Raw genomic sequence first — 230,686 nt, 5'->3', positions numbered from 1 at the left:
AGCAACAGGTTGTGCGCATCGAGGACAGTTTCTATCGCGTCGAGCAAGACGCCGAGACGGGGAGCTGGCGCATTCGCCATCCCGTGCGCAGTGGCGCTTGGGCGCCGGTGCTGGAACACAATGGCAAGGGCGCCTGGCGCAGCCGCTTTGACAGTCCACACCGCTGGCAAGGCAGTCAGTACCTGTTTCGTCGACTGGGCCCCAGTGTTGAAGATCTCGGCGATGAGGAGGTAACTTCGGTACTCGCCGTCAGTGGTGCCGATGAAGCACAGTTGCGTCAATTGCATCTGCATCGGCGTCCACCCAGCGGGGCTCTTGTGGATGCCTGCGAGCGGGCGCGGCTGCAGCGGCGCTTGCAGCGTTTTAGCCAGCAGTTGCAAAACCCGGCAGCCGTAGCCGATGAAAGTTTGCTGATGCGCGCGTTGCAACTGATGTCTTCTTCGGCGGATGAGCCGGTGCCGCAAGGGCAAGTGCAGGAGTGGCTCAAGGCAAACTGGCGGCGATTTTTCGAGCACTGCCTGGCCGCCGAGCGGCCACCTGCATCGTCCCTGGTGGCGCGTGATTTCCCTGGCCTGGGGCCGGCCATGGTCGAGGAAATCGAAGCCAGTGCCACCAGCGCTGAGCGCTTGCGCATGGCCGACGGCCGTCGTGTGCCCCTGCGGCTGGCCAGGCAGGCGCGGCAAGCTTTGAGTGAGACACGGCTGGCGCATGCGCTGGAGGGGTTTTTCTGGCCGCAAATGGCCAACACTGATTGTGACAAGCTGCTGCTGCATATGCTGATGCAGGACCCGCGCTGGCCTGCGGCGCTGGAACTTGGTATCGAAGGGGTAGGTCCTGCGGTGCAAGGCCCGACCCTGATCCGCCGAGGCGACCTGTACATCGACGGTCAACGGCCTGAAGCTGCGCCTCGCGACCTGCTTGAGCTGGCGTGGGAACTGGCCGGGCTGGACGCTGCAGAAGATCTGCCGGCCTTGCGCCGTCAGCTTGGCGTACAGGCCGGTGCACAGCGGGCCATGGTTGGACGCGTATTGGGGGGCGTACATGAGCGGTGGTGGACGCCGCTTCAGCGTTTTGCCGATGGTCGCCTGGGCTATGCCCTGAGTGGGGGCGGGGCACGGCTCCCGGTGTCACCCCGTTCCATTGAAGAAGAAATCCTTGAGCTTTACCCTGACTATTCAGCTGAAGAGATCGCCGCTTACCTTGAGCCCTATCGTGCTCGACCCGCCGAGGCCCGCGCGCTGTTGCAGCGCCGTCGCGAAGAGTTGCAAGGGCTGCAATCCGGGCTGCGGCGCTGGCAAGGTGCTTCAGTGGACAGTGAGCAGGCGCTCGGTCGCCAGCAATTCAGCGAGCGCCTGGTCCAGGCCTGGCGTCACCAGTCGTTGAGCATACGCACGCCATTAGGGCGAACCCTGGGTTATCGCCTGGATCTGGGAGGCCTGATGGTTGGCGAATTGCCCGAGTTGCAGGCGGTGGACCTGCATCATGTGCTGGAGCTGGATATGGCAGGCATGAACCTGGCGGCCGTGTCGGCGGATTTTCTCGCCCACTTTGGCCGTCTTCGTTATCTGGATCTTTCCGGTAATGAGCTGGCCCTGATTCCGCCAGCAATCGAAAATCGCCTGAGCTTGCAAAACCTGCGCCTGAGCAACAACCGGATTGTGCTTGATGCCCGCGATGCCGCGAGAATAGGTGATCTTTTGAATCTGGACAGCCTCCACCTGGAGGGCAACCCTCTGGGCATCCCGCCCGATGTGAGCAGGCTGCCCCAGCTACGTATCCTGACCTTGAACAATACCGAGATCACCCGCGTGCCGGAAAGCCTGCACGATCGCTCAAGGCTGGAGTGGGTCGACCTGAGCGACAACCAGATCAGCCAGTTGCCCGAACACTTCCTTGAAGAACCACGCAGTTTTTTGCGCATGATCGAGCTGGAAGGTAATGCATTGACCGACGAGCAGTATCGACGGCTACGTCGGCTACAGGCGCCGCCGACGCCTGTGCGGTTGCCGGGCGGTGATGCCGCACAACAATTCTGGACTGCTCCGGCGTCTGCCAACCGCCAGCTTGTCGAGTATTGGCAGCGACTGCGCAACGAGCCCCAGGCCGGCAATTTGATGACAGTCCTGGAGCGCTTGGCCCAGACCGTCGAAGCGCAGGAGCAGTCAGAGTCGATGCGCACACGGGTCGCGGGGATCTTGCATTACGCCGTCGAAGGGCCGATGGCCGAAGACCTGTTGCGCTTTGCCGGTGATCCGCAACAGAGCATAGGTCATCCGTTGCTGGCGTTTGAGAATCTGGAAAGCAGGGTTCAAGGGCATCGCGCCTTGCTGTATGCCTTGCAGGAGCACGGGCCGCGACAACTGCTGGATTTCGCCCGGGCCTCCTTCAATCGTGAGGAGTTGCGGCGCTTTGTGATCGATCAGGTGCTGCTGGAGCCCGAACTGTTTGCGCGCAGAGACGAGTTGCAGTTGCTTTACCAACAAGAGCTGTACGGGCGGCTTGCGTTGCCGGGCGATGCCCGGGATCTGATCCTCACCGATCTTGCCCTTTCAACCGCGCAGCTCGACGCGGCGCTGGCCCATGTGCAAGGGGCGCAGGTACAGGCGCGCTTGCCGCGCTTCATGACCAGGCAACCGAACTGGGTCGAGTACCTGCATCAGCGGCATGCCTCGGCGTGGCTTGAACTGGATACCCGCTTCAATCAGCTCAGCGCTGCGCAACGGTTACGCGAGGCCAGCCTGCCCGAGGCCGAACGTTTGCAGCTTGAACGCGGCCGGCAGTTGCAACAGGCGATGGATGAGGCCGCGCTGTTGCTGCGGTTGACCCGCGAAGCGCTGGGCATACCGGCTGCCCCCGGTGGCTGACCGGTCATGAGGGCGGCGGGGAGCTTGATTGGGGCGGTTGTCCACGGATGTGTGTATAGCGCTCGATCATTCGTTCAATCTCCCCGGACGCTTTCAATCGCAGCAAGGCCTGCAGGATGCCTTGTACCGGCAAGGCCGGATCGTTACGCACCAGGCAGGCCAGGGTCTGCTCCTCGACCACAGTCAGCGGGCGCAGTTGCTGCTCAGAAGGGAGTTGCCGGTTGAACCAGTCAAGCGACAGCTGGTTGCTGATGGCATAGTGGTAACGGCGGGCGTGCAACTTGTTCAGCACCAGCAGTTGATTGCGGCTGTCCTCGCGATGCAAATGGCCGCTGGCAAACAGCGGTTCGATGGTCGAGTAGGTGTAGCCGAGCACGGTGCCAATGGCCTGGGGCGCCAATTGCGTGGGCGTCAGCGGCGGTGTCTGGTCGGGTTGACCGACCAGCCAGTCGCGTTGCTGAAAAAGCGGCAGGCTCCACAAATAGGCATCCGAGGTAGTGTTCAGCCAGGACTGGGCAACATAACAGCGCACATCGACATCGCCGTTGTCCATGGCTTGCTGCAGGCGCAGGCGCGGGAGGACGTGAAATTCGGGGTGATGCCCGACGTCGCGGGCAACAGCGAGCATCAGGTCATGCAAAATACCTTCGACCGGCTGCTCCTGCTCCACCCGAATCAGCGGCATGGTCCAGCTCTCGGCCACCGAAAAGCGCAGCACCGGTTGCTGCGCGAAGCTGGCAGAACTGATCAGCAGCAGTGCACCCACGATTCGCCACATGCTGCATCCTCCCTGATGCCGGCCCGCCTGACAGCTTAGCCGAGATCGGCAGGGTGCAATTTTGCCCCCGCTCCGCTACGATTAGCGGTCTTCAGCTTGCAGTCGCGACGGTTTTCGATGAGTTATCAGGTTCTTGCACGTAAATGGCGTCCGCGCTCGTTCCGCGAAATGGTCGGCCAGACCCATGTGCTCAAGGCCTTGATCAACGCGCTGGACAACCAGCGCCTGCACCATGCCTACCTGTTCACCGGTACCCGCGGTGTGGGCAAGACCACCATTGCGCGGATCATCGCCAAGTGCCTTAACTGCGAAACCGGCATCACCTCGACGCCTTGCGGTACCTGCTCGGTGTGCCGGGAGATCGATGAGGGGCGCTTTGTCGACCTGATCGAAATCGACGCCGCCAGTCGCACCAAGGTCGAAGACACCCGCGAGCTGCTCGACAACGTGCAGTACGCACCGAGCCGCGGGCGCTTCAAGGTCTACCTGATCGACGAAGTGCACATGCTCTCCAGCCACTCGTTCAACGCCTTGCTGAAGACGCTGGAAGAGCCGCCGCCCTACGTCAAGTTCATCCTCGCCACCACCGACCCGCAGAAGCTGCCGGCGACCATCCTCTCGCGCTGCCTGCAGTTCTCGCTGAAGAACATGACCCCCGAACGGGTCGTCGAGCACCTGAGCCATGTGCTCGGGGCCGAAAACGTCCCCTTCGAAGACGACGCCCTGTGGCTGCTCGGCCGCGCCGCGGACGGCTCGATGCGCGACGCCATGAGCCTGACCGACCAGGCCATCGCCTTCGGTGAAGGCAAGGTGTTGGCCGCAGATGTGCGGGCGATGCTCGGCACTCTGGATCATGGCCAGGTGTATGGCGTGCTGCAGGCGTTGCTCGAAGGTGATGCCCGGGCCTTGCTCGAAGCCGTTCGCCATTTGGCCGAGCAGGGGCCGGACTGGAACGGCGTGCTCGCCGAAATGCTCAATGTGCTGCACCGCGTGGCCATTGCCCAGGCGCTGCCTGAGGCAGTTGACAACGGCCAGGGCGATCGTGACCGGGTGCTGGCTTTGGCCCAGGCATTGCCGGCCGAAGATGTGCAGTTTTATTACCAGATGGGCCTGATCGGCCGTCGCGACCTGCCATTGGCACCAGATCCGCGTGGCGGCTTTGAAATGGTCCTGCTGCGCATGCTGGCGTTCCGCCCCGCAGACAGCGACGATGCACCGAAACCGGTGCTAAAGCCGGTGGGGATCAGCCAGGCCACAGCTGATTCTGCAAACGCGGTGGCAGTAGCCCCTCAGGCTGCGCCAGTTGCGGTGCCCGTGCCTGTGGTTGCTGAACCGGAACCTGAACCCGTTGCAGAGCCAGAGCCCACCCCTGTCGAGGTCCCAGCGCCTGAGCCGGTGGTCGATCTGCCCTGGAACGATCCTGTCGCCGTCGAGGTCGAGGTCGAGCCTGAACCGCTTGTCGTTGAAGCGCCGCCGGCGCCGGTTCAGCAGGCAACCGCAGTGGATATGCCGATGTCCGACGACGGTATCGGCTACAGCCCGGCCGGCATGGACCGCGACGATGAACCGCCGCTGGACGAAGATTATTACGAGCCGGAAATGGACCCGGCCAGCTACAGTTATCTGGACGAGCTGGCCATCGAGCATGCCCACGAAGTCGACGCGCCACCGGCCGAGCCCTTGCCGGCCGCGCAACCGGCCACGGGGCTGGCGCTGAAATGGCTGGAATTGTTCCCGCAGTTGCCGATTTCCGGGATGACCGGCAATATCGCCGCCAACTGTACGCTGATCAGCGCCGAAGGCGACGACTGGCTGCTGCACCTGGACCCGGCCCACAGCGCCCTGTTTAACAGCACGCAACAGCGGCGCCTGAACGATGCGTTGAACCAGCACCTGGGCCGTACGCTCAAATTGACCATCGAGCTGATTCGCCCGGAGCAGGAAACCCCCGCCCAGGCCGCAGCCCGCAAACGCGCCGAGCGCCAAGGCCTGGCCGAGGCCTCGATCGAGGATGATCCGCTGATCCAGCAGATGATCCAGCAGTTCGGCGCCATGGTCCGCCACGATACGATTGAACCTGTCGACGCCCCGGTTGCCCAGGGCGAGTAACGGAAAAACAGCAGCGGCCCGGGCCCGACCCTCGCCGCACCCCGTAAGCTAATAGTTGAGGTGAACCCCATGATGAAAGGTGGCATGGCCGGCCTGATGAAGCAGGCCCAGCAGATGCAGGAAAAAATGGCCAAGATGCAGGAAGAACTGGCCAACGCCGAAGTGACTGGCCAATCCGGTGCCGGTCTGGTCAGCGTGGTGATGACCGGTCGTCACGACGTCAAGCGCATCAGCCTGGACGACAGCCTGATGCAGGAAGACAAGGAAGTGCTCGAAGACCTGATCGCCGCCGCCGTCAACGACGCGGTGCGCAAGGTCGAAGCCAACAGCCAGGAAAAAATGGGCGGCATGACCGCCGGCATGCAGTTGCCGCCGGGCTTCAAGATGCCGTTCTGAGGCGGTCGCAGCGTAAATAAAAGCCAGGCTATTGCCTGGCTTTTTTCTGCTCAGTCATAACTCATCAGAAATGTCGCCCGGCCTGGCGCGGAGCCTGGGGTTACCCGGGATGCGGTCTGCACATACTGCGCGAGCAGGGGGATGCGATGCGTTACCGGGCCTGCTCCGACCGTACCGCCCGGTTGCCGGGTGCCCAGCACGATCGGGGTGTTGTCGCTACGCAACAAGCGAATGCCGATGCCACGTGCAGTAGCGTGACTGGCCAGGCTGATGATGGAGGTCTGGTTGCCCGGGTTGCTGGCGTCGCTGACGGTATAGCTGACGTTGAGGCGGCTGCCGCTACTGCCGCCGGCACAGTTGAGGCGGATTTCAAGTGGCTGGGGTGCGGTAGCCTTGCCAACAGCGTCGAAGAACCCTGCTGGATGATCCCGCAGGTTAACGGGGATGGTTTTCGAACCGGGGTCGACGGCGCAGGTGGGATCGGCCGAAACAACCTCTACTCGGGTTTGCACCATCGTCAGCCTGGCGGTATTGGCCGGGATATGATGCGGCTCAAAGGTGTGGCTAATGATTGTCTGAGGGAAAAACAGCACCCCACTGGTTACCGGTCCGGTCTTGATCAACTGCAGTCTGTACCAAGGGGTTACGTCGGTAGTGCCGGCAGGATGTCTGGTAGTAGGAACCGGCCAGCGGTAAAAACGACTGGCGCCGGCTTCGGAACCGGTGATCTTGATACCGATACCCTCCAGGTTGGTTTGATGAATGCCCTCACCGATGTGAGTGAAGCCCTGGGTAAAGCCGGCGCGCTGCTCATGGGCGGCTGAGCAACGGTAGGCCATGCGTGTCGCGAACCGGGTGTTGCTGTCATAAATCACCGTGCCGACCGGGTCTGCGGCAGACACCGTCAGTCTCGAGTCTACGGTGATGTAAGCCTGGGACGGGCCTGCGCCGATATGCTGGCAGCTGGCGGTACTGATTGCGCAGTGGGCCAGCAGCAACAATCCTGTAGCGCCGGCGAGGCGCGCGGGTAGAGAACAAAACATGGGCAGGTCTCGGCGGGTCAAGGGTGGGCTGGGGGTGCGAGGCAAACGGAGTGAATGTTCTGTGGTGCAGCGTTCGCGGCTTTTTTCGTGGCGGCGGGCAGGGCATAGGTAATTCGGCAGTTGCCTGCCAGGCCGCTGTCCCAGCGCACGATCAACTCACCTGCATCCTGCAGGCCGCGGGCAAACAATTGGCTACCCTGGCCCACCGCGCCCAGCTCGTTACCTTGGCTATCCAGCACTGCGGCGCCAAACGGCAGCGGCTGGCCATCGGCCTGGCGGGCATGGATGACGGCCGAACGTCCGGAGCGGGTCTGGAACACCAGCAACGCAATGGCGCCGGCGCGCGGCACGGTCTGCTGGCTGCTCGATTGCAGCTCGACATCGGTCGACAAGCCCTTGGGGTCAATGGCAACCGTATTGCGTTGGTAAGGCGTAAGGTTCGGGACGACCGCGTAGCCGCTGCTGTCGACTTTCAGCGCGGACGCCGAAATCACCCGAGCGCCATCGGCATCTTTGGCCTGAATCAACCCGAAGGTCTCACTCAAGGGTTGCGACAAGGTCATGCCATCGGCGTGGGCGACAATGGCGCCGCGCAGGCCGAGCGAGGCTTGTGAGGTATGCCGGCCCTGACTGATCGATGCACTGAGTTCGGCGGCAGAGCCGCGGTACAGTACGTTGCTGCTCAGCGTATGGTTGTTCAGGCCATCGGAGCGATCCTGGCTGGCGGTGATGCCATAGTTGACCTGCTGATCGACACTGAGGGCGCCGGTGAGCGTGGCCTGGGCCCGGCTGTTGCCTCTGCCGTCCCTGGAAATACTGCTGCTGAGGCTACGCGCGCGTTCGCCGCCCAGGGGCAGGGACAAGCTCAGGAAATAGGTGTTGTCGGCGCGCCCGAAGCGGTCACGTTCCCTGGTGCTGCTGAGGGTATAGCCCAGCGTCTTGTAGTGATTGCTGTAGCCGATCGAATAGTTGACGTCGCTGCCGGCATGGTCCCAATAGCTGGATGCCGAGGCACTCAAGTGCAACTGTCCATAGTGCTCGGCCAGCGGTTGCGCCAGCGACAGGGTAGTGCGATTGCGATGACGCTGGTGGCGCTGATCGCCTGCATCGCGCAGGAACTGGCGGCTCAACTGGGCGTCTTCCAGGCCATAAAAGCCGCGGGTCGAGTAGCGATAGGTCGCCAGAGCGATTTGTGTGTCGGTTTCACTCAGGGTCTTGGCATAGCTCAGGCGCAGGCTCTGGCCTTGCTGGCTGCCGAGCCCGGGCAGATGGGTGCGGGCCTGGGTGAGGTCGGCGCCGAACGCACCAAGCTCGGTGTTCAGGCTGCCACCGAACAAGGCCGAGCCATACCCTGATGCCAGGGTCATGCCGCTGTAGGTGCTGACCAGGTTGTTCAGGCCATATTGCCAGGTACCTTCGACAAATACCGGGTCACTGTCCAGTGCCTGGTTACGCAGGGTACCCAGGGTTGCACTGAAGCGGCTGGAGCCGGCACGCAAGGATAACGGAACAGCAGCGTAAGGCACGGAGAAGCTATGTTCGCGGCCGTCGGCCTCGGTTACCGTGACCTCCAGATCGCCACCGTAGCCGGTTGCATACAAATCATCGATTTCGAAGGCGCCTGGCGCCACAGTGGTTTCATGCAGGGTCACGCCGCGTTGGCGGACCACTACCCGGGCATTACTGCTGGCAATCCCGCGGACTACGGGGGCATAGCCGCGCTGCGAGGCGGGGAGCATACGATTGTCGCTGGCCAGGCGTATGCCGGTGAAACTCAATGAGTCGAACAGCTCGCCCGAGGTGTAGCTTTCGCCCAGGGTCAGTTGCGAGCGCCAGGGCGTGATATCGCGTTGGGCATAGCTGGCAATGCTCTGATAGCGGTGCTGGCCCTGGTCGCTCCAGTTCAGTGAACCGTCATGACGCAGGCGCCATGGCCCGATGTTGAGCCCGGCCCCCAAGCCCAGGTAGGTCTGGCGCGAATTATCCTGATTGCGGTGCCGGGTGCTGTAGTTGTTGAGATTGTAATTGAGAAAACCCGCCGTTATGCCCTCATCCCATTGCGCCGGGTCGACTGTTTCACGCGCACTGCGCTTGACCGCGATTTGCGGTACCGACAGGTACAGGCGTTGGCTGGCAAAATCCAGGCGGCTGCTGGCATCGTCAAGTGCGCCGTCCAGGGGGATGCAGGTATCGACGGCAAGCAGCTGCTGTTGCGCCTGCGGGCTGAACTTGCTGGTATCCAGGCCCAGACGCTCCAGCAAAGCGTTGTCGAAACAGGCCAGGGCTTCTTCTTTACCGGGCCAGGCCTTGAAGCTGAGGTTCATGCGCCCGTGCCAGTTATCGTTGACCAGCACATCCACGCTGTAGGTTCCGGGGCTTGTGATGTTGCGCCGCTGATAGCGCGAGAGGTCCACGGGGGAGGTACTACCGTTGCCCAAAAACGCCGGTTCAAACTCGACAAGTGCGGACGAAGGTGTGTCGGCCATGGCCGGTACTTGCCAAAGCAACAGACTGGCCAGGCCAACGGGTAATCGGCTTACTAACGAAGCTGAGCTTTTTCGATGCGAGCGAAAGTGCAATAACATTATCGTCATTTTCAGAAGTGCCAATAGTAAACCTGGGCACGCACGAAGACTTCGAGACCGCCCGGAGTGTCAGATAAGGAGTAAGGCTATGGGCTGGGTGTAGTAGCCGTCACTGCACTTAGGGGCGCGCTATTGTTATGGCCTGCGCCATAATCATTAATGCTGGTAAAGTTGATGGTTGCGCTTGGATTAATAGGTGCCGAAGGGCTGAAGTGTGCGAGCGAATAAGGTGCAATATAGCCGGTGCCCAAGGACGTCGACTGGCCGTTGAATTCGACTTTTATTCCCCCGAGATTGACAAAGTAGGCCGTTGGGTTGCGGCCAACCAGCGTGTGCGGCTTGCCGTCCTGGCCAGGCGCTCGGTGCCAGGTTACCAGGGCGGGTGCGTCCTCGGGCTTGCCTGGCAGGCCTTGTGGGCGGTACAGCAGCTTGATGCGGGTACGAAAGGCCAGTTGCAGGACGTTGCTGTCTTTGGCTTTTGGGGGGACTTCTAACATGTTGAACCAGAAGATTGACTCTCGATCACTGGCCATCGGGCTGCCGGTGTGCAACAGGCGAATACTCTGCCCTTGAGCAGGTTCGATGCGGGCCAGCGCCGGCGTTACGGTAAAGGGGACCTGTAGAGTCTCGGGTGCTGCTCGGGAATCGCCATCGTCTACCCAGACCTGAACCAGGCTGGGGTCTTTGCCATTGTTGAGGAGGTTGACGGTAGCCTCGCGCTCTTGTGCCGCAAAGATGATACGGGTGCCGGTAATTACAACGCTGGCATGCGCGGGTGCGCTGGCCGCCAGTAGCGCGAGGGCAGCCAGCAGGAAGGAAGAAAAGCGAGTCATGAAAGCGATATCCGACCTGATTGGGGGTAGCAGACGCGCAAGGCGCGCCTGCTGGTTCATTACGGCAGATTGATCACGTACTGAACGCGGGAGTTGGCGGCACCCGGGGTGACCGCTGCGGCGGAAGCGTAGTACTGGCTGGTGTAGCGCAGGGTCGCAGCGCCATCTACCAGTTCTACGGGGACAGTGTTTTGGCCACCGCTTACCCCGCCGATAATGATCGGAATGCCCGCCTGGTTGAGCAGTTGGTACTGCACGCCAGTTGCGCTGGTAGGACCGGCATCCATGTTCAGTCGGCCGTTCTGCACATTGGCGCCGCCCAGGAACTCGATGTCCACTTGGCCGCTGGTGCCAGCGACACAGTTGGTCAGGGAGATCTCGAAGGGGCGAGGTTGGGCGATACTGCCGACAGTAGTGAATTCGGTGGTATGCGCCGGGCTCATGGCAACAGTGAAGTTCTGGCCGCCAGGGCCGCCGTTGATGGTGCAAGTGGTGCCCGAGATGCTGCCGGTGAAATCGATCAGGCCATCAGTTGCCTGGGCATTGAGGGTGACGCCAGCCAACAGAGGTAAGGACAGGGCAAGAGCGAAAATGCGTGTGTTCATTTTTTTTCCAACTGGATTAATTAAGATTGCGCGTTGATAAGTAAAATGAGGTGTTGCATAGACATATTTACTTGCTTTTGAGCGCCAGGAAATTATGCGGATTATTTGTTTGGCTGGATGTAGGAAGAAGGGTGGTGATGGCGGAGGGAACTTAGCCGGGTATTGTAAGATTGGGTGTTTATAGAAAGGAGTGAGGCAGGAAGTGTGAGAAAGGGGGTGGTATGCTTTATGTGATGTAGGCAATATTACTGTTAGCGTGAAAGAAACATTAGCTTCTTACGCGGCTAGTCTAATGTCTGTAAGATTTGACGTTGCCCAGTCGGGCAGGTATAAACCGCCTTCACTTGCATCAAGGCCTTTTCCCATGAGTTTCAGTCCTCTTATCCGACAGCTGATCGACGCGTTGCGCATCTTGCCTGGCGTCGGACAGAAAACCGCCCAGCGCATGGCCTTGCAGCTACTTGAGCGCGATCGCAGTGGCGGTACCCGGCTGGCCCAGGCCTTGAACCAGGCCATGGAAGGGGTGGGGCATTGCCGCCAGTGCCGGACCCTGACCGAGCAGGAGCTGTGCCCGCAGTGTTCCGACACGCGCCGGGACGACACGCTGCTGTGCGTGGTAGAAGGGCCGATGGATGTCTATGCCGTCGAGCAGACCGGCTACCGTGGCCGTTACTTCGTGCTCAAAGGGCACCTGTCGCCGCTTGATGGCCTGGGCCCGGAAGCCATCGGCATTCCGCAACTGATGGCGCGGATCGAGGAGCAGGGCAGCTTCACCGAAGTAATCCTGGCCACCAACCCGACGGTGGAAGGTGAAGCGACCGCCCATTACATCGCCCAGTTGCTGGCCGACAAAGGTCTGGTCGCGTCTCGTATCGCCCACGGTGTGCCATTGGGCGGTGAGCTGGAGCTGGTCGACGGCGGCACCCTGGCGCATTCGTTCGCCGGGCGCAAACCGATCTCGCTGTAACCCTGGGTCTTTAATCGCGGGGCAAGCCCGCTCCCACAGAACCTTAGCCTGTGGGAGCGGGCTTGCCCCGCGATGCTGTCAATACTCGCTCAGCGAGAACTCGGTCAGGCAGAAGGTCGGCACACCCACGTCGTTCAGGCGCTGCGAGCCGCCCAGCTCCGGCAGATCGATGATCGCCGCCGCCTCATATACCTGCGCGCCCATGCGCCGTACCAGTTTGGTGGCGGCCAGCAGGGTGCCGCCGGTGGCGATCAGGTCATCAAAAATCAGTACCGAGTCGCCTTCGCAGAGGCTGTCGGCGTGCACTTCGAGGAAGGCTTCGCCGTACTCGGTCTGGTAGCCCTCGGCGAGCACGTCGGCCGGCAGCTTGCCTTGCTTGCGAAACAGGATCAGGGGTTTGTTCAACTGGTGGGCGATGATCGAGCCGATCAGAAAGCCGCGCGCATCCATCGCGCCGATATGGCTGAACTCGGTTTCAACATAGCGTTCGATAAAGGCATCGGCGACATGGCGCAGGCCCCGCGGCGACTGGAACAGCGGGGTGATGTCGCGAAAGATCACGCCCGGCTTGGGGAAGTCCGGTACGGGGCGGATCAGGGCTTTGAGGTCGAAAGTGGCGCTGGGCATGGGCGGGTATCCTGAGAAACGAATGCCCGCCAGTATACCTGTTATCCGCGGGGTCAGCTTTCCAGCGAACCACCGGCCAGGGCGCACAGCTGAATCGGGTCTAGGATATGGATTTCCTTGCCCTCGGCCTGGATCAGGCCGTTCTGCTGAAAGCGCGTGAACACCCGTGAGACGGTCTCGACCGCCAGGCCCAGGTAATTGCCGATTTCGTTGCGTGACATGCTCAGGCGGAACTGGTTGGCCGAGTAACCACGGGCGCGGAAGCGCGCCGAAAGGTTGACCAGGAAGGTGGCGATGCGCTCGTCAGCGGTCTTTTTCGACAGCAGCAGCATCATTTGCTGGTCGTCGCGGATTTCCCGGCTCATCACCCGCATCAGCTGGCGACGCAGCTGTGGCAGTTGCACCGACAGCTCATCCAGGCGCTCGAAAGGAATCTCGCACACCGAGGTGGTTTCCTGGGCCTGGGCCGACACCGGGTAGGCTTCGGTGTCCATGCCGGACAGGCCGACCAGTTCGCTGGGCAGGTGGAAGCCGGTGATCTGCTCTTCGCCGCTGTCGCTCAGGCTGAAGGTTTTCAGGGCGCCGGAGCGCACCGCATAGACCGAGCCAAAATTGTCGCCCTGGCGGAACAGAAACTCGCCTTTTTTCAGCGGACGCCCGCGTTTGACGATTTCATCCAGTGCATCCATGTCTTCCAAGTTCAATGACAAGGGCAGGCACAGAGGCGCCAGGCTGCAATCCTTGCAATGGGCCTGGTTATGGGGGCGCAGTTTAACTGGCTCGGACATTTCTTCAATCCTTGTGGGAAAGCACACATAAGCCGTAAGGGTAACCCAGGCTAGGGTGTTTCGGCCAGCTTGGACGATTGTGCCGAGGCCAGACGGGACAAGACTGCGACAAAAAACCTCAGATAACCCGGGAGAAACGTTGGCGGTTGTGCAGGTCCAGGTAGGCATCGAACACCATGCACACCGATCGCACCAGCAGTCGTCCGGCGGGCAGCACCTTGATGCTGTCGTTGCCTAGTTCGATCAGGCCATCCTTGTGCATGGCCTGCAGGGCGGGCCACTGGTCGTTGAAATAGCCGCGAAAGTCAATGGTGAAATCCCGCTCGATGGTTGCGAAGTCCAGTTCGAAATGGCAGATCAATTGCTGGATCACCGCCCGGCGCAGGCGGTCATCCTCGCTGCAGATCAAGCCGCGGCTGGTCGCCAGTTGAGCGGTGGACAAGGTGTCCTGGTAGGTGTTGAGGTCGCTGCTGTTCTGGCAATAGAGGTCGCCGATCTGGCTGATGGCCGAGACCCCCAGGCCAATCAGGTCGCAATGCCCGTGGGTGGTGTAGCCCTGGAAGTTGCGCTGCAGGGTCGACTCTTCCTGGGCAATCGCCAGCTCGTCATCGGGCAGGGCGAAGTGGTCCATGCCGATGTACACGTAGCCAGCGGCGGTCAGTTGCTCGATGGTGTTGTGGAGCATTTCCAGTTTTGCCGCCGGGGCCGGCAGCTCGTTGCTGTCGATGCGCCGCTGGGGCATGAAGCGTTCCGGCAGGTGCGCATAGTTGAACACCGAGAGGCGATCGGGCTGCAGCTTGATCACTTCCTCGACGGTGCGGGCAAAACCTTCCGGGGTCTGCTTGGGCAGGCCGTAGATCAGGTCGAGGTTGATCGAGCGAAATTGCAGGGTGCGCGCCGCTTCGATGATCGCCCGGGTCTGCTCCAGGCTCTGCAGGCGGTTGATCGCCCGCTGCACAACCGGGTCGAGGTCCTGCACGCCGAGGCTGACGCGGTTGAAGCCGAGCTCACGGAGCAGGCCCATGGTCGACCAGTCGGCCTCGCGCGGGTCGATTTCAATGCCGTAGTCGCCGGAGTCGTCATCCAGCAGGTTGAAATGCTGGCGCAAGTGGGCCATCAGCTGGCGCAGCTCGACGTGGCTGAGGAAGGTCGGGGTGCCGCCGCCAAAGTGCAACTGCTCGACGGTCTGCTTGGGGTCCAGGTGGCAGGCGATCAGCTGGATTTCCTGCTCCAGGCGCTGCAGGTAGGGCGCGGCGCGGCCACGGTCCTTGGTGATGACCTTGTTGCAGGCGCAGTAGTAGCAGATGTTGGCGCAGAACGGCACGTGCACATAGATCGACAGTGGGCGAACGGCACGACGGCTGTCACGCAGGGCGTGCAGCAGGTCGAAGGAGCCGACTTCGCTGTGCAGTTGCACCGCGGTCGGGTAGGAGGTGTAGCGTGGGCCGGCCAGGTCGTAGCGGCGAATCAGGTCGGAGTCCCAACGAAGAACGTCGAGCATGCGGGCAGTCCCCAGAAAGAGCAGCAGTGTCCGGAGTCTAGGGAGTGCCGGGCAAACCCGTGTTGATTTGTATCAACGCCGCTTCAGTGGCCCATCAGCCAGTGCTGGTGTGGCCCTGGCAGGGTCCACAGGCCAAACAGCATCACCAGCACGCCGCCGGCAATACGCACGCCCCGCTGGCGCAGCAGGGCGCTGGTGCGTTCGGCGGCAAGGCCGGTGGCCAGCAGTACCGGCCAGGTGCCCAGGCCGAAGGCCAGCATCAACAGCGCGCTGTCGGCGGCATTGCCCTGGCTCGCAGCCCAGAGCAGGGTGCTGTACACCAGCCCGCACGGCAGCCAGCCCCACAGGGCGCCCAGCAGCAGGGCGCGCGGCAGGCTGGAGACCGGCAGCAGGCGGTTGGCCAGCGGCTGTATATGCCGCCACAGGCCCCGGCCCAGGCCCTCGATACGGGTCAGGCCGCTCCACCAGCCGGCCAGGTACAGGCCCATGCTGATCAGCAGCAGCGCCGCCAGTACGCGCATGGCGGTCGCCACCGGGCTGTTGGCCACCGCCCAGCCGGCCAGGCCGAGCAGCAGGCCGGCCAGGGCATAACTGAGGATGCGCCCCAGGTTGTAGGCCAGCAACAGGCGAAAGCGGCGGCTGCGTTGCTCCTTGGGAATGGCCAGGGTCAGCGCGCCCATGAGGCCGCCGCACATGCCCAGGCAATGGCCACCACCGAGCAGGCCGAGAATCAACGCCGAGCTGAGCAGGGGCAGAAGTTCAGTCACGGGGCGGGGTACCGTCGTCGGGTTTCTTGCCGTCGGCCTCGTCCATGGCCGCCTGGTGCTGCGGGTCCTGGTCGTCGAAGAGGATGCTGTGGGCCGGGCCGTCGAGGTCGTCGTACTGGCCGCTGTCCACCGCCCAGAAGAAGATGTAGATGGCGATGGCGACGATCAGCAGGGCCGCCGGGATCATGATGTAAAGCGCGGGCATGGGGGCTCCTGGTCAGGCCGTCGCGGGATGCGTGGCAGTGGCTGGCGCATGGCTGGCCGGCAGGCCGCTGACGCGGGTCAGGCGCAGGGCATTGAGGACCACGATCAGCGAACTGACCGACATGCCGACCGCCGCCCAGATTGGCGTGATCCAGCCCAGTGCGGCAAACGGCAGCATGACGCCATTATACGCCGAGGCCCACAGCAGGTTCTCGATAATGATCCGCCGGGTGCGCCGGGCCAGGCTGAAGGCCTGGACCAGGGCGTCCAGGCGGTTGGACAGCAGCACCGCGTCGGCGCTGGTCTTGGCCAGGTCGGTGGCCGAGCCCATGGCGATGCTGATGTCGGCCGCCGCCAGGATTGGCACATCGTTGACCCCGTCGCCGAGCATCAATACCTTGCGCCCTTGCTGCTGCAGGGCCTTGAGTTGCTCCAGCTTGTCGTCCGGGCGCAGGCTGCCAATGGCCTGGTCGATCTGCAGTTCGGCGGCCACGCTGTGGACCATCGGCGAGCTGTCGCCAGACAGCAGCAGGGTCTGCCAGCCACGGGCGCGGCAGGCCGCCAGCAGGTCGGCGGCATCGCTGCGCAGGCGGTCGTCGAGGACGAACCAGGCCAGCGGGCCTTGCTGGTCACCGAGCAACAGCCATTGCCCGGCTTCGTCTGGCATCGCCGGTGTGGGGGCGCCGCTGAGGGCGCAGACAAAGCCGGCTTCGCCGATGCGCAGCACGTGCTCGCCTACCTTGCCTTCAAGACCCAGCCCGGGCATTGCCTGAACTTCGTCGGCAGCCTGGCTGGCGCGGCCAAAGGCGCGGGCGATGGGGTGCTCGGAGCGGTTTTCGAGGGCGGCGGCGAGCATCAGGCAACGATCGGCGTCGGTGTCGCGCAAGGGGCGGATTGCGCGCAAGGTCAGGCGGCCTTCGGTGAGGGTGCCGGTCTTGTCGAAGATTACCGTGTCGATCTGGTTCAGGCCTTCCAGCACGTGGCCGCGGGTCAGCAGCAGGCCGAGCTTGTGCAGGGTGCCGGTGGCGGCGGTCAGCGCGGTCGGGGTGGCCAGCGACAGGGCGCAGGGGCAGGTAGCGACCAGCATGGCCAGGACGATCCAGAACGCCCGCGACGGGTCGATCTGCCACCACAGCAGGCCGATGGCGGCCGAGGCGATCAGGGTAAACAACAAGAACCACTGCGAGGCGCGGTCGGCGATTTCCGCCAGGCGCGGTTTTTCCGACTGTGCCCGCTCCAGCAGGCGCACGATCGCCGACAGGCGAGTGTCCTGGCCCAGAGCCTGGACCTCGACGGTCAGCGCGCTCTCGACGTTGAGGGTGCCGGCGGTGACTGCGTCGCCAGCGCTGCGTGGTTGCGGCAGGTACTCGCCGGTAAGCAGCGACTCGTCGATGCTCGACTGGCCACTGACGATGCGCCCGTCGGCGGGGATCACGTGGCCTGGCTGGATCAACACGCAGTCTTTGAGGCGCAGTTCGCTGAGCAGGATCCGCTCGCTCTGCCCGGCCGCGCCCAGGCGCAGGCACGAGGCCGGCAGCAGGTTGACCAGTTGCGCGGTAGCGGCGGCAGTGCGCTCGCGGGCGCGGCGCTCAAGGTAGCGTCCGGCGAGCAGGAACAGGGCGAACATGCCCACGGCGTCGAAGTACAGCTCGCCGCTGCCGGTGATTGCGGTCCAGATCCCGGCACCGTAGGCCAGGCCGATGGCCAGCGATACCGAGACGTCCATGGTCAGGTGGCGGGTACGCAGGTCGCGGGCGGCGCCGCGAAAAAACGGTGCGCAGCTGTAGAACACGATCGGCGTGGTAAGGAACATCGCCACCCAGCGCAGGATGGTGTGCAGCTCCGGGCTCAGGTCGATGTTGAACTCCGGCCAGGTGGCCATGGTTGCCATCATCGCCTGGAACCACAGCAACCCGGCCACGCCCAGTTGGCGCAGGGCGGTGCGGTTCTCGCTGGCCAGTTGTTCGGCGGCGCGGTCGGCCTGGTAGGGGTGGGCGGCGTAGCCGATGTGGCGCAGCTCGGCGAGCAGCTTGGACAGCGGCAACGCACTGTCGGCCCAGCTCACCTGCAGGCGGTGGTTGGACAGGTTCAAACGCGCCTCGGCCACCGCCGGCAGGTTGCGCAGGTGCTTTTCGATCAGCCAGCCGCAAGCGGCGCAACTGATGCCTTCGATCAGCAGGGTGGTTTCGGCCAGCTCGCCGCTGTGGCGCACGAAGGGCTTTTGCACATCGGCGCGGTCGTACAGGGCCAGTTCGTCGACCAGTTGCTGGGGCAGGGCATCGGGGTTGGCGCTGGCTTCACTGCGGTGCTGGTAATAGCTTTCCAGGTTGCCGGCGACGATGGCTTCGGCCACCGCCTGGCAGCCCGGACAGCAAAACGCCCGCGGCTGGCCAAGCACCACGGCGGTGAAGTGGCTGCCGGCGGGCACGGGCAGGGCGCAGTGGTAGCAGGGCGTGGGGCTGGTCATGGTGTCAGTCGCAAGGTGTGGTGTTGGGCTGATCGCGGGTCAAGCCCGCTCCCACAGGGATTCATTGCACCTGTGGGAGCGGGCTTGCCCCGCGATCAGCAACGACTTATTTCTCGAGGTGTTCAGCCCCTTGCAGCGCCTCGTCACCGAGTACCAGGGTCTTGTCGTGAGCGACTTCCTCTTCTTCGAACAGGCGCCAGACATGCGCGTCCTGGCTGCCCAGCAGCTCGACGAAACGCCGGCCCTCGACCTTGTCGCCAAGCTGGCCGAGGTAGCGGCCGGCTTCGCTGTCGCTGCGGGTCAGCATGATCTTGCGGTCCTTCTCCGGCTGGGTCGGCGAAATGAGGTTCAGCTCCAGGGTTTGCGGCTGGCTGTTGCCGGTCAGGCGCAGGTCGACTTCACCGGTCAGCGCGTCCAGGTGCACGCTGGCCTTGAGGTTGAGGGTCTGGGCCAGCAGCTCGCGGTCCAGCGAGCGGTTGATGCCTTTGCCGGCCTCGTAGTAGTTGTCGTTGACCAGGTTGTCCGGGTTGTTCACCGCGATGGTCACCATGGTCAGGCTGAGGGTCACCGAGGTGGCCAATACACCGATGATGATCCACGGCCAGAGGTGCTTGTACCAGGGGCTTGCGGCAGTTGCAGAAGGCATGGGCTCAGTCTCTTATCGAATTTGCGGGCCGATGAAGCGGCTCTTGGCTTCAACCTGGGTGGCGCTGTCGTCAGCGTCCTTGAGGGTGAAGATGACTTCGTTGGTGGTCGACGGCAGTTGCTCCGGCGCCATCGACAGTTGTACCGGCAGGCTGACGATATCGCCGGCCGCGACGCGGATTTCCCGTGCGCCCTCAAGCTTGAGGTCAGGCAGGCCGCCGGCTTCGAGCACGTAGACGTGGTCGCGCTGGTCCTTGTTCATGACCTTCAGGCTGTAGACGTTCTCGATCCGCCCCTGGGCGTTCTCGCGGTACAGCACGCGGTCCTTGCTGACGTCGAAACCGACCAGCGGACGCATGACGAACGCGGTAGTGAGCAGGCCGATCATGGTCAACAGCACCACGGCATAACCGATCAGGCGCGGGCGCACCATGTGGGTCTTTTGCCCCGACAGGTTGTGCTCGGTGGTGTAGCTGATCAGGCCTTTGGGGTAGTTCATCTTGTCCATGATGGTGTCGCAGGCGTCGATGCAGGCGGCGCAGCCGATGCACTCGATCTGCAGGCCGTCACGGATGTCGATGCCGGTCGGGCACACCTGTACACACATGGTGCAGTCGATGCAGTCGCCCAGGCCCTTGGCCTTGTAGTCCAGGTCTTTTTTACGCGGGCCACGGGTTTCGCCGCGGCGCGGGTCGTAGGAAACGATCAGGGTGTCTTTGTCGAACATCACGCTCTGGAAGCGTGCATACGGGCACATGTACACGCACACTTGCTCGCGCAGCCAGCCGGCGTTGCCGTAGGTGGCCAGGGTGAAGAAGCCGACCCAGAAATAGGCCCAGCCGTCGGCCTGGCCGGTAAAGAACTCAATCACCAGCTCGCGGATCGGCGAGAAGTAGCCGACGAAAGTCATGCCGGTGACAAAGCCGATGCTCAGCCACAGGCTGTGCTTGGCCAGCTTGCGCAGGAATTTGTTGCCGCTCATTGGCGCCTTGTCGAGCTTCATGCGCTGGTTGCGGTCACCTTCGGTGACTTTCTCGCACCACATGAAGATCCAGGTCCACACGCTTTGCGGGCAGGTGTAGCCGCACCAGACGCGGCCGGCGTAAACGGTGATGAAGAACAGGCCGAAGGCGGCGACGATCAGCAGGCCCGAGAGCAGGATGAAGTCCTGAGGCCAGATGGTGGTGCCGAAAATGTAGAACTTGCGCTCCGGCAGGTTCCACCAGACGGCCTGGTGGCCGCCCCAGTTCAGCCATACCGTACCAAAGTACAGCAGGAACAGGACGGCGCCGCCGACCATGCGCAAGTTGCGGAACACGCCGGTGAAGGCGCGGGTGTAGATTTTTTCTCGGGAGGCGTAGAGATCGACGCTGCTGGTGTCTTTACTGGCAGGCGGGGTGACGTCATGTACCGGAATCTGCTTGCTCATCATTGAGTCCCACGGCAGTGGAGAAGTGCCGCGGCCAGTACCTGCCGGCCGCAGTCGAAAGCTTGCTGCTCTAGGGCGCATGATACGCCTGTCCTGCCGCCAGGGGGGAGGGGTGCGACCTTTGGCCGCGTTGGGGAATCGCGGTTAATAGTGTATTGGCCCGTGTCAATTGACACAGGTCATGGGACGGGACAGGGTCTATAAAAAAGCCCCGGCAGTTTCACTGACGGGGCTTTTGCCAGCTGGGCGAATTACTGCGCTTCAGCGGTTTTCTCAGGCTGGTGCGACAGGCTGTAGACATAGGCGGCCAGCAGGTGGACCTTGTCGTTGCCCTGGATTGCTTCCTGGGCAGGCATCTGGCCCTGGCGGCCGTAACGGATGGTCTGCTGCAGTTGGGCGAAGCTCGAACCGTAGATGAACGCGGTCGGGTGGGTCAGGTTGGGCGCGCCCATGGCCGGGGTGCCCTTGCCTTCAGGGCCGTGGCAGGCCACGCAGTTGGCGGCAAACAGCTTCTGGCCGTTGGCCGGATCCGCTTTGGCATCCTTGGGCAGGGTGCGGCCATCGAGGTTGGTCAGCACGTAGGCAGCAACGTCGGCAACGCCTTGTTCGCCGATGACTTCGGCCCAGGCCGGCATCACCCCGTGACGACCGCCCATGATGGTGGCCTTGATGGTTTCCGGTTCGCCGCCCCAACGCCAGTCGTTGTCGGTGAGGTTGGGGAAGCCGTAGGAGCCCTTGGCGTCGGAGCCATGGCACACCGCGCAGTTGGAGGCGAACAGGCGCCCGCCCATCTTCAGCGCTTGTGGGTCCTTGGCCACTTCTTCAATAGGCATCGACGCGAATTTGGCGAAGATCGGCCCGAACTTGGCGTCCGAGCGGGCCATTTCCTTTTCCCACTCGTGCACGCCGGTCCAGCCGGCCTGGCCGTTGGCAAACTCGGTTTTCTTGTCGTTGTCCAGGTACTGGTAGCCCGGCAGGATGCCTTTCCAGTTACCCAGGCCCGGGTACAGCACCAGGTAGCCAAGGGCGAAAACGATGGTGCCGACGAACAGCATGAACCACCATTTTGGCAGCGGGTTGTCGTACTCCTCGATGCCGTCGTAGGCGTGGCCCACGGTTTCTTCAGTGGTTTCGCTGCGCTGGCCCTTGCGGGTGGACAGCAGCAGCCAGGTCAGGGCGAAGATGGTGCCCAGACTCAAAACGGTGACGTACAGACTCCAGAAGGTAGTCATTCGTTGTTACTCCTAGACGCTTTCGCTTGCGCTTGCTCGACGTGCTTGCTGGCTTCGGGATCATCCGCGAAGGGCAGCATGGTCGCTTCGTCGAACTCGGACTTGCGCCGAGAACTGAACACCCACAACGCCAGGCCGATAAAGGCCACCATCACCACGACGGTGCCCAGGCCACGAATCATCCCGATATCCATCAATGTCACCGTTTGCTTTTGATGATGGTGCCCAGGCCTTGCAGGTAGGCAACCAGGGCGTCCATTTCAGTCTTGCCCTTGACCGCGTCGCGGGCACCGGCGATGTCTTCATCGGTGTACGGCGTGCCGAGGGTGCGCAGGACTTCCATCTTCTTCACCGTGTCCTTGCCATCGAGCTTGTTCTCCACCAGCCATGGGTAGGCCGGCATCTTCGACTCGGGCACGACGTTGCGCGGGTTGTACAGGTGAGCACGGTGCCAGTCGTCGGAGTAACGACCGCCGACGCGGGCCAGGTCCGGGCCGGTACGCTTGGAACCCCAGAGGAATGGGTGGTCCCAGACGCTTTCACCGGCGACCGAGTAGTGGCCATAGCGTTCGGTTTCGGCGCGGAACGGCCGGATCATCTGCGAGTGGCACTGCACGCAGCCTTCGCGGATATAGATGTCGCGGCCTTCGAGTTCAAGCGCGGTACGCGGCTTCATGCCCTCGACCGGCTTGTTGGTGACGTCCTGGAAGAACAGCGGGACGATCTGGGTCAGGCCGCCGATGCTCACGGCGATGACCATGAAGAAGGCCAGCAGGCCGATATTCTTCTCGACTACTTCATGCTTCATCAGTGAGCTCCAACTACAGCGATCTGAGCGGCGGCTTCAGCTTCGGCCGGCTTCGAGGCGCGCACGGTACGGAAAACGTTGTACGCCATCAGCAGCATGCCGGAGGCGAAGAACGCACCGCCCAGGGCACGGACGATAAAGCCCGGATGGCTGGCCTGCAGGGCTTCGACGAAGGAGTAGGTGAGGGTGCCGTCATCGTTGATTGCACGCCACATCAGGCCCTGGGTGATGCCGTTGACCCACATCGAGGAGATGTACAGTACGGTACCGATGGTCGCCAGCCAGAAGTGCGCATTGATCAGGCCGGTGCTGTGCATCTGCTCGCGGCCGTAGACCTTCGGAATCATGTGGTACAGGGCGCCGATCGAAATCATCGCTACCCAGCCAAGGGCGCCGGCGTGTACGTGGCCGACGGTCCAGTCGGTGTAGTGCGACAGCGAGTTGACGGTCTTGATCGCCATCATCGGACCTTCGAAGGTCGACATGCCGTAGAACGCCAGCGAAACCACGAGGAAGCGCAGGATCGGGTCGGTACGCAGCTTATGCCAGGCGCCCGAGAGGGTCATCATGCCGTTGATCATGCCGCCCCAGCTTGGCGCCAGGAGGATGATCGACATGGCCATGCCCAGCGACTGTGCCCAGTCCGGCAGGGCGGTGTAGTGCAAATGATGCGGGCCGGCCCAGATGTACAGGGTGATCAGCGCCCAGAAGTGCACGATCGACAGGCGATAGGAGTAGATCGGGCGCTCGGCCTGTTTCGGCACGAAGTAGTACATCATGCCGAGAAAGCCCGTGGTCAGGAAGAAACCTACGGCGTTGTGGCCGTACCACCACTGGATCATCGCATCGGTGGCACCCGAATACGCCGAGTAGGACTTGAACAGGCTGACCGGCAACGAGGCGTGGTTGACGATGTGCAGCATCGCGGTAACCACGATGAAGGCGCCGTAGAACCAGTTACCGACATAGATGTGCTTGGTCTTGCGCTTGACGATGGTGCCGAAGAACACCACGCCGTAGGTGACCCAGACAATGGCCAGCAAAATGGCGATCGGCCATTCCAGCTCGGCGTATTCCTTGGTCGTGGTGTAGCCCAGCGGCAAGGTAATGAGCGCACCGACGATGACCGCTTGCCAACCCCAGAAGGTGAAGGCCGCGAGGCTGTCGGAAATCAGTCGCGTCTGGCAGGTTCGCTGCACGACATAGTAGGAAGTGGCAAACAGTGCACAACCACCGAAGGCGAAGATCACCAGGTTGGTGTGCAATGGGCGAAGGCGTCCGAAGCTCGTCCACGGCAGGTCCAGGTTCAGCTGGGGCCAGACCAGTTGCGAGGCGATGAAGACACCAAGCCCCATGCCAAGGATCCCCCAGACCACCGTCATGATGGCGAACTGGCGGACGACCTTATAGTTATAAGCAGTCGGACTGATTGCTGTGCTCATTCTAAGGTTCCACGGTTTGGGTGTTTTTATAGGGTAAAAATCGGCGCAAGTATGTATAAACCGTGTGGTTATTGCAACGCGATGGCGCCCGCGCCGATCCTTGCCAAAGCCTGTTCCACGGCGGTTTCGAGCCTTTGTGGTGGGCAAATTGTACACAATTAATTATCTGGTATGTGTACCAAAATTTGATTTTTCGTCTATGGCAAAGGCTTTCGATGAGCGCGTGCGCAGTACCGTTCATCACTCGCCGATCGGCGCTTGAGTCGGCCCCATCAGCCTTTGCGCAGAACCGCTGGCGAAAAATGCCCCAAAAAGGTGCAAACACACCGGCTGTTTCAGTCGCTGTGGCAACAAGCTTAGTTGTGATCGAGGGGGGTGCAAGGCGGGGGTAGGGCGGGGTGCGACACTTGGTCGCAAGGGGCGAAGGGAACCGCCGCATCGGGTGCCGATGCGGCGGTTTGAGTCAAGGCTCAGTTACTCAATCGTTTTACTTGGCAGACAGGCTTTCGCCTTGTGCAGGTTGCTCCTGGGACAGGCTGTAGACATAGGCGGCCAGCAAGTGGACCTTGTCGTTGCCCTGGATCGCTTCCTGGGCAGGCATCTGGCCCTGGCGGCCGTAGCGGATGGTCTGCTGCAGTTGGGCGAAGCTTGAGCCGTAGATGAACGCGGTCGGGTGGGTCAGGTCCGGTGCGCCCATGGCCGGGGTGCCCTTGCCTTCAGGGCCGTGGCAGGCCACGCAGTTGGCGGCAAACAGCTTCTCGCCGTTGGCCGGATCCGCCTTGGCTTCCTGCGGCAGGCTGCGGCCATCGAGGTTGGTCAGCACGAAGGCGGCAACGTCGGCAACGCCTTGTTCGCCAATCACGTCGGCCCAGGCCGGCATTACCCCGTGACGGCCGCCCATGATGGAGGCCTTGATGGTTTCCGGCTCGCCACCCCAGCGCCAGTCCTTGTCGGTGAGGTTAGGGAAGCCGTAGGCACCCTTGGCGTCGGAGCCGTGGCAAACAGCGCAGTTGGAGGCGAACAGACGGCCGCCCATTTTCAGCGCCTGCGGATCCTTGGCCACTTCTTCCACCGGCATGGCGGCGAACTTGGCGAAGATCGGTCCGAACTTGGCGTCGGCCTTGTTCATTTCCTTTTGCCATTCGTTGGTCTGCGTCCAGCCGTCCTCATAGCCCGGCAGGATGCCTTTCCAGTTGCCCAGGCCTGGATAGAGGATCAGGTAGCCGACCGAAAACACCAGGGTGGCGACGAACAGCCAGAACCACCACTTGGGCAGCGGGTTGTCGTACTCCTCGATGCCGTCGAAGCTGTGGCCCATGGTCTGGTCGGTGGTGCCTTTGGTTTCGCCCTTGCGGGTGCCCAGCAGCAGCCAGGTCAGGCCGATCAGGCTACCGATGGTCAGTACGCAGATGTACGTACTCCAGAAGGTGGTCATTGCCCGTTACTCCTCGGTTCGGGTTCGTTGGCGGCAGGTGCCAGGCGGTCGTCGGCAAACGGCAGCAGGCTGGCTTCGGCGAATTCACGGTCACGCCGGCCGTTGAACACCCACAGCGACAGGCCAATGAAGGCGATGGCCACCAGCAGGGTGCCCAGGCCGCGCAATTGGCCGATATCCAGTGTGAAGTCCATGGCCCTTACCTCTTGTTCTTGATCGCGGTGCCGAGCACCTGCAGGTAGGCAACCAGCGCGTCCATTTCGGTCTTGCCCTTGAGCGATTCCACCGCGCCGCTGATGTCGGCATCGGTGTACGGCACGCCGAGGGTGCGCATGGTGCTCAACTTGGTCTCGGTGTGGCTGCTGTCGACCGGGTTGGCGACCAGCCATGGGTAGGCCGGCATCTTCGACTCGGGCACGACGTTGCGCGGGTTGTACAGGTGCGCACGGTGCCAGTCGTCGGAGTAGCGGCCACCGACGCGGGCCAGGTCCGGGCCGGTGCGCTTGGAACCCCAGAGGAACGGGTGGTCCCAGACGCTTTCACCGGCGACCGAGTAGTGGCCATAGCGTTCGGTTTCGGCGCGGAACGGACGGATCATCTGCGAGTGGCACTGCACGCAGCCTTCACGGATGTAGATGTCGCGGCCTTCCAGTTGCAGCGCGGTGTAGGGCTTCATGCCTTCCACTGGCTTGTTGGTGACGTCCTGGAAGAACAGCGGAACGATCTGGGTCAGGCCGCCGATGCTGACGGCAAACACCATCAACAGCACCAGCAGGAAGACGTTCTTCTCGATTACTTCGTGTTTCATCAGGGTCTCCTCAGGCCAGCTGCGCAGCGGCAGGGGCGGTCGCGGCCACCGGGGCACGTACGGTGCGCCAGGTGTTGTAGGCCATCAGCAACATGCCGGTGAGGAAGATCGCCCCGCCGACGAAGCGCACGATGAAGCCTGGGTGGCTGGCCACCAGGGTTTCGACGAAGGAGTAAGTCAGCGTGCCGTCTTCGTTGACTGCGCGCCACATCAGGCCCTGGGCGATGCCGTTGACCCACATCGAGGCGATGTAGAGCACGGTGCCGATGGTCGCCAGCCAGAAGTGCGCGTTGATCAGGCCGAGGCTGTACATCTGCTCGCGGCCAAACACTTTCGGGATCATGTGGTACAGGGCGCCGATCGAGATCATCGCAACCCAGCCAAGGGCGCCGGCGTGTACGTGGCCGATGGTCCAGTCGGTGTAGTGCGACAGGGCGTTGACGGTCTTGATCGCCATCATCGGGCCTTCGAAGGTCGACATGCCGTAGAACGCCAGCGATACCACGAGGAAGCGCAGGATCGGGTCGCTGCGCAGCTTATGCCAGGCACCCGAGAGGGTCATCATGCCGTTGATCATGCCGCCCCAGCTTGGCGCCAGGAGGATCAGCGACATGATCATGCCCAGCGACTGCGCCCAGTCGGGCAGGGCGGTGTAGTGCAGGTGGTGGGGACCTGCCCAGATGTACAGGGTGATCAGCGCCCAGAAGTGCACGATCGACAGGCGATAGGAATACACCGGACGCTCGGCCTGTTTCGGCACGAAGTAATACATCATGCCCAGGAAGCCTGCGGTCAGGAAGAAGCCTACGGCGTTGTGGCCGTACCACCACTGGACCATGGCGTCGGTGGCGCCACCGTACAGCGAGTAGGACTTGGTCAGGCTGACCGGAATTTCCAGGTTGTTGACGATGTGCAGAATTGCCACGGTGATGATGAACGCACCGAAGAACCAGTTACCCACATAAATGTGCTTGGTGGTGCGCTTCATCAGGGTGCCGAAGAACACCACGGCGTAGGCCACCCAGACAATGGTGATCAGGATGTCGATCGGCCATTCCAGTTCGGCGTACTCCTTGGAGCTGGTAAAACCCAGCGGCAGGCTGATGGCAGCCAGCAGGATCACCAATTGCCAGGCCCAGAAGGTGAAAGCCGCCAGGCGTGGCGAGAACAGGGTGGTCTGGCAGGTACGCTGGACCGAATAGTAGGAAGCGGCGAACAGTGCGCAACCACCGAAGGCGAAGATCACCGCGTTAGTGTGCAAGGGTCGCAGGCGGCCGAAGCTGGTCCAGGGGAGGTCGAAGTTGAGCGAAGGCCAGACGAGTTGCGCGGCGAGAAAAACGCCGAGCCCCATCCCGACGATTCCCCACACCACCGTCATAATGGCGAATTGGCGGACCACCTTGTAGTTGTAGGCGGTACTGCTGGTTGTGTTCATGTATGGGTTCCCATCCACGGTTATAGGCAGACTAAACAGCGAGGCAAGCATGAGTAATGGGCAACTGGCCGGTATTGACGGGGATCAATGGGCGCGGCTGGTCAAAAGCCGCGGCTGGCTGTGGAATGCCCCGCAAAATCAGGGGGATGGCCAGCATTCGGGGTGCTTGATCCTGGCCCATGGCGCGGGTGCGCCGATGGACAGCGGGTTCATGGAGGAAATCGCGCAAAGGCTGGCGGAGCAAGGCCTGGGGGTGCTGCGCTTCGAGTTCCCCTACATGGCCCAGCGACGCATCGATGGTGGCAAAAGGCCGCCAAATCCCCAGGCCAAACTGCTCGAATGCTGGCGTGAGGTGTACAGCCAGGTGCGACCATTGGTCACTGGGACGCTCGCGATCGGTGGCAAGTCCATGGGCGGGCGCATGGCCAGTCTCGTGGCCGATGAGTTGGGCGCTGATGCGCTGGTGTGCCTGGGCTATCCGTTCTATGCCGCGGGCAAGCCGGAAAAACCACGGGTGGCGCATTTGGCCGGATTGCAGACACCGACCCTGATTGTTCAGGGCGAGCGCGATGCCCTGGGCAACCGGCAGACGGTGGAAGGTTATGCGCTGTCGTCAGCGATCGAGCTGTGCTGGCTGCAGGCGGGGGATCATGACCTGAAGCCGCTGAAGGCTTCGGGGTTCAGCCATGCCGATCATCTGGCGACGGCGGCGCAGAGGATCACAGGTTTTTTGCACTGATGGTAGGAGCGGGCTCGCCCGCGATTACGGCGGTGTGGCCACTCGCTGATCGCGGGGCAAGCCCGCTCCTACAGCGGCTTAACCGCGATACTCGCACAGGTAAGCCGTATCAACCGCCACCTTGAGCTGGAACTTGCTGTTGGCCGGGACATTGAACTGGCTGCCGGCGCTGAAAGTTTCCCAGTTGTCGCTGTCTGGCAGTTTGACCGTCAACGCGCCCGAGACCACGTGCATGATTTCGCGCTGGGCAGTGCCGAACTCGTATTCACCCGGGGCCATTACGCCAACCGTGGCCGGACCTTCAGCGGTGCCGAAGGCGATCGACTTGACCGTGCCATCAAAGTACTCGTTGACTTTAAACATGGGCGACTCCTGAACAGGGGCTAAAAAGGCAGGCCAGTATGCCCAAGGCCCGCAGCGTCGTCATCCGCTTTCAGGTGCCATTGGCCGGCAGGGTCAGGGGCAGCAGGCGGGCAGTGTTGCGCGCGTCTTCCAGGGCGCGGTGCTGCTGTCCGCTGAACTGCAGGCCGGCCAGTTGCAACGCGCCATTGAGGCCCAGCGGGCGCTGCAACTGGCGGGCCTTGGCGAAGCGTTGCTTGAGGTTGATGTGCGGCAGGGTCTGCAGCAGGCTGGCGAGCTGGTACTGCTGCCACTCCTGCAGCAGTTGCTTGCGGTCGTAATCGCCCCAGCTGACCCAGCCTTGCAGGTGCTTGGCATGATGGCCGAGCCAGCGCTCGAACTGCGCCCAGACCTCGGTGAAGGTGGCCGCAGTGTCGACGTTGGCCTGGCTGATGTGCGTCAGTTCACGGCAGAACGGCGTCAGTTGCGGACGCCGGCGCGGGCGCACGAAACGCTGGAAATGCCCGACTTCACGGCCCTGGCGATCCACCAGGGTCGCGCCGATTTCGATGATTTCCATATCCGTGACCGGCCAGCCGCCATCGTCTGTGGTTGCTTCAAGGTCGATCACCAGCCAATGGCCCATAGTAGGCTCCCATACAAGACTCGATAGAGCGTAGCCAAACTCGGGCGCGGCGGGTATCCCCTGGCGTTTTGCCTGCTGCGCTTGGCATAACCGACAGTTGTGCAACGCCCGGAAAACGCCTAGCTTAGGCGGATTCCGGTTCAAATCCGCAAAGAGTGTGTTGCTTTGAGTTCGACGCCCATGCCACAGGCCGTGCCCTTGCTGTTCATGCTTGCCGCGACCTGGCTGTCGCCCTCAGCCTGGGCAGCAGAGGAAATCGAGGTCAAGGTCGGCGCAGCGCATTTTCCACCCTATACCGTACGGCCCGAGCAGGGCGCCGATACCGGCCTGTTGCCGCAATTGATCGAGGCGCTCAACAACACCCAGCAACGTTATCGCTTCGTCCTTGTGCCGACCTCGATCCCGCGTCGTTTTGGCGACTTCCAGCAGGGGCGCACCGACATGGCGATCTTCGAGAACCCTGAATGGGGCTGGCAGCAGATCCCCCATGAAAGTGTCGACATGGGCCTGGAAGACGCCGAAGTCTTCGTCACCCATCGCCAGTCCGGCCGCGATCAGCACTACTTCAACGACCTCAAGGGCAAGCGCCTGGCGTTGTACAGCGGCTATCACTACGCCTTCGCCAGTTTCAATCCCGACCCCAAGTACCTGGCCGACACCTACAACGCGACCCTGACCTATTCCCATGACAGCAACCTGCTGATGGTTCAGCGTGGCCGCGCCGATATCGCCCTGGTGACCCGTTCTTACCTGAGCGATTTTCTCGTACGTAACCCGCAAAGCGCCGACCAGCTATTGGCCTCCGACCGGGTCGACCAGGTCTACCATCACTACGCACTGCTGCGTCCGGGTGCGCCGATCAGCGCGCCGGCGTTTGCCAGGTTGTTGCAGTCGCTGCGCGACAACGGCGCGATGCTGAAAATCTTCCAGCCCTATCGCATCAGCGTCAGCACGCCCAAGGGCGACTAAATTTGCCTGCACAGGCTACGTTCACCAGGGTGAGCCGATCATTCCTTCCGTGAGCCTCGATCATGCCATTCGATTCCGCTTCGCCGACTTTGTCCTTGCCGCGCTGGCGCAGCCTCAGCGCCGATGAAGGTGATTGCCACCTGAGCCTGGTACTTGAAGGCAGCCCGTTGGTGCGGGTGCGCCTGCAGCGGGGCGAGACCTTGCAGGTGCAGCTTGAAGACTACGCGCGCGACCGCGCGCAGCAAGCCCTGTGGGCTGTCTGTTACTGGTTGTTTGCACGCGACCCTGGTTGTCAGCGCCTGACCTGGCAGCTGCATGAAGCGCCGCAGGACGCCCTGAACAGCGGCTTGCTGGTCAGCACACCGAGCCCGGGCCAGTACCTGTGCGAACGCAGCCTGTTCTGGCAATTGCCACAACCCTGGCTCGGCCAGCCCTTCGCAGGCGTGTACCCGCAGCAGATGCAGCTCAGTGACGGCAAGCGCCATCCCCGCCGCGCACCAAAACCGCGTGGCGAAGTGTATCGGCGCTTCGATGCCCGGCTCGGCGCCTGGATCTCGTTACGTACCCTGGAAATCGATCAGGACCTGGAGCGTTTCAACCGCTGGCAGAACAACCCGCGGGTGCTCAACTTCTGGCAGGAGGGCGGCAGCCTCGAACAGCACCGTGACTACCTGAGCAAGCTCGAAGCCGATCCGCACAGCCTGACCCTGATCGGTAGCTTCGACGACCAGCCGTTCGCCTACTTCGAAGCCTACTGGGCCAAGGAAGACCGCATCGCGCCATTCTATGCGGTGGACGACTACGATCGCGGCATCCACATGCTGGTGGGGGAGGAGCAGCATCGTGGCCCGCACAAGGTCGCCAGCTGGTTGTCAGCGCTGGTCCATTACCTGTTCCTGGACGATCCGCGCACCCAGCGAGTAGTGGCCGAGCCACGTGCCGACAACGGCAAGATGATCGGCTACATGCACGAGCAGTGTTTTCATTGCGAGAAGGAGTTCGACTTTCCGCACAAGCGTGCGGCATTGATGATTCTGGGGCGGGAGCGGTTCTTCGAAGGTTGCAGGTTGCTTTGACCCTCAAGCGCGGCAAGCGGCATCACCACCCACTTGCCGCTTGAAGCTTGAAGCTTGTCGCTCTCAAGCCCTCTGGCTTGAGACTTTCCGACAATGTACCAGGGCATCGCGAATCATGAAGTTGACCAGGGTCGGCGAGACGCCCAGTTCCTTGGCGATGTCTTTTTGTGGCACGCCGTGCAGGCGGTACATTTCGAAGGCGTAGCGGGTGCGCTGGGGCAGGTCGTTGAGCGCCTCGGCAATGTGTTCCAGGGTGGCGAAGTTGATATGCGTGGCTTCTGGCGAAGCCCCCTGGATAACGACGTTCAGGCCTTCCTCTTCGCTGCCGGAGTATTTGAGCTCCATGGCCTGCTTGCGGTAGTGGTCGATGGCCAGGTTGCGCACGATCTGGAACAGGTAGCTGAGCTGGGCCTTGAACGAGGAGGTGATCTGCGGCGCTGCGCTGAGCCGGAAGAAGGCATCCTGGACCACGTCTTCGGCCCGGGAGCGACAGCCGGTAATGCGCGCGGCAATCTTCACGAGGATGCTGCGGTTGTCGACAAACGCCTGGAGTAACGGTGAATCGCACTTACTTGTGGATAGTTGTTCCGCCATGGAAATCACCTTATCTCTAAGAGGGAAGTGGAGCGCTCCAGTTTCGGAGGCTTCCTACGACGTGCGACAAACTATTCGTAATGATAATTATTGTCAAATGCGAAAGTTAATAAGTCTCTATGCTTTTTGGTTCTAAGCTTTTACTTTGTGACCGGCTTCAAACTCCAGATTTTTTCACCTGGCCCGACCGGCTGCGCACGTCTTAATTATTTCCTCCGGCCATCCGTTCCTCTCTGTACATCCTCGGCTCCGGCAAGGCGCAACGCGGTGCCAGTGTGCCCGCCCTGCGCTGGCCGAGACCTGATTTCACGTACAGACTCTGGCAGGAACCCCTCATGACGGACGCCTTCGAACTCCCGGTTACGCTGGTCCAGGCGCTGGTTCAACGTGCTGCGCGCACACCCGACCGGGTTGCCTTGCGCTTTCTGGCCGAAGACCCGCGTGATCAAGCCGTGCTTTCCTATCACGACCTCGATCAGCGGGCGCGGACCATCGCCGCGGCTTTGCAGGCACGTACCGAGGTGGGGGACCGCGCCATCCTGCTGTTCCCCAGTGGCCCGGATTACGTCGCAGCGTTCTTTGCTTGCCTGTATGCCGGGGTGATCGCTGTACCGGCCTATCCGCCAGAGTCATCGCGCCGTCACCACCAGGAGCGCCTGCTGTCGATCATCGACGATGCCGAGCCGCGCCTGCTGCTGACCACCAGCGCCCTGCACGACAGCCTGCAGGCTCTCGAAGTGTTGGCCGGGCCCGGCGCGCCACAACTGCTGGCAGTCGACAGCCTGGCCGCTGAACTGGCCGCAGGCTGGCAGGCGCCGCCCCTGCAGGGCGACGACATCGCCTTTTTGCAGTACACCTCCGGCTCCACCGCATTGCCCAAGGGCGTGCAGGTCAGCCATGGCAACCTGGTAGCCAACGAAGTGCTGATCCGCGAGGGCTTCGGCATCGATGTGAACCCTGATGACGTGATCGTCAGCTGGCTGCCGCTGTACCACGACATGGGCCTGATCGGCGGCCTGCTGCAACCGATCTTCAGTGGCGTGCCCTGCGTGTTGATGGCCCCGGCGTATTTTCTTGCCCGGCCGCAGCGCTGGCTGCAGGCGATCAGCGACCATGGCGGCACCATCAGCGGCGGGCCGGACTTTGCCTATCGCTTGTGCAGCGAACGGGTCAGCGCCGCGGCAATGGCCAGCCTCGACCTGAGTAAATGGCGGGTGGCCTATTCCGGCTCCGAGCCGATCCGCCAGGACAGCCTGCAGGCCTTCGCCGACAAGTTCGCCGCTTGCGGCTTTGTGCCGGAGAATTTTTTTGCCAGCTACGGCCTGGCCGAAGCCACGCTGTTCGTCAGCGGCAGCACCCGCGGCCAAGGTATTGGCGCACTGGAGCTTGATCGCCAGGCGCTGGCGCGCAACAGCGCCGAAGCGGGCCGGGGCACGGTGCAGATGAGTTGCGGGCGCAGCCAGCCGCTGCATGCGGTGCAGATCGTCGAGCCACACGCGCTGGCACCGCTGGCCGACAACCAGGTCGGTGAAATCTGGGCCACTGGCCCGAGCATCGCCAAGGGCTACTGGCGCAACCCCGAAGCCTCGGCGCGCACCTTTGTCGAGCAGGGCGGGCGGACCTGGTTGCGCACCGGTGACCTGGGCTTCTTGCGCGATGGCGAGCTGTTCGTCACCGGTCGGCTCAAGGACTTGCTGATCGTACGCGGCCACAACCTCTACCCGCAGGACCTGGAAAAGACCCTGGAGCGTGAAGTCGAGGTGCTGCGCAAAGGCCGGGTGGCGGTGTTCGCGGTCGATGACTGCGGCGAGGAGGGCATCGGCGTGGCCGTCGAGGTCAGCCGCAACGTACAGAAAATCATCACCCCTGCGAGCCTGATCAAGACCCTGCGCCAGGTGATCGCCGATGCCTGCCAGCAGGCGCCGGCGGTGGTCCTGCTGCTCAACCCTGGCGCCTTGCCGAAGACCTCCAGCGGCAAGCTGCAGCGCTCGGCCTGCCGCTTGCGCATGGACGATGGCAGTCTCGATTGCTACGCGCGTTTCCCCGACCCGCAAGCAGCAGCGGTGGCTGATCAGGCGGTTGCGGCGACCAGTATGCAAGCCCGGGTTGCCCGCCTGTGGGGCCAATTGCTGGGCCTTGAGCAGATCGCCGCAGACGATCACTTCTTCCTGCTTGGCGGCAACTCCATCGCCGCCACCCAGGCCTGCGCGCACCTGGCCGATGAGTTGGGCATTGAACTGGGTGTGCGGGTGCTGTTCGAAGCGCCGACCCTGGCCGGCTTCAGCGCGGCAGTGGCGGCGTTGCAACACGATGGCGGTGTCGCCCGTGGCGCCATCAGCCGTCTCGACCGCGCCCAGGCGCTGCCGCAGTCACTGGCACAAAACCGCCTGTGGCTGACCTGGCAACTGCAGCCGCACAGTGCGGCGTACAACATTCCCGGCGCCCTGCGCCTGCGCGGCGAGCTGGACGAAGCGGCGCTGCAGGCCAGCTTCCAGGCCCTGGTCGCGCGGCACGAAGCCTTGCGCACGGTGTTTGCCGAGGAAGACGGCCAGGCCTTGCAGCGCATCCTGCCGAGCCAGGTGTTCAACCTACAGCGCCTGGACCTGTCTGCCGCCAGCAGCCAGGACGTATTGGCGCAGCGCGAAGCTGAAGCCATGCAGCCCTTCGACCTGCAACAAGGCCCGCTGCTGCGCGTGACCCTGGTGCGGCTGGACAGCGAAGACCATCAGCTGTGGGTGACCCTGCACCACATCATCGCCGATGGTTGGTCGATGAATATCCTCATTGATGAGTTCTCGCGCCTGTACGCCGCCCATTGCCAGGGCCAGCAGGCCCGGCTGCCGGCCTTGAGCCTGGGCTACGCCGACTACGGCAGTTGGCAGCGCCAGTGGCTTGCCGAGGGTGAAAGTGCCCGGCAACTGGCGTACTGGAAGGAACGGCTTGGTGAGCAGCACGCGGTGCTGGACCTGGCCACCGACCACCCGCGCGCCAATCGCCAAAGCAACGCCGCCGCGCGCCTGAGCGTGCGCCTGCAGCCGACCCTGGCCGAAGCCTTGCGCAGCCTGGCCCGTGATCATGACGCAACGCTGTTCATGGTGTTGCTGGCCGGCTTTCAGAGCCTGCTGCACCGCTACAGCGGGCAGACCGACATCCGTGTCGGGGTGCCCAACGCCAACCGCCCGCGCCTGGAAACCCAGGGCCTGGTGGGCTTTTTCATCAACACCCAGGTGCTGCGCGCCGAGCTTGACTCACGCCTGCCGTTCAACCAGCTGTTGGCCCAGGTGCGCGAGCGCAGCCTGGAGGCCCAGGCGCATCAGGACCTGCCGTTCGAGCAACTGCTCGAAGCCTTCCCGCAAACGCGCGAGCAGGGCCTGTTCCAGGTCATGTTCAACCACCAGCAGCGTGACCTCAGCGCCCTGCGTCGGCTTCCCGGGCTGCTGGCCGATGAGCTGCCGTGGCACAGCCGCGAGGCCAAGTTCGACCTGCAACTGCACAGTGAAGAAGACCATCAGGGCCGCCTGAGCCTGTCGTTCGACTATGCCGACGAGCTGTTCGATGCCGCGACCGTGGCGCGCATCAGCGCCCAACTGGTCGGCTTGCTGGAGCAAGTCTGCGCGCAACCACAGGTCGCCATCGGTGCGCTGCAACTGCTGGACGCCGATGGCCGTGCGCAATTGCTCGCCTGGGGCCAGGCGCCGGCGGCGCCGGCACAACAGTGGTTAGTTGAGCAGCTCAACGAACAAGCCCGCCAGACTCCGGAACGCACCGCCCTGGTGTGGCAAGGCGGCAGCCTCGATTACGCCAGCCTGCATCAGCAGGCCAACCGCCTGGCCCATTACCTGCGCGACAAGGGCGTTGGCCCGGATGTGTGCGTGGCTATCGCCGCCGAGCGTTCGCCGCAACTGCTGATCGGCCTGCTGGCCATCCTCAAGGCCGGGGGGGCCTATGTGCCGCTGGATGTCGATTACCCTGCAGAACGCCTGGCCTACATGCTCGCCGACAGTGGTGCCAGCCTGCTGCTGAGCCACAGCGACGTGCTCGAGCGCCTGAGCCTGCCCGCAGATGTCAGCGCCATCGCCATGGACCGCCTCAAGCTCGACAGCTGGCCGTGCCAGCCACCGGGCCTGCACCTGCACGGCGACAACCTTGCCTATGTGATCTACACCTCCGGCTCCACCGGCCAGCCCAAGGGCGTCGGCAATACCCACGCGGCACTTGCCGAGCGCCTGCAGTGGATGCAGGACAGCTATCAACTCAATGACAGCGACGTGCTGATGCAGAAGGCGCCGATCAGCTTCGACGTGTCGGTGTGGGAATGCTTCTGGCCGCTGGTCAACGGTTGCCAACTGGTGCTGGCCGGCCCCGGCGAGCACCGTGACCCGCAGCGTATCGCCGAGCTGGTGCGCGAGCATGGCGTGACCACCTTGCACTTCGTCCCGGCCTTGCTCCAGGTGTTTGTCCAGGAGCCGTTGGCGGCACAGTGCAGCAGCCTGCGCCGGTTGTTCTCTGGCGGTGAGGCGCTGTCGGCCAGCCTGCGTGAGCGGGTGCTGCAGGTATTGCCGCAGGTGGCCCTGCACAACCGTTACGGCCCGACCGAAACCGCCATCAACGTTACCCACTGGCCGTGCAGCGCTGCCGACGGTACGCGTTCGCCGATCGGCCGGCCGCTGGCTAACGTACTGTGTAGGGTGCTCGACGATGAACTCGAACTTACCTCGCCCGGCGTGCCGGGTGAACTGTACCTGGGCGGCGTCGGTCTGGCCCGGGGTTACCTGGGACGCGCGGGACTGACCGCCGAACGTTTCGTGCCGCAGCCCGATGGCGACGGCCAGCGCCTGTACCGCAGTGGTGACCGGGCGCGCTGGCTGGCTGACCTGGGGGCGCTGGAGTACCTGGGCCGCCTTGATCAGCAGGTCAAGCTGCGCGGTTTTCGGGTCGAGCCCGAAGAGGTCGAGGCTTGCCTGCTTAAGCAGCCCGGCGTCGAGCAGGCGCTGGTGATGATTCGCGACACCCCTGCCGGCCCGCAACTGGTCGGCTACTACAGCGGTATCGACGCGAGCGGGCAGATGCTGGCCGCCCTGGCCGAGCAATTGCCTGCCTATATGGTCCCGGCGCAACTGGTTCACCTGGCGCAGATGCCGCTGGGCCCGAGCGGCAAGATCGAGCGCAAGGCCTTGCCCGAGCCGCAATGGCAATCGCGTGAACACATCGAGCCGGGCAGTGCCCTGCAGCAGCAGATCGCCGCGATCTGGCGCGAGGTGCTGGGCATCCCGCGGGTTGGCCTGCAGGATGACTTCTTCGCCCTCGGTGGCCACTCGTTGCTGGCCACCCAGATCATTTCCCGTACCCGCCAGGCCTGCAACGTCGAGTTGCCGCTGCGCACGCTGTTCGAGGCCAGCGAACTGGGGGCCTTTGCCGCTGCGGTTGAGGCGATCCAGCACAGTGGCGCGCGCAACCTGCAGGGCGAAATCCAGCGCATCGACCGTCGCCAGGCGGTGCCGCTGTCCTACTCCCAGCAGCGTATGTGGTTCCTCTGGCAGATGGAACCCGACAGCCCGGCCTATAACGTCGGCGGCATGGCGCGCCTGAGCGGGGTGCTGGATGTCAGCCGCTTCGAGCAGGCGTTGCAGGCACTGATCGTGCGCCACGAAACCCTGCGCACCACCTTCCCGAGCATCGACGGCGTGCCGTACCAGTGCGTGGCCGAAGACAGCAACCTGCAGATGAGCTGGCTGGATTTTTCCAGTTATGGCGTGGTGGATCGCCAGCAACGCCTGCAGGCCTTTGCCGATGAGCAGGCGCACCAGCCGTTTGACCTGGAGCGCGGGCCGCTGCTGCGCGCCTGCCTGGTCAAGGCCGGCGAGCGTGAGCACTACTTCGTCCTGACGTTGCACCACATCGTCACCGAAGGCTGGGCCATGGACATCTTTGCCCGCGAGCTGGGCGAGCTGTACGAGGCCTTTGTCGACGAGCGCGAATCGCCGCTGCCCCCCTTGCCGGTGCAGTACCTGGACTACAGCGCATGGCAGCGCCAGTGGCTGGAGAGCGGCGAGCGTCAGCGCCAGCTCGACTACTGGCAGGCCAAGCTGGGCGATGAGCACCCAGTGCTGGAACTGCCTGCCGACCGCCCGCGTCCGACGGTGCAAAGCCACCGTGGCGAGCTCTATCGTTTCGACCTGAGCCCGGAGCTGGTGGCGCGGGTGCGTGCCTTCAATGCCGAGCGCGGTCTGACCCTGTTCATGACCATGACCGCCACCCTGGCGGCGCTGCTGTACCGCTACAGCGGCCAGAGCGACCTGCGCATCGGCGCGCCGGTGGCCAACCGCATTCGTCCGGAAAGCGAAGGCCTGATCGGCGCCTTCCTCAACACCCAGGTGCTGCGTTGCCAGCTCGACGGGCAGATGCGCGTTAGCGAGCTGATCGAGCAGGTACGCCAGACCGTGATCGATGGCCAGTCCCATCAGGACCTGCCTTTCGATCAATTGGTCGAGGCCCTGCAGCCGCCCCGCAGCAGTGCCTACAACCCGCTGTTCCAGGTGATGTGCAACGTCCAGCGCTGGGAGTTCCAGCAAAGCCGCGAGCTTGCCGGCATGCAGGTCGAGTACCTGGTCAACGACGCCCGTGCGACCAAGTTCGACCTCAACCTGGAAGTCACCGACCTCGACCGCCGCCTGGGTTGCTGCCTGACTTACAGCCGCGACCTGTTCGACGAACCACGCATCGCACAAATGGCCGGCCACTGGCAGAACCTGCTGGTGGCGCTGCTGGGTGATCCCGAGCAGCGCCTGGGCGAGTTGCCGTTGCTGGCGGCGGTCGAGCAACAGGCGTTGTGCGACTCGCTCAAGGGTGACAACAGCCTGGCGCTGGATCAGACCCTTGAGCAGCTGTTCAGCGAACAAGCTGCGCGCCAGCCCGAGGCCCTGGCCCTGACCTTTGCCGGTCAGCACCTGAGCTATGCCGAGCTCGATGCTCGCGCTAACCAGTTGGCCCGGGTGCTGCGCGAGCGCGGCGTCGGCCCGCAGGTGCGTGTCGGCCTGGCCCTGGAGCGTTCGCTGGAACTGGTGGTGGGCTTGCTGGCAATCCTCAAGGCTGGCGGCGCCTATGTGCCGCTCGACCCTGAGTACCCGCTGGAGCGCCTGCACTACATGATCGAGGACAGCGGCATCGCCCTGTTGCTGGGCCAGCGGGCACTGTTCGAAGCCCTCGGCGAGTTGCCGGCCAAGGTCGGCCGCTGGTGCCTGGAAGACGACCGTGACGGCCTCGCCGCGTATAGCCGCGAAGCCTTGCCGTCGCTGACCCTGCCGGCCCATCAGGCCTACCTGATCTACACCTCCGGCTCCACCGGCAAGCCCAAAGGCGTGGTGGTCAGCCACGGTGAAATCGCCATGCACTGCCAGGCGGTGATCGAGCGCTTCGGCATGCGCAGCGACGACTGTGAGCTGCATTTTTACTCGATCAATTTCGACGCGGCCAGTGAGCGCCTGCTGGTGCCGCTGCTCTGTGGCGCGCGGGTAGTGCTGCGTGCCCAGGGGCAGTGGGGCGCGGAAGAAATCTGCACGCTGATCCGCGAGCAGCAGGTATCGATCCTTGGCTTTACCCCAAGTTACGGCAGCCAGCTGGCGCAATGGCTGGCCAGCCGCAACGAAGCGCTGCCGGTGCGCCTGGTGATCACCGGCGGTGAAGCGCTGACCGGCGAGCACTTGCAGCGCATTCGCCAGGCCTTCACCCCGCAGCAGTTTTTCAACGCCTATGGCCCGACCGAAACCGTGGTCATGCCCCTGGCGTGCCTGGCCCCCGCGCAACTGGAAGCCGGCGCCGCTAGCGTGCCGATCGGCAGCGTGGTCGGTGCGCGCACCGCGTATATCCTCGATGCCGACCTGGCCCTGTTGCCGCAAGGCGGCATTGGCGAGCTGTACGTCGGTGGCACGTGCCTGGCCCAGGGTTACCACGAGCGCCCGGGCTTGAGCGCCGAGCGTTTTGTTGCCGATCCGTTCAGCGCCAATGGCGGGCGCCTGTACCGTACCGGCGACCTGGTGCGCCAGGGTGCTGACGGGCTGGTGGAGTATGTCGGTCGAATCGACCATCAGGTGAAGATTCGCGGCTTTCGTATCGAGCTGGGCGAGATCGAAACCCGCCTGCTCGAACACCCGGCGGTGCGCGAAGCCGTGGTGCTGGCCTTGGACATGCCCGGGGGCAAACAACTGGCGGGTTATCTTGTCTGCGACCAGGCCCTGGCGGATGCCACCGAACAGGCCGCGCTGCGTGATGCACTGAAGGCGCAGCTGCGCCTGCAACTGCCGGACTATATGGTGCCGACTCACCTGGTACTGCTTGAACAGCTGCCGCTGATGGGCAATGGCAAGCTCGACCGCCGCGCCTTGCCGGCGCCGGACCTTGAGCAGGGCCGCCAACGATATGAAGCGCCGCGCAGCGAGCTGGAGCAGCAACTGGCGACGATCTGGCGCGAGGTACTGAACGTTCAGCAGGTTGGCCTGCAGGATAACTTCTTCGAACTGGGCGGTGACTCGATCCTGTCGATCCAGGTGGTCAGCCGTGGGCGTCAGGCCGGGCTGCATTTTACCCCGCGCGATCTGTTCCAGCACCAGACCATCCAGACCCTGGCGACCGTGGTCAGCCGCAGCGAAACCAGCCAGATCGATCAGGGCCCGCTGAGCGGCCGCGCGGCGTTGACGCCGATCCAGCACTGGTTCTTCGACAGCGATGTGCCGCACCCTCAGCACTGGAACCAGGCGGTATTGCTGGCACCCGCCGAGCGTGTGCACGGCAAGCCCCTGGAGCAGGCCTTGCAGCAGTTGCTTCAGCAGCATGATGCCTTGCGCCTGCGCTTCACCCAGGCAGGTGGTCAGTGGCACGGTGAATACGCCCAGGCCGACCAGCGCGAGTTGCTCTGGCAGGCCTCGGTAGCCGACCTGGGCGACTGCCAGGGGCTGTACAGCGATGTCCAGCGCAGCCTCGACCTGGCAGAGGGGCCGCTACTGCGCGCCTTGCTGGTCGAAGACGGCGAGGGCCGCCAGCGCCTGTTGCTGGCGATCCATCATCTGGTGGTCGATGGTGTGTCGTGGCGGGTGTTGCTGGAAGACCTGCAAGCGCTGTACCGCGGTCAGCCGCTGGCGGCCAAGACCCGCGCCATGAGCGACTGGGCGGCGCGCCTGCTGGCTTATGCCGGCAGCGACTCGCTGCGTGACGAGCAAAGCTGGTGGCAAGCGCAACTGAGCCGCGCCAGCCGCGAACTGCCCTGCGATCACCCGCAGGGGGCGAACCTGCACCAGCAGGCGCAGACCCTCAGCGTCCAGTTGGACGCGACCCATACCCGGCAATTGCTGCAGGAAGCGCCCGCTGCTTATCACACCCAGGTCAACGACCTGCTGCTGACCGCCCTGGCTCGCGTGCTGTGCCGCTGGAGCGGCGACAGCTCGGTGTTGGTGCAACTGGAAGGCCACGGTCGGGAGAACCTGTTCGAAGACATGGACCTGACCCGCAGCGTCGGCTGGTTCACCAGTGCCTATCCGCTGAGCCTGAGCCCGCATAACGTCGAAGAGGCGGCTGGGCAGGGCGCTTCGATCAAGGCCATCAAGGAGCAATTGCGCACGGTGCCGCACAAGGGCCTGGGCTACGGTGTGCTGCGCTACCTGGCCGATGCGCCGGTGCGCGAAGCCATGGCCGCGTTGCCCCAGGCGCGGATCACCTTCAACTACCTGGGCCAGTTCGACCAGCAGTTCCAGGCCGGCGCGCTGTACCAGCCGGTGGATGAAAGCGTCGGGCTTGCCCATGCGCTGGAGGCGCCGCTGCCCAACTGGCTGAGCGTCGATGGCCAGGTGTACGGTGGTGAGTTGCAGTTGCGCTGGACCTTCAGCCGTGAGCGCTATGACCAGGAAACCATCGAAACCCTGGTCGAAGCCTACCGGCTCGAACTGATTGCCCTGATCGAGCATTGCCTGGCGCCGGGCACTGGCAGCTTCACGCCATCGGACTTCCCGCTGGCGCAATTGAGCCAGGAGCAGATCGATGCCTTGCCGGTCGCCGCTGCACAAATCGACGACGTCTATCCGCTGACGCCGATGCAGGAGGGCCTGCTGCTGCATACTCTGCTGGAGCCGGGCACCGGCATCTACTACATGCAGGACCGCTACCGGATCAACAGCGCGCTGGACCCGCAGCGCTTTGCCCAGGCCTGGCAAGCGGTGGTTGGCCGTCACGAAGCCTTGCGCGCCTCGTTCTGCTGGAACGCCGGCGAGGCCATGCTACAGATCATTCACAAACCGGGGGCGACGGCGGTCGACTATCAAGACTGGTCGGGTATCCCTGAAGCTGAACAGGAAGCGCGCCTGCAGGCATTGCACAAGCACGAGCGCGAGGCCGGTTTCGACCTGCTTCAGCAGGCGCCGTTCCACCTGCGCCTGGTGCGGGTGGGCGAGGACCGCTACTGGTTCATGATGAGCAACCACCACATCCTCATCGATGCCTGGTGCCGTTCGCTGCTGATGAATGACTTCTTCGAGATCTACCTGGCCCTGGGCGAGGGCCGTCAGGCGCAACTGCCGGTGCCGCCGCGCTACCGCGACTACATCAGCTGGCTGCAGCACCAGAACCTGGACGAGGCGCGCCAGTGGTGGCGCAACAACCTCGAAGGTTTCGAGCGCAGCACCGCGGTGCCCAGCGACCGGCCATTGCTGCGTGACCATGCGGTGGAAAATGCCGGAATGGTCGTCGGCGATTGCTACACGCGCCTCGATGCCACCGATGGCGCCCGCTTGCGCGAGCTGGCCCAGGCTCATCAGCTGACCATCAACACCTTTGCCCAAGCCGCCTGGGCGCTGGTGCTGAGCCGCTACAGCGGCGAGCGCGACGTGGTCTTCGGCGTCACCGTGGCGGGCCGGCCGGTGAGCATGCCGCAGATGCAGCGTACGGTCGGGCTGTTCATCAACAGTATCGCCCTGCGGGTAAAACTGCCGGCCGCGGGCGAGCGCTGCAGCGTGCGCCAGTGGCTGCAAGGCCTGCTGGAACGCAACATGGAACTGCGCGAGTACGAGTACCTGCCGCTGGTGAGCATCCAGGAATGCAGCGAACTGCCCAAGGGCCAGCCGCTGTTTGACAGCCTGTTCGTGTTCGAGAACGCGCCGGTGGAGGTTGCCGTACTCGATCGCGCGCAAAGCCTCAACGCCAGTTCCGATTCCGGGCGCACCCACACCAACTTCCCGTTGACCGCCGTCTGCTACCCGGGCGATGACCTCGGCCTGCATTTGTCGTTCGACCAGCGCTACTTCGACACTGCCACGGTCGAGCGCTTGCTCGCCGAATTCAAGCGCCTGCTGCTGGCCCTGGCCGACGGCTTCCAGGGCGAGGTCAGCGAGTTGCCATTACTCGGTGAAGCCGAGCGCAGCTTCTTGCTCGACGACTGCAACCGCAGCGAGCAGGCCTACAGCCTTGAGCAAAGCTACGTCGAACTGTTTGAGGCGCGGGTCGCCGCGCATCCGCAACGCACTGCCGCGCGCTGCCTGGAACACTCGCTGAGTTACTTCGAGCTCAACCGCCAGGCCAACCGCCTGGGCCATGCGCTGGTGGCCGCCGGCGTGGCAATCGATCAGCCTGTGGCGCTGCTGGCCGAACGCGACCTGCCGCTGCTGGGCATGATCGTCGGCAGTTTCAAGGCCGGCGCCGGCTATCTGCCGCTGGACCCTGGCCTGCCGGGTGCACGCCTGCAGCGGATCATCGAACTCAGTCGTACCCCGGTGCTGGTGTGCAGCGCAGCCTGTGCCGAGCAGGGCCGTGCTCTGCTTGATGAGCTCAGCTGTGCCGGGCGGCCGAAGTTGCTGGTCTGGGAGCAGGTCCAGGCAGTCGCCGGGCCGGATGCTAATCCAGGTATCTACAGCGGGCCGGACAACCTTGCCTATGTGATCTATACCTCAGGCTCCACCGGCCTGCCCAAGGGGGTGATGGTCGAGCAGCGCGGCATGCTCAACAACCAGTTGAGCAAGGTGCCGTACCTGCAACTGGACGAGCAGGATGTGATTGCCCAGACCGCCTCGCAAAGTTTCGATATCTCGGTCTGGCAGTTCCTCGCCGCACCGCTGTTCGGGGCCCAGGTAGCCATCGTGCCGAACGCCATTGCCCACGACCCGCAAGGGTTGCTGGAACACGTGCAGGCTACCGGCATTACCGTACTGGAAAGCGTGCCGTCGCTGATCCAGGGCATGCTCGCCAGCGAGCAGCAACAGCTCGATGGCTTGCGCTGGATGCTGCCGACCGGTGAGGCGATGCCGCCGGAGCTGGCTTGGCAGTGGCTGCAGCGCTACCCGCACATCGGCCTGGTCAATGCCTATGGCCCGGCCGAGTGTTCCGATGACGTGGCGTTCTTCCGCGTCGATGCTGCCTCGACCCGTGGCAGTTACCTGCCAATCGGTACGCCGACCGACAACAACCGCCTGTACCTGATAGGCGACGATCAGCAACTGGTGCCGCTGGGCGCCGTCGGTGAGTTGTGTGTGGCCGGTACCGGTGTCGGCCGTGGTTATGTCGGCGACCCGCTGCGCACTGCGCAAGCCTTCATCCCGCACCCGTTCGGCGCACCGGGCGAGCGCCTGTATCGCAGCGGCGACCTGGCGCGCCGGCGGCCTGACGGCGTGCTCGAATACGTCGGCCGTATCGACCATCAGGTGAAGATCCGCGGCTACCGCATCGAGCTGGGCGAGATCGAAGCGCGCCTGCATGAGCAAAGCGCGATTCGCGATGCGGCGGTCGGCGTGCAGGACGGGGTCAATGGCAAGCACCTGGTCGGCTATCTGGTGGCCAGCACTGCGGGTGTCGATACCAGCGTGCTGCTGGAGCAAGTCAAGCAGCGCCTGCGTGCCGAGTTGCCGGAGTACATGGTGCCGCTGCACTGGGCCTGGCTCCAGCAACTGCCGCTCAATGCCAACGGCAAGCTCGACCGCAAGGCCTTGCCGGCCATCGACATCGGCGCCCAGCACAGCCAGGCCTACCTGGCGCCGCGCAGCGAACTGGAGAGCACCCTGGCCGGGATCTGGGCCGAGGTGCTCAAGGCCGAGCGGGTCGGGGTGCGCGACAACTTCTTCGAGTTGGGCGGGCATTCGCTGCTGGCCACCCAGATCGCCTCGCGGGTGCAAAAGGTGCTGCAACTGAACGTGCCGCTGCGGGCGATGTTCGAGTGCAGCACGGTCGAGGAGCTGGCAACCTATGTCCAGAGCCTGAAGGCCAGTGAGCTGAGCGATGACAAGGTCGACCGTCTCAGTGACCTGATGGCTGAACTGGAAGCGCTGTAGGGCTTCAGGCCGGGGTGGGGCTGTTGCGCTGCAGGTCGTGCTTGAGCAAGGCGACTGAAGCGGCCAGCAGCACGGCGTCCTTGATCAGGAAGGACGTCGCCCCGCCCATGGCCGGGAACCCGCCAGCACTGTTCTCCCAGCCGCCCGGAGTGGTAACGATCAGGGTCAGGGTGGTGGCGTAGGTGAGCACCGAGCCCAGGGCGCCGATCACCGCCAGCCGTGGTTGCCAGATGCCGGCCAGCAACGCCGCGCCAATCGCCCATTCCGCCACGCCCAGCGCATAGCTGGCGCCGTGGATGCCAAAGGCCAGGTGCAGCCAGGACAGCAACGGGCTGTTGTCGATCAGCGGGATCAGGGCCTGGGCTTCGTAATCGAACCACTTGGCATAGCCAAAGCCGAAGAAAATCAGGATCAGGCTCCAGCGCAGCAGCTGGATGTCCAGGGAGGAGCGGATGAAGCGGTCAAGGTAGGCAGGGCGGGTCATGGCGAGGTCCTGTGGTGGGATGAGGCAGGTATCCTCAAGACGCCGTGACCGCCCTGTTGTTACATCAATTGCGTGCTCAACGCTTGCCGAGGATCTTGCCCAGCAGCTCCGGACGCGGAGCGCCCTGTTGGGTTTGCAGTTGCTGCTGGTCGTCGAGGTAGAAGATCGCCGGGGTTGCTGACAAACCGAGTTCTTCCATGACCGCGAGGTTGGCGTCGAGCTTGGCTTGTACCGCTTCGGGAACCTTGTCCAGGGCCTTGAGGGTACTGGCCTTTCCGGCCTTTTCATGTTGTGCCAGGGCCTTGGCCGGGTCCTTGCTGGCCAGCAGGGCGGCCGATTTGCCCGGGCTGTCTTCGCGGATGATACCGACCATGATGTGCCGCAACTGCACCTTGCCCGATTCGACCCAGGGCCGCGCCTGCTGCCAGAACATGTTGCAGTACGGGCAATTGGGGTCGCTGAACAGGTAGACGATGCGTGGTGCATCGGCCTTGCCGTCGGCGATCCAGGCGGTTTTTTCCATCTTTGCCCAGACCTCCTTGGCCATGGGGGCGTACACCAGTTTTTCCAGCGGCGCCTGGCTCAGGTCCTTGCCTTGCTCGTCGAACAGGCTGCCCACCAGCACATGCTTGCCATCGGCGGTCAGGTACAGTGCCAGGCCGCGGTTCTGGTATTCGGCCGCGTAGCCACGCAGGCCATCGGGGGCGTCGAAGCTGCCTTTGATTTTTGCGCCTTTGGCCTCCAGTTGCTGGATGGCCTTGGGGAGTGTTTCAGCCAGCGCCAGCTGGCTGGTCATCAGGCCCACGGCCAGGGTGAGGGGCAGTTTCAGCAGAGATCGCATGCGACGTTCCTTGTGGGGGATGGGGCGGCAGGCGCGGGCGCGTGCTCGAAAGATTGCAGGGCATGGCTGAGGCTGGCCCGCGACAGCTCGCCAAGATGGCTGCCGACCAGGCGACCCTCGGCGTTATAGAACAAGGTGGTGGGCAAGGCCATGGAGCCGACCTTCTGCGCCAGCTGGCCGCCGCTGTCGAACAGCACGTGGGACAGATTAAGGCCGGTGGTGGCGAGGAAGGTGACCACGGTCTGTGGCGCCTCGCCCTGATTGACGAACAGGAAGGTGATGTCCGGGTAATCACCCTGGGCCTGTTGCAGCACCGGCATCTCGCGCCGGCACGGCGGGCACCAGGTAGCCCAGAGGTTGATCACCAGTGGCTTGCCGCGGTAGTCGGTGAGCTCGACGGACTGGCCACTGGCCTTGCGCAAGCTCATTTCCGGCAGTTGAGTGCCCTGGTCATACAGGTGGCTGGCCAGGCTGCCGAGCAGCCAGAACAGGCCACCGCTGAGCAGGCCCCAGCCCAGCGGCCGGCGCAGGGCCGGGCGGCGATAGCCGAGGCAGAAGGCGCCGATGGCTACCGCCAGCAGGCCTGGCCAGAGCAGAAAGCCGCCATCGCGCAGGTCGATGACCTGCAGCAGGTCTTCGCGGTACATCGCCCAGTACTGGATGACAAAGCCCAGGCGCGCACTGAGCAGGCCGAGCAGGAACAGGCCGAACAGCACCGACTCGGGGTTGTCGCCGCCGCGCTTGGCGACGCGCCAGCCAACAAGGCTGGCCAGGGCCAGGGCGCAGATCAGCAGCAGGTGGTTCAGGGCCATGGTCAGTGGCCCGAGTGCGACGGTCAGCATCATCCTTGGCTCCGGGTAGCGGCCCAGTGTTGGAGGAAGTTCGCCGCATCGATTTCACCGGTGATGCGCCGGGCCCGGCGCTCGTTGCCCTCCGGGCCGATCCAGATCAGGCTGGGCGGGCCCGGGACCTGGTAGCGCTGCAGCAACTCGCGACTGGACGGTGCGTCGGCGGTCACATCCAGGCGCAGCAGGCGCACGCCGCCAAGCGCCGCCAGTACGTCGGCGCGGGCGAACACCTGTTTCTCCATGACCTTGCACGACACGCACCAGTCAGCATAGTAGTCGAGCATCACCCACTGGCCCTGGGCCTTGGCCGCCTCCAGCTCGCGCTGCAGTTCGGCCGGCTGACTGACGGTGGTGAAGGCATCATGCGGCACGGCAAGGCCCATTGGCGCGCTGGCGGCGGTGAACGGCTGCAGCGGCTGCCAGGGGTCGTTGCCACCGGCTGCCGCGCCGACGATCAACAGGCTGCCCCACAAGCCCAGCAGTAGCGACAGTGCCCGAAGCGCCCGCATAGCTTGCAAGGCCGGCCACGCAGCCCAGGCCAGGGCGATTAGCCAGGCACCGGCCAGGCCTAGCCACAGCGAAGGCTCCAGCACCGCACGCAGGGTATACAGGGCCATGGCCAGGAAGACGAAGCCGAACAGGCCCTTGACCCGGTTCATCCAGGCGCCCGGGCGCGGCAGGTAGCGGTTGCCGAGGGTGACCAGCAACAGCAACGGCAGGCCCATGCCCAGGCCGAGGGTGAACAGTACCAGGCCGCCATGCACGGCATTGCCGCTCTGGGCGATGTACAGCAGGGCGCCGGCCAGCGGTGCGGTCATGCACGGGCCCATCAGCAGGCCCGACAAGGCCCCGAGCAAGGCCGCGCCGTACAGGTTGCCGCCGCGGGTGCCATTCCCGGCACGCTCCAGGCGGTCGCGGATCCATACAGGTAGCTGCAGCTCGAAGGCGCCGAACATCGGCAGGGCCAGTAGCACGAACAGCCCGGCCAGGGTGCCCAGCAGCCAGGGTTGCTGCAGCCAGGCCTGAAAGCTTGCGCCCAGCAATGCGGCAACCACGCCCAGGGCGGCGTAGACCAGGGCCATGCTCAGCACATAGACGCTGGCCAGCAACCAGCCGCGGCGGGCACTGGCACCACTGCCCAGTACCAGACCGGCGAGAATCGGCAGCATCGGCAACGAGCACGGGGTGAAGGCCAGCAGCAGGCCCAGGCCGAGGAAGGCCAGCAGGTTCCAGGCCAGGGTCGACTGTTGCAGGCCGCCGGCCAGGGCCTGGTCGCTGGCCTGCGCGGCGGCGCTTGTACCACCCAGGCTGACCACACTGGTTTGTGGCGGGTAGCACAGCCCGGCGTCGGCGCAGCCCTGCCAGCCCATGCGCAGTTCGCCGCTGGCGCTGGCGGGCAGGATCAGCTCGAGCTCGCCACGGTAGACCTGGGTTTCACCAAAGTACTCATCGCTGTGGGGCAGGGCGGGTGGCAGTTGCGGTTGCTGCTCGGGGGCCAGGCCGTCGAATTTCAGGCGTTTCTGGTACAGGTAGTAACCATCGGTGATCTGCCAGTGCAGGCGCATTTGCCCCGATTCCAGGCGTTCGCTGCTGAACACGAAGGCCTTGTTGACCGGCAAAAAATCGCTCTGGGCAAACGGGTTGGCCTGGCTCAGGCCGCTTAGCAGGAACATCAGGGCAAACAGAAAAACGCGCATGTCGACGCCTTGGCAATGCGATGAAGGGCCCAGCTTGGCCCAGCCCGATTAACCGAAAGTTAACCCGTTGGCTGACGGCTGTCGCCAAGGCCGCGACGGTTGTGGCCTGGCGCGGCATAATCCTGGGTTAATCCGCCTGGGCTTGAATAAGCCTTTTAAGATCGAGACCCGACCATGCACGTACTGCTCTGCGAGGATGATGACCTGATCGCCAGCGGCATCAGCGCCGGCCTGGGCGCCCAGGGCATGACCGTCGACCGGGTGGCCAGCGCCGGCGCGGCCCAGGCCATGCTCCAGGCCGCGGCGTTCGACGTCATGGTGCTCGATCTCGGCCTGCCCGACGAAGACGGCCTCAAGCTGCTGCAGCGCCTGCGCCAGCAGGGCCATGAGCTGCCGGTGCTGATCCTCACCGCCCGCGATGCGGTCACTGACCGGGTCGAGGGCCTGCAGGCCGGTGGCGACGATTACCTGCTCAAGCCGTTCGACCTGCGTGAACTGGCCGCACGTCTGCACACCTTGCTGCGCCGCGCCGCCGGGCGAGCGGTGAACATCATCGAGCATGGCCCGCTAAGCTACGACCCCAGCAGCCGCGAAACCTGCCTGGGTGGCCGCCCGGTCGACCTGTCGCGGCGCGAGCAGGCGCTGTTGCAGGCGTTGCTGCACAACCGTGGCCGGGTGCTCTCCAGCGAACAGCTCAAGGACAGCGTCTATGGCTTTGGCGACGAGGTCGAGAGCAACGCCCTGAACGTGCATATCCACCACCTGCGGCGCAAACTGGGCAACGGTATCGTCGAAACCGTGCGCGGCCTGGGTTATCGCCTGGGCCCGGCGCAACTGCCGGAGGAGCCGCAAGCATGACTTTGCGTTTGCGCCTGACCCTGATCCTGGGCACCGCCTTCATCGTCATCTGGGTGCTGGCCGCGGCGTGGATGCTGCGCGACCTGCGCATGCAGATGATGTTCTCCCTCGACCAGCGCCTGGTGGCATCGGCACGCATGGTTGCCGGCCTGGTCGACCAGTTGCCGCAACCGCTGTCGAGCAAGGGCGAGGGCACGCGCCTGAGCGCCGACCAGTTGAGCGTCGACGGCATGGCCTGCCAGGTCAGCTCGCTGCGCGGCGAGATTCTTGCCCGCAGCCATAATAATGAGCAGCCCCTCGACGACCAGCGCAGCGGGTTTCGCGACCAGACCATCGACGGCGCCCGCTGGCGCAGTTTCACCTATGCCCATGGCGATGTGCGCATTACCACCGCCGACCGCCATCAGGAGCGCGAGGCCCTCAACCGTTCGATCCTGCTGGCGGCCTCGGCACCGGTGCTGATGGCCTTGCTCGGCAGCCTCGGCTTGCTGTGGATGGGTGTTGGCAAGGGGCTGGCGCCGCTCAACCGGATGCGCGATGCCTTGCGCCGGCGCAGCCCTGACTCCCTTGAGCCCTTGCAGGTGCGCGGCCTGCCCAGTGAGCTGCAACCTTTGCTGGAAACCCAGAACCAGCTGTTTTTGCGCATTGGCCAGACCATCGAGCGCGAACGGCGCCTGACCGATGATGCCGCCCATGAGCTGCGCAGCCCGCTGACCGCGATCAAAACCCACCTGCAGGTGGCACGGATGACCGATGGCGAGGTGCGCGAGCAGGCCCTTGAACACGCCGAGCAGGGCGCCGATCGTCTGCACCGGACTCTTGAACAACTGTTGCTGCTGGCCCGGGTGGAAGGCCGACTGTCGTTTGAAGACGGCCTGCAATGCAACGCCGAGCAGATCGCCCGCCAGGCAATCCTGGACACCGGGGTCGACAACGCCCGGCGTATCGATCTGCAGTTGGCGCCCGGCGCCGCCCAGCTCTACCTCGGGATGCCCACGCCACTGGCGGTCACGGCCCTGCGCAACCTGCTCGACAACGCCCTGCGTCATACCCGTGGCAGCGAACCGGTGGAGCTGGCAGTGCAGATGGAACAGGACCGGGTGGCATTTTTGGTGCGCGATCACGGCCCCGGTATTCCCGAACAGGACATCGAGCACCTGACCGAGCGCTTCTGGCGCCATAGCCAGAGCGGCGGATGCGGGTTGGGCCTGGCGATTGTCCAGGCGATCGTCCAGCGCTGTGCCGGCAGCTTGCGCTTTGACAGCCGCAGCGATGGCTTGCGGGTGTTGTTGCACATTCCGTTGCGTGCAAACCCGTCGTGACCGGTAAGTGCAAAGCGGCAGTTGAAAAAATCCGTAGCGTTGATGGGCATCGGCTAAATCCGCAGGGCGCTGAAGCGTTTTTCAAGCGATAACAACCCGCACTCCTCTGGCAACAGGCGCGTGACGGGCACATCCGCTTGCTTGCGAGGGTTTCCCAGATGTCAGTCGCTATCAGCCTTGCCCAGGCGCTGCCGGTGTCTTCCACCGCAGACGCTGCTGAAACACTTTATGCATTCAATGAGTCGCCGTTGCTGGCCCGCCAGAGCCTGCAGGAATCCAATGCGCGCAGTTACCCGCGGCGCATTCCGCTGGCGCTCAAGCGCGCCCGTGGCATCTATGTCGAAGACGTAGAAGGGCGTCAGTTCATCGACTGTCTGGCCGGCGCCGGGACCCTGGCGCTGGGGCATAACCATCCGCTGGTGATCGAAGCGATCCAGCAGGTGCTGGCCGATGAACTGCCGCTGCACACCCTGGACCTGACCACGCCGGTCAAGGACCAGTTCGTCCAGGACCTGTTCAGCCTGCTGCCCGAGCAACTGCGCGGCGAAGCGAAGATCCAGTTTTGCGGGCCGACCGGCACCGACGCGGTGGAAGCGGCGTTGAAACTGGTGCGCACCGCTACCGGGCGTAACACCGTGCTGTCGTTCCAGGGCGGCTACCACGGCATGTCTCAGGGCGCCCTGAGCCTGATGGGCAGCCTGGGGCCGAAGAAGCCGCTGGCCGCCTTGCTGGCCAATGGCGTGCAGTTCCTGCCGTACCCTTATGACTATCGCTGCCCTTTCGGGCTGGGCGGCGAAGAGGGCGTGAAGGTCAACCTGCACTACCTGGAAAACCTGCTCAGCGACCCGGAGAGCGGCGTGCAACTGCCGGCGGCGGTGATCGTCGAAGTGGTCCAGGGTGAAGGCGGGGTAATCCCGGCGGACATCGAATGGCTGCGCGGTGTGCGGCGCATTACCGAGAAGGCCGGTGTGGCGCTGATCGTCGACGAGATCCAGAGTGGTTTTGCCCGCACCGGCAAAATGTTTGCCTTCGAGCATGCAGGCATCACTCCGGATGTGGTGGTGTTGTCCAAGGCCATTGGCGGCAGCCTGCCGTTGGCGGTGGTGGTCTATCGCCAGTGGCTGGACACCTGGCAGCCGGGGGCGCACGCCGGTACTTTCCGTGGCAACCAGATGGCCATGGCCGCAGGCTCGGCGGTGATCAACTACCTCAAGTCACACGACCTGTGCAGCCATGCCCAGGCCATGGGCGAACGCCTGGCCGGTCATCTGCGCCGCTTGCAGGCGGACTTCGCGCAGTTGGGGGATATTCGTGGCCGTGGCCTGATGCTGGGGGTCGAGCTGGTTGATCCGCAAGGGCAGCTCGATGCCCAGGGGCATCCGCCGGTCTGCCCGCGCCTGGCACCGCTGGTGCAGCGCGAATGCCTAAAGCGTGGGCTGATTCTGGAACTGGGTGGGCGTCAGGGCGCCGTGGTGCGTTTCCTGCCACCGCTGATCATTACTGCCGAGCAGGTAGATGAGGTGGCGGCGCGCTTTGCTCGGGCGGTTGCTGCGGCGGTGGCCAGACTGTAAACGGCCCAGGCATGTAAAAGCCCGGGGCAGTGCACCGGGCTTTTTTATGGATCTTCACGCTATCCTGGGGACTATGATTCTTGGGTTGGGTTGGGTTGGGTTGGGATGTTGAGGCTGCGAGCTTATCCATTCACTGTGGCGCCGCGCCACAGCGAATGGATAAGCTCGCGCCCCCCAACCCAGGATTCAGTGAAGAGCCCTTTTTATGGCCCTCAGTCGAACGTGCGACCCGCGCGCCAGTAACCCATCAGGGTCAGGGCGCTGCGATCCAGCCCGCGCTCGGTGATCAGGTAGCGACGGATATTCATCACCGCTGCCGACTCGCCGGCGATCCAGGCATAGAAGTCGCCGTTGCCGGGTTGAGCCAGTTCCCAGAGGATCTGCCGGTCGATATCGACCTCCTCCAGGGCGACCTTCGCACCTGTACGCGCTGCGGCTGCCGGCAGGCGCGCCAGCTCGCGGATGGCATGGATCATCGCTTCGCCGTGGGTGCAGTGCAGCACTTCGCGCGGCAGCCAGTTCAGTTCGGTGGCGCGGCTGCAGGTCAGGTCGAGGCAATCGGCTTCGCAGGGGACTTCGATGAACGCCTGTACCGGGACTTCGGGCAGGTCTGCGGCCACCTGCTCAAGGATGCCGGCTATTGCCGGCAGGGCGGTTTCATCGCCGATCAGCAGCAGGTTGCGCAGGTTCTTCGGGGGGCGCCATTCGTAGCCGCCGGGGTCGGCGTCGAAGGCCAGGTTCGGGGCGACCATCTGCAGGCGATCGCCGATGCGTGCCTGGGTCGCCCAGGTCGATGCCGGGCCGTTGACGCCGTGCAGGACGAAGTCGACATCCACTTCCAGTGCCTCGCGGCGCAGGTCGCGGATGGTGTAGGTACGCATCGGCGGGCTCTGCTCGGCGCTCAGGCCGCGACGCGCTTGCTGCCAGGAACCTTGCTTGGGCAGGTTCGGGTATTGGCCATCGGCAGAGGGAAAGAAGATCTTGATGCGCTGGTCGGCAGCCAGGGTACGCATCTGCCCGACATCCTCACCGCTGAACACGAAGCGGCTGAGGGACGGGCTGAGGGCAATGATGGCTTTGAGCTGCACATCGAACACTCCGTAGGCACTGGTTCTGGCAGGTTTGCCGACCAGCTTGCGCAGACCGTTGCCCAGGGCGTTGGTCAGGGAGGTGGAGGCTGACATGGGCGGTACCTTTTCCAAGGGAGGTTCCTTGAAAACGAAATAGCCGCCGATCGAATTAGCACAGGGCGGCAGTGGTTAAATTTCCCCCTCCAGGAAACGTCCTAGCTTGGATAAAGCCTGCTTCATGGCTGATACGGGTAGGACGATGACGATTTCGCGACGAGGATTCATAGCGGGCCTGGCGGTGGCGGGCGCGACCGTGCCAGCCGCCTATTACGCGCACAAGCAACTGACCCACGATCCACAGGACGACATCGTCACCCCCGGCGAGGCCAGCGTTGAGCTCGCGGATGCCGCTGGCCAGCACCTGGCCGATCAATTGCGCGGCGTCTGGGATTTGCGTTTGAGCGGTGCCGATGGCGAGCTCGCCGGGCTGCCTGTGGAAGGCTTGCAGATGTACCTCGACGTCGCCGCCAAAGGCCGTGGCCTGCGTGGTTTTGTCGATACCGAACTGGTTCTGCGCAGCGACGCCCCGGCCGCCTACCGAGTGCTTGGCGACCTGGTCGGGGCGTCCACCGCCACGGTGCGCTGGCGGCTGATGAGCACCCAGGGCGGGCCGGGTTATGAATGTACCGCGAGCCTGGATGAAGTCTGGGGCAGTTTTGGCAACGCTGGCAGCGCTACCCTCAGTGGCCGCTTGCAACCGCTGGATCGCTCGATGGTCTTGCCCTTGGCCGACAGTCACTTCGTTGCCGTCAAGCGCCTGTTTCCTGAAGCCCGTGAGCGGCTGCCCTATACTCCGCAGTTGCAAGCCTGGCTGATCAGCGCCGAGCACCGCTTGTTCCATCAGCTCTGGCACGCGACCCGTGACAAATGGCATCGGCTGTCTGAAGAAAAACACGGTGCCTTGCGTGGCCTGGGCTGGCAGCCCGGCCCGCGTGACAAGGAGCGTGATGCCCGCGGCCCGCGCAAGCATCGCAATGGCTCGGGGGTGGACTTTCTGTTCATGCACCGGCATATGCTCGGTACGGCGCGGTCGATGCAGGACCTGCCGTCATGGCCGCATTTCCCCTTGCCGCAACCCAGCGTCGAACACGACCGCCAGGGTTTTGCCCGCTATTACGACAACCATGACGGTTACTGTGTACCTCCCGGTTGGCGGGCACCGGGCGACGAGGCTTATGGCGTATGGGTCTCGGCGATCAAGGCCGGCGAGACCTTCTGCAGTAATTTCCAGGTCTGGGAATCGCAGTACCAGGACCCGCTGTACCTGTCGAAGCTGACCCTCGGTGCATTCGGTTCGGAGCTGGAAATGAACCTGCACGATTGGCTGCACATGTGCTGGGCCTCGGTGCCACGTGATCCGGTCAACGGTGCGCCAGTGCCGTTTGCCCGGGACCCGGCTGATTTTGCCGGGCGCTGGTACGAGGCGGAAAACGACTTTCTCGGCGATCCGTTCTCGTCCCATGTCAACCCGGTATTCTGGGGGTTCCATGGCTGGATCGATGATCGCATCGAGGATTGGTACCGCGCCCATGAGCGCTACAACCCGGGGCAGGTTCGGCGTCTTGAGGTCAATGGCGTGCAGTGGTTCGCCCCGGGGCGCTGGGTCGAGGTCGACGACCCGTGGCTGGGGCCGGTGACCCATGGCTGCAGCACCACGCCGGGGATGTTCCCGGGCAAATCGGTGGAAATGGATGTCGAGATCATGAAGCTGGCTCTGCGCATTACCTTTGGTGAAGACGACAAGATCGGCGACCTGGTGCGCCGGGTGCCGCAGCGGCCCTGGTATGCGCGGCATTTGTCGTTGCGCGGGATTGTGAGCTGATTGGCTGTATTGGGCCTGCTGTGCAGGCCATCGCCGGCAAGGCCGGCCCCCACAGGTTTTGTGCAGGCAGGTCAATGATTTAGCGAACCACCTGCCATCCGCCGCCCAATGCCTTGTACAGCGCCACGCTGCCTTGCAGGCGGGCCAGGCGCAGTTGCACCTGCTGGTCTTGCGCCTGGTACAGGGTGCGCTGGGTTTCCAGTACGGTCAGCAGGGTCTCGGCGCCGGCCTGGTAGCGGCGCTCGGAGAGGGTGAAAGCGATCTGCGCCTGCTGCACTTCCTCATCCTGCGACTGGCGCTGCTGGTCAACACCGCTGATGCCATTGAGCGCCTTCTCGACATCGGCAAAGCCGTTGATGATGCTGCTGCGGTAATTCTCCAGTAGTTCGTCCTGCTTGGCGCGGGCCTTGTCGCGCTCGGCGCGCAGGCGGCCGTTGTTGAAGATCGGCGCAGCCAGTCCGGCACTCAGGGTGTAGTAGGGGCTGCGCAGCACCTGGGCAAAGGTGTCGGCACCCGAGCCCAGGTCGGCGCCCAGGGTCAGGCTCGGCAGCATTGCTGCGCGGGCAACCTGCACGTCTGCCTGGGCGGCGGCCAGGCTGGCTTCGGCGGTGGCAATGTCGGGACGGCGGCTGAGCAGCTCGCTGGGCACGCCGCTGCCGATCTGCGGCCAGTTCAGGCGGGTAATTGATTCTTCAAGGGCGGGCAGCGCCTGCACCGGCTCGCCGAGCAAGGTTGCCAGGGTGATGCGCGCCTCTTGCAACTGCTGCTCGAACAACGGCACCTGGCGCTGCTGGCCGGCGACCAGGCTGCGTTGCTGGGCCAGTTCCAGGGCGGTGGCCGAGCCAGACTGATAGCGGGTTTCGACCAGGCGCAGGACATCCTCGGCATTGCTCAGGTTGAGGCGGGCGATACGCACCTGCTCACGCAGGGCCAGGCTCTGCAGGTAGCTGTTGGCAACACCGCTGAGCAAGGTCAGCTCGACGGTCTGGCGATCGAAACGGCTGGCATCGAGGTTGAACAGGGCGCTGTCGCGTGCGGCCGTTTTACCGCCCCAGAAATCCACTTCGTAGCTGGCGCTCAAGCGGGTGCCGAACGAGGTGCTGGTGCGTTCGCGGCTGCTGGCATCGAGTTGGTCGAAGCCGTTGCCATGCAGCAGGCGTTGGCGTCTGGCATCCAGGCCGAACTTGAGTTCAGGCAGCAACGGCGCGCCGGCAATGACCGCCGAGGCCTGAGCCTGGCGAATACGCGCGGCGGCAGCGGCCAGATCGAAGCTGTTGCGCCGGGCGTGTTCGATCAGTTGATCGAGCGCGGGGCTGGAGAACTGCTGCCACCAGTTCTCGTGGGGCAGCGGGGTGCTGGCTGCCTGGCCCTGCCACTGCGCTGGCGCCTGCAGGCCACTCGAAGGTGCAGGGGTGGTTGAGGTACAGGCGGCAAGCACCAAACTGATCGACAGGACACTGAGACGGCTGGGCAGGTTCATGGATTATTCGCTGGTAAGGGCTTTGACCGGGTCGAGGCGGGCGGCTTTGCGCGCGGGCATGAAGCCGAACACCACGCCGGTGACCACCGCGCAGGCAAAGGCGCCAAGCACGGCAGGCAAGGAGAAGGCCACGGCAATATCGGCCAGCAGCAACACGCCGCCAATCAACAGGGCCAGGGCAATGCCGGTGACCCCGCCGACCATCGACAGCAGCACCGCTTCGCTGAGAAACTGGCGCAGGATGTCGCGCTGGCGGGCGCCAGTGGCCATGCGGATGCCGATCTCGCGGGTACGCTCGCGCACCGTCATCAGCATGATGTTCATCACCCCGATACCGCCGACCAGCAGCGAGATCGCGGCGATCGAGCCGAGCATCAGCGACAGGGTATTCTGCGTGCGCGCTTCGGCCTGGATCAGCGCCGCGTCGTTGGTCAGTTCATAGTCGTGCTTGCCGTTGTGAAGCTTGCGCATCAGGTGGTCGATGGCCGCTTCCGTGTCGGCCACGCGCCGTGAGTCGGCGGCGGCGATGGTCACGTACTCCGGGTTGCGGCTGCCGAACAGGCGGATGGCGGCGGCCGAGTAGGGCACCACGATGCGCTCGTCGCTGTCCTGGTCGCCCGAGCTTGCGCCTTTGCCGGCGAGAATGCCGACCACCTGGAAGGGCACGTTTTCGACCAGGATGTACTGGCCGATGGGGTCGTTACCGGCTCCAAATAGTTTCTCCCGCACCTTCTGGCCGATGACCGCCACGGCTGCCGCGCTCTGTTCATCGGCCTCGGTGAAGAAGCTGCCTTCGACCACCGGCCAATTGAAGATTTCGCTGAAGTGGGTGTTGTTGCCACCCACATAGAACTGCTGGTTATTGTTGCCGTAGCGCACCATCAGCGAGTTGCCGATCACCGGCATGATCATCTTCACCTGCGGCAGGCTGGATACTGCGGCGACATCGTCGAGGGTGATGACCCCGGCCGGTTCACGCAGTGTCGGGGCGCTGCCGCTCAGGTACAGGATGTTCGAGCCGAAGGCTGCCATCTGCGCCATGACCTGGCGCTTGCTGCCTTCGCCGACGGCCAGCATGACCACTACCGAAGCCACGCCGATGACGATCCCGAGCAGGGTCAGGGCGGTGCGGAAACGGTTGATCCACATGATCCGCCAGGCCGCCTGCAGGGCTTCGACCAGCTCGCCTTTCCAGGCGCCGCTGGCAGTGGCGCCGAGGTTCAGGCGCTGGCGCAGGTCTTCGGCTTGCAGGCCGGGAGCGCTGGCGGCGGGAGCAGCAGATTGCTCTGCCGAATCACTGAGCACCAGGCCGTCACGAATCTCGATGACCCGCTTGGCCCGCGCCGCGACTTCGCGGTCGTGGGTAATCAGGATCACCACGTGGCCCTGGCTGGCCAGTTCGTCGAGCAGGGCCATGACTTCGGCGCCGCTCTGGCTGTCCAGTGCCCCGGTCGGTTCGTCGGCGAGGATGATGTGTCCGCCGTTCATCAAGGCGCGGGCGATCGACACCCGCTGTTGCTGGCCGCCAGACAACTGGTGCGGGCGGTTGCCGGTGCGGCTGGCCAGGCCCAGGCGTTCGAGCAAGGCGGCGGCGCGGGCATGGCGTTCGGCGGCGGGGGTGCCAGCATAGATGGCCGGCATCTCGACGTTTTCCTGGGCCGAGCCCGAAGCGATCAGGTGATAGCCCTGGAACACGAAGCCGAAGGCTTCACGGCGCAACCAGGCCAGCTCGTCGCTGTCGAGGTCGGCGACGTCCTTGCCGGCGAAGTAGTAGTTGCCTGAGGTCGGACGATCAAGGCAGCCGAGGATGTTCATCAGCGTCGACTTGCCGGAGCCGGAGGCGCCGACAATGGCGACGAACTCGCCGGGATGGATGGCCAGGCTGATGCCGCGGACCACCTCGACCTTGGGCGTATCGACACCACCGTAGGATTTGCGGATGTCGCGCAGTTCGATCAGGGGCGTGGACATTCAACCCCCGCTTGCGGCAGGTGCGCCGATCAGCAGGCGCTCGCCCTCGGCAAGGCCGTCGAGCACCTGCACCCGCAAGCGGTCGCTGAGGCCGGTGCGGACCTGGCGCTGGTTGACCTTGCCCTTGCTGTCGAGCACCTGGGCAATGCGCAGGTCATTGCCGTCGGCATGATCATCCAGGGCTGCCACCGGTACGGTGAGCACCTTGCTGGCACGCCCGGCAACGAAGAACACCTGGGTGGTCATCTCTGCCATCAGGGCGTTGTCCGGGTTATCGACATCCAGCAGTACGGTATAGAGCACCACTTTGCTGCTGGCGCCGCTACCACTGGCGCTGGCCGGGCTGCCACCGCCCTGGCTGGATTGATCGAGGGGTTTGGGCGGCACCGGCAGAATTTGCCGCACACTGCTGGTCCAGCGGCGCTTGCCGCCGGCCAGGGTGGTGAAGTAGGCGCTCATGCCCGGTTTGACATGGCCGATATCGGCCTCGGACACCTGGGCCCAGACGGTCATTGGCGACAACTTGGCGATGCGCAGGATCAGCGGGGTTTGCTGTTGGGCGTTAAGGGTCTGGCCTTCGCGGGCATCGACGGCGACCACGGTGCCGGCCATCGGTGCATATATGCGCGTGTAACCCAGCTCAGCCTCGTCGCTGCGCAGGCTCGCCTGGGCCTGGCGAATCTGTGCGCGGTACATGTCGATGCGCGCCTGGGTGACCTTCAGCTGGGCCTGGGCGCTTTGCACGTCTTCCTCGCGGGTGGCGCCGCCGGCGGCCAGGTTGCGCTGGCGCTTGAACTGTTGCTCGGCCAGTTGGTACTGAGCCTTCTGCTCATCCAGCTGGGCCTTGAGGTTGTCGATCGAGAAACGCCCGGCATCAAGCTTTGCCTGCTGCGTGGAGGGGTCGATCTCAACCAGCAACTGACCTTCCTTGACCTGATCTCCCACCTCGACGTGCAGTTTGCGGATCTGCCCGGAGGCCTGGGCACCCACGTCCACATAACGCCGCGGCTGCAAGGTACCCAGGGCCGTGACGCTGCTTTCGATGTCGGTACGGGTCACGGTAACGGTGCTCAACGGGTCGCCACCGGCGGGCAGGGTTTTCCAGGCGAGCAGGGCGCCCAGGCTGAGCAGGCCGAGGCCACACAACAGCAGGCGACGAGTATTCGGTGAGCGTTTCATGCAGGGTTCCAGCCGGATGGAATGGCCCGTGACATCTCACTGCCGAAGCGGCACGGCAGACACGGGAGGCTCCCAGGTAAACGAGGTGGGGGCCGTGGAATTTACCGGGATCAAGGTCTGATCTTGCTGAGAATAATTATAATTTGTATTATTGCATACTGCCATCATTCAGATCCGCTCAACCACGAGTCAGGGAACCCCCGCAGATGTCGCGGCCAGGTGTTGTGTTGGAAAACTACTATCGCGAACTGGTGAGTTTTCTCTGTGCCCGCCTGGGTAACCGGCAGGCGGCTGAAGACGTTGCCCACGATGCCTATATCCGCGTGCTCGAGCGCAGCGGTGAAGACGATATCGAGCATCCCCGGGCGTTTCTCTATCGCACCGCTCTGAATCTTGTGATCGATGGGCATCGACGTGGTTTGCTGCGCCAGTCCGAGCCGCTTGAAGTGCTCGACAGCGATGAGCGTTTCTTTACCCCCGCGCCATCCCAAAGCATGGACCTCAATCAGCGCCTGGACCTGATGCAGCGCGCCCTGGCCGAACTCAGTCAGCCTTGTCGCGAGAGTTTTCTGCTGCGCAAGCTCGACGGCCTTTCTCACCCGCAGATCGCCGAGCGCCTGGGCATCTCGCGCAGTGTGGTGGAGAAACATATTGTTAACGCCATGAAACACTGCCGGCTGCGCATGCGTCAGTGGGAATCGCAGTAACCGGCCAACGTCGAAAAAATGTGAAAATTCCGTCATGGCCTTGCTTGATTTATGGCGATTTCCCGACAACTATCAGTAAAGACCCTCTCTCTGGCGAAGTGCCCGCCAATAGCCTGCAATTGATGATCTGGCGCAGTATGGTCAAGGAACGTCTCTAACGCTCTCTGCCTTGGTCATGACGATGCCGAACAAATCGCTGCGGATCCTGATTGCCGACGAACACCCGATGCAGTTGCTGCAACTGGAACGGATGCTCAATGGCATGGGCTATTACCGCATAGCCCCGGTCGAGAGCTTCGAGGATCTGCAACGCCTGGTGCAGAGCGCACTGCAACCGTTCAACCTGCTGCTGGGCAACATCGACCTGGCCAGCCATGCCGGCGTTGATCTGGAACGGTTCTGCCGGGTCAATCCGCTGATCCAGCACGCCTTGCTGTACGAATCGCAACACTTGAAGATCCCCTCGATTCCCGACAACCAGCGCCGCGCGGTGAATGTCAGCCTGTCCAAGGTTCCGGACAACGAGACCATCCAGTCCTTCATGCATATCATTGACTCGCCGCAGGTGATCGGCCATTTGCCGGGCATCCCCGAGCGCACCGCCAGGCCGGCGTACAACCCACGGCGAATGGACCTGGCCCAAACCGCGTTTTGCCGCCAGTCCTGAAGCCGCGCTGGGTGTGGCCGGGTAGCTTTTGCTATCCTCTTGCGTTTGCCTTGGTGCGCCTGTCGTACCGGCACTCGATCACTTGCGGATACCCCTATGACGGCCACTGACCCTGCGCGCCCGCTGCAGCTATCGCGCAGCGACCACAAGACCCTGAGCCTGGCGGCCCTGGGCGGGGCGCTGGAGATCTACGACTTCATCATATTCGTGTTCTTCGCCCTGACCCTTAGCCAGTTGTTCTTCCCACCGCAGATGCCCGAATGGCTGCGTTTGCTGCAGAGCTTCGGGATTTTTGTAACCGGTTATCTGGCGCGGCCGCTGGGCGGCATCCTGATGGCCCATTTCGCCGACCACCTGGGGCGCAAACGGGTGTTCAGCCTGAGCATCCTGATGATGGCCTTGCCGTGCCTGCTGATCGGGGTGATGCCCACCTATGCCGATATTGGCTACGCAGCGCCGCTGATCCTGCTGGCCTTGCGCATCCTTCAGGGTGCCGCGGTAGGGGGCGAGGTGCCGAGCGCCTGGACCTTCGTCGCCGAGCACGCCCCGCCCGGGCGCCGCGGCTACGCCCTGGGTTTTTTGCAGGCAGGGCTGACCTTCGGTTACCTGCTCGGCGCCCTGACCGCCACGGCGCTGGCACAGCTGTTCAGCCCCCAGGAAATCCTCGATTACGCCTGGCGCTACCCGTTCCTGCTCGGCGGCGTATTCGGCGTGATCGGCGTCTGGCTGCGCCGCTGGTTGAGCGAGACACCAGTGTTCCTGGCCTTGCGCGAGCGCCGTGAGCAGCCGCCGGCTTTCCCCTTGCGCACCGTGTTGCGTGAGCATCGCCGGGCGCTGATACCGGCAGCGCTGCTCACCTGCGTGCTGACCTCGGCGGTGGTGGTGCTGGTGGTGATCACCCCGACGGTGATGCAGCAGCGCTTCGGCATGAGTGCCGGGCACACCTTCGCCTTGAGCAGCATGGGCATTGTTTTTCTCAATATCGGTTGTGTGCTGGCCGGCTTGCTGGTGGACCGTATCGGCGCCTGGCGGGCCTTGATGATCTACAGCCTGCTGCTGCCCTTGGGCATCGCCGGCCTTTACGCCAGCCTGGTGGCTGGCTGGGGCTGGACCGGGCTGGCCTATGCCATTGCTGGCCTGTCTTGTGGCGTGGTGGGGGTGGTGCCATCGGTGATGGTCGGCTTGTTCCCGGCGCAGATTCGCGTCTCGGGCATTTCCTTTACCTACAACATTGCCTACGCCCTGTGGGCGAGCACCACGCCATTGCTGCTGATCGCCCTGATGCCGTGGAGCCCATGGGTGTGCGTGGGCTTTTGCCTGGTCATGGGTGTGGTTGGCTTGCTTACGGCACTGTACTTTGGCGCACGTGAAGCGGTGCCCTTCGAAGATGAGGCGGTGCGCTGCTGAGTTCATCTGCTGTGACAATGGTTCCCTGCTGCCTGGGCGCTGATCGGGCAGACTCTAGAGCGGGGCAAATGGATTAACCTATTTGCCAAATTGAACCTATTAGGTTAGTTTGCTCATGGAGAAAGGCACGCCTCATTGCAGGCTTTCGACGGTCAGGGCGCTGGCGGGTCTACCTGAAACTGACGGTCATCGATGATGTGCTCATCGTGTCCTTCAAGGAGTTGTGAAAATGAAATGTCCAGCCTGTGGCGCGGCTGAGCTGGTCAGTGCCAGGCGCGATCTGCCGTACACCTACAAAGGTGAGACAACCCGGGTGACTGATGTTGCCGGGGATTACTGCCCTGCCTGCGCTGAGAGGGTGCTCAGTGATACAGAGTCGCGGCGTGTCAGTGCGGCGATGCTCGCTTTCAATCGGCAGGTCAATGCTGCGGCTGTCGACCCGCAATTTATTGCTGCCGTACGCAAGAAGCTGGCACTTGATCAGCGTGAAGCAGCGGAAATATTCGGCGGCGGGGTCAATGCATTCTCCCGTTACGAAAACGGCAAGACCAAGCCTCCCTTGGCCCTGGTCAAATTGCTCAAGCTACTTGATCGCCACCCTGAGTTGTTCGAAGAAGTCAGAACAGCCTGACACAGGCGATAAAAAAGCCCCCTGGCCACAACGGCGAGAGGGCTTTTTTAGTTGCCGGCAGACTTACATGTTCGGGTAAGTCGGGCCGCCGGCGCCTTCCGGGGTGACCCAGGTAATGTTCTGCGAAGGGTCCTTGATGTCACAGGTCTTGCAGTGCACGCAGTTCTGGGCGTTGATCTGGAAGCGCTTGCTGCCGTCTTCCTGGCTGACTACTTCGTACACGCCAGCCGGGCAGTAGCGCTGGGCCGGTTCGTCGTACAGCGGCAGGTTGGTGCCGATCGGGATGCTCGCGTCAGCCAGTTTCAGGTGGCACGGCTGCTCTTCTTCATGGTTGGTGCTGGAGAGGAATACCGAGCTCAGCTTGTCGAAGCTCAGCTTGCCATCCGGTTTTGGATAGTCGATTTTTTTCGAGTCGGCCGCCAGCTTCAGGCAGGCGTAGTCCGGCTTGGTGTCGTGCAGGGTGAACGGCAGTTTGCCACCGAACCAGTTCTGGTCGAGGTAGTTGAACGCCGCGCCGAGCATCGGGCCGAACTTGTGCATGGCCGGGCCGAAGTTACGGCTGGAGAACAGCTCGTCATACAGCCAGCTGGCTTTGAACGCTGTAACGTAGCTGTTGAGTTGATCGCCGCCTTCACCACCTGCCAGCAGGGCTTCGGCCACCGCATCGGCGGCGAGCATGCCGGATTTCATGGCGGTGTGGCTGCCCTTGATTTTGGCCACGTTCATGGTGCCCAGATCGCAACCGATCAGGGCGCCGCCGGCGAAGACCATTTTCGGCAGCGAGTTCAAACCACCTTTGGCCAGGGCGCGGGCGCCGTAGCTGATGCGCTTGCCGCCTTCGAGGTACTGGCTGATCACCGGGTGGTGTTTCAGGCGCTGGAATTCGTCAAACGGCGACAGGTAGGCGTTGGAGTAGGACAGGTCGACGATCAAACCTACGACTACCTGGTTGTTTTCCAGGTGATAGAGGAACGATCCACCGGTGTTTTCCTTGGCCATGACATCCAGCGGCCAGCCTGCGGTGTGCACAACCAGGCCTTGTTCGTGCTTGGCCGGATCGATTTCCCAGATTTCTTTCAAGCCGATGCCGTAATGCTGGACGTCGGACTCGCTGTCGAGGTTGAAACGCTTGATCAGCTGTTTGCCGATGTGGCCACGGCAGCCTTCGGCGAACAGCGTGTACTTGCCGCGCAGCTCCATGCCTGGGGTATACAGGCCTTCTTTCGGGTTGCCTTCACGGTCGACGCCGAGGTCGCCGGTGATAATCCCGCGGACCACGCCGTTTTCGTCGAACAGGGCTTCCTGGGCGGCGAAGCCCGGGTAGATCTCGACGCCCAGGTTCTCCGCCTGCTGGGCCAGCCAGCGGCACAGGTTACCCAGAGAGATGATGTAGTTGCCTTCGTTGTGCATGGTCTTGGGCACGAACAGGTCAGGGACCTTGATCGAGCTGCCGGCATCCTTGAGCACATAGATGTCGTCGCGTTTGACTTCGGTGTTGAGCGGGGCGCCTAGCTCTTTCCAGTCCGGGAACAGTTCGTTCAGGGCGCGAGGTTCGAACACCGCACCGGAGAGGATGTGGGCGCCGACTTCCGAGCCTTTCTCGACCACGCAGACGCTGATTTCGTTACCGGCTTCGGCGGCCTTCTGCTTCAGTCGGCAGGCGGCGGACAGGCCAGCCGGGCCAGCGCCGACAATGACCACGTCGAATTCCATGTATTCGCGTTCCACAGGTTCTCTCCTACTCAAGGCTCATCGGTTTTTCTTTGTTGGCGGGTGTCAGGCGGTCATTTTTCAGACGCTCGGGCTGTAGCTCGAGCGATGACGGACTACACCGCTTTCTCTTGGCCGCGCATTATATCTACACCACTCGCGGGGTCCAATACAAACGTTTGTTTGAATTTGCCGCAGGCCAGTAAAATCAAAGAAGCGCGGCTTGAAGCTGACCGGTTTGCCGTATTGACCGGATTGGGCGTTACGGTCAAGATACGAGCGGTTTTGCGCTCGCCGTAGGCTGACCGCAGGATGCAGGAGCACCCCTAAAAACCAGGCGAAAAGCAGGGCAGTTACGCCACAACCCGCTTTGTAGTGGAGTTTACACGCCACGACAAATAATGACCCACGGGTTTTGCAACTGACAGGCCGAAACGAGACCGCTGGGTCAGGGTTAAATTCGTCCACCTGTGATCGTTTTTAGAGGTGCCCTTGTACCCACGCGCAATCGCCGGGTTTGCCCCAGGCGACATTCTTTTCACCGGAGAGTAACGAGGAATCCATGAAGGTTCTTGTAGCTGTCAAACGAGTGGTCGACTATAACGTCAAGGTTCGCGTCAAGGCGGACAACTCCGGCGTCGACCTTGCTAACGTCAAGATGTCCATGAACCCCTTCTGCGAAATTGCCGTAGAAGAAGCCGTGCGCCTGAAAGAGAAGGGCGTTGCGAGCGAGATCGTCGTCGTTACCGTCGGCCCGGCCACTGCCCAGGAGCAACTGCGTACTGCCCTGGCACTGGGTGCCGACCGCGCCATCCTGGTCGAATCGGCTGAAGAGCTGACTTCGCTGGCTGTGGCCAAGCTGCTCAAGGCAGTGGTCGACAAAGAACAACCGCAGTTGGTGATCCTTGGCAAGCAAGCCATCGACAGCGACAACAACCAGACCGGCCAGATGCTGGCTGCACTGAGCGGTTACGCCCAGGGCACCTTCGCCTCCAAGGTCGAGGTTGCTGGCGACAAGGTCAACGTTACCCGCGAAATCGACGGCGGCCTGCAGACCGTTGCGCTGAACCTGCCAGCCATCGTCACCACCGACCTGCGCCTGAACGAGCCGCGCTACGCGTCGCTGCCGAACATCATGAAGGCCAAGAAGAAGCCGCTGGAGACCGTTACTCCAGACGCGCTGGGCGTTTCCACCGCCTCTACCAACAAGACCCTGAAAGTCGAAGCGCCGGCTGCCCGCAGCGCCGGTATCAAGGTCAAGTCGGTTGCTGAACTGGTCGAGAAACTGAAGAACGAGGCGAAGGTAATCTAAATGACTATCCTGGTTATCGCTGAACACGAAAACGGTGCCGTTGCCCCGGCCACCCTGAACACTGTTGCTGCTGCCGCCAAGATCGGTGGCGACATCCATGTGCTGGTCGCAGGCCAGAACGTCGGTGGCGTCGCTGAAGCCGCGGCCAAGATCGCTGGCGTTGCCAAGGTCCTGGTTGCCGACAACGCCGCCTACGCTCACCAGCTGCCAGAAAACGTCGCGCCGCTGGTAGCCGAGCTGGGCAAGGGCTACAGCCACGTGCTGGCTCCTGCCACCTCCAACGGCAAGAACATCCTGCCGCGCGTTGCCGCGCTGCTGGACGTCGACCAGATTTCCGAGATCATCTCGGTTGAATCGGCTGACACCTTCAAGCGTCCGATCTACGCCGGTAACGCCATTGCCACCGTGCAATCGAACGCTGCCGTCAAAGTCATCACCGTCCGTGCCACCGGCTTTGACGCCGTTGCCGCTGAAGGTGGTTCGGCTGCCGTTGAAGCTGTCGCTGCTGCCCACGACGCAGGCAAATCGGCCTTCGTTGGCGAAGAGCTGGCCAAGTCCGACCGCCCTGAGCTGACCGCTGCCAAGATTGTCGTTTCCGGCGGTCGTGGCATGCAGAACGGTGACAACTTCAAGCACCTGTACGCCCTGGCCGACAAGCTCGGCGCTGCCGTCGGTGCTTCGCGCGCTGCGGTCGACGCAGGTTTCGTACCCAACGACATGCAGGTCGGTCAGACCGGCAAGATCGTTGCACCACAGCTGTACATCGCCGTCGGTATTTCCGGCGCGATCCAGCATCTGGCCGGCATGAAAGACTCCAAAGTGATCGTTGCGATCAACAAGGACGAAGAAGCGCCGATCTTCCAGGTGGCCGACTACGGCCTGGTGGCTGACCTGTTCGAAGCCATCCCTGAGCTGGAGAAGCTGGTTTAATCCAGTCGCTTCACTTATAAAAGAGCCCGGTCCGTTCGGGCTGTGCAGGCCTGCCTTGCACAGCCCGGCAGATCGGGCTTTTTCATTCTGGCTAGAAAGTAGGGAGTGGTTGCATGGGATGGCGTGGCCAGATAAATACGGCGCTGGTGTTCGCTGCGGTGCTGATGCCGTTGCAAGCGTGGGCGGTGGGCAAGTGCGAGCGGCTGGTGGCCACCGGCAGCCCCGATGCGCCGCCGTACTCGTGGCGCGATCCGCAAGACCCCAAGCACCTGATGGGCGCCAACGTCGACCTGTTCAGGCAGGTAGCCAGCGAGCTGGGCCTGAAGGTTGAAGTCCTCGACAGCGGCAGCCGCAGCCAGGCACTGGAAGAGGTGCGCAGCGGTCGTGTCGATTTGCTGATCGATTCACCCTTCGCGGTGGCCGAGCTGACTACGGTCGACTTCGTCCATCCCTCGCTGCTGAGCAACGAATACGTGGTGTGGACTCGCCACGATTCGCCGCTGGTCTATAACACCCTGGCCGATTTGCACGAGCATCGCGGCAGCGTCTCGGAAAAAGCGCGCATGACCCCGGAATTTACTGCCTACGCCAAGAGCCAGTTGCAGCTGGCACCTTCGCAGAATCTGACCCAGGCCTTCCAGAAGTTGCTGCTCGGTCAGGTCGACTATGTGCTGGCCGGGCGCTACGCCGGGATGGCCATGGCTCAGGCCCTGGGCATGAACAACGAGCTGATTGCCCGCGGCTTGCCTCTGGATCGCCCGGGCCTGTACCTGGCGCTGTCGCATAATTCGGCATGCAATGACGCCTGGTTGCGCGGACAACTGGCAAAAAAGCTGACAGAATTGCCGGCCTCCGGCGTGTCCCAGGCGGTGCTGCAACGTAATGTCGAACGCTGGAAAGCGCAGATGCAGGCGCCGCTGGATGCCCCTAAACAGTAGGAAGATTGCGTGAGAACTCATCCATTATTCGCCGCTCTGGCACTGCTGGCCCTGGCCGGATGTGCCAATGACCCGGCCCCGAATGAACAGTTGCGCCTGTCCGAGCAGGCACTGGAGCAGGCCAAGGCGGTGGGTGCCACCGACGAAGTGGCAGAGCTGAAGCAGGCCGAAGAAAAACTGGCTCGGGCCCGAGTCAACATGACCAGCGAATCCTACCGTGACGCGCGCATGCGCGCCGAGCAGGCCGAGCTGGACGCGCGCCTGGCCGAGGCGCGGGTGCTGACGGTCAAGAGCAAGGAGCAGCTGGACTTGCTGCAATCGCGGGTCAATCGCCTGCGTAAACAGTTGGGGGAGCAGCGGTGAGTTCGATCAAACCATTGGCAGCACTGTTATTGGTCGGTGTGGTCGGCCTGCAGGGCTGCGCCAGCCAGCGCAGCGAGACGGCGCTGGACGAGGCCACGGCCAAGTTCCAGACGGTCAAGGACGATTCCAACGTTTTGCGCAGCGCGCCGCGTGACGTGATTCGTGCCGGTGAATCGCTGGCCCGTGCCGAGCGCCTGTCCAGTTATCTGGGGACCGGCGCCGATGTGCGCCATTACGCCTACCTGAGCCAGCGCTACAGCGATATTGCCCGCGAGCACAGCAATCTGGTGCTCAACCAGGAACGCCTGGCCAAGCTTGAGCTTGAGCGTCAGCGCCTGCAGCTGGCGTTGCGTGAGGCCAAGCTTGCCAGCGTGCAGCAGCAGGGCAAATGGCTGGAAGCGCAGATCGTCAGCCTGGCCACCGAGCAGAGCGACCGTGGCTTGGTGATGACCCTGGGCGACGTGCTGTTCGACACCGGGCATGCGGAGCTTAAAAACTCGGCCAGCCGCACGGTGCTCAAGCTGGTGCAGTTCCTCCAGCTCAACCCCAAGCGCATTATCCGTATCGAGGGTTATACCGACAGCACGGGCGCGCCTGAGGATAACCTCAAATTGTCCCGGGATCGGGCTCAGGCGGTAGCCGATATGCTGATCGACCTGGGTGTCGATGAAAAGCGCATCGAGGTCGAGGGCTATGGCGACCAGTATCCGGTCGAGGCCAATGCCTCGGAGCGGGGCAGGGCGCAGAACCGTCGGGTCGAGATCGTCTTTTCCGACGACAAGGGCAAGCTTGGCGCGGCGCGCTGAGTAATGGATGAAGAAACCCGGTGAGTGTTCCTCTCCGGGTTTTTTTATGGCTCTTCAGGGGCTTGGGTTGGGTTTTTGAAGCTGCGGGCTTATCCATGCGGTGCGGTGCGGTGCGGTGCGGTGCGGCTGCCGGCCCCTTCCGCCTTTACGGCGGCCTACTTTTCTCTTGGGAAAAGTAGGCAAAACCGCTTGCTCCTGCATACGGCCCTACGCTGCGCTTCGGGTCCCCTCGCTACGGCACCTTCCGGGGCATCGCGGCCTACGACTTGCTTCGCCAAGTCTACATCTCGCGTCTTCGGCTGACGCCGAAGGTGCTGCGCACCGCCCCTACAGGCACCTACGCTCAGCCTCCTGAAGTCGCGTTTCGCGGCGCCTGGAAATGCGTGCATGAACATCAAGATCAAGATCAAGATCAAGCAAGTTGGTACTCGTTTTGCCAGCGGGCTTGTCCCGCTCCTGGGTCAGCCTGGCTGCGCCAACATCTGCTTTCGCAGATACGCCAGTGCAGGCGCCGCCCGTAACTTCGCGACTTCAGGAGGCTGAGCGTAGGTGTCTGGAGGGGGTTGGTGCGTAGCACCCTTCGGCCCAGGCCGAAGTCGCGAGACGTAGACTTGGCGAAGCAAGTCGTAGGCCGCGATGCCCCTGGAAGGCACCGTAGCGAAGGAACCCGGAGCGCAGCGTAGGGCCGTATGCTGGAGCGAGCGGTTTTGGTTCCTTTTGCCAAGAACAACGGGGACCCGCCGTAAGGGCGGAAGGGGCCAGCAGCGGCGCCACACCGAATGGATAAGCTCGCAGCCTCAACATCCCCACCCTGGTTGTGACAAATGGCGCATCCCCGCCTCTGTCACACAACTGTATTGTCGACTATTCTGCAATCTGTCCCAGTACACTTCGCAACTGTTCCGGTATTCTTGGCCGAAAACAGCCGTACAAAAACAACTACATTGCCTGCGTGTCGAGAACTGATCATGACCAACCTGTTGCTCTACCAGCGCATCGCCCAGCAACTGGCCGAAGATATTCGCCGCGGTGTGTACCAGCCAGGTGAGCGGGTGCCGTCGGTGCGCAAGATGAGCTCGCAGCTCAATGTCAGCCATGCCACGGTGCTGCAGGCCTATGCCAATCTCGAAGACCAGGGCTTGATTCGCGCGCGGCCGCAGTCCGGCTATTACGTGCACCAGACGCCTGCGTTAACCGCACAGACGCCGGATATCGCCCGGGTCGAGCGCCCGGGGCTGGTCACGCGCAGCAGTATCATTCAGCAGGTATTGACCGAAGCCCGGCGCGACGGGGTGTTTCCCTTTGGCGCGGCGGTGCCGCATGTCGACTATTTGCCGGTGCGCGCGTTGCACCAGCAATTGGCCAAGGTCACCCGCTTTCATAGCCCGCGGGCGTTCAGCTACATGTTCAGCCCGGGTTTCGAGCCGTTGCGCCGGCAGATCGCCATTCGCATGCGCGATGCCGGCGTGGTGGTCGACCCCAGCGAAGTGGTGGTCACCCATGGCTGCGTCGATGCCCTGCAGATGTCGTTGCGGGTGCTGACCCGGCCGGGCGACCTGATCGCCGCCGAATCACCGACCTACTACGGTTTGCTGCAACTGGCCGACCTGCTTGGCCTGAAAGTCATCGAGATCCCCAGCGATCCATCCACCGGCATCAGCCTCGAAGCGTTGCAGTTGGCGGCCAACCAGTGGTCGATCAAGGCCCTGGTGCTGACCGCGCGCCTGAGCAATCCGCTGGGCGGCACCATTCCGGAAGATCGCCAGAAGCAGCTGTTGCGCCTGGCGTCGGATTTCGACATCCAGATCATCGAAGACGATATCTATGGCGAGTTGATGTTCGAGCAGGGCAAGACCAAGGCGCTCAAGGCCTTCGACCGGCTCGGGCGGGTGATCTATTGCTCAAGCTTTTCCAAGACCTTGTCGCCCGGTGTGCGTATCGGCTGGATGGTTGCCGGCAAGTACCAGGCGGAAATCCAGCGCTTGCAGACCTTTACCACCCACTCGGCCTGCAGCGTGACGCAGATGGGGGTGGCTTCCTATCTGGAGAACGGTGGTTACGACCGTCATTTGCGCTACATCCGCCAGGAATATCGGAAAAATCTCAGCGCCTACCAGCTGGCGGTGCAACAGCATTTCCCGGAAGGTACGCAGATGACCCGGCCCACCGGCGGTTTCATTCTCTGGGTGAGCCTGCCGGGCCGGGTCAATACCCAGGAATTGCACGTGCGTGCGCTGCAGCAGGGCATCAGTATCGCCCCAGGGTTGATCTTCAGTAACACCGAGCAATTCAACCACTGCATTCGTCTGAACTGCGGCATCCCGTGGAATCGTGAGGCGGAGCGGGCGGTGATGACCCTGGGCATGCTCGCCAGCCAGTTGTGCCAGGAATCGGCCTCGGGCGCTTTTTTCTAGACTTGCCAGTCGTGTCAGGAACGGGGAGCATAAGCATTTTTAGGGATAATCGTCGGTGCCTATGAAAGCGTTGCGTTGTATCGGGCTGTCCCTGTGTTTGCTCGGTGGCTTGGCTTGCACCTGGGCAGCAGTGGCCGAAACCGCACCGGCCGGCAAAACCTCCACTAGCAAAAGCGCCAAGCCTGCAGCCAAGCCAAAGCAGGCAAAAGCGCCGCCGGTGCGTAAAAAGGCAAGCACCAAAGCCACCCAGCGCAGCGTACGCAAAAATGCCAAGGCGGCGCCCGCGCCATTGTCCAAGACCAAGCTCGACCTGAGCCTGCCCTCGGGCATGGTCAAGGAGCTCAAGCCCGATACCCAGGAGCAGGCACCTTTGCCCAAGCCATTGCTGCCCTACCTGTTTGGTGAGAAACCGCCTTCCGACAGCCCGTTTCAGCTCAATGGCCGGCTGATCAGCAACGAAATGCAGCTGCAACTGCGTAACGACAGTCGCAAGGATGTCGAAGGCGCGGCGATTGAGTTCGAGTTCAAGCAGTAGGGCGAAACTGACTGTCCAGTCACCCCTTTGGGGTTGATATTTCATCCTGCGAGCAATTTCAAACGCCTGTTTAAGCGGTTACTATCCGGATTCATTCATCATTTGTTACTCCGAGGATTCTGTTGTCATGAACTGCCGTGAAGGTTGTGGCGCCTGCTGCATTGCGCCCTCCATCAGCTCGCCGATACCGGGGATGCCCAAGGGCAAGCCCGCCGGTGAGCGCTGCCTGCACTTGTCGGTTGCCAACCTCTGCGGCTTGTTCGGCAAGCCCGAGCGCCCGCCGGTGTGTGGTGGTTTCAAGGCAGAGGCCGAGATCTGCGGCAACGACCGCGACGAGGCGATCAGGATCCTGGGGTGGCTGGAGCAAATGACGGCAGCTTGAAACGCGGATCTTCGACAATAAGGAACAAAAGCATGGGATCGTTTAAGCACATGGCACTGGTGTTGGGTCTGGGAGCGGCGCTGGTGCCCCTGGCGCATGCCGAGGACTGGAAGCAGGCCAAGAAAGAAGACGGAATCAAGATCGATCTCAGTGAGGTTGCCGGTTCCGACTACAAGGCCTATCGCGGCGTTACCTTTATCAAGGCGCCACTGGCCAAGGTCAGGGCCCTGCAGGAAGACGTTGCCGGGGCCTGCGCCTGGATTCATGAGTGCAAGACGCAAAAGCTGCTGAAAACCGAAGGTGACCAGAGCTGGACCTACACTCAATTTAATACCCCGTGGCCGGTCACTGCGCGTGATTCGGTCATGCATGTCACCACTACCGTAGCGGCTGATGGCAGCCTGATCCGCAAGCTTCAAGGCGTGCCCACGTACCTGCCGGAAGAGAAGGGCTTCGTGCGGGTGGCCAAGGTTGATGGGTTCTGGAAGCTGCAGCCAAAAGACGGCGGCACCGAAGTGACTTACCAGGTGCACACCGAGCCGGGCGGCAGCGTGCCGTCGATGGTGGCGAACAAGTTTGTGGTCGATGCGCCGTTCAATACCTTGAAGGCGTTGAAAGAGCTGGCCGAGAAGCCGTAAGTACAGTTGCATCAGTTGGCGGGCTTGAGGCAACTGTTGGGCAATCGCGGGGCAAGCCCGCTCCCACAGCACTGCAGCCCGCGATGAGCGCAATAAAAAAGGCTGCCCGAGGGCAGCCTTTTTTCGTGTTCGGCCCAAAGGCTTACTTGCGGTCTTCCAGTTTGACGATGTCGCGCGACTCGTAGCCGGTGTACAGCTGGCGAGGGCGGCCGATCTTGTACGGGCTGGAGAGCATTTCTTTCCAGTGCGAGATCCAGCCGACGGTCCGCGCCAGGGCGAAGATCACGGTGAACATGCTGGTTGGAATGCCGATCGCCTTGAGGATGATCCCCGAGTAGAAGTCGACGTTCGGGTACAGCGAGCGCTCGATGAAGTAAGGATCGGTGAGGGCGATCTCTTCCAGGCGCATGGCCAGTTCCAGCTGCGGGTCGTTCTTGATGCCCAGCTCGCGCAGGACTTCGTCGCAGGTCTGTTTCATCACGGTGGCGCGCGGGTCGCGGTTTTTGTAAACGCGGTGACCGAAGCCCATCAGCTTGAACGGATCGTTCTTGTCCTTGGCCTTGGCGATGAATTTGTCGATGTTCGAGACATCGCCGATTTCATCGAGCATGGTCAGTACCGCTTCGTTGGCGCCGCCGTGGGCAGGGCCCCACAGTGCAGCGATGCCGGCAGCGATACAGGCGAACGGGTTGGCACCCGAAGAGCCGGCCAGACGGACGGTGGAGGTCGATGCGTTCTGCTCGTGGTCGGCGTGGAGGATGAAGATCCGGTCCATTGCCTTGGCCAGCACCGGGCTGATCGGTTTGATCTCGCACGGGGTGTTGAACATCATGTGCAGGAAGTTTTCCGCGTACGACAGGTCATTGCGCGGATACATCATGGGCTGGCCCATGGAGTACTTGTACACCATCGCTGCCAGGGTCGGCATCTTGGCGACCAGGCGGACCGCGGAGATTTCGCGGTGCTGCGGGTTATTGATGTCCAGCGAGTCATGGTAGAACGCCGACAGGGCGCCAACCACGCCGCACATGACAGCCATCGGGTGGGCGTCGCGGCGGAAGCCGTTGAAGAAGGACTTCAACTGCTCGTGAACCATGGTGTGGTTCTTCACGGTGCTGACGAACTGAGCCTTCTGCTCGGCATTCGGCAGTTCGCCGTTGAGCAGCAGGTAGCAAGTCTCGAGGTAGTCGGATTTTTCGGCCAACTGCTCGATCGGATAGCCGCGGTGCAGCAGGATACCCTTGTCGCCGTCGATATAAGTGATCTTCGACTCGCAGGATGCGGTCGCCATGAAACCAGGGTCGAAAGTGAAGTGACCCGTGGCCCCCAACCCTCTAACGTCGATAACATCGGGACCAACGGTGCCGGTTAAAATGGGCAGCTCGACGGGGGCTGCGCCCTCGATGACCAACTGCGCTTTTTTGTCAGCCATGTGGCCTCCTATTAATGCTTGAAATCATCAGACAGACCCCCCACGCAGGGCCCGCACCACTATAGTGAGATAAATTCGAATGTCAATTTGCCTAAAGCACGGTTGTAAAGGGCTTTGGGCGCTGTTTTTCCTCGAAATTACCGCCCGTTTACGCCTTTTGTTCGCTAAAGGCAATGCGCTATTTGGGCTAGGTGTCTGCGTTGTCATTAGTAGCCTAACTGTCTATAATCGGCCCCCGACCGCCAGGGGCTTGCAAGCCCGTGTTGCTGGGGTCGTCACTCCCTGGGTGGTGGGTACCTGACCAGTACACTTACCAACAACTTTGCCCTGCTTGCTAGGGGCTCTTCAGTGTGAAAAAAGCCGTGAAAAGCCAACGACCTGTAAACCTAGACCTAAGGACCATCAAACTCCCCATTACCGGCGTTACGTCATTTCTTCACCGTGTTTCCGGCATCATCCTCTTCCTCGGCCTTGGCTTCATGCTTTATGCATTGGGCAAATCCCTGGGTTCGGAGGAAGGTTTCGCCGAGGTGAAGGCATGCTTGACCAGTCCGCTGGCCAAGTTCGTGGCATGGGGCCTCCTGTCCGCCTTGCTGTATCACTTGGTAGCCGGTGTGCGCCACTTGATCATGGACATGGGCATCGGTGAAACGCTGGAAGGCGGCCGACTGGGCTCGAAAATTATCATCGCCGTTTCCGTGGTGGTGATTGTGCTGGCAGGAGTTTGGATATGGTAACCAACGTCACGAACCTCTCGCGTTCGGGCCTCTATGACTGGATGGCGCAGCGCGTTTCTGCGGTCGTTCTCGCGGCTTATTTCATTTTCCTGATCGGATACCTGGTCGCGCACCCGGGCATCGAGTTTGCCCAGTGGCACGCTCTGTTCTCCAACAACGCGATGCGTATTTTCAGTCTGCTGGCCCTTGTGGCCCTGGGCGCTCACGCCTGGGTCGGCATGTGGACCATTGCCACCGACTACCTGACGCCGATGGCGCTGGGCAAGTCGGCGACTGCCGTACGTTTCCTGTTCCAGGCGGTATGTGGTGTCGCGATGTTCGCGTACTTCGTCTGGGGTGTGCAGATTCTCTGGGGTATCTGATTCATGGCTAACATTCCTACGATTTCATTCGACGCCATCATCATTGGTGGCGGCGGTGCCGGCATGCGCGCAGCGCTGCAGCTGGCTCAGGGCGGTCACAAGACTGCCGTGATCACCAAGGTCTTCCCGACCCGTTCGCACACTGTATCGGCCCAGGGTGGCATCACCTGCGCCATCGCTTCGGCCGACCCGAACGATGACTGGCGCTGGCACATGTACGATACCGTCAAGGGTTCCGACTATATCGGTGACCAGGACGCTATCGAATACATGTGTCAGGAAGGTCCTGCTGCCGTGTTCGAGCTGGACCACATGGGTCTGCCGTTCTCGCGTACCGAGCAAGGCCGTATCTACCAGCGCCCGTTCGGCGGTCAGTCCAAGGACTTCGGTAAAGGTGGCCAGGCCGCCCGTACCTGCGCCGCTTCCGACCGTACCGGTCACGCGCTGCTGCACACCCTGTACCAGGGCAACCTGAAAGCAGGCACCACCTTCCTCAACGAGTACTACGCCGTTGACCTGGTGAAGAACCAGGAAGGTGCGTTCGTCGGTGTGATCGCCATCTGCATCGAAACCGGCGAAACCCTGTACATCAAAGCCAAGGCCACTGTTCTGGCCACCGGCGGTGCAGGCCGTATCTACTCCTCCACCACCAACGCCCTGATCAATACCGGTGACGGTATCGGCATGGCCCTGCGTGCAGGCGTTCCGGTGCAGGACATCGAGATGTGGCAGTTCCACCCGACCGGCATCGCCGGCGCTGGTGTACTGGTCACCGAAGGTTGCCGCGGTGAAGGCGGTTACCTGATCAACAAGCATGGCGAGCGTTTCATGGAACGTTATGCGCCTAACGCCAAAGACCTCGCCGGTCGTGACGTTGTGGCCCGTTCCATGGTTAAAGAGATCATCGCCGGCAACGGCTGTGGCCCTAACGGCGACCACGTGATGCTCAAGCTTGACCACCTGGGTGAAGAAGTACTGCACAGCCGCCTGCCAGGCATCTGCGAGCTGTCCAAGACCTTTGCCCACGTTGACCCTGTGGTCGCGCCGGTTCCTGTTGTGCCAACCTGCCACTACATGATGGGCGGCGTTGCCACCAACATCCATGGCCAGGCCATGACCCAGGACGCCGATGGCGTCGACCACATCATCCCGGGCCTGTTCGCGGTCGGTGAAGTGGCGTGCGTATCGGTTCACGGTGCCAACCGCCTGGGCGGCAACTCGCTGCTCGACCTGGTGGTCTTCGGTCGCGCCGCCGGCCTGCACCTGGAAAAAGCACTGAGCGACGGTATCGAATACCTCGACGCCAGCGACACCGACATCGATGTTGCCCTGAGCCGTCTGAACAAGCTCAACGAGCGCAACACCGGCGAAGACGTGGCTACCCTGCGTCGCGAACTGCAAAGCTGCATGCAGAACTACTTCGGTGTATTCCGTACCGGCGAATACATGCAGAAGGGTATCGAGCAACTGGCTGGCCTGCGCGAGCGTATCGCCAACGTCAAGATCAACGACAAGTCCCAGGCCTTCAACACCGCGCGTATCGAAGCGCTGGAGCTGCAGAACCTGCTGGAAGTCGCTGAAGCCACTGCCATCGCTGCAGAAGTCCGTAAAGAGTCCCGCGGCGCTCACGCCCGTGAAGACTTCGAAGACCGTGACGACGAAAACTGGCTGTGCCACACCCTGTACTTCCCGGGTGAGAAGCGCGTCGCCAAGCGCGCCGTCAACTTCGCGCCGAAAACCGTTCCGGCGTTCGAGCCTAAAGTCCGGACTTACTAAGGGTGGCCACAATGTTGCAAGTCGAAGTTTATCGTTACAACCCCGATACCGACTCGGCACCCAAGATGCAGGTGTTCCAGGTCGATACCGGCGGCAAGGACCTGATGGTTCTCGATGTCTTGGCACTGATCAAGGAACAGGACGAAGGTTTCTCGTATCGTCGTTCCTGCCGTGAAGGTGTTTGCGGTTCCGATGGCATGAACATCAACGGCAAGAACGGCCTGGCCTGCATCACGCCGCTGTCGGCCGTGGTCAAGCGCAACAAGCTGATCGTTCGCCCGTTGCCTGGATTGCCGGTCATTCGTGACCTGGTCGTCGATATGAGCATCTTCTACAAACAGTACGAGAAGGTGAAGCCATTCCTGCAGAACGATACGCCGGCTCCGGCCATCGAGCGTCTGCAGTCGCCGGAAGAACGCGAAAAGCTGGACGGCCTGTACGAGTGCATCCTGTGCGCTTGCTGCTCGACTTCCTGCCCGTCGTTCTGGTGGAACCCGGACAAGTTCCTCGGTCCAGCTGCACTGCTGCAGGCCTATCGTTTCCTGGCCGACAGCCGTGACACCAAGACCCAGGAGCGTCTGGCTTCGCTGGATGACCCGTTCAGCGTGTTTCGTTGCCGCGGCATCATGAACTGCGTAAACGTTTGCCCTAAAGGTCTGAACCCGACCAAGGCCATCGGTCACGTACGTAACATGCTGCTGCAAAGCGGTACCTGATTTTAAAAGTGTTGTACCCGTAGTACGCCAAGGTGCGGGCCCTTGCCCGCACCAAGGTGAAACCCGAGCTAGGGCCCACAAAGCCCAAGCTTTTACCTATGAAGATATGAGACCAGCAGGGGCTTCCGGGCTGGTACCCGGAAAATCTGTAGGATCCTTGGTGGCTTGGTTGGGTCGCTGCATTAGGACTTTTCCAGGCGTGCTGTGGCTCTTGCCGATCCGTCCCCTAACCGAGGGTGACCAAGCATGCAAGAAAGCGTGATGCAGCGCATGTGGGATAGCGCCCACCTTTCAGGTGGTAACGCTGCATATGTGGAAGAGCTCTACGAGCTTTACCTGCACGACCCTAACGCTGTGCCAGAAGAGTGGCGCACTTACTTCCAGAAGTTGCCCGCCGAAGGCAGCACCGCTACCGATGTATCGCACTCTACAATCCGCGACCATTTCGTACTGCTGGCAAAGAACCAGCGCCGCGCCCAACCGGTTTCCGCCGGGAGCGTGAGCAGTGAACACGAGAAGAAGCAGGTTGAAGTTCTGCGACTGATCCAGGCCTACCGTATGCGCGGCCACCAAGCCGCTAAGCTCGACCCCCTGGGGTTGTGGCAGCGCCCTGCGCCAGTAGACCTGTCGATCAATCATTACGGCTTGACCAATGCCGATCTTGATACGACCTTCCGTGCCGGCGACCTGTTCATCGGCAAAGAGGAAGCGAGCCTACGCGAAATCTTCGACGCTTTGCAGCAGACATATTGCCGCACCATTGGCGCCGAATTCACCCACATCGTCGACTCCGAGCAGCGCAGCTGGTTCCAGCAGCGTCTGGAGAGCGTGCGTGGGCGTCCAGTCTTCTCCGCGGATATTCAGAGCCACCTGCTCGAGCGCGTCACCGCCGCCGAGGGTCTGGAAAAATACCTGGGTACCAAATACCCGGGCACCAAGCGTTTCGGCCTGGAAGGCGGCGAAAGCCTGATTCCGATGCTGGACGAGCTGATTCAACGCTCCGGTTCCTACGGCACCAAGGAAGTTGTCATCGGCATGGCTCACCGTGGCCGTCTGAACGTCCTGGTCAACACCTTCGGCAAGAACCCGCGCGACCTGTTCGACGAGTTCGAAGGCAAGAAGAAGGTCGAGCTGGGCTCCGGTGACGTCAAATACCACCAGGGCTTCTCGTCCAACGTGATGACCGCCGGTGGCGAAGTTCACCTGGCCATGGCGTTCAACCCTTCGCACCTGGAGATCGTCTCGCCAGTGGTTGAAGGTTCGGTACGTGCCCGTCAGGACCGTCGCAACGACACCGTTGGCGACAAGGTACTGCCGATTTCCATCCACGGTGACGCGGCATTCGCCGGTCAAGGCGTGGTCATGGAAACCTTCCAGATGTCGCAGACCCGCGGTTTCAAGACCGGCGGTACCGTGCACATCGTGATCAACAACCAGGTTGGTTTCACCATCAGCAACCCGCTGGACTCGCGTTCCACCGAGTACGCCACCGACGTCGCCAAGATGATTCAGGCGCCGATCCTGCACGTCAACGGTGATGATCCGGAAGCGGTGCTGTTCGTGACCCAGCTGGCGGTCGATTACCGCATGCAGTTCAAGCGTGACGTGGTCATCGACCTGGTCTGCTACCGTCGTCGCGGCCACAACGAGGCCGACGAGCCGAACGGCACCCAGCCGCTGATGTACCAGCAGATCGCCAAACAGCGCACCACCCGCGAACTCTACGCCGAAGCCCTGACCCAGTCGGGTCGTCTTGACGCCGAGCGCGTCCAGGCCAAGGTCGACGAGTACCGCAACGCGCTGGATAACGGCCTGCACGTAGTAAAAAGCCTGGTTAAAGAGCCGAACAAAGAGCTGTTCGTCGACTGGCGTCCGTACCTGGGTCACACCTGGACCGCGCGTCACGACACCCGCTTCGATCTGAAGACCCTGCAGGAACTGTCGGCCAAGCTGCTGGAGCTGCCGGAAGGTTTCGTGGTTCAGCGTCAGGTTTCGAAGATCTACGAAGATCGCCAGAAGATGCAGGCCGGTGGCTTGCCGATCAACTGGGGCTACGCCGAAACCATGGCCTACGCGACCCTGCTGTTTGAAGGTCATCCGATCCGCATGACGGGTCAGGATATCGGTCGCGGCACTTTCTCGCACCGCCACGCGGTACTGCACAACCAGAAAGACGCCAGCACCTACCTGCCACTGCAGAACCTGTACGCCGGTCAGCCTAAGTTCGACCTGTACGACTCCTTCCTCTCGGAAGAAGCGGTACTGGCCTTCGAATACGGCTACTCCACCACCACGCCGAACGCGCTGGTGATCTGGGAAGCCCAGTTCGGCGACTTCGCCAACGGTGCCCAGGTGGTTGTCGACCAGTTCATCACCAGCGGCGAGCACAAGTGGGGCCGTCTGTGCGGTCTGACCATGCTGCTGCCACACGGTTATGAAGGGCAGGGGCCTGAGCACTCCTCGGCACGTCTGGAGCGTTACCTGCAGCTGTGCGCCGAGCACAACGTCCAGGTTTGCGTACCGACCACGCCGGCTCAGATCTACCACCTGCTGCGTCGTCAGGTCATCCGTCCGCTGCGCAAGCCGCTGATCGTGCTGACGCCAAAGTCGCTGCTGCGCCACAAACTGGCCATCTCGACCCTGGAAGAACTGGCCGAAGGCTCGTTCCAGACCGTGATCCCGGAAATCGATACCCTCGATCCGAAGAACGTCACGCGCCTGGTTCTGTGCAGCGGCAAGGTCTACTACGATCTGCTGGAAAAACGCCGTGCCGAAGGCCGCGAAGATATCGCCATCGTGCGTATCGAGCAGCTGTATCCGTTCCCTGAAGACGACCTGGTCGAAATCCTCGCGCCGTACACCAATCTCAAAGATGTGGTGTGGTGCCAGGAAGAGCCAATGAACCAGGGCGCCTGGTACAGCAGCCAACACCACATGCGTCGCATTCTGACCCGTCACAACAAGGACCTGGTCCTCGAGTACGCCGGTCGCGATGCTTCGGCAGCACCTGCTTGTGGTTACGCTTCGATGCACGCCGAGCAGCAGGAAAAACTGCTGCAAGATGCCTTCACCGTTTAATGCCATCGCGCACCAGAAACCGAATTTAAGGAACCACTGATAATGGCTATCGAGATCAAAGCCCCTACTTTCCCGGAATCGGTTGCCGATGGCACCGTTGCCACCTGGCACAAGCAACCGGGCGAAGCGGTCAAGCGTGACGAGCTGATCGTCGACATCGAAACCGACAAGGTTGTCCTGGAAGTACTGGCTACCGCTGACGGCGTGCTGGGCGCTATCGTCAAGGGCGAGGGCGAAACAGTCCTGTCCGACGAAGTCCTGGGTTCGATCGAAGCAGGTGGTGTTGCTGCCGCGGCGCCTGCCGCTGCTGCCGCGCCTGCCGCCGCTGCTCCTGCTGCCGCTGCTGCTGGCGACGAAGACGCCATCGGCGCTCCGGCTGCCCGCAAGCTGGCCGAAGAAAACGGCATCGCCCTGAACAGCATCAAGGGCACCGGCAAAGACGGTCGCATCACCAAGGAAGACGTGGTTGCTGCCATCGAAGCGAAGAAATCCGCTCCGGCTGCCGCACCTGCCGCCAAGCCAGCCGCTGCTGCCGCTGCCCCGGTCGTCGCCACTGGCGATCGCACCGAGAAGCGTGTACCGATGACTCGCGTACGTGCAACCGTTGCCAAGCGCCTGGTCGAAGCTCAGTCGAACATGGCCATGCTGACCACCTTCAACGAAGTCGACATGACCGAAGTCATGGCCCTGCGTTCGAAGTACAAGGACCTGTTCGAGAAGACCCACAACGGCGTACGCCTGGGCTTCATGTCGTTCTTCGTCAAGGCTGCCACCGAAGCGCTGAAACGCTTCCCGGCCGTCAACGCCTCGATCGACGGTTCCGACATCGTCTACCACGGTTATGCGGACATCGGCGTTGCCGTTTCCAGCGACCGCGGCCTGGTGGTACCGGTACTGCGTAACGCCGAGCAGATGAGCCTGGCTGAAATCGAGAACGGCATCGCCACCTTCGGCAAGAAAGCCCGTGACGGCAAACTGTCGATCGACGAAATGACCGGCGGTACCTTCACCATCACCAACGGTGGTACCTTTGGTTCGATGATGTCGACCCCGATCGTCAACCCGCCGCAGGCTGCGATCCTGGGCATGCACAACATCATCCAGCGTCCTATGGCCGTTAACGGTCAGGTCGTGATCCGCCCGATGATGTACCTGGCACTGTCCTACGACCACCGTCTGATCGACGGTAAAGAAGCCGTGACCTTCCTGGTGACCATCAAGAACCTGCTGGAAGACCCGGCTCGTCTGCTGCTGGATATCTGATTGAGCAGCTGCAAGCTGCAAGCTTCAAGCGGCAAGCCTGAACGGTTTGCGCTTGAGCGTGTGGCTTGCAGCTTATCGCTTGCAGCTTTAAAGAGGATTTTCTGAATGTCGCAAAAATTTGATGTGGTAGTGATTGGCGCAGGTCCTGGCGGCTACGTAGCTGCCATCAAGGCTGCGCAACTCGGTCTGAGCACTGCCTGTATCGAGAAGTACACTGACGGCGAAGGCAAGCTGGCCCTCGGCGGTACCTGCCTGAACGTGGGTTGCATTCCTTCCAAGGCGCTGCTGGACAGCTCCTGGAAATACAAGGAAGCCAAAGAGAGCTTCAACGTCCACGGTATCTCCACTGGCGAAGTGAAGATGGACGTCGCCGCGATGGTTGGCCGCAAGGCTGGCATCGTCAAAAACCTGACCGGCGGTGTTGCCACCCTGTTCAAGGCCAACGGCGTCACCTCGATCCAGGGCCACGGTAAACTGCTGGCTGGCAAGAAAGTCGAAGTCACCAAGGCTGACGGCACCACCGAAATCATCGAAGCCGAGAACGTCATCCTGGCTTCCGGTTCGCGTCCGATCGACATTCCACCGGCTCCGGTCGACCAGAATGTCATCGTCGACTCCACCGGCGCCCTGGAATTCCAAACCGTACCTAAGCGCCTGGGCGTGATCGGTGCTGGCGTGATCGGCCTGGAACTGGGTTCGGTCTGGGCTCGCCTGGGCGCAGAAGTCACCGTCCTCGAAGCCCTGGACACCTTCCTGATGGCCGCTGACGCCGCTGTCTCCAAGGAAGCGCTGAAAACCCTGACCAAGCAAGGCCTGGACATCAAGCTGGGCGCTCGCGTGACCGGCTCGAAGGTCAACGGCGCTGAAGTCGAAGTGACCTACACCGACGCCAACGGCGAGCAGAAGATCACCTTCGACAAGCTGATCGTTGCGGTCGGCCGTCGTCCGGTGACCACCGATCTGCTGGCTGCCGACAGCGGCGTGACCATCGACGAGCGTGGTTTCATCTTCGTCGACGATCACTGCGCGACCAGCGTACCGGGCGTTTACGCCATCGGTGACGTGGTTCGTGGCATGATGCTGGCGCACAAGGCCTCGGAAGAGGGCATCATGGTCGTCGAGCGCATCAAGGGCCACAAAGCCCAGATGAACTACGACCTGATCCCGTCGGTTATCTACACCCACCCGGAAATCGCATGGGTCGGTAAAACCGAACAGACCTTGAAGGCCGAAGGCGTTGAGGTTAACGTGGGCACCTTCCCGTTCGCGGCCAGCGGCCGTGCGATGGCTGCCAACGACACCGGTGGTTTCGTCAAGGTCATCGCCGATGCCAAGACCGACCGCGTCCTGGGTGTACACGTGATTGGCCCATCGGCTGCCGAACTGGTGCAGCAGGGTGCAATCGCAATGGAATTCGGCACCAGCGCCGAAGACCTGGGCATGATGGTTTTCTCCCATCCGACCCTGTCCGAAGCGCTGCATGAAGCCGCGCTGGCTGTGAATGGCGGTGCCATTCACGTTGCCAACCGTAAGAAGCGTTAAACAATAAGAAACCACGGCGGGTGGCCCGTCGTGAGTCTTGCGTGCATGACTCACCGCGGAAAGTCCGCCGGACTCGAACTCCCGGAGCATACCGGGGGCAAGTGGTCACAGGTGGCGCGGCACTCCCATGGAGCGCAGCGCCGAAGCGCAGTACCTAACGAAGACGGTAAAAAGCATGAATCTTCACGAGTATCAGGGTAAGCAGCTGTTCGCTGAATACGGCCTGCCAGTTTCCAAGGGTTTCGCAGTCGACACCCCTGAAGCTGCCGCAGAAGCCTGCGACAAGATCGGTGGCACCGAGTGGGTTGTCAAAGCCCAGGTCCACGCCGGTGGTCGCGGTAAAGCGGGCGGCGTCAAGCTGGTTCGCAGCAAGGAAGACGCCAAGGCGTTCGCTGCGCAATGGTTGGGCAAGCGTCTGGTAACCTACCAGACCGACGCCAACGGTCAGCCAGTGACCAAGATCCTGGTCGAATCCTGCACTGACATCGCCAAAGAGCTGTACCTGGGCGCTGTAGTCGACCGTTCGAGCCGCCGTATCGTGTTCATGGCTTCCACCGAAGGTGGCGTGGACATCGAGAAAGTCGCTCACGAGACTCCTGAGAAGATCATCAAGGCTACTATCGATCCACTGGTTGGCGCTCAGCCATTCCAGGGTCGTGAACTGGCGTTCCAGCTGGGTCTGGAAGGCAAGCAAGTTGCTCAGTTCGCCAAGATTTTCGTAGGCCTGGCCAAGCTGTTCAAAGAACACGACCTGGCCCTGCTGGAAGTAAACCCGCTGGTCATCAAGGCCGACGGCGACCTGCACTGCCTCGATGCCAAGATCAACATCGACGCTAACGCCATGTACCGTCAGCCTAAGCTGAAAACCTTCCACGACCCGTCGCAAGACGATCCTCGTGAAGCCCACGCTGCCAGCTTCGAGCTGAACTACGTGGCCCTGGAAGGCAACATCGGCTGCATGGTCAACGGTGCCGGCCTGGCCATGGGTACCATGGACATCGTCAACCTGCACGGCGGCAAGCCAGCCAACTTCCTCGACGTAGGTGGTGGTGCTACCAAAGAGCGCGTTACCGAAGCCTTCAAGATCATTCTGTCCGACAGCAATGTCGCGGCCGTTCTGGTCAACATCTTCGGCGGCATCGTTCGTTGCGACATGATTGCCGAAGGCATCATCGGCGCTGTGAAAGAAGTCGGCGTCAAGGTACCGGTTGTTGTTCGTCTGGAAGGCAACAACGCTGAACTGGGTGCTAAAGTACTGGCAGAAAGCGGTTTGAACATCATTGCGGCAACCAGCCTGACCGACGCTGCTCAACAAGTTGTCAAAGCTGCGGAGGGCAAGTAATGAGCGTCCTGATCAATAAAGACACCAAAGTCATCTGCCAGGGCTTCACCGGCTCGCAAGGTACTTTCCACTCCGAGCAAGCCATCGCCTACGGCACCAAGATGGTCGGCGGCGTGACGCCAGGCAAGGGTGGCTCCACCCACCTGGGCCTGCCAGTGTTCAACACTGTGAAAGAAGCAGTAGAAGCTACCGGCGCTGATGCGTCGGTCATCTACGTTCCAGCTCCTTTCTGCAAGGACTCGATCCTGGAAGCTGCCTTCGGCGGCATCAAGCTGATCGTCTGCATCACCGAAGGCATTCCTACCCTGGACATGCTCGATGCCAAGGTCAAGTGCGACGAGCTGGGTGTTACCCTGATCGGCCCTAACTGCCCAGGCGTCATCACTCCGGGCGAGTGCAAGATCGGCATCATGCCAGGTCACATCCACTTGCCAGGCAAGGTCGGTATCGTTTCGCGTTCCGGCACCCTGACCTACGAAGCGGTCAAGCAGACCACTGACGCCGGTTTCGGTCAGTCCACCTGCGTCGGTATCGGTGGCGACCCGATCCCGGGCTCCAACTTCATCGACATCCTGAAGCTGTTCCAGGAAGACCCGAAGACCGAAGCGATCGTCATGATCGGCGAGATCGGCGGTTCGGCTGAAGAAGAAGCAGCTGCCTACATCAAGGCCAACGTCACCAAGCCTGTGGTTTCCTACATCGCTGGTGTTACCGCTCCTGCGGGCAAGCGTATGGGCCACGCTGGCGCCATCATCTCCGGCGGCAAAGGCACTGCAGACGAGAAATTCGCTGCGCTGCAGGACGCTGGTGTGAAAACCGTGCGTTCGCTGGCAGACATCGGCAAGGCCCTGGCCGAGCTGACTGGCTGGGAAGTGAAGAAGTAAGCACTGCCCGGTAAACAAGAAAGGCCACCTTCGGGTGGCCTTTTTTGTTTACCGGGCAGCAGCGGCAAGGGGCAAGCTTCAAGCTGCAAGAGGGTATTGCGGCAAGCATGCGGCTTCTAACTTGCCGCTTGAGGCTGTCGCGCAAGCGACACGCATATTCACACATCGGACAAGCAGCCCTGCAGCAGTGCGTTTCTGTGACAAATTCGTTAACCTATGCACTCATTTTGTGCCCGCTCCCCAAAAGGGAACGACACGCTAAACGGGTCTGGCTCATCCAGCCAGGCAGCATTTCCCTCACCCAAGGGGAAATCCCTCTCTAAATCCCGATTTCAGCAGTGTGGTATTTCCTTAATGAAAGTTTTAAAAGGCCAGGACATCCTGGCACTTGGTTTTATGACGTTCGCTTTGTTCGTCGGCGCGGGCAATATCATTTTCCCACCTATCGTCGGTCTGCAATCCGGTCCACACGTGTGGATGGCGGCGCTGGGTTTCCTGATCACTGCTGTGGGCCTGCCGGTTATCACTGTTGTCGCCCTGGCCAAGGTCGGCGGCGGCATGGATGCCCTGAGCAGCCCGATCGGCAAGGTCGCCGGCGGCCTGCTGGCGGCGGTGTGCTACCTGTCGGTAGGCCCGCTGTTCGCCACTCCGCGTACCGCCACCGTATCCTTCGAGGTGGGTGTTGCGCCGCTGACCGGTGAAAGCCCGCTGGCCCTGTTTATCTACAGCCTGGTGTACTTCCTGGTGGTGCTGGCGGTGTCCATGTACCCGGGCAAGTTGCTCGACACCGTCGGTCGCTTCCTCGCGCCGCTGAAGATCATCGCCCTGGCCGCACTCGGCATCGCCGCGTTCATGCTGCCCGCCGGTGGTATCGGTGAAGCGCAGCCGGCCTACGTTGCCGCACCGTTCTCCCAGGGCTTCATCAATGGTTACCTGACCATGGATACCCTCGGCGCCCTGGTGTTCGGTATCGTCATCGTCAACGCCATCCGTTCGCGCGGTGTCGAATCGCCGCGGCTGATCACCCGCTACGCGATCATCGCCGGCCTGATCGCCGGGGTCGGCCTGGCCCTGGTGTACATCAGCCTGTTCCGCCTGGGTGCCGGCAGCCATGAAATCGCCGCCGGTGCCAGCAACGGCGCAGCGGTACTGCATGCCTATGTACAGCACACCTTCGGCTCGCTGGGCAGCGGCTTCCTGGCCGTGCTGATCGCCCTGGCCTGTCTGGTGACCGCCGTTGGCCTGACCTGCGCCTGTGCCGAGTATTTCAGCCAGGTACTGCCGCTGTCGTACCGCACCCTGGTGGTGATCCTTGCCGGCTTCTCGCTGCTGATCTCCAACCTCGGCCTGACCAAGCTGATCATGTTCTCGATTCCGGTGCTGACGGCTATCTACCCGCCGTGCATCGTGGTCGTAGGCCTGAGCTTCTGCAAAGAACTGTGGAATTCCGAGGTACGCATCCTCGCGCCGGTGATGCTGGTTTCGCTGCTGTTCGGCATGATCGATGCCATCAAGGGCACCGCCCTGGCCAGCGAACTGCCGGAAATCCTCGCCCACCTGCCGCTGAGCGAGCAGGGCCTGGCCTGGCTGGTACCGTCGGTAGTGGCCCTGGGCGTTGCGGTGGTGTGTGACCGCATGCTTGGCAAGCCACGCGAAGTGCTGGCCTGAGAATTGGCCCTATGACGGACACCGGCCACAAGCCAACAGGGTGACCGTCACGGCAAATTCCGAGCCCCGTGTCCGCAAGGACGCGGGGCTTTTTCGTTTCTGCACCGCAGACGTGTCTTTTTCTGCGCTAAAGCGTCGAAAGCCGGTCAATGGGCTTTATTGTGCTCGAAACTTCAATCAGGACCTTGCATGAGCTTCATTCAAAGCAATCTGATCCACTTGCTGGCCGCCTGCTGGTTCGTTGTCTGCTGGGGCGGATACACCCGTTATGCCACCTGGAAGGGCCGCGATACCGCTTGCCTGGCCAGCGTGCTGCACCTGTACCGCGAAGACTGGATGCGCCGCATGCTGCTGCGTGACAACCGCATCGCCGATGCCAGCGTGATCGGTAACCTGGAGCGCAACGCCTCGTTCTTTGCCTCCAGCACCTTGATCATCCTGGCCGGTATTCTCACCGTGCTCGGCGCATCAGACCGTGCGGTATCGTTGCTGGCAGACCTGCCGCTGGTGCAGCAGGCGTCCCAGGGCATGTCGGAAATCAAGTTGCTGTGCCTGGCGATGGTATTTGTGTACGCCTTCTTCACTTTCAGCTGGTGCATGCGTCAATACAACTTCGCCGCCGTATTGGTGGGTTCGGCGCCGATGATCGGCGAGCGTCAGGTCAGCGAACTTGAGCGCAAGGCCTTTGCCCTTAGAGCGGCCAAGGTTATTTCCCTGGCCGCCAACCAGTTCAACTTTGGCCTGCGTTCCTATTACTTCGGCATGGCCATGCTCTGCTGGTTTATCAGCCCCTGGTTGTTTATGTTGATGAGTACCGGGGTAGTGCTGGTGCTGTATCGCCGTGAATTCCACTCCGATGTGCTCGATGTGATGGTCTATACCCCGACCGAAGCGCCGGTGGCGGAACCCGGCAAAGAGAACCTCGCCTGAAGGTTATTGACTGAATCGTTTAACCCTATTGCAACAGGCATAAAAAAACCCGACAGCGTCGGGTTTTTTTATTCCGGCGGGCTTGCTTACTTGGCAGGCTCGGCAGGAGTAGCTGGAGCAGCAGGTGCAGCTTCTTTTGCAGCTTCTTCAGCGGCTTTCTGTTGCGCTTCGGCCTGATCTTTGGCGGCTTCGGCGTTTTCTTTCGCGGCCTCGTTCACTTTATCCTGAGCTTCACCCATCTTCTCTTGGGCTTGCTCGGCGTGTTGTTGAGCATCTTGGGCTTTGTTCTCGCTGGCTTTATCGCAAGCGGCCAGGCCCAGAGCAGCGGCGAGCATAACGGCAAAAGCAAAAGGTTTACGCATGGGGTGTTTCTCCTTGTGGAATAAGTTACTTGTTCCTTCGAGCTCAAGTAACCGGTAGAAGTTCCGCGCACAATACAGATATATAACAAATGGTTCTATATGGACATTTGCCAGACTGTGTGCATGTTCTCAATGGCCCGGGAGTTTTTCAAATGACCGACACTTCTTTGCTGGCAATGGCCGAACGTTTTCTCTCGGCATTGCGACATTGCCAGGTGCTGCAGATGCGCGTGCATCACGCTGATGCCCAAGGCATGACCCTGGTGTTGCCGTACTCGACGAAGATCGTCGGCAACCCACAGACCGGCGCCGTGCACGGCGGGGCGGTGACCACCCTGATGGACACCACCTGCGGCATGGCTACTCTTTGTGCGCTGTCTGAGTTCGAGGTATGCCCGACGCTAGACCTGCGCATCGACTACATGCAGCCGGCCGAGGCCGGCAAGGACATCTTCGGCCATGCCTACTGCTACCGCGTTTCTCGCGATGTGATTTTCACCCGTGGGCTGGCCTACCAGGACGACCCGGAGCAGCCGATCGCCCAGGTGGTTGGCACTTTCATGCGCCTGGGCAAGGGTATCAAGGGCGGCCTGAATTTCGCCAGCAAGCTCAAGGGGAGCGGCCAATGATTCCGCCAGAGGTACACCAGCAACTGCGCCAGGCCCATGCCGAAGGCAATTATGAGCCGCTGCTGCAGTTGATCCCTTATGCCGGATTGATTGGTATCCAGTGCAGCCGCCAGGGCGATGACCTGTTGTTTTGCCTGCCGGCCAGCCAGGACAACATTGGCAATCCGTTGCTGCCGGCGATCCACGGCGGGGTGATCGCAGGCTTCATGGAGCTGTCGGCGGCGCTGTACCTGCTGATTTTCAGCGAAAGCGCGGCGATCCCGAAGATCATCGACTTTTCCATCGACTACCTGCGCGCCGGCCACTACCGCGACACCTACGCCCGCTGCCAGCTATGGCGCCAGGGCCGGCGGGTAACCAACGTGGCCATAACCGCCTGGCAGGGCGACGCGGACGAACCGATTGCCACGGCGCGCGCGCATTTCAAGATCGAAGAAATGACTTCGCCCTTGAAATAGCCCCAGCCACCCCCATCTGTTGTGCATCCCGCCGTGAAAGCAGGCCGCCGGCCTGCCCAACGACAACTGCCATCAGATCGGAGTGTTGAAGACCATGAGTGTGGAAACTCAAAAAGAAACCCTGGGCTTCCAGACCGAGGTGAAGCAACTGCTGCACCTCATGATCCATTCCCTGTATTCGAACAAGGAAATCTTCCTTCGCGAACTGATTTCCAACGCCTCCGACGCCGTCGATAAACTGCGCTTCGAAGCCCTGGCCAAGCCAGAGCTGCTCGAAGGCGGCGCCGAGCTTAAAATCCGCCTGAGCTTCGACAAGGACGGCAACACCGTCACCCTCGAAGACAACGGCATCGGCATGAGCCGCGAAGAGGTCATCGCGCACCTGGGCACCATCGCCAAGTCCGGCACCGCCGACTTCATGAAAAACCTCACCGGCGACCAGAAGAAGGACTCGCACCTGATCGGTCAGTTCGGCGTGGGCTTCTATTCGGCCTTTATCGTCGCCGACAAGGTCGACGTATTCAGCCGCCGCGCCGGCCTGCCAGCTGCCGAGGGCGTGCACTGGTCGTCCAAGGGCGAGGGTGACTTTGAAGTTGCCACTGTCGACAAGGCCGAGCGCGGTACGCGCATCGTCCTGCACCTGAAAAAAGGTGAAGAAGAGTTCGCCGACGGCTGGCGCCTGCGCAACATCGTCAAGAAGTACTCCGACCACATCGCCTTGCCGATCGAGCTGCCAAAACAGGTCGAAGCCGGCGAAGGTGAAGAAAAGCCGGCCGAAGAATGGGAAACCGTCAACCGCGCCAGCGCCCTGTGGACCCGTCCGCGTACCGAGATCAAGGACGAGGAATACCAGGAGTTCTACAAGCACATCGGTCACGACTTCGAGAACCCGTTGGCCTGGAGCCACAACAAGGTCGAAGGCAAGCTTGAGTACAACTCGCTGCTCTACGTACCGGCCCGCGCCCCGTTCGACCTGTACCAGCGTGAAGCGCCACGCGGCCTGAAGCTGTACGTGCAGCGTGTGTTCATCATGGACCAGGCAGAATCCTTCCTGCCGCTGTACCTGCGTTTCATCAAGGGCGTGGTCGATTCCAACGACCTGTCGCTGAACGTTTCGCGCGAAATCCTGCAGAAAGACCCGATCATCGATTCGATGAAGTCGGCGCTGACCAAGCGCGTGCTGGACATGCTCGAGAAGCTGGCCAAGAACGAGCCTGAGCAGTACAAGGGCTTCTGGAAGAACTTTGGCCAGGTGATGAAAGAAGGCCCGGCTGAAGACTTCGCCAACAAGGAAAAGATCGCCGGCCTGCTGCGTTTCGCCTCCACCCATGACGAAAGCGGCGAGCAGAGCGTTGCCCTGGCCGACTACCTGGCCCGCGCCAAGGAAGGTCAGGACAAGATCTACTTCCTCACCGGCGAATCCTACGCGCAGGTCAAGAACAGCCCGCACCTGGAAGTCTTCCGCAAGAAAGGCATCGAAGTGCTGCTGCTGACCGACCGTATCGACGAGTGGCTGATGAGCTACCTGAGCGAATTCGACGGCAAGAGCTTCGTCGACGTCGCCCGCGGTGACCTGGACCTGGGCAAGCTGGACTCTGAAGAGGACAAGAAAGCCCAGGAAGAAGTCGCCAAGGAGAAAGAAGGCCTGGTCGAGCGCCTCAAGGCGGCGCTGGGCGAGAGCGTCAGCGAAGTGCGCGTGTCGCACCGCCTGACCGATTCGCCGGCGATCCTGGCCATCGGTGAACAGGACCTGGGCCTGCAGATGCGCCAGATCCTCGAAGCCAGCGGGCAGAAGGTGCCGGACTCCAAGCCGATCTTCGAATTCAACCCGGGCCACCCGCTGATCGAGAAGCTGGACAACGAGCAGAGCGAAGACCGTTTCGCCGACTTCTCGCACATCCTCTTCGATCAGGCCGCGCTGGCGGCGGGCGATAGCCTCAAGGACCCGGCGGCGTACGTTCGTCGCCTGAACAAGCTGCTGGTCGAATTGTCGGCTTAAGTAGTTGCAGGAAAGCCCGCTTCGGCGGGCTTTTTTCATTGTGCAAGGAGGAGTGCATGAGCAAGGTTACCGTCGAATCGCTGGTCTATCATGTTGCCGGCAAAGCCTATGAGAGCCGCTTGTTCTTTACCCAGGGCGCCCGCGAACAGCCTGGGCTTTTGATGGCACCAAACTGGATGGGGGTGGGCGAGGGCGCCGAGCGTATCGCCCGCGAAGTCGCCGCTCAGGGCTATGTGGTGTTGCTGGCCGACATCTACGGCCAGACCCTGCGACCGTCGAACATGGATGAAGCAGGGGCGGCGATGATGCCGCTGAAGAACGACCGCGTCGAGCTGCGCAAGCGCCTGAAGGCGGCGCTGGACCAGTTGCTGGGGCAATCGAAGGCGGTACTGGAGCCTGGCAAGCTGGCCACCTTCGGCTTCTGCTTCGGCGGTTGCTGCGCCCTGGAGCTGGCCCGCGAAGATGCCCGCCTGCTGGCTGCGGTGTCGTTCCACGGCACCCTCGATACGCCGCTGCCGGCGGTAGAAGGCAAGGTCAAGGCTTCGATGCTGGTGCTGCATGGCGCCGCCGACCCGTTCGTGCCCAAAGAGCAGTTGCCGGCCTTCGAAGTCGAGATGGATGCGGCCAAGGTCGATTGGCAACTGATCAGCTATGGCGGCGCGGTGCATTCGTTCACCGATATCGCGGCGAACATTCCCGGCAAGATGAAGTACGACGCCCGCACATCCAAGCGCGCGTTCCGGGCGATGTACAATTTGCTCGATGACGTGTTCCAGCGCTGAGTGAAGGGGCAAGGCTGGCTCCCACACTTGACCTTGTGGGCGCCAGCCTTGCCGGCGATCGACCGCGTAGCGCTCGCGATAACCTCAAGGCAGCTCGATCCTTTCAGTTTCCCCCGGCACCGTCGGCCACTCCCCGGCCGCCCAGCGTGCCCGCGCCTGCTCGATCAGCGCCGGATCGCTGGCAACAAAATTCCAGTTCATCCGCCGCGGCCCGTCCAGCGGCGCCCCGCCAAACAGCACCAACTGGCTTTCGCTGTCGGCATACAGGCTCATCTCTTCACCGTGCGGCAAGATCACCAGGCTGCACGGCTCGAGCGCTTCATTGTCGAGGCTGACTTCGCCATCCAGTACATACAGCGCACGCTCGGCATGCTCGGTGGGCACCGTCAGGGTAGTGGCCGCCTGCATCTGCACCAGCGCATACAGGGTCGGTGACAACACCGGCACCGGCGATTGCAGGCAAAAGCCGCTGCCGGCAATCATGCGAATGCGCACCCCCAGGCTGTCACTGACCGGCAGGCTCGCCGCCGGATGATGGCTGTAGTGCCCCGGGCCTTGCTCATGCGCTTTGGGCGATGCCAGCCACACCTGCAAACCGTGCAATCGCGAGCTGCCAGGCAGCAGTTCGGCCGGCGTGCGCTCGACATGGGCGATGGCGCTGCCGGCAGTCATCCAGCTGACTTCACCGGCCTTGACCCGTTGATCCGAGCCCAGGCTGTCCTTGTGCTGGATTTCGCCCTCGAACAGGTAGGTGAGGGTCGACAGGCCGATATGCGGGTGCTGGCGGATGTTCATGCCGCGCCCGGCCGGGTAGTCGGTTTCGAGCATGTGGTCGAAGAACACGAACGGCCCGACGCTGCGGCACTGGGCCGAGGGCAGGGGGCGTAGGATAGGTTGGCCTTCGACCGATTCGGCGCGAGGGCGGATGACCAGGGGAAGGCTCACGGTGTGCTCCAGGCCAGCAGGGAAAGTTCTTGTAGCATAACCTGCTGAACTGGCGTGTGTTCGCTCCGGTCTACCCTGTCTGAATCGGCCAGAAGGAATGCGAAATGATTGCCAGGTGTCTAGGCTGGGCGCTGTTGCTGGGGTTGTCGCTGCAGGCGGCGCAGGCGCGTGAGTATCACTACAGTGATGCGCACCTGCATTACGTCGATTTTTTCCAGGAAACCGCCGGCATGGACGCCTTGCTCAAGGCCATGGATGAGGCGCGCATCGACCAGTCGATGATTTCCGGCATCCCGGTGGCCAAGAAGTGGCACGAAGACGAGCCCAAGCGCCCGCGTTACTACGCGGGCGATGATGCCGATGCCTATTGGTACAGCGCCACCGACATCTACGTTGCTGCGGCGCTGGAGAAGCTTTCGCCTGAGCAGCGCCAGCGCTTTCAACCGTTTCTCACCGGCTTCAACCCGGTAGACAAGAACGCCGTGGCCCACATCGAACGCATGCTCGCGCTGCACCCGGGCCTGTGGCAGGGGATCGGCGAGGTGTTCACCCGCCACGACGACCTCACCGCGTTGACCAGCGGCGACACGCCCAGGGCCAACAACGAGGCCATGACCCGCATCTATCACCTGGCCGCCGAGCAGGACCTGCCGGTGCTGATCCATTCCAACATCACCTCCAAGCGCGAACGCAACCCGCTGTACCTGGCGGAAATCGAAGAGCCGTTGCGCAATCACCCGCACACCCGCTTCATCTGGGCCCATGCCGGCACCAGTATGGAGATTCATCGGCACCAGACGCAGCTGGATTTTCTGCTGCCGACCCTGACACGGATGCTCGAGGATTACCCGAACCTGTACATAGACCTGTCCTGGAGCGTGCTGCAGCCTTATCTGCTGGATGAGAAGGGCAAGCCCAGGGCTGAGTGGCTGGCGCTGGTCAAACGCTTCCCTGAGCGCTTCATGCTTGGCTCCGACGTGGTCGGGCGCTTCAACAGCCTGGGCGAACAGTTGCATGGTTTCGATCCGTTTCTGGATGCCTTGCCTGCCGAGGTGGCGCAAAAGGTCGCCCGCGACAACTTCCTCGCGGTGCTGCCCAAGGCACGCAAATGACAGCACTGTCATCAGCTTGTCATGCCCGCGTCATAGCCTGCCGCCATCAACCTGATGGAGTGCACTATGTTTCCACGTCGTTTCAGCGCCCTGTGCGGGCTGTTGCTGGTCAGTGGCCTGGCCGCTGCCGAGGTTCGCGTCGAAGGCCCGGTCGAGTACGGTCTGTTCGAAACCCGCCACCAGAACTTCCAGCCCGGTGAACGGGTGCTGAGCCAGAGCAACCAGACCATCCAGCCCACCGATGAAATCCCGGCGCGCCTGGGTAGCAAGTTCGGTATGCGCTACCGGCTGGAAGGCAAGGTCGCCGAGGACACGCCGCTGACCCTGCTGTACCTCACCCCTGGCGTGCGCACACCCGACGGCAAGCGCCACGACAAGTTCGAAGTAGTACAAAAGCTGGTGCCCGGTGCGGTCCAGGATGTCATGGCCTACGAGTTCACCGAGAACCACGAAGTGGTGCCGGGGCAATGGCATTTCATGGTCTTTCAGGGCGATCGCCTGCTGGCTGAGCAGCGCTTTACCGTGCGCTGAGGCAGGGCGACCCTGGCGTCGCGATCATAAGGCCTTTTGATATCACGTTTTCGTCTTACGCAAATTTTCCACAGGCCGATACCGTCTAGAAGCAAGGACTGCTGCCCTATTGAGCAGCGCTTTTGGAGGGAGCCAGAAGATGAGCTTGAGAAGCATGAATATCGCGCCCAGGGCCGGCCTGGGCTTCGGCCTGGTGGCGGCGCTGGTGTTTGCCTTGGGTGCGTTTGCCTTGATGCAGATGACCAGCATGCGCCAGCAGTCCGAGCAGGTCGACAGCAACTGGTTGCCCAGCGTGATCTCGGTCGGGCAGATGACCCAGGACATGTTGCGCATCCGCGCCTTGACCCTGCGCCTTTTGGTCAATCGCGATGCGGCGGCGCTGGAGCAGAACAAGTCGCGCATCGAAGAGATCAAGTCCGGCCTGGACAAGGCCCAGCAGAAGTACCAGGCGCTGATCGTCCTGCCTGAAGAACAGACCCTGTTCGACCGCTACCTGGACCTGGAGCGGCGCTACCTCAAGCTGCAGGCCCAGGTGGTGCAGTTGTCCACCGAGCACCGGGTGGAAGAGGCGGTGGCCATGGTCAATGGCGAGATGAACCAGCTCGCCGACCAGATGACCGCCAGCCTCAACGAGCTGATCGCGCTCAATAATCAGCATGCCAACAGCGCCACCGACCTTGCCGAAGTCGTCTATACGCAGGCGCGGATCTGGGTGATCGGCTTGCTGATCGCCGCTGTGGTGCTCACCGTGGTCCTGGCCCTGACTCTGACCCGCAGTATCGTCCGGCCACTGGCGCAGTCGCTGCAGGTCGCCGAAGTGGTCGCTACCGGTGACCTGACCCCGCAGATCTCGGTGCAGGGCAAGGATGAGCCGGCGCGCTTGCTGGCGGCCTTGAAACAGATGCAGCAAAGCCTGCGCGATACCATCGGGCGCATCTCCGATTCTTCCAGCCAGCTGGCCTCGGCCTCCGAAGAGCTCAGCGCGGTAACCGAAGATGCCACCCGCGGGTTGATGCAGCAAAGCCAGGAAATCGAACAGGCGGCCACCGCGGTCAACCAGATGACCACGGCAGTGGAGGAGGTGGCGAGCAATGCCGTGGCCACCTCCGAAGCCTCGCGCGAGTCCGACCGCATCGCCCGTCAAGGGCGCGAGCAGGTGCGCCTGACCGTGACCTCGATCGAAGACCTGGCCGCTGGCGTCACCGCCAACGCCGAAGAGGTCGGGCAACTGGCGCAACAGGTGCATGGCATTACCAAGGTGCTGGATGTGATCGGCGCGATTGCCGAGCAAACCAACCTGCTGGCCCTGAACGCGGCGATTGAGGCGGCGCGCGCCGGTGATGCCGGGCGCGGTTTTGCCGTGGTGGCTGACGAGGTGCGGGCACTGGCCCATCGCACCCAGCAGTCGACCCGGGAAATCGAGCAGATGATCGACGGCATCCAGCAGGGCACCAATCGTGCGGTCGAGGGTATGCAGCAGACCAACGAGCGGGCGCGCGGCACCCTGGAAGGCGCACATGCCGCCGGGGCGGCGCTGGAGGAGATTGCCGCGGCCATCAGCCTGATCAACGAGCGCAACCTGGTGATCGCCAGTGCCTCGGAGCAGCAGGCGCAGGTGGCGCGGGAGGTGGATCGCAACCTGACCAATATTCGTGACCTGGCGATGCAGACGTCGGCGGGGGCGAATCAGACCAATGCGGCGAGCCAGGCGTTGTCACAGCTGGCGATTGAGCTCAATGGGCTGGTGGGGCGCTTTTCGGTGTAAGGCACAAACAAAAACGCCCCGACGAGTCGGGGCGTTTTGAGTGCAAGGGGCCAGCCCTTACTTGCCAGCCCAGCGCTTGAGTACCAGGGTAGCGTTGGTGCCGCCGAAACCGAAGCTGTTGCTCATCACGGTATCGATCTTGGCGTTTTCCTGGGTCTTGGTCAGTACCGGCAGGTCGGCCACTTCCGGGTCCAGCTCGTCGATGTTGGCGGAACCGGCAATGAAGTTGCCTTCCATCATCAGCATGCAGTAGATCGCTTCGTGAACGCCGGCGGCGCCCAGGGAGTGACCGGACAGGCTCTTGGTCGAGCTGATGGCCGGAGCCTTGTCGCCGAACACTTCGCGAACGCCCTTCATCTCGGCAACGTCGCCCACCGGGGTCGAGGTGCCGTGGGTGTTCAGGTAGTCGATCGGGGTGTCGACGGTGGACATGGCCATCTGCATGCAGCGGATGGCGCCTTCGCCGCTTGGCGCGACCATGTCGTAGCCATCGGACGTCGCGCCGTAGCCGACGATTTCGGCGTAGATCTTGGCGCCACGGGCCAGGGCGTGTTCCAGCTCTTCAACCACGACCATGCCGCCACCGCCGGCGATGACGAAACCGTCACGGTCAGCGTCGTAGGCGCGGGAGGCTTTTTCCGGGGTGTCGTTGCGCTTGCTGGACAGGGCGCCCATGGCGTCGAACAGGAACGACTGGCTCCAGTGCTCTTCTTCACCGCCACCGGCGAAGACGATGTCCTGCTTGCCCATCTGGATCTGTTCCATCGCGGTACCGATGCAGTGAGCACTGGTGGCGCAGGCCGAGGCGATGGAGTAGTTCAGGCCCTTGATCTTGAACGGGGTGGCCAGGCACGCCGAGACGGTGCTGCTCATGGTCCGGGTGACGCGGTACGGGCCAACGCGCTTGACGCCTTTCTCGCGCAGGATGTCCAGCGCTTCCATCTGGTTCAGGGTCGAGGCGCCGCCGGAGCCTGCGATCAGGCCGGTACGCGGGTTGGAAACCTGCTCTTCGGTCAGGCCCGAGTCCTTGATCGCGTCGGCCATTGCCAGGTAGGCATAGGCAGCGGCGTGACCAACGAAGCGGTAGATTTTACGGTCGATCAGTTCTTCGAGGTTGAGGTCGATGGAGCCGGAAACCTGGCTACGCAGACCCATTTCGGCATATTCCGGGTTGAATCGGATGCCAGGGCGGCTTGCACGCAGGTTGGCGGAGACGGTCTCTTTGTCATTGCCCAGGCACGAAACGATGCCCAGACCAGTGATAACGACGCGGCGCATGCGGATAACCCTTAGAAGTTGTCAGTGGAGGTGAAGACGCCGACCCGGAGGCCTTCGGCGGTGTAGATCTCGCGACCGTCGACGCTGACCGAACCATCGGCGATGGCCATGTTCAGCTTGCCTTTGAGGACGCGCTTGATATGAATGTTGTAGGTGACTTTCTTGGCGGTCGGCAGGACCTGGCCAAAGAATTTCACTTCGCCCGAACCCAGGGCGCGGCCACGGCCCGGCAAACCTTGCCAGCCGAGGTAGAAACCGACCAGCTGCCACATGGCATCCAGGCCCAGGCAGCCCGGCATCACCGGATCACCTTCGAAGTGGCAGGCGAAGAACCACAGGTCCGGGGTGATATCCAGCTCGGCGACCAATTCACCTTTGCCGTACTTGCCACCCTCGGCGCTGATATGGGTGATGCGATCAACCATCAGCATGTTCGGGGCGGGCAGTTGCGCGTTACCTGGGCCGAACAGCTCACCGCGACTGCAGCGCAGCAGGTCTTCCCGAGTAAAGGCGTTTTGTTTGGTCATGCGAGCTCCTCAATAGTCCCCGTGCGGCAGGGGGCAAATCTTCCCGGCCGTCCCAAAACGCTAGCGTTTGAGCCGGCAGCCTACACATAGACTATTGCGTTGTAGTGAAAGTCACAGCGCACGGGGCAAAGAAGTACACTTGTGCACTGAAATTTTATTTTCAAGCCCTTCGCGGCGCTTGTCCAGTCTCTTAGACTGCCGCAATTTAGCATTTATCGCCAGTCACAGCTGTCTGACCGGGCAGCCAGCGTTGCAGAATTTGCTGCAGATCAGTGCGTTTGAACGGCTTGGCCAGGTAGTCGTTCATGCCGGCGTTCAGGCAACGCTCGCGATCGCCCTGCAAGGCATTGGCGGTCAGGGCGATGATCGGCATGGCCGCCGCCTGTGGCAGCAGGCGAATGCGCCGGGTGGCCTCGTAGCCATCGATGATCGGCAGGCGGCAATCCATCAGTGCGGCGGCAAAACGCTGACGTCCGGCCTGGGCCACGGCTTGGGCGCCATCAACTGCAACGCAGACTTCAAAGCCCAGGCTGCGCAGCATCGCTTCGATCACCGTCTGGTTCACCGGATTGTCCTCGACCAGCAGGATCCGTCGGCCCTGGCCGTCGTCTTCGGGGCGGGTCAGGCCACTGGGCAGGCGCGGCGTTTGCGCGGTCGACAGGGCCAGGGGCATTTCCAGGGTAAAAGTCGAGCCCAGGCCTTCACGGCTTTCGCCGCGCAGGGTTCCGCCCATCCGCTCGGCCAGGGTGCGGGCGATCGACAGGCCCAGGCCGGTGCCGCCATAACGGCGTGAGATCGAGCTGTCGGCTTGCTGGAAGGCAACGAACATCATCTCCAGGCGGGTGCTGTCGATGCCGATGCCGGTGTCGCGCACCGCGCAGGTGAACCAGATCAGCTGGCGGTCGAGCACCTGCCAGCGCGGTTCGATGTGCACGCTGCCGCGCTCGGTGAACTTCAGGGCGTTGCCGATCAGGTTGAGCAGCACCTGGCGGATGCGCGTCGGGTCGCCCACCACTTGCAGTTGTTCCATGCCCGGCGGCAGGCGCAGTTGCAGCTCCAGCTGGCGCTGCTGGGCCAGGTGCTGGAACGACTGCACACTGCTGCCGATCAGCTCGCCGAGGTTGAAGTCGATATGCTCAAGCTCGAGGTTGGTGCGCTCGATGCGCGAGAAATCGAGGATATCGTTGATGACCTTGAGCAGGTGCCCGGTCGACTCGCTGGCCACCGCGGTGTATTCGGCCTGCTCCTCGTTGAGCGGGGTTGTTTCCAGAAGTTGCAGCATGCCCATGACGCCGTTCATGGGCGTGCGCAGTTCGTGGCTCATCATCGCCAGGAAGTCGGATTTGGCCTTGTTCGCCTGTTCGGCTTCTTCGCGGGCCTGGATCAGTTGCGACATGGCTTGCTGTTGTTCATGGCTAGCTGTGCCCAGGGCGCTGGCAAGGTTGTTGATGTGCCGCGCCAGATGGCCCAGTTCGCTGTCGTCGACCACCGGCAGCGGCGCATTGAACTGCCCTTGCTGGATGGCCTTGACCGCATGGCCCATGTCGCTGATCGGCTTGGCCAGGCTCAGGGCCAGGCGCCGGGCGAGGATAAAGGTGAACAGCAGGGCAAACAGCGCGAGGATCCCGGCCTTGACCACGATTTCCTGCTGGCGCTCGCTGAAGGCATCGTCCGACATGCCAACGATTACCCGGCCCAGATAGTCGTCACCGATGCTCCTGGCCGGTGCGTTGCTGTGCAAAAAGTCGTTGTCCAGGCGGATCTGCTGCAGGCGAATGGGGGCCTGGAACACTTCGACCTGCTGTGCGCGGTTGTTGCTTTCGTCCGGCTGCTCGACATACACGAGGATATGGTTGCTGCTGTCCTGGACCTCGAGAAAGCGCACGTGGGGGATGCTCAAGGTCGCGCGCATGAGGCTTTCGAGCACTTCGTTATTACCGGCGATTACCCCGTATTCGGAGGCCGGGGCCAACTGGTTGGCGATCAACTGACCGGTGTGGTTGAGCTCCTGGCGCAAATCCTGGATACGCACGAAGGTAAAGAAGCTGATCAGCAGCAGGGTCAGCAACAGGGCCGGGCCGAGGCTGATGATCTGCGTGCGGGTGTGGATGTCCCAGCTCAGGCGCCGTCTCATGGTGTGCTTTCTCCTTCGGCCAGGGCCAGGGCGGCGGCGGACGGGTCAATCGCTTCGATGCCCAGGGCGCGGGCCACCTGCTGGTTGCCGAGCACGTTGAAGTGATCCGGATAGAGCGTGCGTGGCCAGCGATTGGGGGCCTGGTCGAGCAGCCGCTCGAGCACCGCCAGCCAGTCGTCCTGATCGCTCAGGGTACTGGCCAGGGCGCCGGCCTTGACGAAGCCGGCATTAGGCCCGATCAGCGCCATTTGCCGGCCATAGCTGCTGAGCAGAACGTTTTTCGCCGTTTTCGAGTTGTACAACTGTGGATCGTCGATGCCCAGCAGTACATCGCTGTTTTGCAGAAGACTTTGCAGTGGGCGGCTGTCGCGCAGGTCTGGCCAGGCTTCGGCGATGATCTCCAGGCCCAACGGGCTGGCCGCCTTGCGCAACTCGTCGAGCAGAAACTGGCTGTGCTCGGCATACAGCACGCCCACGCGCTTGGCCTGCGGCAACAGGTAGCGGGTCAGGCGCAGCTGGCGGGCCAGCGGCGGGTCGCTCCATAGCAGGCTCAGGTAAGGCGGGCGCAGGCTGCCCAGACGCTGTTGGGCCTGGACGCGGCTGACGCGCAAGGCCAGCGCAGGTGGACCGGCGCTTTCGCTCAGGCGCCATTCGAGGCTGGCGCCATCGAGCAGGATCAAGCGGGTGGCGGCTTTAATCTGGCTCGGTCGTGGCAGCTCGGCCACCGGCACGAAGCGCACCTGGTCGGCCGGGCGGCGCTCGCGCAAGGCGTCGACGAAGCTGCGTACGCCGGGGTTGTCCTGGCTGGCAGTGAGCAGGATCTCACTGGCCGACAGGCTGCCCAGGGGCCACAGGCAGACCAGCAGCAGCCAGCGCCGCAGGCGGCGCATCAGAACGCCAGCTCCGCACTGAAAGACAGCACGTGACGGCTGTCGTAGCGGTTGTCGTAGATGGTCGTCGGCTCGTCATCCAGGCGCTGCTGGAGCATGCCGGCCAGCTCCAGGCTGGTACGATTCCAGCGCAGGTGCTTGGCCACGCGTAAATCGACGCGTTCGAAGCGGTACTGGTTGAGGGCATCGTCGCCGTAGTAGAACAGCGCACTGGACCAGCCGCCGCCCCAGTTCCGCAGCCAGCCGGCCGAACCGCTGTTGTGGGCGCTCAGGCGCCGGTCGGCTGGGTTGCTGGCCCAGGCATCGACGTAGGCGTAGGTCAGGCGCAGGCGATCGGCCGGGCTCAGGCGCCAGTCCAGCTGCGCTTCGCTGCCGCTGAAGCGGGCCTTGTTGCTGTTGCTGGCAATGTACTGGTTGTTGCGCAGCGGTTCGCTGATCATGCCGGTGATTTCGTCGTAGAACAGCTTGAGGTCGACGCTCAGGTCGGCATCGGCGAAGTAACCGTTATAGCCCAGTTCCCGCGAGCGCATGCGCTCTTGCTCGAGATCGCCCGGGCCGCGGGTCTTGACGAAGTAATCGGCGTCGCGCTGGCCGAAGGCGCCAGGTTCCAGGTTATTGACCCGGTAGCTCCAGTTGACGTTGTTCTCGAACATGTCCGGCGAGCGCACCGCCTCCGAGTACACCGCGCGCAGGCCATGGCGCGGGGTGATCAGGTAGTTGACCGCCACCCGCGGGGTCAGCGAGCTGCCGGACAGCCGGGTATCTTCGTACATGGCCCCGCCCTGGAGGATCCAGTGCTCGTCGGCGCGCCATTCCAGGTGGCCGAACAGGCGCCAGGTGCTGTCGTCGAGGCTGCCATTGAAGTAAGTCTGCGAGTCGGCGCGGTCGTAGCGGTAATTGGCGCCACTGACCAGGCGCAGGCTGTCGGACAGGCTCAGGGTGTCCTGCACTTCAAGGTCGTAGCGGGTTTCCCGGGTGCTCTGGTCGATGTCGCCGCACACCTGCTGCGCGCCGCCGTTGCGCCATTGCTGCTGGACTTGCGTTGCCAGCGCGGTCTCCTCGCTGCTGCCGGCGGGCAGGGGTGAGGTGATGTTGCGCGCCACCTGCTCGGCGTAGTTCGGGTTCAGGCGCCAGAGCTGGGTCAGTTGCGGGCTGAACGACAGCGCCGCATCGCAGGCGCGCCACACCTGTTCACGTTCCCAGTGCTGGGCCGAGCCCTGGATGTACAGGCTATGGTTCGGGTTGAAGTCGATGTTCCAGCGCAGCGAGCCGGCGTAATCCTTGGCGTTGAGGTCGGCGTTGTTGCCGGCGGCAGTAACGTAGGGAAACACTGGTTTATAGGTATAAGGACGCTGGTCACTGCCTTCTTTGGCCGCGAACTGCCACTCCAGGCTCTGGTTGCTGGCCAGGGTGTGGCTGGCGCTGAGGTTCAGGCGGTTCAGGCGGCGGCTGTCGCGGTAGTCCTGGCCCAGGTGGTTCTCGTCGAAGCCGTCGTCCTGCATGCCCGACAATGACAGACGCAGGTCGCCACCGTCCCAGCCCAGGCCCTGGCTTGCGTACCAGTCATTGATGCCGCGCTGGCCACGGGTGACTTTCAAGCGCGTGCCGTGGCTGTCGGCCGGGCTGCGGGTAAGGATATTGACCACCGCCATCAGCGCATTGGCGCCGTAACTGACGGTGTTGGGGCCGCGGAACACCTCGATGCGCTCGATGTCTTCCATGGCCAGCGGGATATCGCTCCAGTCCACCGTGGCCAGGCCTGCGCGGTACACCGAGCGGCCGTCGATCAGCACCTGCATGCGCCGGGCATCGTTGACGTTGCTGCCGTGGTAGTTGACCGTCGGCTGGTTGCCGGCGCCGTAGCCGATCATCATCCCCGGCACCAGGCGCAGCAGTTCGGGTATGTCGCGGGCGCCGCTGGCGCGGATCAGCTCGTTGTCGAGCACGGTCATGCTGCCCGGCACCGCCGCTGGCGATTGCTTGAGGCGGGTGGCGGTGAGCACTTGCGGCAAAGCCTGGCTGTCGACGAACAGGTCGTCAGCCACACTGGGGCCGCTGAGCAGGGCAGTCAGCAGTAATAAAGGGCGTTTGCAGGTCGGGCCAAAAGACACAGTGCGGCCTTGGTAACAGGTTCAAGTCGGGCATGTTAACCGAGTGGTGGGCATTTTCCAGTCATGGCGCGACGCATCCCAACGGCGATTCGGTCATCTGCCACTGGCTCTGGCACCGGCGCTCCGTATAATGCGCAGGTCGCCACTTAAATTGGTTTTAACGGATTGGATATGACTGAACAGCAGCCTGTTGCAGTTCTGGGAGGCGGGAGTTTCGGCACCGCCGTGGCGAATCTGCTGGCAGAAAACGGTGTTCGGGTGCGCCAATGGATGCGCGACCCCGAGCAGGCCGAGGCCATGCGCAGCAACCGCGAGAACCCGCGCTACCTCAAGGGCATCAAGTTGCATGCCGGGGTCGAGCCGGTCAATGATCTGCTGGCGACCCTGCAGGCCTGCGAGCTGATCTTCGTCGCCTTACCTTCCAGCGCCCTGCGCAGCGTGCTGGCGCCCCACGCCCAGTTGCTGGGCGGCAAGATGCTGGTCAGCCTGACCAAGGGCATCGAGGCGCAAAGCTTCAAGCTGATGAGCCAGATCCTCGAAGAAATCGCCCCCCAGGCGCGCATCGGCGTGCTGTCCGGGCCGAACCTGGCCCGCGAAGTGGCCGAGCACGCGCTGACCGCCACCGTAGTCGCCAGTGAAGACGAGGCCCTCTGCCAGCAGGTCCAGGCTGTGCTGCACGGGCGCACCTTCCGTGTTTATGCCAGCGGCGACCGCTTTGGTGTCGAGCTGGGCGGGGCGTTGAAGAACGTCTACGCAATCATTGCCGGGATGGCCGTGGCCTTGGGTATGGGCGAGAACACCAAGAGCATGCTGATTACCCGCGCCCTGGCCGAGATGACCCGCTTCGCCGTCAGCCAGGGCGCCAACCCGATGACCTTCCTGGGCCTGGCCGGGGTCGGTGACCTGATCGTCACCTGCTCCTCGCCCAAGAGCCGCAACTACCAGGTTGGCCACGCCCTGGGCCAGGGCCTGAGCCTGGACGAGGCGGTCAGCCGCCTGGGCGAAGTGGCCGAAGGGGTGAACACCCTCAAGGTGCTCAAGGTCAAAGCCCAGGAGGTCCAGGTGTACATGCCCCTGGTCGCCGGCTTGCATGCGATCCTGTTCGAAGGCCGGACCCTGACCCAGGTGATCGAGCTGCTGATGCGCGGCGAGCCGAAAACCGATGTCGACTTTATCTCCACCAGCGGTTTCAACTAAGCAGGAGCAGGACATGAACGATTCTTCAAACCAGACCCAGCGCGAGTCGATCATCTTGCGCGTGCTGTGGATGCTGGTGTTCCTGGTGGTCTGGCAACTGGCCGAGCTGCTGCTCGGTGGCCTGGTGCTGGTGCAACTGATCTACCGGCTGATCTACGGCGCACCGAGTGCCAGCCTGATGAATTTCGGCGACAGCCTCAGCCAGTTCCTGGCCCAGATCGGCCGCTTCGGCAGCTTCCACAGTGACCAGAAGCCCTGGCCTTTCGCCGACTGGCCAACCCCGCGTGCGCCCGAAGGCGAGGCTGCCCACAGCGTGCCGGCTGCTCCGCACCCGGTGCGCGACGAAGAGCCAAAGCTGTGAAACTGTGGGTGCTGCGTCACGGCGAGGCCGAGCAGCGGGCCAACACCGATGCCGAGCGCCGGCTCACCGCCCATGGCCGCGAGCAGGTGCTGCGCAGCGCGGCGCAGTTGCTCGGGCAGCCGCTGCAGGTGATTCTCGCCAGCCCCTATGTGCGCGCCCAGCAGACTGCGGCGCTGGTCCACGAAGCCCTCGGATTCGGCAAACCGGTGCAGACCGTGCCGTGGCTGACCCCCGATAGTGACCCGCACGCGGTAATCAGTGAGCTGGAGAACCTGGGCGTGAACGAAGTGTTGCTGGTCAGTCACCAGCCGCTGGTGGGCAACCTGGTCAGCCTGCTGGCGCATGGCAGCCGCCAACCTCCGGCGCCGATGAGCACCGCCAGCCTGGCCGAACTCGAGGGTGAGTGGCCGCTGGCGGGGCTGATGACCTTGCGTGGCCTGAATCATCCATAAATCCGCTGATCGACCTAGCATTTTTACCAGTTGTCCTGCCCGGTACACCTTGTTAGCGTGCAATCAAGTTGCGGGGCAGGGTGTCCCAGGGAATTGGACTATGAGCAGTAGACATCTGGATCTGGTGTACTCGGCCGACGTGCAGCCGGCGCTCGACAAGGTGCAAAAGCACCAGGCGCTGGACTTTGCCGAGTACCGCATGTTGCAGGACAGCGCCGACGCCAAGCTCGACTACCTGCTGCGCAAGTTCGAAGGCCAGTACGAGCTGGAGCAACTGCGCCAGGCCAGCATTCGCATGTCACACCTGCTGCAGACCAGTTGCCTGGCCCTGCGCCGGCTCGAGCTCGATGTCGAAGACAAGCGCCGCGCCCGCGAAGCCCTCGAGCAGCAACTGGCCTATATGCAGGCCTGCCTGCGCCGCTCGATGGCCAGTTTCGGCGAGTATTGACCTGATTGCCGTCGCCGATGGCTTTTCCGGACATTGCCGCCACGGGTGCGGTTGCCGACAATGAGCCATCACTTCCTTCTGGATTGGCGGCCATGTCGCAGCAGATCTTCTTCGCCCATGCCAATGGCTTTCCCTCGGCCACCTACGGCAAGCTCTTTGCGGCGCTGGCGCCGGACTATCAGGTCAGCCACCTGGCCCAGCATGCCCACGATCCGCGCTTTCCGGTCAACGACAACTGGCAGAACCTGGTCGACGAGCTGATCCATCACCTGGAGCAACAGCCGGGCCCGGTCTGGGGCGTCGGGCATTCTTTGGGGGGTGTGTTGCACCTGCATGCGGCGCTGCGCTGCCCGCAGTACTACCGCGGCGTGGTGATGCTCGATTCGCCGGTGTTGACCCGGGTCGACCAGTGGCTGATCCAGGCCGCCAAGCGCATGGGCTTCATCGATCGCATCACCCCGGCCGGGCGCACCCTGGGCCGCCGCGAAGCCTTTGCCGACCGTGACAGCGCACGGGCCTATTTCGCTGGCAAAACGCTGTTCCGCCATTTCGATCCCGAATGCCTGGACGCCTACCTTGAGCATGGCTTGCAGCCCGGCGCAGACGGCTTGCGCCTGCGCTTTGACCCGGCTACCGAGATCAGCATCTACCGCAGCCTGCCGCACACCAGCCCGAGCCCGGCCAAACAGCTGCAGCTGCCCCTGGCCATGGTCCGTGGCAGCCACAGCCGGGTGGTCAAGCGCCATCACGCCCTGGCCGTGCGTGGCATGCCCAGGGGCGAATACCACAGCCTGCCGGGCGGTCATATGTTTCCGCTGGAGCACCCGAGCGATACCGCCAGCCTGATCAAGGGCCTGTTCGAGCGCTGGCAGGACACCCCGACATGAGCACTGAAATGGAAGAAGTACGCCTGAACCTGGGCCATATCGAGCTGGCCGCGCACCTGTTCGGCCCGGCCGACGGCTTGCCGGTGATTGCCCTGCACGGCTGGCTGGACAATGCCAACAGCTTTGCCCGCCTGGCGCCCCGGCTCAAGGGCCTGCGCATCCTCGCCCTGGACCTGGCCGGCCATGGCCATTCCGAGCATCGCCCGGCCGGCGCCGGCTACGCCCTGGCCGACTACGCCCACGATGTACTGCGGGTGGCCGAGCAGATGGGCTGGGAGCGCTTTGCCCTGCTCGGGCACTCGCTGGGGGCGATCATTTCGGTGCTGCTGGCCGGCGCCTTGCCCGAACGCATCACCCGCCTGGCCTTGATCGACGGGGTCATCCCGCCCACCAGCGGCCCGCAGGATGCCGCCGAACGCATGGGCATGGCCCTGCAGGCGCAACTGCGCCTGGACAGCAAGCGCAAGGCCGTGCACTCGACCCTCGAGCAGGCCATCGAGGCACGCATGAAGGGCCTGGTGGCGGTCAGCCGCGAGGCGGCCGAGCTACTTGCCCAGCGTGGGCTGATGCCGGTACCCGGTGGCTACACTTGGCGCAGCGACAGCCGCCTGACCCTGCCATCGCCCACGCGACTGAACCAGGCCCAGGCCATGAGCTTCGTGCAACGCATCGCCTGCCCGGCGAAACTGGTGGTGGCCGCCGACGGCATGCTGGCGCGCCACAGCGAGTTGCTCGAGCAGCTACCCTTTGAGCGAGAACAACTGCCGGGCGGTCATCATCTGCACCTGAATGACGAGGCCGGCGCAACCCTTGTTGCAGACTGTTTCAATCGCTTCTTTGGCATTTCTTGACTTGTGACCGGCAACTGTCGAGGCTTGGCGGGTTGAACAGGGAGATAACCATGAACGAGCAAGACAACGCCACATCATTTGACCACCTTGACGCCCCGCGCTCGGTGACGAGCCTATGAGGCTCAAATTGCTTACCCGGGCGGCCATGGCCGGGCTCGGCGTTCTCGCCAGCCTGCCGTTGCTGGCCGACGGCCTGCCGGTTCCGCTGGACGCCAAGGTGGTCGATCAGCGCGCGGCGGTACCGCAGGAGCGCATCTACCCCTTGGGCGGCCTGCGCAAGATCAGCAATCAGCTGCGGGTCGAGGGCAAGATCGAAAGCCGCGGCCAGGTCAGCTCCACCACCTATGAGCTGCCCCGCGAGCGCAGTGCCAACGAAGCCTTCACCGCCGCCCGCGAAGCCCTGCAGAACGATGGCGGTTATCCGTTGTTCTGGTGCCAGGCGCGTGATTGTGGCGAGAACAGCCTGTGGGCCAACGAGGTGTTCAAGAACCGCACGTTGTCGGGTGCCGACGAGCAACAGGCGTTCATTCTGCTGCGCCGCTCCGCCGAGCAGAGCAACACCCTGGTCGCCCTGTACAGCATCACCCGTGGCAACAAGCGTGCTTACCTGCACGTCGAAGAGTTCGTCGCCGATGCGCCCCTGGGCGAGTTGCTGCCCACGCCAGCCACCTTGATGCGCGAACTGCTCGACACCGGCAAGCTCGACTACCCTGACTTGAACGGCGAGCCGCCTGCGGCCTGGGTCAACCTGATCGGGCGCAGCCTGAACAACAACACCACCTTGCGCGTGAGCCTGAGCGGGGCCAAGGCGCAAGACTGGCGTGAGCAACTGGTAAAGGCCGGGGTGCGTCCAGCGCGACTGGAAGTGGGTAGCGCCGAGACTGATGGTTTCCACGTCGAACTGATTCGTTGATCGAGAAACATGATGCCCAATAATGACCGCCTGCTGGTGCAGATCATCCTGCTGGCGCTGCTTGGCGCAGGCCTCTGGGTGATGGCACCGTTCATTTCGGCGCTGCTCTGGGGGGCCATCCTGGCCTACGCCAGCTGGCCGCTGATGCGCCTGTTGACGCGCCTGCTCGGCGGTCGCGAAACCCTCGCCGCAGGGTTGTTGACCACCTTGTGGATATTGCTGGTGGCGTTGCCGCTGGTGTGGCTGGGCTTCAACCTGGCCGACCATATTCGCGATGCCACCGCCTTCGTGCGTGACGTGCAGGTCGATGGCCTGCCCGATGCGCCGGGCTGGCTGGGCAGCGTGCCTTTTGTCGGCGAGCGCCTGGTGGGCATGTGGAACACCATTGACCAGCAAGGCGCTGCGTTGTTGGTCACCATCAAGCCGTACCTGGGCCAGGTCGGCAACTGGCTGCTGGCGCGCAGCGCGCAGATCGGCAGCGGCATTCTCGAGCTGACCCTGAGCCTGGTCTTCGTGTTCTTCTTCTACCGTGACGGGCCGCGCCTGGCGGCGTTTGTCCTGCGCCTGCTGGACCGCCTGATCGGCGAGCGCGCCGAGTACTACCTCGAACTGGTGGCAGGTACCGTGCAACGGGTGGTCAACGGCGTGATCGGCACCGCTGCGGCGCAAGCGGTACTGGCGCTGATCGGCTTCCTGATTGCCGGTGTGCCAGGGGCGCTGGTGCTGGGGATCGTCACCTTCATGCTCAGCCTGATTCCCATGGGCCCACCGCTGGCCTGGGTGCCGGCTACCGCCTGGCTGGCCTGGCAGGGCGAGTACGGCATGGCGGTGTTCCTCGGCCTCTGGGGTACCTTCATCATCAGCGGCGTCGACAACGTGCTCAAACCCTACCTGATCAGCCGTGGCGGTAACCTGCCGCTGGTGATCGTCTTGCTCGGGGTGTTTGGCGGCTTGCTGGCCTTCGGCTTTATCGGCCTGTTCATCGGCCCGACCTTGCTGGCGGTGGCCTACAGCCTGTTGCTCGATTGGTCGCGCAGCGGGCCGGTGGCGCCGCCGCGTACCTGAGTTGATGGCCTAGAGCTGGGGGGCGGTGTTCTTCACCACCGCCAGCTCCGGGTGGGCGACCAGCTTGTCGATGTGCAGCTCGTCGTTGTTCATCCAGGTTTCGGTCAGCACCCGGTAGTGCTCCATGTCACGGCAGCGCATGCGCAAGCTGTAGTCGAAGTGGCCACTGATCAGCTGGCAGTCGAACACCTGCGGGCAGGCGCGCACGCAGGCCTCGAAGGCCTTTTGCGCGGCGCGCCCGCTCTGGTTGGAGAGGGCCACCAGCACCAGCAGCGACAGCCCCGGCGAAACCATCTGCACATCGATGATCGCGCCATAGCCGCGAATCACTCCGCGCCGTTCCAGCTTGCGCACCCGTTCCAGGCATGGGCGAGGGGTGAGGTGCACCAGCGATGAGAGCTTTTCATAGGTGATGCGCCCGTTGTGGCGCAACACATCGATGATCGCTTCGTCGATCCGGTCCAGGGGCGGCGTGGTCTGTGGGCTGTTGACCTTGGTATCCATGCAGGTTCGGCTTCACTTCAAACGGTTGGAAAGAAATTGCTGCAGGCGTTCGCTCTGCGGCTGGTCAAGTATCTCGGCGCTTCCTTGTTCCTCGACCCGGCCCTGATGCAGAAACAGCACCTGGCTCGACACTTGGCGGGCAAAGCCCATCTCGTGGGTGACCATGAGCATGGTACGGCCTTCCTCGGCCAGCGTCTGTATGACTTTCAGCACTTCACCGACCAGTTCCGGGTCGAGGGCCGAGGTCGGTTCATCGAAGAGGATGATTTCCGGCTCCATGGCCAGGGCCCGGGCAATCGCCACCCGCTGTTGCTGGCCACCGGAAAGAAACGCCGGGTACTGGTCAGCGGCGCGGGCCGGCAGGCCGACCTTGTCCAGGTACTTGCGTGCCCGCGCTTCGGCTTCCTGGCTGCTGACCCCGAGCACCCGCCGGGGCGCCATGCAGATGTTCTCAAGCACCGTCATGTGGCTCCACAGGTTGAAGTGCTGGAACACCATGGCCAGGCGCGTGCGCAGGTTCTGCAACTGCGCTGGGTGCGGCGCCCGGCTGCCGGCGCGGCCCTGGCGCATTTCGATGGTCTGCTGATCGAGGGTGATGACCCCGGCATCGGGTTGCTCAAGGAAGTTGATGCAGCGCAGCATGGTGCTCTTGCCTGAGCCGCTGGCACCGATCAGGCTGATCACGTCGCCTTTGCGCGCCTGCAGCGAGACACCCTTGAGCACTTCATGATCGCCGTAGCGTTTGTGCAGGTCGGCAACGCTCAGTTTTACCGTGGCGTCGGCGGCGACGTTGGCAATGCGCGGGCTTGGACGTGCGCCGTGAGTGTGTTCGCCGGTCGACAAGGCGTGTGCGGTAGTGGTCATGAGTTAGCCTCGGGCAGGAACAAGAAAACCCATCCAGCGCCGCTCGGCCAGGCGAAACAGCCCGACCAGCGCGAAGGACAGCAACATGTACAGCAGTGCCGCGGTTCCGAAGGCCTGGAAGGTCAGGAAGGTGGCGGCATTGGCATCGCGGGCGACTTTGAGGATGTCGGCGATGGTGGCGGTAAAAGCCAGCGAGGTAGCGTGCAGCATCAGGATCAGCTCGTTGCTGTAAGCCGGTAATGAGCGGCGCAGAGCCGCCGGCAGCACCACGAACAGGTTCAGCTTCCAGCCGTGCAGGCCGTAGGCCTGGGCCGCTTCGATCTCGCCATGGGGGATATTGCGAATCGCCCCGGCGAAAATCTCCACGGTGTAGGCGCAGGTATTGAGCACGAAAGCCAGCAGGGTGCAGTTCAGCGCATTGCGAAAGAACTGGTCGAGCAGGGCGTGATCGCGCACCACCTCCAGCCCGTACAGGCCGGTGTAGCAGATCAACAGCTGGATATACAGCGGCGTGCCGCGGAACACGAAGGTGTAGAACTCCACCGGCCAGCGCAACCACAGGCTGCGCGAGACCCGCGCCAGGGCCAGCGGCAGCGACAGGAAAAAGCCCAGGACCATGGTGATGACGAACAGCCACAGGGTCATGGCCAGCCCGGAAAGCCCGGCGCCGTCACTGTAGAGGTAGGCCTGGCCGTATTGCTCAAAGAGTTCGATCATCGTGCCAGCCCCTTGATACCGGTGTTGTAACGCCGCTCCAGGTGCTTGAACAGACGGTTGGAGAGGGTGGTGATCAGCAGGTACACAAGCCCGGCGATGATCAGGAAGTACAGGGTGTTGTTGGTGGTCTTGCCGGCGTTTTGTGCGGCCTTGACCAGGTCGGCCAGGCCGATGATCGACACCAGCGCAGTGGACTTGAGCAGCACCAGCCAGTTGTTGCCAAGGCCCGGCAGGGCGAAGCGCATCAGTTGCGGGAACAGCACCAGGCGAAAGCGTTGCGCGCGGCTCAGACCGTAGGCCGTGGCGGCTTCCAGTTGCCCGGCCGGGACGCTGAGGATCGCCCCGCGAAAGTTCTCGGTGAAGTAAGCGCCGTAGATAAAGCCCAGGGTGATGACCCCGGCGGTGAACGGGTCGATCTCGAAGTAGTCCCAGCCGAGCAGCTCGGTCAGGTCGTTGAGCCACAATTGCAAGGTGTAGAAAATCAGCAGGATCAGCACCAGGTCCGGCACACTGCGAATCAGCGTGGTGTACAGAGTGGCCGGTACCCGCAGCAGTTTCAGCCGCGAGAGCTTGGCGCTGGCACCGAACAGGCCCAGTGCCAGGCTCAGGGCCAGCGACAACAGCGCCAGTTTCAGGGTCATCCAGGTCCCTTGCAGCAACAGCGGGCCGAAGCCCTGCAGGCTCAAGGCCTGCCAGCCATGGGAGTGAAGGAAGTCGTTCACGGGAAAAATCTCGGTAGGACGCAGGGCAAATGCGGGCGCGATCAGCTCAGGGCGAGCCGATCGCGACTACACGGCTTACTCGTTGTAGATATCCAGGTCGCCGACGTATTTTTTCTGGATTTCGGCGAAGGTACCGTCGGCGTGCACCGCGGCAATGCCTTTGTCGAGCAGGGCCTTGAGCTCGCTGTCGTTCTTGCGCAGGCCCATGGCGATATCCAGGGGCAGGGTCGGGTCCTTGATCGCCGGGCCGCTCTTGAAGTCGGCGCCTTCGGGTTTGGAAAGGAAGTTGAGCTGGGCTTCGAGCTTGTCGGTCAAGGTGGCGTCGAGACGGCCGTTGAGCAGGTCGGCGTAGTTCTGGTCCTGAGCCTGATAAGCCTTGACCTGGGCCCCCAGCGGCGCCAGTTTGGCGCGGGCGTAGGCTTCCTGCAGCGAGCCTTGCAGCACGCCGACCTGCTTGCCTTTGAGCGATTCCGGGGTATCGCCGAAGTCGGCGCTCTTGCGCACGATAACCGAGGTCGGGCTGAGGAACAGTTTGGCGCTGAAATCGATCTGTTTCTGCCGCGCCGGGGTCACCGCCATCGACGACATGATCGCGTCGAACTTGCGTGCCCGCAGGGCCGGGATCATGCCGTCGAATTCGTTGTGCACCCAGGTGCATTTGACCTGCAGCTTGGCGCAGATGGCGTTGCCCAGCTCGATGTCGAAGCCTTGCAGGCTGCCATCGGCAGCAACCGATTCAAAAGGGGGGTATTCGGGGTAGACGCCGAAACGGATCTCGGTCCATTCCTTGGCCTGCACCGCACTTGCGCACAGTGGCAGGAGCAGCACGCTGAGGAGCTTTCGCAGCGAAGTCATATGAGTATCCCTGAGTTTTATAGTTGATGTAGGGCAGTGGTGCGCTTCTGGTCTTTTAGTGACTCTCTGGTCGGGCTCAGAATGCGCGATGACGACGTTTTTTTTGTGTCGTTTGCGCCGGCGTCGGCTGCCGGATTTTGCTGTTAACGCGTGAATGGCAGCCGAATCGGCTGGAGCACCTCCTGTTTGAGCTTCGTGTGCAGCGGTTTCCGATCTGCCGCACCGCGGCGCGGCAGAATCGGTCGGCCTCAGGCGCGTTTTTTCTGCAGGTCTGCAACCGGGGCGCGCAGCAGCGCGAACAGGTCTTTCGGGTCCTTGAGCTCCGGCACCAGGGCAATCTCGCTGCCGATGTCCAGGGCCTTGGCGACGTCCAGCACATAGCGCAGGGCCGAATAGTCCTCTAGAGCAAAGCCGACCGAATCGAACAGGGTCACTTGCTCGGCGTTTTCGCGCCCGGCGGCCTGGCCGTTGACCACTTGCCAGAATTCGGTGGTGGGCGAGTCGGCAGGCATTTGCTGGATTTCGCCTTCGATGCGGCTTTGCGGTTCGTACTCGACGATCACCCGGGCGCGCTCGACGATCTCGCGGTGCAGTTCGGTCTTGCCCGGGCAGTCGCCGCCGACGGCATTCAGGTGCATGCCAGGTTCGATCATTTGCGGAGTGAGGATGGTGGCGTAGGCCTTGTCGGCAGTCACCGTGGTGACAATATCGGCGCCGCGCACCGCGTCGGCGACAGAGCCGGCAACGCTGACCTTGATGGCCGGGAAGGCGGCGAGGTTGGCCACCAGCTTGGCGCTGGCCGCAGGGTCCAGGTCATACAGGCGGATGTCGTCGATGCCCAGCAGGGCATGGAAGGCCAGGGCCTGGAACTCGCTCTGTGAGCCGTTGCCGATCAGCGCCATGCTGCGGCTGTTTTTGCGCGCCAGGTAGCGCGCGGCCAGGGCCGAGGTGGCGGCGGTGCGGATGGCGGTGGTCAGGGTCATCTCGCTGAGCAGCACCGGCGCGCCGCTATCAACGTCGCCCAGGGCGCCGAAGGCCATCACTGTGAGCATGCCGCGCTGGGTGTTTTTCGGGTGGCCGTTGACGTACTTGAAGGCGTACAGGTTGGCATCGGACACCGGCATCAGCTCGATCACCCCGTCGGCCGAGTGGTTGGCCAGGCGCGCGCATTTTTCGAAGTCGTGCCAGCGCAGGTAGTCCTCACGGATGTACTCGGCCATCTCGCTGATGCAGGTGCTCAGGCCTTTGCGTGCCACCAGGCGGCTGAGGTCGGTAACGTCGATATAGCGGGTCATGGTGAACTCCTTTGTTGTAATCAGTGACGGACAGGCAGGTGCACTTCGGCGAGCATGCAGCGCGCGCTGCCGCCGCCGATGCGCTCGATATGGTCGATGTTCACCACCACCGGGTGGCTGTGCTGCTCGACCTGCCGGCGTTGTTCTGGGGTGAGCGAGCGCCAGGCGCTGCGCGACATCACCAGCAGTGGCTGGCCTTGCTTGTCGTGGACTTCGAGCATGTTGCCGGCAAAGCCTTCGAGCTGGTCGAAGTCCAGGGCCAGGATGTCCTTGCCGGTGTCGCGCAGCGAATGCTCCAGGGCGCGACGCTCATCGGCCTCGGGCAGCGCCTGCAGGCAGACCACCGAGAGCCCGCGGCCGACGCTCATCATCACGTTGCTGTGATAGATCGGTGCCTGGTGGCGGTCGACGGCGTGGAACAGGCACAGGCGATAATCGAGCTGTTCGGCGAACAGGCGCAGGGCCTGGGTGTGGGTGCGCCCGGAGTGGCAGGCGTAGCTGATCCGGTGTTCACGATCGAGGACCATGCTGCCGGTCCCTTCCAGATACATACTCTGCTGTTCCAAGGGGCTCAGATCGATGGTCTGACGGACGGCGAAGCGCTCTTCAAGCACCTTGAGCACGCCCTTGCTGCGCTCCAGGCGGCGGTTCTGGCCCTCCATCGGGTAGAGCACCAGGCTGCCGTCGGCGTGGCTGCTCCACCAGTTGTTGGGGAAGATCGAATCAGGGGTGTGCGGCGCCGGGGTGTCCTGCACCACCAGCACTTCGACACCGTGCTGGCGCAGGGTATCGACGTAGCCATCGAACTCTTCCAGCGCTTTCTGCTGTGCCTGCTGCGGGTCGAGCAGGGCTTGCTGGAAACGGTTGTTGAGGGCGGTGTCCGGGTTGAAGGCGAACCGCGCCGGGCGGATCATCAAGACTGTATTTGTTGTTTGCATCGAGGCACGCATCCGGGGTTGGCTGTGTGCTTATTGTCGACGTGATCAAGGATAAATCCCGGCTGAAGCGCATTGGGTGCTCAGCCGGTAAAGCTGAAATAGTGGGTTTGGCAGCGGATTCTGCTGCGACGGGTCAAGGCCGCTGTTGCTTCAAGGCGAGCAGTTGGCGCGCCAGGGTCAGGGCGGTACGGGCGCTGTGTTCGCCGGGCACGATATGGCTGAAGGGTAGGTCGATCAGGCGGTCGTCGCGTACCGCGCGCAGGTGCGAAAGCGCCGGGTGTTTATGCAGGTAGGCGCGCTTGCCGGCGGCCGGCGACCACACCGCATCGGCAAGGATGATCACGTCAGGATCGGCGCGCAGCAGGCGCTCGGCATCGACCGTAACCCGGTTCAGCTCCACCTCGGCGTACAGGTTGCGCCCGCCTGCTGCGTCGATCAACTGGGTGATGAAACCGCGCTTGCCTTCGCTTTGCAGGCCGTTGACCTCGCTGTCGAGGTAGAACACCGACAGCGGCGGGCTGTGCCCGGCGATGGTTTTGGCGGTGGCCAGGTCCTGGCGCTGGCGGGTGATCAACTGGCTGGCCCGGGCCTCGCGCTGCAACAGGTGGCCAAGGCTGCGCAGGTCTTGTTCAATGGCGGCAAAGCCGTTTCCCGGCGCTGGCGCGCAGGCGTTTTCCAGCAGGTAGCTGGCGATGCCGTTGGCCTGCAGGGTGGTGCGCGGGGCGACCCCGTCGCGGTCACGAAAGGCGCTGGCAAAGCCGCCGACCAGCAGGTCGTAACCTTGGGCATAGACCACTTCGGTTGCCGGGTAGCGACGCGACAGCAGGGGGACGCCGCGATAGCGTCCGCTGGTCAGCGCCTGGGCGTCATCATCTATATAGCTGACGGCGGCCAGCGCCGGGCCGGCGTCCAGGGCCAGCAGCAGGTCGGCGGCGTGCTGGTTGAGGGCCAGGATGCGTTGCGGGCGCTCCTGTGGCAGTTGCCAGGTGTGTCCGCAGTTCTGATAGTCCAGGGCCATGGCGCTGCTGCTCAACAGGGCCAGCACGCTGGCGCCCAACCCCCTCATGAGCCCTGGCCGTTGAGCAGCAACTCGGGCACCGGTTGGCCGTCGATCAGGTGCACACGCACCAGGCGCTGAGCGTCTTCGGCGTTGGCTACCCGGTACCAGCAGCGGTCCGGATATACCGTCAGCACCGGGCCGAGGTTGCACGGGAACTGGCAATGGCTGCGGGTCAGCAGCACGCCGTCAGTGGTTTCGATGCGGTTGGCCACCAGCAGCTCGCGGCGCAGGACTTTCCACAGTGGCAGGGCACCGCGTTGTACGCAGCGCGGGCCGGTGCAGAGCATCACATGGCGGGTATGCTCGGGGATCTGCGACCACTCCGGCTTGCTCTGGATTTGCTCTTCGGCGAGGCGGCCGCGGCGACGTTTGGGGGTTGTTGCTGTCATGGACTTCTCGAAAAATATTCGCGAAGCGCACAGGAGGGCCCCGGCCAACACGCGCCAGGCAGCCGGCTCGTGCCCGCCCTCCGCAGGTTTGCCTAAGTGACTGCATGCAGTCGTGGGGCTTCAGGCCGGTCTCCGGGCTTGCGAGGCGTAAAGTCATTCGCCTTCCCGTGCCTGTGGGCACAGTGGCGTGTTGAATGCTTCACTCGCTTACCGTTGCGGGGGCAGCGCCGGACTGGTCGATAACGACGCACCGGCTTCCCGTTTCACCTGACGCACGGCGGCGGCAGGCACCTGAAACTGGCAGGCATCTGACCATCAGCCCAGGCGTTCGTCAACTGCGCCGGCATGGCCCTGGGTGTGCAGGCGCTTGTACAGGGTGGTGCGGCTGATGCCGAGGGCCCGGGCCAGGGCCGAGATATTGCCATTGAGGGCACGCAGGCGCTGGCCGAGATCGTCAGTGTTTGCCGGCGTGGCCAGCACTGGCGCGGCGGGCTTGGTCTCAGGCAGGTCGGCAAAGAAACTGTCGGGCAGGTGCTCCACGGCAATCGGCCGTTCGCCGGCCAACGCCAGGGCCACCTGCAGCACGCTGGCCAGTTGTCGCAGGTTGCCCGGCCAGGGATGCTGAAGCAGCAGTTCCAGCACTTTGCCGGGCAATTGCGTCGGTGCCCCCGGTTCGCGGTACTGCTGGTGGAGCTGTTCGATCAGGGCCAGGCGGTCGCTGCGTTCGCGCAGCGGTGGCAGCATCAGGCTCAGGCCGGCGATGCGGTAGTACAGGTCCTGGCGAAAATGACCCAGGCGCACCTGTTCGGCGAGGTTGTGGTTGGTCGCCGAGACCACGCGGATATCCACCGGCGTCGGTTCGCCGCTGCCCAGTGGCTGGATGCTGCGGGTTTGTAGAAAGCGCAGCAGGCGTGCCTGGGTGGGCAGCGGCATGTCGCCGATTTCGTCGAGAAACAAAATGCCATGGTCGGCCTTGCGGATCAGTCCGATGTTGCCCTTGTGGTGGGCGCCGGTGAACGCGCCTTTCTCGTAGCCGAACAGCTCCGACTCGACCAGCTCGGCCGGAATCGCCGCGCAGTTCACCGCAATCAATGGCTGCGTGGCGCGGCTACTGGCGCGGTGCAGGGCAGTGACAAAGACCTCCTTGCCGGCGCCGGTTTCGCCCTCGATCAACAGCGGGATGTCTTTTTCCAGCAGCAACCCGGCCTGGCGCAGGGCCTTGTCGATACGCGGATCGCAGCTTGGTTGCGGGCGGTTGAGCGCTGCTGCTGGTGATGCTGTGGGGGCATGCAGCAGGCAATGGAAGCGGTTGCGCCCGGCCACCTGCAGCGCAAATGGCTGGTCAGCCCGGTGGGCCAACAGTTGCGCCAGCGGCGTGCGGAACAACTGCTCCAGGTTCAGTTGCAGTGGGTTCTGCCCAAGCAGACTGTCGGCCCGACGGTTGGCCGCCAGCACCCGGCCCTGGTCATCGAACACCAGCAGCCCGGCCCATTGGCTGTCGAGGTTGTTGGCCCCGGTGTTGAAGCTCAGCTGTTGGTAGTGCCCGGCAAAACGCGCCAGGATCAGGCGGTTCTCCAGGCTCTGGCTCATCATCCGTACCAGGCCCTGAGTTTGCGCCGTCGGCAGGTAGCTGTCGCTGGACACATCGAGCACGCCGATCAGCTGGCGCTCGGCATCGAACAGCGGCGCGGCGGCGCTGGCCATGAAGCGGTTGAGCTTGAGGAAGTGTTCGTCCTGGCTGACATGTACCGCTTCGCCGGTGGCCAGGGCTGTGCCGATGGCGTTGGTGCCCACCCCTTGCTCGCGCCAGCAGGCACCGGCGACAAAGCCGTGGCGCTGGCGCGGGTCGATAAAGCGCCGGGTGCCCCAGGCATCGAGCAACTGGCCGTGATCGTCGCTGAGCATGATCAGGTAGCTGGAGTTACCCAGCAGGTGCGCGTACTGCGGCAGCACCTCGTCGCGAGTGGTGCCCAGCAGCGAGTGCTGGCGTTCGAGCAGCTCGCTGACCTGCACAGTAGATGCGTCGCCGAACTGCGGTTGCGACTGGTGGTCCAGGCCGTAGGCGCGGCAGCGCTGCCAGGACGCCTGGATCAGTTGCGCATGGGCGCTGGTGGATGCGGCCATGGGCCCGTCCTCTGCCGGCGGCAGTGTTGTTGTTTTTGTGTGATCCAGTGTTGTTCAGTCCTGTTCATTGTCAATGCCGCGGCTGTTCAACCGTGCAGTGAAGGTTGTTCATTTGTGTTCAGGAGTGAACTTTGGCAAAGCCACAATCTGCTGAAAGTCCTTTGCCGACAACGGCTTGGCCAGCGCTGGCATGAATCTCGCTCTATAGCAGGCGCCTGTCCGCTAACAACAAGAAGGCCGCGCCATGTCGCTCACCCTTGAGCATGTCAGCCGTACCGTGGATAACCAGCTGTGCATCGACGATGCCTGCCTGCGCTTCGAACCCGGCTCGTTCAATGTGCTGCTCGGCCGCACCCTGGCCGGCAAGACCAGCCTTATGCGCCTGATGGCCGGGCTTGATCGGCCGGACCGTGGCCGGGTGCTGATGAATGGCGAGGATGTCACCGGCCGGCCGGTGCGCCAGCGCAACGTGTCGATGGTCTATCAGCAGTTCATCAATTATCCGACCTTGAGTGTGTTCGAGAACATCGCCTCGCCCTTGCGCCAGGCGCGCATGGGCGAAGCGCTGATCCGCGAGAAGGTCCAGCAGACCGCGCAGATGCTGCGTATCGAACCGTATCTGCAGCGCTTGCCGCTGGAGCTTTCCGGTGGCCAGCAGCAACGCACGGCCATGGCCCGGGCACTGGTCAAGGATGCCGAGCTGATCCTCTTCGACGAACCGCTGGTGAACCTCGACTACAAGCTGCGCGAAGAGCTGCGCCAGGAGATGCGCGAGCTGTTCGCCGCGCGCCACTGCATTGCCGTGTACGCCACCACCGAACCCAACGAGGCCCTGGCCCTGGGCGGCACCACCACCATCCTCCATGAAGGGCGCATCGTCCAGAGCGGGCCCACTGCTCAGGTTTACCACCAGCCGCGCACGGTGCTGGCCGCCGAGCTGTTTTCCGAACCGCCGATCAACCTGATGCCCGGGCGTATCAACGGCAACGAAGTGAGTTTTGCCGGTGCTGTGCATTTCGCCATGAACGCCGACCTGCGCCGCATCGGCGATGGCGACTACCGCTTCGGCGTGCGTCCGAGCCATATCAGCCTGGTGCCGTCCAACGACGATGACCTGGAGCTGGCGGTGCTGGTGGAGCTGGCGGAAATCAGCGGCTCGGAAACCTTCCTGCATGTGCGCAACGAGCACTTTCGCCTGGTCCTGCACTTGCCAGGGGTGCACGAGTACCACGTCGATGCGCCGATCCGGGTGTTCATCCCCACCCACAAGCTGTTCGTCTTCGACCCCGCCGGGCAACTGGTGCAGGCCCCGGGCTTGCGTGAAACGAGGGTCGCCTGATGGCCGAGATTCGTCTGCAGCAGCTGGCCCATAGCTACAGCCGTGCCCCCCAGGGTGCGGACGACTATGCCTTGCGTGAGCTTGAACATGTCTGGGAGCAAGGCGGCGCCTACGCCTTGCTCGGCCCGTCTGGGTGCGGCAAGTCGACCTTGCTCAATATCATTTCCGGGTTGCTCAGCCCGTCCCACGGCCAGGTACTGTTCGATGGCAAGGTGGTCAACGAACTGTCGCCACAGGCGCGCAACATCGCCCAGGTGTTTCAGTTTCCGGTGGTCTACGACACCATGACGGTGTTCGACAATCTGGCCTTCCCGCTGCGCAACCAGGGCCTGGATGAAGCGCGCATTGCCAGCAAGGTGGCCGAGATCGCCGAGGTGCTCGACCTCGGCAACCTGCTGAAGAAAAAAGCCCGCAACCTTAGCGCCGATGAAAAGCAGAAGGTCTCCATGGGCCGTGGGCTGGTGCGCGACGACGTCTCGGCGATCCTCTTTGACGAGCCGCTGACGGTGATCGACCCGCACCTTAAGTGGAAGCTGCGGCGCAAGCTCAAGCAGATCCACGAGCAGTTCAATATCACCATGATCTACGTCACCCACGATCAGCTCGAAGCCTCGACCTTCGCCGACAAGATCGCGGTGATGTATGGCGGCCAGATCGTCCAGTTCGGCACCCCGCGCGAGTTGTTCGAGCGTCCGCGCCATACCTTCGTCGGCTATTTCATCGGCAGCCCGGGGATGAACCTGATCCCGGTGCAGGTGCAGCCTGGTGGCGTCGGCTTCGCCGGCATTCACCTGGCGTTGCCGCTGGAGTTGCAGGCGCGCCTGGCTGCGACCAGTGCCGTGCGCCTGCAAGTGGGCATCCGCCCGGAATTCGTCCAGGTCTGGGACACCCCGTTCGACGAAGGCTTCAGCGCCCGGGTGGTGGATGTCGAAGACCTGGGTACCTACAAGATTCTCAGCCTCGACCTGCAAGGCGTGCCGCTCAAAGTGCGCCTGGGCGAGGACCGCACGCTGCCCGAGGGCCAGGCCTGGATCAGTTTTCCGGCGCAGTGGCTGATGCTCTATGCCGATGACGTACTGCTGGAGGCCCGGCCATGAACAAAGTGCCCAACAACAAGGCCTGGTGGCTGGTGCTGCCGGTGTTCCTGCTGGTGGCGTTCAGCGCTGTGGTGCCGATGATGACCGTGGTCAACTACTCGGTGCAGGACATTTTCGACCAGTCCAGTCGCTACTTCGTCGGCGCCGACTGGTACCGCCAGGTGCTGCAGGATCCGCGCCTGCACGACTCGCTGTTGCGCCAGTTCATCTATTCGGCCTGCGTGCTGCTGATCGAAATCCCCCTGGGCATCGCCATCGCCCTGACCATGCCGACCAAGGGCCGCTGGTCGTCGCTGTGCCTGATCGTCATGGCCATTCCGCTGCTGATCCCGTGGAACGTGGTCGGCACCATCTGGCAGATTTTCGGCCGCGCCGACATCGGCCTGCTGGGCGCTTCGCTCAACCAGCTGGGCATCAGCTACAACTACGCCGCCAACACCATGGACGCCTGGGTCACGGTGCTGGTGATGGACGTCTGGCACTGGACCTCGCTGGTGGCGCTGCTGTGTTACTCCGGCTTGCGCGCAATCCCCGATGTCTATTACCAGGCGGCGCGCATCGACCGCGCTTCGGCCTGGGCAGTGTTCCGGCATATCCAGTTGCCGAAGATGAAGAACGTGCTGTTGATCGCGGTGATGCTGCGCTTCATGGACAGCTTCATGATCTACACCGAGCCGTTCGTGCTCACCGGTGGCGGGCCTGGCAATGCCACCACTTTCCTCAGCCAGACCCTGACGCAGATGGCCGTGGGGCAGTTCGACCTGGGTCCGGCGGCGGCGTTCTCGCTGGTGTACTTCCTGATCATCCTGCTGGTGTCGTGGCTGTTCTATACCGCCATGACCCACGCCGACAAACAGTAGGGGCCGCCCATGAACCTGCGCAAGACGCTGGCGCTGCTGCTGTACATTCTGTTCCTGCTGGTGCCGATCTACTGGCTGCTGAACATGTCGTTCAAGAGCAACACCGAGATCCTCGGCGGCCTGACCCTGTGGCCGCAGAACTTCACCTTCGACAACTACCGGGTGATCTTCACCGACCCCAGTTGGTACAGCGGCTACATCAACTCGCTGTACTACGTGTGCCTGAACACAGTGATCTCGCTGAGCGTGGCCTTGCCGGCCGCCTATGCCTTTTCGCGCTACCGGTTTCTGGGCGACAAGCACCTGTTCTTCTGGCTGCTGACCAACCGCATGGCACCGCCGGCGGTGTTCCTGCTGCCATTCTTCCAGTTGTATTCCTCCATTGGCCTGTTCGATACGCACATTGCCGTGGCCCTGGCCCACTGTCTGTTCAACGTGCCGTTGGCGGTGTGGATCCTTGAGGGCTTCATGTCCGGGGTGCCCAAGGAGATTGACGAAACCGCCTACATCGATGGCTATAGCTTCCCGCGGTTCTTCGTGAAGATCTTCGTCCCGCTGATTGGCTCCGGCATCGGCGTCACGGCGTTTTTCTGCTTCATGTTTTCCTGGGTCGAATTGCTGCTGGCGCGCACCCTGACCTCGGTGAACGCCAAGCCGATTGCCGCGGTAATGACCCGCACGGTGTCGGCCTCGGGGATCGACTGGGGCGTGCTGGCCGCCGCCGGGGTATTGACCATTCTGCCGGGCATGCTGGTGATCTGGTTTGTCCGCAACCATGTGGCCAAGGGCTTTGCCCTGGGCCGGGTCTGAGGAGCGCGCTATGGACTGGATGGCCTGGACCCTGCCGACGGCGATCTTCTTCGCCGCGATCGGCCTGTTGCTGCTGGGCATGACGGTGTACGAGCTGCGCCGGCCATGCGTCGAGCGTCGCGGCTTTCTGCCGATTGCCACCACCCGTGGCGACCGGCTGTTCATTGCTTTGCTGGGCAGCGCTTACCTGCATTTGCTGGTAATCGGGCTCAGCGACTGGAACCTGTGGGTGGCCTCGCTGCTGTCCCTGGCCTGGCTGTTGGTGGTGATGCGCTGGGGGTAGCCGAGGGCAATCGGCGCGCCTGGGTGAAAATACTCAATCGGGAGATCACAATGTTCGACAACAACAAGAACCGGCGACATTTGACCCTGGCAGCCCTGCTGGTGCTGGGCAGCTTTCACGCCAGCGCCTGGGCCGATGCCTACGAAGATGCCGCGAAAAAATGGATCGGCAGCGAGTTCAAGCCTTCGACCCTGACTCCCGAGCAGCAGCTCGAAGAGTTGAAGTGGTTCATCAAGGCTTCCGAGCCGTTTCGCGGGATGAAGATCAACGTGGTGTCGGAAACCATCGCCACCCATGAATACGAGTCCAAGGTGCTGGCCAAGGCCTTCAGCGAGATCACCGGGATCAAGCTGACCCACGACCTGCTGCAAGAAGGTGACGTGGTAGAAAAACTGCAGACGCAGATGCAGTCGGACAAGAACATCTACGACGGCTGGGTCAATGATTCCGACTTGATCGGTACGCACTTTCGCTACGGCAAGACTGAGTCGATCACCGACCTGATGGCCAATGAAGGCAAGGACTACACCTCGCCAACCCTGGACCTCAAGGACTTTATCGGCATCTCCTTCACCACCGCGCCGGACGGCAAGGTCTACCAACTGCCCGATCAGCAGTTCGCCAACCTCTACTGGTTCCGCGCCGACTGGTTCGACCGCCCCGACCTCAAGGCCAAGTTCAAGGAAAAGTACGGCTACGAACTGGGCGTGCCGGTGAACTGGTCGGCCTATGAAGACATCGCCAAGTTTTTCAGCGAGGACGTCAAGGAAATCGACGGCAAGCGTGTCTACGGGCACATGGACTACGGCAAGAAAGACCCGTCACTGGGCTGGCGCTTCACCGACGCCTGGTTCTCCATGGCCGGCGGCGGCGACAAGGGCTTGCCCAATGGCCTGCCGGTGGACGAATGGGGGATTCGCGTCGAGGACTGCCACCCGGTCGGCTCCAGTGTCACCCGTGGCGGCGATACCAACGGCCCGGCGGCGGTGTATGCCACGCAAAAATATGTCGACTGGATGCGCGCCTACGCGCCGCCCGAGGCCCAGGGCATGACCTTCTCCGAGTCCGGGCCGGTACCGTCCCAGGGCAATATCGCCCAGCAGATCTTCTGGTACACCGCCTTTACCGCCGACATGACCAAGCCGGGCCTGCCGGTGATGAACGCCGACGGCACGCCGAAGTGGCGCATGGCGCCGTCGCCCAAGGGGCCGTACTGGGAGGAGGGCATGAAGCTGGGTTATCAGGACGCCGGCTCCTGGACCTTCCTCAAGTCGACCCCGGAGAAGCAACGCCTGGCGGCCTGGCTGTACGCCCAGTTCGTCACCTCCAAGACCGTCTCGCTGAAAAAGACCATCGTCGGCCTGACGCCGATCCGCGAGTCTGATATCAACTCCCAGGCCATGACTGACCTTGCGCCCAAGCTCGGCGGCCTGGTGGAGTTCTACCGCAGCCCGGCGCGGGTGCAATGGACCCCGACCGGCACCAACGTGCCGGATTACCCGCGCCTGGCTCAGCTGTGGTGGAGCCATATTGCCGAGGCGGCCAGTGGCGAGAAAACCCCGCAACAGGCGCTCGACGGCCTGGCCAAGGATCAGGACGCGATCCTTGCTCGTCTGGAGCGTTCCAAGGCCCAGGCCACCTGTGCGCCGAAGCTCAATCCCGAGAAAGATGCCCAGTACTGGTTTGATCAGCCCGGTGCGCCGAAGCCGAAACTGGCCAACGAGAAGCCCCAGGGCGAGACCGTGAGCTACAGCGAGCTGCTCAAATCCTGGGAGGCTGCGCGCAAGTAACCACACAGGCACAAAAAAACGGCACCTTCACAGGTGCCGTTTTTATCCCGCCATCAGCACTTACTTATGCAGCTCTTCGGCCGCATACAGGGTGTTTTCCAGCAGGCAGGCGCGGGTCATCGGCCCGACGCCACCCGGTACCGGGGTGATCCAGCCGGCGCGGGGCAGGGCGGTCTCGTAGACCACATCGCCCACCAGCTTGCCATCTTCCTGGCGGTTGATGCCGACGTCGATGACGATCGCGCCTTCCTTGATCCACTCACCCTTGACCAGGCCCGGCTTGCCGGCAGCCACTACCACCAGGTCGGCGCGGCCGACGTGACCGGCCAGATCCTTGGTGAAGCGGTGGGTGACGGTCACGGTGCAACCGGCCAGCAGCAGTTCCATGGCCATCGGCCGGCCAACGATGTTGGAGGCGCCAACGACCACCGCGTTCATGCCGTACAGGTCCTGGCCGGTGCTTTCGAGCAGGGCCATGATGCCTTTTGGCGTGCACGGGCGCAGCAGCGGGATACGCTGGGCCAGGCGGCCGACGTTATACGGATGGAAACCATCGACGTCCTTGTCGGGGCGAATGCGCTCGAGCAGCAGCGAGGCATCCAGGTGCGCCGGCAATGGCAGCTGCAGGAGGATGCCGTCGATGTTCGGGTCGTCATTGAGGCGATCGATCAGCTCGGTCAGGGCTTGCTGCGTGGTATCGCTGGGCAGGTCGAAGGCCTGGGAGTTGAAGCCGACCTCTTCGCAATCCTTGCGCTTGTGCGAGACATAGACTTGAGAAGCGGGGTCGGTGCCGACCAGGATCACCGCCAGGCCAGGCGTACGCAGGCCTTGCTGGCGACGCTCCACGACACGTTGGGCGATCTGCTGGCGCAGGCTGGCGGCGATCGCCTTGCCGTCGATAAGGTGTGCAGTCATGACGCGTGATTAACCATCGAGAGGGAATAAAAAGAGCGCGCATTCTCGCATGAAGGGGCCCGAGGGCAAAGGCGCTTGGTCCGGCAATTGCCCTAAGCCCTTAAATAAAATGAATTTTTTTTAGAAAAGAGTTGACGACCTTTAGGCTCGGCTATAACATTCGTCGCACTTGTCGGGCAGAGCCTAGCACTGGTTAGCAAGGTCAGGCAGAATGAGCAGATTTTTTAGCTTGTTCGGTACGGCTAAAAGTTAATTTGTAATCGTCACAGAAAGCAGATTAAATATGCGCCCGTAGCTCAGCTGGATAGAGCATCCGCCTTCTAAGCGGATGGTCGCAGGTTCGAGTCCTGCCGGGTGCGCCAATCGGCAGCTTTGGCACAAGTAAAGCGGTAACTGCAATATGGTGGACGTAGCTCAGTTGGTAGAGCGCAGGATTGTGATTCCTGTGGTCGTGGGTTCGATTCCCATCGTCCACCCCATATTCCAAAAGGCGCCTGATGAAAGTCTGGCGCCTTTGCTTTAAAAGCGTCATGCGGACGTGGTGAAATTGGTAGACACACTGGATTTAGGTTCCAGCGGCGCAAGCTGTAAGAGTTCGAGTCTCTTCGTCCGCACCATCCAACGTTTCACCGCCCTTCGCTGAAGCGCGTGAATGTTTCAAAAGCAGCTTTGACAGGTGCAAAGCGGCACATGCAATATGGTGGACGTAGCTCAGTTGGTAGAGCGCAGGATTGTGATTCCTGTGGTCGTGGGTTCGATTCCCATCGTCCACCCCATATTCCCAAAGGCGCCCGATGAAAATCCGGCGCCTTTGTTTTAAACGCTTCATGCGGACGTGGTGAAATTGGTAGACACACTGGATTTAGGTTCCAGCGGCGCAAGCTGTAAGAGTTCGAGTCTCTTCGTCCGCACCATCCAAGCTTTCACCGCCCTTCACTGAAGCGCGAGAAAGCCTCGAAAAAGCCGCCTTGTGCGGCTTTTTTCGTTTCCAGGGTTTGATTCCTGCCTGCTGGTTTCCGGCCAAATAGAAAATAGTTTCAGATGGGACTGATTTTCATTTCCCTTTTTGCTTCCCTCGCGTGACCTCTCCTACAAGATCATTTCAATCTGCAAGGGAGCGCCTCGTGAAGAGCACACAGCCGGCCGCCGTTCAGCGGCTGCAGCCAAACAACAAAAACGCTGCACGCAAGATTGCCTGCAGTGCGCTGACCGCACTGGCTTTGGCGGGCGGCAGCAGCGCCTGGTCGTTGGCCAATGCCGCTGAAGGAGGCGCGACCCAGCAGGCGCCGCTGCGCAAGCATTATGAAATTGCGCCAGGGCAGTTGGCGCCGGCCTTGAACCAGTTGGCCACCGCTACCGGGGTGATCCTCACCTTCGATCCGCAACTCAGCGAGAACCGCAGCACCCAGGGCCTGAGCGGCGAGTACACCCTCAAGGAGGCTTTCGACCTGCTGCTGATGGGCACTGGCCTGTGGGTTGAGCGGCTCAAAGATCATACCTACGTGCTGCGCATGCACGAACGCAGCGACAGCGCGCTTGAAGTCGGGCCGACCATGGTCGGCGCCCTGGCCGAGCGGCCCGGGGCAATCCAGAGCAGCCGGGAAGTGCATGCCGAGCGCCAGGACCTCAACAGTGTGGTGCGCTCGATACCCGGTACTTACACCTTGCACTCGCGCAGCCAGCCGGGGGTGTCGGTAAACATTCGTGGCCTGGCCGGCCTGGGCCGGGTCAACACCATGATCGATGGCGTCACCCAGACCTTTCGCAATAATGCCGGCCACGGCTCGGGTGGGCCGATGGCCTTTGTCGACGCCAACCTGCTGGCCGGGGTCGATGTACAGCGTGGTTCGGTGGACGGCGCCGAAGGTGCCAACACCCTGGGCGGCTCGGCGAACTTTCGTACCTTCGATATCGATGACATCGTCAAACCAGACCACCGTGTAGGCCTGCGCACGACTTATCGCACCGGTAACAACGGCTACGGCAACACCCGCATGTTTGCCGCCGGTGCCCGCACCCGTCCGGAAGATGTCGAGGGTGTCTACGGTCTGGTCGCCGCGGTGAGCAGCACCCAGACCGGCGAGTACAAGACCACCAACGGCCAGTCCAACGAATACGACACCACCAAGCAGAACCCACGCTCCGGCTTGCTCAAGCTGCGCCTGCAGCCCAACGACATGCACCGCCTTGACCTGAGCGGGGTGAAGTACCGCAACGAGTTCTATCACAACTACCCCTGGCAACTGGACAACGAGACCTATCGCGCCAAGTACGCCTACACGCCCTACAGCGAATGGGTGAACCTCACGGTCAATGCCTACCAGAACAAGACTGAGCTTGAGTACCCGCCGGTAGAAGAGTCCCACTACATTGGCCGCAAAACCCGCGACGACGCCCACGGCTTTGACCTGACCAACGTCAGTCGTTTCAACCTCGGGCCGGTGGAGGCGAGCTGGAGCAATGGCGCGCGTTACTACACCGACGACTTCGTTGCCCAGACCCCGGAGAAACGCGGCGCCAACCCCGAAGGCAAGCAGGCTACCCATAGCCTGTTCAGCACCCTGGAATTCAACTACGACATCTATGCCCTGACCCTGGCCGGCCACTATGACGGCTACAAGGTCAGCGGCCATGTGCCCAAGTGCTCGATCATTGGCCAGTGCCGCGGCATCGATGGCGGTGACGTGGATATCACCCGTCGTGAACACAGCTTCAACCCGCGGGTGGGCTTCGCAGTCAAGCCTTATGACTGGATGCAGCTCTACAGCAGCTGGTCGCGCACCTCGCGGGCGCCGCGGGTGCAGGAAATGTTCTTCGAGAAAGTACCGCTCGAGGCCGATGCCAGCGACGCCGATGGTGTCGGCGCCAACCCGTTCCTGCGTCAGGAACGTTCGACCAACTACGAGTTCGGGGTCAATTTCAGCCGCGCCGGGCTGTTCAGCAACGACGACTACGGGCAACTGAAGATCAACCGCTTTATCAGCAAGATCGATGGCTACATCACCCCGCAGTCGTTCGACATCCTTGATGACGACGGCGAAGAGTCGGCGAAGATGAACTGGGTCAACTGGCCGGAAGAAGTGCGCATGAGCGGCTATGAGCTGGAAGGGCGCTACGACGCCGGCTTCTTCTACGCCAATCTGTCGTGGACCAAGGCCACGACCAAGTCGCCGACCACCTCCGGCATCGAGCTGGAAGACATCAACAGTCAGCCGGACCGCTTCTGGACCCTCGACCTTGGCACCCGCTGGTTTGACGAACGCCTGGTGCTGGGCGCCCGTGGCGAGTACGCCGGCCCGTCGGAAACCAGCTGGGACTGGTACGAGACGAAAAAATCCAACTCCACCGGGGTGATCTGGGACCTGTACGGCAGCTACCGGGTGCAGGACAACCTGAGCCTGTTCTTCAACGTCGAGAACGTCGGCAACAAGGTCTACAACAACAGCGCCTCGGTGGACTACCTGATGTCGGCGGTGATGGACCAGGGCAACGGCCGTGGCCGCACCACCTCGTTCGGCTTCACCCTCGAATACTGACAGGACCCTTCATGTTCAAGTCTTCTTTTATAGGGGCAGGGCTGGCGCTGCTCGTCGGTTGCGCCAGCGTCAATGCGCCGGTGGCCGACAGCGCCTACACCCGGGTCGAAAGCCATATTCCCGAATGGGGCGCGATCATCGAGTTGGGCAGTGGCAAGCAGGTTTCGCCGACGCAACTGCTTGATGAGCTGGCGCCAGCGCACACGGTGATGGTCGGCGAAGTGCACGACAACTTCGCCCATCATCTGATCGAGCAATGGCTGGCGACCCACCTGGCCAAGCGCCGGCCCCAGGGGGCGGTGGTTCTGGAGATGCTCGACAGCGACCAGCAGCGCCCGGTCGCCGAAGTCCAGGCCTGGCTGGGCCAGGGCAATCAGGTGCGTAGCCAGCGCCTGCAACAGATCATCCATTGGGACCCGCGCTGGAGCTGGGAGCAATATGGCACGCTGATGGTAGCGCTGATGCCGGCGCCAGCGGCACTGCTGGCCGGCAACCTGTCGGGCGCCGAGCGCAAGCGTCTGATGGCAACAGCGCCAGCCAACCCCGACGGTCTGTTCCCGTCGCCCGCCATCGCCGCCCGCCAACGCCAGCAGATCAAGCAGATGCACTGCGGGCAGATCGATGCCGCGCGCATGAATGCAATGCTGGCGATCCAGCACGCCCGCGATCAGCGCATGGCGCAGGTGCTCGATAACGCCCAGGCGCCGCGACTGCTATTGGCGGGTGTGCTGCACACGCTCAAAAGCCTGGGCGCCCCGCCATACCTGGGGCAAGGGGCGAGCGACCCGGGGCTGAAAGTACTGGTGATCGCTGAGCAGGATCATCGCCTGAGCGCCAGCGACGCCGACTACGTCTGGATGCTGCCGAGCGCGGATGCCGAGGGCGCCGCCCTGGTTACCGACGCGGGTGGTTGCGACCAGCCCGCCCATTGAAACCTTCATTACAAGGAATTAGCCATGACTCAACTGACTGAAAGCGGATTCAACCCGCTGTGCCTGGACCTGCCCGCCGTGGAGGTAGCCGCACAGCTGCATAGCCTGGGCCTGGTGCGCACGTGTACGCCGGCTAACCATGCCGTGATCGAACAACTGGGGCGTTATCCGCAATCCGACGATATCAGCGAAGCGGGGCTGGTGATTGGCGAGGACGGCCTGGACCTGCGCTTGAATCTGCGTGCCTGGTACTGGATCGGCATGGCTCATGATGCCAGTGGCTACCGCCTGAGTGTCTTCGATCGCCACGGCAAAGTGCTGCTGCGCCTGGCCTCGACCGAGCAGTCGTCGATGGCCGGCTGGGCAGGACTGTATGAGCAGTGCATCGACAAGCCGGCAGTTTTCAGCGAGCCGCCTTCGTTCGGCAAGCGTGATCTGCAGGTGCCCGGCCTTGTTGAGGAATGGGCGGCGATGGCCAATGTCCATGAGCACTTTGCCCTGCTCAAGCGCCACGGCCTGACCCGTTACGAAGGTAACGCCCTGGTGGCCCCGGATTTTGCCCGGCAACTTTCGCAGACCAGCCCGGTGGCGATGTTCCGTGAGCTGGCCGCCAGCGCGCTGGAGCTGATGCTGTTCGTCTACAGCGCCGGTAGCGTGCAGATCTTTACCGGCCGGCTGACGGGTGTGAGCGAGTCGGGCGCCGAGCTGCTGTTCGACATGCCCGCCAGTGACCAGGCGGCGGCTACCTGCTTCAGGATCGCCGATGCGCCGGATGCGCAGATCTGGCGGGTTTACAAACCGAACCAGGTCGGCGGCGTCACCAGCCTCGAGTTTTTTGATGCCGAGCAGCGTCTGATTGTCCAGGTCTTTGCTCGTCGTCCGGCGGGGCAGCCTGAACAACCGGCCTGGCGTGAGTGGCTGGATGCCCTGGAGGCGGCGCGATGAAGGCTTTGCTGCTTGGCGTGCTGGCGGCCTGTGCGGTCATGACCGTGCAGGCCGAAACCGCCGATACGCTGGTGATCGGCAACGACCTGGCGGAAATTGTCGAGCGCCTGGGCGGTACTTCGCGCCTGGTCGGGCGCGATGATTCCAGTCGCTTTGCGCAGGCCATCGCCAACCTGCCGTCGGTGGGGTACATGCGCCAGCTCTCGGCAGAAGGGGTGCTGGCGCTCAAGCCGCAACGGCTGCTGATCAGCGATGCTGCCCGTCCGGCTATCGTGCTGCGTCAGTTGAGCGGCCTGGGGCTTGAAGTGCTGAGCATTGCCCGCGGCAAGGGTGTCGGCGATATCCCGGCAAAGATCGAGCAGGTGGCGGCGGCCATGAACCTACAGGCGCAGGCGCAACCGTTGCTTGATGAGCAGCGACAGTTGGCTGGGCAGTTGGCCAAGACGCCGGCGCTCAAAGGACCGAAGGCGCTGTTCATTTTCAATCATGCCGGCATGACGCCGCTGATCATGGGGCAAGGCACCGAAGCTCAGGCGGCACTGGCGCAGGCGGGGATCGAAAACTGCGCGACCTTCAATGCCTATAAGCAAGTGGCGGCTGAAGCCATGGTGTCACTGGCGCCGGATTTCGTCATCGTCAGCCGCGCCGGGCTGGCGGCACTTGGGGGTGAAGACAACCTGTGGAAACTGGGCGGCCTGGCCCATACCCCGGCCGGACAGCATCGGCGCTTGGTGCAGGTCGATGACCAGGCGCTGCTCAACCTCGGGCCGCGCACGGTGCAGGCCATGCTGCAGCTACGCCAGGACGCAGGAGCGCTGTTTCCATGAGGCGCGCTAGCAGCGTCTCGCTGCCGATACTGATGCTGATGCTGGCAGGGCTGTGCGCCCTGCTGGTGGTGTGTTCGCTGGTCGGTAGTATCGGCTTGTCGCCACGGATTGTGTTCGGTGATCTGCCCACCGCCCTGGAGTGGCAGGTCTGGAGCGAAGTGCGCCTGCCGCGTCTGCTGCTGGCAGTGCTGGTGGGCTCGACCCTGGCGGTGGGCGGCACGGCGATGCAAGGCCTGTTTCGCAACCCGCTGGCCGACCCGACCCTGCTCGGCCAGGCCAGCGGCGCCGGGCTGGCGGTGTCGATCTGGGTCGTACTGTTCAACGGCCGCTTTGCCGGGCTGGAGCTTTATGGGCAGTTTTTCGCAGGCTTTATTGGCGCGTTGCTGGTGACCCTGGTGATTTTTCGTATTGGCCGCGGCTACAAAGGGCGCGAGTCGACCATCACCTTGTTGCTGGCCGGCTTGGTCATCAACACCCTGACCGGTGCCCTGGGCGGCATCCTCACCTTTGTCGCCAGCGAAGAGCAGTTGCGCCAGCTGAGCTTGTGGGGCATGGGTAGCCTGAGCAGCGCCGAGTGGTCGAGCGTATCGGTGGCCGCCCTGGTCTTGCCCCTGAGCTTGTGGGTGCTGGCGCGCTGCGCGGGCGATCTGGACTTGTTTCAGCTGGGCGAGGTGTCTGCACACGCCGCCGGGCTGGATGGCGACCGGCTGAAAAACCGCGTGGTGCTGGCTTCGTCGCTGGGTGTGGGGCTGTGCGTGGCGCTGAGCGGCATCATCGGCTTTATCGGCCTGCTGGTGCCGCATTGCCTGCGCCTGTATTTCGGCCCCGGCCACCGTTTGCTGATTCCTGCGTCGATGCTCTGCGGCGCGATCCTGTTGCTGGTCGCCGACACCCTGGCGCGCAGCCTCACCAGCCCGGCGGAGATTCCCGTCGGCCTGGTCACCAGCATTATTGGCGGGCCGTACTTTCTCTGGTTGTTGCTTGGTCGCAAAGTGCGGGAGTTTTGACATGCTTGAACTGATCAATGTCAGCCTGGAGCGCCCTTTTGCCCTGGCGCCGTTCAGCGAACAGATAAGGGCGGGGGAGCTGCTGGGGTTGATCGGCCCCAATGGCGCGGGCAAAAGCACGCTGTTGTCGTTGATATCCGGTTACCTGCAACCGGCGGGCGGGCAGGTCGAGTTGCTCGGTCGAGCGTTGCCCGCTTATTTGCCCGGGCAACTGGCGCGCCGGCGCGCGCTGGTGACGCAGCAGATGGACAGTGCTTTCGATTGGCGGGTCGAAGAATTCATTCGTCTCGGTCAGCAGCACCCTGGCGAGCCGTACCCGGGCATTATCGATGCGCTGGATGTCCGTCACTTGCTTGGCCGGGGAGTGTTGTCGCTGTCTGGCGGCGAGCTGCAGCGGGTAACCATTGCCCGGGCCATGAACCAATTGGCAATCAGCCCGCTGACTGACGCCTGGGACGATGGTCGCGGCTGCCTGCTGTTGCTGGACGAACCCACCAGCGCCCTGGATATCGGCCAGCAGCAGAACCTCATGCGGGTGTTGCGCACGCTGACCCGTTCGCCGCGTATTGCCGTGGTCTGTGTGTTACACGACCTGAACCTGGCTGCGCGCTACTGCGACCGCCTTTGGCTGCTCGAAGGCGGCCGGCTTTGCGCCAGCGGCGCGCCGGCCCAGGTGCTCAGCGAGCAGCGCATTGCCCAGGTGTTTGGTGCGCAGGTACGGGTAACGGCGGGTAAACACCACCAGGTGAGCATTGAGCTGGCGCCGTAAGTGGCGTCTAGCGCTGACTCAACGTAACCCAGTAGCGTGAGCGCCGCAGCACCTGCACGGACAATGACAGGGGCAGGGCGTCGAGCACCGCATCGGTGTCGGCCAGCGGATAAACGCCGGAGATACGCAACGCAGCGATCTCGTCGCTGCAGCGCAACAGGCCAGGCCGGTAGCGGCTGAGTTGCTCGACAAAGGCATCCAGGCGCATGTTGTCGGCCACCAGCAAGCCCTTGCTCCAGGCCGGCTCGGCCGAGGTGCCGGTGGCCGGTTCGATGCGGGTCGGGGTGAAGCGCGCGCGCTGCCCGGGAGCCAGGCGCAGGGGGTTGGCGGGTGATTGCCGCGCCTGCACCTCGACTGCACCGTCGAACAGCTCGACCTGCGTGGCTGGCTCTTGCAGCTCGACACTAAAACGCGTCCCCAATGCCCGTACCTGGCCATGTACGGTGTAAACGCTTAACGGGCGTTGATTGGCGTTCGAGGGGTGGCCACTGCGGATCAACAGGCGCCCGGCGAGCAGTTGCACGCGCCGCTGGCGGCTGTCGAACAGCACGGCGATTTCGGTACTTGCGTCGAGGGTCAATTGGCTGCCGTCTTCCAGCTCGATGTGTTGTGGGGCGCTGGCACCATTGCGGTAGGTCAGTTCCGGGCCCGGCTGCCAGACGTTGCGATAGGCCAGTTGCCCGGCGCAGCCGAACAGGCCGAGCACCGCCAGTGCCTTGAGCGCTTGCCGGCGACTGCGGCCCTGGCTGCCCCGGGAAAGGCTCTGGTAGCCGGCATGTGGCTCCAGCCCGGCCATGCGTCGACGCAGGGCCTCGATGTGCAGCCAGGCACGTTCGTTGTCCGGATGGGCGGCGCGCCACTGCTCAAGCGCCCGCTGCTGCTCGGGGCTGAGTGCGCCTTCCATGGTTTCGGTGAGCCACTGTGCGGCTTCGCGAGTAGTACGCGGGTTAAAGGGGGAGGGGGTCATGGCTGGTCAGCAAAAAAGCAATGCTGGTTGGCCCGCACCAGGTACAGCTTTACCGAGCGGCTGCTGACCTGCAGGCGTTCGGCGATTTCGGCGATCTTCAGGCCCTGCAGGTGCGACAGTAAGAAGGCTTCGCGGACCTTGGCCGGCAGGGCGTCGAGCATGCGATCGAGCAGGGTCAGGGCTTCAAGTGCCAGCACGCGGACTTCGGGTGACGGTTCAACTGCTTCAGGCAGGCTGGCCAGTGTTTCCAGGTACGCCTGCTCGACCAGGCGGCGGCGATAGACATTGGCCATCAGTCGCCGCGCCACGGTCGAGAGAAACGAGCGGGGTTCGCGGATCTTGAACAGGTCTTTGGAGCCGAGGATGCTCAGGAAGGTATCGTGGGCAATGTCGGCGGCATGTTCCGGGCAGCCGATACGATTGCGTAGCCATCGGTGCAGCCAATTGTGATGGTCGTTGTACAGGGTGCTCAGGCACGTATTCAGTCCAGGTGTAGCGGGGCGGGTGTCCATCGGGTGCGTGGCCGGCGTAAAGCGGAACGGACGCCCATTATAGCGAGAATGATTATCAATTGATAATTGTTGTTATTGAGAAATGCTGGTCACCGGCTGGCCGTGAGCGGATTTGCCGGGCGGCCCAGCTGCCGCAGTGCCTGCTTGCACGCTTTCGTCGCAGACTACCTGGCTGATGGCTCTGGACAGTGAGCCTTTGAAGATCGGAGTGAGCTCGTTGTCGGCCTCGGCGTCCTGAAGGTCCTCCAGCGAAGCTCCCGAGCCCATGAAGCGTACTGTGCGTGCGCTGCAATCGAACTGGCGGGCACTGTAGCTGGTCCCGCTGATGCCGACACGCTGGGTGATTACAGTGCGCTGGGAAGGATCACCCGACACGCTCACGATCGAGTAGCGGGCGTCTTGATCGAAGGAGGTTTGCAGCACTGTAGCGCTGACGAGGGAACAGCAAAGTGCCAGGCAACAGCCAGAGATGAGTTTGATCAGCACGGGTACTTCCTTGCATTGGCGCTGTGATTTTGCAGGAGGTGCCAAGCGATAATGAATCGTATTAACGATGTGGCACGTTGCTAGCTTAGTGGGCAAGCTATTCCTAGACAACGGCCCACCCCCCATTGTTCATGAAATTTCCGACAATCGGGGTGGATTATTCATGCATGTTTTGACGGCCTGGTGACAATCGACGAAAAGCTGATAAATTTCAGCCGGTTGAAACAGTGGCCGGGTTTAGGGTCGCAAAAAGGAAACCACCATGATTTCACCAGAACGTCAGGCCATCGCCCTGCAGCGCTATGCCGAGGCTAATCCGCAGATGCGCGAAGAGATCGCCGGGCTCAGCGAGCACGAGCAGGCTCAGCAGGTCCTCTGGGCCTTCGAGGATGCCGCGCAGGAGCAGGGGGTCGAACCCTGGGAGCTGACCTTGCAACTGATTGCCGAGTCCGACGAGGAGCTTGCGGCCCTGCGCCTTGAGGTGCATCGCGAGGTTGCCGAGGCGCTGGGGATGGCGTGGGAAGAGTATTGCGAGTTCAACGAAATCGAACAGGATTCGTAACGCTGCAACTCGGATTTGTAGTGTTTTGACAAGATTTTATGCAGCCCAGGGGCTGGATCATCATGGCTTCAGCTGTGGCGTCCAGGCCAGGGGCTGCGTGTGTTGAGCGGCCTTGGGCAAGGTTTTTGCCAGGGTCTTTGAATTAAATGGACCGGCGTACTTTCCCGTCGTCCTGAACGGGGTGACTTCTGGCCTTTGAGCCACTAGAATGCTTGCCCTTGATTCTGGAGTCGGGTATCGCCGGCTAACGTCTGTGCAACGAGGAATATCCATGCAAGTTTCTGTTGAAAATACTTCTGCTCTCGAGCGCCGCATGACCATCGCCGTTCCGGCCGAGCGCGTCGAGACCGAAGTCAACAAGCGTCTGCAACAGACTGCCCGTCGCGCCAAGGTCCCAGGCTTCCGTCCTGGCAAAGTGCCGATGAGCGTGATCCGTCAGCGCTACGAAGACGCCGCCCGTCAGGAAGCCTTCGGCGACCTGGTCCAGGCTTCCTTCTACGAAGCCGTGGTCGAGCAGAAGCTGAACCCGGCTGGCGCCCCTGCCGTCGAGCCAAAATCGTTCGAAAAGGGCAAAGATCTCGAATACGTCGCCATTTTCGAAGTATTCCCTGAGTTCACCGTTGCCGGTTTCGACTCGATCGCCGTCGAGCGCCTGAGCGCCGAAGTGGCTGACGCCGACCTGGACAACATGCTCGAAGTGCTGCGCAAGCAAAACGTGCGTTTCGAAGCCGCTGACCGCGCTGCCCAGAACGAAGACCAGCTGAACATCGATTTCGTCGGCAAGGTCGACGGTGAAGTGTTCGCTGGCGGTTCGGCCAAGGGCACCCAGCTGGTACTGGGTTCCGGCCGCATGATCCCGGGCTTCGAAGAAGGCCTGGTCGGCGCCAAGGCCGGTGAAGAGCGCGTTCTGAACCTGACCTTCCCCGAGGACTATCAGAACCTGGACCTGGCTGGCAAAGCCGCCGAGTTCACCGTTACCGTCAACAGTGTTGCCGAGCCAAAGCTGCCTGAGCTGACCGAAGAGTTCTTCGCCCAGTTCGGTATCAAGGAAGCAACCCTGGAAGGTTTCCGCACCGAAGTTCGCAAGAACATGGAGCGTGAACTGCGTCAGGCGATCAAGACCAAGGTCAAGAACCAGGTAATGGACGGCCTGCTGGCTGCCAACCCGATCGAAGTCCCGAAAGCCCTGCTGGAAAACGAAGTGAACCGCCTGCGCGTTCAAGCCGTTCAGCAGTTCGGTGGCAACATCAAGCCTGAGCAACTGCCGGCCGAGCTGTTCGAAGAGCAAGCCAAGCGCCGCGTCGTGCTGGGCCTGATCGTCGCCGAAGTGGTCAAGCAGAACGAACTGAAGCCGGACGAAGACCGCGTTCGCGAAATGATCCAGGAAATGGCTTCGGCTTACCAGGAGCCTGAGCAGGTCGTGGCTTGGTACTACAAGAACGACCAGCAACTGAACGAAGTCCGTTCGGTTGTGCTGGAAGAACAAGTTGTGGATACTGTTCTGCAGAAAGCGACTGTGACCGACAAATCGGTCTCGTACGAAGAAGCCGTAAAACCAGCCCAGGCACCTGCCGCCGCTGAGTAATACGCCAGCTTCGTAGGAAAACACCACAAGCCAGCCTTCGAGCTGGCTTGTGCGTATTCAAGACATGACTATTTGGGAGTGAGTGCAGGACATGTCCCGCAATTCTTATTATCAGCAGAGCTCTGACATCCAGGCCGCAGGCGGCCTGGTCCCGATGGTTATCGAGCAATCCGCTCGTGGCGAACGCGCCTATGACATCTACTCGCGCCTTCTCAAGGAGCGGGTGATCTTCCTGGTCGGCCCGGTAGAGGACTACATGGCCAACCTGGTAGCGGCGCAGATGCTGTTCCTTGAAGCGGAAAACCCGGACAAGGATATCCATCTCTACATCAACTCGCCGGGCGGTTCGGTGACTGCCGGCATGTCGATCTACGACACCATGCAGTTCATCAAGCCGGACGTCTCGACCATCTGCATCGGCCAGGCCTGCAGCATGGGCGCCTTCCTGCTGGCCGCAGGTGCCAAGGGCAAGCGTCACTGCCTGCCGAACTCGCGGGTGATGATTCACCAGCCACTGGGCGGTTTCCAGGGCCAGGCCACGGATATCGAGATCCACGCCAAGGAAATCCTCTCCATCAAGTCGCGTCTGAACGAGCTGCTGGCCTACCACACAGGTCAGGACCTGGAGACCATCAAGCGCGATACTGAGCGCGACAATTTCATGAGCGCCGAGCGCGCAGCCGAATACGGCCTGATCGACTCGGTCTACGACAAGCGGCAACTGGCCTCCTGAATCCGGGTGCCAGAGCAGGCGGGCGCGCATTGCGCCTACCTGCGGACTTGAAAAAGCCCGCAATTGCCTTCATCTTGTGTTGCAAGCCTACCGGATTGGATCGATCGAATGACTGACACCCGTAACGGCGAGGACAACGGCAAATTGCTCTATTGCTCCTTCTGCGGCAAAAGCCAGCACGAAGTGCGCAAGTTGATTGCCGGCCCCTCGGTATTTATCTGCGACGAGTGCGTCGACCTGTGCAACGACATCATCCGTGAGGAGGTGCAGGAAGCCCAGGCCGAGAGCAGCGCGCATAAACTGCCTTCGCCGAAAGAAATCAGCACCATCCTGGACCAGTACGTCATTGGTCAGGAGCGTGCGAAAAAGGTACTGGCGGTAGCGGTGTACAACCACTACAAACGCCTGAATCAACGCGACAAGAAGAACGACGACGTCGAGCTCGGCAAGAGTAACATCCTGCTGATCGGTCCGACGGGCTCGGGTAAGACCCTGCTCGCCGAAACCCTCGCGCGTCTGTTGAATGTACCGTTCACCATCGCCGATGCCACCACCCTGACCGAAGCCGGTTACGTGGGTGAGGACGTCGAGAACATCATTCAAAAACTGCTGCAGAAGTGCGACTACGACGTGGAAAAGGCCCAGATGGGCATTGTCTACATCGACGAAATCGACAAGATCTCGCGCAAGTCGGACAACCCGTCCATCACCCGCGACGTTTCGGGCGAGGGCGTGCAGCAGGCGCTGCTCAAGCTGATCGAAGGCACGGTCGCTTCGGTACCGCCGCAAGGTGGCCGCAAGCACCCGCAGCAGGAATTCCTGCAGGTCGATACGCGTAACATCCTGTTTATCTGTGGCGGTGCGTTCTCGGGCCTCGAAAAGGTCATCCAGGCGCGTTCCACCCGCGGCGGCATCGGCTTTGGTGCCGAAGTACGCAGCAAGCAGGAAGGCAAGAAGGTTGGCGAGTCGCTGCGTGAAGTCGAGCCTGACGATCTGGTCAAGTTCGGTCTGATCCCGGAGTTCGTCGGTCGTCTGCCGGTTCTGGCGACCCTCGACGAGCTCGACGAAGCTGCCTTGATGCAGATTCTGACCGAGCCGAAGAACGCCCTGACCAAGCAGTATGCCAAGCTGTTCGAAATGGAAGGCGTGGACCTGGAGTTCCGCAGTGATGCGCTCAAGTCGGTGGCCCGCAAGGCCCTGGAGCGCAAGACCGGGGCACGTGGCCTGCGTTCGATCCTCGAAGGCATCCTGCTCGACACCATGTACGAGATTCCTTCGCAGAAGGATGTCAGCAAGGTGGTGATCGACGAGAGCGTCATCGATGGTTCTTCGCAGCCGCTGTTGATCTACGAGAACAGCGAGCCGCAAGCCAAGGCTGCACCCGACGTCTGAGTCGCCACGCGGCTCGATTCAAGCAAGGGGCCTTCGGGCCCCTTTGCTTTTCCTGTCGCAGAGCTTGTTTTTTTGCGGGCCTGCCCCCACATTAACTCCACGCTCAAAATCCATCGGTTTCCGGCCATAAGGCCGCTGTAGAGGCGAAATCATGAAGACCACCCTCGACTTGCCTCTCTTGCCATTGCGCGATGTCGTCGTCTATCCGCACATGGTCATCCCACTGTTCGTGGGGCGCGAGAAGTCCATCGAGGCCCTTGAGGCCGCGATGACGGGCGAGAAGCAGATTCTCCTGCTGGCCCAGAAGAACCCCGCTGACGACGATCCAGGCGAAGACGCCCTGTACCGCGTCGGTACCATTGCCACCGTCCTGCAACTGCTGAAACTGCCCGATGGCACCGTCAAGGTGCTGGTCGAAGGCGAACAGCGCGGTGCGGTCGAGCGTTTCAACGAAGTCGACGGCCACATTCGTGCCGAAGTTTCGCTGATCGACGAATCCCAGGCTGCCGAGCGCGAGTCTGAAGTCTTCGTCCGCAGCTTGCTGTCACAATTTGAACAATATGTTCAGCTGGGCAAGAAAGTCCCGGCTGAAGTCCTGTCGTCGCTCAACAGCATCGATGAGCCCGGGCGCCTGGTCGACACCATGGCAGCGCACATGGCGCTGAAGATCGAGCAGAAGCAGGAAATCCTCGAGATCCTCGACCTGTCGGCCCGTGTCGAACACGTGCTGGCGCTGCTGGATGCCGAAATCGACCTGCTGCAGGTCGAGAAGCGTATCCGTGGCCGGGTCAAGAAACAGATGGAGCGCAGCCAGCGCGAGTACTACCTGAATGAGCAGATGAAGGCCATTCAGAAAGAGCTCGGCGACAGCGAAGAAGGTCACAACGAAGTCGAGGAGCTGAAAAAGCGTCTCGACGCTGCCGGCCTGCCGAAGGACGCCTACGCCAAGGCCCAGGCCGAGCTGAACAAGCTCAAGCAGATGTCGCCGATGTCGGCCGAAGCCACCGTGGTGCGCTCGTACCTCGACTGGCTGGTGCAGGTGCCGTGGAAGGCGCAGAGCAAGGTGCGTCTGGACCTGGCCAAGGCCGAGGAAATTCTCGACGCCGACCATTACGGCCTGGAGGAGGTCAAGGAGCGCATCCTTGAGTACCTCGCAGTGCAAAAACGGGTGAAAAAGATCCGTGGTCCGGTACTGTGCCTGGTCGGGCCGCCTGGCGTGGGTAAAACCTCGCTGGCCGAGTCGATCGCCAGTGCCACCAACCGCAAGTTCGTACGCATGGCCCTCGGTGGCGTGCGCGACGAGGCCGAGATTCGCGGTCACCGCCGTACCTATATCGGTTCGATGCCCGGTCGTCTGATTCAGAAAATGACCAAGGTTGGCGTACGCAACCCGCTGTTCCTGCTCGACGAAATCGACAAAATGGGCAGCGACATGCGCGGCGATCCGGCCTCGGCGTTGCTGGAAGTGCTCGACCCCGAGCAGAACCACAACTTCAACGATCACTACCTGGAAGTCGACTACGACCTCTCGGACGTGATGTTCCTCTGCACCTCGAACTCGATGAACATCCCGCCAGCCTTGCTGGACCGGATGGAAGTCATCCGCCTGCCGGGTTACACCGAGGACGAGAAGATCAACATCGCGGTCAAGTACCTGTCGCCCAAGCAGATCAAGGCCAACGGCCTGAAAAAGGGCGAGCTGGAGATCGACGTCTCGGCGATCCGCGACATCATCCGCTACTACACCCGCGAAGCCGGCGTGCGGGGCCTGGAGCGCCAGATCGCGAAAATCTGCCGCAAGGTGGTCAAGGAGCACGCCGGCCTCAAGCAGGTGGCGGTGAAGGTTACTGGCGAGCAGCTCGAGCACTACCTGGGCGTGCGCAAGTACCGCTACGGCCTGGCCGAGCAGCAGGATCAGGTTGGCCAGGTCACCGGCCTTGCCTGGACCCAGGTGGGCGGCGAACTGCTGACCATTGAAGCTGCAGTGATTCCGGGCAAGGGTCAGCTGATCAAGACCGGCTCGCTCGGTGACGTCATGGTCGAGTCCATCACTGCCGCGCAAACCGTGGTGCGCAGCCGCGCCCGCAGCCTGGGGATTCCTGCCGACTTCCACGAGAAGCGCGATACCCACATCCACATGCCCGAAGGCGCCACGCCCAAGGATGGTCCAAGTGCCGGTATCGGCATGTGCACCGCCCTGGTTTCGGCCCTGACCCAGATCCCGGTGCGTGCCGATGTGGCCATGACCGGCGAGATCACCTTGCGTGGTCAGGTGCTGGCAATCGGTGGTTTGAAGGAAAAACTGCTGGCCGCTCACCGGGGTGGAATCAAGACGGTGATCATTCCGGAAGAGAATGTGCGTGATCTGAAGGAAATTCCTGAGAATATTAAGCAGGATCTGCAGATTAAACCGGTCAAATGGATTGACGAAGTCCTCCAAATTGCGCTGCAATACGCCCCGGAGCCCTTGCCCGATGTGGCTCCGGAGATTGTCGCCAAGGATGAAAAGCGCGACAGCGATTCCAAGGAAAGAATCAGCACACATTAGTACGTATTTGGCTGGGGGGCTTTCTTGACAGTATTTTCAGGCCCTTGTTATAAAGCGGCACTTAAGTGTCAACAGGCCACCCAGCGCTCGTTTAGCTTTTCATTACATACTTAGAAACAAACTCAATAGAGATATAAGGGGACTTAGAGTGAACAAGTCGGAACTGATTGACGCTATCGCCGCATCTGCTGATATTTCGAAAGCTGCCGCTGGCAAAGCGCTGGACGCAGTAATCGAATCCGTCACCGGCGCCCTGAAGGCAGGTGACTCCGTGGTACTGGTAGGTTTCGGTACCTTCTCGGTCACCGACCGTCCAGCTCGCACCGGCCGCAACCCGCAAACCGGCAAGACTCTGGAAATCCCTGCCGCCAAGAAGCCTGGCTTCAAGGCTGGCAAGGCTCTGAAAGAAGCCGTCAACTAAGTCGCTTCCTTCAGGCTCACGCCTAACCGAGCCGGGCTCACGCCTGGTCCGGCTGCCGAGCGCCGGGAGGCCTGATACCAGGTTCCCGGCGCTCGGCCAGTTACGAGAAGGCGCATCCTCGGATGCGCCTTTCTTCTATCAGGACTCTACCCACGCTCCACGGTTGGTTCATTCAGTACAACCGTTTCTGGGGGACGCATGCTGCAGAATATCAGGGACAATTCACAAGGTTGGATTGCCAAGACCATCATCGGTGTCATCGTAGCCTTGATGGCACTGACCGGCTTCGATGCCATCTTCCAGGCCACCACCCACAGCCAGGACGCTGCCAAGGTCAATGGCGACAAGATCAGCCAGAACGAGCTGAGCCAGGCCGTCGACATGCAACGTCGACAGCTGATGCAACAGCTGGGCAAGGATTTCGATCCGGCCATGCTCAACGAGCAAATGCTGCGTGAAGCCGCGCTCAAGGGCTTGATCGATCGCAAGTTGCTGCTTCAAGGCGCCGAAGACGCCAAGTTCGCTTTCTCCGAAGCTGCCCTCGACCAACTGATCCTGCAAACCCCTGAGTTCCAGGTGGACGGCAAGTTCAGCCCCGAGCGCTTCGATCAGGTCATTCGCCAGATGGGCTACGGCCGTCTGCAGTTCCGCGAAATGCTGGCTCAGGAAATGCTCATCGGCCAACTGCGCACCGGCCTTGCCGGCAGCGGTTTTGTTACCGACGACCAGGTCGACGCTTTCGCCCGTCTGGAAAAACAGACCCGTGATTTCGCTTCGCTGACCTTCAAGGCCGACCCGGCCGCGGTCAAGGTTACCGACGAGCAGATCAAGGCGCACTACGACGAACACGCCAAGGAGTTCATGAGCCCCGACCAGGTCGTCATCGACTACATCGAGCTGAAGAAATCCGCGTTCTTCGACCAGGTTGAAGTCAACCAGGACGAGCTCAAGGCGCTGTACGAGAAAGAAATCGCCAACCTGGCCGAGCAGCGGCATGCCGCGCACATTCTTGTTGAAATCAATGACAAGGTGAACGAGGGGCAGGCCAAGGCCAAGATCGAAGAAATCCAGGCGCGCCTGGCCAAGGGCGAAGACTTTGCCACTCTGGCCAAGGAGTTCTCCCAGGACCCGGGCTCGGCCAGCAATGGCGGTGATCTCGGTTATGCCGGCCAGGGCGTTTATGATCCGGCCTTCGAAGACGCACTGTATGCGCTGAACAAGGACCAGGTCTCGGGCCCGGTGCGTACCGAATACGGTTTCCACCTGATCAAGCTACTCGATGTGCAGGCGCCTGAAGTGCCAAGCTTCGACAGCCTGAAAGACAAGCTGACCCGTGAGCTGAAAACCCAGCAGGTCGAACAGCGCTTTGTCGAAGTGACCAAGCAGCTGGAAGACTCGGCCTTCGAAGCCTCCGACCTGGCCCAGCCGGCGCAGGAACTGGGCCTGAAGGTGCATACCTCGCCAGCGTTCGGTCGTGAAGGCGGTGAAGGCATCACTGCCAACCGCGCGGTGATCCAGGCGGCATTCAGCACTGAAGTGCTGGAAGAAGGCTCCAACAGCACGGCGATCGAGCTGGATCCGGAAACCATCGTGGTGCTGCGCGTCAAGGAACACCGCAAGCCTGAGCAACTGGGCCTTGAAGTGGTCTCCGAGAGCATCCGCAAGCACCTGGCCAAAGAGCAGGCGACTGCTGCCCTGAAGACCAAGGCCGATGCCCTGATCGCCGGTCTGCGCGATGGCAAGATTGCCTTGGCGGCCAGCCAGGACGGTCAGGCCTGGAAGGTTCAGGAGGCGGTATCGCGTAGCCAGGACGGTATCGACCCGGTCGAGCTGCAGGCACTGTTCCGTATGAGCAAGCCTGAAGCCAAGGACAAGCCTGTGTACGCCAGCGTCACCCTTAACGATGGTAGCCTGGTGGTACTGCGTCTGAACGGCGTCAACGAAGGCACAGCGGCCACTGAAGAAGAGAAAGCGAGCTACCGCCGCTTCCTCGCTTCGCGCGCCGGCCAGCAGGACTTCGCGGCATACCGCAAGCAGCTGGAAGCCAAAGCGGATATCACTCGCTACTGAGTGCTGGATGCTTGAAACAGAAAAGGCCGCTTATGCGGCCTTTTCTGTTTTCATCGCGGGGCAAGTCGGGTCGCCGCACCGCCGCTCCCGCCGGTTTGTAGGAGCGGGCTTGCCCCGCGAAGAGGCTACTGAACGGCAGCTGGCACCAGAAACGCCGCCTCCAGCAACTGCCGGGTATACGCATGCTGCGGGTCGGCAAAGATGTCCGCCGCCACCCCTTGCTCCACCACCTGGCCTTGCTTGACCACCATCAACTGGTGGCTGAGCGCCTTGACCACCGCCAGGTCGTGGCTGATGAACAGGTAGGTGAGGTTGTACTTGCTCTGCAATGAGCGCAACAGCTCGACCACCTGGCGCTGCACGGTGCGGTCCAGGGCCGAGGTCGGCTCATCGAGCAGGATAAGTGCCGGTTTGAGCACCAGTGCCCGGGCAATGGCGATGCGCTGGCGTTGGCCGCCAGAGAACTCGTGCGGGTAACGGTGCCGCGCCTGCGGATCAAGGCCGACCTCTTGCAGGGCGGCAATGATTGCCTGCTCCTGCTCGGCGGCGCTGCCCATGCGGTGGATGCGCAGGCCTTCACCGACGATGTCGCTGACGCACATGCGCGGGCTGAGGCTGCCGAACGGGTCCTGGAAAACCACCTGCATCTGCCGGCGCAGCGGGCGTACCTGCTGCTGGGTCAGGTGCTCAAGGCTCGTGCCCTGAAAGCGGATGCTGCCCTGGCTGCCCAGCAGGCGCAGGATCGCCAGCCCCAGGGTCGACTTGCCCGAACCGCTTTCGCCGACAATGCCCAGGGTCTGGCCCTGGGGCAGGTCGAAGTTGATGCCGTCCACCGCCTTGACGTAATCGACGGTGCGTCGCAACAGACCCTTCTTGATCGGGAACCACACGCGCAGGTTCTCGACCTGCAGCATCGGCGCGCCGGGCGGGTTGCCGGCCGGGCCGCCGCTGGGCTCGGCACCGAGGAGCATCTGCGTGTAGGGATGCTTGGGGCGGCGGAACAGTGCATCGCAGTCGGCTTGCTCGACGATCTGGCCCTTTTGCATCACGCAGACCCGGTGGGCAATGCGCTTGACCAGGTTGAGGTCGTGGCTGATCAGCAGCAGCGCCATGCCCAGGCGTGCCTGCAGGGACTTGAGCAACTCGAGGATCTTCAACTGCACGGTGACGTCCAGCGCCGTGGTCGGTTCGTCGGCGATCAGCAGGTCAGGCTCGTTGGCCAGGGCCATGGCAATCATCACACGCTGCCTCTGGCCGCCTGAGAGCTCGTGTGGCAGCGCTTTGAGGCGTTTGTGCGGCTCGGGTATGCCGACCATCGCCAACAGCTCCAGGGTGCGCTCGGTGGCCGCCTTGCCGCGCAGGCCCTTGTGCAGCAGGAGGATCTCGTTGATCTGCTTTTCGATGTTGTGCAGCGGGTTGAGCGAGGTCATCGGCTCCTGGAAAATCATCGCCACGCGGTTGCCGCGTATGCGCCGCATCTTTTTCTCGTCGAGGGTCAGCAGGTCTTGCCCTTCGAACAGGATGCTGCCGCTCGGGTGGCGGGCCAGCGGGTAGGGCAGCAGGCGCAGGATCGAGTGCGCCGTCACCGACTTGCCCGAACCGCTTTCACCGACCAGGGCCAGGGTTTCGCCGCGGCGGATGTCGAAGCTGACACCTTCGACCACCCGCTGGGATTGATCGCCGGTGACGAACTCGACGGCCAGGTCACGGACTTCGATCAAGGTTTGCTTGCTCATCTCATTTCCTCGGGTCGAAGGCATCGCGGGCGGACTCGCCGATGAACACCAGCAGGCTGAGCATCAAGGCCAGCACCGCGAAGGCGCTCATGCCCAGCCAGGGCGCTTGCAGATTGGACTTGCCCTGGGCCACCAGTTCGCCCAGCGACGGCGCGCCGGGCGGCAGGCCGAAGCCGAGGAAGTCCAGGGCGGTCAGGGTGCCGATGGCGCCGGTGAGAATGAACGGCATGAAGGTCATGGTCGAAATCATCGCGTTGGGCAGGATATGCCGGTACATGATCGCGCCGTTCTGCATGCCCAGCGCCCGTGCCGCGCGCACGTACTCAAGGTTGCGCCCGCGCAGGAACTCGGCGCGCACCACATCCACCAGGCTCATCCACGAGAACAGCAGCATGATCCCCAGCAGCCACCAGAAATTCGGTTGCACGAAGCTTGCGAGGATGATCAGCAGGTACAGCACCGGCAGCCCCGACCAGATTTCCAGGAAGCGTTGCCCGGCCAGGTCCACCCAGCCGCCGTAAAAACCCTGCAGGGCACCGGCGATCACGCCGATGATCGAGCTGAGGATGGTCAGGGTCAGGGCAAACAACACCGAGATACGGAAACCATAGATGACCCGCGCCAGCACGTCGCGGCCCTGGTCGTCGGTGCCCAGCCAGTTCTGCGCCGACGGCGGGGCGGGGGCCGGGACCTTGAGGTCGTAGTTGATGCTCTGGTAGCTGAACGGGATCGGCGCCCACAGCACGAAGCTGTCCTTGGCGGCGAGCAGTTCGCGGATGTACGGGCTCTTGTAGTTGGCTTCCAGCGGGAACTCGCCGCCGAAGGTGGTTTCCGGGTAGCGCTTGAGCGCCGGGAAATACCATTGGCCGTCGTAGCGCACGGCCAGTGGCTTGTCATTGGCGATCAGCTCGGCGCCCAGGCTCAGGCCGAACAGGATCAGGAACAGCCACAGCGACCACCAGCCGCGGCGGTTGGCCTTGAAGCGCTCGAAGCGCCGGCGATTCAGAGGTGACAGGTTCATCTCAGTGCTCCCGGCTGTCGAAGTCGATACGTGGGTCGACCAGGGTGTAGGTCAGGTCGCCAATCAGCTTCACCACCAGCCCGAGCAGGGTGAAGATGAACAGGGTGCCGAAGACCACCGGGTAGTCGCGGTTGATCGCCGCCTCGAAACTCATCAGGCCCAGGCCATCGAGGGAGAAGATCACCTCGATCAGCAGGGAGCCGGTGAAGAAGATACCGATGAACGCCGACGGGAAACCGGCGATCACCAGCAGCATGGCGTTGCGAAACACATGGCCGTAGAGCACGCGGTTAGGGCTCAGGCCCTTGGCCTTGGCGGTGACCACGTACTGCTTGTTGATCTCGTCGAGGAAGCTGTTCTTGGTCAGCAGGGTCATGGTCGCGAAGTTGCCGATCACCAGGGCGGTGACCGGCAGCACCAGGTGCCAGAAGTAATCGAGCAGCTTGCCGGCGGTGCTCAACTCGTCGAAATTGTTCGAAGTCAGGCCGCGCAGCGGGAACCAGTCCAGGTAGCTGCCGCCAGCAAAAAGCACGATCAGCAGGATGGCGAACAGGAACGCCGGAATGGCGTAGCCGATGATGATCGCCGAGCTGGTCCAGACGTCGAAGTGGCTGCCGTGGCGGGTGGCCTTGGCGATGCCCAGGGGGATCGACACCAGGTACATGATCAGCGTGCTCCACAGCCCCAGGGAGATCGACACCGGCATCTTCTCGACGATCAGGTCGATGACCTTGGCATCACGGAAGAAGCTGTCGCCAAAATCCAGGTGGGCGTAGTTCTTGATCATGATCCACAAGCGTTCCGGCGCCGATTTGTCGAAGCCGTACATCTGCTCGATTTCCTTGATCAGGGCAGGGTCCAGGCCCTGGGCGCCGCGGTAGTTGGAGCCGGCCACCGAGACTTCGGCACCCCCTCCGGCAATCCGGCTGGTGGCGCCCTCGAAGCCTTCAAGCTTGGCAATCATCTGCTCGACCGGGCCGCCTGGGGCGGCCTGGATGATGATGAAGTTGATGATCAGGATGCCCAGCAGGGTCGGGATGATCAGCAGCAAACGGCGAAAGATATAGGCCAGCATGCTATTTCGCCCCTTCGGCCGCTTGCGCCTCGGGCGCCGGGTTCAGCGGTACCACCGGCTCGACATCCGGCTTGATCCACCAGGTGTTGATGCCGATGTCGTATTTGGGCGACACCTTGGGGTGGCCGATGTGGTTCCAGTAGGCCACGCGCCAGGTCTTGATGTGCCAGTTGGGGATCACGTAGAAGCCCCATTGCAGCACCCGGTCGAGGGCGCGCGAATGCTCGATCAGGCTTTGCCGCGAGTCGGCATTGATCAACTGCTCGACCAGGGTGTCGATGGCCGGGTCTTTAAGGCCGATGAAGTTGCGGCTGCCGGGGTTGTCGGCAGCAGCACTCTGCCAGAACTCGCGTTGCTCGTTGCCCGGCGAGTTGGACTGCGGGTAGCCGCCGACGATCATGTCGAAGTCCCGCGAGCGCAGGCGGTTGATGTACTGCGAAACATCGACCCGGCGAATCACCAGGTCGATGCCCAGGTCGGCGAGGTTGCGCTTGAACGGCAGCAGGATGCGTTCGAACTCGGTCTGGGCCAGGAGAAACTCGATCGACACTGGCTTGCCCTGAGCGTCGACCATCTTGTCGTCGACGATGCGCCAGCCGGCGTCCTGCAGCAGCTTGTAGGCTTTGCGCTGCTGTTCGCGGATCATGCCGCTGCCATCGGTGACCGGGTTGGCGAAGGGCTGGGTGAACACCTGGTCGGGGATCTTGCCGCGCAGCGGTTCGAGAATTTTCAGTTCGGCGGCGTCGGGCAGGCCGGTGGCGGCCATGTCGGAGTTCTCGAAGTAGCTGCGGGTGCGGGTGTAGGCACCGTTGAACAGCTGCTTGTTGGTCCATTCGAAGTCCAGCAGCAGGCTCAGCGCTTCACGTACCCGCACATCCTGGAACAGCGGGCGGCGGATGTTGTAGACGAAGCCCTGCATGCCGGTCGGGTTACCGTTGGGCAGCTCTTCGAGGATCAGGCGTTTCTGCCGTACGGCTGGCACGTCGTAGGCGGTGGCCCAGCTCTTGGCGGCGGTTTCCAGGCGGTAGTCGAACTGGCCGGCCTTGAGCGCTTCGAGGGTGACGGCGCTGTCGCGGTAATAGTCGGTGGTCATCTCGTCGAAGTTGTAAAAGCCGCGATTGACCGCCAGGTCCTTGCCCCAGTAGTCCTTGACCCGCTCGTAGCGAATCGAACGCCCCGGCTTGACCTCGGCGACCTTGTACGGGCCGCTGCCCAGGGGAACTTCGAGGTTGCCCTTGGTGAACTCACGGTTTTCCCAGAAGTGCTTGGGCAACACCGGCAACTGGCCGAGGATCAGCGGCAGCTCGCGGTTGTTGCTGTGCTTGAACTTGAACAATACCCGCTGCGGATCTTCGGCGATCACTTCGGCGACGTCGGCGTAGTAACCGCGGTACAGCGGTGCGCCGTGCTTGATCAGGGTGTTGAAGGTGAACACCACGTCTTCAGCCTGCATCGGCTGGCCGTCATGAAAACGTGCTTCGGGGCGCAGGTAGAAGCGTACCCAGCTGTTGTCCGGAGCTTTCTCGATCTTGCCGGCGACCAGGCCGTACTCGGTGAAGGGCTCATCCAGGCTTTGGGTCATCAGAGTGTCGTAGATCAGGCCGATGTCATCGGCGGAAACACCCTTGTTGATGAACGGGTTGAGGCTGTCGAAGCCGCCGAAGCCGGCCTGGCGGAAGGTGCCGCCCTTGGGCGCGTCGGGGTTGACGTAGTCGAAGTGCTTGAAGCCTGCCGGGTATTTCGGCGCTTCATCGTAAAGGGTCAGGGCGTGTTGCGGTGCAGCCAGTGCCTGGCCACCGAGGCAGGCCAGCAGCAGTGCGCAGGCCTTCAGGCGCAGGCGGGACATTGGCATCATTGGGCTTTCTCCGAAGGCTTGATCCACCAGCTGTTGAGCCCCAGGGTATAGGGCGGCGTGGCCACAAAGGCAAAGCGATTGCGGTAGGCCAGGCGGTGGTTGTCGAGATACCAGTTGGGAATCATGTAGTACTGCCACAGCAGCACCCGGTCCAGGGCGCGGGCGGCGGCCACTTGGTCTTCACGGCTCTGGGCGGCCAGCAGGGTGTCGAGCAGGTGATCGACCACCGGGTCTTTCACGCCAGCATAGTTCTTGCTGCCCTTGGTCGAGGCCTGGCTTGAGTGAAAGTACAGCCATTGTTCAAGGCCCGGGCTCAGGGTCTGGTTCAGGGTCATCAGAATCATGTCGAAGTCGAACTGGTCCAGGCGTTGTTTGTACTGGGCCCGGTCTACCGTGCGCAAGCGTGCTTCGATGCCAATGCTGGCGAGATTTTCGACATAAGGTTGCAGGATCCGTTCAAGGTTCGGATTGACCAGCAACAGTTCCAGCTTCAAGGGTTGCCCGGCGCTGTTGAGCAGGCGTTGGCCATTGAGCTTCCAGCCGGCCTGGCCAAGCAGCTCGAGGGCCTGGCGCAAGGTCTGGCGGTTGATCCCTCGGCCGTCGGTGTGGCTCACCGAATAGGGCTCGGTGAACAGCGCCGCCGGCAGTTGTTTGCGGTAGGGCGCCAGCAGCAGCCATTCCTTGCCCACCGGCAGGCCGCTGGCGGCGAATTCGCTGTTGGGGTAGTAACTGGTGGCGCGCTGGTAGGCGCTGCTGAACAGGGCGCGGTTGGTCCACTCGAAGTCGAGCATCAGCCCCAGTGCCTGGCGAACCCGCGCATCGCTGAAGGTCGCCCGGCGACTGTTCATGAACAGGCCCTGGGTCTGGGTTGGGATCTTGTGCGGGATCTGTGCCTTGATCACATCGCCGCGGCGCACCGCCGGGAAGTTGTAGCCGTTGGCCCAGTTCTTCGCCTGGTGCTCGATGTAGATGTCGAACTCACCGGCCTTGAAGGCTTCGAAGGCCACTGCGCTGTCGCGATAGAACTCGTACTCGACGCGGTCGACGTTGTACTTGCCGCGGTTCACCGCCAGGTCCTTGCCCCAGTAGTTCTTCACCCGCTCGAACACCAGGCGTCGCCCGGGCTGAACCTGGGTGATGCGGTAGGGGCCACTGCCCAAAGGCGGCTCGAAGGTGGTGGCCTTGAAGTCGCGGCCTTTCCAGTAGTGTGCCGGCAGCACCGGCATCTCGCCCAGGCGCAGGATCAGCAGCGGGTTGCCGGCGCGCTTGAAGACAAAGCGGATGCGTCGCGGGTTGAGGATATCGACGCGTTTGACTTCCTGCAGGTTGGTCCGGTAGATCGGATGGCCTTCCTTGAGCAGGGTGCGATAGGAGAACGCCACGTCGCTGGCGGTAATCGGCTTGCCATCGTGAAAGCGCGCTTCGGGGCGCAGGTTGAACACCACCCAGCTGCGGTCTTCGCTGTACTCGACCGAGCCTGCGATCAGGCCATAGCTTGAAGTGGGCTCATCACCGGAGGGGTCGTACTGGCCGGTGCCGACCATCAGGGTTTCGTTCAGCTCGCTCACCCCGTACTGCAAGAAGTTCGGCGTGGTGACCGGGCTTGAGCCCTTGAAGGTGTAGGGGTTGAGGGTGTCGAAGGTGCCAAATGCCATGGCGCGCAAGGTGCCGCCCTTGGGCGCTTGCGGATTGACCCAGTCGAAGTGGGTGAATTTGGCTGGATACTTGAGCGTGCCGAACTGGGCGTAACCGTGGCTTTCGCTGATTGTTGCGCCCGCGGGAAAGCTCAAGGCCAGGCTGAGTGACAGCAACAGGAGGGGACGTATCAAGTCGAGATCCGATCCAGGCGGCTTGGGCTTTATTCCAGCTACAGTAACAGCTTGTATCGACTGGAAAAAGAGTGCCGCGTGGGGCGGGGCAGGTGGCTCCGGTCAGTGACCGGAGCACGGACCTCAATGGTTGAGGTAGACGGTCAGGGTCTGGCCTGGCTTGAGGGCGTGGCCGCTGCGTGGGTTCCAGCGCTTGAGATGCTGCATCTCGACGTTGAAGCGCTTGGCCACCAGGTACAGCGAGTCGCCTTTGCGCACCTTGTACTGGGTGGATTTCTTCTGGTTCTTGGCGCCAACCGGCTGGGCGTTCTGCATCACCAGGGTCTGGCCGGCCTTGAGGTTCTTGCCGGAAAGCTTGTTCCAGCGCTGCAAGTCCTTGACGCTGACCTTGTTGGCCTTGGCGATGCTGGCCAGGTTGTCGCCACGCTTGACCCGGTAACGGCTGTTACGGGTTGTGGTGGTGCGCGGCGCGGCTTCGGCCATGGCAGCTTCGAACACGGCCTTTTTCGGCTGCAGGGTCAGCAGTTCTTCAGGCTTCATGTTCGACAGCGAAGCGGTCAGCAGTTGCGCCTTGGCGGTCGGCACCAGCAGTTGCTGCGGGCCGTCGACGGTCATGCGCTTCTTGAAGGCCGGGTTGAGCTGGAACAGTTCGTCTTCGTCGATCTCGGCCAGGGCTGCGACCCGTGACAGGTCGAGGCGGTCCTTGATCGCCACGGCTTCGAAGTAGGGCTCGTTGGCAATCGGGTTGAGGTTGACGCCATAGGCTTGCGGCGTCATCACCACCTGCGACAGGGCCAGCAGCTTGGGCACGTAGTCGCGGGTTTCCTGCGGCAGCGGCAGGTTCCAGTAGTCGGTTGGCAGGCCGAGCTTCTCGTTGCGCTCGATGGCGCGGCTGACCGTGCCTTCACCGGCGTTGTAGGCGGCCAGGGCCAGCAGCCAGTCGCCGTTGAACATGTCGTGCAGGCGGGTCAGGTAGTCCAGCGCGGCGTTGGTCGAGGCGGTGATATCGCGACGGCCATCGTAGAAGCGGGTCTGGCGCAGGTTGAAGTAACGCCCGGTGGACGGAATGAACTGCCACAGCCCCACCGCATGGGCCCGGGAGTAGGCCATGGGGTTGTAGGCGCTCTCGATTGCCGGCAGCAGCGCCAGCTCCAGCGGCATGTTGCGCTCTTCGAGGCGTTCGACGATGTAGTGGATGTACAGGCTGCCACGGTCGCCGGCGGTTTCGAGGAACGAAGGATTACTGGCGAACCACAGGCGTTGCTGTTCGATGCGCGGGTTGACCGCAACTCCGTCCTGCAGCACGAAGCCCTGGCGCATGCGCTCCCAGACGTCCTGGGGGGCCTGCTCGACGACCGGCTTGACCGGTACGATCAACGGCTTCTGCTTGGCCCGGGCCTGGTAGTTGTGCGCGCGAACGCTGTCGGATTCGTCGACTTGACGGGTGCTCTGGCAGCCCACGAGGGTGGCGGCCAGGGCCAGCGCACTGGCTTGGGCCAGGCGCGTCAGGGCGACGGAATTGAAGGTTCTGCGGCTAGTGGACGACATTGGCTGGGACGAAGTTCCGGGCAAAAATGTCGGGGGATTCTAGAAAGCGGCCCCCCAACGGTCAACCTTTCAGAACTTTCCGTCACCAGCAGCGGCTGTTTAGAACGTATCTTTCCAAGCACGCAACCCAGCAAAAACAGCACTTGGCGTAGGGTTTAAGTGGTCAATCCGTTCGTCTAGTTTTTCTTTAACGGATGTTTCGGTGGTCCGCAGAAAGGGGTTGGTGAGCTTTTCCAGGGCCAGGGTTGATGGCAACGTGATGCGATCTTGTGCCCTAAGCTGGTTAACGTCGGCGAAGCGTTGGGCAATGTGCGGGTTTTCAGGCTCCACCGCCTGGGCGAAGCGCAGGTTGCTCAGGGTGTATTCGTGGGTGCAATACACCAGGGTGGCGGCGGGCAGCGCGGCCAGGCGCTGCAGGGAGTGGTGCATCTGCTCCGGCGTGCCCTCGAACAGGCGCCCGCAACCGGCGGCGAACAGGGTGTCGCCGCAGAACAGCACCGGGGTGGTTGTTTGCGGGCAATAATAGGCAATGTGTCCCAGGGTGTGTCCAGGCACCGCGATAACCTGGAAATCCAGGCCCAGAACGCGCACGCTGACGTTGTCCTCCAGGGCCTGGTCACGGCCAGGGATGCGCTCGTGGGCCGGGCCGTAGACGGTCGCGCCGGTGTGCGACTTGAGCTGCTCGACGCCACCGACATGATCGTGGTGGTGATGGGTAATGAGGATGTCGCTCAGTTGCCAGCCGGGATGGCGCTCAAGCCAGGCCAGGACCGGCGCGGCATCGCCTGGATCGACCACCGCGCAACGCTGGTTGGCAGCATCTTGCAACAACCAGATGTAGTTATCGTTGAAAGCGGGCAGGGCATCGATCTGTATCATGGTGCGATTCGCCAAACGGTGGACATGGGTGCATCTTAGTAGCTATGCGCGCTGTCGAGAACCTTCAAGGGAGACTGCAATGACCGATCAAGCCTTCGCCCAGGCCGATCCGCAGTGGCTGGAGCTGATCAGCCTGGCCCGCGACTGGTTCGCCGGCCCGTTGGGGCAAATGATGCTCAAAGAAGAGCAACGCCTGCTCGAAGAGGAACTGGGGCGTTACTTCGGCGGTTACCTGGTGCATTACGGCCCCTGCGCCGAAGCACCGCCCAAGGCCCCGCAGGTGCAGCGTAACGTGCGCCTCGGCGCGCCGCTGCCCGGGGTCGAGATCGTCTGTGAAGAACAGGCCTGGCCACTGAGCGAACATGCCGCCGACGTCGTGGTGCTGCAACATGGCCTGGACTTCAGCCTGTCGCCCCATGGCCTGCTGCGCGAGGCCGCCAGCAGTGTGCGCCCGGGTGGTCATTTGCTGATCGTCGGCATCAACCCCTGGAGCAGTTGGGGCGTACGCCGGGTGTTCGCCCATGATGCCTTGCGCAAGGCGCGCTGCATTTCCCCGTCGCGGGTTGGCGACTGGCTCAACCTGCTGGGTTTCGCGCTGGAGAAACGCCGCTTCGGGTGCTATCGTCCGCCGCTCGCATCCCCCGCCTGGCAACAGCGCCTGGCCGGCTGGGAGCGGATCGCCGGTGGCTGGCAGAGTGCTGGTGGCGGTGTCTACCTGCTGGTGGCGCGCAAGATGGTGGTCGGCCTGCGGCCCCTGCGCCTGGAGCGCCGCGAGCCGATGGGCAAACTGCTGCCGCTGCCGATGGCCAAGGTCAACCGGCGCCATTCCGAACCCTGAGTTCCGGGCCCCCTGGGCGCGGGGCCAAATCATTGATGAAAAAGGCTGTAAATGAGCGATAGCGTCGAAATCTTCACCGATGGTGCCTGCAAGGGCAACCCCGGCCCGGGCGGCTGGGGTGTGCTGATGGTGTGCAAGGGCGTTGAAAAGGAGCTGTGGGGCGGCGAACGCGAGACCACCAACAACCGTATGGAACTGATGGCGGCGATCAAGGGCCTGGAAGCGCTCAAGCGCGAGTGCGAAGTGCTGCTGGTCACCGACTCCCAGTACGTGATGAAAGGCATCACCGAGTGGATGGTCAACTGGAAAAAACGCGGCTGGAAAACCGCCGCCAAAGAACCGGTAAAGAACGCCGACCTCTGGCAGTTGCTCGATGAACAGGTGGGCCGGCACAAAGTGACCTGGAAATGGGTCCGCGGGCATATTGGCCATCATGGCAACGAGCGTGCCGATCAACTGGCTAACCGCGGTGTTGACGAGGTCCGTGGTCTGCGTTGACTACACCGGCCGCCACTCGCCCTTGAGCTGAGGTAGAATGGCCGGCTTTTCACCAGACTGTACGCGGCAGGAGACCATCGGCGTGGAGATTCAGAACAACAGGTCGGTCGTCCTCGACACCGAAACCACCGGTATGCCGGTGACTGACGGCCACCGGGTCATCGAGATCGGTTGTGTCGAGCTGATGGGCCGGCGCCTGACCGGGCGCCATTTCCACGTCTACCTGCAGCCGGACCGCGAGAGTGACGAGGGCGCCATCGGCGTCCACGGCATCACCGACTCCTTCCTGCTCGACAAGCCGCGCTTTGCTGAAGTCGCCGATGAATTCTTCGAGTTCATTCAGGGCGCCCAGCTGATCATCCACAACGCGGCGTTCGACGTTGGCTTCATCAACAACGAATTCGCTTTGCTCGGTCAGCACGATCGCGCCGACATCTCCCAGCATTGCACTATCCTCGACACCCTGATGATGGCCCGCTCGCGTCATCCGGGGCAGCGCAACAGCCTCGATGCGTTGTGCAAACGCTATGGTGTCGACAACTCCGGCCGTGAGCTGCACGGCGCACTGCTCGACTCCGAGCTGCTGGCCGACGTCTACCTGAGCATGACCGGTGGCCAGACCAGCCTGTCGCTGGCCGGCCACGGTGCCGATGGCGAAGAGGAGGGCGACGACAACCGCGGCAGCGAAATTCGCCGCCTGCCTGCCAGTCGCCAGCCGGGGCGGATCATTCGCGCCAGCGAGCAGGAGCTCGAGCTGCACATGGCGCGTCTGGAAGCCATCGCCAAGTCCGCCGGTGGCCCGGCGCTGTGGCAGCAGTTGTCCGAAGCAAACTGAGGCAATTTGCCGCGCAGGGGCGCTGGCGACCTTCTACCCTGAGGTGACAGAGCTGTCACCCGGAGGAAGCGCCCGCCCATGTACAAGGACCTCAAGTTCCCCGTCCTCATCGTGCATCGCGACATCAAGGCCGATACGGTCGCTGGCGAGCGTGTTCGCGCAATTGCCCAGGAGCTGGCCCAGGACGGCTTCACCATCCTGCCGGCCGTCGATTACGCCGAAGGCCGCCTGGTCGCCGCCACCCATCACGGCCTGGCGTGCATGCTGATTGCTGCCGAAGGCGCTGGGGAAAACACTCACCTTTTACAGAACATGGTCGAACTGATTCGCCTGGCCCGGGTGCGTGCACCGCACCTGCCGATCTTCGCTCTGGGCGAGCAGGTGACCCTGGAGAATGCCCCTGCCGATGTCATGAGCGAGCTGAACCAGCTGCGCGGCATTCTCTACCTGTTCGAAGACACCGTGCCGTTTCTCGCCCGCCAGGTGGCGCGGGCCGCGCACAGTTATCTGGATGGCTTGCTGCCGCCCTTTTTCAAGGCGCTGGTACAGCACACCGCGCAATCGAACTACTCATGGCACACCCCCGGCCATGGCGGTGGCGTGGCCTATCGCAAAAGCCCGGTCGGCCAGGCCTTTCACCAGTTCTTCGGCGAGAACACCCTGCGTTCGGACCTGTCGGTGTCGGTCCCTGAGCTGGGCTCGCTGCTCGATCACACCGGGCCGCTGGCGGCCGCCGAGGCGCGGGCGGCAAAGAATTTCGGTGCCGACCATACCTTTTTTGTGATCAATGGCACTTCCACCGCCAACAAGATTGTCTGGCACTCGATGGTCGGTCGAGATGACCTGGTGCTGGTCGACCGCAACTGCCACAAGTCGGTGGTCCACGCGATCATCATGACCGGGGCCATCCCTTTGTACCTGTGCCCGGAGCGCAACGAGCTGGGGATCATCGGGCCGATCCCGCTGAGCGAATTCAGCCAGGCCTCGATTGCCGCCAAGATCCACGCCAACCCCCTGGCCCGTGGCCTTCCGCCCAGGGTCAAGCTAGCGGTGGTGACCAACTCCACCTATGACGGCTTGTGCTACAACGCCGAGCTGATCAAGCAGGAACTGGGCAGCAGTGTCGAGGTGTTGCATTTTGATGAGGCCTGGTATGCCTACGCGGCGTTTCACGAGTTCTTCCGCGGGCGTTACGCCATGGGCACTTCGCGCAGTGCCGACAGCCCGCTGGTGTTCAGCACTCACTCGACCCACAAGCTGCTGGCTGCCTTCAGCCAGGCGTCGATGATCCATGTGCAGGACGGCGGCGCCCGCCAGCTGGACCGCGACCGCTTCAACGAAGCCTTCATGATGCATATTTCCACCTCGCCGCAGTACAGCATCCTCGCCTCGCTGGATGTCTCTTCGGCGATGATGGAAGGCCCGGCCGGGCGCTCCTTGCTGCAGGAAATGTTCGATGAGGCGCTGAGCTTTCGCCGGGCCATGGCCAACCTGCGTGAGCACATGGCCGCTGATGACTGGTGGTTCAGCATCTGGCAGCCGCCGCTGGCGGACGGTGCACGGCGGCTCGCCACCGAAGACTGGCTGTTGCAGCCCCAGGCCGACTGGCACGGTTTCGCTGATGTCAGTGACGATTACGTGCTGCTCGACCCGATCAAGGTCACCCTGGTGATGCCCGGGCTCAGTGCCGGCGGCGCCTTGAGCGAGCATGGCATCCCGGCCGCGGTGGTCAGCAAGTTTCTCTGGGAGCGCGGCCTGGTGGTGGAAAAGACCGGGCTCTACACCTTCCTGGTGTTGTTCTCGATGGGCATCACCAAGGGCAAATGGAGCACGCTGCTGACCGAGTTGCTTGAGTTCAAGCGCAACTACGATGCCAACACCCGCCTGCTCGAATGCCTGCCCTGCGTCGCCCAGCTTGATCCAGTGCGTTACCAGGGCCTGGGCCTGCGCGACCTGTGTGACCAGTTGCACGCCTGCTACCGCAGCAATGCCACGGCCAAGCAACTCAAGCGCCTGTTCACGCGTTTGCCGGAGGTAGTGATGAAACCTGCCGATGCCTATGACCAGATGGTGCGCGGGGAGGTCGAGGCGGTGCCGATCGAGCAGTTGCTCGGGCGCATCGCTGCGGTGATGCTGGTGCCCTATCCGCCGGGCATTGCGTTGATCATGCCGGGGGAGCGCTTTACCGAGGCGACCCGTTCGATCATCGACTACCTGGCCTTTGCTGCTGCCTTCGACAGCGGCTTTCCCGGTTTTGTCGCCGATGTCCATGGGTTGCAGCATGAAACCACAGCGCAGGGACGGGTCTATACCGTCGATTGCATCAAGGCCTGAGCGGGCTCAAGGAATGCGGATGATTTCCACGCCACTCTGGACCAGCTCAAAACGGTCCTCACCCAGGTGGTTGACCCGGTCACCGATTGCCAGCTTGTAGGTGGTGATGGGCAGGGATGCGGCGCTTCCGTCGGCCTGCAGGGTGGCTTCCTGGAACTCATGAACGGGATAGATGCGGCCCTCGGCGTCCCGTGCATGAAACTGTCCGACCAGTACTGCTGTCATTTACCGTACAACCTCTGAAGAAATAAGTATCTGTCAGGCATAGACCACTGTTTTGCCTGGTAAGTTTTGCCCGTATGGAAAAAAACTTCAGGCCCGTGCCGGATCATCTATACCTACAACTCCCTTTGTTCATCACATCAGGAATTTGCCATGAGCCAGGTGTATTCAGTCGCCGTCGTCGTCGGCAGCTTGCGCAAGGAATCCCTCAACCGCAAAGTCGCCCGCGCGCTGGCCGAGCTTGCGCCATCCAGCCTCAAGCTGCACATCGTCGAAATTGGCGAGCTGGCCTTGTACAACGAGGATATCGACGTCAATCCGCCGCAGGCCTACAAAACGTTTCGCGAGCAGATTCGCGGCAGTGATGCGCTGCTGTTTGTCACCCCCGAGTACAACCGCTCGGTGCCGGGAGTGTTGAAAAATGCCATCGATGTGGGCTCGCGGCCCTATGGCCAGAGCGCCTGGAGTGGCAAGCCCGGGGCGGTGATCAGTGTGTCGCCGGGGGCGGTGGGCGGCTTTGGTGCCAACCATCACCTGCGCCAGTCGCTGGTGTTCCTTGATGTGCCGTGCATGCAGCAGCCCGAAGCCTACATTGGTGGGGCGGGAACGCTGTTTGACGACAACGGCAAGCTGTCGGAGAAGACCCGGCCGTTCCTGCAGACTTTTATCGACAAGTTCGCCGTGTGGGTCGAGCGCCACCAGAACTGAGGCATTGCACCGGCCACCCTGCTCAAGGCTGGCCGGTGCAAAGGCAGGTTCAGCGTTGCTGTTGCCCTGCCCGGTTGGTCAGCGCCTCGATCAGGTTGCTTTCGTTGCGCTTGAACTGTTGCTCCAGCGCGGTGATACGTGCGGCAATCTGCTCGGGATTGTCATCCGGATAGAGGTCGTATAGCTCCAGTACCTCGGCCTCGTAGGCAGACTTGAGCGCCATGAAACGATCGGCGTGGCTCTCGCGCAGGTAATCCACCCAGAAGTCCCGCCCCCTGGCGAAGTCGAGGAAGGCCTGGCCGCCTTCGCCCTGGCGCACCTGGCTCAACGCAGCATCCAGTTTCCCGGGGCGAATGTTGGCGGCCGTTCGGTACAGCATGTTGCTCGGCGGCACCGGCAGGTCCAGCTCACGGGCCCATTGCAGGCGATAGGCCAGGCGCACTTCGGCTTCGTCGCGGCTACCGGCCTGTTCGCGGGCAGCGTTGTCCAGCGCCTCCAGCCGGTACAGACGGCGGGTGAGGGCGTACAGGGAACTGCCCCGCTGTTCGGCGGCAACGCCCTGCAGCGATTGACGAATGAACACCTGAATTTCCATCTGGTTGAACGCCAGGCGTATGCCATCGGGGCAAGTGTCGCGCTGCCTGATCTGCTGCAGGGGTTCGGCACCCATGCCGTTGAGAATCAGGCGCAGTTCTGTGTCGTTGGCGGCTACCTCGAGTACGCCCCAAACCCGCTCAGTAAGGCCGCTGCGGCTGCTGGCATCGCGATAGTCGGCGCTGTGTTGCAGGTGGCTGATGACCCCCAGCAGGTCGCTGGCGTCTGCGCCGTCTTCGATCTGTTGCCAGATACCTCGGCGTGTCGCACTACGGTCTTCGGCACCGCTTAGCCAGACATCCGCACCGGATTCGGCCTCTTCAGCGGAAGAGGGGGAAGAATCGCTTGAATAGTGCCGCTCACGCTCCAGGGCACGGATATCGGGCGGCAAGTCCATATAGAAGTCGTAGGCGCGATCGGAACCTTCGGACAAGTGCGCGCGACGCATGCTCTCGTGGCTCAGCGGGTTGCCGGTCAGGGAAATTTCAGTGTGATGTTCTTCAGTGCGTGGGTTGGCGAGAATGCGCTCGGGCAATTCGCGTAACTGGTTGCCAACCAGCGACAAGCGTTGCATCGGTCCCGGCAGCAGCGTGTCCAGCCATTGCGGCCAGGCTTGCAGGCCGACATTATTGAGGCTCAACTGCTCGATGTTACGTAATGCAGAAGCATCGCTAATCTCGCCGATAATATTTGCGTCAAGTTGCAGTTCAGTCAGCCCTGGCATGAGTTGCAGCGTTGCCAGCGCCGACTGATCGATGTTCAAGCCCAGGTCGATCAGGCTCAGGTGTTCCAGCATCCGCAATTGCGGCACCGCCGCATTCAAGCTGCCCAGCGGGGTGTCATGCCCTTCGATGTGCAAACTGTCCAGGTAAGGAAAGTCACTGAGAAACTGGTGCAATTCACTGGCATGGGTCCCCACGCGCAGAAGCTGCAGCCTGCGCAGGCGATGATAGAAAAACGCCGGCAATCGCCTGGGGAAGTCGTTCAAGGCAATTGCCTCGACGCGCAAGGCGCCAACGTGGCCATGGGTTGGTTCGTGGCTCCACAAGTCGTGCACCAGGCGGCCCAGGCGGCGCCTGGAGGCAATCTGTTCATCGCGTAGCGGTGCGCCTGAGTGGGACGCTTCGGCCCACTGCACAAAGGCTTCATCCAGCTGCGCACGTTCCTGGGTCATGACATCCAGGATGGCGCGAAGATTCTCTGCAATGGTCAGTTCAAAGCTGAAGCGTCTGCCTTCACCTTCACTCAGACGCATGCGGATCAGGGTGTCCCGCGAAAGCTCGTTGTTCAGTAACGAAACCCGGGTGTGATGCCCGCTACCGATGGGGTTTTCCAGCACGGCGGCGGGTACCGTGGTGATCTGGTTGTCGGCCAGGGAGACTTCGGCAATTGCATTCAGGTTGGCGCTGTCGAGCCACTGTGGCCAGCCGCGAAGGCTGGTGCGGTTCAGCCCCAGGTACTGCAGGTTCAAGCCGTTGAGGTCGATGTTACCGAGTATGTTGAGGGTGTTGCCGCTCAGGTCCAGGCGTTGAAGCTGGCTGAAACCCCGGTAGAGGTTGATTTCGGTCTGGCCGATGTACAGCCGGGTATCGATCAGGCTCAGTTCGCGCAGTTGTGGGTAATGTTCCAGCACCGTCTGGCCGATGAAGGGATAGCTGGGTTGGCCAATACTCTGGCCATAGACCAAAGACCTCACCTGGGGAAAGCGCTCGAAGAACCGGCCCAGGCCGATACGCTCGTTGTCCAGGTTGATGAACGGATTGGGTAGCGCTTCGTCGTGGTTCACGTTCCACAATTCCAGGGCCCGCACGCGCTGCTGGATAAAGTCCGGCAATTGCGCTGGGAAGTCGATCAGGTAGACGTCTGCCAGTTGCAACGGGGTGGTGGCTTGACTCAGCTCGGACAGGTTGTTGGCGCGCCAGTGACGCCACAACGCCTCGGCGATGCGTGTGCGGCTGTTCATGCGCGCAGCGCTCAAGGGTGGCATTGAACTGGCGGCATCGGTCCAGTTGGAAAGGTGATTGCGCAGGCTTTGTTGCTCTTCAAGCAGTTGGTCCAGGCGCTGGTCGATGTCGGCACGGGTCCACTGCGCGTCGTAGAACATCTGCAGGATCTGCTCGGGAAAGGCGTGCTCGAATTCAAGCAGACGGATCTTGTCCAGCAGCGTCTCTTCAAGGATGAAGCCCGCCAGCCTGCCGCGTCCGCTCAACGGGAAACCTAGCCTGCCATCGGCCAGGCGCATCGGGGAGCGGGCGCCGGGCTTGAGCGTTTGCATCTTCAGCACGGCTCTCAAGCTGTGCCGGGCCAGTAGCGGTTGCGACTGTACGGCCTGTTTGAGCGCTGCGTGCTGGCTGACCTCGGCAAAGCCCAGGGCACTGCGTTGGGCGTCCGGCAGCGCGTGCAGGACTGCGGCATAAAGGTTGTCACGGCCATGCAACTGACGCCCGTCGGCATCGTAGGTACGGTAGGTGGTGCCATCGCTGACCAGGACCTTGTGAATGGGCGCTTCGCTGCTGCCGATGCTGTCGAGTAGCGCCCCCTGGATTGAACCCTCGCGGACCTCCAGGCGTACGTCGGTCGACCAGCCGTGTAGAGTGCCCAGGGTATGCAGCGCCAGCCGCTCGCTGTCGGAACTGCTGCCAGCGTCCAGATACAGCCCTTCATACGCACGATTCAGACGCAGCTTATGCTGGTAGGCACGGGCTTCTTCGCCAATTCGTATGGGAATGCGCGCATTGACACGCAATTGTTCAAGTTCTGCCGGGCTGGCGTGGCGCAGCAGTTCCTCGACCACCACCGTGGGCAGGCCGCTGAAGGATTGCTGGACCTGCAGCACCGGGCCAGCGTCGGTTTTTTGCAGTGCCTGGTAGCGTTCATTGAACAGTCGGGTTTTGTGGGTTTTTGCCTGGGTCGCCAGTTGTTGCTGTAACTGGCGTTTCGCTGTGGTGAAGTTGGGCTCGCCTGAACCCAGCGGGTGTTGCAGCAGTCCTTCGAGCTCTGCCTTGGTCATTTGCCGCATCAGTGCTTCGAGAACGTCATCACCACCGAGCCGCACCTGCAGGGGGCGGGGCAGCGCATTGCCACTTTGGCTGTGGTACTGCGTAAGCACCTTACCCTGCTCATCGAGCACGGTCAGCGCTTGGCCGTTCGGCCAGCCGGGCGCCTCGGCCAGTAGTTGCAGTTGCAGGGCCGGTTCGGCGTGCGGATCTCCTGCCTCCAGTAGCTGGGTGAAGCGGTCAAGCTCATGTTCCAGACGGAAGCGGTGTAGCGTGTCGCTGAACAGGGCGGGTGGGTGCAGGCCTTCGCTCAATGCGTGACGCAGTTGTGCCTGATGGGTTTCGCTGACGCGCATGATGGTGCTGGCGACTTCATCGGAGAACTCGGCGCCGGCATGTCCGAGCCGTCGAAACAGGCGGATGCCTTCCCACTCAAGCGGCTGGTCGGTAACCTGCAGCCAGGCGCCTGCCTGGTTATGGCGCAAAGGCGGCTCGTAGGCGCCCATGCGCCACGGATGTTCCAGCCGGTAGGGCGCGCTGGCAGCGGGCGGCTTGACCGCGTAGGTGCGGCCTTCGAGCACCAGCCATTGTCGGCCCTGGTAGTCGTAGAGCCCGGAGGCATTGGGTTGCAACTCGGCGGGTAGCCTGACGTCTTGGGCGAATGGCTGCAGGTCGGGTTTCCACAGGCGCGTACTGCCATCGGCCAGTTGCACGCTCTGCATCTGCCTGACCAGCTCAGGAGCTTGTACCGCAGCGCCGCCCCCTGCCGCCGAGAGGCCTCCCAGGGCGGCGATCATCGCCAGGTTTTCGACCACATCCATCAGGTAGCCCCAGGCTTGCTGGCTCTCGCCCTTGGCCAGGCTCTCGATGCCTTCATAGACTTCGTTGCACAGTTGTACGGCGGTGACGGCCAGCATCACCTCGCCGAGCACCGGCACCACGAACGCGGCGATATTGAGCACGTTGAGCGTCGTCTGGACAAAGTACAGCAGCTTGTCTTGCAGCGACTTGTGGTCCTCGGCGGCCGTGGGCACGCCGTGAAACAGGGCATCGTCCTTGAGCTGGGTGATTTTTTGCTGGTACAGCGCGTTGAGCAGGTTGCCGAAAAAGGTACCTTCGCGCAGGTGCAGGCTGGCGTTGCGGTCGAGTTTTTCTTCGTAGTAGCCCGCGGCACTGTTCCAGACCTTGGGATAGAAAGCCTGGTGCAGGCGAGCAAACAACCGCGCGCGCTGGCGTGCAGGTACAAATCGGGCAAAGAACTGCTGGTAGTCCGGCTTCAGAAAGCTGTCACGCAGGGACGCGAAAAAGTGCGCAAGCGAGGGGTACTCCCTGAGCGGGTCGTAGGGGTCATCGGGAATGTAGACCACGACCTTTTCGCTGTGCTGGCTGGCACTGCGGTCTTTACCGAAGACAACGATGGCGCTGAGTTCGACATCCCAGAGTTTGAGAAAGTTACGGGTTATCGTTACCCCGTCCAGTGCTACCGGTTTGTTTCGAGCGATATCCAGCAATACGCCATGCATCTGCGGGCTGATGGCTTTTTTCAACCGCGCAATGTGCGTGTGCAGAAGAAACGTCGATTGCTCGAGCTGTTTGAAGTCGGCGCGCAGGTTGGCGCTGGCGGCGTCGGCAGCATCACCTGCAGCGGACACCGGGTTGAGTACGCGCTGTATCAACTGTTGGTAGGTACCGCCCAGGTCAAGTTCGCGGCACAGGGCAGCAAACTGCTCGGGAACGATATTCAGCGGCGACTCGTCGGGGTAGCGCCCGGGCCGGTTAAGCGCCGGGTCGGAGTAATAGATGCGCGAGGCAATCGATGTCCGCCCGCGATCGTCAGTCATGGCGCCCGGCACGGCTTCCCAGGCTTCGAAGTTCTGCAGGGCACAGGCCAGCAGCGATTGGGTGGCGGCTTTGATCGCGACACCAGCCTTGACCGCTGGATCCTGCGACAACGTCAGGAAAGAGCCGTCGCTGACCACGCGCCGGGCATGGAACAGATAACTGTTGTGCACATCGACCTCCAGGCCGAATCGCTCCTGCAGCTTGGCTTTCAACAAGGGTTCGGCATAGGACTCGATGGCCGGAAGTGCGGCAAGTATCTCGTGGACCCGCTGCTCGTGGCGGCGATGGCGGATATACACCCTTTGCAACTGTTCCAGTGTCTGCGCATCGGTATGCCGTGCATCAGCCAGCCAGGGCAATGTCTGCACGTCGACCTTGCGTAGCGCAGCATGAGTGGCGGTAGGGGCGCTGATCAGCCACGCGGGTAGCTTGCTTGAGATGGGTGTGAAATCGGTTGGTCGGGTAGGGGAGCTGAGGTCAACAGACATGAATTAAAACCTTCTTCCTTGAGGTGTAGGCACTGAGCGTACGGTGGAAAGCTCAAGGGAAAAAGGTTGAATGTTGGTTGGAAAAGTCGGTGAAAAGATCGTGATTTTGCGGCAATAACGACTATATCTAACACCTGTTGTCACTTGCCCGGGGCGGTATGAGCAAACAGGCAGGTCAAGTTGGGTAACTTGTCCTGCCTGTTTAGATTGCTGGGTCAATCAGCTGTGCAACGTGCTTACACGGCCTGCGGCATTTCCCCACGAGCCAGGCGCTGGTTGATATCAGCGATCACCTCTGGCAGTTCGTTGATGGTGTCGATCAGGTAGTGCGGGCGCGAGCCTGCGAACAACGCATGAATGCGCTTGCGCTCGCTGTCGAGGGTGTCCGAGGCCAGGGCGCGGTAGCCTTCGTAGGTCAGGCCCAGGGCGTTGCCCGAGCACACCAGCGCTACCGTCCACATGCCGGCGCGCCGGCCTTCGAGGATGCCTGGTACGGTGTCGTCGACCTTGACGCAGGCAGCGACATCATCGATGCCCAGGGCAATCACGTTGGCCAGGGCCTGGGCCGGCCAGGGGCGGCCGTTCGGGGTTTCGTCGGTGGCCACCACGTGATCGGCGACGTAGCCGTTCTGCGCGGCCAGTGCCACCACCTTGTCCATCACCACTTTCGGATAGCCCGAGCACGAGCCGATCTTCAGACCGTCTTGGCGCAGCCCGGTGAGGGTGTCGAGGGCGCCGGGGATCAGCGCCGAGTGCACGGCGATCTTCTCGATCTGCAGTGGCATGAAGCGCTCATAGATGGTAGTGACGTCCGCGTCGGTCGGCGTGCGGCCGAACACCTTGCGGTAGCGTTCGGCGATCAGCGGCTGGTCACACAGGGTGCGGATATGGTCCCACTTGCCCATGCCCATCGGCCCGCGGGCTTCCTCGATAGACACTTCGATGTCGAACTCGGCGAAGGCCTCGACAAAGATCTGGGTTGGGGCAAAGGAGCCAAAATCGACCACGGTGCCGGCCCAGTCGAGGATCGCGGCTTGCAATTGCGTCGGGTTGTTGTAGTTCATGTTCAGGGTTCCTTGAGCGGGTGGTTGCGCTGATCGGGTAAAAAGGCTTCGGGGTATCAGATGTCCAGCACTTCCATTTCCCGCAGCACCTGAGCCACGGCATCGACCGCGGCCTGCATGCCGTCCGGGCCGACGCAGCCGATGCAGCCGACGCGGAAGGTTTCGACCTGGGTCAACTTGCCCGGGTAGAGGATGAAACCCTTGGCCTTGACCCGCTCGTAGAAGTCCTTGAACTGGTAGCGCGGATCGTTCGGGGCATGGAAGGTGACGATGATCGGCGCCTGAATCTCGGCGGGCAGGAAGCTGCGCAAGCCAATGGCGGCCATGCCGTCGAGCAGGGTCTTGCAGTTGCTGGCATAGCGCTGGTGGCGGGCGGGCAGGCCGCCTTGTTCGTTGTACTGCAGCAAGGCCTCGTGCAGCGCCGCTACCACATGAGTTGGCGGGGTGAAGCGCCACTGGCCGGTCTTGGCCATGTAGACGTGCTGGTCATGCAGGTCCATGGCCAGCGACGGCGAGTTGCCTTCGGCGGCGGCCAGCGACTGTTTGTTGGCAAAGACGAAGCCCATGCCAGGCACGCCTTCCAGGCATTTTCCGGAGGCGGCGATGAGGGCATCGAATGGTACCTGGCGGGCATCGATCGGCAAGGCGCCGAACGAGCTCATGGCATCGATGATCAGGCGTTTGCCGTGGCCGGCGATAACCGCGGCAATCTCTGCCAGCGGGTTGAGAATGCCGGTGCTGGTTTCGCAGTGAATCAGTGCCACGTGGGTAATGCTGCTGTCGGCGCTCAGCAGACGGTCGACGTCAGCGGCAGTGGTCGGCTGGTCTTCGGCGGTTTCGAAGGTGCTGCAGGCGCGGCCCAGCACCTTGCAGATCTTTGCCAGGCGCTGGCCGTAGGCGCCGTTGATCAGTACCAGGACCTTGCCGTCGCGGGGCACCAGGGTGCCGATGGCCGCTTCCACGGCAAAGGTGCCGCTGCCTTGCAGGGGCACGCAATGGTGGCTGTCGGCACCGTTGACGATGGCCAGCAGTTGCTCGCAGAGGCTGGCGGTGAGCTGGTTGAAGTCGCGGTCCCATGAACCCCAGTCGACCATCATCGCTTGGCGGGTACGGGCCGAGGTGGTCAGGGGGCCAGGGGTCAGCAGGATAGGGGCGTTACTCATTCCGGTAGTCCTCGCAAGCGGTGGGCTGAATCTACGGGGCCTACGTTGCAATTCCGTGCCTTATCAATCAAATTGTTTGTTGTTATGCCAGTCATAAGTCAGGCCGATAGATATGAACCTGTTCCAGCTCCGCGCCTTCGATGCCGTGGCCCGTGAGGGCAGTTTTACCCGCGCCGCCGCCCGTCTGTTCATCAGCCAGCCGGCGGTGACCGGGCATGTCAAGGCGCTTGAGGAGCACTACCAGATCACCTTGCTGCGCCGCACGGCGCGACGTGTCGAGCTGACCGAGGAGGGCATTCGCCTGGCGGCGATCACCCGCGCGATGTTTGGCCTTGCCGAAGAAGCCCAGGCGATGCTCGAGGCCAACCGCCAGTTGCTCACCGGGCGCCTGGAAGTGGCCGCCGACGGCCCGCACCGGGTCATGCCGATGCTCGCGCAGCTGCGCGCGCGGTATCCGGGGATCACTGTCAACCTGCGTCTGGGCAACGCCCAGGAAACCCTGGCGGCGCTGCTCAGCGAGCATGCCGATGTCGCGGTGATGACCGAGGTCGAGTCGCGCAAGGGCCTGCACCTGCAAAGCCTGGGCGATTCACGGATCTGCGCCTTGCTGCCGGCCGGGCATGCCTGGGCGGCCAGCGCCGAGGAATTGCCCCTTGGCGAGCTGGACCGGCAGATCATGGTACTGCGCGAACCCAGTTCGATTACCCGCCGCACCTTCGATCAGGCCTGCCGCGATGCCCAGGTGCAGCCGCGCGTGCTGCTGGAGCTCGACAGCCGCGAGGCGGTGACTGAAGCGGTAGCGGCCGAGCTGGGCATCGGTATCGTTTCGTCGCTGGAGATCAGCCATGACCCGCGGGTGGTGGCGCGGCCCATCGGCGCAGCGGGGCTGATCAACCAGCACATGATCGGCTGCCTGGAGCGACGCCGCGAACTGCGCCTGATCCAGGCGTTTCTCAGCCTGGCGGCAGCGGTATGAGGCGGGGCTGGTTTTTTCCCGGCGGGCCCCTAAGATGGCGGGCAAACACTACAGGCAAGGCGAACGACTGCTGATGGCGGAGAAAGACACCATCTCCATGCAACTGGTGCGCGAGGCGCTGCTGCAAAGCTGCGCCCCCGGCGCCGCGAGCCAGGCCCTGCTCAGTCGTGTGGGGATCGACCCCGAACAGTTGCAGCAGGCCGATGCGCGGGTGCCCGCCGGGGCCTACGCGCAGCTCTGGCGGCTGCTGGCTCGTCGTTGCCACGATGAGTTCTTCTGCATGGACCCGCGTGGCCTGCGCACGGGCAGCCTGGCCTTTGTGTGCCGTTCGTCCATGGCCCAGCCCACGTTGGGCGCCGGGCTTGAAAGCGCCCTGGCGTTTCTCGGGCTGATGCTCGAGCACCTGCAGCCGGCGCTGGTGCGCCAGCAAAGCCTGGCGGAGATCGTCATCGGCGAGCCCCGGGATGAGCCGCGCCGGGCCTTCACCTACTTTACCTTCTGGATGATTGTGCATGGCGTCGCCTGCTGGCTGGCCGGGCGGCGCATCCCGATCCTGGCCATTGAGCTGCGGTGCGCCGAGCCGCCGTTTTGCGACGATTACCGGGTGATGTTCTCGGAGAACCTGCAGTTTGACCGGCCACGCACGCGGATGATCTTTGCCGCCGATTGCCTGGACCTGCCGCTCAAGCGCACGCCTGAAGAGTTGCAGCGCTTTCTGGCCGAGGCGCCGGCCAATATTCTGGTCAAGTACCGCGACCCGGCGAGCCTGGCGCGGCGGATCAAGGAATCGCTGCGCCAGCTTCCCGCCGGTGATTGGCCGGAAACCGAGGCCCAGGCCCAGCAACTGTGCATATCGGCCTCGACCCTGCGTCGACGCCTGGCCGAGGAGGGCGCCACCTACCAGGGCCTCAAGGACAGTGTACGCAAGGAGCTGGCAATCGCCTGGCTGGCCCAGGAACAGATAAGCTTCGCCGAAATCGCCGAGCGCCTGGGGTTTGCTGACAGCAGCTCGTTCTACAAGGCCTTTCGCAAGTGGTATGGCTGCAACCCGGGCCATTATCGGGCATTGATCGGCCAGGGTGAAACGCCTCATGCTGCCAGTGATGGTTAAGCGTTTCTAGGCTGGAGGATTGCCATTCCCCCAGGACCTTGAACGTGCCTAATCCTGCCACCCGATCCCCAGCCACACCGCCTGCGATCGCCCAGCCCGGGGTGACCGATGAATTCATCGGTCATATCCTGCCTGACTGGCTTAGAACCGCCTCCGTCGAGCAGATCAATGATTTGCGCGACGATTTCGCAAGGCTGCGGCACAGCCAGCTAGCCGTCCACGCAACCCTGGATGAACTCCAGGCCATTGATGCTTTCGCCAAGCCGTTGCTGGCAGACGCACTGCACGACAAGCTCAACTACCAGGGCAACCTCGACAGCGACCAATGGCGCGAAGTACTGCGCGACTTCAAGCCTAGCCAGGGTATCGGGCTGCCTAGCGATGATACGATTCTGCTCACCCAGCCCTTGATGCAGCGCCTGCTGCAAGGCTTTGGCGCTCGCCAGACAGCCGCGAGCAGCTACTATGCCGGGACAGCGATCGTCACTGCGGGCGAACTCGAGACAGTTTTGCTCGATGCGCCCGAAAAAGTGGCCAGCGTCTGCCGTGAGCTGGATGTGGGCAGGCGTTTCCAGCAGCATGTGGAGGATGTCTTCGCGCCGGCTGAGCAGGACCTGGCCGAGGAAAAGCGCCTGGCCCTGCAAGTGGCTGCGCGCCTCGCTCATTTACGCGGGCAGATCGATGCGCTGGCCTACCAGATGCTCGAGCAAGTCGTCTCGGGCGCATCCCAGGTCAGCCATGGCGGGTTGGAAGTACGTATTTATCAACTGAGTGCGCTGAACTGCCAGGTTAGCGGTGCGGTGGTTTTCGAAGTGCGCGGCGACCCGCCGCAAGGGGCGCTGCGCTGGACCGAGGCCAGCCTGATTCGCGGGTTGTTGGTGTATTTTCCGACCGATCGGCAGCAGCCTTTGCGCAGTTACCGTTCCTGGTTTGCCTTCAACACCGCGCTGGCTGAATTGCTCAAAGAATCCGAAGCTTATCGCGGCTACTTCAGCACGTTGATCGGCTTGCAGCAGCGTGCGGGTTTTGCAACGTTGCTGGCAACCAGGCTCACCGATTCAAGCGTTGACCTGGATTTGAATGGCACGCTCCTGCGCGGCGAATTGTTCATCGGGCTCTGTCAGTTGCAACTGGCGCGGATCAAGGCCGATGCCCGGGTACTGGCGGTGCCGAGCGCCGATGTCGACAGTGCGGCGACCCGAGCGTGGCGTTCTGATCTGGCTGCGGCCGGTTGGACGGCACTCAACCTGGTCGGCCTGTTCGTTCCCACTGTGGGTGGGTTGTTGCTCGGGCATCTTGCACTGCAGACCTTGAGCGAGGTGTTCGAAGGGGCCGAAGACTGGCTGCGCGGGCATCGCGGCGAAGCACTCGAGCATATGCTCGGCGTTGCCCAGACCGTGGCTGTGACGGTAGCGCTGGGGGCTGGCATTCATATTGTCGGCAGAGCGTTCAAGCGCAGCGATTTTGTCCAGTCACTGTTGCCGGTCACCCTCGAAAGCAATCAGCCGCGCTTATGGCGCCGGGATCTGCGCTCTTACCAGCTGGGGCGCATTCCCGCCGGCTCGCGCTTGACCGATAGCGGCCTGTACCTGGCCGACGGGCGCAGTTACCTGCCGCTACGCGGCGAAGTTTACGAAGTCCGTCGGGTACCGCAGCAAGGTCCGTGGCGCCTGGTTCATCAGCAACGTGCCGGCGCGTACGGGCCGGTCGTCGAGTTCAACGGCGAACGCGCCTGGCGCTTGCGTGATGAGTGGCCGCTGGCCTGGCAGGGCCAGTCGCATCTGCTCGAACGCCTGTGGCCCGCTGCCGGGCTGATGAGCGTGAGCGAGGTGAGTGCGCTGTTGCAGGTGGCGGCTATCGATGAAGATGAGCTGCGCGGGATACTGGTGGAAAACCGCCGGATGCCGATAGGCCTGCGCGACACCCTTGAGCGCTTCGCCCAGAACCAGCAGGGTGTGTCGCTTTCTACACGGTACTTGCCTGATGACCCGCTGCTGGCAACGCTCCAGCGGGACTTCCCCACCTTACCCGATGCCTATGGCCTGGCCTTGCTTGCACAGGCCAGCGATGAAGCGCGCGCGCTGATGGCAGCCGAGGCGCGCGTACCCCTGGGGCTGGCGGAACAGGCGCGGATGCTGGTTCGGATGGCGCAGCTGACTCGCGCCCGTGAAGGTCTGTACCTTGGCTACGGCGGTTCGCTGGACAGTGCTCACCTGGTGTTCTATGCGCTCCGGCGTTTGCCGGGGTGGCCGCAGGAGGTGAACCTGGCGTTGCATGACCGCTTTCCCTACAGCCGTTTGCTCGACCGGCTGGAGCCCGAAGACAGCCCTGGGCTGCTCAGGGTCATCGTCCACCAGCGAGGTGTTTACCAGCTCTACGGCGATCAGCCAGATGGCGCTGAGGGCGTCGAGCTGAGCGGGAGATTGCTAGAGGTCATTGCCGCTTCGTTGAATGATGCCCAGCGTGAAGGCCTGGGATGGCAGGGGCCGCATGCGCTTGGGCAAATGCGCGCGGACCTGATTGCCCAGCTGCCGGTCGCTGCCAGCGAACTGGAAGGGGTTCTGGGCCTGGCGCCGATCCGGCGCTGGTTCAACCCGGGACATCGCCTGGCAGATGGCCGCGTAGGGTATCTGCTGAGTGGTCGAGGGGCTGCGCAGGCGATGGCGCAAAGTATCAGCAACCGCTTGTGTGCCTTGTTTCCCGGCCTTGATGCCGAGCAGCGCGAAGCCTTTATCGCCAGTCTGCGCGAAAGTGGCTCTTCAGTGCTGCTGGAGTTGCAGCGGCTCGAGCAGGAGTATCAGGTGCTCGATCAGACGCTGAGTACCTGGGAGGCCGCAGCGCCTGCGCAAGCAAGTGGTAGCGCTACGGTGCTGTTGTCGCCACGCAATCGCGTGGCCGAAGCGCTGCGCCACTGCTGGCGCCGTCAAAGCGAGCCGATCATTGACGCGAACGGGATTCTCCAGGGTTATCGCTTGAGCATTGTTGGCCGGCATATCCCGACCTTTCCCAATCTGCCGGGCGAGATCAGCTTTGCTCATGTGGTCGATGTGGTCATGGTCGGCATGCGTATGCGCAGGCTGCCGGCGTCGTTTTTCCGGGCGTTTTCGAACACTCGCTGGCTGAACCTGAGCAACAATTTTTTTGACCAGTTGCCGTCCGGTCTCGAGCACATGTCGGGGTTGCGCATCCTCAGGCTGGAACACAACCACATCGCCCTGCAGGCCATGGATGTCGATGCACTGGCCCGGTTGAGCCAACTGCGTATGCTGGTGCTGGACAACAACCCGCTGAGGCGCAACCTCAACCTGCGGCCCTTGCACCGTTTGCGCGAACTGAGCTTGCGCAACACCGGCCTGCAAGCTTTGCCGCGCGGGTTGCTCAGCCGACCGTTCCTGGAGCAGGCCGACTTGCGCAACAATCTGATCGCCACCTTGCCCGAGCGCTTTTTCCATACCCCTGGGGTAATCCGTGACGCCATTTACTTGCAGGGCAATCCCCTGGCACAGGCGACCTGGCAACGCCTGGCCGAGCTCGATGGCATGCAGTTGCCAGAAGAGGATGAGCACGAGCTGCCGGTCGATGCTCGTGCGCTTTGGCTGGCCACCCTGGATGAGCGGGTGTACGAAGTGCGTGCGGGGCAATGGGATGATCTCGCACGGGCAGAGGACAGTGCAGGTTTTCTGCGTCTGCTCGGCGAGCTGAGCGGCACTGCGGACTACCGGATGAACCGCGAGGACCTGAGCCGGCGGGTCTGGGCCCTTGTCGAAGAGGCGGTAGACAGCCAGACGCTGCGTTCGACCCTGTTCAAGCTGGCCTCGGCAGCAAGGACCTGCGTCGACAGCGTTTCGGATTGCTTCAGTAGCCTCGAAGTGGGTTACTTCTTGTGGCAAGCCGAGCAGCAGCCTGGCTCGGAAAACCAGGCCAGCCGCTTGCTTGGGGTGGCCAGGCGCTTGTTTCGCCTTGAGCGTGTCGAGCAGGTTGCCCGGGAGGATATCCATGCGCGTCAGGCCAGCGGCCTGGGCGTCGACGAGGTGGAGGTCAGCCTGGCCTATCGGGTTGGTCTGGCCGAGACCCTGGACCTGCCCGGCCAGCCACGTTACATGCAGTTTGGCGGGGTGGCGGGGGTAACCTCGCGTCAGCTCGACGACGCGGCCAGGACAGTACGCACAGCTGAAGCCGGAGATGAACTGCTGGACTTCATCGCTTCCCGGGATTTTTGGGTCAATTATCTGCGTGACACTTATCCGCAATCGTTCGCGGAGGTTGAAGAGCCCTTCGTCGATCGGCTGCAGGAACTGACCGACATGGCGGGGGACGACGACGCTGCTGTGGATGTGCTGGCGGTCGAGCGCGCCGAGAAGGTACAGGCCTTGATTGTGGCGTTGACCAAGCCCTTGCTTGTCACAAAAGCCGAGAGTTAGTGGTCGCGTTAGGGCCAGCGGCCAAACCAGTCATCCACTTTGACAGCTTTGGCCATTGTCCCGCGCCAGCTCTGGCGCGACTATCTTCAGACCAATCGTTTTATTCCAACAATAACAAACGAGGAGTCTGGCGATGCGTGATTACCGCGCCGCGGCGCAAGGGTTCGACTACCTGCACACCGCTGCGGCTGCCCTGCAGGGCAACCTTGAGGCACTCAATGCCTGCGTCGAGTGCTGCGACCGGCATGTCGGCGGCAATCGTATTGCCCTGAACTGGGAAGGCCGCGACGGCAGCAGCGCGCGCTACAGCTTCGAGCAACTGCAACATTCTGCCGCGCGCCTGGCCAATGTGCTCAGGGCCCAGGGTGTGGGCGTCGGCGACCGGGTTGCCGGGTTGATGCCGCGTACGGCCGAGCTGCTGATCACGGTACTGGCCACCTGGCGCCTGGGGGCGGTGTATCAGCCGCTGTTTACCGCATTCGGGCCCAAGGCCATCGAGCACCGGCTGGAGCAGTCCGCAGCCAAGGTAGTCGTCACTGAACCGCATAATCGCAGCAAGCTCGACGACGTGCATAGCTGCCCGACGGTCATCTGCGTGGGCGCTGCGCCAGGCTCCGGCGATATCGACTTTCACAGCGCACTGGCGCTGGCCAGTGATCACTGCGAGCCGGTGCTGCTGGGGGCCGAGGCACCGTTCCTGCTGATGTTCACCTCCGGCACCACCGGCCCGGCCAAGCCGCTGGAAGTGCCGCTGCGGGCCATCGTCGCCTTCCAGGGCTACATGCGCGATGCCATCGACCTGCGCCCTGAAGACAGCTTCTGGAACCTCGCCGATCCGGGCTGGGCCTACGGGCTTTATTACGCCGTGACCGGTCCGCTTGCCCTGGGCCATGCCACCACGTTTTTCGATGGGCCGTTCAGCGTCGAGAGCACCTGCCGGGTCATCAACAAGTACGCCATCAGCAACCTGGCCGGCTCGCCGACGGCCTACCGCCTGCTGATCGCCGCTGGTAGCGAGTTCAGCGCGCCGATCAAGGGCCGCCTGCGGGTGCTCAGCAGCGCCGGCGAGCCACTTAACCCGCAGGTGATCCGCTGGTTTGCCGACGAGCTGGGCGTGACCATTCACGACCATTACGGGCAGACCGAACTGGGCATGGTCCTGTGCAACCACCATGGGCTGCAGCACCCGGTGCACCTGGGCTCTGCCGGCTTCGCCATCCCCGGTCACCGCATCGTCGTGCTCGATGAACAACACAACGAACTGCCGCCGGGGCAGCCGGGCATTCTCGCTGTCGACCGCGAGCAGTCGCCGCTGTGCTGGTTTGCCGGCTACCAGGGTTTGCCGACCAAGGCGTTCGTCGGCAAGTACTACCTGAGCGGCGACACCGTCGAGCTCAACGACGACGGCAGCATCAGCTTTGTCGGCCGCAGCGATGACGTGATCACCACCTCCGGCTACCGGGTTGGCCCGTTCGATGTCGAGAGCGCGCTGATCGAACACCCGGCGGTGATCGAAGCCGCGGTGGTGGGCAAGCCGGACCCGGAGCGGACCGAGCTGATCAAGGCATTCGTGGTGCTGGCCAAAGGCCAAGAGCCGAGCGAAGCACTGGCCGAGGCCCTCAAGCAGCACGTGCGTCAGCGCCTGTATGCCCACGCCTACCCACGGGAAATCGAATTTGTCAGCGAGATGCCCAAGACGCCGAGCGGCAAGCTGCAACGTTTCATCCTGCGCAATCAGGAAATAGCCAAACAACAGGCCGCGCTGGCGTCGACCGCCAGCGCCTGAGGAACCAACATCATGCAGATTGCCAATAACAACTTCATCGTCAGCGGCGCCGCTTCCGGGCTAGGCGCTGCCACCGCGCAGATGCTCATCGAGGCCGGTGCCCAGGTCATGCTGGTCGACCTCAATGCCGAAGCGGTCGCCGCCAAAGCCCGCGAGCTGGGCACCAGGGCGCACTTCGCGGTGGCCGACATCAGCCAGGAAGCCGCCGCCCAGGCCGCGATCGATGCGGCGGTTGCCGCCTTCGGCAATATCCACGGGCTGATCAACTGCGCCGGTATCGTCGGCGCCGAGAAGGTCCTGGGCAAGAACGGCCCGCATGGCCTGGAAAGCTTCAGCCGGGTGATCAACGTCAACCTGATCGGCAGCTTCAACCTGCTGCGCCTGGCCGCTGCGGCCATGGCTGAAGGCGAGGCGGGCGCTGACGGCGAGCGCGGGGTAATCATCAACACTGCCTCGATTGCCGCCTATGACGGCCAGATCGGCCAGGCCGCCTATGCCGCCTCCAAGGGCGCGATTGCCAGCCTGACCTTGCCGGCGGCCCGTGAGCTGGCGCGCTTCGGCATCCGCGTGATGACCATCGCCCCGGGCATTTTCGAAACCCCGATGATGGCCGGCATGACCCAGGAAGTGCGCGACTCGCTGGCCGCCGGCGTGCCGTTCCCGCCACGCCTGGGGCGCCCGCAGGAGTACGCCGCGCTGGCCCGCCACATCATTGAAAACAGCATGCTCAACGGTGAGGTGATCCGTCTCGACGGCGCCTTGCGCATGGCCGCCAAGTAATTTCAGGAGCACTCAAACATGACCCTCGCCAATGATCCGATCGTAATCGTCAGCGCCGTGCGCACGCCCATGGGCGGCCTGCAGGGCGAGCTGAAAAGCCTCACCGCACCGCAACTGGGCGCTGCCGCCATTCGCGCTGCCGTCGAGCGCGCAGGTGTTGCCCCCGACAGCGTCGAACAAGTGCTGTTCGGCTGCGTGCTGCCGGCAGGCCTGGGCCAGGCCCCGGCGCGCCAGGCGGCGTTGGGCGCCGGCCTGAACAAGGGCACCACCTGCACCACCCTCAACAAGATGTGCGGCTCGGGCATGCAGGCGGCAATCATGGCCCACGACCTGCTGCTGGCCGGCAGTGCCGAGGTGGTGGTGGCCGGCGGCATGGAGAGCATGTCCAACGCCCCTTACCTGCTGGACAAAGCCCGCAGCGGTTATCGCATGGGCCATGGCAAGATCATCGACCACATGTTCTTCGACGGTCTGGAAGACGCCTACGACAAGGGCCGGCTGATGGGCACCTTTGCCGAGGACTGCGCCGAAAGCAATGGCTTTACCCGCCAGCAGCAGGACGATTTCGCCATCGCCTCGTTGACCCGTGCCCAGCAGGCGATCAAGGACGGCAGCTTTGCCAGCGAAATCGTCCCGGTCGAAGTCACCGAGGGCAAGACCCAGCGCCTGATCAGCGACGACGAGCAGCCGCCCAAGGCCCGTCTGGACAAGATCCCGCAGCTCAAGCCGGCCTTTCGCGAAGGTGGCACGGTGACCGCGGCCAACTCAAGCTCCATCTCCGATGGCGCGGCGGCGCTGGTGCTGATGCGCCGCTCCCAGGCCGAGAAGCAAGGCTTGAAACCGCTGGCGGTGATCCATGGCCACGCGGCGTTCGCCGACACCCCGGCGCTGTTCCCCAGCGCCCCGATCGGCGCCATCGACAAGCTGATCAAACGCACCGGCTGGAACCTGGCCGAGGTCGATCTGTTCGAAATCAACGAAGCCTTTGCCGTGGTCACCCTGGCGGCGATGAAGCACCTGGACCTGCCCCACGACAAGGTCAACGTGCATGGCGGCGCCTGCGCCCTGGGCCACCCGATCGGCGCTTCCGGCGCGCGCATCCTGGTTACCTTGCTCGCAGCCCTGCGTCAGAAAGGCCTGCATCGCGGCATTGCCGCCATCTGCATTGGCGGCGGTGAAGCCACGGCCATGGCCGTCGAGTGTCTGTACTGAGGTGCACCATGCTAATCAATGACGAACAACAGCAAATCAGCGACGCGGTGCGTCAGTTCGCCCAGGAGCGCCTGCGCCCGTTTGCCGAGCAGTGGGACCGCGAGCACCGCTTCCCCAAAGAAGCCATCCAGGAGATGGCCGAACTGGGCCTGTTCGGCATGCTGGTGCCGGAGCAGTGGGGCGGCAGCGATACCGGCTATGTCGCCTACGCCATGGCCCTGGAAGAAATCGCCGCGGGCGACGGCGCCTGCTCGACGATCATGAGTGTGCACAACTCGGTGGGTTGCGTGCCGATTCTCAAGTTCGGCAGCGAGCAGCAGAAGCAGCAGTTCCTCACCCCGCTGGCCAGCGGCGCCATGCTTGGCGCCTTCGCCCTGACCGAGCCGCAGGCCGGCTCCGATGCCAGCAGCCTGAAGACCCGCGCCCGCCGAGATGGCGATCACTACGTGCTCAACGGCTGCAAGCAGTTCATCACCTCCGGGCAGAACGCCGGGGTGGTGATAGTGTTTGCGGTAACCGACCCCGGGGCCGGCAAGCGCGGCATCAGTGCCTTCATCGTGCCCACCGACTCGCCGGGTTACCAGGTGGCACGGGTCGAGGACAAACTCGGCCAGCACGCCTCCGACACCTGCCAGATCGTCTTTGAAAATCTGCGCGTGCCGGTGGCCAACCGCCTCGGCGAGGAGGGCGAAGGCTACAAGATCGCCCTGGCCAACCTTGAAGGCGGGCGTATCGGCATTGCCTCGCAGTCGGTGGGCATGGCCCGCGCCGCCTTCGAGGTAGCACGTGACTATGCGCGCGAGCGCGAAAGCTTCGGCAAGCCATTGATCGAACACCAGGCCGTGGCTTTTCGCCTGGCCGACATGGCCACCCGCGTTGCCGTGGCCCGGCAGATGGTGCTGCATGCCGCGGCGCTGCGCGATGCCGGGCGTCCGGCGCTGGTCGAAGCGTCGATGGCCAAGCTTTTCGCCTCGGAAATGGCCGAAAAGGTCTGTTCGGATGCCTTGCAGACCCTTGGCGGTTATGGCTATCTGAGCGACTTTCCGCTGGAGCGCATCTACCGCGATGTGCGGGTCTGCCAGATCTACGAAGGCACCAGCGATATTCAGCGCATGGTCATTGCGCGCAATCTTTGAAGGGAGCAGCTTGCATGTCATTTGAAACCATTCTGTTGGACATCCACGGCAAGGTCGGCCTGATCACCCTCAACCGACCGCAGGCGCTCAATGCCCTGAACGCGCAGATCGTCGGCGAAATCAACCAGGCCCTGGACCAGCTCGAAGCCGACCCGAACATCGGTTGCGTGGTGCTGACAGGCTCCGCCAAGGCCTTCGCCGCTGGCGCCGACATCAAGGAAATGGCCGACCTGCGCTACCCGCAGATCTACGTCGATGACCTGTTCAGCGACGCAGACCGCATTGCCAACCGGCGCAAGCCGATCATTGCCGCGGTGTCGGGTTTTGCCCTGGGCGGCGGCTGCGAGCTGGCGATGATGTGCGACTTCATCCTCGCCGCCGACAACGCCAAGTTCGGCCAGCCGGAAATCAATCTCGGTGTGCTGCCGGGCATGGGCGGTACCCAGCGCCTGACCCGCGCCGTGGGCAAGGCCAAGGCCATGGAACTGTGCCTGAGTGGGCGTCTGATGGGCGCCGAGGAAGCCGAGCGTGCCGGACTGGTGGCGCGTGTGGTGCCGCAAGCCGAGCTGCTGGAAGAAGCGCTGAAGGTGGCGGCGACCATCGCCAGCAAGTCGATCCCGATGACCATGATGGTCAAGGAAAGCGTTAACCGCGCGTTCGAGGTCAACCTGGCCGAGGGCGTGCGCTTCGAGCGCCGGGTATTCCATGCAGCCTTCGCCACCGAAGACCAGAAGGAAGGCATGGCGGCGTTCATCGCCAAGCGTGAGGCGCAGTTCAAGGATCGCTGAGATTGATCGGGCGCTGTTGCCAGCGCCCGTTTTTTACTGCATCACTCCTTGAAGAACCATTGCCGGGCCGCCGCCAGGCTTATCGGCCCGCGGTGCACCAGCTTGTTGCTTTCGACGAACTGCCCGCGGTCATAGCGCTGACTGGCAAGCTTCAGGTGTGCGGCCTTGAAGTCGTCGATTGCGGTGTTTTCGGCCGCGTAGTGAAAGTGCGCATACCACAAGGGTTTGTTGGCGTGCAGCACCACGTATTCATCCAGGTAATCCTGAGCCCAGTCCCGGGTGCTGGCCAGCGGCTTGCGCCTGACCAGGCGCTTGAGTTTCACCTGGCCCTTGCCCAGCAGGTACTCCAGTTCGCGCATGCTCGGCGCTTGCGCCAGGGCCGCCTCTGTCCTCAGTTGCGCGCCGGTCTGCAACAGTTCATTGGCGACGTCATCCAGCAACTTGATCTGCAAGGCAGCATCGGTGTTGTCGGCGGCCTGATCGGTCTGGTTGCTTTGGGTCAGGGCGCGTTCGATGGCTTGACGCTGAGCGAGCAGTGACCGTTGTCGGCGTTCGGCGATCTCCTCAATCTCGACCGGCAGGTAGGTGCTTTTACCCTGGCGCTTGAGGCGCTGGATGTCTTGCCTGGCGAGTGCCGCAAGGCGCATGCCTTCCCTCAGCAAAGCGCTCAGCTCGGCGTCTGCGACCTGTGGCAGTAGCGCTTGTTCGACAGCCAAGGGCTCCCAGCTACCTGTCTGCGGGTCTTCTCGGTAGGACGCGCGGACGCTGTCATCCTGCGGGTTGTGAATGTCGACGATACCTTCACTGTTGCGCCGCTGTTGCCCCAGCAGCACGCCTTCATCGCGGGTTTCGATCAGCCCCGGCACTTGCCGGTGCAATTGACGCAGGCTGCTGCGCTCAAGCAGTGGCTGCGGGTATTCGGCAAGGTCGGCGCGGGTTTCCTTGAGCATCAGTGCCATGTCGGTTTCGAGCCTGGACACCAGGCTGTTGGCGGCTTGCTGCCCGGGCAGCAAACTCTTCAGGTTACCCAGCTGGCGCAGCGCGGTATCGAAGTGGCGCTGGATGTTGTCCAGCACCCGGGCATGAACTTCTATCTCCTCGCGGCTCAGTGCCAGCAAGTTCATGCGTTGCAGCATGCCCTGCTCGATATTGCGCCAACTGTGCTCGAGCCAGTAATCGCTTTCGCTGGAGTCTTCGTCTGTCTCCACCAGCCGCAAGCGATTACTCAGCACTTCGCTGCGCAGGGTGTACCAATACAGCCGCGATGCGGGGCGGATGGCTGGTTCGTCGAGGCTCAGTTCCATCACCTGGATTGTGGGTTGGCGAATGCTGGACAGCTTGTGCAGATGCTCGCGGGTGGCGGTAAGGGTTTGGTGATGGTCGATCAACTTGCCGATCAAGGGATCAACCTGGTCGAGCAGGCTGGTTTGCAATGAATGTTCGTGCGTACCTGCATCAGGCAAGGCGCCTTCGGCGTCTTTCACCGTCTGGACAAAGCGCTGGCGCAACGGTTTGTACAGTTTGCCCAGGGTCGCAATCACGGACAGTTCGCAACGCGCCCGTTCAAACAGGGCTTTTGCCCGCAGGGTTTTGTATTGATTGAGCGGGCGCTTTTCATTGCGCTCGTGCAGTGTCCGCAGGTGTTGTTCAAAGTCCTGTGACAGCGCTTCCATCTTGTCCAGGTAGCCTTGCAGGATGCGCGGGTCAGTGTCGTCGCTGATCTGCCGGGCAAAATTGTGCAGCCGCTGTTGGCTGGCCAGGGCGGCGCTTTGCTGGGTGCGTAATGTCTCATCCAGGTTGTCGATCGCCTGCTGTAGGTCGGTAGACGTGAAGCGATTGCGCAGCGGCTGGCCACCGCGCAGGCGCAAACGCAGATCGAGCGTCCAGCGCCGGGCTTCGTCTCTTCTCAGCCATGGTCCGCTAACGATGCGAGGCTGCTTGACGCCGGCATCGTATTGCACGGGGTAGGCGTGAGTACCCTGGGCGAAGTACAGTTGCTCGTTGTGCAGGTAAAGGCCCTGCAGTGCGCCGTTGGCAATGGGGCTACCGAGCATGGAGGGTGCCAGCGGGCTGGCCAGGCGCTCAAGCTGGAGTTTTTGTTGCATCGTCAGCTGGTGGTCGGGACGTGCCCAACTGAAGTTCAGTTCGGCCTGTGGCGCCGGCAGTACCTGGGTGCTGGGAACTCTGACCGGCTTTGGCCCATCGCCAGGGTGCGCCGGCGTCTCGGGTTTGATGCCCAGGCGGCGGGTGGCGTGCACGAAAAGGACCATGGCGATGTTGACCAGCAAGTCGGCGAACGCTTGGCGATGCTTGCCGGGGCTGGCCTTTTCATCGCTCTCGAGCAGGCGCTTGGCACTGTCGATGACCTGGATCATCCAGGCAACCTTGGCGACGCCACCCTCGAACAAGGGCAGTAAGGTGTTGAACATCAACCATCCCAGTTGCTTCCAGGCGTCCCAGCGCGACTGTGCGCTGCTGGTCGAGTGGCGCCTGGCCCGTTCGACCAGCTCCCGGGCGCTGGCCTGGTAGATCAGCTGGTGTACTTCGCCTTTGGCCAGGGCCATATCCAGACGGGCAGGTGCCGGTGTCTGCAGCCGTTCGAACTCGGCGCCGGGAACAAAGCGGTGGATATGCGGTTCGCGCAGGCCGCCATTGGCATAGATCGGGCGCGTATGTCCGGGCAGGCGCTCGAGCAGGTCATCCTGCAATGGGCCGCTGCAGGCAAAGGCATCGAACAGAGCAATCCGGTCGTGAAACTCCAGCAACGGTTCGCTATGCAATGGGCGATAAAGCACGCAGGGGCCCTGCCTGACGTCACTCGTTTCGATCAGCCAGGCATTGAGCAATGTATCGCCCGTAGCACCGGTTGAGCGCAACAGGGCCATGGGGCGCAGCACCCAAATGCCCGGCTCTGCCAGGCCAAACAGCGCATCCACCGCCTGGCACGCGGCCAGGCTCAGACGCTTGTCACGCAGATGCAGCTCCAGCGCCAGCAGCGGAAGCTGGGTTTTTAGCTGTGTGCAGAACAGCGTTTGCCTGGTTTGAAACTGCGCAGGTTCATCCAGAAGCTGCTGTTGCAAGGTCTGCGGATACATCGCACCCATATCCAGTTCACGTACCAGGGATCGAACATAGTGCTCGTTCATCCACTCCGGCAGTTGGGCACCGTTGACCAGGTGCACGCGCACGGTGCCTGCTGCCAGCACACCGAGGTTGTCGATGGCCAGCTGTGCAAGGGAAAAGCTGACGACCTTGATGGCGCCATCGGTGATCAGGCTGCCCTGCCCGGGGATGGCGCTGGCGATGACCTGGCGATTGCTGATCAACACGTCCTCGGCGTTAAAGCCTGCGCCGGGGTGATCCTGCGCGATCCTCGCGTCCAGGACCTTGCAGGCGAATGCTTCGGCGGTATCGATATCATCGCGCCAGGTTTTGCCGCCAGCAGTTTTGTGTGATTGGGCCTGATCGATCAACAAGGTGCTGTAGCGAATGGCCAGTTCACTGTCGAGCAGCCAGGTCGGCAGCACAAGCGCGATCTTGTTCTGGCGTTCCAGTTCCTCGGCCGTACACAGGTCCAGCATCGAGGTGGAGCGATCAAGGGTGGCATTGAGTGCTTGCGCTTGCTCATGGGTTCTTGAAGCCAGGGCGATGATTTCGATCAAGCGCAATTGTTGCTTGAGAAATCCGCCTGCCTGAACTTCGAACGCCGAGGTGCTTGTCGGGGTGAATTGCGTGGGTGGCGCTGCGCTAAGCAACGATCGTGGCCAGCTTCTGGCGAGCATGTCGAGCAAGCCCTGGGGGGACTCGAAGGGCGCCAGCGCACCTACCAGGGTAAACAGGACCGTCACTTGAGGCTTTGGTGGGTCGGGGAAATCCTCGATCAGTAAAGCGCTGGACAGGTCGGCATCAATGACCTGGGCCGAGGTCAGGTCGACTGTCAGTTGCTGGACGCTGTAGCCCTGCAGGTTGGCGTAGCTGCTGCGTTGTTGCGCAGTTGGAAACGCGGTAACGACCCTGGCGCTCGCCGCTTGGTCGGCGCTCAGCGTGCCGGCGCTCAGGGCTATCTCGATAGCGTCTTTCATCAGCTTTTGCAGGTAGCCGGCATACCAGCCCCAGGGTGTTTCACCGCGCTCGTCACTCTGGCTCCAGAACTCGACCAGCGCCTGCAGGAAGGCTTCAAGGATCAACGGGCCACACTCGTTGATCAGCAGCTCTAGGGCGTGCAGGTCGACATCGAGCAGTGCGTCGTGGCCTTGTTGAGGATACCGGCTCAGACAATCTTCGTTGCTGTCCAGGTTCAAGGTACTGCCCAGGCAATAGCGCTCGATCAGCACTTGCGGCAACTGGCGGATATGCACCTGCGCGCCGTGCTGGCTGATCAGATAAAGCGTCAGCGGGTTGTGCTGCAGTGACAGCCCCCGCTGGTCCCAATGCTCAAGCAGAAGCTGCCCGGCCACTTCGAGCAGGGCGGGGCGCTTGACGAAACGCTTGGCTACCGCGCAGCTCAAGGTGGCCTGTTCGGCGATGGACTGATGGGGGGACGAGGCGGTCATCTGGCGAGGCTTCCAAAAAAAGGGAGGCTCCATATGACCTGCGCACACGCATGAGCAGGCGGTATTCGGGTAGCACCCAGGCGTTACTACCAATTGACGAGACGGTACCTGCCAAGGGCCGATTCGCGCCTGCCGTGCGCCTGCTTACCATCGAGCCAGCTGCCTGTCATGCCGACAGGCCCGCACCGCACATGAGGTCCCGATGATCTACGCAGCCCCTGGCACCGCTGATGCCCTGATCAGCTTCAAGGCCGTTTACGGTAACTACATCGGCGGCGAATTCGTCGCGCCGCTGACCGGCCAGTACTTCAACAACGGTTCGCCGGTCAATGGCCAGACGATTGCAGAGTTCCCGCGCTCGGGCGCGGCCGACATCGACCTGGCGCTGGACGCCGCCCATGGCGCCGCCGCTGCCTGGGGCCGCACCTCGGTGCAGGAACGTTCGCGCATCCTGTTGAAAATCGCCGATCGCATCGAGCAGCACCTCGAAGTGCTGGCCCTGAGTGAAACCTGGGACAACGGCAAGGCCATCCGCGAAACCCTGAATGCCGACGTGCCACTGGCCGCCGACCACTTCCGTTACTTCGCCGGCTGCATCCGCGCCCAGGAAGGCAGTGCCGCCGAGATCAACGAGCACACCGCGGCCTACCATTTTCATGAGCCGCTCGGGGTCGTCGGGCAGATCATTCCATGGAACTTCCCGCTGCTGATGGCCGCCTGGAAACTCGCCCCGGCCCTGGCTGCCGGCAACTGCGTGGTGCTCAAGCCGGCCGAGCAGACGCCGCTGTCGATTACCGTGTTCGCCGAACTGGTCGGTGACCTGCTGCCGGCAGGCGTGCTCAACATCGTTCATGGCTTGGGCCGCGAAGCCGGTGAAGCCCTGGCCACCAGCAAGCGTATCGCCAAGATTGCTTTCACCGGCTCCACCCCGGTCGGTTCGCACATCATGAAATGCGCCGCCGAGAACATCATTCCGTCGACCGTCGAGCTGGGCGGCAAGTCGCCGAACATCTTCTTCGAAGACATCATGCAGGCCGAGCCGGCCTTCATCGAGAAAGCCGCCGAAGGCCTGGTGCTGGCGTTTTTCAACCAGGGCGAAGTGTGCACCTGCCCATCGCGGGCGTTGATCCAGGAGTCGATCTACGAGCCGTTCATGGCCCAGGTCCTGAAAAAGATCAGCCAGATCAAGCGCGGCAACCCGCTGGACACCGAGACCATGGTCGGCGCCCAGGCATCCGAGCAGCAATACGACAAGATTCTCTCCTACCTGCAGATCGCCCGCGAAGAGGGCGCCCAGGTGCTGACCGGCGGTGACTGTGAGCGCCTGGGTGGCGACCTTGCCAGCGGCTATTACATCCAGCCGACCCTGCTCAAGGGCCACAACCAGATGCGTGTATTCCAGGAAGAAATCTTCGGCCCGGTGGTCGGCGTGACCACCTTCAAGGACGAAGCCGAGGCATTGGCAATTGCCAACGACACCGAGTTCGGCCTGGGCGCCGGGGTCTGGACCCGCGACATCAACCGCGCCTACCGCATGGGCCGGGGCATCAAGGCCGGGCGTGTGTGGACCAACTGCTACCACCTGTACCCGGCCCACGCCGCGTTCGGTGGCTACAAGAAATCCGGGGTCGGCCGCGAGACCCACAAGATGATGCTCGATCACTACCAGCAGACCAAAAACCTGCTGGTCAGTTACGACGTCAACCCGCTGGGGTTCTTCTGAGGGTCCGGATAGGCTGAAAGAAACGCTTCCAAAGTAGCATTCGACCCGCACCGGCAACGGTGTATTAATAGGTGCACCGCAATCCTGTGGTGCCAGAAGAGGATGGACCTATGTGGAAAAAGCCTGCGTTCACTGATCTGCGTATCGGTTTTGAAGTGACCATGTACTTCGCCAATCGCTGATCCCTCTTGCGCCGGTCGCTGCTTGCAGCGGTCGGCGCTCCTGTTTCTGCCCGCCGATGGTCTGATTGCAATCGATGCGGGATGCTTTAGGCTGGCGCTATTACAACAAGAACAGAGGCGTCCCATGAGCCCGAAGCTGAGCCAGTTGCGCAAGTTCGTCTCCCCGGAAATCATCTTCGGCGCCGGTTGCCGGCATCATGTCGCCAACTACGCCAAGACCTTCGGCGCGCGCAAGGTTCTGCTGGTCAGTGACCCCGGCGTGATCGCCGCCGGCTGGGTCGGCGATATCGAAGCCAGCCTGCAGGGCCTGGGCATCGATTACTGCCTGTACACCGAGGTATCCCCCAACCCGCGGGTTGAAGAGGTAATGGCCGGCGCCGAGCGCTACCGCAGCGAACAGTGCGACGTGATCGTCGCCGTCGGTGGCGGCAGCCCGATGGATTGCGCCAAGGGCATCGGCATCGTGGTTGCCCATGGCCGGCACATTCTCGAGTTCGAAGGGGTCGACACCATTCGCGTGCCAAGCCCGCCGCTGATCCTGATCCCGACCACTGCCGGTACCTCCGCCGACGTTTCCCAGTTCGTGATCATCTCCAACCAGCAGGAACGCATGAAGTTTTCCATCGTCAGCAAGGCGGTGGTGCCGGATGTGTCGTTGATCGATCCTGAGACCACCCTGAGCATGGACCCGTTCCTCTCCGCCTGTACCGGCATCGATGCCCTGGTGCATGCCATCGAGGCGTTCGTCTCGACCGGCCACGGGCCGCTGACCGACCCCCATGCGCTGGAGGCCATGCGCCTGATCGACGGCAACCTGGTACAGATGATCGCCAACCCCGACGACATCGCCCTGCGCGAGAAGATCATGCTCGGCAGCATGCAGGCGGGGCTGGCGTTCTCTAACGCGATTCTCGGTGCCGTGCATGCCATGTCCCACAGCCTGGGTGGCTTTCTCGACTTGCCCCATGGGCTGTGCAATGCGGTGCTGGTCGAGCATGTGGTGGCGTTCAACTACAGCGCCGCGCCAGAGCGGTTCAAGGTGATTGCGCAAACCCTGGGCATCGATTGCCGGGGCCTGAGCCACAAGCAGATCAGCCAGCGTCTGGTCGAGCACCTGATCGCCCTCAAGCGCGCCGTGGGCTTTCATGAAACCCTCGGCCTGCATGGCGTTGGCCTCAGTGATATTCCATTCCTGTCCCAGCACGCCATGGATGACCCGTGCATCCTCACCAACCCGCGCAGCTCCAGCCAGCGCGACGTCGAGGTAGTGTATGGCGAGGCCCTCTGAACCGGCGGGCGATGCCCTGGCCGGTTTGCTGGGGCTGAGCAACCACACCGTACGCAAGAGTCATTACCCGGAACTGGCGGTGCGCCTGGAAGAGCTGGAAGCCGAGCGCAATCGCTACAAGTGGCTGTTCGAGCACGCCGTGCACGGTATCTTCCAGGCCAGCCTCGAAGATGGCATGCGCGCCGCCAACCCGGCGCTGGCGCGCATGCTCGGGTATGTCGACGCCCAGGCCCTGGTGCTGTCGCGCAACGACCTGGCCAGCCATCTGTTCGCCGGCGGCCAGGATGAACTGCTGGCCATCGCCCAGGTACTGCAGCGCGAGCAGGCGCTGATCGGCTATGAGACCCAGCTACGCCGGCGAGATGGCAGCCATATCGACGTGCTGATGAACCTGCTGCTGCGGCCCGACGAAGAGGGCGTGGTCGAAGGCTTTGTCGCCGACATCACCGAACGCAAGCAGGCCCAGGCGCGCCTGCAGCAACTTAACGACCAACTCGAGCAGCGGGTCGCCGAGCGCACCAATGAGCTGATCGAGGCGCGCGACGCCGCTCAGGCGGCCAATCGCAGCAAGGACAAGTACCTGGCGGCGGCCAGCCACGACCTGCTGCAACCGCTCAATGCCGCCCGGCTGCTGATCTCGACCTTGCGCGAGCGATCGCTAGCGAAGAGTGAGCAGCAACTGGTCGAGCGTGCCCACCAGGCCCTGGAAGGCGCGGAGGACCTGCTCACCGACCTGCTGGATATCTCGCGGCTGGACCAGGCGGCGATCAAGCCCGACCTCGAGCTGTACCGCCTGGATGAAGTGCTGGCGCCGCTGGCCTCGGAGTTCCAGCCCGTGGCCGAGGCCGCCGGGCTCAGCCTGCGCCTGCGCAGCGCGCGCCTGGCGGTACGCACCGACCTGCGCCTGCTCACACGGATCCTGCGCAACTTCCTCAGCAATGCCTGCCGCTACACCGAGCACGGAAGCATCCTGCTCGGCGCGCGGCGCCGGGGCGAGTACCTGCGTCTGGAAGTCTGGGACAGCGGCCGTGGCATTGCCGCCGATCGATTGCAGTCGATCTTTCTTGAATTCAACCAGCTGGATGTTGGCCGCGCCGCTGATCGCAAAGGCGTCGGGCTGGGGCTGGCGATTGTCGAGCGGATCGCGCGCATTCTTGATTACCCGGTGCAGGTCCGCTCATGGCCGGGACGCGGCTCGGTGTTCAGCATCGATGTGCCATTGTCGAGTGAGCAGCCCAGTGAGTTGCCGCCATCGACGCTGGTGCTGCCCAGTGTTGGCGACCCATTGCCAGGGCGCCGGTTGCTGGTGCTGGACAATGAACTGAGCATCCAGCAAAGCATGGCCGCGCTGCTGCAGCAATGGGGCTGCGAGGTGCTTACCGCCAGCGACTATGCCAGCGCCCTGGTGGTGCTCGACGGCCGGGCGCCGGAGCTGATCCTGGCAGATTTCCATCTGGACCACGGCGTAACCGGTTGCGAGGTGGTGCGCGATTTGCGTCGCCATTTCGCCTGCAGCATCTTTGCCGTGATGATCACCGCTGACCGCAGCGACCAGAGCCGCCGGGCCATGCAGCGCCTGGGCGCACCCTTGCTGAACAAGCCGGTGAAGCCTGGCAAGTTGCGCGCGGTGTTGAGCCAGTTGCTCGGTTGAGGGGATCTTTGTTACAAGGTTTTTGTCGGAGAATGACCGTTTGTCCCCGGGAAAGCGCCTGCGCCGCGGTTTTTTTGTTATAAACCAGCGCCGGGGGAGGGCCTGCAGGGCCTTTTCGGTCATTTGCACCGTCATTTCTGTTGCCCAGTGTGAATCTCGGCCTTAGACTGCCGCCCCCTGTAAATTGAGTGCCGGATGGTGCTTGAAGAATTCCGCTGCTGGCGAGCTGTTCGCCAGGAGCACCCGATTCGCCTTAATGCACGTATTTTTTATAGAGAAATCAATGACAAAGGAAAAGTTGCTGGCCATGCCGGCCGATGACTACATGAACGCTGAGCAACTGGCTTTCTTCACCTCGCTGCTGCAGCAGATGAAGGTCGAAATCCATGAGCGCATCGAGCAAAGCCGTGTAACCATCGAAAGCCTGGACACGCCTGCCGATCCTGCCGATGCCGCCTCGGTCGAAGAAGAGCGCCATTGGTTGGTCAATACCATCGACCGTGACCAGCGCCTGCTGCCGCAGCTGGAAATGGCCCTGGGCCGCATTGCTGACGAGAGCTTCGGCTGGTGCGACGACAGCGGTGAGCCGATCGGCCTCAAGCGCCTGCTGATCAGCCCGACCACCAAGTACTGCATCGAAGCTCAAGAGCGTCACGAGCAGATCGACAAGCACCAGCGCCAGGCCTGACCCGCGCAGGTGTCACCGCAAACCCCCGCAGAGCGATCTTCGGGGGTTTTGCTTTTCTTGCCCTGTATCAAGGGCACCGGTCTTACACCCAAGGAAGCATGGCTAATGGCCTAATAGTGGCGTTTAATGGCCGCACAACAAGACGTGCTGCGATGGAGCCAAAACATGATGCGAGAAGGATCTCTGCCTGGCGCCGTGGTTGAAGGGCAAGCTGCGCCGTTCGCCGTTGCGCCGTGGTCAGATACGGTTTTGCAAAGCCTGGTGCTGGCAGGGTTGCTGGCAGCTATGGCGTTTGCCGGGCTTTCGTTCTATATCGGCCTGCCGCTGGCCTTGCTGGCGCTGTGGCTACCGCGCTTGCGCAAGGCGACGATTGTCGTGCAGCAAACCCGCGAGCCCCTGGCCGAGCTGACCCGCGACCTGGCCCGAACCACCAGCGACAATGCACTGTCGGCGGCCGGAGTGGCGTTCTCGGTGCAACAGTTGGCCGGCAAGCTGCAATCGCAACTGGATGCCGCTGCGCAGATTGTCAGCAGCGCCGAAGTGATGATCGGCACCGAGAAGGCCACCTCGCAGTTGAGCCAACAGGCCCTGGTCGCTGCCCGCAGTGCTCACGAAAGCAGCGCCGCCGGGCGCACGGTGCTGGCCGAGTCGATCCAGCGCATGCATCACCTGAGCGAGCGGGCTACCGCCAGCCGTGAACTGATCGAGGCGCTGCACCAGCGCAGCGAGGACATTGCCCGGGTTACCCTGGTCATCCAGACCATCGCCAGCCAGACCAATCTGCTGGCCCTCAACGCTGCCATCGAAGCCGCCCGGGCGGGTGACCATGGGCGTGGCTTTGCCGTGGTCGCCGACGAGGTCCGCGGCCTGGCCGGGCGCACCGCCAGCGCTACCGAAGAGGTCGGGCAGATGGTCGCCGATATCCAGCAGCGTACGGCGCAGGTGGTCGAGCAGATTCGCGAACTGTCCGATGACCTGCACAGCGGGGTCGACCAGGTCGAACACACCGGCGAGCAACTGGACAGCATTGCCGGGCTGGCTGCCGGGGTCGAGCAGCAGATCGGCGAGATCGCCGAGGGCACCGAGACCAACCGCCTGCAACTGGACAGCCTGTTCGAGGCCGTGGAGCGCATGCGCAGCGACCTGCAGGTCAGCGACCAGCAAACCCAGCGCCTGGCCCAGGCTGCAGTGCAACTGGAAGGGCAGGCTGAAAGCATCAGCGAGCGTCTTGCCGAAGTGGGCCTGGATGACTATCACCAGCGTGTTTACGACCTCGCCCGTCAAGGCGCGCAGCGAATTGGCGAACAGTTTGAGAACGATATTGCCCAAGGGCGCATCAGTCTCGAGGACTTGTTCGACCGCCACTACCAGCAAATCCCCGGCACGTCGCCGGCCCGTTTTCGCACCCGCTTTGATCACTATACCGACCAGGTTCTGCCGGCAATCCAGGAGCCGTTGCTCAAGCTGCATGAGGGCCTGGTGTTTGCTATCGCCTGTACCCAGCAGGGCTATGTGCCCACCCACAACACTGCCTTCAATCAGCCGTTGACCGGCGACCCGGCCCTGGATACCGCGCACAATCGCAGCAAGCGCAAGTTCGACGACCGTACCGGCATTCGCTGCGGCAGCCATCAACAGCCGGTGTTGTTGCAAACCTATACCCGCGATACCGGTGAACTGATGCACGACCTGTCGGTACCGATCCTGGTGCAGGGCAGGCATTGGGGAGGCTTGCGTCTGGGCTACCGGCCGCAGCAGGGTTGAGCGGTTTTGTTACCTGCAATGTAAAACAGCTATGCCGGGGATAGCTTTTTCCCTGAGCGCCCAGGTCTTATCATACGCATATCGTTAGGTTGCTAATAAATTCCGGAGGGAATGATGAATAGCCAAGTCGATGTTGCAGTGATGATTGGCAGCGGCGTACCTGCGTCGCTACAGGCGCTGGGCAAGCGCGTGTGCTGGGTGGTGCTGGTCAACGGTGAACGACGAGGCACGGCTTTCGCCAGCCGCAATGAAGCCCAGGAATGCCAGGCGGCCTGGCTGCAGCAGTTGCACGGGGATGACCGGCCCGCCGTTGCGCGTCAGGCCGGTTGAGCCAGGCGCCGGTCAGTTTTCCAGGTGACGGGCCAGGGCACAGGCTTCGGTATGCTCGCGGCGAAAGCCCCTGACGCGTCCGGTGGCCTGTTCGGTGATGTGAAAGAAGCCGATGCCGGCCGGTACTACCACGAAGCGCGGGGTGCTGTTGTGTGAGTGAACAGCATATTCTCTGTAGGAAACGCCTTTAGGCTCTCGACGGAATTCGGTGTTTTCGTGCATATTCGCTTCCCTGTGTTCTGTGGATGATTTCCAGGAGCCCGTCCTGCTAAAGGGCTTGCTCTCATCTATCGCACTTTTGTTGCGGTAGTGCTGTCAGAAAAAGCGTCTCCGTTTAAGGAAATCTGCTGAAAATCTGCAAACTGACTAAAGCTTGCAGTAATGGGTAAACATTCCTGCGGGTTGCTTTGCCAGTCTGCACAGACTTTTCATGCACAAATCCACTAGTCTTTCAGACTTCGAATTGAAGTACCGTTGCCTTGCGGCTGCCTCACGGCCTGCGGGGGGAGCGGCGTGTAATCGGTTTTTGAGGAATTCTTCTTTGGCAGTCAGCAATCTTGATACACATGCCCTGTTTGTTTTGGGCGACCTCAGGGCGAAACTGGTCAAACAGTTTCAATCGCGTTTTGTTTACGTCACCGAACAAAACGCGGAAGGTCTGTACATGGCCGAGATCGATACTGAAACCGCATTGGTGGTGGATGACAAGCAGCGTCTGGAGCTCAAGGTTGGCGATCATTTTCGCGCCGCAGTGTTGCCCAGCCGCGAAGGTGGCAAGCTGGAAATCCGTTTTCGCGAAATCAAACTGACGGTGTATGGCCTGGGTGACTATGCCTTTGTCTCGGTGCCTGAAGGCGAAGGTATTGTCTTCAAGGAAGGCCAGGGCGTGGTGTTGGTGTTCGCCGCCCACGAGCAGTTGCAGGAAGGCTTGAGCAAGACCCTCAAGGCCGTGACCCGCAAGGTTGCCAAATGGCAGAAGGGTGAGCTGACCACTTTCAAGGCCAGCGAGTGAGCGCATCCGCCGAGCGCACCAGCCGCGCCGACTTTCATGCCCGGCACCAGGCCCAGGCCCGTGCCCTGGCCGAACAGTGGCTGTCGCAGCGCCCGCAGTTGCAAGGCGCCTGGTTTGCCTGGGTCGCCACTCAGCTCTACCAGTTGAGCCCGCCCGAGTACGCCGCCATGGTCCGCCGCGAGCTGCAGCAGCTCAGCGGCTGAGTTCAGTTGCCGCGGTCGCGGCCACTGCTGACTTCTTCAGGTACATCATGCCCGGCCATGCGCTTGCGAAACAATGCAGCGCGCGCCAGCAGCAGGGTGGTGACCGGCACGGTGATCGACAGCAGGACCGGAATCAGCCAGGCATGCAGCACCGGTGACTCCTTGAGCATCGAGAAGTACAGGATCGAGGCCAGGGCCACGCACCAGGCGCCCAGGGTCGAGGCCAGTGCTGGCGGGTGCATGCGCTGGAAGAAGTCCTTCAGGCGAATCAGGCCGACCGCACCGCTCAGGGCGAACAGGCTGCTGAGTAGCAGCAACACGGCCACCAGCACCTCGACCCACAACGGCAATTCATTGGCATTGATCATTCGATCACCTCGCCACGCAGAAGGAATTTGGCCAGGGCGAAGGAGCCGACAAAGCCGAACAGCGCGATCAGCAGTGCCCCTTCGAAATAGGTGTCGCTGGCGTAGCGGATACCCAGCACCAGCATCATCAGCATGGCCAGGATATACAGGTAGTCCAGTGCCAGGACCCGGTCCTGCGCCGAAGGTCCGCGAAACAGCCGCCACAGGGTCAGGGCCATGGCCAGGGCGAAGATGAACAGGCTGGCGAGAATGGCATTGGCAAGCAGGCCAGTCATTCGAAGATCTCCATCAGCGGGCGTTCATAGGTGTGCTTGAAGTGCTCGATGAACTGCGCCTCGTCATCCAGATCGAACACATGCAGCAAAAGCACGCTGCGATCCAGTGCCAGCTCCGACCAGATGGTCCCTGGGACCACCGTGGTGATCATCGACAAAGCGGCCAGGCCGTGGGCGTCACGCAGTTCCAGGGGAATGTGCACGAAGCGCGAGCGCGGCGGACGGCGCTTGGCCGACCACACGCCGCGGGCGACCTGCAGGTTGGACACCAGCACATCGACGCCGACCCGCAGGATCAGGCGCACGATGGTGCCCGGGCGGCGAATGCGTACCTGCAGCGGGCGCAGCGGCGCCATCAGTAGCGGCGCAACAACGCCGAGCAGGGCGCCCAGCAGCAGGTTGCCCGGGCTTACCGAGAGGTTCAGCAGCAGCCACAGCAGGCACAGCGACAGCGACAGCAGCGGGGCAGGGAACAGGCGCTTCATGGCTGCACCTCGGTGCTGGCGGCCAGGCTGGTCGGCCCCGGAATCGGTCGGGTGCCGAGCACGGCGCTGACGTATTGCTCGGGGTCCTGCAGGCTGGCGGCGGTGTCCTGGGTGTAGCGCAGCAGCGGCTCGGCGCGCAGGCTGAGCAGCACGCACAAGCCCAGCAGCACCACGATGGGGATGCACTCAAAGCGGCGCAGCAGCGGCGAAGGGCGCTCCTGCGGGGTCCAGAAACGCTGGATGCCAACGCGGGTCATAGCGATCAGCGAAGCCATGCCGGACAGTACCAGCAACGCCACCAACATCCAGCCGGCGACACTCAACGGCTGCTCCGGCGCCACACCCAGCCCTTGCGGGTTGAACAGTGCGCTGATCAGGCTGAGCTTGCCGATAAAGCCCGACAGCGGCGGCATGCCGATGATCAGCAGGGCGCAGGCGATAAAGCTCAAGCCGAGGAAGGCCATGGTCCAGGGGATCACCTGGCCGATCACCGCTTTCTGTTCGTCATCGAGGTTGATGCCTTTGGGTGGGTGCAGCGACTCGACGGGCGAGGGCAGGCCGTCGCCTTCATCATCCAGGGGAATCTCGTTGGCCGAGCGCGAGCGCTCGATCAGCTCAGCCAGCAAAAACAGCGCGCACAGCGCCAGGGTCGAGCTGACCAGGTAGAACAGCGCGGCGGCGGTCAGGGTTGCCTGGCCGAAGCCGATGGCCGCCAGCAAGGTGCCGGCCGAGACCAGGATGCTCAGGCTGGCCATGCGCTCCAGGCGCTGCGCGGCCAGTATCGATACCGCCGCGCAGCCCAGGGTGGCGAGGCCGCCGTAGATCAGCCAGTCGCCACCAAAGAACGCCGAAGCACCGGCCTGTCCGGAAAACAGCAAGGTCCACAGGCGCAGTACGGTATAGAAGCCGACCTTGGTCATGATCGCGAACAGCGCGGCCACCGGTGCGCTGGCCGACGAATATGCCGGCACCAGCCAGAAGTTCAGTGGCCAGATCCCGGCCTTGGCCAGGAACGCCGTGGCCAGAATCGCCGCGCCGGCGTGAAGCAGGCCGCGATCGGCCTCTGGTACCAGCGGGATTTTCAGGGCCAGGTCGGCCATGTTCAGGGTGCCGGTGACGCCGTAGAGCATCGCCGCACCAATCAAAAACAGTGACGAGGCCAGCAGGTTGATGGCGATGTAGTGCAGGCCGGCCTTGACCCGCGCGCGCCCCGAACCATGCAGCATCAGGCCGTAGGAGGCTGCCAGCAACACTTCAAAGAACACGAACAGGTTGAACAGGTCGGCGGTCAGGAAGGCGCCATACAGGCCCATCAGCTGGATCTGGAACAGCGCGTGGAAGCTGGCGCCGGCGCGGTCCCAGCGGGCCATGGCGAACACCAGGGCGCTGACCCCGACGATGCCGGTGAGTACCAGCATCAGGGCCGATAGACGGTCGACCACCAGCACGATGCCGAACGGCGCCGGCCAGTTACCGGGCAAGTAGACGCCAATCGAGCTGGCCTGGCCCTGACCTTGCACCCATAGCAACAGGGTAATGGCGATACCCAGGCCGAGCAGGCTGGAGATCAGGTTGATGCGCGCCTTGAGCGGTCGGCGTTTTTCCCCGAGCAGCAGCATCAGCGCTGCGGTCAGCAACGGCAGCAGGATGGGTGCGGCGATCAGTTGGTTCATCGCACTCATTCGTTAGGCTCCCGGCCATCGACATGGTCGGTCCCGGTCAGACCGCGCGATGCCAGCAGCACCACCAGGAACAGTGCGGTCATGGCGAAGCTGATGACGATCGCGGTGAGCACCAGGGCCTGGGGCAGCGGGTCGGTGTAGTTGAGCAGATCCTGGGGCACGCCGTCCTTGATGATCGGCTCCTTGCCGATGAACAGGCTGCCCATGCTGAAGATGAACAGGTTGACCCCGTACGACAGCAGGCACAGGCCCATGACCACCTGGAAGGTCCGTGGCCGCAGGATCAGCCAGACCCCGGAGGCGGCGAGCACGCCAATGGCGATTGCAATGACTTCTTCCATCAGGCGGCTCCTGCTTGAGTGGGTTTCTGTTGGCTGCCCGGGCGATGACCACGCACCGACTGGTGAGCCAGCGCGGTGAGGATCAGCAGGGTCGAACCGACCACCACGGTGAACACGCCGATATCGAAGAACAGCGCACTGGCCAGGTGGGTGTCACCCAGCAATGGCAAATGCAGGTGCGCGGTGTGGGTGGTCAGGAACGGGTAGCCGAGCAGCATCGCGCCAACCCCGGTGAGGGTCGCGCAGAGCAGCCCGGTGCCCATCCAGCGCAGCGGTCGCAGGCTCATCTGCGCCTCGACCCACTGGGTGCCGGCCACCATGTACTGGAGGATGAACGCCACCGACATTACCAGGCCGGCGACGAAACCGCCGCCTGGCTGGTTGTGGCCGCGCATGAACAGGTACATCGACACCACCAGGGCGATCGGCAGCAGCAGGCGCACCAGCGCCGCCGGCACCATCATGAAACCCAGCGCGGTGTCGGCCGCGTGGCGCGGGTTGACCAGGTCGGTGACCACGTCCGGGGCCAGCAGGCGCTGCTGCGCCGGCAACTGCATGCTCTCCTTGGGCGGGCGGAAGCGTCGCAGCAGGGCGAACACCGCCAGGGCCACGGCCACCAGCACGGTGATCTCGCCGAGGGTATCGAAGCCGCGGAAGTCCACCAGCATGACGTTGACCACGTTGCTGCCGCCACCTTCGGGCAAGGCCCGGCTCAGGTAGAACGAGGAGATGTCGTTGGGGGTCGGGCGGGTCAGCATGGCATAGGACAGCAGCGCCATGCCGCCACCGACGCCGACCGCCAGCAGCAGGTCGCGCAGGCGGCGCAGGCGTGCGCGCTCCTGGGTGCCCGGCAGCGGCGAGACGCCTTCTATCCGCCGTGGCAGCCAGCGCAGGCCGAGCAGGATCAGCACCGTGGTGACCACCTCGACCACCAGTTGGGTCAGGGCCAGGTCCGGGGCCGAGAACCAGACGAAGGTAATGCAGGTCATCAGGCCGCAGACACTGACCATGGTCAGCGCCGCCAGACGGTGGTACTTGGCCTGCCAGGCAGCGCCCAGGGCGCAGGCAATGGCGATCAGCCAGAGCATGACGAACACACCCGAGCCCGGGATCTTCGGCCGGTCACCCCAGCTCAGGCCGCTGTGCAGCATCGGCAGCAGGCCGGCCAGCAGGGCGATCAGCACCAGCATGAACAGCTGCTTTTGCAGGCGCCGGGTGGTGAACACCCGTTCGAAACGCCGGGCGGTGCGCATGATCAGCACCTGGCCGTGTTCGAACAGGCGCTTGCCGTTGAAGCGCTCGATCAGCGGCGGCGACGGGAAACGCCCGAGCTTGAGCTGGTTGCGCAGCAGCAGGTAAAGGATGATGCCGCCGCTCATGGCGATCAGGCTCATGATCAGCGGCGCGTTCCAGCCGTGCCAGATCGCCAGGCTGTACTCGGGCAGGGTGCCGCCCACCACCGGCAAAGCGGCAGCGGCCAGCAGCGGGCCGACCGATTGCGCCGGGAAGATACCGACCACCAGGCAGGTCATCACCAGCAATTCGACCGGCGCGCGCATCCAGCGCGGCGGCTCGTGGGGCGTGTGCGGCAGGTCGGTGGCCGGCGGGCCGAAGAACACGTCGACGGTAAAGCGCAAGGCATAGGCAACGCTGAAGGTACCGGCTAGGGTGGCGATGACCGGCAAGGCCGCTTCGACCCAGGCGGTGGAGCTGATGAATACGGTTTCGGCGAAGAACATCTCTTTGGACAGGAAGCCGTTCATCAATGGCACCCCGGCCATCGCGGCGCTGGCGACCATGGCCAGGGTCGCGGTGAACGGAATGAGCCGGAACAGACCGCTGAGGCGGCGGATGTCGCGGGTGCCGCTTTCGTGGTCGATGATCCCTGCGGCCATGAACAGCGAGGCCTTGAAGGTGGCATGGTTGAGGATGTGAAACACCGCGGCGACCGCTGCCAGCGGGCTGTTCAGGCCCAGCAGCAGGGTGATCAGGCCCAGGTGGCTGATGGTCGAATAGGCCAGCAGGCCCTTGAGGTCGTTCTGGAACATCGCCGCAAAGGCGCCGAGCACCAGGGTGGCGGCGCCGGCGCCGCTGACGATCCAGAACCATTCCTCGGTGCCGGAGAGCGCCGGCCACAGCCGCGCCAGCAGGAATACCCCGGCCTTGACCATGGTCGCCGAGTGCAGGTAGGCCGAGACCGGGGTGGGCGCCGCCATGGCATGGGGCAGCCAGAAGTGGAAGGGGAATTGCGCGCTTTTGCTCAACGCGCCGAGCAGGATCAGGGGTAACAGGACGGGATACAGGGCATGGTTGCGAATCTGCTCACCGGCAGCGAGGACCTTGTCCAGGTCGTAGCTGCCGACCACATGGCCGAGCAGCAGTACCCCCGCCAGCAGGCATAGGCCACCCGCGCCGGTGACCATCAGGGCCATGTAGGCACCGCGGCGGGCGTCGGCGCGATGGTGCCAGTAGCCGATCAACAGGAACGAGAACAGGCTGGTCAGTTCCCAGAAGAATACAATCTGGATCAGGTTGCCGGAAATCACCAGGCCGAGCATGGCACCCATGAACGCCAGGAAAAAGGCAAAGAAGCGCGGTACCGGGTCTTGCGGCGACATGTAGTAGCGCGCGTACAGCGACACCAGGGTACCGATGCCCAGCACCAGCAAGGAGAACAGCCAGGCGAAGCCGTCCATGCGCAGGACCAGGTTCAGGCCCAGGCTCGGCAGCCACAGGAATTCTTCACGGATCACGCCGCCATGGGCGATCTGCGGGTACATCAAAGCGACCTGGACAGTGCCCACCAGGGCGACCAGTCCGGCCAGCAGCGATTCGCTGTTGCGTGCGTTGTGCGGCAAGACAGCCGCCAGGCAGCTGCCGACGAACGGCAGAAGCAGTAGCACTATCAAGGACATAGATTTCTAATCTGCAGGAGTTTGTAAGGGATCATACGTGGCGACTGGTCGATCACCAACCCGCAAGCTGTCGCAGAATCCTACAAGAGCGCTGTATCAATCCTTTTTTTTATAACAGTTTTTTTCAAAGGATAGCCTGCATTTGTCGATCACAGACCCGGTTCGCGTTCTTCGGCGTGGGCCTCGAGACTCGTCTGCTCTTGGTTACGGCGGCGAAACTTCAGCTCGCTGACCACCACGGCGACGACGATCAGCAAACCCCCAAGCAGGGCCACGCCTGGCAGGCGCTCGCCGGCAATGCGCCCGACGATGCCGGCCCACACCGGTTCACCGGCATAAATCAGCGTGGCACGGGTTGGCGAGACCGATTTCTGTGCCCAGTTCATCGCCACCTGGATCACCGCGCTCATCGCCCCCAGGCCCACGGCGCTGAGCAGCAACAGCCAGGAGAAGTCCGGCAGGCGCTCCTGGGTCGGTACCACCATCATGAACGACAGCGCCGAGGCGGTGGCCAGTTGCACGACGGTTACCCGGCGAACATCCACCTGGCCGGCGTAGCGGCTGATCAGGATGATTTCTGCGGCAATGGCTACGGCGCTGACCAGGGTGGCGATTTCCCCCGGACTGAACTGCAGCGAACCACCACCGGGGCCTGCCAGCAGCATCAGGCCGGCAAACGCCAGGCAGATACCCAGGCTTGGCATCAGGCCCGGGCGGCGGCCCAGCACCAGCCATTGCAGCAAGGGCACGAAGGGTACGTACAGGGCGGTGATGAATGCCGACTGGCTGCTGCTGATGGTTTGCAGGCCAACGGTCTGCAGGCCGTAGCCAAGCATGATCGATACACCGATCAACACCCCGGCTTTGAGTTCGGTAGCGGTCAGGCCCGGCAGCGAGCGGGCCGTCACCAGACCGACGAACAAGGCCGCGGCGGCAAAGCGCAAACCGACGAAGAACATCGGCCCGCTGACCGTCATCACGTTATGCACCAGCAAAAAGGTGCCGCCCCAGAGCATAGTGATAAACACCAGCACCAGTTCGGCCTTGCTCAGCCGGAAGGAAACGGAAGGGCGTTCAGCGGAGTTCGTTGGGGTCATGGCCTTGCACACGGAAGAGGGTCGACGCACAATTGCGGCGAAAGTGGGCAGTATACTGCGCAACCCCTATTGATGAGCAATATAGTGCACAAAGATTCCCCTCAACGCGCCTCGGTGCTTCAGCATGTCAGCCAGAACATTCGTCGCCTGCGCCATGCTGCCCAGTTGAGCCAGAGTGCCCTGGCGCAAAAGTCCGGGGTCAGCCGGCGCATGCTGGTGGCCATCGAGGCCGGCGAAAAGAATGTCAGTCTGACTACTCTGGATCTGATCGCCGAAGCCCTGCAAGTTGCCTTCAGTGACTTGATCAAGGCGCCGGATAACCGCGACCCGAGCCGCATCAACGAACTGGCCTGGGCCGGTGTGCATCCCGGCAGCAAGGCCGTGCTGCTGGCAAGCTCCGCCGCCACCCGGGAGGTCGAACTCTGGGAGTGGCGCCTGGAACCCGGTGAGGTCTACCCCTGCGAGCCCGATGCCGATGGCTGGAGCGAGCAGTTGTTTGTGTTCGAAGGATGCCTGACCCTGGAGGTCGAAGGGCAGCAACTGCGGCTCAATGCTGGCGAGTTCTTCACCTTTGCCAGCAATCGCCGCTATGCCTATCGCAATGACGGCGAGGTGGCGACCCGCTTCGTGCGCAATGTGGTGATCTGAGCCCGCGGCGGGTCACGGCACTCAGCGCTTGGTGTCGGTCAGGTAGTGCTCGGTGGAAATCACCTGGGCGTAGGCGAAGGCCAGCGATGCCATAAAGGCTGCATGCACCTGCGCCGCCGGCACGGTGATACCGTTGAACTCCAGGGCGCGGGTCGCGCAGGCATCGTGAACCACGGTGACGCCATAGCCGTAATCGGCCGCCGCGCGGCAGACGGCATCGATGCACATGTGGCTCATGCTGCCGATCACCGTGAGTTCGCTGACGTTCTGCTCGTCCAGCAACTGCTTGAGCCCGGTACCCAGGAACGAATTGACCTTGTGCTTGAGCAGCACCGGCTCGCCTGCGCGGCTGGCGGCCTTGGGGTGAATCTGCGCACCTTGCGAGCCCGGGGTGAAGAACGGCGCGTCTTCGGACTCGAACTCGTGGCGTACATGCACCACCAGGTCGCCGCGGGCGCGGGCGGCCTCAAGGATGCTGGCGGCGTTGTCGGCTGCCGCATCGGCACCATCCAGGGTCCATTTGCCGCCGGGGAAGTAATCGTTCTGGATATCGATGACGATCAGTGCCTGCTTGCTCATGTCAAAAGCCTCGTGTTGGGGAGTGGTTGTGGCGTGGTGATAGTTATAGGCTTGGACGATGCGCTTGCGGATTGGCGCGAACGACAAATTGGCGGGAAAAACTGACAATGGCAGCGGCGCAGGACACTCTGGAAATTGGCGTGCTGGTTTATCCCGGCGCGCAACTGGCCGCCGTGCATGGCCTGACCGATCTGTTTGCCGTGGCCAACCGCCTGCGCCTGGAGTTGGGGGCGCTGGAGCGGCCCGCACTGCGCGTCAGCCATTGGAGCGAGGGGCCTGATCAGCAACTGCAGGTAACCTTCGACACGCACCCAGGCAGCCTGCACCCGCTGCGGGCCATGATCATCCCGCCGAGCCTGACCCAGGCGCCCTCGCCCGAACTGCTCGATCGCTACTGTGCCAGCCTGCGTCAATGGCATGCGGACGGCGCGTTGCTGGTGTCGGTTTGCGTCGGGGTGTTCTTCATCGCCGCCAGCGGCCTGCTTGACGGGCGCCCGGCGACCACCCACTGGAATTTCGCGCAATCACTGGCCGAGCGCTTTGCGCAGGTGCAGGTCGAAGCCAACCTGCCGCTGCTCGATGACGGCGACATCATCACCTCGGCCGGGTTGATGGCCTGGACCGATCTGGGCCTGAAACTGGTCGAGCGTTTCCTGGGCGAAACCCTGGCGGCGGAGACTGCGCGGTTCCTGGCGGTCGAACGGGTCAGCGGCGGGCAGCACCCCGGCAGCGTCTTCAGCCCTCGGCTGGACCACGGCGATGAGGCGGTGCTCAAGGTCCAGCACTGGTTGCAGGGCAGTGGCGCGCGTGAGGTGTCGCTGGCGGCCATGGCCGCGTGTGCCGGCCTTGAGCAGCGCACTTTCCTGCGCCGCTTTCGCAGCGCCACGGGCCTTAAACCCACCGAGTACTGCCAGCAGGTCAGGGTCGGGCGGGCTTGCCGCATGCTTGAGTTCACCAACCGCTCAATCGACCAGATCGCCTGGGGTGTCGGCTATCAGGACCCGGGCGCGTTTCGCAAAGTGTTCTTCAAGGTCACCGGCCTTGCCCCCAGCGACTACCGGCGCCGACTCACCGCTGTGGTGGCTTGATCCTACTTTGGTACAGGCCGGGCTGCGCACCTGGCGTTTTGTTGCCTATTATCCGTTGCAAACAAGACGGAGAACGCCATGAGCGCCCCTGAACACCCCAACAACCCTGCGGCTGATGTGCTGATCATCGGCGGTGGCTTGAGCGCAGCGCTGCTCGCGGCGCAGTTGCTGCGCCAAGCTGGCCAGCGCCGTGTACTGGTCGTCGAGCCACGCGATGAACTGGGGCGCGGCGAAGCCTACAGCGCCACGCACCTGGGGCACACCCTCAACGGCAATGCCGCGCGCATGAGTGTCGACCCGGACAACGCCGATGATCTGAGCCAGTGGCTGGGCCAGCACATTGCTGCCGGAGGCTGGCCAGAGTCGGCCGCGCAAGGGGTACCGGTGACAGAGCTGTTTGCGCCTCGCGGGCTGTTTGGCGTGTATGTCCGTCAGCGCCTGGCCGAGGCGCAGGCGGTGGGTGCGCAGCAGGGCTCGTGGCTTGAGCATGTTCAGGCCGAGGCGCTGGACCTGGCGGTGGATGAACTGGGGCTCAGCGTAAGCCTGGCCGACGGTCGGACCTTACGCGCCAGCCGGGCCGTCCTGGCCACCGGCATGTTTGCCGCCGCGCGTACTCCCCAACGCGGCGACAATGCTTTCAACAGCGCCTGTGTGGACCCCTGGGATATCCAGGCCATGCGGTCGATCAACCCGGACGGCCGGGTGGTCATTATCGGTTCCGGGTTGACCATGGTCGACGCCGTGGTGTCGCTGCAGGCAGCCGGCCATCGCGGCCCGATCGAGGTGTTTTCGCGCCACGGCCTGCTACCTCATGTACGTCGTCAACCGCCGGCATGGGAAGATTTTCTCGCTGCGGACCTGTCACTGCGCAGTCCATTGCAACTGCTGCGGGCCTTGCGCAATCAGTGCCGCTTGGCCCAGCAGCAGGGCATCGACTGGCAGGCGCCCCTGGACACCGTGCGCGTGCATATCGGCAGGCTCTGGAGCCAGGCCAGCGAGCGTCACAAGCGCCAGTTCGTGCGCCATGTGCGGCCCTGGTGGGAGAGCCATCATCATCGATCGCCACCGCCGGGAGCGGCATTGCTGGCGCAGTTGATCGAAGCAGGGCGATTGCGGATTCATGCGGCGTCGTTACAAGGGGTCGAAACCGGCGCCGACCGCCTGCCGGTGGTCAAGCTGCGCTTTCGCGGGCAAACGCAGGTCGAGCGGATCAGCGCCGACGCCCTGATCAATTCCACCGGTATTGAGTACGACTGGCGCCGGGTGGCCCGGCCCTTGCCGCAGAATTTGCTGCAACGCCGGCTGATCCAGCCGGGGCCGCTGGCCCTGGGCATCGCCGCAAACGCCCAGGGCGCGGTGCAGGATGGCGAGGGCCGCTACAGTTCGCAGCTGTTTGCCATGGGCCCGCCGCTGCGCGGGTTGTGGTGGGAGAGCACATCGGTGACCGACGTGGCCTTGCAGGCCAAGGCGCTGGCGCAGCTTCTGGCCGGCACGGGCCGTTAGTCGTCGTGTTCGGCGCCAGGCTCCAGCAGTTGCGGCCCGGGGCCCTGTTCGCCGAGCTGGTCGTCACAGTTGCGCAGCGGGCAGCTTTGCAGCGACATGCAGCCGCAGCCGATGCAGCCGTCGAGCTGGTCGCGCAGCACCATCAGCTTGTCGATGCGCCGGGTCAGGTCCTGGCGCCATTGCTCCGATAGCCGTTGCCAGTCCTTCACGCTCGGTGCACGGCCCACCGGCAGCGTTTGCAACGCGGCATGAATGGTGGCCAAGGGAATACCCAGGCGTTGCGCCATCTTGATCACCGCCACCCGACGCAGGGTTTCGCGCGGGTATCGGCGCTGGTTGCCGGCGCTGCGGGTGCTGTAGATCAGGCCTTTGCTTTCGTAGAAATGCAGGGCGGTCACGGCCACGCCGCTGCGCGCCGACAGTTGGCCGACGCTGAGGGCGCTCTGGGCGGTATCGGGCATGACAGGATTTCTCTTGACCTCTAGTTAACTCGAGGTTTTACCCTGCCTGCCATCGCACCGCAAGTGCAAAGGCAGAGGGAGTAGCTTCATGCTGGTTTCAGACAACAGCCTGTGTTTTACCCAGATGATCGAGTTCGAGGTGGCGCCGGATCGTCAACACGCGCTGGCCCAGGCGCTGGTGCTGCGCAGCGAGTACCTTGCCGTGCAGCACAACGGCCTGGTCGCTGCCAGTATCCAGGCCAGCGATGATGGCAGCCGGGTATTGCAATACCTGCAGTGGCGGTCGCGTACTGCCTGGGAGGCTGCTGTCAGCAGTTTCGAGCAGGAGCCGTTCCTGCAACTGATTCGCCAGCACCAGGCCAGAAGCGTGAACTTCAATGCCTTCCAGACCCTCAGCAGCCTGGCGCGTACAGCCGAGCACGGGCTGCACTGCCAACTGCCTATGGACTCAGGAGTACCAGGGTGAATGATGCGGGTAGCGGTCAAGTCGCGCGCCAATGACCATTTCGCTGATCCAGGCACTGAGAATAGAGCTGTAGGCCTTCTGGCTGCGGTCGCTGGACAGCGCGTGGTCGGCGCCGTCGACGATCCGGTGGGTCAGCGAATGGGCACTGACGAAGGCTGAGCGATAACTCATCAAGGTGCTGTGTGGCACGAAGTCGTCCTGTTCCGACTCCACCAGCAGCACATCGCCGGCAAACTCGGCGCAGGCGCCCAGTGCACGGTTGTCTGCCGGCGCGAGCGGGCGCTGACGGTAGTCGCTCAGACGCTGGCGGTCGAGGGCTTGTTTGGGCAGCTTCCATTCCTCATCCCAGTACAGCGCCGGCACCCGTAATGCCAGCCATTTGACCGGGCGCAAGGCCGTCAGCAGGGTCGCCAGGTAGCCGCCGTAGCTGCTGCCGATCAGGGCGATGGCGCTGCTGTCGACTGCCGGATGACTGACCAGCCGATCATAGGCGCCAACCAGGTCAGCGAGGTTCTGCTCGCGGGTAACGCTCAGGCGCTGGCTTTCGGTCTTCTCGTGGCCACGCAGGTCGAAGGTCATGCACACGCAGCCAAGGCCGGTGATCTGCTTGGCCCTGGCCAGGTCGCGTTGCTGGCTGCCACCCCAGCCGTGCACAAAGAGGATGGCGGGCACCTTGGCACTGGGGCTGACGATGGTTCCGGCGATGCTCTCGCCATCGACCGGAATCTCGATCGCTTCGCTATGGATGGTCATAGTCGCGGATCCGTGCGTATTTGCAGACTCGTCCGAGTTCACTGTCGTCCCCCTGATAGAAAATCGTCGCATCGGCGGGCAGCTCAGGCGCGTCGAAGGCTTCATGGGTGGAGGCGCGCACGCGCATCAGCGCCGGGTCAGCGGCAAACGCCTGCAGCGCCAGTACCTCGGCACTGCTGGCACCACCGATGCGCCAGGATTGTTCGAGCACGCCGCTGCGCAGCTTGCCCTGGCTGTTAAGGCCGCGTGCCACGTCATAGTTGCGCCGTGAGGCAATAAACCCAGGGAAGCTCTGCAGCGCGGCCTGTTCGTAGGTCCTGGCCTGGGTAATGGCCAGGCGCAGGTGATCTTCCAGTTGCAGTTGCAGCAGGTCGTCGTAGTCACCGCGCACCAGCACCAGGTCCGACCCGCCGTAGATCTCCTCGCCCTGATGGTCGCGGGTCAACTGTTGGGTGCCGTAGTAGCTGCAGAGGATGCCGGCGACCAGGGCCTGGCCGACGCTGAAGGTCTGCACCTGGCTGAGGTTCTCCTCCAGGGTCAGGCCCCAGAGGGCTATTTCCTGTTCATCCATGGCGCCCAGTGCCTGTTCCAGGCCTTTCATGTTGTCGATCACGGATTGCCCGCGGCCTGCGGTGGCGCGTACCGGCTTGAGGCGCAGGGGCCCCTCGCGCAACAGCAATTGTGCGGCGCGCAGGGCATCGTCGAGGCTAAAGACGCTGTAGCCACGAAGCAGCGCATCCTGGGCCAGCCGGGCGAAATCATTGCTCCAGCCCAGCGGAAAACGCGCATCGGCCGCAATCGGGTGGGAAATCGCCTTGGTGGCCATAAACGGCTGGCTGACCAGGCCGCCAAACAGATCGGTCGGTGCACCAATGCCCATTGCCCGATAGCGTTCGGCACCGATCAGGGTTTCAGTGGGCAGGTAGTAGAAGTTCTGTTTTGCCGTCGGCGGCTGGGCAGGGCTGACCACCCCGGTGTGGAACAACTGCGCGAGCCGTTCGGCGAGCTTGAGGTGCACACTGTGTTCGTGTTCGGGTGTACTTTGACGGGTATCCAGCAGCACCACGCCTTGCTTGCGGTCTGTCGATCGGAGCATGGGCAGATCCTCCCTTGCCGGGCTGTACTGAATGTGAAGTCCATGAGTGGCAGAAGTTCAGGGTGAGTGACTGAAGGATGGTTTTTTAGGTTATATAAATATGAAAATTGATAATTTATAGTTCTATTGGTGGCTGGTGCACTATGGCGTTGCACTTTCCCTACACGGATTTAGGCAACGTCTGCTTTGCATGGCGACGACAACCAGAGAGCCTGCTGTCATGAACGATCTTCCGCTGTATTTCGACTACGCCGCCACGACACCGGTCGACGAGCGAGTCATCCAGGCCATGGTCAGCTGTCTGGGCGCCTCGGGCAATTTTGGCAATCCGGCCTCCAGCTCCCATTACTACGGGCAGAACGCGCGCACGGCCGTGGAGAATGCCCGTGCCCAGGTTGCCGGGCTGGTGGGGGCGCAGGCCGGGCAGATCGTCTGGACCTCGGGGGCGACCGAATCGAACAACCTGGCGCTCAAGGGCCTCGCCCAGGGGCGCCAGGGTGGTCACATCATTACCAGCCAGATCGAACACAAGGCGGTGCTCGATACCGTTCGCCAGCTTGAGCAAAACGGATTCGAGCTGACCTTGCTCGCGCCCGACGCCCAGGGCCTGATCACAACCGAAGCGCTTCGCGCAGCCCTGCGCGAAGATACCTTCCTGGTTTCACTGATGCTGGTGAATAACGAGCTGGGGACCGTCAACGATATCCCGGCGCTGGCCGAGGTTGTACGCCAGCATGGCGCCTTGCTGCATGTGGACGCGGCGCAAGGGGCGGGCAAGCTGTCGATCGACCTGGCCCGCTGGCCGGTCGACTTGATGTCCTTTTCCGCGCACAAGGTCTATGGGCCCAAAGGTATTGGCGCCTTGTATGTAGGAGAGCGCGCCAGGCCCTTGCTGCAAGCGCAGATCCACGGCGGCGGGCACGAAGGCGGGCTGCGCTCCGGGACGCTGGCAACGCACCAGATCGTCGGCATGGGCGAGGCGTTTGCCGTGGCCCAGGCGCTGCTTGACGACGAAACCCGGCGCATCGCTCATCTGCAGCAGCGCTTGCTCGATCAGTTGCTGAGCGTGCCCGGGGTGAAGCTCAACGGCAGTGCCGGGCAACGCGTCGCGCATACCCTGAGTCTTACCTTCGGCGGTGACGTTCCCGATTTTTCGACGTTGGCCCAGACCTTGGCATTTTCTTCGACCTCAGCCTGCAATTCGGCGAGCAATGCAGCGTCCCACGTGCTTCTTGCGCTGGGGCTCGAACCGCAGGCCGCGCGCCAGACCCTTCGCCTGAGCCTGGGCCGCTACACCCGGGCAGAAGACATCGACCAGGCAATCCGCGCGATAAAGGCCTCGTTACAATCACAACCTTTCTGGGCGGTTGCCCAGGGCTGAAGCCTGTTCCATTATCAGCGCCTATAACAATGGATGCCGTGGTAGCAGGAGTCAGCATGAACACTCAGTCTTCAACGCAGGAAGCGGTGAATACGCGCCTGGAACGTATTCGTGAAGTGATGCAGCGCGAAGGCGTCGATGCCCTGTTGGTGCCTTCGGCCGACCCGCACCTTTCCGAATACCTGCCCGGTTATTGGCAGGCCAGGCAATGGTTGTCCGGGTTCCATGGCTCGGTCGGCACCTTGATCGTCAGCGCCGACTTCGCCGGCCTGTGGGCGGACAGCCGCTATTGGGAACAGGCAGAAAAGGAACTGGCGGGCACTACCATCGAACTGGTGAAGTTGCTGCCAGGCAAGCCCGGTCCGCTGGACTGGCTGGCCGAGCAGGCCCCTGAAGGCGGCGTGGTTGCGGTCGACGGCGCGGTCATGGCCCTGGCATCTGCACGCCAGCTGGGCGAGCGGCTCAAGGCGCGCAACGTGCGTTTGTTAAGTGATAGGGATCTGCTCGGGCAAATCTGGGCTGACCGCCCGGCGCTGCCGGAAAACCCGGTGTACCAGCACCTGCCGCCCGAAGCCACGGTCAGTCGTGCCGAAAAACTGGCCAACCTGCGTCAGGCCATGGGCGAGCGTGGCGCCGACTGGCACTTCATCGCCACTCTGGACGACATCGCCTGGCTGTTCAACCTGCGCGGCAGTGACGTTTCCTACAATCCGGTGTTCGTCTCCTTTGCCTTGATCAGCCAAGGTCAGGCCACCCTGTTCGTCGCCCTGAACAAGGTCGACGAACATTTGCGTCATGTGCTGGAAGTCGACGGCATCAGTTTGCGCGACTATGCCGAGGTTGCCTCGGCACTGGCCGCGATTCCCGCTGGCGCCAGCCTGCTGATCGACCCGGCGCGAGTTACCAGTGGCCTGTTGGCCAATGCCGCCAATGGCGTTCGCCTGGTAGAAGGGTTGAACCCGACCACGCTGGCCAAGTCGCAGAAAAGCGCAGCCGACCTTGCACATATCCGCAAGGCCATGGAGCAAGATGGCGCGGCGCTGTGCGAATTCTTCGCCTGGTTCGAGGCGGCCCAGGGGCGCGGCGAGCCGATCACCGAGCTAAGCGTGGATGAACAGCTCAGTGCTTCGCGTGCACGTCGCCCGGGGTTCGTCTCGCTGAGCTTCTCGACCATCGCCGCCTTCAATGCCAATGGCGCCATGCCGCATTACCGGGCAACCGACGAATCCCACGCGCGCATTGAAGGCGATGGTCTGTTGCTGATCGATTCCGGCGGACAGTACCTGGGCGGGACTACCGACATCACCCGGATGGTGCCGATAGGCAACCCCTCTGTTGAACAAAAACAGGACTGCACCCGGGTACTCAAAGGTGTCATTGCATTGTCCCGCGCGCGTTTCCCTCGCGGCATCCTGTCGCCACTGCTCGATGCCATAGCCCGTGCGCCCATCTGGGCGGAGCAGGTCGACTACGGTCATGGCACAGGGCATGGTGTCGGCTACTTCATGAATGTGCACGAAGGGCCGCAGGTGATTGCCTATCAGGCCGCCGCCGCGCCACAGACCGCCATGCAGGCGGGAATGATCACCTCGATCGAGCCCGGTACCTATCGTCCCGGCGAGTGGGGCGTGCGTATCGAGAACCTGGTGTTCAACCGTGAGGCGGGCAAAAGCGCGTTTGGCGACTTTCTCGAGTTTGAAACCCTGACGCTGTGTCCGATCGATACCCGCTGCCTGCTGACGGAGCGATTGAGTAGTGAGGAGCGTGACTGGCTCAATGGCTATCACGCAGAGGTACGCAAGCGCCTTTCGCCATTGTTGGAGGGGCCTGCGTTGCGTTGGTTGCAGGTTCGTACGGAATCGATCTGATATCTAGACGGCAGTGACAGCAAGGGCGGCCTGTGGGCTGCCCTTGTTTTTTGATCAGCTTACTTGCAGATGACGATCATGCTGCGGCTGGTGTAGCCAGCAGGGTTGAGGCCAAAAGGATAGTCACCGGGCTCGGCATCGCCGTCACCTGAACGGGCAATGACTTTATAGCCTTTGCTGCCGCAGGAGGCTTCGGCCTTGGCGTAGCATTTGTCCCAAGATGAAGACAGGCCAGAGCAGTTGATGTGCAGGCCTTTCTTGCCTCGTTTGACTTCGGTGCTCGCCGTCGCCGCACACCCCGCGATGGCCAAAATGGCTAGGATGAGCAAAATTCGTTTCATTCCTGTCCTTAATGCGTACCGGGTCTACCGCCCGTGTCTAATTTCCCGTGCTTCGTCCCTGATGCCTCTTCGCGTCCCTGTCTTGTCAATTAGATATCTTTAAGGTTGACGTTATATGACAGCTTAAAGATGGTGGAAGTCCGGCACAATGACCAGCGTCTATTTAAATGCAAATATTTCTCAAATCAGTCAGCGGCAACCAGCGCCGGGCGTTCCTTGCGCAGTGACAGGGTGGCGCCAACTGAGGCGGTAATGATTGCGGCAATAGCCAGCCATTGCGCTACGGTCAGCACTTCGCCCAGGAACAGCAAGCCTGATAGTGCGCCGAACGCGGGTTCGATACTCATCAAGGTGCCGAAGGTCCGGGCGGGCATGCGTGTCAGGGCGACCATTTCCAGGCTGTAGGGCAGGGCCGTGGAGAGTATCGCAACGCCCAGGGCGATAGGCAGCAGTGATGGGGTGAGCAGCGCGCTACCGGCATGGGCTATGCCGATGGGGGCGACGAACAGCGCGGCAATCATCACGCCCAGGGCGGCGGTCTGGATGCCGTTCTCGGCACCGGCCTTTTGCCCATATAGAATGTACAGCGCCCAGCACACGCCGGCGCCCAGTGCGTAGCCTGCGCCAACCAGGTCGATGCCGGCGCTGGTCTGGCCGATCGGAATCAACAGCAGCAAACCAATTACCGCCAGGCCGATCCAGAGAAAATCCACGACCCGTCGCGACGCGTACAGGGCGACGGCTAGCGGGCCGGTAAACTCCAAGGCGACGGCAATGCCCAGTGGCACGGTGCGCAGCGACATATAGAAGAGGAAATTCATCCCGCCCAGGGCCATACCGTAGATGATCACGGTGCGCAGGGTGCTGGCACTGAGCCTGGCGCGCCAGGGGCGCAGCAGCAACAACATGATGATGCTGGCAAAGATCAGGCGCAGGGTGGTGGTGCCTTGTGCGCCCACTACCGGGAACATGCTCTTGGCCAGCGAGGCCCCGGACTGGATCGAGGCCATGGCGATCAGCAGCAAGCCAATAGGGAAGAGAGTGGCGGCCAGGCTGCGGGGTTGGCTATTCATTGCGGGAGGGCATTCCTTATATAGGTACTAGCGCGGGCAGACTATGATGCGCAAAGGCCCAAAAATGAGCAATATACTGCTCATTATTCTTTTGTTCGGGGTTTTCTGAATTAACCCTTGACGTCCGATTTAATCTCTCTATAATTCGCCCCACTTCCGGCGCAGTCGGAACTGAAAACTCCTTGAATTTCAAAGAGTTAGCGGTTCCAGGGTAATCCGGAGGTGCTTCGATCGAAAGATCGGCAGCGGTGAAAAAAGGCGGTTGACAGCGGTTTGAAACGCTGTAGAATTCGCCTCCCGCTACGAGAGATCGCAGCGAGTCAAGTGTTTGAAGTGAAACGAAAAACTTCAAAATAAACGCTTGACAGGCTCTGAGGAAAGCGTAGAATGCGCGCCTCGGTTGAGACGAAAGCTCTTAACCAACCGCTCTTTAACAACTGAATCAAGCAATTCGTGTGGGTGCTTGTGAGCTCAGACTGATAGTCAAAAAGATTATCAGCATCACAAGTGGCTACACGAAAATCGAAAGATTTGAAAGTAAGTCATTTGAGATTGCTGAGCCAAGTTTAGGGTTTTCTCAAAACCCAAGCAGTATTGAACTGAAGAGTTTGATCATGGCTCAGATTGAACGCTGGCGGCAGGCCTAACACATGCAAGTCGAGCGGATGAGAAGAGCTTGCTCTTCGATTCAGCGGCGGACGGGTGAGTAATACCTAGGAATCTGCCTGGTAGTGGGGGACAACGTTTCGAAAGGAACGCTAATACCGCATACGTCCTACGGGAGAAAGCAGGGGACCTTCGGGCCTTGCGCTATCAGATGAGCCTAGGTCGGATTAGCTAGTTGGTGAGGTAATGGCTCACCAAGGCGACGATCCGTAACTGGTCTGAGAGGATGATCAGTCACACTGGAACTGAGACACGGTCCAGACTCCTACGGGAGGCAGCAGTGGGGAATATTGGACAATGGGCGAAAGCCTGATCCAGCCATGCCGCGTGTGTGAAGAAGGTCTTCGGATTGTAAAGCACTTTAAGTTGGGAGGAAGGGTACTTACCTAATACGTGAGTATTTTGACGTTACCGACAGAATAAGCACCGGCTAACTCTGTGCCAGCAGCCGCGGTAATACAGAGGGTGCAAGCGTTAATCGGAATTACTGGGCGTAAAGCGCGCGTAGGTGGTTTGTTAAGTTGGATGTGAAATCCCCGGGCTCAACCTGGGAACTGCATCCAAAACTGGCAAGCTAGAGTAGGGCAGAGGGTGGTGGAATTTCCTGTGTAGCGGTGAAATGCGTAGATATAGGAAGGAACACCAGTGGCGAAGGCGACCACCTGGGCTCATACTGACACTGAGGTGCGAAAGCGTGGGGAGCAAACAGGATTAGATACCCTGGTAGTCCACGCCGTAAACGATGTCAACTAGCCGTTGGAATCCTTGAGATTTTAGTGGCGCAGCTAACGCATTAAGTTGACCGCCTGGGGAGTACGGCCGCAAGGTTAAAACTCAAATGAATTGACGGGGGCCCGCACAAGCGGTGGAGCATGTGGTTTAATTCGAAGCAACGCGAAGAACCTTACCAGGCCTTGACATGCAGAGAACTTTCCAGAGATGGATTGGTGCCTTCGGGAACTCTGACACAGGTGCTGCATGGCTGTCGTCAGCTCGTGTCGTGAGATGTTGGGTTAAGTCCCGTAACGAGCGCAACCCTTGTCCTTAGTTACCAGCACGTTATGGTGGGCACTCTAAGGAGACTGCCGGTGACAAACCGGAGGAAGGTGGGGATGACGTCAAGTCATCATGGCCCTTACGGCCTGGGCTACACACGTGCTACAATGGTCGGTACAGAGGGTTGCCAAGCCGCGAGGTGGAGCTAATCTCACAAAACCGATCGTAGTCCGGATCGCAGTCTGCAACTCGACTGCGTGAAGTCGGAATCGCTAGTAATCGCGAATCAGAATGTCGCGGTGAATACGTTCCCGGGCCTTGTACACACCGCCCGTCACACCATGGGAGTGGGTTGCACCAGAAGTAGCTAGTCTAACCTTCGGGAGGACGGTTACCACGGTGTGATTCATGACTGGGGTGAAGTCGTAACAAGGTAGCCGTAGGGGAACCTGCGGCTGGATCACCTCCTTAATCGACAGACATCAGCTGTCTTATGAGCTCCCACACGAATTGCTTGATTCATTGAAGAAGACGATTGGGTCTGTAGCTCAGTTGGTTAGAGCGCACCCCTGATAAGGGTGAGGTCGGCAGTTCGAATCTGCCCAGACCCACCAATTACATGTGGTGCAGCCTGTAGCAATACGGGGCCATAGCTCAGCTGGGAGAGCGCCTGCCTTGCACGCAGGAGGTCAGCGGTTCGATCCCGCTTGGCTCCACCACCTTACGTCAAAGCTTAGAAATGAATATTCGTATCGAATATTGATTTCTGAACTTTTTCAGAATCGTTCTTTAAAAATTTGGGTATGTGATAGAAAGATAGACTGGACAGCACTTTCACTGGTGTGTGTTCAGGCTAAGGTAAAATTTGTGAGTAATTACAAGTTTTCGGCGAATGTTGTCTTCACAGTATAACCAGATTGCTTGGGGTTATATGGTCAAGTGAAGAAGCGCATACGGTGGATGCCTTGGCAGTCAGAGGCGATGAAAGACGTGGTAGCCTGCGATAAGCTTCGGGGAGTCGGCAAACAGACTTTGATCCGGAGATCTCTGAATGGGGGAACCCACTCAGCATAAGCTGAGTATCTTGTACTGAATACATAGGTGCAAGAGGCGAACCAGGGGAACTGAAACATCTAAGTACCCTGAGGAAAAGAAATCAACCGAGATTCCCTTAGTAGTGGCGAGCGAACGGGGACTAGCCCTTAAGTGGCTTTGAGATTAGCGGAACGCTCTGGAAAGTGCGGCCATAGTGGGTGATAGCCCTGTACGCGAAAATCTCTTAGTCATGAAATCGAGTAGGACGGAGCACGAGAAACTTTGTCTGAATATGGGGGGACCATCCTCCAAGGCTAAATACTACTGACTGACCGATAGTGAACCAGTACCGTGAGGGAAAGGCGAAAAGAACCCCGGAGAGGGGAGTGAAATAGATCCTGAAACCGTATGCGTACAAGCAGTGGGAGCCTACTTGTTAGGTGACTGCGTACCTTTTGTATAATGGGTCAGCGACTTATATTCAGTGGCGAGCTTAACCGAATAGGGGAGGCGTAGCGAAAGCGAGTCTTAATAGGGCGTTTAGTCGCTGGGTATAGACCCGAAACCGGGCGATCTATCCATGGGCAGGTTGAAGGTTAGGTAACACTGACTGGAGGACCGAACCGACTACCGTTGAAAAGTTAGCGGATGACCTGTGGATCGGAGTGAAAGGCTAATCAAGCTCGGAGATAGCTGGTTCTCCTCGAAAGCTATTTAGGTAGCGCCTCATGTATCACTGTAGGGGGTAGAGCACTGTTTCGGCTAGGGGGTCATCCCGACTTACCAAACCGATGCAAACTCCGAATACCTACAAGTGCCGAGCATGGGAGACACACGGCGGGTGCTAACGTCCGTCGTGAAAAGGGAAACAACCCAGACCGTCAGCTAAGGTCCCAAAGTTATGGTTAAGTGGGAAACGATGTGGGAAGGCTTAGACAGCTAGGAGGTTGGCTTAGAAGCAGCCACCCTTTAAAGAAAGCGTAATAGCTCACTAGTCGAGTCGGCCTGCGCGGAAGATGTAACGGGGCTCAAACCATACACCGAAGCTACGGGTATCACTTAGGTGATGCGGTAGAGGAGCGTTCTGTAAGCCTGTGAAGGTGAGTTGAGAAGCTTGCTGGAGGTATCAGAAGTGCGAATGCTGACATGAGTAACGACAATGGGAGTGAAAAACTCCCACGCCGAAAGACCAAGGTTTCCTGCGCAACGTTAATCGACGCAGGGTTAGTCGGTCCCTAAGGCGAGGCTGAAAAGCGTAGTCGATGGAAAACAGGTTAATATTCCTGTACTTCTGGTTATTGCGATGGAGGGACGGAGAAGGCTAGGCCAGCTTGGCGTTGGTTGTCCAAGTTTAAGGTGGTAGGCTGAGATCTTAGGTAAATCCGGGATCTTAAGGCCGAGAGCTGATGACGAGTTGCCTTTAGGCGACGAAGTGGTTGATGCCATGCTTCCAAGAAAAGCTTCTAAGCTTCAGATAACCAGGAACCGTACCCCAAACCGACACAGGTGGTTGGGTAGAGAATACCAAGGCGCTTGAGAGAACTCGGGTGAAGGAACTAGGCAAAATGGCACCGTAACTTCGGGAGAAGGTGCGCCGGTGAGGGTGAAGGACTTGCTCCGTAAGCCCATGCCGGTCGAAGATACCAGGCCGCTGCGACTGTTTATTAAAAACACAGCACTCTGCAAACACGAAAGTGGACGTATAGGGTGTGACGCCTGCCCGGTGCCGGAAGGTTAATTGATGGGGTTAGCTAACGCGAAGCTCTTGATCGAAGCCCCGGTAAACGGCGGCCGTAACTATAACGGTCCTAAGGTAGCGAAATTCCTTGTCGGGTAAGTTCCGACCTGCACGAATGGCGTAACGATGGCGGCGCTGTCTCCACCCGAGACTCAGTGAAATTGAAATCGCTGTGAAGATGCAGTGTATCCGCGGCTAGACGGAAAGACCCCGTGAACCTTTACTATAGCTTTGCACTGGACTTTGAATTTGCTTGTGTAGGATAGGTGGGAGGCTTTGAAGCGTGGACGCCAGTTCGCGTGGAGCCATCCTTGAAATACCACCCTGGCAACTTTGAGGTTCTAACTCAGGTCCGTTATCCGGATCGAGGACAGTGTATGGTGGGTAGTTTGACTGGGGCGGTCTCCTCCTAAAGAGTAACGGAGGAGTACGAAGGTGCGCTCAGACCGGTCGGAAATCGGTCGTAGAGTATAAAGGCAAAAGCGCGCTTGACTGCGAGACAGACACGTCGAGCAGGTACGAAAGTAGGTCTTAGTGATCCGGTGGTTCTGTATGGAAGGGCCATCGCTCAACGGATAAAAGGTACTCCGGGGATAACAGGCTGATACCGCCCAAGAGTTCATATCGACGGCGGTGTTTGGCACCTCGATGTCGGCTCATCACATCCTGGGGCTGAAGCCGGTCCCAAGGGTATGGCTGTTCGCCATTTAAAGTGGTACGCGAGCTGGGTTTAGAACGTCGTGAGACAGTTCGGTCCCTATCTGCCGTGGACGTTTGAGATTTGAGAGGGGCTGCTCCTAGTACGAGAGGACCGGAGTGGACGAACCTCTGGTGTTCCGGTTGTCACGCCAGTGGCATTGCCGGGTAGCTATGTTCGGAAGAGATAACCGCTGAAAGCATCTAAGCGGGAAACTTGCCTCAAGATGAGATCTCACTGGAGCCTTGAGCTCCCTGAAGGGCCGTCGAAGACTACGACGTTGATAGGTTGGGTGTGTAAGCGCTGTGAGGCGTTGAGCTAACCAATACTAATTGCCCGTGAGGCTTGACCATATAACACCCAAGCAATTTGAGCGAAAGCCAGATTGCGGTGTTGTGAAGACTGCACAGCCGAAGATTTGTAACTCACAAACATCACATACCCGATTCGCTGGAGTGTCTGAACAAGACCTTCTGGCAACAGAATTTCTTGACGACCATAGAGCATTGGAACCACCTGATCCCATCCCGAACTCAGCAGTGAAACGATGCATCGCCGATGGTAGTGTGGGGTTTCCCCATGTGAGAGTAGGTCATCGTCAAGATTAAATTCCGAAACCCCTATCTGCATATGCAGGTAGGGGTTTTGTCTTTTCAGCGCCCAGCTGGATAAAATGCCAGCCAAAAAAAACCACCCCGCAGGGTGGTTTGTTCGCTTCCTTCGCCGACTCAGTCGCCGTAGTACTCGCAACCACTGGTGCAGGTCTCGTGAATGCGCACCTTGGACAGCTCTGGCAGCAGCGGCTTGACCTGGTCCCAGATCCACTTGGCGATCACTTCGCTGGTCGGATTCTCCAGGCCAGGAATGTCGTTCAGGTAGTTATGGTCCAGTTGTTCGTACAGCGGCTTGAAGATCGCCTTGATCTCGGAGAAGTCGCGGATCCAGCCGGTATGTGGATCGAGCGGGCCGGTCAGGTGCAGGGCAACCTTGAACGAATGGCCATGCAGGCGACCGCACTTGTGCCCTTCAGGCACGTGGGGCAGGCGGTGGGCCGATTCGAACGTAAACTCTTTGAAAATTTCCACGATATCTTGACTCTGTAAACCAATGCTGGCTGCCAGTTTACCAGCATGGTCACTTCAGTGGTTGCAGATGCGCGTGCAGCTTGCCGGTTTCTATCAGTTCGAGCAGCTCGTCGCCCAGTCGCTGGCTTTCAGCCATTGCCTTGTGCCAATAACGCTGACGGCTGCCCGCATCGCCCATGAAGCGCTTGAAGTCGCTACGATCCGGCAGCTTGCCGTAGGGCAGGCTGGCCAGGTACTGCGGCGAAGGCGCAAGCAGCAGCACATTGCGCAAGCGCTGGGTATCCCCACGGCGCCACGGCAGGGCCTTGTCGAACCAGCCGGGGATGACCTTGTCGGTGAAGTGCGGATAGAGCACCAGGTCATCGCCGGCAAAAGGCAGGTCAAGGTGATAGTCCAGCAAGCCACCATCTCGATAGGTCCCCTGACCGACACCCGGAATATCGCGTACGCCTTGCATGACCATCGGGATCGACCCCGAGGCCAGCAGGCCATGGCGCAAATTGGCAACATCCAGTGGCAGGCAGCGCGAGGGGAAGTCCGTCATTGGCTGCAATGGCGGAGCGCTGCGGGCGTCGTGCAAGATGATTCGCTCGAAGTGCCGCGACAGGCGTGCACGGCCAATCAGGTTGTCAGCGATGACCGATGACAGGCCCATGCCCAGGCGCCCGCGGTGATCGTCAGCAAGCAGGCCATGGCTTTTGACCACCATGATGTTCAGGCGGTAGCCCGGGCTTGCGAGTATCTGTGCGTCGCGGTTTTCGAGCAGTTCATCGAGCATGCGCTCGCAGCTGCGGCTGACTTCGGCCTGGGTCACGCCCTTGGCAAAGTCCTGTTCGGTGTACAGCTGGCCCAGGCGCTGCAGGGCCTGGGCGGGGTTGGGCAAGCAGGCGCTGGCAAAGCGCCAGGAGCCGATGGATGCGCCGATCAACGCCCGCTCACGAGGTGCGCTGGGCAACCAATGGCCGAACAACGCCAGGTCCAGGCCTTGTATGCCGAGGGCCTTGGGCCCCCCAGCTGCACCCGGCAGCACACCCACATCGGCAGCCTGTAATCCACGCTCGCGGATGCGCTGCAAGGCGCGATTGCCGGCCTTGAGCGTCAGCGCCGGGTACTTGATATGGATTGCACTCATACGGGCCTCGCTGTCTTGAGCCGGTAATTATAAAGAACAGCGCTCCGGAAGTGGGGCAGGGCTGCGCTATCATGTCGCCAGTTGTTTTCAGCTTCAATTAAGTTCGGTTGGGTACTCTAGGCCCCGTAGAAACATTTTTGATCTCAACGGAGAGACACCATGAAAACTTTGACTGCCCTGTTCGCCACTGCTGCCCTTGCCCTGAGCGCCAACGTTGCAATGGCTAAAGATGTACAGCCTGACGAGGTCGTAAAACTGGTCAACGCCAAGACCATCAAGTCTCTGGACGAACTCAAGGCCGCCGCAGTAGCCAAGCACCTAGGCGCAACCGTCACCGATTCTGAGCTGGAAGACGAGTACGGCCGCTACATCTACAAGGTCGAACTGCGTGACGCTCAGAATGTCGAGTGGGATGTCGACATGGATGCCAAGACCGGTGAAATTCTCAAGGATGCCCGGGATAACTAATGATCGTTCGATCGCGAACAGCACAGATACTTCTCATCGCGCTGTTGGCCCTCTGCTCGCTGGCTTCGGCCCGCGACCTCGATCAGGATGAAGCCCTGCAATTGCGTCAGCAGGGCGTGATCCTGCCGCTTGAGCAACTGCTGCAGTCCGCCCTGGGGCGTTACCCCGGGGCGAAACTGCTGGAAGCGGAGCTGGAAGAGAAACACGACAGGTATGAGTACGAGGTCGAATTGCTGACCCCTGAAGGCGTGGTACGCGAGATCAAGCTCGACGCTACCAATGGAGCGCTGCTCAAAGACGAGGAAGATGACTGATGCGCCTGTTACTGGTCGAGGACAACGTGCCGCTGGCGGATGAACTGACCCAGAGCCTGCAACGCCAGGGCTATGCGCTCGACTGGCTGGCCGACGGCAGGGATGCGGTCTACCAGGGCAGCAGCGAACCCTATGACCTGATTATTCTCGACCTCGGCTTGCCTGGCTTGCCGGGGCTTGAGGTGCTGGCCCAGTGGCGGGCATCGGGGCTGGTGACACCGGTGCTGATCCTCACCGCGCGCGGCTCGTGGGCCGAGCGTATCGAGGGGCTCAAGGCCGGTGCCGATGATTACCTGAGCAAGCCGTTTCATCCAGAAGAGCTGCAGCTGCGCATCCAGTCGCTGCTACGCCGTGCCCGCGGCCTGGCCAACCAGCCGACCCTTGAAGCCGCCGGCCTGCAGCTGGACGAAGGCCGCCAGTGCGTCACCCGCGCCGGCGTCGACATCCAGCTCACCGCTGCCGAGTTTCGCCTGTTGCGCTACTTCATGTTGCACCCGCAACAGATCCTGTCGAAAAGCCACCTCGCCGAACACCTCTACGACGGTGAGACCGAGCGCGATTCCAACGTTCTCGAAGTGCACGTCAATCACCTGCGCCGCAAGCTCGGCCGTAGCGTGATCGAAACCCGCCGTGGCCAGGGTTATCGCTATGCCGGGAGCTGCGAGTGAAGTCGATTCAGGCACGCCTGAGCCTTGGCCTGATTGCGGTATTGGTGCTGGTCGGGCTGGCCCTGGCGCAGATCAGCCTGTGGCTGTTCGAGGCTGGCCTGCAGCGCTACCTGGAGACCGGTCTGCGCAAGGAGAGCGAAAACCTGCTGGTGGCCCTGGTACGCGGCCAGACCGGCCTTGAACTGGATGAACGGCGGATTTCCTCGGCCTATAAGCGGCCGTTTTCCGGCTATTACTTTCGCATCGATTTTGACGGCGGCAACTGGCGCTCGCGTTCGTTGTGGGACATGGACATGCCGGCGCCGCAAACCCCGGGGCTGCACGCCGGCCTGGAGCTGGGGCCGGAAGGCCAGCAACTGCTGGTGCTGCGGGCCGATTACCGGCGCCTGGGCCAGGCGATTTCCATCAGCGTCGCCCAGGACTATACCCCGGTGCGCGATGGCTTCAGGCGCATGCAGCAGATCGGCCTGGGGCTGGGCCTGGTCGCACTGTTATTGATCCTGGTACTGCAACGCATCACCGTGACCCGCTCATTGCGGCCGCTGGAGCGCGCCCGCGAACAGATCGCCCAACTGCAGCAAGGCCAGCGTTCGCAGCTCGATACCCAGGTGCCTACCGAGCTTGAGCCCCTGGTCGCACAGATCAACCACTTGCTGGCCCACACCGAAGACAGCCTGCGTCGTTCACGCAATGCCCTGGGCAACCTCGGGCATGCGCTGAAGACACCGTTGGCGGTGCTGCTCAGCCTGGCCTCCAGCGAACGCCTCAAAGACCTGCCGCAAGTCCGTGCCCAGTTGCGCGACCAGCTCGAGCAGATCCAGCAGCGCCTGAGCCGTGAGCTCAATCGCGCGCGGCTGGCTGGCGATGCGTTGCCGGGCGCGCAGTTTGATTGCGATGCCGAGCTGCCCGGGCTGCTGTCGACCCTGGGCATGATCCATGGCGAAGGCCTGGAGTTGAGCAAGCAGGTGCCGCCCGGTTTGCTCCTGCCCTGGGACCGCGAAGACCTGCTCGAACTGCTGGGCAACCTGCTGGACAACGCCTGCAAATGGGCCGACAGCGAGGTGCAGTTGAGCATCGAAGAACAGCCGCAACGCTATTGCCTGTGGATCGATGATGACGGCCCCGGCATTCCGCAGACGGCTCGTGAACAAGTGCTTGAGCGTGGAACCCGGCTTGACGAGCAGGTTGACGGCCATGGCCTGGGCCTGGGCATCGTGCGCGATATCGTCGAAGCCTGGGGAGGGCAGATGCGTCTGCTTGAGAGCCCGCTGGGTGGCTTGCGGGTGAGTATCGAGCTGCCGCGCAGGGTCAGATAGCATCGCTAGCCCCGCCGCGGTTGCCCATACGCCTGACTGATCCGGTCAATCACCATCGCCAGCGCCACAATCGCCAACCCGGCCTCCACACCCTTGCCGACATTGAGCGTCTGAATTCCTGCCAGCACATCCTCGCCCAAGCCGCGCGCGCCAATCATCGAGGCGACCACCACCATCGACAGCGCCATCATCACCGACTGGTTGAGCCCGGCCATGATGCTCGGCAGCGCCAGCGGCAGTTGCACCCGCCGCAGCCGCTGCCAGCGACTGGCGCCCAGGCCGTGGGCCGCCTGGGTCAGGCTCGGGTCGATCTGGCTCAGGCCCAGTTCGGTCAGGCGGATCAACGGCGGCAGGGCGTAGATCAAGGTGGCGAAGATCGCCGGTACCTTGCCCAGGCCGAACAGCATCAGCACCGGGATCAGGTAGACGAAGCTGGGCAGCGTTTGCATGACATCGAGCACCGGCATCAGCAGCTTGCGCGCTAACGGTCGGCTGGCCAGGAGGATGCCGAGCGGGACGCCGATCAATACGCACAGGCCGGTGCTCACCAGCACCAGTGCGCAGGTCTGCAGGAGCTTGTCCCACAGGCCGACCACGCCGATCAGAAACAACAGGCCGCTGAGCACCAGGGCGCGGGTGATGCTGCGGCTGGCGTGCCAGGTCATCAGCGCGACAATCACCAGCAACAGCCACCAGGGCGCCAGGCGCAGCAGGTTCTCGAGGCCAACCAGCACCTGCAGCAAGCCATCGGAAACGTTGCGCAGCTGGTCGCCGTAAGCCAGCACCAACCAATCGACAAAACGGTTAACGGCATCGGCAAAGGAGTAGTGCAGCGCTTCGGGAAAACCTCCACTCACAGGCCTGCCTCGACCTTGCTCGCCACTTCGGCGGGTAGCCAGGCTTTCCAGATACCAGGGTAATCGCGCATGAACCTGAGCGCGGCATCCTTGGGTGACTCGCGCTTTTCGCTCATCTGCGCCAGGGTCTTGTTCAGGGTATCGATGGGCAGGTCGACCTTGGCGAAGAACTCGACCAGTTCGGGATAGTCCTTTTTGAATGGCGCCGAAACACCAATCGACAATTTCGCCGGCAGTGAGCGCGTGCCTTGTGGGTTGGGGTTGCTGGCATCGGTCAGGGTCTTCCAGGCCTGGGCATCGAAAGCGGGTTCTTCCAGGCGCACCAGTTCGTAGCGGCCCATCAGCGGGGTAGGGCTCCAGTAGTAGAACAACACAGGCTTGCCGCGGCGGATCGCCGAGGTGATTTCAGCATCGAGCGCCGCGCCCGAGCCACTGCGAAAGTTCACGTAGTCCTGGTCCAGCCCGTAGGCCTTGAGCTTCTGGCTGTTGACGGTCTCGGAGGTCCAGCCGCTGGGGCTGTTGAGGAAGCGGCCCTTGTCGGGGGACTCAGGGTCCTTGAACACGGCCTTGTACTGTTTGAGGTCGGCCACCGAGCGCAGCTTTGGCGCCAGATCCTTGATCACGTAGGCCGGCACATACCAGCCCTCATCGGCGTTCTTCACCGTATCGCCGATGCTGAACACCTGGCCGGCCTGCTCGGCCTTGATCCAGGCCGGGCTGCGGCCGGCCCATTCCTCACCGATGACCTGGATGTCGTTGCGCGCCAGCGCCACTTCCATGCTCACGGTGCTGCCGGGCAGGGTATCGGTGGGGTAGCCGTAGCCTTTTTCGACAATCAGCCGCAGGATTTCGGTGGTGAGGCTGCCGCTTTCCCAGGTGATGTCGCCAAAACGAATGGGCGTGGATTTATCGGCGGCGTCGCTTGAGGTGACCAGGCCCAGCGCCAGGAAGGCGCTGGCCAGCAAGGTGGTGATCGGCTTCATTGTGCCTCGCTCGCAGGGTAGGGAGTCCGGCAAGTGTAGTAGACCGATCGCGAGGCAAGCCTGCTCCTACAGATGAATAGGAGCAGGCTTGCCCCGTGAAGTTGTTACACCCGGAACTGATCCATCAGCCCCTGCTGCTGGTTGGCCAGGCTGTTGAGCGACTGGCTGACCCGCGCCGATTCGTTGGCCTGTTCCGACAGCGATTCGGTGACATCACGAATGGTCGCCACGTTGCTGTTGATTTCTTCGGCCACCGCGCTCTGTTCTTCGGCGGCGCTGGCGATCTGCAGGTTCATGTCGCTGATCACCGTGACCGCATTGCCGATCTGCTGCAGGGCGGTGACTGCCTGGCCGACCTGTTCGACGCTGCCCTGGGCCTGGCGATGGCTGCTGTCCATGGCGCCGACCACGTCGCGGGTACCGGCTTGCAGCTGTTCGATGACCTGGCGGGTTTCTTCTACCGACTCCTGGGTCCGGCGCGCCAGGTTGCGCACCTCGTCGGCAACCACGGCAAAACCACGGCCGGCTTCACCGGCACGCGCGGCCTCGATGGCGGCGTTGAGGGCCAGCAGGTTGGTCTGCTCGGCAATCGAGCGGATTACTTCCAGCACCGAACCGATCTTCTCGCTGTTCTCGGCCAGGCCCTCGACCTGGCTCATGGCGGTGCTCATGTCGGCAGCCAGGGTGTCGATGCTGCTGGTGGTACGGTCGATCACCGCCAGGCCCTGGCGGGTCGCCTGGTCGGCGTCGCGGGCGGCCTGGGCGGCTTGCGCAGCGCTGCGGGCGACGTCCTGGGCGGTGGCGCTCATCTCATGGGAAGCGGTGGCCACCTGGTCGACCTGGCGATACTGCTGCTCCATGCCGGCGCTGGTCTGGGTGGCGATGGCCGAAGACTGGTCGGCGGTATCGCGGGCGGCCTGGACCGAGCGCTTGACCTCGGCAATGGTCGGTTGCAGCTTGTCGAGAAAACGGTTGAACCAGCCGGCCAGTTCGCCCAGTTCGTCGCGCTTGTCGTAAGTCAGGCGCCGGGTCAGGTCGCCTTCGCCGCTGGCGATGTCCTTGAGCATCGCCGCCACGCCAAGGATCGGCCGGGTCACGGTGCGCGCCATCAACCAGATCAGCAGCAGGCCGACGATGGCCGCCAGCAGGCCCAGGCCCAATTCCATCAGGGTGCCGCTGGTGTTGCGCTGGTCGAGCTCTTGCTTGAGGGCTTCGGCCGGGCCGGTCAGGGCGCTTTCCGGCACGTCGAGCAGCACGCCCCAGGGCTTGCCGCCAGGTATTGGCGCAAACGAGGCCAGCACTTTCAGGCGCTGGTTATGGTGGATGCTGTGCAGCGGCGTGCTGTCGCCGAGCAGGCGGATCAGTTCGGCGCCTTTTTCGCTGTCGACCTGGTCAATGCGCTGGGCCAGCTTGCTGGCGTCCGGGCTGTAGCCGGCCAGCAGGCCCACGGGGCTGAGGATGCCGACCTGGGTCTGGCCCTGGTAGAGGTTGCGGCTGGCCTGTTGGCTCATGGCCTGCAGGCTGTTGAGATTGATGTCGATGGACAGGGTGGCGATGACTTTGTCGGCCGCCTTCAGCGGGAACACGATGCTGGTCATCAGCACCTGCTGGCCGTTGATCTCATAGAAGTAGGGCTCGATCACACAGACCTTGCCGGTGGTGCGCGGGCATACCGACCAGGTGTTGGCCGGCTCGCCGCTGGGGCCGATGCTGGTGTCATTCATGTCGCGTTCGGGCAGCGCCATCGAGGTCAGCTGGCCCGGGGTCGGTTGCGACCAGTACAGGGCGAAGCGGCCTTTCTCGTTGCTGCCCAGGTCTTTCTGGTCGACGAACAACGCGTCCTTGTTGTCCAGCGCGTTGGGCTCGAACACCAGCGACAGGCCGAGCAGCTCGGGGTTGGCCTGCAGGGCCGCGCGCACCTGGCGGGTCATGTCTTCGCGCAGGTCGAAGGCATCGAGGAAGCGTTTTTCGGCCTGCTCGCGCAAAAACAGCACCTGGCGCGAGAAGCCGGCGCCGTACTGGTAGGCGTCCATGAACTGGCGACGGATGTTCAGTGCCTGGACTTCACCCTGGGATTCAATGCGCCCCTGGGCCGCTTCGGTGAGCATCTGCATGCTGCTGGCCTTGACCAGTTGCGTGCTGTGCTCCATGCGATACAGCGAGAGTCCCACCAGCAGGGTGACGATGCCGGCCAGGCACAGGCCGGCCAGCAGGGTGATCTTCCACTGAATGGAAAGTTGTCTGAACGACATGGCGAAGTCCTTTGATCCTGAAAGATTGAGGCTGCCGACTATGTCGGCCGCGATGCCGTTTTCTTTATTCAAACGTTCAATTGAAATGCGTCGTTTTCGTCTATTCAAGCGACACGTTGTCGCAGGTCGCCAAGGCCTTTTTTTGACAAGTGCGGGGGGCTGCTTCAAAGTGTGCGCCCTCCCATAAAAATACCTGTCGTTCGGCCACTGCTCGCGGGCAGTCTGTCGCCGGATCGGTCGCTTTTTGTCTGGTTTCTAGAGGTTACAGAATGAATGCAGTAATTGCCGCGGTCGGCATCATGCTGATATTGAGCCTGTCCCGTGTGCATGTGGTGATTGCCCTGATCATCGGCGCCCTGGCCGGTGGCCTGGTGGGTGGCCTGGGCATCGAAGGCACGCTCAAGGCGTTCAATGGCGGGCTGGGTGGCGGTGCTACGGTGGCGTTGTCGTACGCCTTGCTCGGCGCCTTCGCCGTGGCCATCGCCAAGTCGGGCATGGCCCACGCCCTGGCCGACCGCGCCCTGGCCATGGTCGATCGCCAAGGCCATGGCGAAGGCGGCAAGGTCAAGTGGTTACTGATCGGCCTGCTGCTGGTGGTGGCGATTTCCTCGCAGAACATCCTGCCCATCCACATTGCCTTCATTCCGTTGCTGGTGCCGCCGCTGCTGTACGTGCTGACCAAGCTGCAGATCGACCGGCGCCTGGTGGCCTGTGTGATGACCTTCGGCCTGATCACCCCGTACATGTTCCTGCCAGTGGGTTTCGGCAATATCTTCCTCAATGAAATCCTTCTGGCCAACGTCAGCCGCAGCGGTGTGGATGTCAGCGGCGTCAACGTTACCCATGCCATGGCCATCCCGGCTGCGGGCATGCTCTTCGGCTTGCTGGTGGCGGTGTTCATCAGCTATCGCAAAAAGCGCGTGTACAACCTGGAGAAAATCGAACAGGTCGAGCAGGTGGCAGTCAGCTACAACCCGCTGACCCTGCTGGTAGCGGGCGTTGCCATTGCGGCGGCGTTCATCATCCAGCTGTGGCTGGACTCGATGATTATCGGTGCCATGGCCGGCTTTCTGATCTTCTCGGTGTCGGGCATCGTGCGCTGGAAAGACACCGACGACCTGTTTACCGAAGGCATGAAGATGATGGCCATGATCGGCTTCATCATGATCGCCGCTTCGGGCTTTGCCGAGGTGATGAAGGCCACCGGTGAGGTCAAGACCCTGGTCGAGACCTCGGCGTCCTGGATCAACCACAGCAAGGGCGTCGGCGCACTGCTGATGCTGCTGGTGGGCCTGCTGGTGACCATGGGCATCGGCTCGTCGTTCTCCACCGTGCCGATCCTGGCAGCGATCTTCGTGCCGCTGTGCGTGCAGCTGGGCTTTGATCCTGTGGCCACCGTGTGCATCGTCGGTACCGCCGGTGCCTTGGGCGATGCCGGATCACCTGCCTCGGACTCGACCCTGGGGCCGACCTCGGGCCTGAACGTCGACGGCCAGCATCATCATATCTGGGACACGGTTGTACCGACTTTCATCCACTACAACCTGCCGTTGCTGGCATTCGGTTGGCTGGCGGCG

General features: G+C 62.5%; 190 protein-coding genes, 7 tRNA genes, 3 rRNA genes and 1 riboswitch (2 of these 201 only partly in view). Of the genes, 114 read left to right on the top strand and 86 right to left on the bottom strand.

The annotated features are described in order from the left end of the window. A protein-coding gene (locus tag JYG36_RS19050) for a dermonecrotic toxin domain-containing protein (protein WP_213602024.1) crosses the window boundary here: on the top strand, positions 1–2,864 show its 3' portion. 1,462 nt of this gene lie to the left of the window's left edge; the window shows 2,864 of its 4,326 coding nt (coding positions 1,463–4,326); its start codon lies off the left edge, out of view; it ends in the stop codon at positions 2,862–2,864. A 4-nt stretch (positions 2,865–2,868) separates the two neighbouring features. Here JYG36_RS19050 and JYG36_RS19045 read toward each other — a convergent pair whose 3' ends face one another. Then, positions 2,869–3,642, bottom strand: a complete 774-nt coding sequence (locus tag JYG36_RS19045) for a substrate-binding periplasmic protein (protein WP_093385454.1) — start codon at positions 3,640–3,642, stop codon at positions 2,869–2,871. 117 nt (positions 3,643–3,759) lie between these two features. Between JYG36_RS19045 and dnaX the strand changes: the two genes are divergently transcribed. Continuing rightward, positions 3,760–5,751 carry a DNA polymerase III subunit gamma/tau gene (dnaX, locus tag JYG36_RS19040; RefSeq protein WP_213602023.1) on the top strand — a complete coding sequence of 664 codons (1,992 nt, stop codon included), beginning with the start codon at positions 3,760–3,762 and terminating at the stop codon, positions 5,749–5,751. A gap of 69 nt (positions 5,752–5,820) precedes the next feature. Next, positions 5,821–6,147: a YbaB/EbfC family nucleoid-associated protein gene (locus tag JYG36_RS19035; protein ID WP_010226011.1), complete on the top strand. Its 327-nt coding sequence runs from the start codon at positions 5,821–5,823 to the stop codon at positions 6,145–6,147. A gap of 50 nt (positions 6,148–6,197) precedes the next feature. Here JYG36_RS19035 and JYG36_RS19030 read toward each other — a convergent pair whose 3' ends face one another. From JYG36_RS19030 to JYG36_RS19015, 4 genes are all read right to left on the bottom strand, one after another. Continuing rightward, on the bottom strand, positions 6,198–7,049 hold the full coding sequence (locus tag JYG36_RS19030; protein ID WP_176794284.1) for a fimbrial protein: 852 nt from the start codon (positions 7,047–7,049) through the stop codon (positions 6,198–6,200). A 158-nt stretch (positions 7,050–7,207) separates the two neighbouring features. Continuing rightward, positions 7,208–9,676 carry a fimbria/pilus outer membrane usher protein gene (locus JYG36_RS19025; protein ID WP_213602022.1) on the bottom strand — a complete coding sequence of 823 codons (2,469 nt, stop codon included), beginning with the start codon at positions 9,674–9,676 and terminating at the stop codon, positions 7,208–7,210. 185 nt (positions 9,677–9,861) lie between these two features. Next, on the bottom strand, positions 9,862–10,608 hold the full coding sequence (locus JYG36_RS19020; RefSeq protein WP_045200572.1) for a fimbria/pilus periplasmic chaperone: 747 nt from the start codon (positions 10,606–10,608) through the stop codon (positions 9,862–9,864). Positions 10,609–10,667: 59 nt separating this feature from the next. Further along, positions 10,668–11,213, bottom strand: coding sequence for a fimbrial protein (locus tag JYG36_RS19015; RefSeq protein ID WP_045200457.1), 546 nt, complete (start codon positions 11,211–11,213; stop codon positions 10,668–10,670). A gap of 364 nt (positions 11,214–11,577) precedes the next feature. Between JYG36_RS19015 and recR the strand changes: the two genes are divergently transcribed. Beyond that, positions 11,578–12,180 (top strand): recombination mediator RecR, encoded by a 603-nt coding sequence (gene recR, locus JYG36_RS19010; protein ID WP_045200459.1) that lies wholly within the window; start codon positions 11,578–11,580, stop codon positions 12,178–12,180. A gap of 78 nt (positions 12,181–12,258) precedes the next feature. Here the strand turns inward: recR and JYG36_RS19005 are convergent, their stop codons facing one another. The 16 genes from JYG36_RS19005 to ccoN (JYG36_RS18930) form a co-directional block, all read right to left on the bottom strand. Continuing rightward, positions 12,259–12,807 (bottom strand): adenine phosphoribosyltransferase, encoded by a 549-nt coding sequence (locus JYG36_RS19005; RefSeq protein ID WP_045200461.1) that lies wholly within the window; start codon positions 12,805–12,807, stop codon positions 12,259–12,261. Between the two features lie 53 nt (positions 12,808–12,860). Next, positions 12,861–13,595, bottom strand: coding sequence for a Crp/Fnr family transcriptional regulator FnrA (gene fnrA, locus JYG36_RS19000; RefSeq protein ID WP_010226003.1), 735 nt, complete (start codon positions 13,593–13,595; stop codon positions 12,861–12,863). A 118-nt stretch (positions 13,596–13,713) separates the two neighbouring features. Further along, positions 13,714–15,096, bottom strand: coding sequence for an oxygen-independent coproporphyrinogen III oxidase (gene hemN, locus JYG36_RS18995; protein WP_093385431.1), 1,383 nt, complete (start codon positions 15,094–15,096; stop codon positions 13,714–13,716). An 83-nt stretch (positions 15,097–15,179) separates the two neighbouring features. Then, on the bottom strand, positions 15,180–15,863 hold the full coding sequence (locus tag JYG36_RS18990) for a sulfite exporter TauE/SafE family protein (protein WP_093385427.1): 684 nt from the start codon (positions 15,861–15,863) through the stop codon (positions 15,180–15,182). Next, positions 15,856–16,068, bottom strand: coding sequence for a cbb3-type cytochrome oxidase assembly protein CcoS (ccoS, locus tag JYG36_RS18985; protein ID WP_010225999.1), 213 nt, complete (start codon positions 16,066–16,068; stop codon positions 15,856–15,858). Before ccoS ends, JYG36_RS18990 begins: the two co-directional genes overlap by 8 nt. Before the next feature lie 12 nt (positions 16,069–16,080). Then, the gene (locus JYG36_RS18980; protein ID WP_093385420.1) at positions 16,081–18,534 is read right to left on the bottom strand and encodes a heavy metal translocating P-type ATPase; all 2,454 of its coding nucleotides are present in this window, start codon (positions 18,532–18,534) and stop codon (positions 16,081–16,083) included. Positions 18,535–18,640: 106 nt separating this feature from the next. Then, the gene (locus JYG36_RS18975; RefSeq protein WP_045200468.1) at positions 18,641–19,180 is read right to left on the bottom strand and encodes a FixH family protein; all 540 of its coding nucleotides are present in this window, start codon (positions 19,178–19,180) and stop codon (positions 18,641–18,643) included. A 12-nt stretch (positions 19,181–19,192) separates the two neighbouring features. Then, positions 19,193–20,608 carry a cytochrome c oxidase accessory protein CcoG gene (gene ccoG / locus JYG36_RS18970; protein WP_045200470.1) on the bottom strand — a complete coding sequence of 472 codons (1,416 nt, stop codon included), beginning with the start codon at positions 20,606–20,608 and terminating at the stop codon, positions 19,193–19,195. Positions 20,609–20,859: 251 nt separating this feature from the next. Next, positions 20,860–21,840: a cytochrome-c oxidase, cbb3-type subunit III gene (ccoP, locus tag JYG36_RS18965; protein ID WP_045200473.1), complete on the bottom strand. Its 981-nt coding sequence runs from the start codon at positions 21,838–21,840 to the stop codon at positions 20,860–20,862. After that, positions 21,837–22,034 (bottom strand): CcoQ/FixQ family Cbb3-type cytochrome c oxidase assembly chaperone, encoded by a 198-nt coding sequence (locus tag JYG36_RS18960; protein WP_010225992.1) that lies wholly within the window; start codon positions 22,032–22,034, stop codon positions 21,837–21,839. Before JYG36_RS18960 ends, ccoP (JYG36_RS18965) begins: the two co-directional genes overlap by 4 nt. A 5-nt stretch (positions 22,035–22,039) precedes the next feature. After that, the gene (gene ccoO / locus JYG36_RS18955; protein ID WP_036994387.1) at positions 22,040–22,648 is read right to left on the bottom strand and encodes a cytochrome-c oxidase, cbb3-type subunit II; all 609 of its coding nucleotides are present in this window, start codon (positions 22,646–22,648) and stop codon (positions 22,040–22,042) included. Beyond that, complete coding sequence (gene ccoN, locus JYG36_RS18950; RefSeq protein ID WP_038993873.1) at positions 22,648–24,090, bottom strand: cytochrome-c oxidase, cbb3-type subunit I; 1,443 nt, start codon at positions 24,088–24,090, stop codon at positions 22,648–22,650. The genes ccoO (JYG36_RS18955) and ccoN (JYG36_RS18950) overlap by 1 nt, the downstream gene beginning before the upstream one ends. 487 nt (positions 24,091–24,577) lie before the next feature. Beyond that, positions 24,578–25,525, bottom strand: coding sequence for a cytochrome-c oxidase, cbb3-type subunit III (gene ccoP, locus JYG36_RS18945; protein WP_093385416.1), 948 nt, complete (start codon positions 25,523–25,525; stop codon positions 24,578–24,580). Then, the gene (locus JYG36_RS18940; protein WP_010225988.1) at positions 25,522–25,719 is read right to left on the bottom strand and encodes a cbb3-type cytochrome oxidase subunit 3; all 198 of its coding nucleotides are present in this window, start codon (positions 25,717–25,719) and stop codon (positions 25,522–25,524) included. Before JYG36_RS18940 ends, ccoP (JYG36_RS18945) begins: the two co-directional genes overlap by 4 nt. Before the next feature lie 5 nt (positions 25,720–25,724). After that, positions 25,725–26,333, bottom strand: coding sequence for a cytochrome-c oxidase, cbb3-type subunit II (gene ccoO / locus JYG36_RS18935; RefSeq protein WP_038996265.1), 609 nt, complete (start codon positions 26,331–26,333; stop codon positions 25,725–25,727). 10 nt (positions 26,334–26,343) lie between these two features. Further along, positions 26,344–27,768, bottom strand: a complete 1,425-nt coding sequence (ccoN, locus tag JYG36_RS18930; RefSeq protein WP_213602021.1) for a cytochrome-c oxidase, cbb3-type subunit I — start codon at positions 27,766–27,768, stop codon at positions 26,344–26,346. A 49-nt stretch (positions 27,769–27,817) separates the two neighbouring features. Between ccoN (JYG36_RS18930) and JYG36_RS18925 the strand changes: the two genes are divergently transcribed. Beyond that, the gene (locus JYG36_RS18925; protein WP_093385412.1) at positions 27,818–28,507 is read left to right on the top strand and encodes an alpha/beta family hydrolase; all 690 of its coding nucleotides are present in this window, start codon (positions 27,818–27,820) and stop codon (positions 28,505–28,507) included. Positions 28,508–28,585: 78 nt separating this feature from the next. Here JYG36_RS18925 and ppnP read toward each other — a convergent pair whose 3' ends face one another. After that, positions 28,586–28,870: a pyrimidine/purine nucleoside phosphorylase gene (ppnP, locus tag JYG36_RS18920; RefSeq protein ID WP_010225980.1), complete on the bottom strand. Its 285-nt coding sequence runs from the start codon at positions 28,868–28,870 to the stop codon at positions 28,586–28,588. Between the two features lie 70 nt (positions 28,871–28,940). Next, the gene (locus JYG36_RS18915; RefSeq protein ID WP_195883411.1) at positions 28,941–29,492 is read right to left on the bottom strand and encodes a 3'-5' exonuclease; all 552 of its coding nucleotides are present in this window, start codon (positions 29,490–29,492) and stop codon (positions 28,941–28,943) included. A 207-nt stretch (positions 29,493–29,699) separates the two neighbouring features. On the opposite strand from JYG36_RS18915, the gene JYG36_RS18910 reads away from it, so the two are divergent. Together JYG36_RS18910 and JYG36_RS18905 are read left to right on the top strand one after the other, a co-directional pair. Beyond that, the gene (locus tag JYG36_RS18910; RefSeq protein ID WP_045200574.1) at positions 29,700–30,461 is read left to right on the top strand and encodes a substrate-binding periplasmic protein; all 762 of its coding nucleotides are present in this window, start codon (positions 29,700–29,702) and stop codon (positions 30,459–30,461) included. A gap of 62 nt (positions 30,462–30,523) precedes the next feature. Then, the gene (locus tag JYG36_RS18905; protein WP_045200484.1) at positions 30,524–31,537 is read left to right on the top strand and encodes a GNAT family N-acetyltransferase; all 1,014 of its coding nucleotides are present in this window, start codon (positions 30,524–30,526) and stop codon (positions 31,535–31,537) included. A gap of 63 nt (positions 31,538–31,600) precedes the next feature. On the opposite strand, the gene JYG36_RS18900 is transcribed toward JYG36_RS18905, so the two are convergent. Further along, a complete protein-coding gene (locus tag JYG36_RS18900) occupies positions 31,601–32,131 on the bottom strand; it encodes an RNA polymerase factor sigma-70 (RefSeq protein ID WP_093385407.1) in 531 nt (176 codons plus the stop codon). 335 nt (positions 32,132–32,466) lie between these two features. Here JYG36_RS18900 and JYG36_RS18895 point away from each other — a divergent pair, with 335 nt between their 5' ends. Further along, a complete protein-coding gene (locus tag JYG36_RS18895) occupies positions 32,467–45,429 on the top strand; it encodes a non-ribosomal peptide synthetase (RefSeq protein ID WP_213602019.1) in 12,963 nt (4,320 codons plus the stop codon). Positions 45,430–45,433: 4 nt separating this feature from the next. Here JYG36_RS18895 and JYG36_RS18890 read toward each other — a convergent pair whose 3' ends face one another. The 4 genes from JYG36_RS18890 to dsbD all read right to left on the bottom strand — a co-directional run bounded on the left by JYG36_RS18890 (position 45,434) and on the right by dsbD (position 49,299). Then, positions 45,434–45,913 carry a YkgB family protein gene (locus JYG36_RS18890; protein WP_045200489.1) on the bottom strand — a complete coding sequence of 160 codons (480 nt, stop codon included), beginning with the start codon at positions 45,911–45,913 and terminating at the stop codon, positions 45,434–45,436. Positions 45,914–45,989: 76 nt separating this feature from the next. After that, positions 45,990–46,754, bottom strand: a complete 765-nt coding sequence (dsbG, locus tag JYG36_RS18885) for a thiol:disulfide interchange protein DsbG (protein WP_045200491.1) — start codon at positions 46,752–46,754, stop codon at positions 45,990–45,992. Continuing rightward, on the bottom strand, positions 46,739–47,596 hold the full coding sequence (locus JYG36_RS18880; protein WP_045200576.1) for a TlpA family protein disulfide reductase: 858 nt from the start codon (positions 47,594–47,596) through the stop codon (positions 46,739–46,741). The genes dsbG and JYG36_RS18880 overlap by 16 nt, the downstream gene beginning before the upstream one ends. Beyond that, positions 47,596–49,299 (bottom strand): protein-disulfide reductase DsbD, encoded by a 1,704-nt coding sequence (dsbD, locus tag JYG36_RS18875; RefSeq protein WP_213602017.1) that lies wholly within the window; start codon positions 49,297–49,299, stop codon positions 47,596–47,598. The genes JYG36_RS18880 and dsbD overlap by 1 nt, the downstream gene beginning before the upstream one ends. Positions 49,300–49,473: 174 nt before the next feature. On the opposite strand from dsbD, the gene JYG36_RS18870 reads away from it, so the two are divergent. From JYG36_RS18870 to JYG36_RS18860, 3 genes are all read left to right on the top strand, one after another. Further along, on the top strand, positions 49,474–50,157 hold the full coding sequence (locus JYG36_RS18870) for a response regulator (RefSeq protein ID WP_045200496.1): 684 nt from the start codon (positions 49,474–49,476) through the stop codon (positions 50,155–50,157). Beyond that, complete coding sequence (locus JYG36_RS18865; RefSeq protein ID WP_213602015.1) at positions 50,154–51,479, top strand: ATP-binding protein; 1,326 nt, start codon at positions 50,154–50,156, stop codon at positions 51,477–51,479. The genes JYG36_RS18870 and JYG36_RS18865 overlap by 4 nt, the downstream gene beginning before the upstream one ends. A 158-nt stretch (positions 51,480–51,637) precedes the next feature. Beyond that, positions 51,638–53,050, top strand: a complete 1,413-nt coding sequence (locus tag JYG36_RS18860) for an aspartate aminotransferase family protein (RefSeq protein ID WP_093385389.1) — start codon at positions 51,638–51,640, stop codon at positions 53,048–53,050. A gap of 212 nt (positions 53,051–53,262) precedes the next feature. Here JYG36_RS18860 and JYG36_RS18855 read toward each other — a convergent pair whose 3' ends face one another. Further along, positions 53,263–54,234 carry a siderophore-interacting protein gene (locus tag JYG36_RS18855; protein WP_093387635.1) on the bottom strand — a complete coding sequence of 324 codons (972 nt, stop codon included), beginning with the start codon at positions 54,232–54,234 and terminating at the stop codon, positions 53,263–53,265. Positions 54,235–54,379: 145 nt separating this feature from the next. On the opposite strand from JYG36_RS18855, the gene pvdP reads away from it, so the two are divergent. Continuing rightward, complete coding sequence (gene pvdP, locus JYG36_RS18850) at positions 54,380–56,002, top strand: pyoverdine maturation tyrosinase PvdP (RefSeq protein WP_213602012.1); 1,623 nt, start codon at positions 54,380–54,382, stop codon at positions 56,000–56,002. 79 nt (positions 56,003–56,081) lie between these two features. On the opposite strand, the gene JYG36_RS18845 is transcribed toward pvdP, so the two are convergent. Genes JYG36_RS18845 through JYG36_RS18835 form a run of 3 tightly spaced genes read right to left on the bottom strand, consistent with a single transcriptional unit; the run spans position 56,082 to position 60,632 of the window. Next, on the bottom strand, positions 56,082–57,482 hold the full coding sequence (locus tag JYG36_RS18845) for an efflux transporter outer membrane subunit (RefSeq protein WP_213602010.1): 1,401 nt from the start codon (positions 57,480–57,482) through the stop codon (positions 56,082–56,084). A 3-nt stretch (positions 57,483–57,485) separates the two neighbouring features. Then, positions 57,486–59,453: a MacB family efflux pump subunit gene (locus JYG36_RS18840; protein ID WP_093385375.1), complete on the bottom strand. Its 1,968-nt coding sequence runs from the start codon at positions 59,451–59,453 to the stop codon at positions 57,486–57,488. Beyond that, positions 59,454–60,632 (bottom strand): efflux RND transporter periplasmic adaptor subunit, encoded by a 1,179-nt coding sequence (locus JYG36_RS18835; RefSeq protein ID WP_213602007.1) that lies wholly within the window; start codon positions 60,630–60,632, stop codon positions 59,454–59,456. It abuts the gene before it with no gap. Between the two features lie 227 nt (positions 60,633–60,859). Here JYG36_RS18835 and JYG36_RS18830 point away from each other — a divergent pair, with 227 nt between their 5' ends. From JYG36_RS18830 to JYG36_RS18815, 4 genes are all read left to right on the top strand, one after another. Beyond that, a complete protein-coding gene (locus JYG36_RS18830; RefSeq protein ID WP_045200511.1) occupies positions 60,860–61,339 on the top strand; it encodes a sigma-70 family RNA polymerase sigma factor in 480 nt (159 codons plus the stop codon). A 181-nt stretch (positions 61,340–61,520) separates the two neighbouring features. After that, the gene (locus tag JYG36_RS18825) at positions 61,521–62,006 is read left to right on the top strand and encodes a hypothetical protein (RefSeq protein ID WP_045200513.1); all 486 of its coding nucleotides are present in this window, start codon (positions 61,521–61,523) and stop codon (positions 62,004–62,006) included. 96 nt (positions 62,007–62,102) lie between these two features. Next, on the top strand, positions 62,103–63,413 hold the full coding sequence (locus JYG36_RS18820) for an MFS transporter (protein WP_093385367.1): 1,311 nt from the start codon (positions 62,103–62,105) through the stop codon (positions 63,411–63,413). A 229-nt stretch (positions 63,414–63,642) separates the two neighbouring features. Next, on the top strand, positions 63,643–64,044 hold the full coding sequence (locus JYG36_RS18815) for a type II TA system antitoxin MqsA family protein (RefSeq protein WP_045200518.1): 402 nt from the start codon (positions 63,643–63,645) through the stop codon (positions 64,042–64,044). Between the two features lie 63 nt (positions 64,045–64,107). On the opposite strand, the gene JYG36_RS18810 is transcribed toward JYG36_RS18815, so the two are convergent. Further along, complete coding sequence (locus JYG36_RS18810; RefSeq protein WP_045200520.1) at positions 64,108–65,772, bottom strand: electron transfer flavoprotein-ubiquinone oxidoreductase; 1,665 nt, start codon at positions 65,770–65,772, stop codon at positions 64,108–64,110. A 544-nt stretch (positions 65,773–66,316) separates the two neighbouring features. Here JYG36_RS18810 and JYG36_RS18805 point away from each other — a divergent pair. The 10 genes from JYG36_RS18805 (at position 66,317) to JYG36_RS18760 (ending at position 74,072) form a co-directional block, all read left to right on the top strand. Next, on the top strand, positions 66,317–67,066 hold the full coding sequence (locus JYG36_RS18805; RefSeq protein ID WP_010224703.1) for an electron transfer flavoprotein subunit beta/FixA family protein: 750 nt from the start codon (positions 66,317–66,319) through the stop codon (positions 67,064–67,066). Beyond that, positions 67,067–67,996, top strand: a complete 930-nt coding sequence (locus tag JYG36_RS18800; protein ID WP_045200521.1) for an electron transfer flavoprotein subunit alpha/FixB family protein — start codon at positions 67,067–67,069, stop codon at positions 67,994–67,996. Positions 67,997–68,109: 113 nt separating this feature from the next. Next, on the top strand, positions 68,110–68,934 hold the full coding sequence (locus tag JYG36_RS18795) for a substrate-binding periplasmic protein (RefSeq protein WP_093385362.1): 825 nt from the start codon (positions 68,110–68,112) through the stop codon (positions 68,932–68,934). 9 nt (positions 68,935–68,943) lie between these two features. After that, a complete protein-coding gene (locus JYG36_RS18790; RefSeq protein ID WP_045200525.1) occupies positions 68,944–69,297 on the top strand; it encodes a DUF4398 domain-containing protein in 354 nt (117 codons plus the stop codon). Next, positions 69,294–70,103 carry an OmpA family protein gene (locus JYG36_RS18785; RefSeq protein WP_045200527.1) on the top strand — a complete coding sequence of 270 codons (810 nt, stop codon included), beginning with the start codon at positions 69,294–69,296 and terminating at the stop codon, positions 70,101–70,103. The genes JYG36_RS18790 and JYG36_RS18785 overlap by 4 nt, the downstream gene beginning before the upstream one ends. A gap of 387 nt (positions 70,104–70,490) precedes the next feature. Next, positions 70,491–70,646 (top strand): hypothetical protein, encoded by a 156-nt coding sequence (locus JYG36_RS18780; RefSeq protein WP_213602005.1) that lies wholly within the window; start codon positions 70,491–70,493, stop codon positions 70,644–70,646. 425 nt (positions 70,647–71,071) lie between these two features. Then, entirely contained in the window at positions 71,072–72,517 is a 1,446-nt protein-coding gene (locus JYG36_RS18775; protein ID WP_123568214.1) for an aminotransferase-like domain-containing protein, read from the top strand. A gap of 217 nt (positions 72,518–72,734) precedes the next feature. Beyond that, positions 72,735–73,052, top strand: coding sequence for a translation initiation factor 2 (locus tag JYG36_RS18770; RefSeq protein WP_309475569.1), 318 nt, complete (start codon positions 72,735–72,737; stop codon positions 73,050–73,052). 127 nt (positions 73,053–73,179) lie between these two features. After that, the gene (locus JYG36_RS18765; RefSeq protein WP_045200534.1) at positions 73,180–73,434 is read left to right on the top strand and encodes a YkgJ family cysteine cluster protein; all 255 of its coding nucleotides are present in this window, start codon (positions 73,180–73,182) and stop codon (positions 73,432–73,434) included. 32 nt (positions 73,435–73,466) lie between these two features. Continuing rightward, positions 73,467–74,072 carry an START domain-containing protein gene (locus JYG36_RS18760; protein ID WP_213602003.1) on the top strand — a complete coding sequence of 202 codons (606 nt, stop codon included), beginning with the start codon at positions 73,467–73,469 and terminating at the stop codon, positions 74,070–74,072. Positions 74,073–74,214: 142 nt separating this feature from the next. Here the strand turns inward: JYG36_RS18760 and gltA are convergent, their stop codons facing one another. Next, on the bottom strand, positions 74,215–75,504 hold the full coding sequence (gene gltA / locus JYG36_RS18755; RefSeq protein WP_010224685.1) for a citrate synthase: 1,290 nt from the start codon (positions 75,502–75,504) through the stop codon (positions 74,215–74,217). Between the two features lie 350 nt (positions 75,505–75,854). Here gltA and sdhC point away from each other — a divergent pair, with 350 nt between their 5' ends. The 11 genes from sdhC (at position 75,855) to JYG36_RS18700 (ending at position 89,802) form a co-directional block, all read left to right on the top strand. Then, positions 75,855–76,241 carry a succinate dehydrogenase, cytochrome b556 subunit gene (gene sdhC / locus JYG36_RS18750; protein WP_174242293.1) on the top strand — a complete coding sequence of 129 codons (387 nt, stop codon included), beginning with the start codon at positions 75,855–75,857 and terminating at the stop codon, positions 76,239–76,241. Further along, on the top strand, positions 76,235–76,603 hold the full coding sequence (gene sdhD, locus JYG36_RS18745; protein WP_028945358.1) for a succinate dehydrogenase, hydrophobic membrane anchor protein: 369 nt from the start codon (positions 76,235–76,237) through the stop codon (positions 76,601–76,603). The genes sdhC and sdhD overlap by 7 nt, the downstream gene beginning before the upstream one ends. Positions 76,604–76,606: 3 nt before the next feature. Then, positions 76,607–78,379 (top strand): succinate dehydrogenase flavoprotein subunit, encoded by a 1,773-nt coding sequence (sdhA, locus tag JYG36_RS18740; RefSeq protein WP_045200538.1) that lies wholly within the window; start codon positions 76,607–76,609, stop codon positions 78,377–78,379. Positions 78,380–78,390: 11 nt separating this feature from the next. After that, positions 78,391–79,095, top strand: coding sequence for a succinate dehydrogenase iron-sulfur subunit (locus tag JYG36_RS18735; protein ID WP_010224678.1), 705 nt, complete (start codon positions 78,391–78,393; stop codon positions 79,093–79,095). 246 nt (positions 79,096–79,341) lie between these two features. Next, positions 79,342–82,173, top strand: a complete 2,832-nt coding sequence (locus JYG36_RS18730) for a 2-oxoglutarate dehydrogenase E1 component (RefSeq protein WP_045200540.1) — start codon at positions 79,342–79,344, stop codon at positions 82,171–82,173. Positions 82,174–82,215: 42 nt separating this feature from the next. Continuing rightward, the gene (gene odhB / locus JYG36_RS18725) at positions 82,216–83,436 is read left to right on the top strand and encodes a 2-oxoglutarate dehydrogenase complex dihydrolipoyllysine-residue succinyltransferase (RefSeq protein WP_045200542.1); all 1,221 of its coding nucleotides are present in this window, start codon (positions 82,216–82,218) and stop codon (positions 83,434–83,436) included. Positions 83,437–83,541: 105 nt separating this feature from the next. Beyond that, the gene (gene lpdA / locus JYG36_RS18720; protein ID WP_038996215.1) at positions 83,542–84,978 is read left to right on the top strand and encodes a dihydrolipoyl dehydrogenase; all 1,437 of its coding nucleotides are present in this window, start codon (positions 83,542–83,544) and stop codon (positions 84,976–84,978) included. Positions 84,979–85,153: 175 nt separating this feature from the next. Then, entirely contained in the window at positions 85,154–86,320 is a 1,167-nt protein-coding gene (gene sucC, locus JYG36_RS18715) for an ADP-forming succinate--CoA ligase subunit beta (RefSeq protein WP_010224674.1), read from the top strand. After that, positions 86,320–87,204, top strand: a complete 885-nt coding sequence (gene sucD, locus JYG36_RS18710; protein WP_045200545.1) for a succinate--CoA ligase subunit alpha — start codon at positions 86,320–86,322, stop codon at positions 87,202–87,204. Before sucC ends, sucD begins: the two co-directional genes overlap by 1 nt. A 354-nt stretch (positions 87,205–87,558) precedes the next feature. Beyond that, the gene (gene brnQ / locus JYG36_RS18705) at positions 87,559–88,872 is read left to right on the top strand and encodes a branched-chain amino acid transport system II carrier protein (protein WP_045202210.1); all 1,314 of its coding nucleotides are present in this window, start codon (positions 87,559–87,561) and stop codon (positions 88,870–88,872) included. A gap of 189 nt (positions 88,873–89,061) precedes the next feature. After that, complete coding sequence (locus JYG36_RS18700) at positions 89,062–89,802, top strand: DUF599 domain-containing protein (RefSeq protein ID WP_045202208.1); 741 nt, start codon at positions 89,062–89,064, stop codon at positions 89,800–89,802. A gap of 86 nt (positions 89,803–89,888) precedes the next feature. Here the strand turns inward: JYG36_RS18700 and JYG36_RS18695 are convergent, their stop codons facing one another. Then, a complete protein-coding gene (locus tag JYG36_RS18695; RefSeq protein WP_045202206.1) occupies positions 89,889–90,164 on the bottom strand; it encodes a hypothetical protein in 276 nt (91 codons plus the stop codon). Positions 90,165–90,316: 152 nt separating this feature from the next. Here JYG36_RS18695 and JYG36_RS18690 point away from each other — a divergent pair, with 152 nt between their 5' ends. The 4 genes from JYG36_RS18690 to JYG36_RS18675 all read left to right on the top strand — a co-directional run bounded on the left by JYG36_RS18690 (position 90,317) and on the right by JYG36_RS18675 (position 94,032). Beyond that, positions 90,317–90,793, top strand: a complete 477-nt coding sequence (locus tag JYG36_RS18690) for a PaaI family thioesterase (protein WP_213602001.1) — start codon at positions 90,317–90,319, stop codon at positions 90,791–90,793. Then, positions 90,790–91,251 carry a PaaI family thioesterase gene (locus JYG36_RS18685; RefSeq protein ID WP_045202202.1) on the top strand — a complete coding sequence of 154 codons (462 nt, stop codon included), beginning with the start codon at positions 90,790–90,792 and terminating at the stop codon, positions 91,249–91,251. Before JYG36_RS18690 ends, JYG36_RS18685 begins: the two co-directional genes overlap by 4 nt. A 94-nt stretch (positions 91,252–91,345) precedes the next feature. Further along, the gene (gene htpG, locus JYG36_RS18680; RefSeq protein ID WP_093385340.1) at positions 91,346–93,250 is read left to right on the top strand and encodes a molecular chaperone HtpG; all 1,905 of its coding nucleotides are present in this window, start codon (positions 91,346–91,348) and stop codon (positions 93,248–93,250) included. A 56-nt stretch (positions 93,251–93,306) separates the two neighbouring features. Next, a complete protein-coding gene (locus JYG36_RS18675) occupies positions 93,307–94,032 on the top strand; it encodes a dienelactone hydrolase family protein (protein ID WP_213601999.1) in 726 nt (241 codons plus the stop codon). A gap of 84 nt (positions 94,033–94,116) precedes the next feature. Here the strand turns inward: JYG36_RS18675 and JYG36_RS18670 are convergent, their stop codons facing one another. Continuing rightward, positions 94,117–94,977, bottom strand: a complete 861-nt coding sequence (locus JYG36_RS18670) for a pirin family protein (RefSeq protein ID WP_213601997.1) — start codon at positions 94,975–94,977, stop codon at positions 94,117–94,119. Between the two features lie 104 nt (positions 94,978–95,081). Here JYG36_RS18670 and JYG36_RS18665 point away from each other — a divergent pair, with 104 nt between their 5' ends. From JYG36_RS18665 to JYG36_RS18655, 3 genes are all read left to right on the top strand, one after another. Further along, on the top strand, positions 95,082–96,089 hold the full coding sequence (locus JYG36_RS18665) for an amidohydrolase family protein (RefSeq protein ID WP_213601995.1): 1,008 nt from the start codon (positions 95,082–95,084) through the stop codon (positions 96,087–96,089). Between the two features lie 66 nt (positions 96,090–96,155). Then, positions 96,156–96,620: a DUF3859 domain-containing protein gene (locus JYG36_RS18660; RefSeq protein ID WP_045202191.1), complete on the top strand. Its 465-nt coding sequence runs from the start codon at positions 96,156–96,158 to the stop codon at positions 96,618–96,620. A 139-nt stretch (positions 96,621–96,759) separates the two neighbouring features. Next, the gene (locus JYG36_RS18655; RefSeq protein WP_045202189.1) at positions 96,760–98,385 is read left to right on the top strand and encodes a methyl-accepting chemotaxis protein; all 1,626 of its coding nucleotides are present in this window, start codon (positions 96,760–96,762) and stop codon (positions 98,383–98,385) included. 57 nt (positions 98,386–98,442) lie between these two features. On the opposite strand, the gene fabB is transcribed toward JYG36_RS18655, so the two are convergent. From fabB to JYG36_RS18630, 5 genes are all read right to left on the bottom strand, one after another. Next, positions 98,443–99,663 carry a beta-ketoacyl-ACP synthase I gene (gene fabB / locus JYG36_RS18650; protein ID WP_045202187.1) on the bottom strand — a complete coding sequence of 407 codons (1,221 nt, stop codon included), beginning with the start codon at positions 99,661–99,663 and terminating at the stop codon, positions 98,443–98,445. 11 nt (positions 99,664–99,674) lie between these two features. Then, a complete protein-coding gene (gene fabA, locus JYG36_RS18645) occupies positions 99,675–100,190 on the bottom strand; it encodes a 3-hydroxyacyl-[acyl-carrier-protein] dehydratase FabA (RefSeq protein ID WP_045202185.1) in 516 nt (171 codons plus the stop codon). 205 nt (positions 100,191–100,395) lie between these two features. Continuing rightward, complete coding sequence (locus JYG36_RS18640; RefSeq protein WP_045202183.1) at positions 100,396–102,324, bottom strand: ATP-binding protein; 1,929 nt, start codon at positions 102,322–102,324, stop codon at positions 100,396–100,398. Beyond that, on the bottom strand, positions 102,321–103,214 hold the full coding sequence (locus JYG36_RS18635) for an ABC transporter substrate-binding protein (RefSeq protein WP_213601993.1): 894 nt from the start codon (positions 103,212–103,214) through the stop codon (positions 102,321–102,323). The genes JYG36_RS18640 and JYG36_RS18635 overlap by 4 nt, the downstream gene beginning before the upstream one ends. Beyond that, a complete protein-coding gene (locus JYG36_RS18630) occupies positions 103,214–105,325 on the bottom strand; it encodes a TonB-dependent receptor plug domain-containing protein (RefSeq protein WP_213601991.1) in 2,112 nt (703 codons plus the stop codon). Before JYG36_RS18630 ends, JYG36_RS18635 begins: the two co-directional genes overlap by 1 nt. Before the next feature lie 171 nt (positions 105,326–105,496). Here JYG36_RS18630 and JYG36_RS18625 point away from each other — a divergent pair, with 171 nt between their 5' ends. The 8 genes from JYG36_RS18625 (at position 105,497) to JYG36_RS18590 (ending at position 111,499) form a co-directional block, all read left to right on the top strand. Further along, positions 105,497–106,522, top strand: coding sequence for an NAD(P)H-dependent glycerol-3-phosphate dehydrogenase (locus JYG36_RS18625; RefSeq protein WP_045202177.1), 1,026 nt, complete (start codon positions 105,497–105,499; stop codon positions 106,520–106,522). A gap of 13 nt (positions 106,523–106,535) precedes the next feature. After that, positions 106,536–106,883, top strand: a complete 348-nt coding sequence (locus JYG36_RS18620; RefSeq protein WP_213601989.1) for a DUF4389 domain-containing protein — start codon at positions 106,536–106,538, stop codon at positions 106,881–106,883. After that, a complete protein-coding gene (gene sixA / locus JYG36_RS18615; RefSeq protein WP_045202173.1) occupies positions 106,880–107,335 on the top strand; it encodes a phosphohistidine phosphatase SixA in 456 nt (151 codons plus the stop codon). The genes JYG36_RS18620 and sixA overlap by 4 nt, the downstream gene beginning before the upstream one ends. 100 nt (positions 107,336–107,435) lie before the next feature. Next, positions 107,436–107,783, top strand: coding sequence for a hypothetical protein (locus tag JYG36_RS18610; RefSeq protein WP_045202171.1), 348 nt, complete (start codon positions 107,436–107,438; stop codon positions 107,781–107,783). 92 nt (positions 107,784–107,875) lie between these two features. Then, positions 107,876–108,670, top strand: a complete 795-nt coding sequence (locus tag JYG36_RS18605) for an alpha/beta hydrolase (RefSeq protein WP_093385316.1) — start codon at positions 107,876–107,878, stop codon at positions 108,668–108,670. Then, the gene (locus JYG36_RS18600; protein WP_093385311.1) at positions 108,667–109,521 is read left to right on the top strand and encodes an alpha/beta hydrolase; all 855 of its coding nucleotides are present in this window, start codon (positions 108,667–108,669) and stop codon (positions 109,519–109,521) included. The genes JYG36_RS18605 and JYG36_RS18600 overlap by 4 nt, the downstream gene beginning before the upstream one ends. A gap of 145 nt (positions 109,522–109,666) precedes the next feature. Then, positions 109,667–110,434: a DUF4892 domain-containing protein gene (locus JYG36_RS18595; protein ID WP_249744445.1), complete on the top strand. Its 768-nt coding sequence runs from the start codon at positions 109,667–109,669 to the stop codon at positions 110,432–110,434. A 12-nt stretch (positions 110,435–110,446) separates the two neighbouring features. Then, positions 110,447–111,499 carry an AI-2E family transporter gene (locus JYG36_RS18590; protein WP_045202231.1) on the top strand — a complete coding sequence of 351 codons (1,053 nt, stop codon included), beginning with the start codon at positions 110,447–110,449 and terminating at the stop codon, positions 111,497–111,499. 9 nt (positions 111,500–111,508) lie between these two features. On the opposite strand, the gene JYG36_RS18585 is transcribed toward JYG36_RS18590, so the two are convergent. From JYG36_RS18585 to JYG36_RS18540, 10 genes are all read right to left on the bottom strand, one after another. Next, the gene (locus JYG36_RS18585; RefSeq protein ID WP_010224632.1) at positions 111,509–112,003 is read right to left on the bottom strand and encodes an Lrp/AsnC family transcriptional regulator; all 495 of its coding nucleotides are present in this window, start codon (positions 112,001–112,003) and stop codon (positions 111,509–111,511) included. A 12-nt stretch (positions 112,004–112,015) separates the two neighbouring features. Next, positions 112,016–112,867 (bottom strand): ABC transporter ATP-binding protein, encoded by an 852-nt coding sequence (locus JYG36_RS18580; protein WP_249744366.1) that lies wholly within the window; start codon positions 112,865–112,867, stop codon positions 112,016–112,018. A gap of 3 nt (positions 112,868–112,870) precedes the next feature. Further along, positions 112,871–113,584 carry an ABC transporter permease gene (locus tag JYG36_RS18575; RefSeq protein ID WP_093385307.1) on the bottom strand — a complete coding sequence of 238 codons (714 nt, stop codon included), beginning with the start codon at positions 113,582–113,584 and terminating at the stop codon, positions 112,871–112,873. Next, positions 113,581–114,306, bottom strand: a complete 726-nt coding sequence (locus JYG36_RS18570) for an ABC transporter permease (protein ID WP_038996184.1) — start codon at positions 114,304–114,306, stop codon at positions 113,581–113,583. The genes JYG36_RS18575 and JYG36_RS18570 overlap by 4 nt, the downstream gene beginning before the upstream one ends. A 75-nt stretch (positions 114,307–114,381) precedes the next feature. Then, positions 114,382–115,161, bottom strand: a complete 780-nt coding sequence (locus JYG36_RS18565) for an ABC transporter substrate-binding protein (RefSeq protein ID WP_045202161.1) — start codon at positions 115,159–115,161, stop codon at positions 114,382–114,384. Positions 115,162–115,409: 248 nt separating this feature from the next. Further along, entirely contained in the window at positions 115,410–116,456 is a 1,047-nt protein-coding gene (gene ocd / locus JYG36_RS18560; protein WP_093385303.1) for an ornithine cyclodeaminase, read from the bottom strand. Positions 116,457–116,476: 20 nt separating this feature from the next. Continuing rightward, the gene (gene ctlX, locus JYG36_RS18555; RefSeq protein ID WP_093387627.1) at positions 116,477–117,394 is read right to left on the bottom strand and encodes a citrulline utilization hydrolase CtlX; all 918 of its coding nucleotides are present in this window, start codon (positions 117,392–117,394) and stop codon (positions 116,477–116,479) included. Positions 117,395–117,527: 133 nt separating this feature from the next. Continuing rightward, a complete protein-coding gene (locus JYG36_RS18550; RefSeq protein WP_213601987.1) occupies positions 117,528–118,460 on the bottom strand; it encodes an ABC transporter substrate-binding protein in 933 nt (310 codons plus the stop codon). Continuing rightward, a complete protein-coding gene (locus tag JYG36_RS18545; RefSeq protein WP_045202155.1) occupies positions 118,457–118,843 on the bottom strand; it encodes a (2Fe-2S) ferredoxin domain-containing protein in 387 nt (128 codons plus the stop codon). Before JYG36_RS18545 ends, JYG36_RS18550 begins: the two co-directional genes overlap by 4 nt. A 106-nt stretch (positions 118,844–118,949) precedes the next feature. Further along, positions 118,950–119,153, bottom strand: a riboswitch (cobalamin riboswitch). Positions 119,154–119,158: 5 nt separating this feature from the next. Next, positions 119,159–120,967, bottom strand: coding sequence for a sigma-54-dependent Fis family transcriptional regulator (locus tag JYG36_RS18540; RefSeq protein WP_213601985.1), 1,809 nt, complete (start codon positions 120,965–120,967; stop codon positions 119,159–119,161). A 244-nt stretch (positions 120,968–121,211) separates the two neighbouring features. On the opposite strand from JYG36_RS18540, the gene JYG36_RS18535 reads away from it, so the two are divergent. From JYG36_RS18535 to JYG36_RS18510, 6 genes are read left to right on the top strand one after another with little or no spacing between them, the layout of a single operon-like run. After that, positions 121,212–122,306, top strand: coding sequence for an ABC transporter ATP-binding protein (locus tag JYG36_RS18535; protein ID WP_213601983.1), 1,095 nt, complete (start codon positions 121,212–121,214; stop codon positions 122,304–122,306). Continuing rightward, the gene (locus JYG36_RS18530) at positions 122,306–123,403 is read left to right on the top strand and encodes an ABC transporter ATP-binding protein (protein WP_093385287.1); all 1,098 of its coding nucleotides are present in this window, start codon (positions 122,306–122,308) and stop codon (positions 123,401–123,403) included. Before JYG36_RS18535 ends, JYG36_RS18530 begins: the two co-directional genes overlap by 1 nt. Beyond that, entirely contained in the window at positions 123,400–124,263 is an 864-nt protein-coding gene (locus JYG36_RS18525; RefSeq protein ID WP_045202147.1) for a carbohydrate ABC transporter permease, read from the top strand. The genes JYG36_RS18530 and JYG36_RS18525 overlap by 4 nt, the downstream gene beginning before the upstream one ends. 9 nt (positions 124,264–124,272) lie before the next feature. After that, complete coding sequence (locus JYG36_RS18520) at positions 124,273–125,073, top strand: carbohydrate ABC transporter permease (RefSeq protein WP_045202146.1); 801 nt, start codon at positions 124,273–124,275, stop codon at positions 125,071–125,073. A 10-nt stretch (positions 125,074–125,083) separates the two neighbouring features. Further along, positions 125,084–125,356 carry a DUF2160 domain-containing protein gene (locus JYG36_RS18515; RefSeq protein WP_045202145.1) on the top strand — a complete coding sequence of 91 codons (273 nt, stop codon included), beginning with the start codon at positions 125,084–125,086 and terminating at the stop codon, positions 125,354–125,356. A 50-nt stretch (positions 125,357–125,406) separates the two neighbouring features. Further along, positions 125,407–127,146: an ABC transporter substrate-binding protein gene (locus tag JYG36_RS18510; protein ID WP_045202144.1), complete on the top strand. Its 1,740-nt coding sequence runs from the start codon at positions 125,407–125,409 to the stop codon at positions 127,144–127,146. 60 nt (positions 127,147–127,206) lie between these two features. On the opposite strand, the gene folD is transcribed toward JYG36_RS18510, so the two are convergent. Beyond that, positions 127,207–128,061 (bottom strand): bifunctional methylenetetrahydrofolate dehydrogenase/methenyltetrahydrofolate cyclohydrolase FolD, encoded by an 855-nt coding sequence (folD, locus tag JYG36_RS18505; protein ID WP_093385281.1) that lies wholly within the window; start codon positions 128,059–128,061, stop codon positions 127,207–127,209. 285 nt (positions 128,062–128,346) lie between these two features. On the opposite strand from folD, the gene JYG36_RS18500 reads away from it, so the two are divergent. The 11 genes from JYG36_RS18500 to JYG36_RS18450 all read left to right on the top strand — a co-directional run bounded on the left by JYG36_RS18500 (position 128,347) and on the right by JYG36_RS18450 (position 136,077). After that, positions 128,347–128,423: transfer RNA gene (locus JYG36_RS18500), tRNA-Arg, on the top strand. A gap of 41 nt (positions 128,424–128,464) precedes the next feature. Further along, a tRNA-His gene (locus JYG36_RS18495) sits at positions 128,465–128,540 on the top strand. 53 nt (positions 128,541–128,593) lie between these two features. Next, positions 128,594–128,678, top strand: a tRNA-Leu gene (locus tag JYG36_RS18490). Between the two features lie 83 nt (positions 128,679–128,761). Further along, positions 128,762–128,837, top strand: a tRNA-His gene (locus JYG36_RS18485). Positions 128,838–128,890: 53 nt separating this feature from the next. Beyond that, a tRNA-Leu gene (locus tag JYG36_RS18480) sits at positions 128,891–128,975 on the top strand. A 210-nt stretch (positions 128,976–129,185) separates the two neighbouring features. Then, complete coding sequence (locus JYG36_RS18475) at positions 129,186–131,597, top strand: TonB-dependent receptor (RefSeq protein WP_213601981.1); 2,412 nt, start codon at positions 129,186–129,188, stop codon at positions 131,595–131,597. An 11-nt stretch (positions 131,598–131,608) separates the two neighbouring features. Further along, positions 131,609–132,529, top strand: a complete 921-nt coding sequence (locus tag JYG36_RS18470) for a ChaN family lipoprotein (protein ID WP_093385275.1) — start codon at positions 131,609–131,611, stop codon at positions 132,527–132,529. 24 nt (positions 132,530–132,553) lie between these two features. Further along, positions 132,554–133,474, top strand: a complete 921-nt coding sequence (locus JYG36_RS18465; protein WP_213601979.1) for a ChuX/HutX family heme-like substrate-binding protein — start codon at positions 132,554–132,556, stop codon at positions 133,472–133,474. After that, positions 133,471–134,301 (top strand): heme/hemin ABC transporter substrate-binding protein, encoded by an 831-nt coding sequence (locus JYG36_RS18460; RefSeq protein WP_213601977.1) that lies wholly within the window; start codon positions 133,471–133,473, stop codon positions 134,299–134,301. The genes JYG36_RS18465 and JYG36_RS18460 overlap by 4 nt, the downstream gene beginning before the upstream one ends. Then, positions 134,298–135,308: a FecCD family ABC transporter permease gene (locus tag JYG36_RS18455; RefSeq protein WP_213601975.1), complete on the top strand. Its 1,011-nt coding sequence runs from the start codon at positions 134,298–134,300 to the stop codon at positions 135,306–135,308. The genes JYG36_RS18460 and JYG36_RS18455 overlap by 4 nt, the downstream gene beginning before the upstream one ends. Before the next feature lies 1 nt (position 135,309). Next, complete coding sequence (locus tag JYG36_RS18450; protein WP_213601973.1) at positions 135,310–136,077, top strand: ATP-binding cassette domain-containing protein; 768 nt, start codon at positions 135,310–135,312, stop codon at positions 136,075–136,077. A 7-nt stretch (positions 136,078–136,084) separates the two neighbouring features. Here JYG36_RS18450 and JYG36_RS18445 read toward each other — a convergent pair whose 3' ends face one another. The 3 genes from JYG36_RS18445 to JYG36_RS18435 form a co-directional block, all read right to left on the bottom strand. Next, positions 136,085–137,044: a FecR domain-containing protein gene (locus JYG36_RS18445; RefSeq protein WP_045202133.1), complete on the bottom strand. Its 960-nt coding sequence runs from the start codon at positions 137,042–137,044 to the stop codon at positions 136,085–136,087. Then, the gene (locus JYG36_RS18440) at positions 137,041–137,556 is read right to left on the bottom strand and encodes a sigma-70 family RNA polymerase sigma factor (RefSeq protein ID WP_213601971.1); all 516 of its coding nucleotides are present in this window, start codon (positions 137,554–137,556) and stop codon (positions 137,041–137,043) included. The genes JYG36_RS18445 and JYG36_RS18440 overlap by 4 nt, the downstream gene beginning before the upstream one ends. A 72-nt stretch (positions 137,557–137,628) precedes the next feature. After that, a complete protein-coding gene (locus tag JYG36_RS18435) occupies positions 137,629–138,042 on the bottom strand; it encodes a hypothetical protein (protein WP_052676584.1) in 414 nt (137 codons plus the stop codon). Positions 138,043–138,304: 262 nt separating this feature from the next. On the opposite strand from JYG36_RS18435, the gene JYG36_RS18430 reads away from it, so the two are divergent. The 7 genes from JYG36_RS18430 to JYG36_RS18400 all read left to right on the top strand — a co-directional run bounded on the left by JYG36_RS18430 (position 138,305) and on the right by JYG36_RS18400 (position 147,353). Continuing rightward, a complete protein-coding gene (locus JYG36_RS18430) occupies positions 138,305–138,604 on the top strand; it encodes a DUF6388 family protein (protein ID WP_093385240.1) in 300 nt (99 codons plus the stop codon). A gap of 271 nt (positions 138,605–138,875) precedes the next feature. Then, the gene (gene tig / locus JYG36_RS18425; RefSeq protein WP_045202127.1) at positions 138,876–140,189 is read left to right on the top strand and encodes a trigger factor; all 1,314 of its coding nucleotides are present in this window, start codon (positions 138,876–138,878) and stop codon (positions 140,187–140,189) included. A gap of 91 nt (positions 140,190–140,280) precedes the next feature. After that, complete coding sequence (gene clpP / locus JYG36_RS18420) at positions 140,281–140,922, top strand: ATP-dependent Clp endopeptidase proteolytic subunit ClpP (protein WP_010224369.1); 642 nt, start codon at positions 140,281–140,283, stop codon at positions 140,920–140,922. A gap of 108 nt (positions 140,923–141,030) precedes the next feature. Beyond that, positions 141,031–142,314, top strand: coding sequence for an ATP-dependent Clp protease ATP-binding subunit ClpX (gene clpX, locus JYG36_RS18415; protein WP_010224368.1), 1,284 nt, complete (start codon positions 141,031–141,033; stop codon positions 142,312–142,314). Positions 142,315–142,465: 151 nt separating this feature from the next. Next, positions 142,466–144,862: an endopeptidase La gene (gene lon / locus JYG36_RS18410; RefSeq protein WP_045202125.1), complete on the top strand. Its 2,397-nt coding sequence runs from the start codon at positions 142,466–142,468 to the stop codon at positions 144,860–144,862. A 148-nt stretch (positions 144,863–145,010) separates the two neighbouring features. Continuing rightward, on the top strand, positions 145,011–145,283 hold the full coding sequence (locus tag JYG36_RS18405; RefSeq protein WP_045202124.1) for an HU family DNA-binding protein: 273 nt from the start codon (positions 145,011–145,013) through the stop codon (positions 145,281–145,283). Between the two features lie 198 nt (positions 145,284–145,481). Continuing rightward, positions 145,482–147,353 carry a SurA N-terminal domain-containing protein gene (locus JYG36_RS18400; RefSeq protein WP_045202122.1) on the top strand — a complete coding sequence of 624 codons (1,872 nt, stop codon included), beginning with the start codon at positions 145,482–145,484 and terminating at the stop codon, positions 147,351–147,353. A gap of 125 nt (positions 147,354–147,478) precedes the next feature. On the opposite strand, the gene JYG36_RS18395 is transcribed toward JYG36_RS18400, so the two are convergent. The 7 genes from JYG36_RS18395 to gloB form a co-directional block, all read right to left on the bottom strand. Then, entirely contained in the window at positions 147,479–149,089 is a 1,611-nt protein-coding gene (locus JYG36_RS18395) for an ABC transporter ATP-binding protein (protein ID WP_213601969.1), read from the bottom strand. A 1-nt stretch (position 149,090) separates the two neighbouring features. Next, positions 149,091–150,110, bottom strand: coding sequence for an ABC transporter permease (locus tag JYG36_RS18390; RefSeq protein ID WP_045202118.1), 1,020 nt, complete (start codon positions 150,108–150,110; stop codon positions 149,091–149,093). Between the two features lies 1 nt (position 150,111). Further along, on the bottom strand, positions 150,112–151,185 hold the full coding sequence (locus JYG36_RS18385; protein WP_045202116.1) for a microcin C ABC transporter permease YejB: 1,074 nt from the start codon (positions 151,183–151,185) through the stop codon (positions 150,112–150,114). A gap of 1 nt (position 151,186) precedes the next feature. Further along, positions 151,187–153,040, bottom strand: a complete 1,854-nt coding sequence (locus tag JYG36_RS18380; RefSeq protein ID WP_093385230.1) for an extracellular solute-binding protein — start codon at positions 153,038–153,040, stop codon at positions 151,187–151,189. Next, positions 153,037–154,866, bottom strand: a complete 1,830-nt coding sequence (locus JYG36_RS18375; protein ID WP_195885971.1) for an extracellular solute-binding protein — start codon at positions 154,864–154,866, stop codon at positions 153,037–153,039. The genes JYG36_RS18380 and JYG36_RS18375 overlap by 4 nt, the downstream gene beginning before the upstream one ends. 126 nt (positions 154,867–154,992) lie before the next feature. Beyond that, positions 154,993–156,417: a LysM peptidoglycan-binding domain-containing protein gene (locus tag JYG36_RS18370; protein ID WP_093385225.1), complete on the bottom strand. Its 1,425-nt coding sequence runs from the start codon at positions 156,415–156,417 to the stop codon at positions 154,993–154,995. Positions 156,418–156,516: 99 nt separating this feature from the next. Beyond that, a complete protein-coding gene (gene gloB, locus JYG36_RS18365; protein WP_213601967.1) occupies positions 156,517–157,296 on the bottom strand; it encodes a hydroxyacylglutathione hydrolase in 780 nt (259 codons plus the stop codon). 79 nt (positions 157,297–157,375) lie between these two features. Here gloB and JYG36_RS18360 point away from each other — a divergent pair, with 79 nt between their 5' ends. From JYG36_RS18360 to JYG36_RS18345, 4 genes are all read left to right on the top strand, one after another. Next, positions 157,376–158,134 carry a class I SAM-dependent methyltransferase gene (locus tag JYG36_RS18360; RefSeq protein WP_045202108.1) on the top strand — a complete coding sequence of 253 codons (759 nt, stop codon included), beginning with the start codon at positions 157,376–157,378 and terminating at the stop codon, positions 158,132–158,134. A gap of 51 nt (positions 158,135–158,185) precedes the next feature. Further along, positions 158,186–158,632, top strand: coding sequence for a ribonuclease HI (rnhA, locus tag JYG36_RS18355; RefSeq protein WP_045202106.1), 447 nt, complete (start codon positions 158,186–158,188; stop codon positions 158,630–158,632). Between the two features lie 133 nt (positions 158,633–158,765). Then, positions 158,766–159,467, top strand: a complete 702-nt coding sequence (dnaQ, locus tag JYG36_RS18350; protein WP_045202216.1) for a DNA polymerase III subunit epsilon — start codon at positions 158,766–158,768, stop codon at positions 159,465–159,467. A gap of 78 nt (positions 159,468–159,545) precedes the next feature. Beyond that, entirely contained in the window at positions 159,546–161,801 is a 2,256-nt protein-coding gene (locus JYG36_RS18345) for an Orn/Lys/Arg family decarboxylase (protein WP_213601965.1), read from the top strand. Between the two features lie 6 nt (positions 161,802–161,807). Here JYG36_RS18345 and JYG36_RS18340 read toward each other — a convergent pair whose 3' ends face one another. Then, complete coding sequence (locus JYG36_RS18340) at positions 161,808–162,026, bottom strand: hypothetical protein (RefSeq protein ID WP_038996154.1); 219 nt, start codon at positions 162,024–162,026, stop codon at positions 161,808–161,810. 150 nt (positions 162,027–162,176) lie between these two features. On the opposite strand from JYG36_RS18340, the gene JYG36_RS18335 reads away from it, so the two are divergent. Next, entirely contained in the window at positions 162,177–162,731 is a 555-nt protein-coding gene (locus JYG36_RS18335) for an NADPH-dependent FMN reductase (RefSeq protein WP_213601963.1), read from the top strand. 49 nt (positions 162,732–162,780) lie between these two features. On the opposite strand, the gene JYG36_RS18330 is transcribed toward JYG36_RS18335, so the two are convergent. From JYG36_RS18330 to JYG36_RS18320, 3 genes are all read right to left on the bottom strand, one after another. Beyond that, positions 162,781–168,651, bottom strand: a complete 5,871-nt coding sequence (locus JYG36_RS18330; RefSeq protein ID WP_213601961.1) for an NEL-type E3 ubiquitin ligase domain-containing protein — start codon at positions 168,649–168,651, stop codon at positions 162,781–162,783. A 236-nt stretch (positions 168,652–168,887) separates the two neighbouring features. After that, a complete protein-coding gene (gene phnX / locus JYG36_RS18325; RefSeq protein WP_213601959.1) occupies positions 168,888–169,715 on the bottom strand; it encodes a phosphonoacetaldehyde hydrolase in 828 nt (275 codons plus the stop codon). A 56-nt stretch (positions 169,716–169,771) separates the two neighbouring features. Next, a complete protein-coding gene (locus JYG36_RS18320; RefSeq protein ID WP_195883460.1) occupies positions 169,772–170,878 on the bottom strand; it encodes a 2-aminoethylphosphonate--pyruvate transaminase in 1,107 nt (368 codons plus the stop codon). Positions 170,879–170,990: 112 nt separating this feature from the next. Between JYG36_RS18320 and JYG36_RS18315 the strand changes: the two genes are divergently transcribed. From JYG36_RS18315 to JYG36_RS18280, 8 genes are all read left to right on the top strand, one after another. After that, positions 170,991–171,854, top strand: coding sequence for a LysR substrate-binding domain-containing protein (locus tag JYG36_RS18315; RefSeq protein WP_045202095.1), 864 nt, complete (start codon positions 170,991–170,993; stop codon positions 171,852–171,854). Positions 171,855–171,927: 73 nt separating this feature from the next. After that, positions 171,928–172,965, top strand: a complete 1,038-nt coding sequence (locus tag JYG36_RS18310) for an AraC family transcriptional regulator (RefSeq protein WP_213601957.1) — start codon at positions 171,928–171,930, stop codon at positions 172,963–172,965. Positions 172,966–173,009: 44 nt separating this feature from the next. Continuing rightward, positions 173,010–177,386, top strand: a complete 4,377-nt coding sequence (locus tag JYG36_RS18305) for an NEL-type E3 ubiquitin ligase domain-containing protein (protein ID WP_213601955.1) — start codon at positions 173,010–173,012, stop codon at positions 177,384–177,386. A gap of 133 nt (positions 177,387–177,519) precedes the next feature. Continuing rightward, positions 177,520–179,172: an AMP-binding protein gene (locus JYG36_RS18300; RefSeq protein ID WP_213601953.1), complete on the top strand. Its 1,653-nt coding sequence runs from the start codon at positions 177,520–177,522 to the stop codon at positions 179,170–179,172. Positions 179,173–179,184: 12 nt separating this feature from the next. After that, complete coding sequence (locus tag JYG36_RS18295; protein WP_195883464.1) at positions 179,185–179,952, top strand: SDR family NAD(P)-dependent oxidoreductase; 768 nt, start codon at positions 179,185–179,187, stop codon at positions 179,950–179,952. A gap of 18 nt (positions 179,953–179,970) precedes the next feature. After that, positions 179,971–181,164, top strand: a complete 1,194-nt coding sequence (locus tag JYG36_RS18290) for an acetyl-CoA C-acyltransferase (protein WP_093385163.1) — start codon at positions 179,971–179,973, stop codon at positions 181,162–181,164. An 8-nt stretch (positions 181,165–181,172) separates the two neighbouring features. After that, a complete protein-coding gene (locus JYG36_RS18285) occupies positions 181,173–182,300 on the top strand; it encodes an acyl-CoA dehydrogenase (protein WP_093385159.1) in 1,128 nt (375 codons plus the stop codon). A 14-nt stretch (positions 182,301–182,314) separates the two neighbouring features. Beyond that, entirely contained in the window at positions 182,315–183,088 is a 774-nt protein-coding gene (locus JYG36_RS18280; protein ID WP_010224326.1) for an enoyl-CoA hydratase, read from the top strand. A 41-nt stretch (positions 183,089–183,129) separates the two neighbouring features. On the opposite strand, the gene JYG36_RS18275 is transcribed toward JYG36_RS18280, so the two are convergent. Beyond that, positions 183,130–187,641 carry a hypothetical protein gene (locus JYG36_RS18275; protein WP_213601950.1) on the bottom strand — a complete coding sequence of 1,504 codons (4,512 nt, stop codon included), beginning with the start codon at positions 187,639–187,641 and terminating at the stop codon, positions 183,130–183,132. Between the two features lie 202 nt (positions 187,642–187,843). Between JYG36_RS18275 and exaC the strand changes: the two genes are divergently transcribed. The 7 genes from exaC to JYG36_RS18240 all read left to right on the top strand — a co-directional run bounded on the left by exaC (position 187,844) and on the right by JYG36_RS18240 (position 195,267). After that, on the top strand, positions 187,844–189,364 hold the full coding sequence (gene exaC, locus JYG36_RS18270; RefSeq protein WP_213601948.1) for an acetaldehyde dehydrogenase ExaC: 1,521 nt from the start codon (positions 187,844–187,846) through the stop codon (positions 189,362–189,364). Positions 189,365–189,474: 110 nt separating this feature from the next. Further along, positions 189,475–189,546 (top strand): pyrroloquinoline quinone precursor peptide PqqA, encoded by a 72-nt coding sequence (gene pqqA, locus JYG36_RS18265; RefSeq protein ID WP_009394664.1) that lies wholly within the window; start codon positions 189,475–189,477, stop codon positions 189,544–189,546. A gap of 124 nt (positions 189,547–189,670) precedes the next feature. Continuing rightward, the gene (gene ercA, locus JYG36_RS18260) at positions 189,671–190,834 is read left to right on the top strand and encodes an alcohol dehydrogenase-like regulatory protein ErcA (RefSeq protein WP_045202081.1); all 1,164 of its coding nucleotides are present in this window, start codon (positions 189,671–189,673) and stop codon (positions 190,832–190,834) included. Further along, on the top strand, positions 190,818–192,485 hold the full coding sequence (locus tag JYG36_RS18255; RefSeq protein WP_093385140.1) for a PAS domain-containing hybrid sensor histidine kinase/response regulator: 1,668 nt from the start codon (positions 190,818–190,820) through the stop codon (positions 192,483–192,485). The genes ercA and JYG36_RS18255 overlap by 17 nt, the downstream gene beginning before the upstream one ends. 283 nt (positions 192,486–192,768) lie before the next feature. Continuing rightward, complete coding sequence (locus tag JYG36_RS18250; protein ID WP_045202077.1) at positions 192,769–193,173, top strand: TraR/DksA family transcriptional regulator; 405 nt, start codon at positions 192,769–192,771, stop codon at positions 193,171–193,173. Positions 193,174–193,299: 126 nt separating this feature from the next. Further along, entirely contained in the window at positions 193,300–194,937 is a 1,638-nt protein-coding gene (locus JYG36_RS18245) for a methyl-accepting chemotaxis protein (RefSeq protein ID WP_502937471.1), read from the top strand. A gap of 114 nt (positions 194,938–195,051) precedes the next feature. Continuing rightward, positions 195,052–195,267, top strand: coding sequence for a hypothetical protein (locus JYG36_RS18240; RefSeq protein ID WP_045202073.1), 216 nt, complete (start codon positions 195,052–195,054; stop codon positions 195,265–195,267). 12 nt (positions 195,268–195,279) lie between these two features. Here the strand turns inward: JYG36_RS18240 and JYG36_RS18235 are convergent, their stop codons facing one another. Beyond that, positions 195,280–195,489, bottom strand: coding sequence for a hypothetical protein (locus JYG36_RS18235; protein ID WP_045202071.1), 210 nt, complete (start codon positions 195,487–195,489; stop codon positions 195,280–195,282). Between the two features lie 319 nt (positions 195,490–195,808). On the opposite strand from JYG36_RS18235, the gene JYG36_RS18230 reads away from it, so the two are divergent. Then, positions 195,809–196,279, top strand: coding sequence for a hypothetical protein (locus JYG36_RS18230; protein ID WP_045202070.1), 471 nt, complete (start codon positions 195,809–195,811; stop codon positions 196,277–196,279). Further along, a complete protein-coding gene (locus JYG36_RS18225) occupies positions 196,276–196,482 on the top strand; it encodes a hypothetical protein (RefSeq protein WP_045202068.1) in 207 nt (68 codons plus the stop codon). The genes JYG36_RS18230 and JYG36_RS18225 overlap by 4 nt, the downstream gene beginning before the upstream one ends. Positions 196,483–196,484: 2 nt before the next feature. Here the strand turns inward: JYG36_RS18225 and JYG36_RS18220 are convergent, their stop codons facing one another. The 7 genes from JYG36_RS18220 to JYG36_RS18190 form a co-directional block, all read right to left on the bottom strand. Further along, complete coding sequence (locus JYG36_RS18220) at positions 196,485–196,850, bottom strand: Na+/H+ antiporter subunit G (protein ID WP_045202065.1); 366 nt, start codon at positions 196,848–196,850, stop codon at positions 196,485–196,487. Continuing rightward, positions 196,847–197,125: a K+/H+ antiporter subunit F gene (locus tag JYG36_RS18215; RefSeq protein ID WP_038996132.1), complete on the bottom strand. Its 279-nt coding sequence runs from the start codon at positions 197,123–197,125 to the stop codon at positions 196,847–196,849. The genes JYG36_RS18220 and JYG36_RS18215 overlap by 4 nt, the downstream gene beginning before the upstream one ends. After that, positions 197,122–197,610, bottom strand: coding sequence for a Na+/H+ antiporter subunit E (locus JYG36_RS18210; RefSeq protein WP_045202063.1), 489 nt, complete (start codon positions 197,608–197,610; stop codon positions 197,122–197,124). The genes JYG36_RS18215 and JYG36_RS18210 overlap by 4 nt, the downstream gene beginning before the upstream one ends. Next, a complete protein-coding gene (locus JYG36_RS18205) occupies positions 197,607–199,292 on the bottom strand; it encodes a monovalent cation/H+ antiporter subunit D (protein WP_045202061.1) in 1,686 nt (561 codons plus the stop codon). Before JYG36_RS18205 ends, JYG36_RS18210 begins: the two co-directional genes overlap by 4 nt. Continuing rightward, the gene (locus JYG36_RS18200) at positions 199,289–199,633 is read right to left on the bottom strand and encodes a Na+/H+ antiporter subunit C (RefSeq protein WP_010224297.1); all 345 of its coding nucleotides are present in this window, start codon (positions 199,631–199,633) and stop codon (positions 199,289–199,291) included. Before JYG36_RS18200 ends, JYG36_RS18205 begins: the two co-directional genes overlap by 4 nt. Then, complete coding sequence (locus JYG36_RS18195; protein ID WP_213601946.1) at positions 199,633–202,548, bottom strand: monovalent cation/H+ antiporter subunit A; 2,916 nt, start codon at positions 202,546–202,548, stop codon at positions 199,633–199,635. The genes JYG36_RS18200 and JYG36_RS18195 overlap by 1 nt, the downstream gene beginning before the upstream one ends. Before the next feature lie 149 nt (positions 202,549–202,697). Then, on the bottom strand, positions 202,698–203,645 hold the full coding sequence (locus JYG36_RS18190) for a DMT family transporter (protein ID WP_093385122.1): 948 nt from the start codon (positions 203,643–203,645) through the stop codon (positions 202,698–202,700). A gap of 84 nt (positions 203,646–203,729) precedes the next feature. On the opposite strand from JYG36_RS18190, the gene JYG36_RS18185 reads away from it, so the two are divergent. Further along, the gene (locus tag JYG36_RS18185) at positions 203,730–204,293 is read left to right on the top strand and encodes a helix-turn-helix domain-containing protein (RefSeq protein WP_213601944.1); all 564 of its coding nucleotides are present in this window, start codon (positions 203,730–203,732) and stop codon (positions 204,291–204,293) included. A 21-nt stretch (positions 204,294–204,314) separates the two neighbouring features. Here the strand turns inward: JYG36_RS18185 and JYG36_RS18180 are convergent, their stop codons facing one another. After that, positions 204,315–204,872 (bottom strand): cysteine hydrolase family protein, encoded by a 558-nt coding sequence (locus JYG36_RS18180; RefSeq protein ID WP_093385113.1) that lies wholly within the window; start codon positions 204,870–204,872, stop codon positions 204,315–204,317. Between the two features lie 107 nt (positions 204,873–204,979). Here JYG36_RS18180 and JYG36_RS18175 point away from each other — a divergent pair, with 107 nt between their 5' ends. Further along, positions 204,980–205,960, top strand: coding sequence for a GlxA family transcriptional regulator (locus JYG36_RS18175; RefSeq protein ID WP_093385108.1), 981 nt, complete (start codon positions 204,980–204,982; stop codon positions 205,958–205,960). 78 nt (positions 205,961–206,038) lie between these two features. Continuing rightward, a complete protein-coding gene (locus tag JYG36_RS18170; RefSeq protein WP_093385103.1) occupies positions 206,039–207,463 on the top strand; it encodes an FAD/NAD(P)-binding protein in 1,425 nt (474 codons plus the stop codon). Here JYG36_RS18170 and soxR read toward each other — a convergent pair. Further along, entirely contained in the window at positions 207,460–207,924 is a 465-nt protein-coding gene (soxR, locus tag JYG36_RS18165; RefSeq protein WP_093385099.1) for a redox-sensitive transcriptional activator SoxR, read from the bottom strand. The two genes, JYG36_RS18170 and soxR, sit on opposite strands and share 4 nt — an antisense overlap. 88 nt (positions 207,925–208,012) lie before the next feature. On the opposite strand from soxR, the gene JYG36_RS18160 reads away from it, so the two are divergent. Then, positions 208,013–208,390 carry an antibiotic biosynthesis monooxygenase gene (locus JYG36_RS18160; protein ID WP_093385094.1) on the top strand — a complete coding sequence of 126 codons (378 nt, stop codon included), beginning with the start codon at positions 208,013–208,015 and terminating at the stop codon, positions 208,388–208,390. Here the strand turns inward: JYG36_RS18160 and JYG36_RS18155 are convergent. Together JYG36_RS18155 and JYG36_RS18150 are read right to left on the bottom strand one after the other, a co-directional pair. Next, a complete protein-coding gene (locus JYG36_RS18155; RefSeq protein ID WP_045202044.1) occupies positions 208,373–209,143 on the bottom strand; it encodes an alpha/beta hydrolase family protein in 771 nt (256 codons plus the stop codon). The two genes, JYG36_RS18160 and JYG36_RS18155, sit on opposite strands and share 18 nt — an antisense overlap. Then, positions 209,130–210,239, bottom strand: a complete 1,110-nt coding sequence (locus JYG36_RS18150) for a DUF3182 family protein (RefSeq protein WP_213601942.1) — start codon at positions 210,237–210,239, stop codon at positions 209,130–209,132. Before JYG36_RS18150 ends, JYG36_RS18155 begins: the two co-directional genes overlap by 14 nt. Before the next feature lie 220 nt (positions 210,240–210,459). Here JYG36_RS18150 and JYG36_RS18145 point away from each other — a divergent pair, with 220 nt between their 5' ends. Together JYG36_RS18145 and JYG36_RS18140 are read left to right on the top strand one after the other, a co-directional pair. Then, a complete protein-coding gene (locus JYG36_RS18145; protein ID WP_213601941.1) occupies positions 210,460–211,620 on the top strand; it encodes a cysteine desulfurase family protein in 1,161 nt (386 codons plus the stop codon). A 56-nt stretch (positions 211,621–211,676) separates the two neighbouring features. Beyond that, complete coding sequence (locus JYG36_RS18140; RefSeq protein WP_213601939.1) at positions 211,677–213,488, top strand: aminopeptidase P family protein; 1,812 nt, start codon at positions 211,677–211,679, stop codon at positions 213,486–213,488. Positions 213,489–213,547: 59 nt separating this feature from the next. Here the strand turns inward: JYG36_RS18140 and JYG36_RS18135 are convergent, their stop codons facing one another. Beyond that, positions 213,548–213,829 (bottom strand): hypothetical protein, encoded by a 282-nt coding sequence (locus tag JYG36_RS18135; protein ID WP_045202036.1) that lies wholly within the window; start codon positions 213,827–213,829, stop codon positions 213,548–213,550. Between the two features lie 185 nt (positions 213,830–214,014). Next, positions 214,015–214,902: a threonine/homoserine exporter RhtA gene (gene rhtA, locus JYG36_RS18130; protein WP_045202035.1), complete on the bottom strand. Its 888-nt coding sequence runs from the start codon at positions 214,900–214,902 to the stop codon at positions 214,015–214,017. A 596-nt stretch (positions 214,903–215,498) separates the two neighbouring features. Here rhtA and JYG36_RS18125 point away from each other — a divergent pair. From JYG36_RS18125 to rrf, 5 genes are all read left to right on the top strand, one after another. After that, positions 215,499–217,035, top strand: a 16S ribosomal RNA gene (locus tag JYG36_RS18125). Positions 217,036–217,101: 66 nt separating this feature from the next. Next, positions 217,102–217,178, top strand: a tRNA-Ile gene (locus JYG36_RS18120). Positions 217,179–217,207: 29 nt separating this feature from the next. Continuing rightward, a tRNA-Ala gene (locus tag JYG36_RS18115) sits at positions 217,208–217,283 on the top strand. Positions 217,284–217,497: 214 nt separating this feature from the next. Then, positions 217,498–220,387: ribosomal RNA gene (locus tag JYG36_RS18110) — 23S ribosomal RNA — on the top strand. A gap of 135 nt (positions 220,388–220,522) precedes the next feature. Further along, positions 220,523–220,638 (top strand): 5S ribosomal RNA (rrf, locus tag JYG36_RS18105). The 16S, 23S and 5S rRNA genes sit together here with 2 tRNA genes alongside, the layout of an rRNA operon. A 124-nt stretch (positions 220,639–220,762) precedes the next feature. Here rrf and queD read toward each other — a convergent pair. Continuing rightward, positions 220,763–221,119 carry a 6-carboxytetrahydropterin synthase QueD gene (queD, locus tag JYG36_RS18100; RefSeq protein WP_010226613.1) on the bottom strand — a complete coding sequence of 119 codons (357 nt, stop codon included), beginning with the start codon at positions 221,117–221,119 and terminating at the stop codon, positions 220,763–220,765. A 49-nt stretch (positions 221,120–221,168) separates the two neighbouring features. Beyond that, a complete protein-coding gene (locus tag JYG36_RS18095; RefSeq protein ID WP_213601937.1) occupies positions 221,169–222,251 on the bottom strand; it encodes a patatin-like phospholipase domain-containing protein in 1,083 nt (360 codons plus the stop codon). Between the two features lie 159 nt (positions 222,252–222,410). On the opposite strand from JYG36_RS18095, the gene JYG36_RS18090 reads away from it, so the two are divergent. The 4 genes from JYG36_RS18090 to JYG36_RS18075 are packed head-to-tail and all read left to right on the top strand — an operon-like array spanning position 222,411 to position 225,017. Beyond that, positions 222,411–222,719, top strand: a complete 309-nt coding sequence (locus JYG36_RS18090; protein ID WP_213601935.1) for a PepSY domain-containing protein — start codon at positions 222,411–222,413, stop codon at positions 222,717–222,719. Further along, the gene (locus JYG36_RS18085) at positions 222,719–223,033 is read left to right on the top strand and encodes a PepSY domain-containing protein (protein ID WP_213601933.1); all 315 of its coding nucleotides are present in this window, start codon (positions 222,719–222,721) and stop codon (positions 223,031–223,033) included. The genes JYG36_RS18090 and JYG36_RS18085 overlap by 1 nt, the downstream gene beginning before the upstream one ends. Beyond that, positions 223,033–223,701: a response regulator transcription factor gene (locus tag JYG36_RS18080; RefSeq protein WP_045201340.1), complete on the top strand. Its 669-nt coding sequence runs from the start codon at positions 223,033–223,035 to the stop codon at positions 223,699–223,701. The genes JYG36_RS18085 and JYG36_RS18080 overlap by 1 nt, the downstream gene beginning before the upstream one ends. Continuing rightward, positions 223,698–225,017, top strand: a complete 1,320-nt coding sequence (locus JYG36_RS18075; protein ID WP_213601931.1) for a sensor histidine kinase — start codon at positions 223,698–223,700, stop codon at positions 225,015–225,017. Before JYG36_RS18080 ends, JYG36_RS18075 begins: the two co-directional genes overlap by 4 nt. 5 nt (positions 225,018–225,022) lie before the next feature. Here JYG36_RS18075 and JYG36_RS18070 read toward each other — a convergent pair whose 3' ends face one another. From JYG36_RS18070 to JYG36_RS18060, 3 genes are all read right to left on the bottom strand, one after another. Beyond that, positions 225,023–225,874, bottom strand: a complete 852-nt coding sequence (locus tag JYG36_RS18070; protein WP_093385054.1) for an ABC transporter permease — start codon at positions 225,872–225,874, stop codon at positions 225,023–225,025. Beyond that, complete coding sequence (locus JYG36_RS18065) at positions 225,871–226,857, bottom strand: ABC transporter substrate-binding protein (protein WP_093385051.1); 987 nt, start codon at positions 226,855–226,857, stop codon at positions 225,871–225,873. The genes JYG36_RS18070 and JYG36_RS18065 overlap by 4 nt, the downstream gene beginning before the upstream one ends. A gap of 104 nt (positions 226,858–226,961) precedes the next feature. After that, positions 226,962–229,109, bottom strand: a complete 2,148-nt coding sequence (locus JYG36_RS18060) for a methyl-accepting chemotaxis protein (RefSeq protein WP_213601928.1) — start codon at positions 229,107–229,109, stop codon at positions 226,962–226,964. Positions 229,110–229,378: 269 nt separating this feature from the next. Between JYG36_RS18060 and JYG36_RS18055 the strand changes: the two genes are divergently transcribed. Then, positions 229,379–230,686, top strand: the 5' portion of a protein-coding gene (locus JYG36_RS18055) for a Na+/H+ antiporter family protein (protein ID WP_045201345.1). Its footprint extends 12 nt past the window's final position; only the first 1,308 of its 1,320 coding nucleotides appear in the window; its start codon is at positions 229,379–229,381; its stop codon lies off the right edge, out of view.

This window comes from Pseudomonas sp. SORT22 (genome assembly GCF_018417635.1).
Lineage (GTDB): Bacteria > Pseudomonadota > Gammaproteobacteria > Pseudomonadales > Pseudomonadaceae > Aquipseudomonas.
Note: the sequence above shows the minus strand (reverse complement) of the source record. Positions and strands in the feature narration are given on the sequence as shown.

Excerpts from the sequence above, each read along its gene's own strand:
- JYG36_RS19045 (WP_093385454.1), bottom strand. The coding sequence starts at position 3,642 with ATGTGGCGAATCGTGGGTGCACTGCTGCTGATCAGTTCTGCCAGCTTC.
- dnaX (WP_213602023.1), top strand. The coding sequence starts at position 3,760 with ATGAGTTATCAGGTTCTTGCACGTAAATGGCGTCCGCGCTCGTTCCGC.
- JYG36_RS19035 (WP_010226011.1), top strand. The coding sequence starts at position 5,821 with ATGATGAAAGGTGGCATGGCCGGCCTGATGAAGCAGGCCCAGCAGATG.
- JYG36_RS19025 (WP_213602022.1), bottom strand. The coding sequence starts at position 9,676 with ATGGCCGACACACCTTCGTCCGCACTTGTCGAGTTTGAACCGGCGTTT.
- JYG36_RS19020 (WP_045200572.1), bottom strand. The coding sequence starts at position 10,608 with ATGACTCGCTTTTCTTCCTTCCTGCTGGCTGCCCTCGCGCTACTGGCG.
- JYG36_RS19015 (WP_045200457.1), bottom strand. The coding sequence starts at position 11,213 with ATGAACACACGCATTTTCGCTCTTGCCCTGTCCTTACCTCTGTTGGCT.
- recR (WP_045200459.1), top strand. The coding sequence starts at position 11,578 with ATGAGTTTCAGTCCTCTTATCCGACAGCTGATCGACGCGTTGCGCATC.
- JYG36_RS19005 (WP_045200461.1), bottom strand. The coding sequence starts at position 12,807 with ATGCCCAGCGCCACTTTCGACCTCAAAGCCCTGATCCGCCCCGTACCG.
- fnrA (WP_010226003.1), bottom strand. The coding sequence starts at position 13,595 with ATGTCCGAGCCAGTTAAACTGCGCCCCCATAACCAGGCCCATTGCAAG.
- hemN (WP_093385431.1), bottom strand. The coding sequence starts at position 15,096 with ATGCTCGACGTTCTTCGTTGGGACTCCGACCTGATTCGCCGCTACGAC.
- ccoS (WP_010225999.1), bottom strand. The coding sequence starts at position 16,068 with ATGCCCGCGCTTTACATCATGATCCCGGCGGCCCTGCTGATCGTCGCC.
- JYG36_RS18980 (WP_093385420.1), bottom strand. The coding sequence starts at position 18,534 with ATGACCAGCCCCACGCCCTGCTACCACTGCGCCCTGCCCGTGCCCGCC.
- JYG36_RS18975 (WP_045200468.1), bottom strand. The coding sequence starts at position 19,180 with ATGCCTTCTGCAACTGCCGCAAGCCCCTGGTACAAGCACCTCTGGCCG.
- ccoG (WP_045200470.1), bottom strand. The coding sequence starts at position 20,608 with ATGAGCAAGCAGATTCCGGTACATGACGTCACCCCGCCTGCCAGTAAA.
- ccoP (WP_045200473.1), bottom strand. The coding sequence starts at position 21,840 with ATGACTACCTTCTGGAGTCTGTACGTCACCGTTTTGAGTCTGGGCACC.
- JYG36_RS18960 (WP_010225992.1), bottom strand. The coding sequence starts at position 22,034 with ATGGATATCGGGATGATTCGTGGCCTGGGCACCGTCGTGGTGATGGTG.
- ccoO (WP_036994387.1), bottom strand. The coding sequence starts at position 22,648 with ATGAAGCATGAAGTAGTCGAGAAGAATATCGGCCTGCTGGCCTTCTTC.
- ccoN (WP_038993873.1), bottom strand. The coding sequence starts at position 24,090 with ATGAGCACAGCAATCAGTCCGACTGCTTATAACTATAAGGTCGTCCGC.
- ccoP (WP_093385416.1), bottom strand. The coding sequence starts at position 25,525 with ATGACCACCTTCTGGAGTACGTACATCTGCGTACTGACCATCGGTAGC.
- JYG36_RS18940 (WP_010225988.1), bottom strand. The coding sequence starts at position 25,719 with ATGGACTTCACACTGGATATCGGCCAATTGCGCGGCCTGGGCACCCTG.
- ccoO (WP_038996265.1), bottom strand. The coding sequence starts at position 26,333 with ATGAAACACGAAGTAATCGAGAAGAACGTCTTCCTGCTGGTGCTGTTG.
- ccoN (WP_213602021.1), bottom strand. The coding sequence starts at position 27,768 with ATGAACACAACCAGCAGTACCGCCTACAACTACAAGGTGGTCCGCCAA.
- JYG36_RS18925 (WP_093385412.1), top strand. The coding sequence starts at position 27,818 with ATGAGTAATGGGCAACTGGCCGGTATTGACGGGGATCAATGGGCGCGG.
- ppnP (WP_010225980.1), bottom strand. The coding sequence starts at position 28,870 with ATGTTTAAAGTCAACGAGTACTTTGATGGCACGGTCAAGTCGATCGCC.
- JYG36_RS18915 (WP_195883411.1), bottom strand. The coding sequence starts at position 29,492 with ATGGGCCATTGGCTGGTGATCGACCTTGAAGCAACCACAGACGATGGC.
- JYG36_RS18910 (WP_045200574.1), top strand. The coding sequence starts at position 29,700 with ATGCTTGCCGCGACCTGGCTGTCGCCCTCAGCCTGGGCAGCAGAGGAA.
- JYG36_RS18905 (WP_045200484.1), top strand. The coding sequence starts at position 30,524 with ATGCCATTCGATTCCGCTTCGCCGACTTTGTCCTTGCCGCGCTGGCGC.
- JYG36_RS18900 (WP_093385407.1), bottom strand. The coding sequence starts at position 32,131 with ATGGCGGAACAACTATCCACAAGTAAGTGCGATTCACCGTTACTCCAG.
- JYG36_RS18895 (WP_213602019.1), top strand. The coding sequence starts at position 32,467 with ATGACGGACGCCTTCGAACTCCCGGTTACGCTGGTCCAGGCGCTGGTT.
- JYG36_RS18890 (WP_045200489.1), bottom strand. The coding sequence starts at position 45,913 with ATGACCCGCCCTGCCTACCTTGACCGCTTCATCCGCTCCTCCCTGGAC.
- dsbG (WP_045200491.1), bottom strand. The coding sequence starts at position 46,754 with ATGCGATCTCTGCTGAAACTGCCCCTCACCCTGGCCGTGGGCCTGATG.
- JYG36_RS18880 (WP_045200576.1), bottom strand. The coding sequence starts at position 47,596 with ATGCTGACCGTCGCACTCGGGCCACTGACCATGGCCCTGAACCACCTG.
- dsbD (WP_213602017.1), bottom strand. The coding sequence starts at position 49,299 with ATGCGCGTTTTTCTGTTTGCCCTGATGTTCCTGCTAAGCGGCCTGAGC.
- JYG36_RS18870 (WP_045200496.1), top strand. The coding sequence starts at position 49,474 with ATGCACGTACTGCTCTGCGAGGATGATGACCTGATCGCCAGCGGCATC.
- JYG36_RS18865 (WP_213602015.1), top strand. The coding sequence starts at position 50,154 with ATGACTTTGCGTTTGCGCCTGACCCTGATCCTGGGCACCGCCTTCATC.
- JYG36_RS18860 (WP_093385389.1), top strand. The coding sequence starts at position 51,638 with ATGTCAGTCGCTATCAGCCTTGCCCAGGCGCTGCCGGTGTCTTCCACC.
- JYG36_RS18855 (WP_093387635.1), bottom strand. The coding sequence starts at position 54,234 with ATGTCAGCCTCCACCTCCCTGACCAACGCCCTGGGCAACGGTCTGCGC.
- pvdP (WP_213602012.1), top strand. The coding sequence starts at position 54,380 with ATGACGATTTCGCGACGAGGATTCATAGCGGGCCTGGCGGTGGCGGGC.
- JYG36_RS18845 (WP_213602010.1), bottom strand. The coding sequence starts at position 57,482 with ATGAACCTGCCCAGCCGTCTCAGTGTCCTGTCGATCAGTTTGGTGCTT.
- JYG36_RS18840 (WP_093385375.1), bottom strand. The coding sequence starts at position 59,453 with ATGTCCACGCCCCTGATCGAACTGCGCGACATCCGCAAATCCTACGGT.
- JYG36_RS18835 (WP_213602007.1), bottom strand. The coding sequence starts at position 60,632 with ATGAAACGCTCACCGAATACTCGTCGCCTGCTGTTGTGTGGCCTCGGC.
- JYG36_RS18825 (WP_045200513.1), top strand. The coding sequence starts at position 61,521 with ATGCCGAACAAATCGCTGCGGATCCTGATTGCCGACGAACACCCGATG.
- JYG36_RS18820 (WP_093385367.1), top strand. The coding sequence starts at position 62,103 with ATGACGGCCACTGACCCTGCGCGCCCGCTGCAGCTATCGCGCAGCGAC.
- JYG36_RS18815 (WP_045200518.1), top strand. The coding sequence starts at position 63,643 with ATGAAATGTCCAGCCTGTGGCGCGGCTGAGCTGGTCAGTGCCAGGCGC.
- JYG36_RS18805 (WP_010224703.1), top strand. The coding sequence starts at position 66,317 with ATGAAGGTTCTTGTAGCTGTCAAACGAGTGGTCGACTATAACGTCAAG.
- JYG36_RS18800 (WP_045200521.1), top strand. The coding sequence starts at position 67,067 with ATGACTATCCTGGTTATCGCTGAACACGAAAACGGTGCCGTTGCCCCG.
- JYG36_RS18795 (WP_093385362.1), top strand. The coding sequence starts at position 68,110 with ATGGGATGGCGTGGCCAGATAAATACGGCGCTGGTGTTCGCTGCGGTG.
- JYG36_RS18780 (WP_213602005.1), top strand. The coding sequence starts at position 70,491 with ATGAACATCAAGATCAAGATCAAGATCAAGCAAGTTGGTACTCGTTTT.
- JYG36_RS18775 (WP_123568214.1), top strand. The coding sequence starts at position 71,072 with ATGACCAACCTGTTGCTCTACCAGCGCATCGCCCAGCAACTGGCCGAA.
- JYG36_RS18765 (WP_045200534.1), top strand. The coding sequence starts at position 73,180 with ATGAACTGCCGTGAAGGTTGTGGCGCCTGCTGCATTGCGCCCTCCATC.
- JYG36_RS18760 (WP_213602003.1), top strand. The coding sequence starts at position 73,467 with ATGGGATCGTTTAAGCACATGGCACTGGTGTTGGGTCTGGGAGCGGCG.
- gltA (WP_010224685.1), bottom strand. The coding sequence starts at position 75,504 with ATGGCTGACAAAAAAGCGCAGTTGGTCATCGAGGGCGCAGCCCCCGTC.
- sdhD (WP_028945358.1), top strand. The coding sequence starts at position 76,235 with ATGGTAACCAACGTCACGAACCTCTCGCGTTCGGGCCTCTATGACTGG.
- sdhA (WP_045200538.1), top strand. The coding sequence starts at position 76,607 with ATGGCTAACATTCCTACGATTTCATTCGACGCCATCATCATTGGTGGC.
- JYG36_RS18735 (WP_010224678.1), top strand. The coding sequence starts at position 78,391 with ATGTTGCAAGTCGAAGTTTATCGTTACAACCCCGATACCGACTCGGCA.
- JYG36_RS18730 (WP_045200540.1), top strand. The coding sequence starts at position 79,342 with ATGCAAGAAAGCGTGATGCAGCGCATGTGGGATAGCGCCCACCTTTCA.
- odhB (WP_045200542.1), top strand. The coding sequence starts at position 82,216 with ATGGCTATCGAGATCAAAGCCCCTACTTTCCCGGAATCGGTTGCCGAT.
- lpdA (WP_038996215.1), top strand. The coding sequence starts at position 83,542 with ATGTCGCAAAAATTTGATGTGGTAGTGATTGGCGCAGGTCCTGGCGGC.
- sucC (WP_010224674.1), top strand. The coding sequence starts at position 85,154 with ATGAATCTTCACGAGTATCAGGGTAAGCAGCTGTTCGCTGAATACGGC.
- sucD (WP_045200545.1), top strand. The coding sequence starts at position 86,320 with ATGAGCGTCCTGATCAATAAAGACACCAAAGTCATCTGCCAGGGCTTC.
- brnQ (WP_045202210.1), top strand. The coding sequence starts at position 87,559 with ATGAAAGTTTTAAAAGGCCAGGACATCCTGGCACTTGGTTTTATGACG.
- JYG36_RS18700 (WP_045202208.1), top strand. The coding sequence starts at position 89,062 with ATGAGCTTCATTCAAAGCAATCTGATCCACTTGCTGGCCGCCTGCTGG.
- JYG36_RS18695 (WP_045202206.1), bottom strand. The coding sequence starts at position 90,164 with ATGCGTAAACCTTTTGCTTTTGCCGTTATGCTCGCCGCTGCTCTGGGC.
- JYG36_RS18690 (WP_213602001.1), top strand. The coding sequence starts at position 90,317 with ATGACCGACACTTCTTTGCTGGCAATGGCCGAACGTTTTCTCTCGGCA.
- JYG36_RS18685 (WP_045202202.1), top strand. The coding sequence starts at position 90,790 with ATGATTCCGCCAGAGGTACACCAGCAACTGCGCCAGGCCCATGCCGAA.
- htpG (WP_093385340.1), top strand. The coding sequence starts at position 91,346 with ATGAGTGTGGAAACTCAAAAAGAAACCCTGGGCTTCCAGACCGAGGTG.
- JYG36_RS18675 (WP_213601999.1), top strand. The coding sequence starts at position 93,307 with ATGAGCAAGGTTACCGTCGAATCGCTGGTCTATCATGTTGCCGGCAAA.
- JYG36_RS18665 (WP_213601995.1), top strand. The coding sequence starts at position 95,082 with ATGATTGCCAGGTGTCTAGGCTGGGCGCTGTTGCTGGGGTTGTCGCTG.
- JYG36_RS18660 (WP_045202191.1), top strand. The coding sequence starts at position 96,156 with ATGTTTCCACGTCGTTTCAGCGCCCTGTGCGGGCTGTTGCTGGTCAGT.
- JYG36_RS18655 (WP_045202189.1), top strand. The coding sequence starts at position 96,760 with ATGAGCTTGAGAAGCATGAATATCGCGCCCAGGGCCGGCCTGGGCTTC.
- fabB (WP_045202187.1), bottom strand. The coding sequence starts at position 99,663 with ATGCGCCGCGTCGTTATCACTGGTCTGGGCATCGTTTCGTGCCTGGGC.
- fabA (WP_045202185.1), bottom strand. The coding sequence starts at position 100,190 with ATGACCAAACAAAACGCCTTTACTCGGGAAGACCTGCTGCGCTGCAGT.
- JYG36_RS18640 (WP_045202183.1), bottom strand. The coding sequence starts at position 102,324 with ATGAGACGGCGCCTGAGCTGGGACATCCACACCCGCACGCAGATCATC.
- JYG36_RS18635 (WP_213601993.1), bottom strand. The coding sequence starts at position 103,214 with ATGCGCCGCCTGCGGCGCTGGCTGCTGCTGGTCTGCCTGTGGCCCCTG.
- JYG36_RS18625 (WP_045202177.1), top strand. The coding sequence starts at position 105,497 with ATGACTGAACAGCAGCCTGTTGCAGTTCTGGGAGGCGGGAGTTTCGGC.
- JYG36_RS18620 (WP_213601989.1), top strand. The coding sequence starts at position 106,536 with ATGAACGATTCTTCAAACCAGACCCAGCGCGAGTCGATCATCTTGCGC.
- JYG36_RS18610 (WP_045202171.1), top strand. The coding sequence starts at position 107,436 with ATGAGCAGTAGACATCTGGATCTGGTGTACTCGGCCGACGTGCAGCCG.
- JYG36_RS18605 (WP_093385316.1), top strand. The coding sequence starts at position 107,876 with ATGTCGCAGCAGATCTTCTTCGCCCATGCCAATGGCTTTCCCTCGGCC.
- JYG36_RS18600 (WP_093385311.1), top strand. The coding sequence starts at position 108,667 with ATGAGCACTGAAATGGAAGAAGTACGCCTGAACCTGGGCCATATCGAG.
- JYG36_RS18595 (WP_249744445.1), top strand. The coding sequence starts at position 109,667 with ATGGCCGGGCTCGGCGTTCTCGCCAGCCTGCCGTTGCTGGCCGACGGC.
- JYG36_RS18590 (WP_045202231.1), top strand. The coding sequence starts at position 110,447 with ATGCCCAATAATGACCGCCTGCTGGTGCAGATCATCCTGCTGGCGCTG.
- JYG36_RS18585 (WP_010224632.1), bottom strand. The coding sequence starts at position 112,003 with ATGGATACCAAGGTCAACAGCCCACAGACCACGCCGCCCCTGGACCGG.
- JYG36_RS18580 (WP_249744366.1), bottom strand. The coding sequence starts at position 112,867 with ATGACCACTACCGCACACGCCTTGTCGACCGGCGAACACACTCACGGC.
- JYG36_RS18575 (WP_093385307.1), bottom strand. The coding sequence starts at position 113,584 with ATGATCGAACTCTTTGAGCAATACGGCCAGGCCTACCTCTACAGTGAC.
- JYG36_RS18565 (WP_045202161.1), bottom strand. The coding sequence starts at position 115,161 with ATGACTTCGCTGCGAAAGCTCCTCAGCGTGCTGCTCCTGCCACTGTGC.
- ocd (WP_093385303.1), bottom strand. The coding sequence starts at position 116,456 with ATGACCCGCTATATCGACGTTACCGACCTCAGCCGCCTGGTGGCACGC.
- ctlX (WP_093387627.1), bottom strand. The coding sequence starts at position 117,394 with ATGCAAACAACAAATACAGTCTTGATGATCCGCCCGGCGCGGTTCGCC.
- JYG36_RS18550 (WP_213601987.1), bottom strand. The coding sequence starts at position 118,460 with ATGAGGGGGTTGGGCGCCAGCGTGCTGGCCCTGTTGAGCAGCAGCGCC.
- JYG36_RS18545 (WP_045202155.1), bottom strand. The coding sequence starts at position 118,843 with ATGACAGCAACAACCCCCAAACGTCGCCGCGGCCGCCTCGCCGAAGAG.
- JYG36_RS18540 (WP_213601985.1), bottom strand. The coding sequence starts at position 120,967 with ATGGCCGCATCCACCAGCGCCCATGCGCAACTGATCCAGGCGTCCTGG.
- JYG36_RS18535 (WP_213601983.1), top strand. The coding sequence starts at position 121,212 with ATGTCGCTCACCCTTGAGCATGTCAGCCGTACCGTGGATAACCAGCTG.
- JYG36_RS18530 (WP_093385287.1), top strand. The coding sequence starts at position 122,306 with ATGGCCGAGATTCGTCTGCAGCAGCTGGCCCATAGCTACAGCCGTGCC.
- JYG36_RS18525 (WP_045202147.1), top strand. The coding sequence starts at position 123,400 with ATGAACAAAGTGCCCAACAACAAGGCCTGGTGGCTGGTGCTGCCGGTG.
- JYG36_RS18520 (WP_045202146.1), top strand. The coding sequence starts at position 124,273 with ATGAACCTGCGCAAGACGCTGGCGCTGCTGCTGTACATTCTGTTCCTG.
- JYG36_RS18515 (WP_045202145.1), top strand. The coding sequence starts at position 125,084 with ATGGACTGGATGGCCTGGACCCTGCCGACGGCGATCTTCTTCGCCGCG.
- JYG36_RS18510 (WP_045202144.1), top strand. The coding sequence starts at position 125,407 with ATGTTCGACAACAACAAGAACCGGCGACATTTGACCCTGGCAGCCCTG.
- folD (WP_093385281.1), bottom strand. The coding sequence starts at position 128,061 with ATGACTGCACACCTTATCGACGGCAAGGCGATCGCCGCCAGCCTGCGC.
- JYG36_RS18470 (WP_093385275.1), top strand. The coding sequence starts at position 131,609 with ATGTTCAAGTCTTCTTTTATAGGGGCAGGGCTGGCGCTGCTCGTCGGT.
- JYG36_RS18465 (WP_213601979.1), top strand. The coding sequence starts at position 132,554 with ATGACTCAACTGACTGAAAGCGGATTCAACCCGCTGTGCCTGGACCTG.
- JYG36_RS18460 (WP_213601977.1), top strand. The coding sequence starts at position 133,471 with ATGAAGGCTTTGCTGCTTGGCGTGCTGGCGGCCTGTGCGGTCATGACC.
- JYG36_RS18455 (WP_213601975.1), top strand. The coding sequence starts at position 134,298 with ATGAGGCGCGCTAGCAGCGTCTCGCTGCCGATACTGATGCTGATGCTG.
- JYG36_RS18450 (WP_213601973.1), top strand. The coding sequence starts at position 135,310 with ATGCTTGAACTGATCAATGTCAGCCTGGAGCGCCCTTTTGCCCTGGCG.
- JYG36_RS18445 (WP_045202133.1), bottom strand. The coding sequence starts at position 137,044 with ATGACCCCCTCCCCCTTTAACCCGCGTACTACTCGCGAAGCCGCACAG.
- JYG36_RS18440 (WP_213601971.1), bottom strand. The coding sequence starts at position 137,556 with ATGGACACCCGCCCCGCTACACCTGGACTGAATACGTGCCTGAGCACC.
- JYG36_RS18430 (WP_093385240.1), top strand. The coding sequence starts at position 138,305 with ATGATTTCACCAGAACGTCAGGCCATCGCCCTGCAGCGCTATGCCGAG.
- tig (WP_045202127.1), top strand. The coding sequence starts at position 138,876 with ATGCAAGTTTCTGTTGAAAATACTTCTGCTCTCGAGCGCCGCATGACC.
- clpP (WP_010224369.1), top strand. The coding sequence starts at position 140,281 with ATGTCCCGCAATTCTTATTATCAGCAGAGCTCTGACATCCAGGCCGCA.
- clpX (WP_010224368.1), top strand. The coding sequence starts at position 141,031 with ATGACTGACACCCGTAACGGCGAGGACAACGGCAAATTGCTCTATTGC.
- lon (WP_045202125.1), top strand. The coding sequence starts at position 142,466 with ATGAAGACCACCCTCGACTTGCCTCTCTTGCCATTGCGCGATGTCGTC.
- JYG36_RS18400 (WP_045202122.1), top strand. The coding sequence starts at position 145,482 with ATGCTGCAGAATATCAGGGACAATTCACAAGGTTGGATTGCCAAGACC.
- JYG36_RS18395 (WP_213601969.1), bottom strand. The coding sequence starts at position 149,089 with ATGAGCAAGCAAACCTTGATCGAAGTCCGTGACCTGGCCGTCGAGTTC.
- JYG36_RS18390 (WP_045202118.1), bottom strand. The coding sequence starts at position 150,110 with ATGAACCTGTCACCTCTGAATCGCCGGCGCTTCGAGCGCTTCAAGGCC.
- JYG36_RS18385 (WP_045202116.1), bottom strand. The coding sequence starts at position 151,185 with ATGCTGGCCTATATCTTTCGCCGTTTGCTGCTGATCATCCCGACCCTG.
- JYG36_RS18380 (WP_093385230.1), bottom strand. The coding sequence starts at position 153,040 with ATGATGCCAATGTCCCGCCTGCGCCTGAAGGCCTGCGCACTGCTGCTG.
- JYG36_RS18370 (WP_093385225.1), bottom strand. The coding sequence starts at position 156,417 with ATGTCGTCCACTAGCCGCAGAACCTTCAATTCCGTCGCCCTGACGCGC.
- gloB (WP_213601967.1), bottom strand. The coding sequence starts at position 157,296 with ATGATACAGATCGATGCCCTGCCCGCTTTCAACGATAACTACATCTGG.
- JYG36_RS18360 (WP_045202108.1), top strand. The coding sequence starts at position 157,376 with ATGACCGATCAAGCCTTCGCCCAGGCCGATCCGCAGTGGCTGGAGCTG.
- rnhA (WP_045202106.1), top strand. The coding sequence starts at position 158,186 with ATGAGCGATAGCGTCGAAATCTTCACCGATGGTGCCTGCAAGGGCAAC.
- dnaQ (WP_045202216.1), top strand. The coding sequence starts at position 158,766 with ATGCCGGTGACTGACGGCCACCGGGTCATCGAGATCGGTTGTGTCGAG.
- JYG36_RS18345 (WP_213601965.1), top strand. The coding sequence starts at position 159,546 with ATGTACAAGGACCTCAAGTTCCCCGTCCTCATCGTGCATCGCGACATC.
- JYG36_RS18340 (WP_038996154.1), bottom strand. The coding sequence starts at position 162,026 with ATGACAGCAGTACTGGTCGGACAGTTTCATGCACGGGACGCCGAGGGC.
- JYG36_RS18335 (WP_213601963.1), top strand. The coding sequence starts at position 162,177 with ATGAGCCAGGTGTATTCAGTCGCCGTCGTCGTCGGCAGCTTGCGCAAG.
- JYG36_RS18330 (WP_213601961.1), bottom strand. The coding sequence starts at position 168,651 with ATGTCTGTTGACCTCAGCTCCCCTACCCGACCAACCGATTTCACACCC.
- phnX (WP_213601959.1), bottom strand. The coding sequence starts at position 169,715 with ATGAACTACAACAACCCGACGCAATTGCAAGCCGCGATCCTCGACTGG.
- JYG36_RS18320 (WP_195883460.1), bottom strand. The coding sequence starts at position 170,878 with ATGAGTAACGCCCCTATCCTGCTGACCCCTGGCCCCCTGACCACCTCG.
- JYG36_RS18315 (WP_045202095.1), top strand. The coding sequence starts at position 170,991 with ATGAACCTGTTCCAGCTCCGCGCCTTCGATGCCGTGGCCCGTGAGGGC.
- JYG36_RS18310 (WP_213601957.1), top strand. The coding sequence starts at position 171,928 with ATGGCGGAGAAAGACACCATCTCCATGCAACTGGTGCGCGAGGCGCTG.
- JYG36_RS18300 (WP_213601953.1), top strand. The coding sequence starts at position 177,520 with ATGCGTGATTACCGCGCCGCGGCGCAAGGGTTCGACTACCTGCACACC.
- JYG36_RS18295 (WP_195883464.1), top strand. The coding sequence starts at position 179,185 with ATGCAGATTGCCAATAACAACTTCATCGTCAGCGGCGCCGCTTCCGGG.
- JYG36_RS18290 (WP_093385163.1), top strand. The coding sequence starts at position 179,971 with ATGACCCTCGCCAATGATCCGATCGTAATCGTCAGCGCCGTGCGCACG.
- JYG36_RS18285 (WP_093385159.1), top strand. The coding sequence starts at position 181,173 with ATGCTAATCAATGACGAACAACAGCAAATCAGCGACGCGGTGCGTCAG.
- JYG36_RS18280 (WP_010224326.1), top strand. The coding sequence starts at position 182,315 with ATGTCATTTGAAACCATTCTGTTGGACATCCACGGCAAGGTCGGCCTG.
- JYG36_RS18275 (WP_213601950.1), bottom strand. The coding sequence starts at position 187,641 with ATGACCGCCTCGTCCCCCCATCAGTCCATCGCCGAACAGGCCACCTTG.
- exaC (WP_213601948.1), top strand. The coding sequence starts at position 187,844 with ATGATCTACGCAGCCCCTGGCACCGCTGATGCCCTGATCAGCTTCAAG.
- ercA (WP_045202081.1), top strand. The coding sequence starts at position 189,671 with ATGAGCCCGAAGCTGAGCCAGTTGCGCAAGTTCGTCTCCCCGGAAATC.
- JYG36_RS18255 (WP_093385140.1), top strand. The coding sequence starts at position 190,818 with ATGGCGAGGCCCTCTGAACCGGCGGGCGATGCCCTGGCCGGTTTGCTG.
- JYG36_RS18250 (WP_045202077.1), top strand. The coding sequence starts at position 192,769 with ATGACAAAGGAAAAGTTGCTGGCCATGCCGGCCGATGACTACATGAAC.
- JYG36_RS18245 (WP_502937471.1), top strand. The coding sequence starts at position 193,300 with ATGGCCGCACAACAAGACGTGCTGCGATGGAGCCAAAACATGATGCGA.
- JYG36_RS18240 (WP_045202073.1), top strand. The coding sequence starts at position 195,052 with ATGAATAGCCAAGTCGATGTTGCAGTGATGATTGGCAGCGGCGTACCT.
- JYG36_RS18235 (WP_045202071.1), bottom strand. The coding sequence starts at position 195,489 with ATGCACGAAAACACCGAATTCCGTCGAGAGCCTAAAGGCGTTTCCTAC.
- JYG36_RS18220 (WP_045202065.1), bottom strand. The coding sequence starts at position 196,850 with ATGATCAATGCCAATGAATTGCCGTTGTGGGTCGAGGTGCTGGTGGCC.
- JYG36_RS18215 (WP_038996132.1), bottom strand. The coding sequence starts at position 197,125 with ATGACTGGCCTGCTTGCCAATGCCATTCTCGCCAGCCTGTTCATCTTC.
- JYG36_RS18210 (WP_045202063.1), bottom strand. The coding sequence starts at position 197,610 with ATGAAGCGCCTGTTCCCTGCCCCGCTGCTGTCGCTGTCGCTGTGCCTG.
- JYG36_RS18205 (WP_045202061.1), bottom strand. The coding sequence starts at position 199,292 with ATGAGTGCGATGAACCAACTGATCGCCGCACCCATCCTGCTGCCGTTG.
- JYG36_RS18200 (WP_010224297.1), bottom strand. The coding sequence starts at position 199,633 with ATGGAAGAAGTCATTGCAATCGCCATTGGCGTGCTCGCCGCCTCCGGG.
- JYG36_RS18195 (WP_213601946.1), bottom strand. The coding sequence starts at position 202,548 with ATGTCCTTGATAGTGCTACTGCTTCTGCCGTTCGTCGGCAGCTGCCTG.
- JYG36_RS18190 (WP_093385122.1), bottom strand. The coding sequence starts at position 203,645 with ATGACCCCAACGAACTCCGCTGAACGCCCTTCCGTTTCCTTCCGGCTG.
- JYG36_RS18180 (WP_093385113.1), bottom strand. The coding sequence starts at position 204,872 with ATGAGCAAGCAGGCACTGATCGTCATCGATATCCAGAACGATTACTTC.
- JYG36_RS18175 (WP_093385108.1), top strand. The coding sequence starts at position 204,980 with ATGGCAGCGGCGCAGGACACTCTGGAAATTGGCGTGCTGGTTTATCCC.
- JYG36_RS18170 (WP_093385103.1), top strand. The coding sequence starts at position 206,039 with ATGAGCGCCCCTGAACACCCCAACAACCCTGCGGCTGATGTGCTGATC.
- soxR (WP_093385099.1), bottom strand. The coding sequence starts at position 207,924 with ATGCCCGATACCGCCCAGAGCGCCCTCAGCGTCGGCCAACTGTCGGCG.
- JYG36_RS18160 (WP_093385094.1), top strand. The coding sequence starts at position 208,013 with ATGCTGGTTTCAGACAACAGCCTGTGTTTTACCCAGATGATCGAGTTC.
- JYG36_RS18155 (WP_045202044.1), bottom strand. The coding sequence starts at position 209,143 with ATGACCATCCATAGCGAAGCGATCGAGATTCCGGTCGATGGCGAGAGC.
- JYG36_RS18150 (WP_213601942.1), bottom strand. The coding sequence starts at position 210,239 with ATGCTCCGATCGACAGACCGCAAGCAAGGCGTGGTGCTGCTGGATACC.
- JYG36_RS18145 (WP_213601941.1), top strand. The coding sequence starts at position 210,460 with ATGAACGATCTTCCGCTGTATTTCGACTACGCCGCCACGACACCGGTC.
- JYG36_RS18140 (WP_213601939.1), top strand. The coding sequence starts at position 211,677 with ATGAACACTCAGTCTTCAACGCAGGAAGCGGTGAATACGCGCCTGGAA.
- JYG36_RS18135 (WP_045202036.1), bottom strand. The coding sequence starts at position 213,829 with ATGAAACGAATTTTGCTCATCCTAGCCATTTTGGCCATCGCGGGGTGT.
- rhtA (WP_045202035.1), bottom strand. The coding sequence starts at position 214,902 with ATGAATAGCCAACCCCGCAGCCTGGCCGCCACTCTCTTCCCTATTGGC.
- JYG36_RS18095 (WP_213601937.1), bottom strand. The coding sequence starts at position 222,251 with ATGAGTGCAATCCATATCAAGTACCCGGCGCTGACGCTCAAGGCCGGC.
- JYG36_RS18090 (WP_213601935.1), top strand. The coding sequence starts at position 222,411 with ATGAAAACTTTGACTGCCCTGTTCGCCACTGCTGCCCTTGCCCTGAGC.
- JYG36_RS18085 (WP_213601933.1), top strand. The coding sequence starts at position 222,719 with ATGATCGTTCGATCGCGAACAGCACAGATACTTCTCATCGCGCTGTTG.
- JYG36_RS18080 (WP_045201340.1), top strand. The coding sequence starts at position 223,033 with ATGCGCCTGTTACTGGTCGAGGACAACGTGCCGCTGGCGGATGAACTG.
- JYG36_RS18065 (WP_093385051.1), bottom strand. The coding sequence starts at position 226,857 with ATGAAGCCGATCACCACCTTGCTGGCCAGCGCCTTCCTGGCGCTGGGC.
- JYG36_RS18060 (WP_213601928.1), bottom strand. The coding sequence starts at position 229,109 with ATGTCGTTCAGACAACTTTCCATTCAGTGGAAGATCACCCTGCTGGCC.